This is a genomic window from Streptomyces ardesiacus (assembly GCF_003112575.1).
GTDB classification, from domain to species: domain Bacteria; phylum Actinomycetota; class Actinomycetes; order Streptomycetales; family Streptomycetaceae; genus Streptomyces; species Streptomyces ardesiacus.
The window spans coordinates 515616-746301 of sequence record NZ_BEWC01000001.1 but is presented as its reverse complement, the minus strand read 5'-3'; the positions used below and the strand labels follow the sequence as shown (position 1 = coordinate 746301).

168 protein-coding genes, 3 tRNA genes, 3 pseudogenes and 1 riboswitch (1 of these 175 running past the window's edge) are annotated in these 230686 nt (G+C 73.4%); of the genes and pseudogenes, 69 read left to right on the top strand and 105 right to left on the bottom strand.

Features of this window, described 5'->3' with window-relative positions; translation table 11 throughout:
- Positions 1–38 precede the first annotated feature (38 nt).
- From Sdi02f_RS02955 to eccD, 12 genes are all read right to left on the bottom strand, one after another.
- Entirely contained in the window at positions 39–893 is an 855-nt protein-coding gene (locus tag Sdi02f_RS02955; protein ID WP_108932642.1) for an SDR family NAD(P)-dependent oxidoreductase, read from the bottom strand.
- A 17-nt stretch (positions 894–910) separates the two neighbouring features.
- Positions 911–1648, bottom strand: coding sequence for a YoaK family protein (locus Sdi02f_RS02950; protein WP_053638482.1), 738 nt, complete (start codon positions 1646–1648; stop codon positions 911–913).
- 68 nt (positions 1649–1716) lie between these two features.
- The gene (locus tag Sdi02f_RS02945; protein ID WP_245962129.1) at positions 1717–2436 is read right to left on the bottom strand and encodes a type VII secretion system-associated protein; all 720 of its coding nucleotides are present in this window, start codon (positions 2434–2436) and stop codon (positions 1717–1719) included.
- Entirely contained in the window at positions 2429–32653 is a 30225-nt protein-coding gene (locus Sdi02f_RS02940) for a lonely Cys domain-containing protein (protein WP_108932641.1), read from the bottom strand. Before Sdi02f_RS02940 ends, Sdi02f_RS02945 begins: the two co-directional genes overlap by 8 nt.
- Before the next feature lie 84 nt (positions 32654–32737).
- Positions 32738–33127 carry a hypothetical protein gene (locus tag Sdi02f_RS02935; protein WP_030404278.1) on the bottom strand — a complete coding sequence of 130 codons (390 nt, stop codon included), beginning with the start codon at positions 33125–33127 and terminating at the stop codon, positions 32738–32740.
- A gap of 1 nt (position 33128) precedes the next feature.
- Entirely contained in the window at positions 33129–33584 is a 456-nt protein-coding gene (locus Sdi02f_RS02930; protein ID WP_108932915.1) for a YbaB/EbfC family nucleoid-associated protein, read from the bottom strand.
- A 124-nt stretch (positions 33585–33708) separates the two neighbouring features.
- Positions 33709–37509 (bottom strand): AAWKG family protein, encoded by a 3801-nt coding sequence (locus Sdi02f_RS02925; protein ID WP_108932640.1) that lies wholly within the window; start codon positions 37507–37509, stop codon positions 33709–33711.
- 66 nt (positions 37510–37575) lie between these two features.
- The gene (locus Sdi02f_RS02920) at positions 37576–38046 is read right to left on the bottom strand and encodes a type VII secretion system-associated protein (RefSeq protein ID WP_030404275.1); all 471 of its coding nucleotides are present in this window, start codon (positions 38044–38046) and stop codon (positions 37576–37578) included.
- Positions 38047–38190: 144 nt separating this feature from the next.
- A complete protein-coding gene (locus Sdi02f_RS02915) occupies positions 38191–38499 on the bottom strand; it encodes a WXG100 family type VII secretion target (protein ID WP_030404274.1) in 309 nt (102 codons plus the stop codon).
- Between the two features lie 88 nt (positions 38500–38587).
- Positions 38588–38923, bottom strand: a complete 336-nt coding sequence (locus tag Sdi02f_RS02910) for a hypothetical protein (protein ID WP_030404273.1) — start codon at positions 38921–38923, stop codon at positions 38588–38590.
- A 445-nt stretch (positions 38924–39368) separates the two neighbouring features.
- A complete protein-coding gene (eccB, locus tag Sdi02f_RS02905) occupies positions 39369–41015 on the bottom strand; it encodes a type VII secretion protein EccB (protein ID WP_108932639.1) in 1647 nt (548 codons plus the stop codon).
- 144 nt (positions 41016–41159) lie between these two features.
- On the bottom strand, positions 41160–42566 hold the full coding sequence (eccD, locus tag Sdi02f_RS02900) for a type VII secretion integral membrane protein EccD (protein WP_031185349.1): 1407 nt from the start codon (positions 42564–42566) through the stop codon (positions 41160–41162).
- 461 nt (positions 42567–43027) lie between these two features.
- Here eccD and eccCa point away from each other — a divergent pair, with 461 nt between their 5' ends.
- Positions 43028–47068: a type VII secretion protein EccCa gene (eccCa, locus tag Sdi02f_RS02895; RefSeq protein WP_030404270.1), complete on the top strand. Its 4041-nt coding sequence runs from the start codon at positions 43028–43030 to the stop codon at positions 47066–47068.
- A gap of 238 nt (positions 47069–47306) precedes the next feature.
- Here the strand turns inward: eccCa and Sdi02f_RS02890 are convergent, their stop codons facing one another.
- The 4 genes from Sdi02f_RS02890 to Sdi02f_RS02875 all read right to left on the bottom strand — a co-directional run bounded on the left by Sdi02f_RS02890 (position 47307) and on the right by Sdi02f_RS02875 (position 53856).
- Positions 47307–48542, bottom strand: a complete 1236-nt coding sequence (locus Sdi02f_RS02890) for a S8 family serine peptidase (protein WP_030404269.1) — start codon at positions 48540–48542, stop codon at positions 47307–47309.
- Positions 48539–51853 (bottom strand): right-handed parallel beta-helix repeat-containing protein, encoded by a 3315-nt coding sequence (locus tag Sdi02f_RS02885; protein ID WP_031084782.1) that lies wholly within the window; start codon positions 51851–51853, stop codon positions 48539–48541. The genes Sdi02f_RS02890 and Sdi02f_RS02885 overlap by 4 nt, the downstream gene beginning before the upstream one ends.
- Before the next feature lie 75 nt (positions 51854–51928).
- Positions 51929–53218, bottom strand: a complete 1290-nt coding sequence (locus Sdi02f_RS02880; protein WP_031084780.1) for a ricin-type beta-trefoil lectin domain protein — start codon at positions 53216–53218, stop codon at positions 51929–51931.
- Positions 53215–53856, bottom strand: coding sequence for a type VII secretion system-associated protein (locus tag Sdi02f_RS02875; protein WP_037799437.1), 642 nt, complete (start codon positions 53854–53856; stop codon positions 53215–53217). The genes Sdi02f_RS02880 and Sdi02f_RS02875 overlap by 4 nt, the downstream gene beginning before the upstream one ends.
- A gap of 310 nt (positions 53857–54166) precedes the next feature.
- Between Sdi02f_RS02875 and Sdi02f_RS02870 the strand changes: the two genes are divergently transcribed.
- Entirely contained in the window at positions 54167–55249 is a 1083-nt protein-coding gene (locus Sdi02f_RS02870; RefSeq protein ID WP_030404265.1) for a mannose-binding protein, read from the top strand.
- A 113-nt stretch (positions 55250–55362) separates the two neighbouring features.
- Here Sdi02f_RS02870 and Sdi02f_RS02865 read toward each other — a convergent pair whose 3' ends face one another.
- The 5 genes from Sdi02f_RS02865 to Sdi02f_RS02845 form a co-directional block, all read right to left on the bottom strand.
- On the bottom strand, positions 55363–55707 hold the full coding sequence (locus tag Sdi02f_RS02865; protein WP_030404264.1) for a putative quinol monooxygenase: 345 nt from the start codon (positions 55705–55707) through the stop codon (positions 55363–55365).
- Positions 55708–55759: 52 nt separating this feature from the next.
- Positions 55760–56785 carry an NAD(P)-dependent alcohol dehydrogenase gene (locus Sdi02f_RS02860; protein WP_030404263.1) on the bottom strand — a complete coding sequence of 342 codons (1026 nt, stop codon included), beginning with the start codon at positions 56783–56785 and terminating at the stop codon, positions 55760–55762.
- A complete protein-coding gene (locus Sdi02f_RS02855; RefSeq protein WP_030404262.1) occupies positions 56782–57591 on the bottom strand; it encodes an iron-sulfur cluster assembly protein in 810 nt (269 codons plus the stop codon). Before Sdi02f_RS02855 ends, Sdi02f_RS02860 begins: the two co-directional genes overlap by 4 nt.
- Before the next feature lies 1 nt (position 57592).
- Positions 57593–58594 (bottom strand): amidohydrolase family protein, encoded by a 1002-nt coding sequence (locus Sdi02f_RS02850; protein WP_030404261.1) that lies wholly within the window; start codon positions 58592–58594, stop codon positions 57593–57595.
- 80 nt (positions 58595–58674) lie between these two features.
- A complete protein-coding gene (locus Sdi02f_RS02845) occupies positions 58675–59472 on the bottom strand; it encodes an acetoin reductase (RefSeq protein ID WP_031084775.1) in 798 nt (265 codons plus the stop codon).
- A gap of 226 nt (positions 59473–59698) precedes the next feature.
- Between Sdi02f_RS02845 and Sdi02f_RS02840 the strand changes: the two genes are divergently transcribed.
- A complete protein-coding gene (locus Sdi02f_RS02840) occupies positions 59699–61522 on the top strand; it encodes a sigma-54-dependent Fis family transcriptional regulator (RefSeq protein ID WP_108932638.1) in 1824 nt (607 codons plus the stop codon).
- Positions 61523–61580: 58 nt separating this feature from the next.
- Here the strand turns inward: Sdi02f_RS02840 and Sdi02f_RS02835 are convergent, their stop codons facing one another.
- Positions 61581–62771, bottom strand: coding sequence for a winged helix DNA-binding domain-containing protein (locus Sdi02f_RS02835; protein ID WP_053662516.1), 1191 nt, complete (start codon positions 62769–62771; stop codon positions 61581–61583).
- A gap of 62 nt (positions 62772–62833) precedes the next feature.
- Positions 62834–63538 (bottom strand): restriction endonuclease, encoded by a 705-nt coding sequence (locus Sdi02f_RS02830; protein WP_245962128.1) that lies wholly within the window; start codon positions 63536–63538, stop codon positions 62834–62836.
- Positions 63539–63674: 136 nt separating this feature from the next.
- Here Sdi02f_RS02830 and Sdi02f_RS36935 point away from each other — a divergent pair, with 136 nt between their 5' ends.
- The gene (locus Sdi02f_RS36935; protein ID WP_438363732.1) at positions 63675–63941 is read left to right on the top strand and encodes a hypothetical protein; all 267 of its coding nucleotides are present in this window, start codon (positions 63675–63677) and stop codon (positions 63939–63941) included.
- Here Sdi02f_RS36935 and Sdi02f_RS02820 read toward each other — a convergent pair.
- From Sdi02f_RS02820 to Sdi02f_RS02800, 4 genes are all read right to left on the bottom strand, one after another.
- Positions 63904–64827, bottom strand: a complete 924-nt coding sequence (locus Sdi02f_RS02820) for a hypothetical protein (RefSeq protein ID WP_030404256.1) — start codon at positions 64825–64827, stop codon at positions 63904–63906. The genes Sdi02f_RS36935 and Sdi02f_RS02820 overlap by 38 nt on opposite strands.
- 4 nt (positions 64828–64831) lie before the next feature.
- On the bottom strand, positions 64832–65941 hold the full coding sequence (locus tag Sdi02f_RS02815) for a C40 family peptidase (protein WP_031084770.1): 1110 nt from the start codon (positions 65939–65941) through the stop codon (positions 64832–64834).
- Positions 65942–66124: 183 nt separating this feature from the next.
- The gene (locus tag Sdi02f_RS02810) at positions 66125–67849 is read right to left on the bottom strand and encodes a carbohydrate-binding module family 20 domain-containing protein (protein ID WP_031084768.1); all 1725 of its coding nucleotides are present in this window, start codon (positions 67847–67849) and stop codon (positions 66125–66127) included.
- 634 nt (positions 67850–68483) lie between these two features.
- A complete protein-coding gene (locus tag Sdi02f_RS02800; protein WP_245962127.1) occupies positions 68484–69938 on the bottom strand; it encodes a competence protein CoiA in 1455 nt (484 codons plus the stop codon).
- A 376-nt stretch (positions 69939–70314) separates the two neighbouring features.
- Between Sdi02f_RS02800 and Sdi02f_RS02795 the strand changes: the two genes are divergently transcribed.
- The 9 genes from Sdi02f_RS02795 (at position 70315) to Sdi02f_RS02755 (ending at position 85040) form a co-directional block, all read left to right on the top strand.
- Entirely contained in the window at positions 70315–71220 is a 906-nt protein-coding gene (locus tag Sdi02f_RS02795; protein ID WP_108932634.1) for an endonuclease/exonuclease/phosphatase family protein, read from the top strand.
- A 38-nt stretch (positions 71221–71258) separates the two neighbouring features.
- Positions 71259–72269 carry a LacI family DNA-binding transcriptional regulator gene (locus Sdi02f_RS02790; protein WP_055469306.1) on the top strand — a complete coding sequence of 337 codons (1011 nt, stop codon included), beginning with the start codon at positions 71259–71261 and terminating at the stop codon, positions 72267–72269.
- Between the two features lie 267 nt (positions 72270–72536).
- Entirely contained in the window at positions 72537–76826 is a 4290-nt protein-coding gene (locus Sdi02f_RS02785) for a discoidin domain-containing protein (RefSeq protein ID WP_167458107.1), read from the top strand.
- A gap of 58 nt (positions 76827–76884) precedes the next feature.
- Positions 76885–77895, top strand: a complete 1011-nt coding sequence (locus Sdi02f_RS02780; RefSeq protein ID WP_055469304.1) for a LacI family DNA-binding transcriptional regulator — start codon at positions 76885–76887, stop codon at positions 77893–77895.
- Between the two features lie 151 nt (positions 77896–78046).
- Positions 78047–79462 (top strand): extracellular solute-binding protein, encoded by a 1416-nt coding sequence (locus Sdi02f_RS02775; protein WP_030403681.1) that lies wholly within the window; start codon positions 78047–78049, stop codon positions 79460–79462.
- Positions 79463–79529: 67 nt separating this feature from the next.
- Entirely contained in the window at positions 79530–80489 is a 960-nt protein-coding gene (locus tag Sdi02f_RS02770; RefSeq protein WP_030403682.1) for a carbohydrate ABC transporter permease, read from the top strand.
- Positions 80490–80508: 19 nt separating this feature from the next.
- Positions 80509–81384: a carbohydrate ABC transporter permease gene (locus Sdi02f_RS02765; RefSeq protein WP_030403683.1), complete on the top strand. Its 876-nt coding sequence runs from the start codon at positions 80509–80511 to the stop codon at positions 81382–81384.
- 154 nt (positions 81385–81538) lie between these two features.
- Positions 81539–83143 carry a glycoside hydrolase family 13 protein gene (locus tag Sdi02f_RS02760; RefSeq protein ID WP_030403684.1) on the top strand — a complete coding sequence of 535 codons (1605 nt, stop codon included), beginning with the start codon at positions 81539–81541 and terminating at the stop codon, positions 83141–83143.
- 115 nt (positions 83144–83258) lie between these two features.
- Positions 83259–85040: an ATP-binding SpoIIE family protein phosphatase gene (locus Sdi02f_RS02755; RefSeq protein ID WP_030403685.1), complete on the top strand. Its 1782-nt coding sequence runs from the start codon at positions 83259–83261 to the stop codon at positions 85038–85040.
- A gap of 16 nt (positions 85041–85056) precedes the next feature.
- Here the strand turns inward: Sdi02f_RS02755 and Sdi02f_RS02750 are convergent, their stop codons facing one another.
- Entirely contained in the window at positions 85057–86937 is a 1881-nt protein-coding gene (locus tag Sdi02f_RS02750; RefSeq protein WP_030403686.1) for an ABC transporter ATP-binding protein, read from the bottom strand.
- Positions 86938–87132: 195 nt separating this feature from the next.
- Here Sdi02f_RS02750 and Sdi02f_RS02745 point away from each other — a divergent pair, with 195 nt between their 5' ends.
- Positions 87133–88032 carry a lysylphosphatidylglycerol synthase transmembrane domain-containing protein gene (locus tag Sdi02f_RS02745; protein WP_030403687.1) on the top strand — a complete coding sequence of 300 codons (900 nt, stop codon included), beginning with the start codon at positions 87133–87135 and terminating at the stop codon, positions 88030–88032.
- A gap of 310 nt (positions 88033–88342) precedes the next feature.
- On the opposite strand, the gene Sdi02f_RS02740 is transcribed toward Sdi02f_RS02745, so the two are convergent.
- From Sdi02f_RS02740 to Sdi02f_RS02730, 3 genes are all read right to left on the bottom strand, one after another.
- Positions 88343–89587 (bottom strand): NAD(P)/FAD-dependent oxidoreductase, encoded by a 1245-nt coding sequence (locus Sdi02f_RS02740; protein WP_108932632.1) that lies wholly within the window; start codon positions 89585–89587, stop codon positions 88343–88345.
- Positions 89584–90987, bottom strand: coding sequence for an FAD-dependent oxidoreductase (locus Sdi02f_RS02735; RefSeq protein ID WP_108932631.1), 1404 nt, complete (start codon positions 90985–90987; stop codon positions 89584–89586). The genes Sdi02f_RS02740 and Sdi02f_RS02735 overlap by 4 nt, the downstream gene beginning before the upstream one ends.
- 373 nt (positions 90988–91360) lie before the next feature.
- Positions 91361–92800, bottom strand: coding sequence for an FGGY family carbohydrate kinase (locus Sdi02f_RS02730; RefSeq protein WP_108932630.1), 1440 nt, complete (start codon positions 92798–92800; stop codon positions 91361–91363).
- Positions 92801–93073: 273 nt separating this feature from the next.
- Here Sdi02f_RS02730 and Sdi02f_RS02725 point away from each other — a divergent pair, with 273 nt between their 5' ends.
- From Sdi02f_RS02725 to Sdi02f_RS02710, 4 genes are all read left to right on the top strand, one after another.
- Complete coding sequence (locus tag Sdi02f_RS02725; protein WP_030403691.1) at positions 93074–94090, top strand: hypothetical protein; 1017 nt, start codon at positions 93074–93076, stop codon at positions 94088–94090.
- 31 nt (positions 94091–94121) lie between these two features.
- Entirely contained in the window at positions 94122–95636 is a 1515-nt protein-coding gene (locus tag Sdi02f_RS02720; protein WP_030403692.1) for an amino acid permease, read from the top strand.
- A 160-nt stretch (positions 95637–95796) separates the two neighbouring features.
- The gene (locus tag Sdi02f_RS02715) at positions 95797–96858 is read left to right on the top strand and encodes a mechanosensitive ion channel family protein (RefSeq protein ID WP_107062426.1); all 1062 of its coding nucleotides are present in this window, start codon (positions 95797–95799) and stop codon (positions 96856–96858) included.
- Positions 96859–96960: 102 nt separating this feature from the next.
- Positions 96961–99180: an NADP-dependent isocitrate dehydrogenase gene (locus Sdi02f_RS02710; protein WP_030403694.1), complete on the top strand. Its 2220-nt coding sequence runs from the start codon at positions 96961–96963 to the stop codon at positions 99178–99180.
- Positions 99181–99247: 67 nt separating this feature from the next.
- Here Sdi02f_RS02710 and Sdi02f_RS02705 read toward each other — a convergent pair whose 3' ends face one another.
- Positions 99248–99589 (bottom strand): DUF5713 family protein, encoded by a 342-nt coding sequence (locus tag Sdi02f_RS02705; protein WP_030403695.1) that lies wholly within the window; start codon positions 99587–99589, stop codon positions 99248–99250.
- 80 nt (positions 99590–99669) lie between these two features.
- Here Sdi02f_RS02705 and Sdi02f_RS02700 point away from each other — a divergent pair, with 80 nt between their 5' ends.
- Both Sdi02f_RS02700 and Sdi02f_RS02695 read left to right on the top strand, forming a co-directional pair.
- Entirely contained in the window at positions 99670–100467 is a 798-nt protein-coding gene (locus Sdi02f_RS02700) for an N-formylglutamate amidohydrolase (RefSeq protein WP_031185595.1), read from the top strand.
- 73 nt (positions 100468–100540) lie between these two features.
- Positions 100541–101764, top strand: coding sequence for a cytochrome P450 (locus Sdi02f_RS02695; RefSeq protein ID WP_031185594.1), 1224 nt, complete (start codon positions 100541–100543; stop codon positions 101762–101764).
- 27 nt (positions 101765–101791) lie between these two features.
- Here Sdi02f_RS02695 and Sdi02f_RS02690 read toward each other — a convergent pair whose 3' ends face one another.
- From Sdi02f_RS02690 to Sdi02f_RS02680, 3 genes are all read right to left on the bottom strand, one after another.
- On the bottom strand, positions 101792–102319 hold the full coding sequence (locus Sdi02f_RS02690) for a hypothetical protein (protein WP_108932629.1): 528 nt from the start codon (positions 102317–102319) through the stop codon (positions 101792–101794).
- A complete protein-coding gene (locus Sdi02f_RS02685) occupies positions 102316–102891 on the bottom strand; it encodes an RNA polymerase sigma factor (RefSeq protein WP_030403699.1) in 576 nt (191 codons plus the stop codon). The genes Sdi02f_RS02690 and Sdi02f_RS02685 overlap by 4 nt, the downstream gene beginning before the upstream one ends.
- Positions 102892–102962: 71 nt before the next feature.
- Positions 102963–104396, bottom strand: a complete 1434-nt coding sequence (locus Sdi02f_RS02680; protein ID WP_108932628.1) for a S8/S53 family peptidase — start codon at positions 104394–104396, stop codon at positions 102963–102965.
- 190 nt (positions 104397–104586) lie between these two features.
- Between Sdi02f_RS02680 and Sdi02f_RS02675 the strand changes: the two genes are divergently transcribed.
- On the top strand, positions 104587–107814 hold the full coding sequence (locus Sdi02f_RS02675) for a CHAT domain-containing protein (RefSeq protein ID WP_438363737.1): 3228 nt from the start codon (positions 104587–104589) through the stop codon (positions 107812–107814).
- Between the two features lie 23 nt (positions 107815–107837).
- On the opposite strand, the gene Sdi02f_RS02670 is transcribed toward Sdi02f_RS02675, so the two are convergent.
- Positions 107838–109649, bottom strand: coding sequence for a LuxR family transcriptional regulator AbsR2 (locus Sdi02f_RS02670; protein WP_245962125.1), 1812 nt, complete (start codon positions 109647–109649; stop codon positions 107838–107840).
- 96 nt (positions 109650–109745) lie between these two features.
- Here Sdi02f_RS02670 and absR1 point away from each other — a divergent pair, with 96 nt between their 5' ends.
- Positions 109746–110825 carry a beta-glucuronidase AbsR1 gene (gene absR1, locus Sdi02f_RS02665; RefSeq protein WP_030403703.1) on the top strand — a complete coding sequence of 360 codons (1080 nt, stop codon included), beginning with the start codon at positions 109746–109748 and terminating at the stop codon, positions 110823–110825.
- Positions 110826–111126: 301 nt separating this feature from the next.
- Here absR1 and Sdi02f_RS02660 read toward each other — a convergent pair.
- Positions 111127–111200: transfer RNA gene (locus Sdi02f_RS02660), tRNA-Pro, on the bottom strand.
- Between the two features lie 106 nt (positions 111201–111306).
- Between Sdi02f_RS02660 and Sdi02f_RS02655 the strand changes: the two genes are divergently transcribed.
- Entirely contained in the window at positions 111307–112299 is a 993-nt protein-coding gene (locus Sdi02f_RS02655) for a bile acid:sodium symporter family protein (RefSeq protein ID WP_031086395.1), read from the top strand.
- Positions 112300–112327: 28 nt separating this feature from the next.
- On the opposite strand, the pseudogene Sdi02f_RS36210 reads toward Sdi02f_RS02655, so the two are convergent.
- Positions 112328–112603: pseudogene (locus Sdi02f_RS36210) on the bottom strand (GntR family transcriptional regulator); the annotation flags it as partial.
- 111 nt (positions 112604–112714) lie between these two features.
- Here Sdi02f_RS36210 and Sdi02f_RS02650 point away from each other — a divergent pair.
- Both Sdi02f_RS02650 and Sdi02f_RS02645 read left to right on the top strand, forming a co-directional pair.
- Positions 112715–113878, top strand: coding sequence for a Gfo/Idh/MocA family protein (locus Sdi02f_RS02650; RefSeq protein WP_108932626.1), 1164 nt, complete (start codon positions 112715–112717; stop codon positions 113876–113878).
- Between the two features lie 64 nt (positions 113879–113942).
- The gene (locus tag Sdi02f_RS02645; RefSeq protein ID WP_167458106.1) at positions 113943–114947 is read left to right on the top strand and encodes a Gfo/Idh/MocA family protein; all 1005 of its coding nucleotides are present in this window, start codon (positions 113943–113945) and stop codon (positions 114945–114947) included.
- Between the two features lie 39 nt (positions 114948–114986).
- Here the strand turns inward: Sdi02f_RS02645 and Sdi02f_RS02640 are convergent, their stop codons facing one another.
- The 5 genes from Sdi02f_RS02640 to Sdi02f_RS02620 form a co-directional block, all read right to left on the bottom strand.
- Positions 114987–115400 carry a VOC family protein gene (locus tag Sdi02f_RS02640; RefSeq protein WP_108932624.1) on the bottom strand — a complete coding sequence of 138 codons (414 nt, stop codon included), beginning with the start codon at positions 115398–115400 and terminating at the stop codon, positions 114987–114989.
- Between the two features lie 120 nt (positions 115401–115520).
- Positions 115521–116423 carry a sugar phosphate isomerase/epimerase family protein gene (locus Sdi02f_RS02635; protein ID WP_108932623.1) on the bottom strand — a complete coding sequence of 301 codons (903 nt, stop codon included), beginning with the start codon at positions 116421–116423 and terminating at the stop codon, positions 115521–115523.
- A gap of 2 nt (positions 116424–116425) precedes the next feature.
- Positions 116426–117439: an ATP-binding cassette domain-containing protein gene (locus tag Sdi02f_RS02630; RefSeq protein WP_108932622.1), complete on the bottom strand. Its 1014-nt coding sequence runs from the start codon at positions 117437–117439 to the stop codon at positions 116426–116428.
- A 5-nt stretch (positions 117440–117444) separates the two neighbouring features.
- Positions 117445–118521, bottom strand: coding sequence for an ABC transporter permease (locus tag Sdi02f_RS02625; RefSeq protein ID WP_030403710.1), 1077 nt, complete (start codon positions 118519–118521; stop codon positions 117445–117447).
- Positions 118521–119543, bottom strand: coding sequence for a sugar ABC transporter substrate-binding protein (locus Sdi02f_RS02620; RefSeq protein WP_030403711.1), 1023 nt, complete (start codon positions 119541–119543; stop codon positions 118521–118523). Before Sdi02f_RS02620 ends, Sdi02f_RS02625 begins: the two co-directional genes overlap by 1 nt.
- Positions 119544–119782: 239 nt before the next feature.
- Here Sdi02f_RS02620 and iolC point away from each other — a divergent pair, with 239 nt between their 5' ends.
- From iolC to Sdi02f_RS02590, 6 genes are read left to right on the top strand one after another with little or no spacing between them, the layout of a single operon-like run.
- Complete coding sequence (iolC, locus tag Sdi02f_RS02615) at positions 119783–120745, top strand: 5-dehydro-2-deoxygluconokinase (protein WP_030403712.1); 963 nt, start codon at positions 119783–119785, stop codon at positions 120743–120745.
- A gap of 13 nt (positions 120746–120758) precedes the next feature.
- On the top strand, positions 120759–121655 hold the full coding sequence (locus Sdi02f_RS02610) for a Cgl0159 family (beta/alpha)8-fold protein (RefSeq protein ID WP_053664223.1): 897 nt from the start codon (positions 120759–120761) through the stop codon (positions 121653–121655).
- 25 nt (positions 121656–121680) lie between these two features.
- The gene (gene iolB / locus Sdi02f_RS02605) at positions 121681–122574 is read left to right on the top strand and encodes a 5-deoxy-glucuronate isomerase (RefSeq protein ID WP_108932621.1); all 894 of its coding nucleotides are present in this window, start codon (positions 121681–121683) and stop codon (positions 122572–122574) included.
- Positions 122571–124445, top strand: coding sequence for a 3D-(3,5/4)-trihydroxycyclohexane-1,2-dione acylhydrolase (decyclizing) (gene iolD, locus Sdi02f_RS02600; RefSeq protein ID WP_108932620.1), 1875 nt, complete (start codon positions 122571–122573; stop codon positions 124443–124445). Before iolB ends, iolD begins: the two co-directional genes overlap by 4 nt.
- A 54-nt stretch (positions 124446–124499) precedes the next feature.
- Positions 124500–125285 (top strand): GntR family transcriptional regulator, encoded by a 786-nt coding sequence (locus Sdi02f_RS02595; protein ID WP_030403716.1) that lies wholly within the window; start codon positions 124500–124502, stop codon positions 125283–125285.
- Between the two features lie 53 nt (positions 125286–125338).
- Positions 125339–125761, top strand: a complete 423-nt coding sequence (locus Sdi02f_RS02590; RefSeq protein WP_108932914.1) for an ankyrin repeat domain-containing protein — start codon at positions 125339–125341, stop codon at positions 125759–125761.
- Between the two features lie 91 nt (positions 125762–125852).
- Here the strand turns inward: Sdi02f_RS02590 and Sdi02f_RS02585 are convergent.
- Positions 125853–125926, bottom strand: a tRNA-Pro gene (locus Sdi02f_RS02585).
- 99 nt (positions 125927–126025) lie between these two features.
- Between Sdi02f_RS02585 and Sdi02f_RS02580 the strand changes: the two genes are divergently transcribed.
- The 3 genes from Sdi02f_RS02580 (at position 126026) to Sdi02f_RS02570 (ending at position 129587) form a co-directional block, all read left to right on the top strand.
- Positions 126026–126565 (top strand): DUF309 domain-containing protein, encoded by a 540-nt coding sequence (locus Sdi02f_RS02580; RefSeq protein ID WP_108932619.1) that lies wholly within the window; start codon positions 126026–126028, stop codon positions 126563–126565.
- Positions 126566–126622: 57 nt separating this feature from the next.
- Positions 126623–127396, top strand: a complete 774-nt coding sequence (gene cobF, locus Sdi02f_RS02575; RefSeq protein WP_030403719.1) for a precorrin-6A synthase (deacetylating) — start codon at positions 126623–126625, stop codon at positions 127394–127396.
- A gap of 70 nt (positions 127397–127466) precedes the next feature.
- A complete protein-coding gene (locus tag Sdi02f_RS02570) occupies positions 127467–129587 on the top strand; it encodes an MDR family MFS transporter (protein ID WP_030403720.1) in 2121 nt (706 codons plus the stop codon).
- Here Sdi02f_RS02570 and Sdi02f_RS02565 read toward each other — a convergent pair.
- From Sdi02f_RS02565 to Sdi02f_RS02555, 3 genes are all read right to left on the bottom strand, one after another.
- Positions 129514–130299: a sulfite exporter TauE/SafE family protein gene (locus tag Sdi02f_RS02565; protein ID WP_030403721.1), complete on the bottom strand. Its 786-nt coding sequence runs from the start codon at positions 130297–130299 to the stop codon at positions 129514–129516. The genes Sdi02f_RS02570 and Sdi02f_RS02565 overlap by 74 nt on opposite strands.
- Positions 130300–130361: 62 nt before the next feature.
- A complete protein-coding gene (locus Sdi02f_RS02560; protein WP_053637775.1) occupies positions 130362–131894 on the bottom strand; it encodes a long-chain-fatty-acid--CoA ligase in 1533 nt (510 codons plus the stop codon).
- A gap of 68 nt (positions 131895–131962) precedes the next feature.
- The gene (locus Sdi02f_RS02555; RefSeq protein WP_053637774.1) at positions 131963–133150 is read right to left on the bottom strand and encodes a thiolase family protein; all 1188 of its coding nucleotides are present in this window, start codon (positions 133148–133150) and stop codon (positions 131963–131965) included.
- Positions 133151–133313: 163 nt separating this feature from the next.
- On the opposite strand from Sdi02f_RS02555, the gene Sdi02f_RS02550 reads away from it, so the two are divergent.
- The 8 genes from Sdi02f_RS02550 to Sdi02f_RS02515 all read left to right on the top strand — a co-directional run bounded on the left by Sdi02f_RS02550 (position 133314) and on the right by Sdi02f_RS02515 (position 139681).
- Positions 133314–134123, top strand: a complete 810-nt coding sequence (locus tag Sdi02f_RS02550) for an alpha/beta hydrolase (protein WP_108932618.1) — start codon at positions 133314–133316, stop codon at positions 134121–134123.
- 78 nt (positions 134124–134201) lie between these two features.
- Positions 134202–134522 carry a WhiB family transcriptional regulator gene (locus tag Sdi02f_RS02545; protein ID WP_078869596.1) on the top strand — a complete coding sequence of 107 codons (321 nt, stop codon included), beginning with the start codon at positions 134202–134204 and terminating at the stop codon, positions 134520–134522.
- A complete protein-coding gene (locus tag Sdi02f_RS02540; RefSeq protein WP_030403726.1) occupies positions 134468–134800 on the top strand; it encodes a DUF3140 domain-containing protein in 333 nt (110 codons plus the stop codon). The genes Sdi02f_RS02545 and Sdi02f_RS02540 overlap by 55 nt, the downstream gene beginning before the upstream one ends.
- A gap of 2 nt (positions 134801–134802) precedes the next feature.
- The gene (locus Sdi02f_RS02535; RefSeq protein ID WP_108932617.1) at positions 134803–135420 is read left to right on the top strand and encodes an HhH-GDP family DNA glycosylase; all 618 of its coding nucleotides are present in this window, start codon (positions 134803–134805) and stop codon (positions 135418–135420) included.
- A 127-nt stretch (positions 135421–135547) separates the two neighbouring features.
- A complete protein-coding gene (locus Sdi02f_RS02530; protein ID WP_108932616.1) occupies positions 135548–136408 on the top strand; it encodes a hypothetical protein in 861 nt (286 codons plus the stop codon).
- Between the two features lie 114 nt (positions 136409–136522).
- Positions 136523–137923 carry a type I glutamate--ammonia ligase gene (locus tag Sdi02f_RS02525; RefSeq protein ID WP_030403729.1) on the top strand — a complete coding sequence of 467 codons (1401 nt, stop codon included), beginning with the start codon at positions 136523–136525 and terminating at the stop codon, positions 137921–137923.
- 1 nt (position 137924) lies between these two features.
- Positions 137925–139073: an amidohydrolase family protein gene (locus tag Sdi02f_RS02520; protein ID WP_030403730.1), complete on the top strand. Its 1149-nt coding sequence runs from the start codon at positions 137925–137927 to the stop codon at positions 139071–139073.
- 80 nt (positions 139074–139153) lie between these two features.
- On the top strand, positions 139154–139681 hold the full coding sequence (locus Sdi02f_RS02515) for an NUDIX hydrolase family protein (protein WP_030403731.1): 528 nt from the start codon (positions 139154–139156) through the stop codon (positions 139679–139681).
- Between the two features lie 12 nt (positions 139682–139693).
- Here the strand turns inward: Sdi02f_RS02515 and mnhG are convergent, their stop codons facing one another.
- The 17 genes from mnhG to Sdi02f_RS02430 form a co-directional block, all read right to left on the bottom strand.
- Complete coding sequence (gene mnhG, locus Sdi02f_RS02510) at positions 139694–140071, bottom strand: monovalent cation/H(+) antiporter subunit G (protein WP_030403732.1); 378 nt, start codon at positions 140069–140071, stop codon at positions 139694–139696.
- A complete protein-coding gene (locus Sdi02f_RS02505) occupies positions 140068–140385 on the bottom strand; it encodes an MrpF/PhaF family protein (protein ID WP_030403733.1) in 318 nt (105 codons plus the stop codon). Before Sdi02f_RS02505 ends, mnhG begins: the two co-directional genes overlap by 4 nt.
- On the bottom strand, positions 140382–140981 hold the full coding sequence (locus Sdi02f_RS02500) for a Na+/H+ antiporter subunit E (RefSeq protein WP_030403734.1): 600 nt from the start codon (positions 140979–140981) through the stop codon (positions 140382–140384). The genes Sdi02f_RS02505 and Sdi02f_RS02500 overlap by 4 nt, the downstream gene beginning before the upstream one ends.
- A complete protein-coding gene (locus tag Sdi02f_RS02495; protein ID WP_031086365.1) occupies positions 140978–142660 on the bottom strand; it encodes a Na+/H+ antiporter subunit D in 1683 nt (560 codons plus the stop codon). Before Sdi02f_RS02495 ends, Sdi02f_RS02500 begins: the two co-directional genes overlap by 4 nt.
- The gene (locus tag Sdi02f_RS02490; protein WP_055469288.1) at positions 142657–143421 is read right to left on the bottom strand and encodes a Na(+)/H(+) antiporter subunit C; all 765 of its coding nucleotides are present in this window, start codon (positions 143419–143421) and stop codon (positions 142657–142659) included. Before Sdi02f_RS02490 ends, Sdi02f_RS02495 begins: the two co-directional genes overlap by 4 nt.
- On the bottom strand, positions 143418–146321 hold the full coding sequence (locus Sdi02f_RS02485) for a Na+/H+ antiporter subunit A (protein WP_030403737.1): 2904 nt from the start codon (positions 146319–146321) through the stop codon (positions 143418–143420). The genes Sdi02f_RS02490 and Sdi02f_RS02485 overlap by 4 nt, the downstream gene beginning before the upstream one ends.
- A gap of 116 nt (positions 146322–146437) precedes the next feature.
- Positions 146438–146511: transfer RNA gene (locus tag Sdi02f_RS02480), tRNA-Pro, on the bottom strand.
- Positions 146512–146616: 105 nt separating this feature from the next.
- On the bottom strand, positions 146617–147927 hold the full coding sequence (locus Sdi02f_RS02475; RefSeq protein WP_108932615.1) for an MFS transporter: 1311 nt from the start codon (positions 147925–147927) through the stop codon (positions 146617–146619).
- 151 nt (positions 147928–148078) lie between these two features.
- A complete protein-coding gene (locus Sdi02f_RS02470; protein ID WP_030403739.1) occupies positions 148079–148438 on the bottom strand; it encodes an MmcQ/YjbR family DNA-binding protein in 360 nt (119 codons plus the stop codon).
- Between the two features lie 90 nt (positions 148439–148528).
- The gene (locus Sdi02f_RS02465) at positions 148529–149431 is read right to left on the bottom strand and encodes a LysR family transcriptional regulator (protein ID WP_108932614.1); all 903 of its coding nucleotides are present in this window, start codon (positions 149429–149431) and stop codon (positions 148529–148531) included.
- A 30-nt stretch (positions 149432–149461) separates the two neighbouring features.
- Positions 149462–150655, bottom strand: a complete 1194-nt coding sequence (locus tag Sdi02f_RS02460) for a glycine C-acetyltransferase (protein WP_108932613.1) — start codon at positions 150653–150655, stop codon at positions 149462–149464.
- A gap of 28 nt (positions 150656–150683) precedes the next feature.
- Positions 150684–151712 carry an L-threonine 3-dehydrogenase gene (gene tdh, locus Sdi02f_RS02455; protein WP_030403742.1) on the bottom strand — a complete coding sequence of 343 codons (1029 nt, stop codon included), beginning with the start codon at positions 151710–151712 and terminating at the stop codon, positions 150684–150686.
- 190 nt (positions 151713–151902) lie between these two features.
- Entirely contained in the window at positions 151903–152478 is a 576-nt protein-coding gene (locus Sdi02f_RS02450) for a GAF domain-containing protein (RefSeq protein ID WP_030403743.1), read from the bottom strand.
- Positions 152475–153104 carry a GTP-binding protein gene (locus tag Sdi02f_RS02445; RefSeq protein WP_030403744.1) on the bottom strand — a complete coding sequence of 210 codons (630 nt, stop codon included), beginning with the start codon at positions 153102–153104 and terminating at the stop codon, positions 152475–152477. The genes Sdi02f_RS02450 and Sdi02f_RS02445 overlap by 4 nt, the downstream gene beginning before the upstream one ends.
- Positions 153082–153456 carry a DUF742 domain-containing protein gene (locus Sdi02f_RS02440; protein ID WP_030403745.1) on the bottom strand — a complete coding sequence of 125 codons (375 nt, stop codon included), beginning with the start codon at positions 153454–153456 and terminating at the stop codon, positions 153082–153084. Before Sdi02f_RS02440 ends, Sdi02f_RS02445 begins: the two co-directional genes overlap by 23 nt.
- 2 nt (positions 153457–153458) lie before the next feature.
- Entirely contained in the window at positions 153459–153893 is a 435-nt protein-coding gene (locus Sdi02f_RS02435) for a roadblock/LC7 domain-containing protein (RefSeq protein WP_030403746.1), read from the bottom strand.
- Positions 153894–154003: 110 nt separating this feature from the next.
- Entirely contained in the window at positions 154004–155854 is a 1851-nt protein-coding gene (locus Sdi02f_RS02430; protein ID WP_108932612.1) for a sensor histidine kinase, read from the bottom strand.
- A gap of 277 nt (positions 155855–156131) precedes the next feature.
- On the opposite strand from Sdi02f_RS02430, the pseudogene Sdi02f_RS02425 reads away from it, so the two are divergent.
- Positions 156132–156716: pseudogene (locus Sdi02f_RS02425) on the top strand (aldehyde dehydrogenase family protein); the annotation flags it as partial.
- A gap of 25 nt (positions 156717–156741) precedes the next feature.
- Here the strand turns inward: Sdi02f_RS02425 and Sdi02f_RS02420 are convergent.
- Both Sdi02f_RS02420 and Sdi02f_RS02415 read right to left on the bottom strand, forming a co-directional pair.
- Positions 156742–157107, bottom strand: a pseudogene (locus Sdi02f_RS02420) (TetR/AcrR family transcriptional regulator); the annotation flags it as partial.
- A 59-nt stretch (positions 157108–157166) separates the two neighbouring features.
- Positions 157167–158360, bottom strand: a complete 1194-nt coding sequence (locus Sdi02f_RS02415) for an MBL fold metallo-hydrolase (RefSeq protein ID WP_031086352.1) — start codon at positions 158358–158360, stop codon at positions 157167–157169.
- A 148-nt stretch (positions 158361–158508) separates the two neighbouring features.
- Here Sdi02f_RS02415 and Sdi02f_RS02410 point away from each other — a divergent pair, with 148 nt between their 5' ends.
- Complete coding sequence (locus Sdi02f_RS02410) at positions 158509–159195, top strand: TetR family transcriptional regulator C-terminal domain-containing protein (RefSeq protein ID WP_078869598.1); 687 nt, start codon at positions 158509–158511, stop codon at positions 159193–159195.
- On the opposite strand, the gene Sdi02f_RS02405 is transcribed toward Sdi02f_RS02410, so the two are convergent.
- Positions 159167–159952 carry an SGNH/GDSL hydrolase family protein gene (locus Sdi02f_RS02405; protein ID WP_030403751.1) on the bottom strand — a complete coding sequence of 262 codons (786 nt, stop codon included), beginning with the start codon at positions 159950–159952 and terminating at the stop codon, positions 159167–159169. The two genes, Sdi02f_RS02410 and Sdi02f_RS02405, sit on opposite strands and share 29 nt — an antisense overlap.
- 235 nt (positions 159953–160187) lie before the next feature.
- Entirely contained in the window at positions 160188–161135 is a 948-nt protein-coding gene (locus Sdi02f_RS02400) for a M23 family metallopeptidase (protein ID WP_031086348.1), read from the bottom strand.
- 2 nt (positions 161136–161137) lie between these two features.
- Positions 161138–161297: riboswitch (cyclic di-AMP (ydaO/yuaA leader) on the bottom strand.
- A gap of 425 nt (positions 161298–161722) precedes the next feature.
- Between Sdi02f_RS02400 and Sdi02f_RS02395 the strand changes: the two genes are divergently transcribed.
- Positions 161723–162520: a tyrosine-protein phosphatase gene (locus Sdi02f_RS02395; protein ID WP_030403753.1), complete on the top strand. Its 798-nt coding sequence runs from the start codon at positions 161723–161725 to the stop codon at positions 162518–162520.
- Between the two features lie 36 nt (positions 162521–162556).
- Here the strand turns inward: Sdi02f_RS02395 and Sdi02f_RS02390 are convergent, their stop codons facing one another.
- The 20 genes from Sdi02f_RS02390 to Sdi02f_RS02295 all read right to left on the bottom strand — a co-directional run bounded on the left by Sdi02f_RS02390 (position 162557) and on the right by Sdi02f_RS02295 (position 183680).
- A complete protein-coding gene (locus tag Sdi02f_RS02390) occupies positions 162557–162676 on the bottom strand; it encodes a DUF6126 family protein (RefSeq protein WP_007389118.1) in 120 nt (39 codons plus the stop codon).
- Complete coding sequence (locus Sdi02f_RS02385) at positions 162673–163287, bottom strand: helix-turn-helix domain-containing protein (protein ID WP_031086347.1); 615 nt, start codon at positions 163285–163287, stop codon at positions 162673–162675. Before Sdi02f_RS02385 ends, Sdi02f_RS02390 begins: the two co-directional genes overlap by 4 nt.
- 71 nt (positions 163288–163358) lie before the next feature.
- Entirely contained in the window at positions 163359–164744 is a 1386-nt protein-coding gene (locus Sdi02f_RS02380) for an aspartate aminotransferase family protein (protein ID WP_030403755.1), read from the bottom strand.
- Complete coding sequence (gene dxs, locus Sdi02f_RS02375) at positions 164745–166685, bottom strand: 1-deoxy-D-xylulose-5-phosphate synthase (RefSeq protein ID WP_030403756.1); 1941 nt, start codon at positions 166683–166685, stop codon at positions 164745–164747.
- 25 nt (positions 166686–166710) lie between these two features.
- Positions 166711–167865 (bottom strand): flavodoxin-dependent (E)-4-hydroxy-3-methylbut-2-enyl-diphosphate synthase, encoded by a 1155-nt coding sequence (gene ispG / locus Sdi02f_RS02370; RefSeq protein ID WP_108932611.1) that lies wholly within the window; start codon positions 167863–167865, stop codon positions 166711–166713.
- A 4-nt stretch (positions 167866–167869) separates the two neighbouring features.
- Positions 167870–168892 carry an adenosyl-hopene transferase HpnH gene (hpnH, locus tag Sdi02f_RS02365; RefSeq protein WP_030404094.1) on the bottom strand — a complete coding sequence of 341 codons (1023 nt, stop codon included), beginning with the start codon at positions 168890–168892 and terminating at the stop codon, positions 167870–167872.
- 6 nt (positions 168893–168898) lie between these two features.
- A complete protein-coding gene (locus Sdi02f_RS02360; RefSeq protein ID WP_030404093.1) occupies positions 168899–169540 on the bottom strand; it encodes a phosphorylase family protein in 642 nt (213 codons plus the stop codon).
- Positions 169540–171579 carry a squalene--hopene cyclase gene (gene shc, locus Sdi02f_RS02355; RefSeq protein WP_053664436.1) on the bottom strand — a complete coding sequence of 680 codons (2040 nt, stop codon included), beginning with the start codon at positions 171577–171579 and terminating at the stop codon, positions 169540–169542. Before shc ends, Sdi02f_RS02360 begins: the two co-directional genes overlap by 1 nt.
- Before the next feature lie 116 nt (positions 171580–171695).
- Positions 171696–172760: a polyprenyl synthetase family protein gene (locus Sdi02f_RS02350; protein ID WP_030404091.1), complete on the bottom strand. Its 1065-nt coding sequence runs from the start codon at positions 172758–172760 to the stop codon at positions 171696–171698.
- 68 nt (positions 172761–172828) lie between these two features.
- Complete coding sequence (gene hpnE / locus Sdi02f_RS02345) at positions 172829–174265, bottom strand: hydroxysqualene dehydroxylase HpnE (RefSeq protein WP_053637761.1); 1437 nt, start codon at positions 174263–174265, stop codon at positions 172829–172831.
- Positions 174262–174420 (bottom strand): DUF6380 family protein, encoded by a 159-nt coding sequence (locus Sdi02f_RS36205; RefSeq protein WP_037799825.1) that lies wholly within the window; start codon positions 174418–174420, stop codon positions 174262–174264. Before Sdi02f_RS36205 ends, hpnE begins: the two co-directional genes overlap by 4 nt.
- Positions 174420–175370, bottom strand: a complete 951-nt coding sequence (gene hpnD / locus Sdi02f_RS02335) for a presqualene diphosphate synthase HpnD (RefSeq protein ID WP_030404089.1) — start codon at positions 175368–175370, stop codon at positions 174420–174422. Before hpnD ends, Sdi02f_RS36205 begins: the two co-directional genes overlap by 1 nt.
- Positions 175367–176269 (bottom strand): squalene synthase HpnC, encoded by a 903-nt coding sequence (hpnC, locus tag Sdi02f_RS02330; protein WP_030404088.1) that lies wholly within the window; start codon positions 176267–176269, stop codon positions 175367–175369. Before hpnC ends, hpnD begins: the two co-directional genes overlap by 4 nt.
- Positions 176270–176628: 359 nt before the next feature.
- On the bottom strand, positions 176629–177408 hold the full coding sequence (locus Sdi02f_RS02325; protein ID WP_030404087.1) for an ABC transporter ATP-binding protein: 780 nt from the start codon (positions 177406–177408) through the stop codon (positions 176629–176631).
- Positions 177401–178330: an ABC transporter permease gene (locus Sdi02f_RS02320; protein WP_030404086.1), complete on the bottom strand. Its 930-nt coding sequence runs from the start codon at positions 178328–178330 to the stop codon at positions 177401–177403. Before Sdi02f_RS02320 ends, Sdi02f_RS02325 begins: the two co-directional genes overlap by 8 nt.
- A gap of 96 nt (positions 178331–178426) precedes the next feature.
- Complete coding sequence (locus Sdi02f_RS02315) at positions 178427–179299, bottom strand: glycosyltransferase family 2 protein (RefSeq protein ID WP_030404085.1); 873 nt, start codon at positions 179297–179299, stop codon at positions 178427–178429.
- 8 nt (positions 179300–179307) lie between these two features.
- A complete protein-coding gene (locus tag Sdi02f_RS02310; RefSeq protein WP_078869618.1) occupies positions 179308–180087 on the bottom strand; it encodes a CDP-alcohol phosphatidyltransferase family protein in 780 nt (259 codons plus the stop codon).
- On the bottom strand, positions 180065–181126 hold the full coding sequence (locus Sdi02f_RS02305; protein WP_030404083.1) for an iron-containing alcohol dehydrogenase family protein: 1062 nt from the start codon (positions 181124–181126) through the stop codon (positions 180065–180067). The genes Sdi02f_RS02310 and Sdi02f_RS02305 overlap by 23 nt, the downstream gene beginning before the upstream one ends.
- On the bottom strand, positions 181114–181866 hold the full coding sequence (locus Sdi02f_RS02300) for a phosphocholine cytidylyltransferase family protein (RefSeq protein WP_030404082.1): 753 nt from the start codon (positions 181864–181866) through the stop codon (positions 181114–181116). Before Sdi02f_RS02300 ends, Sdi02f_RS02305 begins: the two co-directional genes overlap by 13 nt.
- Positions 181863–183680 (bottom strand): DUF5941 domain-containing protein, encoded by a 1818-nt coding sequence (locus tag Sdi02f_RS02295; RefSeq protein WP_030404081.1) that lies wholly within the window; start codon positions 183678–183680, stop codon positions 181863–181865. Before Sdi02f_RS02295 ends, Sdi02f_RS02300 begins: the two co-directional genes overlap by 4 nt.
- 476 nt (positions 183681–184156) lie before the next feature.
- Between Sdi02f_RS02295 and Sdi02f_RS02285 the strand changes: the two genes are divergently transcribed.
- Both Sdi02f_RS02285 and idi read left to right on the top strand, forming a co-directional pair.
- Positions 184157–185095, top strand: a complete 939-nt coding sequence (locus Sdi02f_RS02285) for a cation diffusion facilitator family transporter (protein ID WP_108932609.1) — start codon at positions 184157–184159, stop codon at positions 185093–185095.
- A gap of 308 nt (positions 185096–185403) precedes the next feature.
- On the top strand, positions 185404–185997 hold the full coding sequence (idi, locus tag Sdi02f_RS02280) for an isopentenyl-diphosphate Delta-isomerase (RefSeq protein ID WP_030404079.1): 594 nt from the start codon (positions 185404–185406) through the stop codon (positions 185995–185997).
- Positions 185998–186035: 38 nt separating this feature from the next.
- On the opposite strand, the gene Sdi02f_RS02275 is transcribed toward idi, so the two are convergent.
- Complete coding sequence (locus Sdi02f_RS02275) at positions 186036–186503, bottom strand: ATP-binding protein (protein ID WP_037799823.1); 468 nt, start codon at positions 186501–186503, stop codon at positions 186036–186038.
- A gap of 201 nt (positions 186504–186704) precedes the next feature.
- On the opposite strand from Sdi02f_RS02275, the gene Sdi02f_RS02270 reads away from it, so the two are divergent.
- From Sdi02f_RS02270 to Sdi02f_RS02255, 4 genes are all read left to right on the top strand, one after another.
- Complete coding sequence (locus Sdi02f_RS02270) at positions 186705–187460, top strand: enoyl-CoA hydratase/isomerase family protein (protein ID WP_030404077.1); 756 nt, start codon at positions 186705–186707, stop codon at positions 187458–187460.
- Positions 187461–187627: 167 nt separating this feature from the next.
- Positions 187628–188497, top strand: coding sequence for an SCO6745 family protein (locus tag Sdi02f_RS02265; protein WP_108932608.1), 870 nt, complete (start codon positions 187628–187630; stop codon positions 188495–188497).
- A 125-nt stretch (positions 188498–188622) separates the two neighbouring features.
- A complete protein-coding gene (locus tag Sdi02f_RS36680; RefSeq protein ID WP_267717136.1) occupies positions 188623–188754 on the top strand; it encodes an LPFR motif small protein in 132 nt (43 codons plus the stop codon).
- A 116-nt stretch (positions 188755–188870) separates the two neighbouring features.
- Positions 188871–191240, top strand: coding sequence for a Tex family protein (locus tag Sdi02f_RS02255; RefSeq protein ID WP_030404075.1), 2370 nt, complete (start codon positions 188871–188873; stop codon positions 191238–191240).
- 187 nt (positions 191241–191427) lie between these two features.
- Here the strand turns inward: Sdi02f_RS02255 and Sdi02f_RS02250 are convergent, their stop codons facing one another.
- The gene (locus Sdi02f_RS02250; RefSeq protein ID WP_108932607.1) at positions 191428–193071 is read right to left on the bottom strand and encodes an ABC-F family ATP-binding cassette domain-containing protein; all 1644 of its coding nucleotides are present in this window, start codon (positions 193069–193071) and stop codon (positions 191428–191430) included.
- Between the two features lie 103 nt (positions 193072–193174).
- On the opposite strand from Sdi02f_RS02250, the gene Sdi02f_RS02245 reads away from it, so the two are divergent.
- Positions 193175–194137: an FAD-dependent oxidoreductase gene (locus Sdi02f_RS02245; protein ID WP_108932606.1), complete on the top strand. Its 963-nt coding sequence runs from the start codon at positions 193175–193177 to the stop codon at positions 194135–194137.
- Between the two features lie 34 nt (positions 194138–194171).
- Here Sdi02f_RS02245 and Sdi02f_RS02240 read toward each other — a convergent pair whose 3' ends face one another.
- Positions 194172–195908 carry a BCCT family transporter gene (locus tag Sdi02f_RS02240; protein WP_030404072.1) on the bottom strand — a complete coding sequence of 579 codons (1737 nt, stop codon included), beginning with the start codon at positions 195906–195908 and terminating at the stop codon, positions 194172–194174.
- Positions 195909–196157: 249 nt separating this feature from the next.
- On the opposite strand from Sdi02f_RS02240, the gene Sdi02f_RS02235 reads away from it, so the two are divergent.
- Entirely contained in the window at positions 196158–197651 is a 1494-nt protein-coding gene (locus Sdi02f_RS02235) for a M1 family metallopeptidase (protein WP_174843297.1), read from the top strand.
- 12 nt (positions 197652–197663) lie between these two features.
- Here the strand turns inward: Sdi02f_RS02235 and Sdi02f_RS02230 are convergent, their stop codons facing one another.
- Together Sdi02f_RS02230 and Sdi02f_RS02225 are read right to left on the bottom strand one after the other, a co-directional pair.
- Positions 197664–198149 (bottom strand): macro domain-containing protein, encoded by a 486-nt coding sequence (locus tag Sdi02f_RS02230; RefSeq protein WP_108932604.1) that lies wholly within the window; start codon positions 198147–198149, stop codon positions 197664–197666.
- A 57-nt stretch (positions 198150–198206) separates the two neighbouring features.
- Positions 198207–199673, bottom strand: a complete 1467-nt coding sequence (locus tag Sdi02f_RS02225) for an amino acid permease (protein ID WP_108932603.1) — start codon at positions 199671–199673, stop codon at positions 198207–198209.
- Positions 199674–199931: 258 nt separating this feature from the next.
- Between Sdi02f_RS02225 and Sdi02f_RS02220 the strand changes: the two genes are divergently transcribed.
- Positions 199932–200675 carry a MerR family transcriptional regulator gene (locus Sdi02f_RS02220; RefSeq protein ID WP_031086563.1) on the top strand — a complete coding sequence of 248 codons (744 nt, stop codon included), beginning with the start codon at positions 199932–199934 and terminating at the stop codon, positions 200673–200675.
- Positions 200676–200684: 9 nt separating this feature from the next.
- Here Sdi02f_RS02220 and Sdi02f_RS02215 read toward each other — a convergent pair whose 3' ends face one another.
- The 3 genes from Sdi02f_RS02215 to Sdi02f_RS02205 are packed head-to-tail and all read right to left on the bottom strand — an operon-like array spanning position 200685 to position 205321.
- Complete coding sequence (locus tag Sdi02f_RS02215; RefSeq protein ID WP_108932602.1) at positions 200685–202865, bottom strand: 3-hydroxyacyl-CoA dehydrogenase NAD-binding domain-containing protein; 2181 nt, start codon at positions 202863–202865, stop codon at positions 200685–200687.
- Positions 202866–202907: 42 nt separating this feature from the next.
- A complete protein-coding gene (locus Sdi02f_RS02210) occupies positions 202908–204122 on the bottom strand; it encodes an acetyl-CoA C-acetyltransferase (protein WP_108932601.1) in 1215 nt (404 codons plus the stop codon).
- Positions 204123–204133: 11 nt separating this feature from the next.
- The gene (locus tag Sdi02f_RS02205) at positions 204134–205321 is read right to left on the bottom strand and encodes a CaiB/BaiF CoA transferase family protein (protein ID WP_031086560.1); all 1188 of its coding nucleotides are present in this window, start codon (positions 205319–205321) and stop codon (positions 204134–204136) included.
- Positions 205322–205527: 206 nt separating this feature from the next.
- Between Sdi02f_RS02205 and Sdi02f_RS02200 the strand changes: the two genes are divergently transcribed.
- Positions 205528–206703, top strand: coding sequence for a saccharopine dehydrogenase family protein (locus Sdi02f_RS02200; RefSeq protein ID WP_030404064.1), 1176 nt, complete (start codon positions 205528–205530; stop codon positions 206701–206703).
- A 36-nt stretch (positions 206704–206739) separates the two neighbouring features.
- Here Sdi02f_RS02200 and mmpA read toward each other — a convergent pair whose 3' ends face one another.
- On the bottom strand, positions 206740–206886 hold the full coding sequence (mmpA, locus tag Sdi02f_RS02195; RefSeq protein ID WP_037799818.1) for a morphogenic membrane protein MmpA: 147 nt from the start codon (positions 206884–206886) through the stop codon (positions 206740–206742).
- A gap of 167 nt (positions 206887–207053) precedes the next feature.
- On the opposite strand from mmpA, the gene Sdi02f_RS02190 reads away from it, so the two are divergent.
- Positions 207054–207248: a hypothetical protein gene (locus tag Sdi02f_RS02190; RefSeq protein WP_030404063.1), complete on the top strand. Its 195-nt coding sequence runs from the start codon at positions 207054–207056 to the stop codon at positions 207246–207248.
- On the opposite strand, the gene Sdi02f_RS02185 is transcribed toward Sdi02f_RS02190, so the two are convergent.
- Complete coding sequence (locus tag Sdi02f_RS02185; RefSeq protein WP_030404062.1) at positions 207236–207937, bottom strand: endonuclease V; 702 nt, start codon at positions 207935–207937, stop codon at positions 207236–207238. The genes Sdi02f_RS02190 and Sdi02f_RS02185 overlap by 13 nt on opposite strands.
- Positions 207938–207980: 43 nt before the next feature.
- Between Sdi02f_RS02185 and Sdi02f_RS02180 the strand changes: the two genes are divergently transcribed.
- Complete coding sequence (locus Sdi02f_RS02180; protein ID WP_030404061.1) at positions 207981–208277, top strand: YciI family protein; 297 nt, start codon at positions 207981–207983, stop codon at positions 208275–208277.
- A 10-nt stretch (positions 208278–208287) separates the two neighbouring features.
- On the opposite strand, the gene Sdi02f_RS02175 is transcribed toward Sdi02f_RS02180, so the two are convergent.
- Both Sdi02f_RS02175 and Sdi02f_RS02170 read right to left on the bottom strand, forming a co-directional pair.
- Positions 208288–208617 carry a hypothetical protein gene (locus Sdi02f_RS02175; protein ID WP_031086555.1) on the bottom strand — a complete coding sequence of 110 codons (330 nt, stop codon included), beginning with the start codon at positions 208615–208617 and terminating at the stop codon, positions 208288–208290.
- Between the two features lie 72 nt (positions 208618–208689).
- Positions 208690–209736 carry a WD40/YVTN/BNR-like repeat-containing protein gene (locus Sdi02f_RS02170; protein WP_108932600.1) on the bottom strand — a complete coding sequence of 349 codons (1047 nt, stop codon included), beginning with the start codon at positions 209734–209736 and terminating at the stop codon, positions 208690–208692.
- 332 nt (positions 209737–210068) lie between these two features.
- Here Sdi02f_RS02170 and ssgD point away from each other — a divergent pair, with 332 nt between their 5' ends.
- Complete coding sequence (gene ssgD / locus Sdi02f_RS02165; RefSeq protein ID WP_108932599.1) at positions 210069–210485, top strand: spore wall synthesis regulator SsgD; 417 nt, start codon at positions 210069–210071, stop codon at positions 210483–210485.
- Positions 210486–210589: 104 nt separating this feature from the next.
- On the opposite strand, the gene Sdi02f_RS02160 is transcribed toward ssgD, so the two are convergent.
- Positions 210590–211261: a GOLPH3/VPS74 family protein gene (locus Sdi02f_RS02160; protein WP_031086550.1), complete on the bottom strand. Its 672-nt coding sequence runs from the start codon at positions 211259–211261 to the stop codon at positions 210590–210592.
- A gap of 300 nt (positions 211262–211561) precedes the next feature.
- On the opposite strand from Sdi02f_RS02160, the gene Sdi02f_RS02155 reads away from it, so the two are divergent.
- From Sdi02f_RS02155 to Sdi02f_RS02145, 3 genes are all read left to right on the top strand, one after another.
- On the top strand, positions 211562–213196 hold the full coding sequence (locus tag Sdi02f_RS02155) for an ABC-F family ATP-binding cassette domain-containing protein (protein WP_031185572.1): 1635 nt from the start codon (positions 211562–211564) through the stop codon (positions 213194–213196).
- 10 nt (positions 213197–213206) lie between these two features.
- The gene (locus Sdi02f_RS02150; RefSeq protein WP_031086547.1) at positions 213207–215465 is read left to right on the top strand and encodes an ATP-binding cassette domain-containing protein; all 2259 of its coding nucleotides are present in this window, start codon (positions 213207–213209) and stop codon (positions 215463–215465) included.
- A 444-nt stretch (positions 215466–215909) separates the two neighbouring features.
- A complete protein-coding gene (locus tag Sdi02f_RS02145) occupies positions 215910–216884 on the top strand; it encodes an acyl-ACP desaturase (protein ID WP_030404054.1) in 975 nt (324 codons plus the stop codon).
- Positions 216885–216905: 21 nt separating this feature from the next.
- On the opposite strand, the gene Sdi02f_RS02140 is transcribed toward Sdi02f_RS02145, so the two are convergent.
- On the bottom strand, positions 216906–217151 hold the full coding sequence (locus Sdi02f_RS02140) for a WhiB family transcriptional regulator (RefSeq protein WP_030404053.1): 246 nt from the start codon (positions 217149–217151) through the stop codon (positions 216906–216908).
- Between the two features lie 191 nt (positions 217152–217342).
- On the opposite strand from Sdi02f_RS02140, the gene Sdi02f_RS02135 reads away from it, so the two are divergent.
- The 5 genes from Sdi02f_RS02135 (at position 217343) to Sdi02f_RS02115 (ending at position 221475) form a co-directional block, all read left to right on the top strand.
- Complete coding sequence (locus tag Sdi02f_RS02135; RefSeq protein WP_031086544.1) at positions 217343–218128, top strand: VOC family protein; 786 nt, start codon at positions 217343–217345, stop codon at positions 218126–218128.
- 490 nt (positions 218129–218618) lie between these two features.
- Positions 218619–218822: a cold-shock protein gene (locus Sdi02f_RS02130; RefSeq protein WP_030404051.1), complete on the top strand. Its 204-nt coding sequence runs from the start codon at positions 218619–218621 to the stop codon at positions 218820–218822.
- Positions 218823–219168: 346 nt separating this feature from the next.
- The gene (locus tag Sdi02f_RS02125) at positions 219169–220662 is read left to right on the top strand and encodes a DEAD/DEAH box helicase (protein ID WP_030404050.1); all 1494 of its coding nucleotides are present in this window, start codon (positions 219169–219171) and stop codon (positions 220660–220662) included.
- A gap of 46 nt (positions 220663–220708) precedes the next feature.
- Complete coding sequence (locus tag Sdi02f_RS02120; protein WP_030404049.1) at positions 220709–221113, top strand: CBS domain-containing protein; 405 nt, start codon at positions 220709–220711, stop codon at positions 221111–221113.
- A gap of 50 nt (positions 221114–221163) precedes the next feature.
- Positions 221164–221475 (top strand): SCO5918 family protein, encoded by a 312-nt coding sequence (locus Sdi02f_RS02115; RefSeq protein WP_030404048.1) that lies wholly within the window; start codon positions 221164–221166, stop codon positions 221473–221475.
- A 175-nt stretch (positions 221476–221650) separates the two neighbouring features.
- Here the strand turns inward: Sdi02f_RS02115 and Sdi02f_RS02110 are convergent, their stop codons facing one another.
- Both Sdi02f_RS02110 and Sdi02f_RS02105 read right to left on the bottom strand, forming a co-directional pair.
- The gene (locus tag Sdi02f_RS02110; protein ID WP_053664456.1) at positions 221651–222697 is read right to left on the bottom strand and encodes a LacI family DNA-binding transcriptional regulator; all 1047 of its coding nucleotides are present in this window, start codon (positions 222695–222697) and stop codon (positions 221651–221653) included.
- A 122-nt stretch (positions 222698–222819) separates the two neighbouring features.
- Positions 222820–223854: a multicopper oxidase domain-containing protein gene (locus Sdi02f_RS02105; RefSeq protein WP_108932598.1), complete on the bottom strand. Its 1035-nt coding sequence runs from the start codon at positions 223852–223854 to the stop codon at positions 222820–222822.
- A gap of 216 nt (positions 223855–224070) precedes the next feature.
- Between Sdi02f_RS02105 and Sdi02f_RS02100 the strand changes: the two genes are divergently transcribed.
- Together Sdi02f_RS02100 and Sdi02f_RS02095 are read left to right on the top strand one after the other, a co-directional pair.
- Positions 224071–226548: a ThuA domain-containing protein gene (locus Sdi02f_RS02100; RefSeq protein WP_174843296.1), complete on the top strand. Its 2478-nt coding sequence runs from the start codon at positions 224071–224073 to the stop codon at positions 226546–226548.
- Positions 226549–226562: 14 nt separating this feature from the next.
- The gene (locus tag Sdi02f_RS02095; protein ID WP_031086540.1) at positions 226563–228752 is read left to right on the top strand and encodes an OmpL47-type beta-barrel domain-containing protein; all 2190 of its coding nucleotides are present in this window, start codon (positions 226563–226565) and stop codon (positions 228750–228752) included.
- Positions 228753–228770: 18 nt separating this feature from the next.
- On the opposite strand, the gene ligD is transcribed toward Sdi02f_RS02095, so the two are convergent.
- Complete coding sequence (ligD, locus tag Sdi02f_RS02090; RefSeq protein ID WP_030404043.1) at positions 228771–229796, bottom strand: non-homologous end-joining DNA ligase; 1026 nt, start codon at positions 229794–229796, stop codon at positions 228771–228773.
- A 74-nt stretch (positions 229797–229870) separates the two neighbouring features.
- On the opposite strand from ligD, the gene Sdi02f_RS02085 reads away from it, so the two are divergent.
- Positions 229871–230686, top strand: the 5' portion of a protein-coding gene (locus Sdi02f_RS02085) for an ATP-dependent DNA ligase (RefSeq protein WP_108932597.1). The gene runs 252 nt beyond the window's last position; 816 of the gene's 1068 nt are visible here — the first part of the coding sequence; the start codon lies at positions 229871–229873; its stop codon lies beyond the right edge, outside the window.

Below are 230686 nucleotides of genomic sequence, written 5' to 3'. Positions count from 1 at the left end.
GGCGAGTACGGTCGGTCCGTGCCCCGAGCGGTTGCGGGTCACGCCGTGATGTTGGCGCTGTCGCCGCCGGTGGCGGCGAAGCTCGTACCGGTCACCATGCGTGCCGCGTCGGAGGCCAGGAACACCACCAGCGGCGCGACGTCCTCGGGCTCGACCCACGGCACTCCGAGCGGCAGCTTGCCGCGCTGGGCGTCGGCCGCCGTCCGCTCGTCCTCGGTGACGTCGCCGGTGGGCTCGTGGCCGCCCGTGCGGATGATCTGCGCGTAGCGGTCCTCGTGACGGGTGAGCGCCGTGTTGACCAGTCCCGGGATCACGGCGTTGACGGTGATGCCGTGCTTGCCGAGGTCGAGGGCCGCCGACTTCACCAGCCCGATCAGTCCCCACTTGGACGCCGAATACCCCGCGCCGTCGAGGGTGCCGTGCTGACCCTGGGTGGAGGACGTGACGATGATCCGTCCGCCCCCGCGCTCGACGAGGAGCGGCGCGGCGGCGCGCAGGACGTTGGCGGTGCCGGTGAGGTTGACGTCGATCTGGTCGTCCCAGAGTTCGTCGCTCATCTGCGGCAGGGACGCGAAACCCTGGATACCGGCGTTGGCGAAGACGACGTCGATCCCCCCGAAGCGCTCTGCGACCTGGTCCAGCCCGGCCTTCACCGCGCCGCGGTCGCGCTGGTCGAAGACCACCGGCAGCCACGCGGCCCCGGCCTCCTGGACGAGCCGCCCGGTCTCGGCGAGGTCCTCGGGCGTCGCCGGGTGGTAGTCCATCGCGGAGCTCGCCGGGGCCGCGATGTCCGCCCCGGCGACGCTGTATCCCTCTCGTGCGAAGGCCACGGCCGTGGCGCGACCGATCCCGCGGGCCGCCCCGGTGACGACCACTACTCGGTTCTCGCTCATCCCTGTCTCCTTGTCGTTCATCGTCCGGCTTCTCCACCGGGTCGTTCGAGGACCGTCCGAGTGCCGGCCGCCCGGCGTCCTTCCCTGTGCCGCGCCGCCCCGAGCCCGATGGCCCCGAGGGTCATGCACGCACCGGCCACGAGAAGCGCGCCGGCTCCGGACCAGGCGCTGATCAGCAGCGCGCCGAGAGCCCCTCCGGCCCCCATCGACACCACCGCTCCCGCGCGGCGGACCCATTTGTCGAAGGTGCCGCCGGCGAGCGGGCTGTCCAGCGCGAAGTTCACCAGCGTGCTCGTGATGACCACCGTGGTGACGTCGGGGATCCGTGCCCCGCGGGCGACCACCGCCTGCATGCCCATCGCCGCGGCGAGCAGAGCCGTGAGCCCGATCAGCCATCCTCCGGCCGGAGCGCCCAGCAGCAGCCAGGCGACCCCGCTCGCGAGAGCCGTGGCAGCGGTGCCGCACAGGACCAGCAGGTGAGCGGTGGGCAGGCGGGTGACGTGCGTGCGCCCGTGCACGAGGCGTCCGGCCACGATCGCGCCGGCGAGGAACCCCACCAGGGCGAGCGCGTTGTTCAGCAGCGGAACCTCTCCTGACCCGGCAAGACCGAAGCCGACGAACAGCACATTGCCGGTCATGTTCCCGGTGAAGACGCGGTCCAGCGCCAGGTAGCTGACCGCGTCCACGAGGCCCGTGGCGACCGTGAGCGCGAACAGCCCCACCAGGTACGAGGCATCACTGTCCGTCGGCTTCATCGGCCCAGGGTCTCGTGCCAAGGCGGCGTTACGGCGAAGGCGCGTCCCTCATGGCCCTGTGTGGGGCATCAGGTGGAGTTCCGGTCCACCCCACCCGGTGACGCCACCCGCACCCCGGGCTCCGGCACGTTCGGAAGGCCACCATCGTCCACCGCGACCGCCCCGGTGCTGGAGTGCGACGCCCCGTCGTTCCGGGCGGCTCCCTCCTCCAGCAGGTCGGCGAGGCCCTCCGTCGGCAGCACCATGCCGACCGGTGCGGTGCTGTTGAGGTAGAGGGCGTGGCCCGGGGGGACGCGGGTGAGCAGGGTGCCGACCGGGAGGTTCTCGGAGGCGAGGCGGCCCGCGGCGTGGAGGTATCGGGGGGAGGTGTAGACGGGGACCGCGGGGGTGCCGTCGGGCGCGGAGGCCCGGACCGGTTCGCCGTCCGCCGTGACCAGGACGGCGACCTCGGCACCGGACAGGGCCGCGGTGACGTCCTCGGCCGGACCGTAGCCGGTGGTGGCCAGCTGGATGGCCCGGTCGATCTCGTCGGCGGGCTCGGGCCAGCCCATCGCCTCCGGGGACGGCCGGTACTCCGGGTTGTCCTCCCACTCGACGATCGTGCCGTCGGAGTCGGAGCGCCACTGGCCGACCACGGCCCAGTCGGGCGGCGGCCCCTCGCCCCGCCAGGCGGGATCGGGCAGGTAGAGCCAGTGGTCGGGGGCGAGCCTGGCCGCCTCGACGTACTCCTGCGGGGGCTCGGGGTCCAGGGGGGCGGTGGCGGGCGTCCGGGCGCCGGACTCACTCATCTCGTCCTCTCGTCCTCTCGTTCTCGTGTGCCGCGGGAGCACCGTCCGCCGCGGGCGTCGGCGCGCCGTCCTGTCGCGGGCCGGCGGTCCGCCCCGCCTGCAGCCGGTCGAGCAGGTCACGGGCGTGCTCGTCCGGGAAGAGTCCCTCACGGGCCACGAAGGTCCGCAGCTCCTCCTCGGTCAGCGGGTAGACGTCCCAGTACCGGCCCCAGTTGTCGGAGTAGACCGAGGCCGCTCCCGGGTCGAACTCGTCCAGGGCGAGCTGGGCGCCGGTCATCACCTCGTGGAAGCTGTGGTGCCCCACGCCGACCAGGATGCTCGCCAGTCCGGCCCGGACGAGGCCGAGGTCGACGGGGACACCGGCGAGCCGGGTCAGCCGGGCCACGTGCGTGAGGATGCGGTAGGCGCTGCCCGAGGTACCGGTCAGCACCAGTCCCCCGGAGTCCTCGGAACGCGCCTGGAAGTCGGCGGCCATCGGCAGCGTGTGCTCCATGCCGGCGGGCGACCAGAGCAGTTGCCCGTCCCGGACCGCGCGCCGCCACTCGGCCTCGCTGAGCGGCGGACTGACCTCGTCGGGGCGCAGCGGCGTACGCAGCATCGCCTCCAGGTCGTCCCTCTCCTGGGCCTTGTCCTCGGGGTCCAGTTCCGCCGCGCGGAGTTCGGCGACCCTGCGCTCGTACTCCTGGAAGAGCTGGCTCTTGTGCCGGTCGCGGCGCTCCACGGCGATCACCGGGTGCTGGGGCTCGACGCCGCCCATGAGATGCGGGACGAGGTCCTTGGCGACGCCGTTGAACAGGAACGTGACCCGTTCCCGCAGATTGCCGGATTCCACGACGCGGGCGAGTGCCTCGTAGCGCTGTCCGACGGCGCCGGCGGACATCTCGTTCCTGCTGCCGAACAGCCGGTAGTCCAGCCGGTTGTGGAGAGTGATGGTCCAAAAGGCCCGGACGACCTTGCCGATTTCGGCGTTGACCTGCTCGTTCTCCCCGAGGTGTGCGGCCAGCCGCCGCTCGAAGAGGAGGGCTTCCTGGGCGTAGCGGATCCGGGCCAGGACCCAGTCGGGCGCGGGGCGGTCACCGGTGTTTCCGTCCGCGGCGGCGTCCGGCGTCTCCGCGTCGACGTGGGGGTCGGAGTCGGAGTCCGAGTCCGAACCGGAGTCGGTCGCCTCCCCTTCCGTGTCCTCGTACAGAGTGAGGGCCGGGAACGATTCCAGGAGCGGGGCGGCCGCCCTGGCGAGCGGAGCCTGGACCGGGCGCGGCGCGTCGCCGGGGGACATGGCCTGGGCGGGGCGGGCCCGCTCCCAGGCACCGGCGTCCGGTACGTCGCCGTCGGGTGTCGTCCGCAGGGTCAGGACCGGCTCCCCCGAGGTTCCCGTCGCGGACACGTCCACCGGGAACTCCGTCCACCACACGGTGCGGCCCAGACGCTGGGCCGTCCGCCCCGCGAGGTCGCCGGGGTCGCCGTCGTGGGCCGAGAAGGCGAGGACGACCGGTACGCTCAGTTCCTTTCCGGCCAACGACGCATCGTGCGCCAGGAGTTCGAGGAACTCTCCGGCCGTCACCCGATGCGTCTCCCCGTCGAAGGACAGCTCCAGGAGGTCGGGCGCCCTGCCGTCCGGGGTGATCCGTACGAGGTAGGGGGCGGGTCCCTTGTGGTCCGCCCACGGCGCGTCCGCGAGGCCGGAGGGCGTGCCGAACCGCGCCAGGTCGACCGTCGTCGGCGTCTGCCCGGCGGTGTAGTCCCGGCCGTCGCCGCTCTCGCCGCCGTTCGTCGTCACCACGTCAGTGGTCGCGTACACCCCCGACTCGTCCAGGTGGTAGGCGGCCGCCACGTCCGGGTCGGCGGCGTCACGGCCCGCGGCGAAGGCGCGGGTGAGCAGGTCGAGCAGCGTGTCGCGGTGGCCGGTGGGCCGGGGGCCGGGCCGCAGATGGAGCACCTTGGACACGCGGACGCCCAGGTCCGTGCCGGGGGCGCTCAGGGCCTCCTCGGCCTTGACCCGGGCCCAGAACATCCGGGACCGCTCGGCCTCGCCCACTGCGTGCGGGCCGGACAGGTCCAGGGCGGTGACGGCCTCGTCCCGCGGGTCGCCGTCCCGCATCCACCGGGCGGCCGCCTCGATCGCCGGCACCTCGACGAAACCGACCAGTTCGTCACCGGGCCACGCGGCCCAGTGCTCCGCCGCGGCGGCCAGCACACGGCGCACGGCCGCCCGGTCCACCCCGGACGCGGCCGACGGGTGCGCGGCGACCACCCGGTTCAGCAGGTCCAGGGTGAACGGGCCGGCCTCGTCGAAGTCCGTGTCGCTGCGCCACATGTGGTCCACCGCGGCCACGCCGCGCAGCAGTTCACCGAAGTCGGCGGCGTCGTCCACGTCGTGGCCGAAGGTCAGCCGCAACGCCCGCACCAGGCGCAGCGTCCCGGCGCGCATCTCGTCGGAGACCTCGCCGTCGCCCGGTGCCAGGCCGGCGGCGGCCGCCAGCCGGTCGAGGTCGGCGCCCGAGGGGTCGGGCCGGAACAGGGCCCACGCCCTGTGGCGGCCCTGCGCGTCGGCGAACAGGGTCCGCGTGTAGCGCCCGTCGCTGCTCCGGGTGCCCTGGGCGCTGTAGGACAGCCGGACGCTGCGGCCCGTGGAGTTGGCGAGCTGCTGGCCCAGGGAGAGGCTGCCCAGCGGGTCGGGGACGAACGGGCCGGCGTAGGCGTCGCTCGCGGTGTTCGGCGACACCGGAACGGCGCGGTCCCGGGGGGCGCCGCTCCAGCAGACCACGAAGTCGATCCAGTGGTCCTTCGGCAGGCTCGACAGGCTCTTGCGGCGCCTGAGCCACGGCCCGGCCTCCCGCTCGTCGACCTGCCTGACGGTGCCGTCCCGCATCGCCAGGTGCAGGTGGCCGGGCGAGCCGTGCACGTCCAGGCGGTAGGCGGCGTCCTCCGCGCCCGGACGCGGTAGTTCCTGCTCGGCGGAGACCTGCCCGGTGGCCGGGTAGTAGTGGACGTACGTCGTCATCCGGTCCAGGTGGCGGTCGTCGTCCTCGAAGTCGGCCGCCCACTCGGCGGCGTGGTGCGAGGCCCGCCCGATCTGCCGGCCCGTCAGCGCGCTGACGATGGGCCGGGTGGCCACCCGGTGGTGCCACTCCGGCGCGTCGTCGTCGGGGTCGGGTGCCAGACCGGGCTCGCTCGCGGTCCAGTCGCCCTCCGGGGAGCCGGCGCGCCGGACCGTGTCGACGGTGCTCACGCCGCCGTCCGAGCCGAGCGTCACCTCTCCGCTGTGCGCCCACACCGTCAGACCGGTGCGGTCCGCGAGCGTGCGCGGCAGGTCGAGGTAGTGGTCGCCGGCGAAGGGCACGGCCAGCACGACCGGAGTGTCCTTCGGCAGCCGCTCCCGTGCCACGTCCGCCGCGACCAGCTCCGTGAACTCGTCGACGTCCAGGTCCCGCGTCGTGCCGTCCGGCAGCAGCACCTCCACCGTGTCGTGCCGCCCGCCGGCCGCCACGACGTAGGGGGTGGTGCCGCGGGGCCACGGGGTCTGCCGGGTCTCCGCGACGGTGTAGGGGCCCGGTCCGGTGTCCTCCAGTACGTCGTTGCGGGTGGGGTCCAACTCGGCGGCCGGATCGGCGTCCGGGTGCCAGTTGAGGCCGGGTACGCGCCGGCCCCCGGCGGTGAAGTGGCGGGCCCGGCCGGGGCCGGTGACGCCCAGCTCGGCGAGGTGGTGCGCGGCCAGTGCGGGCAGGCTCGTCGCGCGTCCGGCCGCGGTGGCCCGGTTGACCAGCGCGAACAGGGCGTCGCGGGCGCCCTGGTCCACGGCCGTGCCCGGGTCGAGGTGCAGGACGCGGGCGGCGAGCGCGTCCACGTCCAGCGGGCGGTGGCGCAGCGCGCGGTCGCGGCGGCGCAAGGCGTCGAGGGTCTGCGTCGCGGTCGCGTCCGGCGCCTGGACGACGCGGATCGTCGCCTGCCGTCCCAGGTCGGCCCGGCCGGTTCCGGCGAGTTCGCCCGTGCCCGTCCAGTCGTCGGGGACGCGGGTCATGGCCACCGCCTTGACCCGGAAGTCGCGGGCGGTCAGCCGGGGAGCGTCGGCGGGGAGGTCCCGCTGCATCTGCTCGAGCGCCTGGGTCAGCCGGCGCAGGAAGTGGGTGCGTGCGGCAGTGGCCCGTTTGAGGCCCCGGTTGCCCGGGCCGTCGGCCCCGTAGCCGGTGACCTCGACGCGCGGCGGGGCCCATCCCGCCGCGCGGTTGTGCAGCCCGGCGGCGGCCACCTGATGCGCCAGCCGGTCGAGGGTCTCCCGGCCGGCCGGCGAGGGAACGGTCGACTCCCGCGCGTAGGCCACGAGGCTGCGTTGGGGCAGTGCGGACGGCGCCGGGCCCGCCGGGCCCATGAGTACCGGCCGGGCGGGCGCCGGGCCCGCCGGGCCCGTGAGCACCGGCCGGGCGGAGGAGACGGGCGCGGGCGCGGAAGGCGGGCCGGGCGTGAGCGCGGGCACCGAGGTCGGCTCCACCCCCTCCATGGGCTCCCCGGCCGACGAGCGCGCCCTGGCGGAGGCCGACGGGACGTCGGTGGGGTCGGGGAGGCCGGTGGGAGGCTCAGCGGGCGTCCCCTCGGGCAGAGACGGGACTACGGGACGCGGGCCCTCGCCCTCCTCAATGCCGGCGGGGTCGGTGGGGCCCGCCTCCTGCCGGTCGGCGGCGGTCGGGATACCCGCGCGGTCGCGAAGGCCGGCGGGAAGCTCGGCGGGCGTCCCCTCGGGCAGAGGCGGGGCGACGGGACGCGGGCCCTCGCCCTCCTCGATGCCGGCGGGGTCGGTGGGGCCCACCTCCTGCCGGTCGGCGGCGGTCGGGATACCCGCGGTGACGGGCGACGGGAGAACGGGCGTGGGCACCGAGGGGATGCCGGGCACGTCCGTGTCGGGCAGGCCGGTGCCCGTGCCCGGCCGGGTCGCGGGCGCCGGCTGCCGCGTCCCGGACGTCCCCGTCGCACGGGCGCCCCTCGCCCCGGCGTCCGTCCCGGCGTCCTGTGCCGTGTCCACGGGGGGCGGGTTCGCCCCCGTGGCCTCCGCCGGGTTCCCTTCCGTGGTCGGCGCGTCGGGGCCGGGCGTCGTCCAGCGCGGACGCAGGCCCAGGTCCCGGCGGAGGGTGTCGGCCAGTCCGGCGGCGGACCAGGCGTCCGCTCCCCCGGTCAGCACCTGGTCCGCGACCCGGCGCACCGCGTCGCGGAAGTCCTCGCCCGCGTAGCGGGAGTCGGCGAGTACGTCGTGCGGCTCGGTCGGCAGGACCAGGACGACGGCGGCGGCCCAGGCGCGGGAGGCGTCGGCCTCGTCCGTGCCCTCGGGCGCCGCGTCCGCGAAGCCGGCGTACGCCCGCCTCCACAGGCGTCGGGCGGCGTTCGCGGCCGCCGTGTCCGACGCGGCCGTCCAGGGGCCGGGGCCGGTCATCCGGACCCGGGCCAGGTCGAGCGGTGTCAGCGCGGACGCGGGCAGCCGGTCGTCGCCCCGCAGCATCATCTCGGTGCGCTGCCCGACGGAGGGCGTGATCCCCGCCGCCTCCAGTTCGCGGAGGCCGACGGTCTCGCCCTCGGCGGGGGGCGGCGTCGCGGGCGGCAGGTCCGCCTCGGTCACCCGGTCCGCGATCCGGCGGCGGGCCTCGGCGTCCTGCGGGACGGACGGCGGCGGATCCCCGGCGCCGGTGTTCTCCCCGGTCTCCCACCGGGCCCGCCGCGCCGCGCCGAGTGCTTCCGGGGCGACGCCCAGGGCCCGCAGCCGCGCCTCGGCGTCCTCCAGTCGGCGGCGCGCCGCGTCGGCCTCGGTCCGGGCGTCCGCTACGGCGGCCTCGTCGCCGCCGGTCCGCTGCGTCGTCGCGGCCCTGTCGGTCGCCGCGCCGAACGCGGACAGGGCCCGCGCGTGGGCCTGCCAGGCCTCGGCGGTGGCATCGGCGGGTGCGTCGCCGGACTCGGTGACGGGCTGCGGCGGCCCGTCCGTCCTCGGCGCCGCCCCGGCGTTGGTGGCGCCCGCGACCGGGCCCGGCGCGGGGCCCTCCGGGTCGCCCTTGGGGCGGGCGGTGCGGGCCCAGGTGCCCGTCGGGGCCGGCTGCCCGTCGGGGCCGGGCAGCATCGCGACGGTGTACGTGCCGCTCTCCGGGTCCCGGTGGAGGGTGGTGGCGCCGCTGGTGGTCCACCAGTTGCGCGCCGAGTTGCGGGCGCCCTCGTCGGGGAGGCTGCCCGCGGACGGCCGGGTCCCGGCCGGGCTGCCGTGCGGGACGACCGCGACGACCTCGGTGTGCCCGGCCCTGCCGAGCAACTCCGCGTCGCGGAAGACCAGTTCGCCGAACTGCCGGGCCGGTACCGCGACCGGGGCCGGGCCCGGCAGCACCAGCCCGTCGGCGTCGCCGTCGGCGACGTAGACGAAGGGGGCCGGGCGGCCCGGCTGCGCCGCCCAGGGCGCGGGCTCGCTGCCGACCGGGACCAGGGTGCCGTCGGGACCGTGCCCGAGGAGGGTGATCACGCCGGGGTCGAAGGTGCCCGGCGGCCGGTGCGTGGCGTCCAGTGCGCGTCCCCAGGCCGTGCCGTCGGGGTTCGCCAGGAGCCGTTGCGGCGCCAGTGCGCCCTGCCGTTCCAGGTGGTGGGCGGCCAGCTCGTGGATCTGCCGGGGGTCGCGGCCGACGGCCGCCGCCTGCCGCGCCACGGTCACCGCCTCGCCGAACCGCGTCGGGTCGGGGGCGGGCAGGTGCAGCACCGCGGCGGCGAACGCGCCCCGGTCCACCTGGCTCGTCACCAGGGCGACCTTGAACGACGCCCACACCAGCCGGGAGAACTCGCTCTCGCCCACCGGCGCCGTGGCGTCGAGCCCCAGGACCTGCCGGGCCAGGTGCTCGCGCTGCCCGGACGCGGCGAGGCCCGCCAGCAGGTGGGCCAGGTGCGGCAGCGCGAGCCAGTCGCTCAGGGGGCCCGGCCGGCCGGCGTCGAGGCGGGCGGCGGCGTCGGTGAGCAGGCGGCGGTGGTCGTCCGCGGTGACGGGCGGTACCGGCCCCGGCGCGTGTCCGGCCGAGCGGTGCCGGGCGAGGATCTGCTCGTACAGGTCCAGCGTGAACCGGCGTGCGCCGTCGCGGTTCAGGGCCGGGTCCGCCTGGTGCATCAGGTCGAGGGCGCCCATGCCGCGCAGCAGTTCCGGGTACGTGGCGCTCTCGTCGACCGTGGGGCCGAAGACCTCGCGCAGCGCCCGCACGAGTCGCAGGGTCCGCTCGCGCACGGGTTCCGGGACGGGTCCGGTGCCCGTGTGGAGGCCGGCCGTGCGGGCCCGCAGGTCGAGCGCGTCACCGGCCGGCTCGGGCCGGAACATGACCCACGGGTGGGCGCGGCCGCGGGCGTCGGTCATGAGGTTGATGTACGACTGGGGGTCGTTGTACCGGGCCGGGCCGACCGAGTTGGACAGGACGGTCGCGAACACGGTGCGGCCCGTCTCGTTGGCCATGTGCTGGCCGGTCGCGACGACCGCGAGGGGGTCGGGCGCGAACGGCAGCGGTCCGGCGACGTCGCCGCCGAGTGTGCCGCCGATGCCGGGGCGCGCCGCCGCGTAGCAGATGAGCGGCACCACGGGGTGGTCGGGAGCGAGCGAGGCGAGGCTGCGGCGGCGGGCGAGGGTGCGGGCGAACCGTGGGCCGTCGTCCTGCCGCGGACCCTGGGGGGTGTGCCACACGACGCTGCCCGGCGCCCCGTGGTTGTTGGGGAAGTACGGTGCCGGCAGGCCGAGTTGCACCCAGGGCAGGAGGGCGGGGGTGCTGCCGTAGTCGTAGCCGCTGCGCAGGTGGGTGTAGGAGGTGACGGTCCCGAGGCGGCTGTGTTCCAGCGTCCGGGACCAGCCGCCGTCCGGCTCCCGGGCGAGGTCCATCGAGAGGTAGCCGGTGGACCGGTGGCCGTCGTGGGCGACGGAGACGGCGGTGACCCGGTCGTCCGGCGTCCTCGGGGGTCCGTCGGGCGGGGTGGCGGGCGTGCTGGCGATCCACTGGCCGCGGGGCGCCCGCCCCTCGGCGTCGAGGAGCAGGAGCCGCGAACGGTCCGGGCTGCTCGGGAGGTGTCCGATGCCCGCCCGGCCGGTGGCGGCCCACACCTCGCGGCCGAGCCGGTCGGCCAGACCGCGCGGCAGGTCCAAGGGCACGGCGCCGGGCTGTTCGGCGTGGAACAGGACCGCGCCCGGACGGCCGGTCAGGTCCCGGTCGAGGGCCATCAGTTCGTACAGCACCTCGGGCGGCACGGCCCGCGTGAACCCGCCGAGTCCGCGCACGACGGCCCCCTCGTCCCGGCCGGCGGTCAGGACGAGGTACGGGCCGGGATCGCCCGGCGCGGGACGCCACGGCGCGTCCTCGGCGCCGCTGTCCACGGTCGTGCCGTCGGGGGTGCGCCGGACCCGGCCGGTGCTGTCCGCGTCGAAGTCGGCCGGCAGGGCGCGGCCGGTCCAGTTTCGGCCGCGCGGGCGGCCCTGGGCGTCGGTGATCCGGAAGTCGGGGTGGAAGGCGCCGCGGTGGGCCAGGTAGTGGGCGGACAGTGCGGCCAGGGAGGCGACCCGCGCCGACGAGGGGACCGTCATCAGCCGCACCAGGGCGCCGCGGGCCGCGGCGTTCACCGGCTGGGCGGGGTCGAGCAGCAGGGCACGGCGGACCGTCGCGTCCAGGTCGAGGAAGCCGCCGCGCAGCCCCGGGTCGGCCACCCGCAGCCGGTCCAGCCGCTCGAGCGCGTCGGCGGCCCGCTCCCGGTCGACGTCGCCGAGGGCGCCGAGGCCGTACAGCGCGTCGAGGAGCCCTTCGCGGTGCCGCTCGGCCTCGTCGGACGTCACGTCCTGGAGCGTGACGACGCCCGGGGAGGAGCCGGGGCCGGTCGCCGGGTCGGCGAACGGGTTGGTGCGGTGCGGCACCGCGCGGTCCGGCGGCTGCGGCTGCGGGCGGTTGAGGCCGGTGGTGGCGGGCCGGGTGGGGATGGTGCGCGTCGGTGCGGGGCGGTGCGGCGGGCCGGGGGTGGTCCGGACGGGCGCACGGGAGCGGCCTTCGAGTGCGTCGAGCAGGTCCCGGGCGTGCTCGTCGGGGAAGCGTCCGTCGCGGGCGACGTTCTCCCGCAGCTCCTGTTCGCCGAACGGGTGGATGTTCCAGTACCGGCCCCAGTTGTCGGTGTAGTCCAGGGCCGGGTCGTGGCCCGGTACGTCGTTCAGTGCCAGCTGGGCACCGCGCATCACCTCGTGGAAGGTGTGGTGGTCCACCGTGAGGGAGACGGCCAGCATGCCGGCCCGGATCAGGCCGAGGTCGAGGTCGACGCCCCACTGCTCCCGCATCCGGGCGGCGTGCAGCATGAAGCGGTACGTGGATCCGGCGGTGCCGGTCGCCACCAGGCCGCCGGACGTCTCCGAACGCTGCTGGAAGCCGGCGCTCATCGGGATGTCGTACAGGGACGTCGCCGGCAGCCAGGTCAGGCCGTGCTCGTTGACCGCGAAGCGCCGCTCGGCCTCGCTGAGGGGCGGGCGCGCGTCCTGCGGGCGGGTGCCGATCGTCACCGAGCGCTCCAGTTCCTCGACCGCCGCCCTCTTCTGCTCGGGGTCCAGGTCCGGCGCGGCGAGGATCTCCTTGGCGCGCCGCTCGAACGCGGCGTGGGTCTCGCGCTGCCGCCGGCTCGGCCGCTCCTCGGCGATCTCGGAGGGCTGCTGCTCCCTGCCGCCGAGCATCATCGGCACGAAGTCGCTGGAGATGCCCTCGTAGAGCAGCGCCACCAGCTCGCGCAGGTTGCCGCCGCGCAGCACCTGCTGCAGCGCGGGGCGAGAGGTGCCGACGACGCCGGCCTTGTACTTGCTGGTGTCGCCGAACGCGCCGAGGCTGCGGGGGTGCCGCTCGCGCGCCGCCTTCCAGGCCGCGTTCGCCATCTTCCGGTACTCGGCGACCACGGCCTCGCGCTCGGCCAGGTACTCGCCCAGCCGCTTGTCGAAGACGAGGGACTCCTCGGCGTAGCGGATGCGCGCCATCACCCACGGCGGCGCGGCGCTGTTCCGGTGCTCCGGGCTCGGCTGCGGGGAGCGGCTGCGTACGCGGGACGCGGGACGCGCGGAGGCGGTCCCCTCGGTGGAGGCAGTCCCCTCGGTGGAGGCAGTCCCCTCGGTGGAGGCAGTCCCCCCGGGTCCGGGCGCCGTGGGACGCGCGTCCGCCGGGACACCGGCCGTCGGCGGTGGGGCCGCGGTGCCGTCGGCGGGCGTCGCGGGCGCCACCCGGCGGTGGTCGTCGATGTCGACGCTCACCACGCGCCCGGCGTCGGGGTCCGTGGCGCCGCGTACCCGCTTGGCCTCCAGGGTGAGGCCGAAGTCCCGTACGGCGAGCGGGGTGCCGGGCATCCCCTGCTGGGACGCGGCGAGGATCTGGGCGAGCCGTGCGCCGAGCGCCCTGCCGACCGCCTCGGCCCGCTTGCGGGCCACGGCCTGCGAGCGGTTGCCGTGCCCGGTGACGGTCACCGCCGGCGCCGGCAGCCCGTTGGCACGGTTCCACAGGCCCGTGCGGGCCAGTGTCCGGGCCAGGGCGTCGATCGTGCCGTCGGCGCCCTCGGGGAGGCCGTGCTGCTCGCGGGCGAAGCGGATCGTCCGCTGGTGCGGGCGCGGGGCGTGGCCGTGCAGGACGACCATCGTCAGCGGGTTGGCCAACGCGGGCGCGTCCTGCGACAGCAGCGCTGCGTTGACCTCGTGCGCCGACTCCCCCGGCCGCTTGCTGTACGCCCGGAAGTACCACTGGTCCTTGGGGTCGAGCAGCGGCGCGGCGGCCCGGACCGCTTCCCTGGCGCGGGCGCGCGCCCGGTCCACCTCGCGCAGGGCCAGCGCGTGTTCGGGGCGGTCCTCGTCGAAGTAGAACGGGATCTGCTCGGCGTCGTGGACCTCGGCCAGGGCCCTGGCGGCCCGTGCGAGGTCGGCCAGGCGGGCCGTCCTCGCCGGGTCCGCGCCGTCGCGCCGGGCGTCGGCCAGACGCCGCTCGGCGGTTTCGGCCAGCCGCTTCAGGCCGTCGCCGTGCCGGTCGAGGTTGTCCTCGACGATCGCGTCCAGTTCGGCGTCCGGGACCGCGGGGCGGGAGTGGGTCTCGTTCTCCAGCGTGATCTGGTGGGTGCCGTCCTCACTGGCGAGGACGACCTGCGCGAAGTGGTACGGGGCGTGCGGGCCGACCCGGTCGCCGGGCTTGGCGTGGTTGTGGATGAAGAGCTGCGCGCCGCCGTCGGCGGTGGTGGTGCTGACCGACTGGATCAGGTAGCCCTCGCCGACCTCCGCCCAGGCGTGCTCGTTGACGCCGACGCGCCACGCCGCCGCGGCCAGCGGAGCGCGCCGGGGGTTGTTCGCCGGTACGTGGCTCAGGGCGCCGCCGTAGCGCTCGCCGGGCGTGGGAGCGCCTACGACACCGCCGGTGAACCGCGGGTCGCGGCCGGTCTGGCGGGCGGCCCACCTCGGGCCGGTCCCGGCGGCGGGGCGGGTGCCCTCGGCGACGTCCGCCAGGGCCTCGGCCAGGTGGTGGGTGCCGGTGACCTCGCGGCCGTGCTGCCCGTTCACCGGGGCGGTGGCGACGACGTCGCCGGCGGGGTCGCGGAAGGCGACGTGGGAGAGGGACGCGGGCCCGGTGCCGGCCAGCATCTGGGCGAAGTCCCGGGTGAAGGCGTGCTCCGAGGCGCCGGACGCGGTCAGGAACTCGGGCTCGACGCGGAACAGGGGATCGCCGTACGAGCCGTCCTCCCGCGGGAGCAGGACACCCGTCGACTCGTCGGCCTTCAGCCGTACGCCCGCTCCCGCCGCGGCCAGCCGTGCCGAGGAGGCGTCGATCGCCGCACGGGTGGCGTACACCTGGCGGCCCCGGCCGGTGGTGCCCTCGCCGTCGGCGAGCAGGGCCAGGGTGCGGTCCTCGGAGATGTGCAGCGGCGGCCGGTCGGCCGTCGGGACGGTGCCGAGGCCCTGGCTCGGCAGGAGCAGCGAGCCTGCCCCGTCGCCGGTGCCGTCCCCGACGGGCACCTCGGCGACGTGGCGCGGGAGCGGCCGGGTGAACAGGGCGCCGGTGCCGTGCTTGTCGATGATGCCGTAGTCGCGGGTGGTCAGCGGCCGGGTGCGGCGTGCGTCGATCCGCCGTTCGAGGACGAGTTCGTCGGCGAGGCGGTCGAACTCCGCGTCGCCGTCACTGCTGGAACCCTCGCTGTCGTCGTCGCGCCCGGCGTCGCTCTCGCCGCCGCTCTCGCCGTCGCTGCTCAGGTCGCGGGCCCCCGGGAGGCCGTCCCGTTCCGAGGGGTCGACCGGCACCCAGCCCGCGCCGGTGTCGCCGTCGCGTACGTCCAGGGCGAGGCGGGACCCTGTCGTGGGGTGCGTGGCCACGGTGACCGGCGCCTCGGGGTGCCAGACGCGCCGGCCCGTGGTGCCGGCGACGAGGACGGCGAGGGGCGCGGCGATCCGCGGGGGCAGGGCCAGGACGACGTCCGCGCCGCGGGGCCGCCGGTCGTCGTAGGAGATGAGCATCGCGAGCTCGTCGAGACGGGTCACCCGGAAGGTCCGGCCCGGCATGAGGGAGACCTCGACGGCCCCGTCGACCGCTCGGGCGACGACCATGTAGGGGTTGTGCCACGGCGCGGGCCGCTCGACGACCCGGCCGGTGCCGCGCAGGACGTAGGAGTCGGGGCCGGGGGCGGGCGCTCCCGTCCTGCCGAAGTCGCGTCCGGCGGCGTTGCGGGCGGTGTCGCGCAGCAGCGTGCCCTCGTCCAGGGCGCCGCGTCCGGTCTCGATCTGCCGCTCGACGAAGTAGCGGGAGAGGTCGTCGGTGGTCTCCAGGTCGTCCGAGGAGGCGTCGAGCGCCAGGGAGCCGAGGAGCTGGTGGTCGGCGGGGCCCGGCCGGGCGTCGCCGGGCAAGTGCAGGACCTGCCGGGTGACCCGGTCCAGGGCGCGGTGCACCGACCGCGGTTCCCGGTCCGCGCCGGCTTCGGCCGAGACCAGCTCGTACAGCGCCTGGGAGGTCTCCCTGAGCCGGTCGCCCGGGAGGGCCTCCCACCGGGGTCCGAAGACGGTGCTCAGCCATCCGGTGTCGGCCCACCGCGGCCGCCCGTTGCCGTCGTCGGAGGCATCGGCGTCGTCGTCGGCGTCCGAGTCGGATGCGGCGTCGGATTCCTCGGACTCGTCGGAGACCTCCTGCACGGTGGTCATCGGACGGCCGCCGGGCAGGGGCGGCGGCACCGCGCCGTCCGGTCCGGTTAGCGGAGTGGGTGCCGGGAGCGACACGGGGTCGGTCCAGCTCTGCTCGCGCAGTGCGGCCGGTGCGGCGGCGCGGGCCTCGGCCCAGCTCGCCCCCTCCGGCGAGGGGTGCGGGTCGAGGTCGCCGGTGACCGCGGCCAGAAGGTGGAGGTGGCGGGGGCGCAGACCGCCCTGGACGAGGCCGTCGGGGGCCTGCTCGCGGAAGGCTCCCAGGAGGCTGCCCGGCGCGTCGAGGCGGTCCGGGCCCGCCGCGTCGGGCGTCTCGTCGCGGAGGAAGAGCTGGTGTCCCAGCTCGTGCGCGAACTCCTCCGGATCGGCGTCGGCCCACCACGCCAGCTGGTTCATCGGCCGGCTCCGGTCGACCAGGTCCACGGTGAGGTGCGGGGCGTCGTCCGGGCCCACGAACTCGACGGTGACGTGCAGCCGGTCGCCACCGGGCAGGCGGTGGCCGGGCCGGTTGTAGAACCGCTCGACGCCCTCGGTCACCCGCTCCGCGACGCCGTCGGCCGCCTCCCCGCGCGGGCGCAGGGCGAGCCGCACCGTGAGGTCGGTGACGTTCTCGCCGCCGTGGGTGAAGCGCCGTACGTCGAAGGCGGAGCGCACGACCGTCCGCGGCCGGTCGTCGCGGTGGGCGGCGGGCGGCGGTCCGTCCTGCCGGAGCGGCACGCGCAGGGCGGTGGAGCCGTGGGCGGGCACCACGTACAGGGCCTCGGCGTCGGCCGTGATCCGCTGCGGCACGGGGTCGGGGTCGAGTTCGGCCAGCCGCGGCGCGAGGGACTCCATGTTGGCGACGCGGCCGATCCATCCGCTGTCGCCGCGCAGCAGCGTGCCCGTTTCCGCGTGCACGAAGTCGTGGCCGAACGGCGTCCAGCCGTCCGGCGGGATCTCCGTCCCGTCGGGCAGCCTGATGCGCCCGGTGGCGGCCACCTCGTAGCGGAGGGGTTCCGGGCGGGAGTCGGCAGGACGGGTGTAGGTGTACCAGTGCTCGGGCGGGTCCGCGGCGTCGGTGCCTGCGGCCGGGGACTTGCCCTTCGGGTCCGCGGGCGGGCGTCCCGCGGGCGCTTCGCCGACGGGGACGACGAAGGACGGGTGGATCCCGCCGTGGCGGGGCCGGGCGAGGGTGACCGGGCGGCCGACGGGCCACTGCTCGGCCACCGGGTCGAGGCCGTCGTCGCGTGAGCCGCCGCGCAGTCCGCCGCCGGTCCGGAGGGTGCCGCGCGGGCCGCGGGTCGTGATGTCGCGCAGTCCGCCTCGGTGGTCGTCGACCGTGACGTCCACGGTGGTGGTGCCCTGGTCGCCGCCGGCCGACGCGCCGCGGGACCGCACCGCGACCGGGTCGACGGTGAACCGGTCGGCGGTGAGGTGCGGCGCGGGGGTGCCGTCCTGGAGGGCCGCGAGCGCGTCGGCCAGCTCGCGGCGGAAGGAGTCCGCGACCGCCTCGGCCCGCGCCCTGGCGGGGTCCCGGCCGACCACGCGGGTGCCGCGCCGGCCGCTGACCGTGACGTCCGGCAGCGGCAGCCCGTTGACCGCGTTCCACAATCCCGTCCTGGCCACCACCCTGGCCAGGTGCCGGAGGGCGTTGCGGGAGCCCTCGGGGGTCTGCTGGACGCCCTTGGCGAAGGTGACGGAGACCGGCAGCGCCTGCTGCCCGCGGAGCACGACGGCGGTGAGCGGGTTGGCCTCGGCGGAGGGGCCCGCGGTCAGCAGCTCGGCGTTGGTGTCGTGGGCCGACTCGCCCGGCCGCTGCGCGTACATCCGCAGGTACCACTGGTGCTTGCCGGGGATGACGGGCTCCAGGTTCCCGATGCGGTGCGCGGCGGCGCGGACGGCGGCTTCCAGCTTCCGCTCGGCCTCGGCGCGCTCCGGCGAGCCGGCGGGCGCGGTCTGCGCCTCCGTCAGGCTCTGCTTGGCCCGGATCAGGGCGAAGGTCAGGTCCAAATAGCCGCGCAGTTCCGTGAGGTGCTCGTCGGTTCCGTCGTTCCCGTCGTTCCCGCTCCGCTCGATCTCCTGCCTCAGCCGCGCGGCGATCGCCCGCAGGTCGTCGAGAGCGTGGCCGCGCAGGTTGGCCTGGACCGCCCGGCGGTGGCGGTGGGTGCGCTGCGACACGCGCGCGTGGTTCTCCAGGGAGACCTGGTGGGTGCCGTCCTCGCTGGCCAGGACGACGGTGGCGAAGTGGTAGCCGAAGTGGGCGCCGGTGGCGTCGGTCTGCGGCTTGGCGTAGTTGCGCTCCAGGCTGGCCTGGCCCTGCTCGCCGGCGGCCGCGACGGACTGGACGACGTAGCCCTCGCCGACGTCGGCCCAGGCGTACTCGTTGACGCCGATCCGGCGGGAGGCGTCCGAGAGGGCGTCGCGACGCGCGTCGTGCGGCTGCTCCAGGCTGAGCGCGCTGCCGTAGGCCCGGCCCGGGAGCGGCCCGCCGTGGCCGCCGGTGGGCCGGTCGTCCAGGCGCACCCGTGCGGCCGCCCAGTCCGGTGCCGCCGACTCCGGCGGTTCGTGGCCGTCCGCCACGCGGGCGAGGGCGTCGGCGAGGTGGTGGGTGCCGGTCACCTCGACGCCGTCGGAGGCGTTGACGGGCGCCGTGACCGCCGGGCCGCCCGCGGGGGCGCGGAAGACCATGTGGGAGGTGCGGGAGGCGTCGGCCAGCATGTCGGCGAAGTCCCGGCAGACCTCCTCCGTGGACTTTCCCGAGCGGGTCAGGAAGTCGGGGCTCACCCGGTACAGGCGCCGGGTGCCCCCCTCCGGGGTGGGCAGGACGATGCCGAGGTCCTCGTCGAGACGCAGCCGTACCGCGAGGCCCGCGCGGGCCAGTTTGACCGAGGAGGCCTCGACGGCCTCGCGGGTGGCGAAGACCTGCTGACCGTAGGCGCCGTCCTCGACGGCGAGGGTGCGGTCGGCGGAGATCCGCAGGGTGGGGCGGTCGGTGACGGGCGTCGGCGTGTAGTCCTGCTCGCTCATGAGGAGTTCGGGGGCGTCCTCCGTACCGGTCATCGACCGCGGGGTCTGCCGGCCTCCCCGCAGGGCGCCGGGCTTGCGGAACAGCACGCCCTCGCCGGTGTTGTCCACGATGCCGTAGGTGCGTGTGGTCAGCGGCTCGGGCACGCGCGAGCGGGCCCCGGCGGCGGGCTCGGAGTCCCGCTCGTAGAGGCCGAGGAGGTCGTCGAAGTCGCCTTCGCCGCCGTCCTGCTGCCCCGGCAGGACCGCCTTCCACACCGGGCCGGCGCCGTCGTCGACGGGGCCGAGGGTGAGGTGGTCGGCGCCGGTGCGCCAGTCCGTGGACGGGCGGGGGCCGTGCGCGGAGTACCAGACCTTGGCGCCGGTCAGGTCGGCGACGTGGCGGGCGAGGGCTTCGGCGTCGTCGTGCGGGAAGGCCAGCACGACGTCGTGGGTCCCGCGCCGGGCCGGGTCCCGGGCGACGAGCCGGGCGAACTCGCCGTCGTCCGGCGTGATGGTGCCGTCGGGCGTGCTCAGCCGGACCTGGTCGCCGGCGTCCTGGGCGAGGACCACGTACGGCTCCGACCACGGTGCGGGCCACGTGCTCGGCGGGCCGTCCGCGGCCTCGACGGCGTACGTGTCCAGGGGCGGCACCTGGTCACCGGTGCCGGTCCAGTTCCGGACGGTGCCGTCGCCCCGCGTGAGGCGGGTCGCCTGCCCCAGGGCCCGGTCGTGGCGCCGCAGGTGGGAGGCGAGGGCGTCGGCGTCGGCCAGGACGGCCGGCGGGGCGTCGAGCGCGAGCGAGCCGAGGAGGGCCAGGTGCCTCTCGCCGACCGGGGCGCCGGGGCGCAGCCGCAGGACCCGCCGGGTCAGGGCGTGCAGTTCCCCGAGTGCGCCGGTGGCCTCCCCGGCGGCGTCGGCCTGCTCCCGCGCGAGTTGCCGCAGCGAGACCGCCGTCCCGATGAGCATCCCGGTCGGCTGCTCGCTGCGGGCCGCGGGGGTGAAGAGCCGGTCGAGATACTCCTCGGGCGTGAGGTCCGTGCCGTCGCCGTCGGTGTCGTCGCCGTCGGAGCTCTCGGCGCTGGTGTCGTCGGTGAAGCGGAACTGCGCGAGCCGCTCGGCGGCGGAGGTGTCGTCGGTGAAGCGGAACCGCGCCAGTGCCTCGGCCTCGGTCCGCGCGGGCTCCGGCCGGGCGCTCCCCGCCGGACCCTCCGCGCCGGACAGCGTGTCGAGAGCGAACGCCTCCTCGGGGTCCGGCCCGCGCTCCCGGCCCGGACGCGGGGCCGGGGTGCGCTCGATCAGCGGGACGAAGTCGCCGCCGCGGCGGCGCAGCCGCAGGTGCGGGCCGCTGTCCCCGCCGGGCCCGGGGTAGGTGTGGGCGGTGCCGTTCTCCTCGACCAGGGTGACGGTGGCGCCGGTCGCGGCGGCGGCCCAGCGGGCGACCACCCGGTCGGCCTCGGCGGTGGTCCAGGGGGCATCGGCGAGATGGCGGCGCAGGTGGCCCTCCTGCGCCTCCGGGCCCGGCGCGGGGCCGCCGCGGCGCTGCACCAGGGGCGGTGGCGAGAAGAGCGAGGACCGCTCGGCCGGGGAGCCCGGCAGGCCGTTCAGCCGCATGAGCCGGGCGGGCGTCGCCGACGCGCGCGAGCGCAGCCGGGCGGCCTCCCGGCCGTCCAGGCCCGGCTGCGCGGCGGCGTGGTGCAGGGCGGTGGAGAGGGCGCCGAAGAAGCCGTTGCCCCGGCCGGTGGGCGTCCCCTGCGTGTAGGTGGCGCCGTCGGGCGCGGTGAGTACGCCGTCGCGCGCGAGGCGGTGGCGCGGCCCGCCGCCGTCGGCGGGCGGGAGCCAGGGGGCGGTGGTGTGACTGCGGTGCGCCGGCGGTGCGGACGGTTTCCCGCTCGCGCCGGAGGGGGCGCCGGCCGGGCCGGACGGGTTCGGTGTGCCGTGCGCGCCGGAGTCCTCGCGTGCCGGCCGCGGCAGCGCGGTGGTGGACGGGGCCGGGGCGTGGACCGGCAGGGCCGCGTGGAAGTGGCCGTCGGCGGCGAGGAGCACCGGGTCGGCCGCACGGTCGACGGGGGCCGGTCCGCCACGGGTGTCGCCGTCGCCGTACGGCAGGAAGAGCTGTTCGCGGCCTTCCCCGGTCACCACGGTCAGCGAGGTGCCGAGGAGCCGCGCGGCCAGGGCGGGCAGGAGGTCGGCGCCGCCGTGGTCCCCGGCCCGGCGCTCGGGCGGTGCCGGAGCGTCACCGGGCCGCCCGGCGTCGGCGGGCGGCGGCTCGGCGGCGAAGGGGCGGGCCAGGGCGAGGGAGGCCAGCGCCGCCCGCTGCGCCGGGGTCGGCCAGAACGTCTCGGGGAGCCGGCCGAGCGCGTCGAACTCGGCCTGCTGCTCCCGGGACAGCGTCACACCCGCGCCGTCCAGCTCCTCCTGCGTGAAGGTGTCGGCGGTGTCCGCGGCCAGGGCGTCGAGCAGGTCCCGGTTGTCCGGCCTGCCCAGTTCCCGGGCGAGCCGGTCGCGGGCGGTGTGGACGGCGTCGGCGGTGACCGCGGGGTCGCCCGGGGACCTGGCGAACCGGTCGGCGAGGCCGGCGCCGAGCAACTGCGGCAGCCGGCCGTGCTCGTGGGCGGTGGCGATCAGCGCGTGGAAGAACGAGGCACCGTCGTGCGGTACTTCGTGCACGGTCCGCACGATCGTGCCGTCCGGCGAGGTGAGGGTGCGGGGGCCGGTGCCGTCGGCCTCGGTGACCGTGTAGGGGGCGGGGGCCTCGGAGCGCCAGCCGGGCTCGGTGTACTCCTGCGGCGCGTCCCGCACCGGCACCGCGGCCGAGCCCTGGTGGTGGGCGGTGAGCCGGGAAGCCGCGAGGTGCAGCCGGTGGTGGTCCGCGGCGGCGGCGTCCACCCGGTCCCGCCACACCCGCACGTCGTCGCGGGCGGTCTGCCAGGCGCGGACCGCCGGGGACTCGGCGAGGTCCCGCGTCAGGACCGTCGTCAACGCGGAGGCCGGCCCGGGGCCGCCGTCGCCGAGGGCGGCGCGCTCGGCGGGAGTGAGGGAGAGCCACGCCTCCCGGGCCCGGGCGCGGGCGTCGTAGTACTCCTTCTCGGCGGCGGCGAGGTCGGCGGCGCCCTTGGCCATGTCGTCCCAGGCGGTGGCGGCCTCTTCGGGGAAGGAGGTGTCGTCCAGCAGACCGTACTCGCGGGCCTGGTCCTCGCGCAGCCAGACCAGGGCGGTGGTGTCGGCCTCGGCGGCGCGCGGGCCGCGCCGGGCCTTGCCGAGGGCGTGCGCGGGACGGCTGTCGGTGATCCGGTGGTCCGCCTCGGACACCGCCAGCCAGCTCACCGGCAGCGCGAAAAGCATGCTGCGGCCGATGCCGTACTTGACGTGGGTGCCGAGGGTGACGTCCTCGGCCCCCTTGGGCGCCGTGCCGTCGTTGGCCCCGCCGACCGGTCCGGTGGCGCCGGGGTTGGTCACACCGGCGCCCGTGGTGGCGACCAGCGGCGCGGTGCCGACCGTGCCGTCGGAGTTGTCGGTGATCCCGGTCTCGGTCGCCTGGGCGGTCTTGCGCCGCTGCATGGACTCCATGCGGGGCGCGCTCTCCACGGCGAGCAGACGCGCGCCGCGGCGGTGCATCCTGGCGTAGAGACGGGAGTCGGCGGTGTGGGACTGGCCGAGGAGGCGTGCGGAGGACTGGGTGGGCAGGACGGAGCCCTCCGCGCCGAGCGCCTCGCGGAACGCGGCGGCGAGTCCGCCCTGGGAGGTGGCCTCCTGCTGCGCCTGCGCGGGCGCCGTGCCGAGGGCCGTGAGCGGGGTGCGGCGGGCCTTGCGCACCTGCGCGTCCAGGGCGTCGCCGGTGTGCCGCCTGCCCAGGTCGCCGTCGCCGGAGCCGTCGGCGCGGGCGGTGGCGAGGGTGAGCGCGTCCGCCACGTTGGCCGCGCCCCGGAAGTCGACGGCGAGCATGCCGGACCCGGTGCGGTCGTCGAGGGGCAGCACGTCGTCGCCGTCGGCGCGCCAGGCGGCGACGGCCTCCCGGCGTGCCTGGTCGGCCGTCAGCATCCGTACCGCGCGCTCGGGTTCGGCGACGTCCTGCTCGGTGAGCGTGCCGTCGGCGCCGGGCCCGGACGGCGTGAGCAGCCCCGCCGAGACGAATTCGTGGAGCGTGCCGACGTGCGCGACGGCGCGCGGTGCCAGCCGCTCGCCGGTGGCGTCGGTCATGGTGACGGTCAGGGTGTAGCCGGTGACGACCTCCGCGTGCGCCTGCGTGGTGGCCATGTCGGGCATCGCGGTGCTGCCCTCGGTGTCCGTGCGGGTGCCGGCCTGCTGTCCGGTCGCCGTGCCCTGGAGGGAGGGGTTGGCGGCGAGGGCGTCGCTGCCGGGGGTGCGCTGGCCGACGCTCAGGGTGAGGTCGCCGCCGCGGTCCTCAGTGGCGCCGAGCGCCGAGTCGCGGACGAGGGACCGGTAGTCGTCCACCTCGAAGCCGGTGCGCAGCCGCTCCACGGTGGTGGTGACCGGCGTCAGCTTGAACCGGACCTGTCCGGGGCTGCCGCCGACCGGCAGGTGGTGGGGGCTGGACCAGGCGCGGTGGCGGACGGGCAGGGTCATCCCGTCGGTGGTCAGCTCGTGCAGGTGGGCGCGGAGGAAGTCGGGCGAGAGCCGCTGCAGGACCTGCTCGCGGTCGTGCGAGGGCACGCCGATCTTCTCCAGGCTCGGCATGAGCTGCTGCGCCGCCCGGCTCGCGTCGAGCCGGCCCAGGGGGTGGGTCGGGAAGCGCCGGCCGCGCAGGAAGCCCGGCACGCGGTAGCCGCCGCCGAGGTTGCGCGGGGTGCCGGTGCCGAGGCCGTCCGGTGCGAGGCCGGTCTCGATGGCGTCCTGCATCGGCAGGTGGAACATGACCGCGTCGCGGACGCGCTGGAGCGCGGCGGCGGCCCGCCGCGGGGACAGGGCCTGCCCGGCACGGTCGGACAGCCGTCCGGCGGCGGCACCGATCCGCCGGCCGGCCCGGGTGCCGACGGCTCCCATCGCGGCCGTCCAGCGGTCCCGGACGGCGACGGTCTCCGCGGCGTCGGCGACCACCAGGTACATGCGTCCGGCGTAGGTCAGGGTGGTGCTGCGGCCGCGGGTGACGGACTGCGCGAGGGCACGCCCCTGGCCCCAGGCGTACTGGAGCGCGGCGCCGTACGAGCCGGACACCGGCTGCGCGCCCGGGGCCTGCTGCAGCGGCGAGTCGCTGCCCTGGAGACCGAGCGTGGTGCGCGAGGTGGTGCTCGAACTGCCGGTGACCTTGTGGTCGTTGGCGAGGGTGTTCTCGAGGGAGGCGGGCTTGGGGTCGCTCATGACCCGTACGTTGTCCAGCTCGCCGCGGACCGCGGCCTTGAGGTAGTGCGTACTAAAGGGTCCGGCGCCGTGGAGACCGGTGATCCGGGTGCCGAACGGGCCGAGGTACTGGCCGAGTTGCCCGGCCACGCCGAGGTTGGCCACCGCGCGGCGCAGCGCGGTGCGCACCGGGGTGCCGGGGGCGCTGGTGTGCCACGAGCCGCCGGAGGCCCGGTCAGCGGTCTCCTGCATGAGCTCCTGGCGCCGCGGTCCGCCCTCGGCGCCGAGCACCACGTGCGGAGCGCTGAGCAGCCGCCCGACGAGCGACTGGTTCGCCGGGGTCGTCCTGGGCAACGGCCGGGTGCCGTCGAGCAGTTGGTCGGCCTCGGCGGCGGAGAGCCGCTGCGGGGCGGGCTCCTCGGGGCCGGGCGCGCCCGTGGACGTCGTGGCGGCGGCCGCGTCCGTGGGGGCGTGGCGCGCGGAACCGTGCGCGGCGGGTACGGCCAGCTCGACGCGGCCCACGGGCTCGCTGCCGCGGCTGAACAGCGGCCGTTCGGCGACCGTGCTGACGAACACGCCCGTGCCGAGCAGCCCCGCCGACAGCAGGCGGGGCCAGCCGCGCGGGCGCCGGTGGCCCTCGAAGTCGGCCTTGAGCTCGACGCGGTAGCTGTAGAGGTCGATGCCGCTCTGGAACGTCAGGTGGTCGTGGGCGACGGTGATCGTGTTCCGGGTCGCCTCCTGACGGGTGTGGGCGTAGCGCCCGCCGACCATCAGGTTGCCGATCTGACGCGGCAGTCCGGTGCTCCCCACCTTGTCGTGGTCGCGCGGCGAGACGCCGGCCTCGACACCGGCGGTGTAGGTGCTGGACTGCTGCTGGCCCTGGCCCGCGACCTCGTTGCCGACCACCGCGTTGCGCAGCGTCCGCTCGTTCAGGGTGGTCTCGAAGCGGCGGTCGGTGAGCCGGGCCCGCAGGGTCAGCGTGTGGTGGCCGCGGCGGACCTTGCCGTCCTCGACGAGCGTGACCGGGATGCCGGTGGTGGTCAGGTCGTCCAGCGCCTGGGCGAGGGTGGGCCGGTTCAGCGCCTCGCGCACCTGCCGTTCGTTGAACCATGCCGTACGCAGCCGTGTGTCGCTGTACCAGAGCCGCGCCAGCCGGGGGTGGTTCCGCATCGCCGGAGGGACGAAGAGCGACGGGTAGGAGGCGTGCAGGGTGTCCAGGACCGTGTCCGCGAACTGCTGCAACGGCTCGCGGGCGGGCTCGGGCGTCGCGTCGGTCCGGGGGCCGGTCCGCTCCGGTGCGGTCCGCGGGCCGGGCTGCTCCGGTGCCGTCCGCGTTCCGTCCGCTTCCGGTGCCGTCCGCGTACCGTCCGCTTCCGGTGCCGTCCGCGGGCCGGTGGCGGGCGTGTTCTCGGGGCGGAAGCCCTCTGCGCGGACCTGGCCGCCCAGGTGGACCGGGTCGTCCTTCCGGAGGTACCACGGCACGGGCGGCTCGGCGTCCGGGTTCGGCCCCGTACGACCGGGCGTACGGCTGTCCCAGCCGGCCAGCCTGCGGGCGTCCTGCGTGGACATCCAGTCCAGGCTGACCACCCGTACGGGCCGTGCCGCGGACCTGGGTTCGCCCGCCCCCCGGACCATCAGGGTGCGCTCGACCCGGTACAGCGCCATCGGCTGGTTGCGGACCCGGCCGGTGACCTTGCGGGCCGCGTCGGTGCCCAGGTAGTGCCCGCGCCCGGCGGCGAAGTCCGTACGGACCGCCGGACCGCCCTGGACCCGTACGTCGGTGACCGGACCGGCGAACTGGTGGTTCGGACCGGAGGTAACCTGAACCCCGAACCGGGTCTCCCGGACGTGTCCGCGCTGGTTGGAGTACGTGATCTGGGTCAGGTCGCGGACCTCGACCTTGGACGACTCGGTGACCAGGTCGGCCCGGTGCGGCACCGAGCGCTCCACCACCAGGTGTCCCAGCGGGCGTTGACCGCGGCCCCGGGTGAGTTCGGGCCCGCTGACCGGGCCGGTGAGCCGTCCGAAGATGCCGAGCAGCCGCCCGGGCCGGGTGTACGACACCAGGGTGCGGTGGGCGGAGCTGCCCGGCCGCGCGCCGGCGAGGGCCAGCGCCACGTCCTCCGCCGGGTCCGTCAGGTACAGGCCCGTGGAGTCGAGCAGCCGGGGGTGTTCCCCCTCCGGGAAGGTGAGCGTCCGCGGGGCCCGGCGCGGCCCCTCGTAGGGCACGGTCAGGTCGTCCGGCAGGCGCCAGCTCAGTCCGTCCCGCATGCCGAACTCGGCGGCGTGCACCAGCCGCCGTGTCCAGCGGGGCCCCGGGCCGGTACCCGTCGTGCCGTCGGTGACGGCCGCGCCGGCAGAGCCCGGCGCCTCGGTGACGCGGTGGACCCGTACCCGGTAGTGGACGTCGTCCAGGTGCAGGTGGGAGCCCTCGTGGGCGCGGTGCTCGGTCTGCTGGTAGGCCGCGGTGCCCTGGGAGTAGTCGGTGCGGCGGGCCCAGCCCAGCGAGGCACCGATCTTCAGGAGCCACTCCAGCGGCGGCCCCATGCTGAGCGCACCGGCGATCCGGCGTCCGAAGCCCACGGTGCGCCCGCCGCCCGTGCCGGCCTGTCCGCGCCGCATCGTGTCCGTCTTGACCGTGCCGGCGCCCACGTCGGCCAGGCGCACCCAGCGGTGGTACGGGACGGCCTCCACCGTCATTTCCAGGCCGACGCCCGACTTCTCCCGGGCCACGAGGCGTGCGCCGCGCGGGGCGGTGAACGCCGTGGGCTGGTCGGTCAGCAGCCGCAGCAGCTCCGCCTCGTCGAAACGCGTGCGCAGCCGCTCCGGCAGCCCGTCGAGGATCTGCCGCGCCGCGAGTTCGGGCGCGCGCAGGCTGAGGACGCCGGTCCCGGCGAACAGGCCGGTGGGTTCGACCCCGGGTGTGCCGTCCTCGTCGGTGTCGCGGGGGTCGGCGCCGGGCCGGATCAGCGCGGCGGGCAGCCTGCTGCCGTCGTCGAAGGTGACCGTGCGCGGCGCCGGCCCGGGCGGCCGGGCGTCCGTGCCGGTCAGCAGCCGGGGCGGACGGTACCGGTCCAACTGCGTCTCCAGCGGCGCCAGGTCGCCCGGGTCGGCCGGGTCGGGGTCGGGGTCGATGATCCCGGCCATCTCGCGCAGCCATTCCCCGTACGGGTCGGAAGCCTCCGGGGCGGGGTCCGGGTCCGGGGCGGGGCTCGGGTCTGGGGTGGTGCTCGGGTCTGGGGTGGTGCTCAGGCCCGGGACGGGGCTCGGGTCCGGGGCGGGGCTCGGGTCCGGCGCGGGGCTCGGGTCCGGGGTGGTGGTCAGGCCCGTGGCAGGGCTCGGGTCCGGGGCGGGGCTCGGGTCCGGTGCGGAGCTCGGGTCCGGGGCGGGGCTCGGGTCCGGCGCGGGGCTCGGGTCCGGCGCGGGGCTCGGGTCCGGCGCGGGGCTCGGGTCCGGGGCGGGGCTCGGGTCCGGCGCGGGGATCAGGGCGTCGAAGTGATCGGCTCCGTTGTACGCCACGTGCAGGGGGGCGCCCGTGCCGCCCGGGTGCAGCGCGACCGTGGTGAGCGCGCCCGGTGTCCGCGTGTCCGGCTGCACGATCCGCAGGTCGAGGTCGAGCGTGTGCGCCAGCGCCTCCGGGATCAGGTCGGCGAAGGGGGACGGCCACAGGTCCACGCGTCCGGCGGTGGCCGCGAGCAGCCCACGCCCGCCGAGCCGCCGCGCGTCGGCGGGGGTGGGCGCCACCTCGGCGAGCCCGGGGTAGTCGCTGTCGGCGACGATCTCCCGCCACCTGCCCGAGTCGCCGTCGGTGACGACCTCCCGGGCGATCCGGTCCCACTCCTCGGCGATCCGCCGCTGTGCGTCCGGGTCGGTCTCCCCGGCCAGGGCGCGCAGCCGCAGGTCGTTCACGACGGAGTGGACCGGGTCCGGCACGAGGGCGTCGGCGATGTCCCCCAGTTCGCTGTGGGCGACCCGGTCCCGCACCCGCGCGCGCAGCCCGCCGATGCTTCCCGCGGCCCAGGCGGGCGGGACTGCCGCGGCGCGTGCGCTGTCGAGGACCGACCGGAAGAAGCAGTTGCCGTCGGGCCGGGCGTCGACGCGGTGGAAGGCGCGCCCGCCGGCCCGGACGACCTCGGCGGGGCCGGCGGCGGGCGCCGCGGAGACCGGTCCGAACGCGGTCAGGTCCTCGGCGGGGGACTCCGGCCGGCTCGGCACGGGCGACAGGTCGGGCCTGCGGCGCACGAGTTCCGCCGTGTCCTCGGGGCCGAGGCCGAGCTGGGACAGGGGCAGCGGATCGTCCGACAGCCCCCAGGCGACCTTCGCCGACTGGGCGTAGTCCAGACCGCGCACGTCGTCCTGGGAGACCAGCGCGGTCGGCGGCGGGGAGGGCGGGGGCGGGGGGATCAGGTCGTCGAGTGCCCTGCCGGGGCCCTGGCCGGTCCGTGCGGTCGCCGCCGCCCGCAGGAAGGCGGTGTACTGCTCGGGTGTCGGCCCGGTGGCCGGGTCGACGGCGGTACGGCCGTCCCCGCGACCACCGGCCGGTCCGCCCCCGGCGGCGTGCCAGTCGGTGGCCATGCGGCGGAGCAGGTCGGGGGTCATGCGGCCGTCGCCGTACCGAGGCGCACCGTCCGTGCCGTGCCAGCGCAGGCCGTCCACGTACGCAAGTCCGGCGAGCAACTCACGGCTCCCGGGCCACTGTTCGGCGTCCGGGCCGAGCACGTCGCGCAACGTGCGGACCTGCTGGAGCGTGCGGACGCGGGCGAAGACGTCCGCCGGGCCCGGCCCCGTGTGCAGACCGGCGTCCCGCGCCAGCCGGTCCAGCTCGGCGCCGCCGGGTTCCGGGGTGAACAGCCGCCACCGCCCGGGCCCGTCCCCGTTCTCCACGAGCACCGCGCGGACGTCGCCGTTCTTGTCGCGGGCCGTGCCCACCTCGCTGGTCGGCGCGTACACGGCGCGTCCGGTGCGGTTGGCGACGTGCTGGGCCACGGGCAGACCCGCGATCCGCGGCTGGCGCCCGGTCTCGCAGGAGTACAGCACCAAGGGCCGTTGCGTGTCGCCGTCGGCCGCCCACGCCTTGAGCGCCTCACCGAGTTGCACACCGCTGACCTTCACGGTGGGCCGGGAGGCGTCGTGCGTGCCGAGGGTGACGGCTCGGGGGGTGCCGTGCCCGACGAAGTAGTCGGCGCCCTGTTCGGTGCCGGCGCCGGGGAGCGCGGTCGGCGGACCGGTGAACACGGCACGCGGGACGGACTGCGCGGTGTCCACCGTGCCCGTGTTCGCGCGGGTGGTCGTCCCGCTGTCCGTGTCGGCCGTACCGGTCGTACCGGTCGGGTTCGGGAGGGCCGGGCCCGACTCCGTGCGTACGCCTCGGAAACTGTCCTGTCCGAGCAGCCCCCGGCGTCCGGCCTCACGGGCCGTACCGTCGTCGGCCGGGTCCTGGGAGATGGTCAGCGTCCGCACGGCGCGCCCCGGTTCGGGCCGTGCCGCCGTGTCCGGCACCAGGCGCCGCACCTGGTCGAGCGGAACGGAACGGCCGTCCAGGGTGGTGAGGACCGGCTCGCCGACCGGTCTCGCACCCCCGTCCGCGGGACGTACGACGACCCGGGCGGACGGTGGCGCGGAGGCGACGGACGTGGTGCCGCCGTCGTCACCCGACTCCACGTGCAGTGCGGTGGCGGGCTCGCTCCACGGCCGCGAGACGGGGTCGAACTTGACCGTGGGTTCGCCGGTCGCCCGCGCGTCCCCGTTCGGGACGGTTCCGTCACCGGACGGCGACAGGGATTCGACCTGCGGCAGCGGCGCCTTCCGGGACGGATCCGCGAGGACGGACGGATCCGCGGGGGTGGACGGGTCCGCGCCGACGGACGAGTGGGGCTCGGCGGACGAGTTCCTGTCCACCGACGGGTCCGTGTCCACCGACGGGTCCGTGTCCACCGACGCGGTGCTCTCGGTGGCGACGGACCGGCCGTCCGGGGCCGGGCCGAGCGCGTCGGCGAGCGGCAGCAGTACGTCCGCGCCGGGGAACCCGGTCTCCGGCGCGGGGGCGTCGGCGGCGGGAGGAGCGGTGAGGGGGCGTACCCGGACCGGGGCGTCGGGTGTCTCGCGGGTCAGCTCGGCGGCGGCCCGCACCGGGCGTCCGGTTCCTTCGGACGCCGTCGGCGGGCCGAGCACCACGGCGCGGTCGGCGCCCGCCCGGTCGAGGAGCGCGGCCGCCTCGGGCGACGCCGAGGCCGGCGGGGGCCCGTCGGACACGACGACGGTCAGCGGTGCGGAGTCCCCCGCGGCGTCGACGGAGCCGGTCGCCCCGGGCTTCGGCGGCGCGGGGGCGACGTCGCCGGGCAGCGGGTCCGGGCTCGCCGACGTGCCGTCCGTCGAGGTCACGATCCCGGAGACGGGTGCGCCCGGGTCCTCCGGTACGTCGGCGGGGCGCGGGTCCTCTCCCGGCACCGCAGCCTCCCCGGCGGAGTCCGCGGCACCACGGTCGTCGCCACTCGCCCCACCGTCGCGCGCACCGGCGTTCGGGCCGGTACCGGTGTCCGTACCGGGGACGGCGCCCGTACCGCGACCGGGACCGGCCCCGGTGCTGCCGCTGGTGCCGGCTCCGGCTCCGGCCGCGGAACCCGCACTCGTAGTCGTAGTCGTACCGGCGCCGGCCACCGGACCACTCGCGCCGGCACCAATGCCCGTGCTGCTGCCGGCCCCCGTGTTGGCACCGGTTCCCGTACCGCTGCCCGTGTCGCTGTGCGCGCCTGTGTCGACGTGGCTGCCACTGCCGGTACCCGCACCGATGCCGGTCCCCGCACCCGCACCCGCACGGACATCGCCGCCGACATCGCTGCCGGTGTCGATGCCGCTGCCGGCACCGGGAGTGGCGCCGCCGACCCTGCCCGTGCCGCTGCCGGCACCGGGGGCGACCGCGGTCTCCGTGGCCGTCCCCGCTCCGGGCCCCGCGTCCGTTCCCGAACCCCGGCCGCCCGTCTCCCCCACCGGCACCGTGCCGTCGGTGGCGGTCGGCGGCGGGGTCACCGTCACCGGCGTACCGAAGCCCTCCAGGGCCCGGCGGACGCCGTCCGTGTCGATCTCGGTGGCGGGGCCGTTCCCGGCGGGAACCAGGCGGATCTCCGTGGCTCGCGCGAGGTTCCCGTGCAGGGCGTCACGGACGCCGATCTCCCGGGCACCGGGAGGCTGCGCGCCCCGCAGGGCGGCGAGGTCGCGGAGCGCCTGCTCCCGGACGTCGGCGGAGCCGTGGTGGACCTGCTGCCACAGGCCGTTCTCCGCGGCCGTCACGGGCAACGGGCCCGGGGAGTACGGCGGCGGCGCCGGCGACGTGTACGGAGGGGGCTCCTGCGCGGAGTACGGCGGCGGCGCCTCGACACCGCCGTCCCGCGGGGAGGGGGCGGACGCGCCGGAGGTGGCGCCGGTGCCGCCGGCGGTGTCCGCGGGCGCGGGGCCGTCGGTACGGTCGGTGCCGCCCCCGGTCCGCGAGGACCCGTCGGAGTCCCGTGCCCCGGATGAGCCGGAAGTGCGGGTCTCGCCGGCCGAGACCGTGGGCGGCTTGCCCCGGAACCCTTCGAGGATGTTGCGCAGTTCGGCGCTGCCGTTCTTGGCCCCGCCGGTGAGTGTCGACTCGACCTGGCTGCTGAGACCGGCGCCGACGAACGTGGACCAGCTCGTGGACCAGTCGCCGTCGAAGGCGCCCTTGATGAGGATCTCGCCGAGCGCCTCGCCGGAGCCGGCGGCGAGGAAGTCGGCCGTGCCCTTGAGTCCGTAGTGCCCGGCGAGCGCGCCCGGCCGGTCGGCGTTGTTGCGCAGGAGCAGGTTGTTCCGCCACAGCTCGGGGTTGTTGCGGAAGTTGTTCCGGAAGGAGAACAGGTCCCGGAAGCCGGTCGGCGGGTTGTACCCGGCGCCGGGGCCACCCGTGACCGGATCGGGACGGTCGTGCGGGGTGGTGTCGAACTTGGCGTCGGGGTCCGGCTTGGTGTTCGGCGTGGGGTTGCCGATGTCCGGGTCGGGGCCGTTCTTCACCCTCGGCGGCGGCGCCTTGTAGTCGAGGTCGGGCCCGTTCTTCAGGAAGGTGCCGTCGTAGCCCCTGACGATCTTGCGGGCGAAGTCGGCGAACAGGCTCGTCAGGCCGCCGGCCGCGGCGCCGAACGCGCCGTCCTTGAGGATCTGGCTCCAGTCGAAGCCGTCGGGACGGCGGCCGTCGGGGGCGAAGTTCATCATCGCCAGCCGGACCGCGAAGGTGGTGAACGCCTCGGAGAACGCCTCGGTCAACGAGGGCGCGATGTGCAGCCGCTGGAGCAGGTGGCTGAGCGTGGTGAGGATGAAGAACCGGCTGCGCATCTTGGCCAGCATGATCTGGCTGGCCGACGCACCGCCGGTGAAGAACGACAGCGCCAGGTAGATGGCGATCTCGATGAGCAGCCGGATGACCTCGGCGATCACCTGCCACTTGGACTCCATGATGTCCATGGAGGTCTTGCGCCGGCCCTCGGCGATCTTGTCGAGCTGCTCGGAGAACTCCCGCAGGTAGTTCCTGCCGCCGTCGTCGGTGAGGGTGCCCATCGCGGCGGCGTACGCCTTCGACAGGTCGTCCGGCATCGCCTCGCCGATGTCGTGGACCGACTTCTGGATCAGCGCGGACATCTGGTCGATCTTGCGGCCCAGCCGGGCGTACGGCCCCCGGCTCTCGTAGGCGAGGTCCTCGTCCGCGTCGATGAGCCGCTCTCCGGTGAGGATGAAGATCATCGCGTTGACCTCGGGCGAGGGCATGATGCTCATCGGCGACCGCCCGTGAGGCCGTGCGGACAGCACCGCGGGACCGCTCCCGGCACGGAGCGGGAGCGGTCCGCGGCGGCGGAGGGGTCAGTGGCGGCCATGCCCGCCCGTGTCACCGCCGCCCGAGCCGCCGAGGCCGAAGCCGTCGGTCTCGATCCGGTTGGTGTTGCGCTCGATGTCCTCCAGGTTGCGGTCCCGGGTGTCCTCCATGAGCTTGACCTGGCTGAGCGTGGCGTCGGTGATGCTCACCAGCGCGTCGCGGATGGACATCATGGTGTCCTTGGTGACCTGCCGCTCCTTCTGCTCCTGCGGCTTGGCCTTCTCCGCGAAGTCGCCCGACGTGCCGGGCCACGAGACGGTGGGGGCGAGGCCGTCTAGGAACTCCTCGGTCATGCTCCTGGCCAGCGTGGCGATCTCTTCCAACTGCCCGCTCAGGGCCTCGATGCGGGCCGGGTCGACGTAGTAGCGCTGCCCCATGTCAGTCCTCCCCGTCCTCGTCGAGCGCGTCGCGCCAGCCCGGCGCCCGGCCGTCCCCGCGGGCGGTTTCCTCGTCGTCCTTCTCCAGCACCCCGGGGCCGAAGATCCGTTCCCAGTCCAGCTCGAAGCCCTTCAACTCGGGTACCTCGCTGCTGGGTTCCGTGAAGGGCGCCATCGCCTTCATCACGTGCCGGTTCATCTTCTGCTGCGCCGCGTTCGCCGCCTCCAGGACGCTGGCGGCCAGCTCCTGGGGGGACATGTCGCGGTACTTGTGCTCCAGGAAGTCGATGCCGGTCAGCGTGCCCTGGGCGCCCACGGTGACGCGGACGGCACGGTCGGAGGAGAGCACCGCGAACGAGGCCTGCCGCAGCTCGCGTTCGGTGCGCTCGACCGCCTCCTGGGCGGACCGGAGCTCGGCCATGGCCTTCTCCAGCCGCTGTTCCAGTGGTTCCGTCACGTCCACTCCCTGATGTCCTGTGACTGCACAGTCGATCTTGCCTGGTGGGATGCCGGTCGCGGCAGCCGGGGACCGAGTGGCGTTCGTCTCCCCGTACCGTCCGCGGCGGCCACCCGCCCGGCCGTCACCGTCCGATGACGGCCGGGGTGCCGCCGTCCTCGGTGCCCCACACGTCTGCGTCCTCCTCCAGGTAGTCGGCGGAGGTCGTGACGCCGCGGGCCTGGCCCGGCTCCTGCTCGGGGGAGTCGCCGCCGCCGGTGGTGGCGACGCGGGACGCCGGGGCCAGGAAGGTGTCGCTGTCCTCCTGGCGGTTCCAGGGGCTGCGCCGCCTGCGGTTGCGGCGCTCGCTCTCCTCGGCGGCGTCGACCAGGACGGCACGCACCCGCTCGCCGTTGCCCTTCTCTCCGCCGCCTCCCATGCCGCCCATGCCGCCCATCGGCATGCCGGGGGTGCCGGGCATGCCCGGGGCGCCGGCCGTTCCGGACCCGGCGGCCGGGGCGAGCGGGGTGCCTCCGGCCGCGGTGGCGCCGTCGGACAGCGGGGCCGCGGTGCCGGTGAGCAGGCCGTCGGAGCCGACGGAGGCACCGGCGGTGAGTCCGCCGCCGGTGGCGGAGGTGAGCGAACCACCGTTGTTCAAACCGAGGTCGTCGGCGGAGAGCGTCTCGGTGCTGGTGCCGCCGCCCCCTCCGCCGCTGCCCCCGAGCCCGTCGGGCGAACCGAGACCGTCGAGCGAACCGAGACCGTCCAGCGAGCCGAGTGCGTCGAGGAGACCGGTGCCGTCGGAGGAGGTCGGACCGTTGCCCGTGTTGAGGTCGTGCAGGTTCACCGTCTCGGTGTTGCCCTGCGCGTCGGTGACGGTGGCGATGCCGGTCTCCGGGTCGACGACCTGGGTGCTGCCGTCCGGGAAGTCGGTGGTCAGCCGACCGTTGTCGAGGGAGGTGACGGAGCCGTCGGGGTTGGTCACCCGCGCGCCGTGGGTGAGGTCGGTGGTGGTGACGGACCCGTCCGGGTGGGTGGCGGTCAGCATGCCGGTCTGGGTGTCGAACGTCGCCCGGGTGCCGTCCGGGAACCGGGTGAGCAGGTCGTCCCCGGCCAGCGAGGTGTCACCGCCCGTCGGTGTCCGGAGCCCGGAGCCGCCGGAGTTGAGGCCGTCGAGGCTGCCCAGGTCGAGGTCGCCGGGGCCGTTCAGGTCGCCGTTCGACTGGGTCGGCAGATCGCCAAGGGAACCGAGGCCGCCCTGCCCGCTCTGGCCGTTGAGCCCCCCGAGGCTCCCCAGGTCCGTGGTGGTCGTCGAACCGTCCGGACGGGTCGTGACCGCCTGACCCGTCGACGGGTCGATGCTCTGCGTCGTACCGTCCGGGAACCTCGTCGTCAGACTCCCGTCCTCGCCCAACGACGTCACCGAACCGTCCGGATTCGTCACCTGCACGCCGTTGCCCAGATCCGTGGTCGTCGTCGCACCGTCGGGCCCCGTCGTCGTCAACACCCCCGAGTCGGGATCGAAACGCGTACTGCTCCCGTCCGGGAACCGACTCGCCACATCACCACCCGACACCTGCGTACTGCCACCCGTCGGCATGTCCAACACCCCGCCACCGGAACCGGCGTTCAACCCCCCGAGGCTCCCCAGGTCCGTGGTGGTCGTCGAACCGTCCGGACGAGTCGTGACCGCCTGACCCGTCGACGGGTCGATGGTCTCCGTACGCCCGTCCGGGAAGGTCGTGGCGAGCTTGCCGTCGTCGGTGAGGGAGGTGACCGAGCCGTCCGGGTTGGTCACCCGCAGGCCGTTGCCCAGGTCCGTGGTGGTGGTCGCGCCGTCGGGGCCGGTGGTGGTCAGCAGGCCGGTGTCGGGATCGAAGCTGGTGCTGCTGCCGTCCGGGAACCGCGCGACGGGGTTGCCGTCGACGAGGCCGGCGGTGCGCTCGTTCGGCAGCCGTGCGCCGCCGCCGGAGTTGAGGCCGCCGAGACTGCCCAGGTTCGCCGTCGGGGGAACGGCCGCGGGCTGCTCGCCGCCCGGTCCGCCGAGACCCGCGAGGCTCTGGCCGACCGCCTTGTCGGCGTCGCCGAGGGTGCCGAGGTCGTCGGTGACCGGGCCGCCGCCGGGTCCGCCGTTCACCCCGCCGAGGGTGCCGAGGTTGTCGGTGAGCGCGCTGTCCGTGTCTCCGGAGCCGCCGTTGAGACCGCCCATGTCGCCGAGGCTCTCGGTGACCGGGAGGTCGCGGTTCAGCAGGTCGTCGAGGCCGCCGAGGTCCGTGGTCGACGGGTCGTTCAGCGTCCGCAACTGCTCCTTGGCCTCGTCGGCCTGCTTCTCCTGCTCGGCACGGAGTTCGTCCTGGTACTTCCGGTCCTCCTCGCGCTGCCGGTTCTGCTCCTCCCGCAGCTCGTCCTGGTACTTGCGGTCCTCCTCGCGCTGCCGGCTCTGCTCCTCGCGCAGTTCGTCCTGGGTCTTCCGGTCCTCCTCGCGCTGCCGGTTCTGCTCCTCGCGCAGTTCGTCCTGAGCCTTGCGGTCCTCCTCGCGCTGCCGGTTCTGCTCCTCCCGCAGCTCGTCCTGGTACTTGCGGTCCTCCTCGCGCTGCCGGTTCTGCTCCTCGCGGAGTTCGTCCTGGTACTTGCGGTTCTCCTCGTTCTGCCGGTTGATCTCCTCCTGGGCCTCCTCGGCCTTGCGCTTCTCGTACTCCTGCGAGGCCGTGCTGGTCGACTTCGGCTCGGGGAGGTTCTCGGTGAAGTCGCTGCCCAGGTCCAGGAAGGTGTTGTTCAGCGTGGACTGCACGGTCCGGGCGGGCTTGACGAGGTACTCGTCGACGCCGCGGCTCCAGATCTGCACGGCCTTGTCGCCGACCTTCGCCCAGTTGGCGATGTCGGTGAGGTCGCCGTACTCGGGGTGGTTCTGGGTGAAGTTCTCGCGCGGGTCGTGGTAGGTGGTCGAGGAGTACGCCGAGTAGGTCGTCTTGATGTCCGTGTTGTCGACGTTGTTGGTGTCCACCCACTGGGCCAGGTCGTCCAGGACGTACCGCAGCACCTGGTGCGGGTCGTAGTAGTCCGAGTTGGCCCAGGTGATCCACGCGTCCAGCAGCTTGCCGGCCGCGTCCTCCAGTGCCGAGCGGGCCTGGGAGAGGGCGCGCGAGTACACCGTCTTCCCGGTTCCCTCGCCCTCGCCCGTGCTGGGCTTCTCGTCGAACGTCTCGATGTACGCGTCGTAGTTCTCGCGGATCTTCGTCAGCAGGCTGCGGAAGACCTCCGCGGCCTCGCCCTTCCAGGTCGCGTCCTCCCGGCCGAGGGCGTCCTCCCACTCCTTGATCTTGGGCCCCTGGTCCCGGAAGAACTGGGCCGCGAAGTCGAAGGCCCGACCGGTGGTGTTGAAGGAGTTGAGGTCGACCGAGGCGTCCTCCGCCACGCCGAGGTTGCTGAAGCGGGCGTCCGCCGTGTTGCCGCCGAGCAGTTCGAGGAGCGCCGTCCGCGGCCCGTTCATATAGCGGGCGAGGGCGACCGTGCTCATCTGGTCCTTGTTGTAGTCCTTGAACTCGTTGCCCTCGCGCACGGAGGCGTTGGCGACGTCGTCCGTCCCGGGCTCGGCGAAGATCGTCTCGTCGCCCACCCTCACCCGGCCCTCGAAGACGATCCGGGCCTGCTTGATCTGGGTCTTCTTGCCGCCGTCGAAGAACCAGATGTCGTAGTCCTCGCCGGTGTTGCGCAAGAAGCCGGACGCGTCCTTGACGAACGAGCCGAGGCTGCGGTCCCTGATGTCCATGCGGAACAGCTTGCCGCCGTGGTCGGAGCGGAGGGTGTCGAAGACGGTGCTGCGGTCCGGCACCGGGTAGCCGGTGATGTGCGTGACCAGGCCCGCCCAGACGTCGGACGACGCGTCCGTGGCACCCTCGTACTTGTTGACGTTCTTTACGGAGTCCGCGTCGTAACGGTCGACCACCGGGCACCCTCTCTGGTCGGGTTGTGGTGCGGCACACGACGGGCCTGTCGCGCCGCAGGGGATTCTCTAGGAGTCGGAGTCACCCGCGCCGTCGCCGCCGGCGGTGAGGGTGTCGACCTCGTCGAAGTGCTGGAGCAGCGTCTGGGCGTCGATCGCGTCCAGGTTCTTGGCCTGGGTCTTGCGCGCCCCCTCGATGGTGTCGGTGAGCGCGTCCTGCAGCTCCTTGTACAGGTCGATCTGGTCGCCGAGGAGCTTGTCGAGGGCCGTGGCGGCCTCCCGGACGCCTTCGAGCAGCTTGGGCCCCGAGATCCGCCCGTCACTGGCCATCTTGCCGATGCGCAGCAACTGCTGGCTCTGGTCGAGGTTGTCCTCGGTGGTGTGGCCGTCGACGAGGTCGCCGAGCGTGCGGGGGTCGCCCTCCCCACCGCCCTGGCGGTGCCTCTTGGCGTCCTTGTACGCCCGGTCCACCTCGTAGTCGCGGAAGTTCTCCATCGCGGACAGGTCGAAGTGCTTGATGTCTGTGGGGTTGTCGGCCATCGGAAGCTCTCCTGCCGCTCGGTGCCTGACGGGTGGGGGACGCGCGGAGCGCGCGACGGCGGGCACGCGCCGCCGTGTGACCGCCGGCGGCGCGTCGCCCGCCGCGGCGCGTTCCGGACGGAAGCGGGGCGAGGCGGGCAGCTCTTAACGCGCCCGCACGTTGCCCCAGTTGTCGGCGCTGCGGCGCTCGTCACGGGAGTGGTTGTCGTGAATGGACTGGATCAGCGTGCCGTTGTCGTGGAGCAGGGTGGCCATGTTCTTGGTGGCCTGGTCCCACTCCATCTGCACCCGGCGGTACATCTCCTGGTCCGCACCCTCCCAGGACGCGACGAGCGGCTTCAGCTCGTCCTCCAGGTTGTTGAGGGTGTTGATGATCTGCTGGGTCTGGTCCGTCAACTCCTCGACGGCCTTGCGGACCACGGGGTACTGCACGTCGATGATGCCGTCGGCCATGACGTCTCCTCTCTGGTGACCGGACGCCTCCCGTCCGGCAAACACGAACAGTGCGGCGTCAGTGGGGTGCCGCACCGCGCCGGACGCGTCAGAGCAGCGCCTGGAAGACGCCCTGACTGGTCTTGCTGTTGAGGACCTCCGTGAGGTCCTGGTTCTCCTGCGCCAGGCGGTTGGCGGAGGTGACGTTCTCCTGGAGGGCGTCGATCATCTTGCTGATCTGGACGACGACCGTCTGGGCCTCCGCGTTCCAGCTCCGGAAGAGCTTCAGCAGTGCCTGGCCCTCGTCACCGCCCACGCCGGAACGCGAGGCGATCTCGGCGACGTTGTTCTGGATCCTCTCCACCTGGCTCCGGGCCGACTCCAGGGACGAGACGCCCCCCAAGCCCTTGGCATATTCCGCTTTCCTTGCGGCACTGTCCGCCATGTCGCGCTCCCTTCGTTCGAGCGATCACGTCGCACGGTTGCCCGCTGAGGCTAAGTAGAACCACCTCTTCCGCGCAATGCGGGGCGGGAATTTTCGACGTCCGCCGGGCCGCCCGAAATATCTCTGGTGCACGGTAGTTGACCAAAGGTTTCGATCAGATGAACAGAGACGCCGGGCGAACTGTCCGTCATAGGGCGCCCACACGGACGCCGGGTCCGACGCGGGCGCCATTCGGGCGGACCGAAGCGGCAAACGGTCATCGGAAACGGGCCGCCGCCGGGCGGCGGCCGGGATATGAGGGGCATACCGACAATGCACGGAACGGCCGCCGTGGATTCCCGATCCGGGCTCCGTCCGCGACCACAAAGACCGAAAAGCACGTCAGTCGAATGACCAGGCGACCAGGCGGTCCGGGAATCGCCCCGAATTCACCCCTCTTCCGGCCTCAGAGATCCCTTTGAGCCTCTTGTCGGGCTCGGGGTGCGGTGTCCGCTGTGCCCGACGTGCTCAATGTGCCCGAGGAGTTTCCCGGGACGAAGCCCGCAGCCTCGGCCTTCTCCCCCGGGTCCGTCCCGCCCCGCTGCGCGGACGTTCCGCAGTCGGGTGCCGTGACCCGCACCTTCGCGGCCCCGGAGGCGGCGTCCGGGTCGAGGTCCGCGCCGGTCGGCAGTGCCGCGAGCAACGGCGCGGGCACCGAGTCGATGTCGTCGGTGGTGTAGCCCAGCGCCCGGAGGGAGTCGTCGGCGGGCACACGGTACTTCACCCCGTTCTCGGCGACCAGGTAGGTGGTGCCCGCGTGGGCCGCGCCGCTCGCGTGCAGCGCCCGCACCAGGGCGCCGCGGCCGGGCCGTACGACGGTGGCGTCGGTCGGCACGCACGCCTCGCGCACGGGGTCGGCGGTGCCCTCCGACACCGCGACCGGGGCGAGTCCGGTCAGCGGGGCCAGCACCGAGCCGATGCGGGCGCCGCCGTCACCGCCGTCCACCTGGGCGCACAGCGCGCTGCCCCGCGGCACGGCCTGCGGGACCGGGGGCGCGTCCGGCAGCCCCGCCGTCCCCGCCCGGCCGGCCCTCTCGGCCCGGTGCTCACGCAGCGCGTCGGCGCCGACGGTACGCGCCTCGGGCGACTCGCCCCGGTAGGCGTCCTTCTGCGTGGCCGGGTCGCCCAGCACCAGGGCGGCGCCGAGCCGGGTCAGCGGCACCAGGCCCTCCTCGCGCAGCAGGTGGTACGTGCTCGCGCCGCCGGGCACGCTCACCTCGAAGACCTGGCCGACGCGCGTGTCCTCGCCGCCGAGCTGCGGGCCCTCGTCACCGCGTCCGGGCACCTCGGGCGCGCGCAGCTCGGGGCCGGGGGCGAGGGCGTCCAGGAAGGCCGCCGAGACCGGCACCGCCCCCACGGAGCCGTAGCCGAGCGCGGTTCGGGCGTCGGACTTCTCGTCCAGCGGCAGCCTGCTGCCCCGCCACACCAGGTACTGCGTCTTGTCCGGCCCGCGCACCAGCACCCCGCGGTCGCCCGCGACCGCCGAGGCGTCCACCGGCGCGCCGACCACCAGTGTCGTGGCCCCGGCCCTCTCGACGGCCGGGGACGTGCGCGCGCCCAAGGTGCTGGGACCGGCGCCGTCCGGCCCGGTGACGCACATGTGCCAGGCCCCGCCGTCGAGCTGCCCGGCGTCGGGCAGGCCGTCCGGTGCGCCGGGGATGCCCACCGGGCCGCCGACGGGCACGTCCCGCAGCGAGGCGGTGCCGACGTCCTCGGTGGGCAGGTCGGATCCGCCGATCAGCCGCGCGGAGGTGTAGTTGCGCACGGGGTGCAGGACGCCGTCGGTGTCGGTCCACAGGTAGCGGGCGCCGGTGTCGCGGTTGACCACCAGGTGCGGTCCGTCGCGCCAGGCGTCGTTCCCGCCGGGCCGCAGCAGCCCGTAGACCACGGTGCCGGCCCCGATCAGGACGGTGAACAGCAGACCGAAGACGACACCGCGGGTGGTGCGTCCCAATGGGCTCTCCGGGGCGTCCGGGGAGGCCGTCAGCAGACCCGAACTGAGCCTGCCCATCATGAAGCTGTGGGCCTGTACCTGGTCGCGCTTGGACTGCACGGCCTCTCCTCGTCTCGTCTTCCGTGGGTCCGAGGTGGGTGGATGCGGGCGGACCCGTCCCGGTACCGGGGGCGCGGGCGCTCCCGCGCGTCCCCGGGTCCGGTCGCCGAACTCCCGTGCGCCGGCCGGGGTTCGGGACTCGGCCTAGCCGAACAGTCCGCGCAGCCAGCCGAAGAGGCCGGCCACCCAGAGGGTGAGCGGCAGCAGCGCGACCGCGAAGACGGTGTGCGCCAGCTCCGCCGCGCGGCCCCAGTACGGCAGCATCCGGCGGCCGGGCACGGTCCAGGTGGCGATCACGAGGCCGCAGGCCGCGGCCAGCAGGACCGCGAAGACCACCAGGCGGGTGTCGGTGTCGCCGTCCACCGCCCAGGCGCGGGCGAGCAGCAGCAGGCCCCAGACGCCGGGCAGTGCCAGCGTCAGCCGCTGGCCGACGGCGACCAGGCCGCGGGAGTGCAGGAGCAGCAGCAGGCTGAGGACCAGCGCGGTCAGGACCTCGGGCAGGTCCGGGTGGTGGGCGAGGACGACCAGGGCGGCCACGGCGGCGGTGCCGGTGGCCGCGAAGAGCGCGGTCACCCAGCGTCCGGCCAATTCGGTGCGTTCGGCGACCTCGTCGCCGGCGTAGGGCTCGATGCCCTCCTGCAGTTGGCCGGCGGAGGACGGCAGTGCGGGCATCCGCATGCCGGCCAGCTTGAAGGCGGACGGCGCGACGGCTCCGGCGCCGAGGGCGAGCACCGCCATGACCAGCGCCACGGCGGCCGGCGCGTCCAGACCGGTGTAGCCGACCAGCGCGCCCGTGATGGCGGTGACCACCGCCACCAGGGCCGTGGCGAACAGCGCCGGGGCGCCCACCGCGGTCGCCGCGAGGGCCAGCACCGCGCCGCCCGCGCCGGCGGCGCCCGCCGCGAGCAGCCGCGCGCCCACCACCCGTGCCGTGTCCGGGCCGCCGAGGTCGCCGCCGGGCAGGACCCAGCCGGCCAGCGCGAGACAGGGGGCGACCAGCAGGCCGAGGACGGTCGCCGTGAGCCGGTCGCCGACCGCCCGGCTGGCCGAGCCCGCGCCCGCGAGCGCCAGCAGTCCGGCCACCCCGGCGCAGACCACCCGCAGGGGGCCCGAGCCGTCCACCCCGGGCCAGAACAGCAGCACCAGGGCGACGATCACGGTCGCCGCCGCCGTACCGCCGAGCAGTCCGCGGGCGGCCTTCGGGCTCCAGGTGTGCATCCGCCGGCCGACCGTCTCGGAGATGCCGTCCACCAGGTCGTCGAGGCGTGCCTCGGGCAGCGCCTCGGTGTGCGGGCGCAGGTACAGCACCTCGCCGTCGGCGAGACCGGCGCGGGCGAGGGTGGTCTCCTCGTCGAGCGGGGCGTCGCCCAGCCGTTGCAGCACCCAGCCGGCGTGGTCGAGTCCGGCCTCCTCGGCCTCCTCGCCCACATACCGCAGCAGCGTGGGCAGCAGGTCGGTGACCGGGACGTCGGAGGGGACGGCCAGGTCGACGCAGACGTGGGGCGCACGTACGGTCAGGCGGCACAGTTCGGCCACCGTGCTGTCGGTCATCAGCACAACTTTCGTCATCCGTGGGGGGACTTCGGCAGAAGGACTTCCACGTGAAGGGGACGGGAGCACAATACGGAACGCGAGCGGGACGGGGCAGAGGGTCCCGGCACCGGAACGGTCACGGAAATGTGGGCCGTGTACCGAACGGTGTGCACGCCCCGCGTGGACAGGCCGCGTTCGGTGAATGCAGACTACTGCCTGCGCCCGTCGGACCGTGTCGCGGACCTCGCACCGCGAAGGGAATGCGCGTGGCCGCGGTCCGGATGTCACACGCCCGTTTCCCGCCCGGAATATTCACCTGACTCCCACCGGACCACGGGCCGCCCGGAACCGGCGCGGTACAACCTGTCCGTCTCCCGGCACGCCAATGGGCGACCGGGTCGCAATGTCCAGTGATAGCGGAGGTTCGGTCCTTGAGTGTGGTGCTGTTTCGCCGTCCCGCCCGCAGGCGCGGGCCGGAGATGCCCGAAGGACAATTGACCCTCCAGGAACCGCCGGTCCTTTCCGAGACCGTGCCGGACACCTCCACGATCTGGACATATCTGCCGATGGCACTCATGTCCATGTCGATGATGCTGATGTTCCTGCGTCCCGGCGGCGGCAACGGCGTCTTCATGTACCTGGCGCTGGGTGTCATGGCGCTCTCCGCCGCCGCCATGCTGCTGGGCCAGCTGATGCGCCGCTCCGGCGAACGCAAGCAGCGTCTGAAGGGCGAGCGCCGCGACTACCTCCGCTACCTGGCACAGATCCGCAAGCGGGTCCGGGCGACCGTCGTGGAGCAGCAGCGGGCACTCGCCTGGCGCCATCCCGACCCCGCCTCGCTGCGGTCCCTGGCCCGCACCTCACGGCTGTGGGAACGCCGGCCGGCCGACGAGGACTTCGGCGAGATCCGCATCGCGGTGGGCGAGCAGCAGCTCGCCCTCTCCCTCAACCCGGTCTCGACCCGGCCGGTCGAGGACCTGGAACCCCTGTGCGCACACGCTCTGCGCCGCTTCATCCGCGCCTACTCGACCATCCCCGAGCAGCCCCTCGGCCTCTATCTGCGCTCCTCGGCCCGCATCCTGCTGCGCCCCGAGGACGCCGTCGAGGAGGACACCGCCCCCCGGGTCCCCGCGCCGGGACAGGCCCTGGACGGCACGGGCGGGACGGCGGGCAGCGGGACGGCGAGGCCGACCGGTCCCGCCGACGAGGCGCTGGCGGCCCTGGTGCGTGCCGTGATCGCGCAACTCGCCGTCTTCCACGCCCCCGAGGAACTGTGGCTCGCCGTCTGCGCCAGTGACGACCGGCGTTCCGACTGGGAGTGGGTGAAGTGGCTGCCGCACGTCCTGGACCCGCACGAGGAGGACGGCGCCGGACCGGTCCGCCGCATCACCGCGGACCTCGCCGAACTGGACGACCTGCTGGGCAGCGAGTTCGCCGAGCGTCCCGGCTTCGACCCGGACGCCAGGCCCGGCCGTGACGAGCCCTTCACCGTCGTCGTCCTGGACGGCGTCACCGTGCCCGAGGGCCACCGCTGGGCCGGCCACGGCTACCGCAACGCGCTGGTCCTGGACGTGTCGGGAGCCCTGCGCTGGCGTCCGGGCCGCAACACCCTGCGCCTGACGGTGGGACCCGACACGGTCAGCCTGGTGCGCACCGACCGCAGCCGCAAGGAGCGGTCGGTGCCGCTGGGCCGCCCCGACCGGCTCGGCCCGCTGGGCGCCGAGTCCCTGGCCCGGCTGCTCACCGCACGTCGGATCAGCCTGGGCACCGACATCGCCCAGCCGCTGGAGACGGACATCGAGCTGACCACGCTGCTCGGCATACCCGACCTCCACCGGCACGACGCACGGGCCCACTTCGCCCGGCAGACCGGTTCCGCCCGGCTGCGGGTCCCGGTGGCCGTCGGCGTCGACGGCCGTCCGGTGGAGCTCGACATCAAGGAGTCCGCGCAGGGCGGCATGGGGCCGCACGGCCTGCTCATCGGCGCCACCGGCTCCGGCAAGAGCGAACTCCTGCGCACCCTGGTCCTGGGCCTGGCGCTGAGCAACTCCTCCGAGACCCTCAACTTCGTCCTCGTCGACTTCAAGGGCGGCGCCACCTTCCTCGGTCTGGAGGAGCTCCCGCACACCTCCGCCGTCATCACCAACCTCGCCGACGAGGCCGCCCTCGTGGAGCGCATGCAGGACGCGCTGCACGGCGAGCTGATGCGCCGGCAGGAGCTGCTGCGCGCGGCCGGCAACCACACGTCCGCGCTGGAGTACGAGCGCGCCCGCGCGGCCGGCGCCGAACTGGCCCCGCTGCCGAGCCTGTTCGTGGTGGTCGACGAGTTCAGCGAGCTGCTCTCCTCGCACCGCGAGTTCATGGACCTCTTCGTGATGATCGGCCGCCTCGGCCGTTCGCTCGGCGTCCATCTGCTGCTCGCCTCGCAGCGCCTGGACGAGGGCCGCATGCACCAGTTGGAGAGCCACCTGTCGTACCGGATCGGCCTGCGTACGTTCTCCGCGATGGAGAGCCGCGGTGTCCTGGGGGTGCCGGACGCCTACCAGTTGCCCGCCGCCCCCGGCAACGGCTACCTGAAGTCCGGGGTCGAGTCCCTGACCCGGTTCCGCGCCGCCTATTCCTCGGGCACCTACGCCCGACGTACCGGTGCCGTGGCCCGGGCCCGGGTCGCCAGCCAGGTGGTGCCGTGGACCAGCGGCTGGGTCGTACCGCGGGCCCCGGAGCCGCTGCCGGAGCCGGAGCCGGCCGCCGAGGAGGCCGGCGAGGAGGAGACGCTGCTGGCCGTGGCCCTGGACCGGCTGCGCGGGTCCGGCCCCGCCGCGCACCAGGTGTGGCTGCCCCCGCTGGACACGCCCGTGCCGCTGGACGCGCTGCTGCCCGGCATCGTCGCCGACCCCGAGCGGGGCCTGACCGCGGCCGGCTGGTCCGGCACCGGCAAGCTGCGCGTGCCGGTCGCCCTGGTCGACAAGCCCTTCGAGCAGCGCCGCGACCCGCACGTCGTGGACCTGTCCGGGGCCGGCGGCCACATCGCCGTCGCCGGCGGTTCGCAGAGCGGCAAGTCCACCCTGATCCGTACGCTGATCGCCGCCCTCGCGCTCACCCACACCCCGGCGGAGGTGCAGTTCTACTGCCTCGACTTCGGCGGCGGCGGTCTGTCGCAGCTTGCCTCGCTGCCGCACGTCGGCGGGGTGGCCGCGCGGCTCAACCCGGAGCGCGTGCACCGGGCCGTCGCCGAGGTGATGACACTGCTGGCCCACCGCGAGCAGTTCTTCGTGGACCACGCCGTCGACTCGATGCAGTCCTACCGACGCCGCCGGGCCGCCGGGGAGTTCCCCGACGAGCCCTTCGGCGACGTGTTCATGGTGGTCGACGGCTGGTCGACGGTCCGCCAGGACTACGACGACCTGGTGCCGAAGTTCAACGAACTGGCCGCGCGAGGCCTCAACTACGGCGTCCACCTGCTGATCGGCACGACCCGCTGGGTGGAGTTGTCCGCCCAGGTCCGCGACCAGTCCGCCACCCGCCTGGAACTGCGGATGGGCGACCCGATGGACTCCGAGGTCGACACCCGCAAGGCGCGCGCGGTGCCCCGCACCGGAGGACGCGGCCTCACCCCCGACAGCAAGATGCACTTCCTCGCCGGTCTGCCCCGCATCGACGGCAGCGGCTCCGTGGACGACCTCGGCGAGGGCGTCGCCCACCTGGTCTCCGAGATCTCCCGGCACTGGACGGGTCCGTCCGCCCCGCAGATCCGGATGCTGCCGCACCGGCTGCCGGTGGCCGAACTCCCCGCCCCGCAGCCGACGGAGGGCGGCGGCGTGCGGTTGGCGCTCGGCATCGACCAGGACGCCCTGGAGCCGGTCTGGCACGACTTCAGCCGCACACCGCACCTGACCGTGATCGGCGACACCGAGAGCGGCAAGACCAATCTGCTGCGCCGGATCACGGCGGGCATCACCGCCCGGTACGCGCCCGGCGAAGCGAAGATCATCGTGGTCGACTACCGCCGTACGCTGGTGGACACGATCCCCGAGGAGTACCGCATCGGGCACGTCATCTCCCTGGACAACCTCAAGGAGACGGTCGAGGGCGCGGCCCGCGCGATGAAGACCCGGGTCCCCGGAGCGGACATCGCGCCGTCCCGGATGCGCCGGTGCGACTGGTGGACGGGGCCGCGCCTGTTCGTCCTCGTCGACGACTACGACATGGTCTCCGGCAACTCCTTCCAGAGCCCCTTCGAGCCGCTCTTCGAGCACCTGACCCTCGGCTTCGAGATGGGCCTGCACCTGGTCGTCGCCCGCAGCGCGATGGGCGCGGGGCGTGCCATGAGCGACGCGCTGCTGCGCCGCCTCGACGAGGCCAACAACCCGGCGGTGCTGCTGTCCTGCCCGCCCACCGAGGGCAACCTGTTCGGCAACACCAAGCCGCGCAGCCTCCCGCCCGGCCGTGCCCTGCACGTCGCCCGGCGCAAGGCACGGCTGATCCAGACGGCACTGGTGGAGGACGCGCCGGAGGGCTGAGGGACACGGCGACGCGGGAACGCCCGGGGAGGTCGTCCAGAGGGCGCCCCGGGCGTTCCCGTGTCGCGCGGAAGCGCTCCCCCACCCGCACACCACGGACGCGTGCGCCCGGCCGGCCGGCGGGACGGCCCCGGGCGCACCGGGGTGGCCGGGCGCGGACGGCTCCGGCGTGGCCCTGCTCACCGGCCGGTCCGCGTGGGTCCGCGTGTGTCCGCCGTGGCGGGAGACGGGCCGGTGCTCAGTCCCGGGCGGTGTCCGCCGGGCGCCAGCCACGGGCGCGGGCGCGCGGGAGGGCGACGACGGCCCAGAGCACGGCCAGAACACCGGCGGTGCCGAGGAGCACGAAGACGGTGGCACGGTCCGCTGCCCGGTCGGCGGCGGCGGTGTCCCGTACGGTCACCGGTTCCGTCTGCGTCCGCGTGCGGGCGACGGCGTCCGCGTCGCCGAGGACGGTGGTGACGGCGGCGTAGGCGTCCAGCTGCGGGACGTCCGCCGGGTAGGCGGTGGCCGTCAGCCGGTGGACGATCTGGGCGGGAGTCTCGTCCGGGCGGGCGGCGCGGAGCAGCGCGGCGGTCCCGGCGGTGTACGCGGCGGCGACCGAGGCACCGGCCCCCAGGTAGTGGCCGCTGCCGCGCGGGCCGCCGGAGACCACCCCTGCGCCGGGCGCGACCAGGTCGACGCCGTCGGTGGGCAGGGCGTCGCCCGGGCGGGCGCCGCTGGGCAGCATGTCGGCGACGGAGAGGACGCCGGGCTCACCCGCGGGGTAGTAGGTGCGGGTCGGCGTCTCCCGCGTGGCGTTGGCGGTCGGCGGGTCGGGCGTGGCGGCGGCGACCACCACCGCACCGGCGTCGAGGGCGTCGGCGACGGCCGAGGTCAGCTCCTTGTCGCGCTTGGGCAGGGCCACCCCGATCGCGATCACGTCCGCTTCGGCGGCGGTCGCGTCCCGCACCGCCCGGGCGACGAGCGCGGCGTCGGGGGTGCCGCGCTCGTCGGTGCCGCGCAGGGCGAGCAGCTTCGCGCCCGGCGCGACGCCCGGCAGCCGGCTTGTGCCCCAGCCCTCCCCGACGATCAGCCCGGCGAGGAAGGTGCCGTGTCCGACGCAGTCGTCACCGGCGGCCCCCCGGGCGGTGACCCGGTCGCCGAGCCCGGCGGCGCCGGCCCGGACGCCGGTGTCGACCAGGGCGACGGTGGTCCCCGCCCCGTCGCCGTGCCGGCGCACCCGGGCCAGGTCGAGGCGCTGGCGCGACCAGTCCTGCTTCTCGGCCTTCTCGCGCGAGGCCGCGGTGCACTCCACGGCCCGGGCGCCGGGGTCGAGCGCGGAGGGCATCGGCGGCAGCCCCTGCCGTTCGCCGTCGGCGGCGGGCACCGCGTGCACCGGCTCCGCCACGGCGGGCGCCGCCGTCGGCAGCAGCAGGAGGGCGGACAGCGCCAGGCCGCGCAGCGGACGGACCGCGTCCGGCCGGCGGCGCCTCACCGGGCCGCCTTCGCGGTCGCCGCGGTGACGTCCTCGGGGAGCAGGATCCGCAGGTCGTCAAGGGTGGGTGCGGCGAGTGAACTGAGCCGCCCGGCCTGCCGGGTGACCATCGACTCCACGACCTGCCGGGCCAGCCGGGCGTTGCCGAAGGACCGGTCGCGGGGCAGCGAGTCGAAGTACTCCCGCAGCAGCGGGCCGGTCCCGGGACCGCACTCGTAGCCCATGGCGGCGGCCTGGGTGCGCACGATGGTGACCAGTTCCTCGGAGGAGTAGTCGGCGAAGGCGACCCGGCGCGGGAAGCGCGACGCCAGGCCGGGGTTGGAGGCGAGGAAGCGCTCCATCTCGTCGGTGTAGCCCGCGACGATGACCACGACGTCGTCGCGGTGGTCCTCCATGAGCTTCAGCAGCGTGTCGACCGCTTCCTGACCGAAGTCGTTGCCGCCGCCGCGCGGGGTGAGGGTGTACGCCTCGTCGACGAAGAGCACGCCGCCCCGGGCCCGTTCGAAGACCTCGCGGGTGAGCTGGGCGGTGTGTCCGACGTACCGGCCGACCAGGTCGGCGCGGGCCGCCTCGACCAGCTGGCCGCGGGGGAGGATGCCCAGCTGGCTGAGGATCTCGCCGTACAGCCGTGCGACGGTGGTCTTGCCGGTGCCGGGCGGGCCGGTGAAGACCAGGTGGTGGCTGAGCGAGGGCACCGGCAGTCCGGCGGCGGCGCGGTGACGGGCCGTGGTGATGAGGTTGACCAGGTCCGTGACGTCGCGCTTGACCTCGGCGAGGCCGACCATGTCGCCGAGACGGGTCAGCGGGTCGTTCTCCGGTACGGCGGTCCCGGCGCCCTGCTCGGCGGCGGTCGCGGAGACGTCCTCCGGCAGCAGCAGCCTGAGGTCGCGCTCGCCGACCTGCGGGAGCGTGGCGAGCCGGACCGCCTGCCGGTCCACCATCTCCTCGAAGACACCGCGCGCCGCCCGTCCGTTGCCGAAGCCGGCGTCCCGGGGCATCGCGTCGAAGTGCGCGGCCAGTGCCGCCGCCGTGCCCTCGCCCAGCTCGTACTGGTGCGCGGCGCACATGCTCTCCATGATGGCGACCAGCTCGGGCACGGTGTAGTTCTCGAACTCGACCGTGCGCGAGAAGCGCGAGCCGAGACCCGGGTTGGAGGCGAGGAACTTCGTCATCTCGTCGGTGTAGCCGGCCACGATGACGACCACCTCGTCCCGGTGGTCCTCCATCAGCTTCAGCAGCGTGTCCACGGCCTCCCGGCCGAAGTCGGCGCCACCGTGCCCGCTGTCCGAGGTCAGGGTGTACGCCTCGTCGACGAAGAGCACGCCGCCCAGGGCGCGTTCGAACGTCTCGGTGGTCTTGATCGCCGTACCGCCGACGACCTGTGCGACGAGGTCGGCGCGCGAGACCTCCACGAGGTGTCCGTCGCGCAGCGACCCCAGCTCCGCGAGAATCGCGCCGTAGAGGCGGGCGACGGTGGTCTTGCCGGTGCCGGGCGGGCCGGTGAAGACCAGGTGGCGGCTCATCGGCGGCGCGGACATGCCGAGTTGCTCGCGGCGCTGGGCGAGCTGGGTCAGGTTGACCAGCGTACGGACCTGCTCCTTGACGTTGTCCAGGCCGATCAGCGCGTTCAGGGCGCCCAGCGGGCCGTCGGGCCGGTCCCGGGCGGGTCCGTCGGCGGCGCCCGAGCCCGCCGGGTCGGTGTTCTCGGCGCTGCCCGAGCCCCAGGCGTCGCGCTTGCCGTTGCCGGTGCTGGTGAGGCCCTCGACGGCGAGGCGTTCGCCGGGGGCGGTCTGGACCAGGCCGCCGCCCTCGTTCTCCCGCGCGAGGCAGTTGACGAGGGAGACCGGCGCGGTGGTCTCCACCCGGAAGCCGTCCTGCGCCCCGCCGGCCACCTCGCAGCCGCTGAGCGAGGCGATGGCCCCCTCGCGCAGCAGCACGCCGTGGCCCTGGGGGGTGAGGACCGAGGTGCGGTTGGCGGTCAGTTCGCCCCCGGAGTCGACGACGACGCCCTCCGCGCCGGGGTTCTCGACGCGGAAGTCCCGGACGGTGAGGCTGCCGCCGTCCTCCAGTACGAGGCCGCTGTCCACGGCGTCGGACACGCCACCGCCGGCCAGGTAGAGGGTGCTGCCGCTCGCCGCGCGCACGCCCGAGCCGCCCGGCCGCACGATCTCGCAGTCCTCGATGCGGCCGCGGGCGTCCCTGCCGGCGGTGATGCCGTCGCCCGACGGCTCCACGAGGCGGGCCCGGCGCAGCAGCGGGTTGGCCCCGGCGCGCAGCGCGATCGCCGGCGCGCCGCCGATGACCTCCAGGCGGTCCAGCTCGGCCGCCGCGTCCTCCTCCAGAAGTACGCCGGTCTCCGTGCAGTCGCGGACGGTCAGTCCGGTCAGCGCCGGGGAGGCCGCCCCGGCGACCCGCAGGGCCACCCCCTGGGTGCCGTCCACCCAGCAGTCCTCGAAGGTGCCCCGCGCCCGGTCGGTGACGACCACGCCGTGGCCCCGGGTACGGGAGACGCGGCAGCGGCGCAGCACCGGATCGGTGCCCGCGGCCAGGGTGATGCCGGCGCCGGACGTGCCGGTGATCCGGACGTCCTCCAGCGTCGTTCGGCCGCCGCTGCTCAGGTGGACGCCGTTGCTGGTGTCGTGCACGACCGTGCGGCTCACCGTCAGGGTGGAGTCGCCCTCCAGGGCGAGGGACGGCTTGTCGGTGGAGGAGATGTCGCAGTCCTCGACCAGGCCGCGGGCCTCGCCGTTGGCGAGGATGCCGTTGCCGCGGGCGTCGCGCACCGTGCAGCCCCGGACGCGGGCCTCGCCCTGCTCGGCGACGACCAGGCCACTGGTGCCGAGGTGTTCGAAGGTGCAGCTCTCCACGGTGGTCGGCGTGGTCGAGGTGACGACGATGCCCGCGCCCTGGGAGTTGCTCACCCGGCAGTCCCGCAGCGCCAGCGATCCCGTGCCGCCGGCCAGCAGCGCCGTCCAGGCGGCACCGGCTATCTCGCAGCCGTCGAGCGCGGCCTGGCCGCGCCGTACGTCCACGGCGGGCGCCTCGGCGTCGGCGCCGCGCAGGGTCAGTTCCGAGAGCATCACGGCGTCGGCGCGCAGCGCGACGACGCTGCCCGACCGGGGCCGGATCTCCACGGTGCCCCGCCCCTCGGCGGCGGTGACGGTGACCCGGGTGTGGATCACCAGGTTCTCCGCGTACGTCCCGGGCCGGACGCTGATGAGGGCGCCGGTACGAGCGGCAGCGAGTGCCTCACCGATCGTCCGGAAACGGTCCCGGTCGTCGGGGCCGACCGACAGTACCTGGCGCGACACGCGCGAACCTCCTTGCTCAGTCTGCGTCTTGGGCAGGGCCCGGGCGAACCGGGGGACGGGCGACCGCCTGCCTGCTCAGACGCTCCATTTCTGGTTGTCCAGGCCGGTGCAGGTCCACAGTTGCACACGGGCCTGGGCGTTGTGGTCGTGGCCTTGGATCTCGACGCACATGCCCACGGCCGTGTTCACGAGGTCGTGCGCCTCATTGAGCGCGAACTTCTGCGCGTCGACGCCGGTGCAGTTGGCGAGCTGGATGGTGGTGCCCTTGGCGAAGTTGGCGCCGGCCACGTCCAGACACAGACCCTGCGTGCGGACCGTGCCGTCGGAGGCGAACCGGAACTTCTGCGCGTCGCTGTTGTTGCAGTCCCACATCCACAGCGCCTGGCCGTCGGTGAAGCCGCTGCCGGGCACGTCGATGCAGCGGCCGGAGAGGTGGCTGTGGAACGACACGGGAAAGCCGAGGACCGGCCCCGCGGCGGTGTTGCCCGTGTTCTTGCCGTCCTCCTTTCCGGAAGCCTGGGAGTCCTGGTCCGAAGCCTTCGCCGCCTTCTTCTCCTCCGCGGCCGCCTTCTTCTCCTTGGCCTCCTCCTTGGCCCTCTTCTCCCGCTCGGCGTCCTTGTCCGGGGTGTCCTTCGCCGTGTCGTCGGGGACCGTCTCCGGTGCCGGCGGCGCCTTCGGCTTCTCGGACTCCTTCGCGTGCGCCGGGTCCTCCTCCTCGGCCTCGGCCTCGGGAGGGCTGACCGCGAAGTCCCCCGTCTCCTCCTCCCGGTCCCCGCCGAGGACGGTCGCCGCGGTGGTGGACGCCCTGTCCTCCTCGCGCTCGTCGTCCGGCCCGAGGAACAGGAACGGCACCGCGACGAGCAGCGCGCCACCGATCGCCGCGGCCGCCAGCACGCCCCGGCCCGGCCGTCCCACCGGCCCGACCGCGTCGTCGGGCCGGTCGATGGCGGTGGCGGTCAGGGTCCGCACGAGCAGCGGCAGCCGGCTCTTGGCGACGGAGGCGCCACCGGCGTCGGCGTCGGCATTCGTCTCCGTGCCGGTACCGGGCCGGGTTCCGGAGGCCGCCGCGGGCCCGTCGGCTTCCTGGGCCCGGGCCACGGGCTCGTGCTCCGGCTCCTGCGCCGAGGCGTCGGCCGCGGACTCGTGCTCCGCTCCCTGCGTCGTGGACTCGGCGTCATCCGTCCGCGCCGCCGCGCCTTCGGGCTTCGTCCCCGGCGACGGTTCCGCGCCCGTGCCGGAGGTGGCGCCGTCCGCCGGGGTGCCGGCACGGGACTCGGAGGCGGCGGCCGGACTCCGCCCGCCTTGGGTACGGGACTCCGCACCCGCGGCCGGAGAGGTGGGGGGCTGCTGCGTCGAACGCGTCACGGGTACCTCCCTGAGGTGGGGGTCGAGGGGGCTGCCAGGTCTTCGCCGGGGTCCGGCGGAACGCGGGCCGCGGGCACGAGGAGGGGGGCGACCGCACCGGCGTTGACCAGCAGCGAAAGGGTGGGGGAACCGGCCAGGGAGTGGGCCAGCTCCCGGGCGGGAAGGCTCTCATGGCGAAGTGTGGCGGACATGAACGCGTGTGTCGGTGAGGTGAACACCAGCACCACCGGCTCTCCGTCCCGGCCCTCGGTCAACAGCGGGGCACCGTCCGGTCCCGCCACGAAGGCGACCTCGGCCGCCGCCAGCGCGACCAGCGCCTCGTCCACGGAGCCGTATCCGGTGGCGGCCCGCTGTGCCGCCGCGTCCACGGGGTCGGTGGGCTCGGGCCAGCCGAGGGCGCGGGCGGAGGGCCGGTACGCGGGGTTGGCCCGGTAGGTGCCGACGTCGCCCCCGTCGCCGGACCGCCACTCCCCCAGCACCGCCCACGGGGGCGGGGTCCGCCCCTCGGGCCACTCCGGGTCCACCACGCCGATCCAGTGCCCCGGCGCCTGCCGGGCCGCGGCACGGACCGCCTCGGGTATCGCGGGGGTGTCGTCGGCCTCGACCGCGCCGGACGACGGCGCCCGCGTGGCCTCCATCTGTTCTCCGGGCCGCATGTCCACCTGAACTCTTGAACTCTCGGTCCTGTGACCCGACGTTGATCCGTCGGAGCGAACAGAATGCCACAACGACCTGCTCGGTGGGCGCTTCGAGGCATGCCCGAAGACGCCTCCCACGTGCCCGTTCACTGCCCGGTGCGGGGACGTTGCAGGATCAGTCACCCGCACCCGGACATAGCGAAGGACGGTATTGCCGGGACGGGGGACCATCTCATTCCGGTACGGGCTATGTTCGATACGCCGGTACGCCGTCGGACCCGCCGCGCTCCGCCCCCAAGGAGTACATCCCATGTCCTCGCAGAAGCCCGCCTCCGGCACGAACTCGACGCCGGCTTCCCCCTCTTCCTCCCCGGACGCCCCGCCGCCGACCGCCGCCGCACCCCGGGCGACGGAGGAGCAGCACACCGCGCCCACCCCGGGGACCGCAGCCGCCCCGGACTCCCCCGACGGGATCGGCGAGACCGGCGGGATCGGCGAGACCGGCGAGACCGGCGAGACCGGCGAGACCACCAAAGGCAGCAAGAACAGCAAGAGCAACGAAGGCGGCGAAGGCGGCGAAGAGTCGCCCGCGGCGGCCGCCACCGCGGCCGGCGGACCGGCGGCGGCCGGGAGGCGCACCGCCGTGGCGACGGCCGTCGCGACGCCCCCGGTCACGACCGCGACCGGCGTCGACAGCGGACGCCCCCGCAAGCCCGTGCTGGCCGTGGCCGGGATCCTCGGGGCCGCCCTGATAGCGGTACCGCTGCTTCTGGCGGGCGGCGCGGAGAACGACAAGCGGCCGGAGAGCGCCAAGGAGTTGGCCGCCGAGGACTCGGACACCGTGCTGGACCCGGGCTCGGCGGGCGCGGCCCTGGACGACTACGTGGCCCAGAAGCCGAGCCCCACACCGACGAAGGAGAAGCCGAAGCCGAGCGAGCCGGTGAAGGCGGTCGCCCCGCCTCCGGCACCCAAGCCCGAGCCCGAGCCCGCGACGAGCGCGCCGGAGGAGAAGACCGCGCCCAAGCCCAAGCCGAAGCCGAAGCCGAAGGCCGCGCCGCAACCGACGCCGAACTGGACGACCGCGACGGTCCACGCCGTCAGTGTCCTGGAGGTCAACCAGGCCTGGACCACCAACCGCATCCGCATGGTGATGCAGCCCGACGGCAACCTGGTCGTCTACAACGAGAAGGACAAGCCGATCTGGGCGTCGATGACGTTCGGCGAGAACCACCGGGCGATCTTCCAGGGCGACGGCAACCTGGTCATCCACAACGGCGAGGACCGCCCGATCTGGGCCTCCCAGACCTGGGGCAAGGAGGGCGCCGTGCTGATCCTGCGCAAGGACGGCAAGGTGGTCATCTCCCACCACGGCACGGTCGTCTGGTCCACCTGACCTCGACCAGGGCGTCACACCTTCCGGAATCCCCGACGCGGAGGTCCGGTCCCGCCGTCGGGCAGGGCAGGTCAGGGGGCGGCAGCCGCATGAGTGGCTGCCGCCCCCCGTTCTCACGCTCCCTGGTCTCGGTCCGCGTCGACCGCCATCTCGCCGAGCAGCGACCAGTCGTCCTGGGGCACGTGGGCGTTGACGATCCTGGGGGTCGTCGCGAGGTGGGGCGGCAGCGTCTGCTGGGCCGCCTTGAAGTGCGCCGAGCCCACGTGGGCCGCACCGGCCTCGTCGTCCCGGAAGGCTTCCACGAGGACGTACTCGGTCGGGTCGTCGAGGCTGCGGGACCAGTCGAACCACAGGCATCCCGGTTCGGCCCGCGTCGCGCGGGTGAACTCCTCGACCACCTGCGGCCAGGCGTCGGCGTACTCGGGGAGGACACGGAACTTCGCGGTGATGAAGATCAAGGGCTTGCTTCCTTCGTTGTCTGTGCTCGGGGCTCGGTCACCCGGGGCCGGGTCACGGGACAAGGATCGCGCGGCCCCGGATGCGGCCGCTGTCCAGGTCGTCCAGGGCTTCCTGGAAACGGTCGAGAGAGTACTGGGCGGTGTGCAGGCGCACGCGGCCCCGCGCCGCGAGGACCATCAGCTCGCACAGGTCGTTGTAGGAACCGACGAGGTTGCCGATGAAGTTGATCTCCGCGGAGATGATGTCGATGGTCGGGACGTCGATGTTCTCGCCGTAGCCGACCACGTGGTAGTCGCCGGCCTGGCGCAGCATGCCGACGCCGTCCCGGGTGGAGCCGCCCTCACCGACGAAGTCGATCACCGCCTCCGCCCCGTGCCCGCCGGTCAGTTCGCGCACCCGGTCCACCTGGCCGCCGTCGGCGAGGACACCGTGGTCGGCCCCGACGGAGACGGCCAGGTCGACCGCGTCGGGGTTGCGGTCGACGACGACGATCTCGGCGGCGGTGAGGGCCCCCAGCACCTGGATGCCGATGTGCCCGAGACCGCCCGCTCCGATCACGACGCAGCGGTCGCCCGGCCGGAGTCTCCGGGCCGCCTTGGCCGCCGCGTGGTAGGCCGTGAGGCCCGCGTCGGCGAGAGCGGCGACGTCCGCCGGTTCGAGGGAGTCGTCGAGTCGTACGACACTGCGCGCGGAGGTCTTCAGGTACTCGGCGTACCCGCCCGCGGTGTCGATGCCCGGGAACTGGTTGTTCGCGCAGTGCACGTCGTCACCGGCCCGGCAGGCCCGGCACAGCCCGCAGGTGATCAGCGGGTGCACGATGACCTTGTCGCCCTCGGACACGTTGGTGACGGCGCTGCCGACCGCGTGGACCCACCCGGCGTTCTCGTGGCCGATCGTGTAGGGCAGCTCCACCCCCGACTTCTCGGCCCACTGTCCCTCCAGGATGTGGAGGTCGGTACGGCACACCCCGGCGCCGCCGATCCTGACGATCACGTCGTACGGGCCGGTGACCTCGGGGGCCGGGACCTCGGCCAGTTCGAGGTTCTTGCCGTAGCCCACCACCTGGACTGCTTTCACGAGACGTTCTCCTTCGCTGGAGCGGAGAGCCGGAACAGCTCGCCCGCCGGTACGGGTTCGCCGGCCGCTACGGGTTTCCCGCCCGGGGGGAACTCCTCCGGGCGCGCGGACTGGTCGGCCGCGGACTGCGGGTACCGGGTGCGCAGCAGGCCCCGGCAGAAGTGGGCGTTGCCGTCGATGGAGATGCGCACGGAGCGGGCGAACCGCAGCCGCAGCGGGATCTCCCCCGGCGGGTGGGGCCGGCCGTCGTCGTCCACGAGCACCGGGTCGGCTGGGGCGGTACCGAGCCCGAGGGCGGCACGGCGGCGCAGCAGTGCCCGGGTGGCGGAGGTGTCCGGCAGGTCGCCGAGGACGACCTCGCCCAGCTGTTCCTCGGCCAGGGCGGGCCGGGCGCGCAGCAGCGCGGTGAGCGCCCGTTCCATCGCGGCGGTGTGCGCCTTGCGCCGGAAGACGCCCCGCAGTTCCTCCAGGTCCTGCTCCGCCTCGGGGCCGAAGGTGCCGCGGTACCCGGCGTCGGCGGCCAGCCCCCGGTTGATGAGAGCGGAGTCGTGGTGGTCGTCGAGCAGGACCGTGACCTCCCGGGCACCCGGCAGGGCGTTGAGCGCGTCCTTGGCGTCGGAGGCCATGAGGTAGGCGAAGTTCGGTGAGCAGAACGAGGTCGGCAGCCGCAGGTGCACGGTGACGCGGCCGTCCTCGGCGGTCAGCGAGCGTACGAAGCCGAGGTCGGTGATGGGCTCGTCCAGCTCGGGGTCGTACACCGTGTCGAGCGCGGCGCGCGCCGCCGCCTCGAGTCGCGCGGCCGACATGTCAGACCACCGCCGGCTCGGCGAGACCCAGCCCGGCCGGGACCTCGATGTCGTACATGGCGGCCGCGTTCAGCCCGAGGATCTTCTTCTTCTGGGCGACGGTGAGCTGCGGGTACTCGCCCGTCATGTCGTCGGGGATCCGGAAGTCGACGAACCGCTCGACGATCCACTTGGGCGTCCACAGCGCGTAGTCGCTGGAGAACTGGATGCGGTCCTCGTCCAGCCAGTACAGCAGCTCGCCGATGATCTGCGCGAAGTAGCGGGGCCGGGTGTGGATGAACGGGATCGCGACGGCGAGTCCCGCGTGGACGTTGGGCTCCTGGGTGGCGATCCAGCAGAAGTCCTCGAGGCGGGGCAGACCGCAGTGCTCGACCACGAAGTTGAGGTCGGGGAAGTCGGTGGCTGCCGCGTCGACGTCGGCCACGTCGAAGGCGTCCCGGTCCAGCGGCCGGATGGTGGGGCCCTTGTGGACGTGGATGTTCTTGATGCCCAGCTCCCGGCAGGCTTCCAGGTAGCGGTAGGTCCACGGGTCGCTGAGCTTGTAGCCGCGGGAGTCGCCCTTCCACTCGGCGGTGTAGAGCTTGACGCCCTTCAGGCCGAAGCGGGCGGCGTCCTCGCGCAGTTGCCTGAGGCCCGCCTCCTCGAAGCGCGGGTCGAAGCAGTGGTTGTAGGTGAGCCTGCCGGGGTGCTTCCGCGTGAGCGCGAAGGCCTCCTCCGTCTGCCCGAAGCCGGTGTGGTAGAACGCCCCGAGATGCGCCGGCTGGAAGATCGCGTGGTCCACGTACCCGTCGGTGAACAGGTCCTTCATCAGCCGCTCGCCGCCCTGGTACAGGAAGTCCTCGTACGGCCAGAGCTCCGACGCCGGGCTCAGGTTGCGGTGGTAGTCGTAGAAACAGTCGATGAACTGCTTGCCGTGTATGTTGCGCTGGTTCTCGCGGCGCGCGTCCCAGAGGGCGACGTGCGCGTCCACGACGAAGTAGTTCTCGCCGTCCTTGGAATACATCGGTTGCTCCTTGGTTCGCGGTGGATGGTGGGCCGCGCGGGTGCGCGACGGCGCGGGTCGGGAGGGCTCGACGGCGCGGGTCAGGCGAACTGGATGCCGCCGTCGATCATCACCGACTGGCCGGTCATGTAGTCCGAGTCCCGTGAGGCCAGGTAGGAGACGAAGGCCGCGACGTCGGCGGGTTCCTCGACCCGGCCGAGGGCGATCGACTCCGCGTGCTTCTTGATGGCCTGGCCCTTCTGGATGCCCGCCTCCTCGGCCAGCCGTTCGTCGATCAGGTCCCACATGTCGGTGCCGACGATGCCCGGGCAGTACGCGTTGACGGTGATGCCGTGGCGCGCCCACTCCATCGCCGCGGCCTGGGTCAGCCCGCGTACGCCCCACTTCGACGCCGAGTAGGCGCCGAGCAGCGCGAAGGGGCGGTGCGCGACGATCGAGGCGGCGCCGATGATCTTGCCGCCCCCGCCCTGGGCGATCATCTGTCGCGCGGCGGCCTGGTAGGAGAGGAAGACACCGCGCAGATTCACGGCCATGACCTGCTCGAACTCGTCGAGGTCGGTCTCCAGCAGCGGGGTCACCCGGGCGATACCGGCGTTGGCCACGTAGACGTCGACCCGGCCGAAGCGGTCCGCCGCCGCCGCGACGAGAGCGTCGGTCTGTTCCTTGCTGCTCACGTCGGCGTGCACGGCGAGGGCCCGGCGGCCCGTCTTCTCGATGCCGGCCGCCACCGCGCTCAACTCCTCGGTCATGCCGGGGAGGTCGGCGACGACCACGTCGAGACCGTCCTCGGCCAGCCGTTCCGCGATGCCGCGGCCGATGCCCCGGGCCGCGCCGGTGACGACGGCGATACGGGGGGTGGCGTTGTCGACGGACGTCATGGGTCCTCCAGGGTTCGACTGCTCGGCGGTGAGCCTCCGCGCTCTCGTGCGGTGCTGCCCAACAGCGTGCGGGCGGGGAGCGCCGTCGACTTTTTCAATGTGGAACACACCCGGCCCACCCCCGGTCAGGGCACGGCGAACGCGGGGAAAAGCCGTACCGAACCACCCGTTGACAGGTGCAAACGCGTTCGTAATATGGCGGAAACACGCTCATCGGAGGGGCGCCATGCTCAGTGACAGCACAGCGCGCGACCGAACCATCGCGCGAGCACGCCTGAGGTTCCTTCAGAACGCGGAACTGCCTGCGGCGGTCGTGCCCGAGGGCATCCTCAACTCCTGGCAGCGTTCCAAGTACCTGGGGATCGGCACGGACGAGGTGGTCGTCCCCTACCAGCCGGACTACGACCGGGAGAGCCGTCTGGTACGCGCCGCCACACCGGTCCTGGACCGGCTGGAACAGGCGCTGACGGGTTCGGACGCCAGTGTGATCGTGACGGACCGCAACGGCTGGGTGCGCGACCGCCGCGTCGGGGAGAAGCGGCTTTCGGCGCACCTGGACCGGGTCCACCTGGCGCCCGGCTTCAACTACGCCGAACAGTTCGTCGGCACGAACGGCATCGGGGTCGCGCTGGAGGAACGCCGGCCCAACGTGGTCCTGGGCACCGAGCACTTCAACGAACGCCTGCAGAGCGTCTCCTGCGCGGCCGCCCCGATCCGCAACACGGTCACCGGGCGGGTCGAGGGAGCCATGAACCTGACCTGCTGGAACGGTCCGGCGCGCTCTCTCATGGCCGCCCTCGTGCAGGAGGCCGTCGACGACATCGAACGGGTGATGTACGAGTTCAGCAGCGCCCACCAGCGCGCCCTGCTGGAGGCGTTCCAGCAGGTCACCCACTACGGTGACCGGCCGGTGCTCTGTCTCGGCCAGGACCTCGTGCTCGCCAACACCGCCGCCTCGGCGAGGCTCACCGGCGACGACCACCGGCTGCTGCACGAGGCCGCCGCCGAGTTCGGGCACGCCCCCCGCACCCGCAGGGAGGTGCGGCTGACCGGTGGGGAGAGCGTCATGATGCGCTGCCGGCAGGTCGACAGTTCCGCGGGCGCCGCCGGGTACCTGCTGGAGCTGGCCTTCACGGACCGCCCCGCCGACGCCCCGGGCCCCGGTGCGGGCTCCCGCACCAAAATCCGCCATGGATCCCGCGCGCAGGACGGCGCGGCCGGGCCCTGGCCGCTGCCGGGCCTGGCCGGGACGGACCCGGCCTGGAACTCGGTCTCCCGCACGGTCACGCGCTGCGCACGGGACCGCACCGCGCTCCTCCTCCACGGCGAGACCGGCACCGGCAAGGCCACCCTGGTCCGTGCCGCGCACGCGCTGACGGGGGCGTCCTGGGCGCCCGTCGTCGTGGACGCCGCCGCTCCCGGCGCCCCGCACGCCGGGCACGACCCGGCAGCCGCCCTGCGGGCGGCGCCCGCAGGACCGGGCCGCGCCCTGATCCTGCGCAACGTGGACGAGGTGACCCCCGAGGACGAAGCCGCCGTCGCCGAAGCACTGGACACGGCGGTGGCCCGGGGCACCTGGGTGGTCGGCACCCTGCGGCGCGCACCGGGCCTGCCGGAGTCGCTCAGGCACTGCTTCCTCGAAGCCGCGGCGGTGCCGGCCCTGCGGCACCGCCTCACCGACCTCCCGGCGCTGGTCGACTGCCTGCTGCAGCGCATCGGCGGCGGCGTGGAATGCGCACCGGAGGTGCTGCCGCCGCTGCGCCGGTACGACTGGCCCGGCAACGTCCGCGAACTGAGTCTCGTCCTGAGCAAGGCCGCCGCGGCCCGCCGTACGCACCGCATCGAGGCCGGCGACCTGCCGCCGGCCCTGCACAGCGCGGGCGGCCGGTCCCTGAGTGTCTGGGAGGCGTCCGAGCGCGACACCCTGGTTCAGGCGCTGCTGGAGGCGGACGGCAACAAACTGCTGGCGGCCCAGCGGCTCGGCATCTCCCGCACGACGATCTACCGCAAGATGCGGGTCTACGGCATCACCCTCCCCACCCGGGGCTGAGGCGGGCGCGGGCCGCCCCGGTACCGCATGAGGTGCGCACGCGTGCCGCGCCGGGTCCTCAGCCGGCCAGTTCCTCCTCCAGCCACGTGCGTCCGCGCGTGCGGGCGGCCAGCCGGACGTCGCCGAGGGGGACGGCGAGGCGCTCCGCCTCCGCGCGGACCGCCGCCTCGGCGTCGGAGCCGACGTCCTCCAGGAAGCGGCACACGATCTCGCCGCTGCCGTCCTGGGCCCAGCCGCCGACGATGCGGCCGTCCCACCACAGGGAGGGGCCGATGTTCCCGGCGCGGTCGAAGAGGCGCGGGCCGTGGTCGCCGAGGAACCAGTCGCGCTCGTGCCAGCCCATGGGGGTGGAGTCGAGCGCGGGGAGCAGCGCGGCCCACGGCTCCGGTTTCTCCGTCTCCTCCAGGTCGTCGGGCAGGAGGAGGCCCGTCGTGCCGTCGAGATCGACCTCGACCGGCTTGAGTGCCGTCAGGACGCGCTTGACCTGAGTCTTCGTCCACCCCGCCCACCAGCGCAGGTCGTCCGCCGTGGCCGGGCCGTGGGCACGCAGCCAGCGCCGGGCCAGTTCCTCCTCCGCCTCGTGGGTGTCCCATGCGGCGAGGCCGCCGGGGGACCAGTCGGTCAGGGGGGCCCAGCGGTACTGGTGCGAGGTCCAGGAGCCGCGCGGCCGGCCGCGTACCACGCGGCCCTCGGCGGCGAGCAGGAGCAGCAGCCTGCTCGCGACCTTCTGCGTGCCTTCGTAGCTCTTGCCGGCCGAGAGGGTGACCGTCGTGCTCAGGCGCGGGTCGTCACCGGCGAGTTCGGCGGCGGTCGCCTCGCCCCGTGCGGCGAGCGCGCGTACGGCGATGTCCTCGGTCTCGGCCAGCCAGGTGCGCACCCCCGCCTCGTCGTCCGCGACCCCGGACGCGGCCAGGAAGCCGAGGAGCTTGCGGCGTTCGCGCGCGGCCACCGCCAGCGAGCAGGCGGCCTGCATCACCGGGGCCACGTCGAGGGTGGTCACGAAGACGGTGCGGCGCATGCCGAGCAGCCGGATGAGGGTGCGGTCCTCGTACAGGGCGCGTTCCACCTCCCGCACCGAGCCGTCGTTCGTCCGTGCCCAGGTGGCGAGGTAGACGGAGGACGGATCGGTGCTGTGCAGCGCGACGAGGTCACCGGCCACCTCGACCGGGTTCTTCGCGCGGGCGGCGACCGCCAGCCGGTGCCGTAGGCCGAGCCGCGCCCGTCGTTCCGCCACGTCGATACGCCGCATGTCCGTCACTCCTTCGTGCCGTGGGCCCGTACCCGCTTGCCGACGAGAGGGAAAGCGTACGGCTACCCGTACGTCTTCTTCCGGCGGGCGCGGTGCCGGCGGTCTCCCTGGCCGGAGCCGTTGAGAGCGGCGAGGGCGGACAGTGCGACGCCGTTGTTCCACAGGCCGAGGTGGTCGCGGTGGACGGCCAGGACGTCGTTGTCCACGGCGCAGCTCTCGGCGGGGCCGCTGAAGTAGGCAGTGGTCACGAAAATCGCGACGTCGGCGCCGAAGTGCACGCGGGAGCCGAGGAGGTTGCGGACCTCGCTGTTGGAGATCTTCCGTTTCGGGTTGTAGCGCTTGCACTGGACCACCATGGTCCGTCCGTCGGGAAGTCTGCCCCGGACGTCCGCGCCGTTGTCGTGCGTGCGACCGACCCGGCGCACTTCGGTGCATCCGTCCCGCCGGCACAGGCCGGCGACGAACTCCTCGAAGTCCTCTGCTTCCATCACGTCGACCTCGGCCAGGGTCCGACGGCCCGCACGGACCGCGTCCTCGTGACGCCACCTGCGGTCGCCGCCGCGGAGGAGCCGGTCCGTCTTCCGCCACCACCAGCCTCCGGCGGTCGCCGCGCCCGCTGCCAGGGCCCCGACGAGGTAGGGCCAGATCAGGGTCCACGACGCCGTGAGCACGCCGAGAACGGCGGCCCCTCCGACGGCTCCCGCGACGAGCCGGACGTCCCCGTGCCTGCGCCGGGACGTCCGGCGCTTCGCCCCACGAGCTGACACCCTGTTCCTCCCGTCTGCCGGCAGCCAGTGTGAGGGAGGAACCGTGCGGGCGTAAGAGCGCCCGCCGGGCCGGGCTCGTGCGGCCGGATCGGCCACCGCCCCGATTCTGCGCGGACTCTGGCGTTCACAGCGCCTCATGAGCACCGCCATCCCGAGGGAGGCACGCGCCGTCCACTACTCGAAGGGCGGCGCGGACATGAAGGACCGCAACGCCAAGGCCGCCCAACTCGGGTACGACGTCGGCGATCTGGGCGCCTGTCAGCCGTCGGGCGGGATGATCGTGACCGCCGTCAAGACCCGGCTGGTGCCACGCGGCCGTCCTCCTCCTGCCTGCCTTCGAGCCCCGGCGGCCGGAGTCCCGTTCCTCAGGACGTCTCCGGTGACCGGCCGGCCCGCCGGGTGAAGCGGCGCAGGCCCCGGCGGGCGGGCTTGAGAGGTTTGTCCTCGGGGGCGAGCCGGTCCGGGGCCGGGCCGGGCCCCGCGGTCAGGGCCACGGGTGCGGACGGCGGCGGAACGGAGCGGCCGCCGTGTGCGAGCCGGGTCCGTACGGCCTGGGCCATGGCGTGGTGGGACGGGTCCTGCAGCAGACCCGCCGCGGACAACCGCTCCCACATGTGCAGCAGTTCCTGCCCCCGGGTGGCCACCTGGCCCTCGTCCCACAGCCGTTGCCACGCCGCGGTGGCGCGGGCGACGTCGGGGGCGGCCCGGTCCAGGTCGGTGCGGCAGCGGATGCGGGCGACGGTCAGCGCGAGGACGGTGGAGAGCATGTGGTCGCCGCGCAGATAGGCGAGGTAGGCCTCGATCGCCCGTGCCTCCAGGGACAGTTCGTCCTCGGCGCCCCGGCGCAGTGTGAGGTGCTCGCGCAGCGCGCTGGCGAGGACGAACGCGGCGTGCAGTTCCTCGCGCTGGGCGTGCTGGATGATGCGCTCGACGCGGGCGAGCGGGGGGAACGCGGCCTCCTCGGCGGCGGTGCGCTCGCGCCCGGGCGGCAGGTCGTCCTCGTCGGCGATGGTCCGGCTCGAACCGTCGGGGTGCACCCGCAGCCGCGCCACCTGCTGCACGGTGCGGTCGATGACGGTGGCCGCGACCGGCGCCCCCAGGGTGCGGGCGAACATGGCGACGGCGTCGAGGATGGCCTCGTTGGGCGGCCGTACTCCGCCCATGTCCAGCAGGTGACCGTTGACCACCGTCGACCCGTCCTCGGCCACATAGGCGTCGAGGCGGATCAGCGGCGCGGCACCGAGCGCGGGCAGGTTCCCCTCGTCACGGGGGGTCAGCGAGTGGGTCATCCGCTCAGGCTCCGGGTCGTACGACGCCGAGGATCGGCATGGAGGCGGCCGGCGCGGTCGTGATCGAGCGGCCGGGCCGCGGGGCGTGGACGATCTGTCCCCCTCCGATGTACATGCCCACGTGGGTGGCGTCGTTGTAGTAGATGATCAGGTCTCCGGGGCGTGCCGAGGACAGGCCGACACGGGTCAGCCCGCTCCATTGTGCCTGGGAGGTGCGGGGAATGGGGTGGCCGGCCGCCGCCCACGCCGCGGAGGTGAGTCCGGAGCAGTCGTACGAGGACGGGCCCACGGCGCCCCACACGTACGGCTTGCCGATCTGCGCCATGGCGAAGGAGACGGCCTTGCCGGCGGCTCCGCTCGCCTGCGTGCCGCCGCCGGGCCCGCCCCCCTTGCCCTTGCTCTTCCCCTTGCCCGCGGATTCACCGGAGGGGCCGCCGGAGTCCGTCCACCGGGCCTCGGCCTGGCGGGTCCGCTGCCTCTCCAACTCGGCGAGCCTGCGGGTCTGTTCCTCTTCGAGTCCGGCCTCGATCTCCTCGGCGGTGGCGATCTTCTTCTCGATCTTCTGCTTCGCCGCCGCCTTGTCCGCGCGGCTGCTCTCCAGCTTGCGCAGTTCCTTCTTGGCCGCCGCGGTCTGCTCGCCCAGTTCCTGGCGGGCGGTCTTCTGGGTCTCGGAGACGTTGACCAGGCCGCGCAGGGCCTGGCGGGCCTGGGACGCCTCGTCCAGGGCCGCTTCCGGGTGGTCGCCGAGCAGCAACTGGATGCCGGTGGCGGCGAGATCGCCGCCGCGGTACTGGGTGCGGGCCGCCGCACCGGCGAGGTCGTGCAGGTCCTTCACGCGCTTCTCGGCACGGGTCAGGTCCGCGCGCAGGGTGGTCAGCCGCTTCTCCTGCTTGACCGCCTTCTCGTTGGCGGCGTTGTACGCCTCGGTGGCGACCTCCGCCTCGCGGTAGAGGCCGTCCAGTTCGGTGCGGATGTCCTCGATCGACTTGTCGGTGTGCGGGTCGGGTTCGCCCGGGGCGGCGTAACCGGGGCCGGGCAACAGGATGATCGCGCAGACGAGGGCCGCCGTGGCGCCCCGGCTCCGTATCCGTCTGCCGCCGGTCGACACGTTCATGAACTCCACTCTCAGAGGTCGCGTGCGGGCGCGGCCCGGCCGGACGACTGCCGCCGTGCTCTCCACCGCGGGTCCCGCGGCGGGCCGTTCGAGCCTTGAACACACTACCTTCCCCCGAACGGCCCACCCTGGTCTCCCCGCGTGTGTCGGCTTGCTCACACGCGACTCTCCTACCAGCGGCGGTCAGTCCCGCCAAGTGTCCTTGAGGGCAGTCCTGGTGCCGCTGACGGTGGCCCTCCGGTTGGCTCCGCTCTCCCAGGTCACGTTGCCCGCCTCGTCCTTGCGAAGGTACTTGTACTCGAAGGAGGTACCCTCCGGCAGCTCCACGTCCCGCTTCCACACCGGGTAGGCGGCCGGATCGAGCGGGAGGGCGCCGCCCGGGTTCCAGTTGCCCAGTTCCGGCCGGTTGCCGGTGACGTAGAGGTTCTGCCCCCACCTGGTGGTGGCGTCGACCGCGAAGGACACCCCGGAGGCCACCGGGTCGGGGTCGCCGGGCACGCTCGTGCCGCCGCAGGTGCGGGCGCCCACGTGCAGGGCCAAGGCCGTGTCGGCGCCCAGGGTGGCGGTGAACCGGCCTGCCCCGTCGACCGTCACGTTCGTGCCCGACTGGACGTCGCAGTAGTCACCGGCGGGCAGCGACGTCTGGAACGTACGGGTCAGCGAGGACCCTTCGTGGTTGATGGCGACGTACGCCTTCGTGCCGCGCCCGAACGCGATCCGGTCGCCCCCGTCGTCCCACCAGTCGGTCACGGCCTGGCCGCGGGCGGCGTTGCGCAGGGCGACCATGGAGGAGATCTCGCGCCAGGCGTGCTGGCACTTCCAGCCGTCGTTGTAACAGGCGCTCACCTGGCCGCCGTCCGGCGGGCCGGCGTCGTGGTCGGTGAACTCGTAGCCGGAGTGGACGTCGGGGCTGCCGTACGGCCAGGCCAGCATGAACACGTGCGCCAGGGTGTAGGAGGCGCCGTCCTTGTAGGTGAGGGTCTCGCCGTTGCGTTCGGTGTCGTGGTTGGCGACGAAGACGGCGGACTGGCCGGAGGGCATGTATCCCCAGGACTCGCCGAAGTTCTTCAGGTACGCGAGGTTCTCGCTGCCGAAGACCCGCTTGAGGTCGCGTGCGTAGCGGAACTCCTGCACGTCGCCGCTGCCGAGGTACTCGCTCGGGGAGACGGCCTCCCCCGCGCCGTAGATCGCCTCGTGCTTCCAGTACACGTTCGGGTTGGTGAGCCGGGACTTGATGGCGGCCAGGTCGCCCGCGGCCATGTGCTTGGCCGCGTCGATGCGGAAGCCGTCGACGCCGAGGGACAGCAGGTCGTTGAGGTAACCGGCGATCTTGCCGCGTACGTACTCCTCACCGGTGTCGAGGTCCGCGAGGCCGACCAGTTCGCACTCCTGGACGTTGAAGCGGTCGCCGTAGTTGCTGATCTGCGCGGTGCAGTTGTCGAGGTCGCCCGACGAGTAGAGGCCGGGGTAGTCGTACTTGGTGTAGGACGAGCCGCCGGTGCCCGTGCCGCTGCCGGCGGACATGTGGTTGATGACGGAGTCGGCGACGACCTTCACGCCGGCCGCGTGGCAGGTGTCGACCATGCTCTTGAACTGCGCGCGGTCACCGAGCCGGCCCGCGATCCTGTAGCTCACCGGCTGGTACGAGGTCCACCACTGTCCGCCCTGGATGTGCTCCTGGGGCGGTGAGACCTGGACGAAGCCGTAGCCGGCCGGGCCGAGGGTGTCGGTGCAGGCCTTGGCGACGGAGTCGAACTTCCACTCGAACATCACCGCGGTGACGTCCTTGTCTCCGGGCGGGGCCGCCTGGGCCGGCGCCGCGGTGGCCACGAGGCTGCCGGCCGCTCCGGCGGTGAGGGCGAGCGCGGTGGCGGCGGCTCTGCGCGCCGCACTGGTCTTCCCGTGCATGGAGTCTCCCGTGTGAGGGTGCGGGTGTCCCGGGGCATGGTGCCGACGGGCGCCTGGGGAGTCGGCGCCCGCTTGCAACGGGTTGCAGCAAGAAGCCTGCAAGAGGTTGCGGTCGTGACCGTAAGGGCGCCGTTCAACCACGGTCAACCCTTCGTGCACGCAGGAAAGTTGAAAGGCGACCCCTTTACGACGCCGCCGCGTACCGGTAGCTTCCCGCTGCCGTAAGAGGTTTCAGCAACTTTCCGTTCACCCTTTCAGCGCCAGGACGTTCAACCGCCCGCGGCCACGCCGCCCGCCTCGCTTGGAGACACGCATGAGACGCACGAGACGCACGAGACGCAGCCGCATACGGTTGCCCGGACGGCCGTCGGCCGCAGCCGTCGCCGTTGCCGTCGGCACCGTCCTCGCGGTGGTGCCCGCCGCACCGTCCACGGCCTCCCCCACAACCGTTCCCGCCGCCGCATCCACGCCCGACACCGTCACCACCGGGCGGTGCGGCGCGGGCCCCACGGTACGGCGAGGCCGTGCGGCACTTGGTGGCCCGCGGAGAACGCCGCCGCGTTCGCCGGCGGTTAGGCGGGTGCGCCGGGTGCGCCGCCGCAGTCTCCTGCCGGATGCCGGACGGCGCGCGAGTTCACCTCGACGACGTCCTCTTCTTGGGCTTCTTCCCGTTCGCCCGTGACCTGTCCTGCGGGTTCACCAGCGACCGGCGCTTCCGTCCGCTCTTCCTCACGCCGCTGTTCAGCCAGTCGCGTGCCGTCCGCATCTCCCGCAGCAGCTTGGCGTGTTCGGATGCCGGCAGGGTGACGATCGAGTCTTCCGCCTGTTCGAGAAGACCCACCACGAGCCTCTTGTCCTGCCTCTCCCGGGCACCGCGCAGGGCCTCGTGAAGGGGGGTGACTTCCCGTAGCGAGGCGCGGGCCTCGACATGGACGATGGTGCGCCGCGTCGCCGGCGCAGCTCTCCGTGCGGCAATCCGTCCGTCGGCGGTGAGCACCAGTCGTGCCGGGGCGGTGCGGGACGGCATTCCGTACACGGCGAACGCCCGATCGGCCTCCCGCTGGCACCAGCGCTTCAACACCTGGCCTGTGGCCGGTGTCCCGGCCCCGGCAGCGGCGACGACGTCCCTGACGTAGGGCGGCGGTTCGCCCGCGCTGGTCCTCAGAAGGGCCGACAGCAGCGGTGCGCCCTCTTCACCAGCCTGTTCCACGGCGAAGAGCAGGCCGACCCGCTCCTGCGGAGAAACCCTCAGCAGGTCACTGCCGGCCGTGCGGCACAGCGCCTCCCAGGTGGGCCGGGTCCGGAAGCGTGCGGCGCTGGTCAACGCCTCTCGCAGCGAACGGACCTGGTCGTCACGCGACCTCGGCGCCACCGCGGTGGCTGCCGCACCGAGAGGCCGCGAGCCCGATGTACGGCGTCGCCGCTCGGCTCCTGGCACGCGCAGCCCCTCGGGAGTCATGACGCAGGCCTTGAGGGGCACCCATGCGGTGCGGTTCCGCGGATCCTCGGCCCGGAGACGGATGTGCCGGGCCGCGCCGTGCGTCTCGAAGCGAAATCGAAGCAGGTATCCGTACTCGTCACACAGGGCTTCCACGGTTTCCGGTCGCACGGTGCTCGGCCCGAAGACCCAGTCGAGTGTGGCCGCCTCGCGCGTCAGCCGATCACGCGTGCTCGTCCACTCGGCATGGGAGAGCTTGCTGAACTGGAAGCGCACGTGCTGCTGCCCGCCCTGGCCGGCGCGGAAGTCCACGGCGTCGCCGGGCCCGTACCCGAGGTTGCGTGAGGTGGCACGTCCTTTGATCCCCAGTCTGCCGGTCCAGGCGGCGAGGTCGTCTTTGACGAAGAGGTGGTCGGCGCTGTTGGCGCCCGTGGCCGTGCGGTGGCAGGAGGTGTGGGGCCGGTGCGCGAAGTGGCAGACCTTGTCCCGGTACAGGCGGTCCGAAAGCTCGTTGCCACAGCCGCCGAGCTGGGTTCCGCACCAGTACGTGCAGGCACGGTGACCGCGGCGCCACCGCAGCAGTTCGTCGGCGTCGGTCGGCAGAATGATCGCGCGCCCCGAGTCCGGGCCCCCGATCACCGCGGTCTGCACGAGTCTGCCGTCCAGACCACTCACTGCTTCCCCCGGGCACTGTCCGCACCCGCCGGGGGCGACGTCACGCTGATCACTGCGGCACCAGTATGTGATCCGTACACCCACTTCACAAGCCGCCCTCTGTTTCTCCTCTCCCCTTCACGCGGTCAGTTGCCGGCTCCTGACAGGACACCCAGGAGGATGTCGGCGTCGGGAACCCGATCAGTGCCGTGGATCGTCCTGAAGGGCAAGGACGAGTGGACGGGAAACGATGGTGGGACGGGCGGGCCGTGGTGCGGCTTCGGTGGGGGAAGCGGTGCGGCGGTGGGTGGGACGTCCGGCATCGACTCGGCGGGCGGACGGGCCGGGCCGGTCCGCCTGGACGCGGGGGCGGGTGCTCGCCGTGGCCGCGGTACTCACGGCCGTACTCCTGGTGTTCCACGGGGCGGTGCCCAACCGTGTGGGAGGGCTGGGGAGTCTGCTGGAGTCCTTCCTGCCGTGGCTCGGCGGTGTCGTCGTGGTGCTGCTGATCCTGACGCTGGTGCGCCGTTCGGCGCTCGCCCTGGTGGCCCTGCTGCTGCCGGCCGCCGCCTGGACGTACCTCTTCGGCGGTCTGCTCCTGCCCGCGCCGGATCCCGGCGCCGACGACCTGGTGGTGGTGCAGCACAACGTCAGCGACGAGAACACCGACCCCGCCGGAACGGCCCGCTCCCTGGCCCGCGCCGAGCCCGACCTCGTCGCGCTGGAGGAACTGGTGCCGCCCGCGCTGGAGGTCTACGCGCGCACCCTCGCCCCCGACTACCCGTACCGGACGGTGCGGGGCACCGTCGGGCTCTGGTCGAAGTACCCGCTCACCGGCTCCCGGCCCCTCGACATCAGGCCGCGGGACATCGAGGAGGAGTGGGAGCGCGGACTGCGGACCGTGGCGCACACGCCGCACGGCGAAGTCGCCGTCTACGTCGCGCACCTGCCGTCGGTACGGGTCCGGGCGAGCGGTCTCGCGTCGTCCCGGCGCGACGAGAGCGCCGGTCTGCTGGGCGACGCCCTCGCCGCCGAGCAGCGGAGCAGGGTGGTCCTGCTCGGCGACCTCAACGGCACGGTCGACGACCGCGCGCTCGATCCCCTGACCACGCGGCTGAACGTGGCCGAGCGCGGCGTCGGCCTCAGCTTCCCCGCCGCCTTCCCGCTGGCACGGATCGACCAGGTGATGGCCCGCGCCGGGACCGTCGGTTCCCTCCGCACCCTGCCCGCCACCGGCAGCGATCACCTTCCGGTGGTCGCCCGGGTCACCTGGCACTGAAGCAAGCCGCTTGCGGCGCTTGCGTTAGCCTTTCGCCTGTGACGCGACGACTTGCTCAGGTGGCGAAGAAGGTTGGGGTCAGCGAGGCCACGGTCAGCCGGGTGCTCAACGGCAAGCCGGGGGTTTCCGAGGCGACCCGGCAGTCGGTGCTCAGCGCGCTGGACGTCCTGGGCTACGAGCGTCCCACCCAACTGCGGGGCGAGCGCGCCCGCCTGGTCGGCCTGGTCCTGCCGGAGCTGCAGAACCCCATCTTCCCCGCCTTCGCCGAGGTCATCGGCGGCGCACTGGCCCAGCAGGGACTGACCCCGGTCCTGTGCACCCAGACCAAGGGCGGCGTCTCCGAGGCAGACTACGTCGAACTCCTCCTCCAGCAGCAGGTCTCCGGCGTCGTCTTCGCGGGCGGACTCTTCGCCCAGGCCGACGCCCCCCACGACCACTACCGCCTCCTCGCCGAACGCAACATCCCGGTCGTCCTCATCAACGCCTCCATCGCCGGCCTGGACTTCCCCTGCATCGCCTGCGACGACGCCGTGGCCGTCGAGCAGTCCTGGCGACACCTGGCCTCACTGGGACACGAGCGCATCGGGCTCGTCCTCGGCCCCTCCGACCACATCCCCTCCCGCCGCAAACTGGCCGCCGCCCGGGAAACCGCCCGGGCCGCAGGCATGGAACTGCCCGACACACACGTCGAGCGGGCCATGTTCTCCCTGGAGGGCGGACAGGCAGCCGCCACCCGCCTCCTCGACCGCGGCATCACCGGCATCATCTGCGCCAGCGACCCCCTCGCCCTCGGCGCCGTCCGCGCCGCACGCCGACACGGCCACCACGTCCCCCACGACGTCTCCGTCGTCGGCTACGACGACAGCGCCTTCATGACCTGCACCGAACCACCCCTCACCACCGTCCGCCAACCCATCGAAGCCATGGGACGCGCCGCCGTCGACCTCCTCTGCGCACAAATCCAAGGCACCGAAGTCCCCCACGGCGAGCTGCTCTTCGAACCCGAACTCGTCGTCCGCGGCTCAACGGCCCAGCCTGCGGGCGACTAGCAGGGGCGCGCCCTCTTCCCGGTCCGTCGAGCGCAAGCGTCTTGCGTAAATTGACAGCGGATTGCGGCTACCCGACGTAGCCCGTGAAAGCCGCTGTTCCGCGGCATGCCCAGACGACCGTCCGGCCCTCAACCGCTCCGTTCGGCCCGGTGGTGCGGCGAGTTCACGCTGCCCGTCCCGTAGACGACTCAACATTTCTCTGCAACTCTGCGAGCGCTTGACGTAAATGACAGAGAACATCGACGTGTCTACCTGATGTGGGGACAGATGAGAAACCGGAACTGGAGATCACGTGCCCTGTGCACGGTGGTCGCGACCAGTCTCCTGGCGCTGGGAGGACCGCTGCTGTCGGCCACGGCGGCCGGCGGTCCCAACATCGCCGTGGGAGACGCCACGGCGGCGAGCAGCTCGCACGCCGAGTACGGAGCCGCCAACATCACCGACGGCGACCAGGGTTCGTACTGGCAGAGCGCGGGCAGCAGCCTGCCCCAGTGGGTGCAGACCGACCTCGGTGCCACCGAACGCGTCGACGAGGTCGTCCTGAAACTGCCGGCCGGCTGGGAGAGCCGCCGGCAGACCCTCTCCGTCCAGGGCAGCGCCGACGGCACGAGCTTCAGCACGCTGAAGACGTCCGCCGCCTACGCGTTCGACCCGGGGTCGGGCAACACGGTCACCGTGTCCTTCCCCGCCACCCGGACGCGGTTCGTGCGGGTGGACATCACGGCGAACACCGGCTGGCAGGCGGCCCAGCTCTCCGAACTGGAGGTGCACGCGGCCGGGGAGTCGTCCACCAACCTCGCCGCCGGGCGTCGTCTGACCGCGAGCAGTTCCACGGGTGCCTACACCCCCGGCAACGGCAACGACGGCAACAAGGCCACCTACTGGGAGAGCGCCGGCAACGCCCTGCCGCAGTGGCTGCAGGCCGACCTCGGCACCTCCCGCCGCGTCGACCGCGTCGTCCTGCGGCTGCCGGACGGCTGGCCGGCCCGCAGTCAGACCCTGAAGATCCAGGCCAGTGAGAACGGCTCGGACTTCACCGACCTGACCGCCGCCCAGGCGTACACGTTCGACGCGGCGGGCGGCCGGTCGGCCACGATCACCTTCGACGCGGCCACCACGCGCTACGTGCGGGTCCTGGTGACGGCCAACACCGGGCAGCCCGCCGCGCAGGTCTCCGAGCTGGAGGTCTACGGCCCGGCGACGGGAGACGCCCAGGCTCCCACCGCCCCGGCGAACCTGGCGTTCACCGAGCCGGCCACCGGACAGATCCGGCTGACCTGGAACGCCTCCTCGGACGACACGGCCGTCACGGGGTACGACGTCTATGCCAACGGCGAGCTGCTGACCTCGGTCGGGGGCGACGTCACCACGTACACCGACACCAGGCCGGCCGGCACCACGGTCACCTACTACGTGCGCGCCAAGGACGCCGCCGGGAACCAGTCGGGCAACAGCAACACGGTCACCCGCCGCGCCGGCACCGGCGACACCCAGGCACCCACCGCACCCGCGAACCTGACGCTCGCCGAGCCGACCGCCGGACAGGTCGGGCTGAGCTGGGACGCCTCGACCGACGACACGGGCGTCACGGGCTACGACGTCTACGCCAACAACCAGCTCCGCAAGAGCGTCGCCGGAGACGTCACCACCTACACCGACACCCAGCCGGCGTCGGCGAACGTCACCTACTTCGTGCGGGCCAGGGACGCGGCGGGCAACGAGTCGGCCAACAGCAACACGGTGACACGCAACGGCACCAAGGACGGCTCGAACCTGTCCGTCGGCAAGCCCATCAGCGCCTCGTCCCACATCCACACCTACGTCGCCGAGAACGCCAACGACAACAGCACCTCGACGTACTGGGAGGGCGCGGCGGGCAGCTACCCGAACACGCTCACCCTCGCACTGGGCGCGAACGCCGACGTCGACCGCGTGGTCCTCAAGCTCAACCCCGACGCGGGCTGGTCGAAGCGCACCCAGAACATCCAGGTGCTCGGCCGTGCCCAGGACGCCTCCGGCTTCACCTCCCTCGTGGACGCGAAGGACTACGTCTTCGACCCCGCGAACGGCGGCAACAGCGTGTCCATACCCGTCGGCGGGCGCACCGCGGACGTACGGCTGCGGTTCACCGCCAACTCCGGGGCGACGGCCGGGCAGGTCGCCGAGTTCCAGGTCGTCGGCACCCCGGCGCCCAACCCGGACCTCGAGGTGACGAAGCTGACCACGTCGCCCGACTCGCCCGTCGAGTCGGACGAGATCACGGTCTCCGCGACGGTCCGCAACAGCGGCGCGGCGGACGCGCCGGCCGGCCGGGTCGCCGTCCGGCTGGGCGGCTCCACGGTCGCCACCGCCGACGTCCCCGCCCTCAAGGCGGGCGCGCAGAGCACGGTCGGCGTGTCCGTCGGCGCCCGGGAGGCCGGTTCGTACGCCCTGAGCGCCGTCGTCGACGAGGCCAACGAGATCATCGAGGAGAACGAGACCAACAACACCTACACGCGGCCCGATCCGCTGGTCGTCAAGGCGGTGCGGAGTTCCGACCTGGTCGCCGCGTCCGTCACCACCACGCCGTCCAGCCCGGCCGCCGGTGACGACGTGACCTTCAAGGTCGCGCTGAGGAACCAGGGCACCCAGGACTCCGCGGGCGGCAGCCATCCGGTGTCGCTCGCCCTGGTCGACGCCAAGGGCGGCACGGTCAAGACCCTGACCGGCGCGCACTCCGGCGTGATCGCCGCGGGTGAGACGGCTCCGGCCGTGAACCTCGGCACCTGGAAGGCGGTCAACGGCTCGTACTCCCTGAAGGTCACGGTCGGCGAGGACGCGAACGAACTGCCGGTCAAGCGGGAGAACAACACCTCCACGCAGCCGCTGTTCGTCGGGCGCGGCGCCAACATGCCGTACGACATGTACGAGGCGGAGGACGGCACGGTCGGCGGCGGTGCCACCGTGGTCGGGCCCAACCGCACCATCGGCGACCTCGCGGGCGAGGCGTCCGGCCGCAAGGCGGTCCACCTCGACAAGACCGGCGCGTACGTCGAGTTCACCACGAAGGCGGACACCAACACCCTGGTGACCCGCTTCTCCATCCCGGACGCGCCGGGCGGCGGCGGCATCGACGCGACGCTCAACGTGTACGTGGACGGCGTGATGAAGAAGGCGCTGCCGCTGACCTCGAAGTACGCCTGGCTGTACGGTGCCGAGGCCTCGCCGGGCAACTCCCCCGGTGCGGGCGCGCCCCGGCACATCTACGACGAGGCGCACCTGATGCTGGGCGAGACGGTCCCGGCGGGCAGCAGGATCCGGCTGCAGAAGGACGCGGCGAACACCTCCGACTACGCGATCGACTTCGTCGACCTGGAGCAGGTCTCGGCGCTGCCGAACCCCGACCCGGCGGCGTACACGGTGCCGGCCGGGTTCACGCACCAGGACGTGCAGAACGCGCTCGACAAGGTCCGCATGGACACCTCCGGCAAACTGGTCGGCGTGTATCTGCCGCCCGGCGACTACCAGACGTCGAGCAAGTTCCAGGTGTACGGCAAGGCGGTGAAGGTGGTCGGCGCCGGTCCCTGGTTCACCCAGTTCCACGCCCCGGCGTCGCAGGACAACACCGACATCGGGTTCCGCGCCGAGGCCGGCGCCAAGGGGTCGACGTTCGCGGACTTCGCCTACTTCGGCAACTACACGTCCCGCATCGACGGGCCGGGCAAGGTGTTCGACTTCTCCAACACCTCGGACATCGTGATCGACAACATCTGGAACGAGCACATGGTCTGCCTGTACTGGGGTGCCAACACCGACCGGATGACGATCAAGAACTCCCGGATCCGGAACATGTTCGCCGACGGCATCAACATGACCAACGGCTCCACCGACAACCTCGTCTCCAACAACGACGCCCGGGCCACCGGCGACGACAGTTTCGCGCTCTTCTCCGCGATCGACGCGGGCGGCGCGGACATGAAGAACAACCTGTACGAGAACCTCACGACGACGCTGACCTGGCGCGCCGCGGGCCTGGCCGTCTACGGCGGCTACGACAACACCTTCCGGAACATCCGCATCGCGGACACCCTGGTCTACTCGGGCATCACCATCAGCTCGCTGGACTTCGGCTACCCGATGAACGGTTTCGGAACCGGTCCGACGACGTTCGAGAACGTCTCGGTCGTCCGGGCCGGCGGGCACTTCTGGAACGGGCAGACCTTCCCGGGCATCTGGGTGTTCTCGGCGTCGAAGGTGTTCCAGGGGATCAGGGTCAACAACGTCGACATCGTGGACCCGACCTACAGCGGCATCATGTTCCAGACGAACTACGTGGCAGGTCAGCCGCAGTACCCGATCAAGGACACGGTCTTCACCGACGTCTCCGTCACGGGCGCGCACAAGAGCGGTGACGAGTTCGACGCCAAGTCCGGCTTCGGCCTGTGGGCCAACGAGATGCCCGAGGGCGGACAGGGACCGGCGGTCGGCGAGGTCACCTTCAACGGGCTGAAGCTCGGCGACAACGCGGTGGACATCCGCAACACGACGTCCACCTTCAGGATCATCCGCAACCCCTAGTCGAACAGGACACCGACTGGCGCAAGTCTCTTGCGAGACTTGCGCTAGTCTTGCGTTTGTGACGCGACGACTTGCTCAGGTGGCGAAGAAGGTTGGGGTCAGCGAGGCCACGGTCAGCCGGGTGCTCAACGGCAAGCCGGGAGTCTCCCAGGCGACCCGGCAGTCGGTGCTCAGCGCGCTGGACGTCCTGGGCTACGAGCGCCCCACCCAACTGCGGGGCGAGCGCGCCCGCCTGGTCGGCCTGGTCCTGCCGGAGCTGCAGAACCCCATCTTCCCCGCCTTCGCCGAGGTCATCGGCGGCGCACTGGCCCAGCAGGGACTGACCCCCGTGCTGTGCACCCAGACCAAGGGCGGCGTCTCCGAGGCCGACTACGTCGAACTCCTCCTCCAGCAGCAGGTCTCCGGCGTCGTCTTCGCGGGCGGACTCTTCGCCCAGGCCGACGCCCCCCACGACCACTACCGCCTCCTCGCCGAACGCAACATCCCCGTCGTCCTCATCAACGCCTCCATCGCCGGCCTGGACTTCCCCTGCATCGCCTGCGACGACGCCGTGGCCGTCGAGCAGTCCTGGCGACACCTGGCCTCCCTGGGACACGAGCGCATCGGGCTCGTCCTCGGCCCCTCCGACCACATCCCCTCCCGCCGCAAACTGGCCGCCGCCCGCGAGGCCGCGGAGGCGGCCGGCGGCACCCTGCCCGACGCGTACGTGGAGCGGGCCATGTTCTCCCTGGAAGGCGGACAGGCAGCCGCCACCCGCCTCCTCGACCGCGGCATCACCGGCATCATCTGCGCCAGCGACCCCCTCGCCCTCGGCGCCGTCCGCGCCGCACGCCGACACGGCCACCACGTCCCCCACGACGTCTCCGTCGTCGGCTACGACGACAGCGCCTTCATGACCTGCACCGAACCACCCCTCACCACCGTCCGCCAACCCATCGAAGCCATGGGACGCGCCGCCGTCGACCTCCTCTGCGCACAAATCCAAGGCACCGAAGTCCCGCACAGCGAGCTGCTCTTCGAACCCGAACTCGTCGTCCGCGGCTCCACCGCGCAGGCTGCCGCCCGGTAGCGGAACCTCAACTTCTCCAACCCTCTGTCAAACAATTACGAAATCAGCGCGAGATATTGCGCCCACTTGTTCACGGTGGTTGAGTGAGCGGCGCCCCACAACGCATCGGCGGTGGGGCGCCTTCCACGTTCATGCCCGAAGGGGACCACCCATGAGAAGTGCTCGGTTCCGCCGTACTCGCCGTGCCGGCGCCATCACGCTCGTCTCCGCTCTCACCCTGACCGCTCTTGCCGCCTGCGGCACGAGCAGCAGCGACGACGGCGGCGGTTCCGAAGGCGGCAGCGGGTCCTCCGACCCGGCCGCACCGCTGGACCCGAAGACCAAGGTGACGATCACCATCGACTGCATGCCGCCGAAGGCGAAGGCGGCCGAGCTGAAGGAGTGGCAGGAGGACGTCAAGGCGTTCAACGAGATCTACCCGAACGTCACGATCGAGGGCCGCTCCACCCCGGGCCAGTGTCTGGAGCCGCCGCGCTTCACGGCGATGCTCAAGGCCAAGTCGCAGCCCGACGTCTTCTACACCTACTTCACCGACCTGCCCCAGGTGCTGGACAACGACGGAGCCGAGGACATCACGGCCTACGTCAACGACGGGACCGTCCCGGCGCTGAAGGACATCGACCCCAACGTCCTCGGCTCCCTCAAGCACGAGAACAAGCTCTACGGCCTGCCCACGAGCAACTACACGATGGGCCTGCTGATCAACCGCAAGCTCTTCGAGAAGGCCGGACTCGACCCGGACTCCCCGCCGCGCACCTGGGACGAGGTCCGCACCGCCGCCAAGAAGATCGCGGACCTGGGCGACGGCATCGCCGGCTTCGGCGAGTACAGCGCGGGCAACACCGGCGGCTGGCACTTCACCGCCCAGATGTACAGCCGCGGCGCCGAGGTCGTGGACGAGAGCGGCAAGAAGGCGGCGTTCGACAACACGGCGGGCAAGGAGGTCGCCGAGAACCTCCACGCCATGCGCTGGGAGGACGGGAGCATGGGCAAGACCCAGCTCCTGAAGTGGGGCGACCTGCAGAAGCAGATCGCCACCGACAAGCTCGGCATGTTCCTCGCCGCGCCGGACGACATCACGTACATGGTGCAGCAACTCGGCGCCGACTACGAGAACTTCGGCATGGGCCCGATCCCGGGCGAGAAGAACACCCTCGCCGGCGGCAACAGCTACATGATCAAGAAGGGCATCTCCGCCGACAAGATCAAGGCGGCCGTCGCCTGGCTGAACTTCGAGAACCTCACCGTCGGCAAGGGGCAGTTCGACTGGGCCCGCAAGAAGAAGGACGACCTGCCGGTGGGTCTGCCGCAGCCCAACTTCTGGCTGAACGAGTCGAAGAAGAAGGACGACGCGGCCCGCGTCGAGCACGCCACCATGCCGGTCGAGAACTTCAAGGCGTTCATGGACAACCCGGTGCCGGGCATGGCCGAGCCGCCGAAGGCGCAGGAGGTCTACAAGGTCCTGGACAACGTGATGTCCGGCCTCCTCACCAACAAGGACGCCGACGTCGACAAGCTGCTCTCCACCGCGGCGCAGCAGGTCGACCAGGTTCTGGCCACGCAGTGACCGGCTCCCTCGGGGGGCGGGCCGCACCGCTCCCCGGGGCCCATGAGACCAGCCCCAAGGAGCGACGATGTCGGCCCCCAGCCTGACCCCGAGCAAGGCGGCCGGAGCCCGCCACGCACAGCCTCCGGCGGACGGCCCGCCCCAGCGCGGCGGGGCGTTCGGCAGGAGCCTGAAGCGCAACCTCACCGCGCACGGCTTCCTGATCGGAGCGGTCCTCTGCTTCGCGTTCTTCTCCTGGTACCCGATGGTCCGGGAGTTCCTCCTCGCCTTCCAGAAGACGGACCGGGGCGAGGTCTCCTGGGTCGGCATGGAGAACCTGGAGACGGTCTTCAACGACCCGGCCTTCTGGCAGGCCTGGCGCAACACCGCGCTGTTCACGGTGCTGGCGCTGGTCCTCGGCTTCGCCGTGCCGTTCGCCGTCGCCCTCGTCATCAACGAACTCAGGCACGGCAAGGGGTACTTGCGCCTGCTCGTCTACCTGCCGGTGATGCTGCCCCCGGTCGCCTCCGTGCTGTTGTTCAAGTACCTGTACGACCCCGGTTACGGCCTGCTCAACGAGGTGTTCGGCTTCTTCGGGCTGCCCGAGCAGCAGTGGCTGCAGGACCCCGGCCTCTCCATGCTGTCCGTGGTCATCGCCTCGACCTGGATGAACATGGGCGGCGCGGCGCTGATCTACCTGGCCGCGCTCCAGGGCATCCCCGGTGAGCTGTACGAGGCGGCGGAGCTGGACGGGGCAGGGCTGCTGCGCAAGATCTGGCACGTGACGATCCCGCAGACACGGCTCATCCTCTCGCTGATGCTGCTGATGCAGATCATCGCGACCATGCAGGTCTTCGTGGAGCCCTTCCTGCTCACCGGCGGCGCCGGCCCCGAGGGTTCGACGACGACGGTCGTGTACCTCATCTACCAGTACGCCTTCAACTTCAACAACTACGGTGCCGCGGCGGCCCTCGGTCTGCTGCTCCTCGTACTGCTGGCCGGGTTCTCGGCGGCGTACGTGAAGCTCAGCCGCGCCGAGGACGAGTAGAGCCCGGGGGAAAGCACTGATGTCCACACGCACACTCGTCTCACCGGCCCAGCTCGCCCGCCCGCGCGGAAAGGCGCTGTACTGGGTGGTGTTCGGCCTCGTCGTCGCCCTGTTCACCGTGGTCTTCCTCGGGCCGATGTACTGGATGGTCTCCAGCGGCTTCAAGGACACGCAGGAGGTCGTGCGGACCCCGCCGACACTGGTCCCCGAGTCCTTCCGGCCCGGCAACTACACGCAGGCCTGGGACGTCATGGACCTGGCCGGCCTGCTGGGGAACACCCTGTTCTACGCGTTCGGCGCGCTCGCCTTCCAGTTGGTCTTCGACGTGGCGGCGGCCTACTCGCTGTCCAAGCTCCGGCCGGTCCTCGGCAAGGCGATCCTCGGCCTGATGCTGGCGACGCTGATGATCCCGGCGACCGTGCTGGTCGTGCCGCAGTACCTGACCGTGCTGGACGTGCCGATCTTCGAACGCAACCTGCTGAACACGCCGTGGGCCATCTGGCTGCCCTCGGTGACCAACGCCTTCAACATCTTCCTGCTGAAGCGGTTCTTCGACTCGATCCCCCGGGAGCTGCTCGACGCCGCCGCCATGGACGGTGCCTCACCGATGCGCACGCTCCGGTCGATCGTGCTGCCGATCTCGCGGCCGATCCTCGGCGTGGTCTCCATCTTCGCGATCGTGGGCGTCTGGAAGGACTTCCTCTGGCCCATGCTGACCCTGCCCGACCCCGCCAAGCAGACCCTGAACGTCGGGATCTACTCCCTGTCGAACGGGGTTCCCATGAACGTGCTGATCGCCGCGCTCACCATGGCCTCGTTGCCCACGCTCGTCATCTTCCTCATCTTCCAGCGCAACATCATGAGCGGACTCACCGCCGGAGGTCTGAAGGGCTGAGGGGCCACGGGCCGGGGCACCTGTCGCCGCCCGTCCTCCTCCCGCCTCCCGCCTCCCGGCAGCACGTCCCGTCAACCTCCGTCGCCGGCCCGTCCGACGCCCCGCTCCGTCCGGACCGGCGGCGGAGATCCACCCTGCCCGAAAGGACCGTCACGTGGCAGCCCCCGACTCGCAGCGCACCGACGACTGGTGGCGCGACGCCGTCATCTACCAGGTGTATCCCCGCAGTTTCGCCGACGGCGACGGCGACGGCACCGGTGACCTCGCGGGTGTGAGGGCGAGACTGCCCCACCTCGCCGAACTCGGTGTGGACGCCGTCTGGTTCACCCCCTGGTACGTCTCCCCGCTCGTCGACGGCGGCTACGACGTCGCCGACTACCGCACCATCGACCCCGCGTTCGGCACCCTGGGCGAGGCCGAGAAGCTGATCGCCGAGGCGCGGGAGCTGGGCATCCGCACCATCGTCGACATCGTCCCCAACCACGTCTCCGACCAGCACGCCTGGTTCCGGGCGGCGCTGGAGGCCGGCCCGGGCAGCCCGGAACGGGAGCGGTTCCACTTCCGCCCCGGCCGCGGCGAGCACGGCGAACTGCCGCCCAACGACTGGCCCTCGCAGTTCTCCGGCCGGACCTGGACCCGGGTCCCGGACGGCGAGTGGTACCTGCACCTGTTCACCCCGGAGCAGCCCGACCTGAACTGGGCCCATCCGGAGGTGCGCCGGGAGCACGAGGACGTGCTGCGGTTCTGGTTCGAGCGCGGGGTGGCGGGCGTACGCATCGACTCCGCGGCCCTGCTCGCGAAGGACCCGGCGCTCGCGGACTTCGTGGAGGGCGTCGACCCGCACCCCTACATCGACCAGGACGAGCTGCACGACATCTACCGCTCCTGGCGCCGGGTCGCCGACGAGTTCGGGGGCGTCTTCGTCGGCGAGGTGTGGCTGCCCGACGCCGAGCGCTTCGCCCGGTACCTGCGCCCCGACGAACTGCACACCGCCTTCAACTTCAACTTCCTCTCCTGCCCCTGGCAGGCGGACCGGCTGCGTCGCACCATCGACGACACCCTGGCCGAGCACGCGCCCGTCGGCGCCCCGGCCACCTGGGTGCTGTGCAACCACGACGTGACCCGCACGGTGACCCGGTACGGCCGCGAGGACACCGGGTTCGACTTCGCGAAGAAGGCCTTCGGCACCCCGACCGACCTGGCCCTGGGCACCCGGCGCGCGCGGGCCGCCGCGCTGCTGACGCTGGCCCTGCCCGGGTCCGTCTACCTGTACCAGGGGGAGGAACTGGGCCTGCCCGAGGCCGACATCCCGCGCGAGCGCATCCAGGACCCGATGCACTTCCGCTCCGGGGGCGTCGACCCGGGACGGGACGGCTGCCGTGTGCCCCTGCCCTGGGCCGCCGACGCGCCGTACTGCGGGTTCGGCTCCGAGACCGAGCCCTGGCTGCCGCAGCCGGAGGGCTGGGCGGCGTACGCGGCGGACCGCCAGAGCGCGGACCCGGCGTCGATGCTCTCGCTGTACCGCGAGGCCCTGCGTCTGCGCCGCTCCACCGAGGGGTTCGGCGACGGTCCGCTGGACTGGCTGCCCGCGCCGGAGGGTGTACTCGCGTTCCGGCGCGCGGGCGGCACGGTGTGCGTGGTCAACCTGTCCGCCGCGCCCGTGGACCTGCCCGCGCACCGTGCCGTACTGCTCGTCAGCGGAGCCCTGGACGGGTCCGGCCGGCTGCCGGCCGACACGGCGGTGTGGCTGCGCGCCTGAGCCGTCTTCGCGGCGGCGCCCCTGCCGGAGAGGGGCGGGACAGGGGTGCCGCCGTCGCCTGTCGTCCCACGGCAGGGCAGAATCGGGACAGGAGGCCGTGGGAGGAGGCGGACGCGTGCGGGTACGACCGTGGCTGGGCGGACTGCGCCGCCCTCCGAACCCCCTGGTGAGCGGAGAGCGGGCGGCGCGGGGCGCGTTGCGGTCGATGTCGGAGGCGCTGGGCGGGCGACGGCGGCTGGCCTGGCTGAACGCGGCGGACCTGAGCATCGGCACCACGCTGGACGTGCGGCGGACCGCGGAGGAACTGGCCGGCTTCGCCGTGCCGGAGCTGGCCGACGGCGCCGCGGTGGACCTCCTCGAGTCGGTGCTGCGCTTCCAGGACGGCGACCGGGTCACGGGAGGGGAGGCCTCCCGGCTCAGGGCCATGGCGGTGTCGGAGGTCGAGGGACTGAACCTGGCGCCCGATCCCGTGGGCGAACTGTCGGTGCACACCGCCGACCGGCTGGGGCAGCGGTGTCTCACCACCCGCAGACCGGTGCTGGTCTCCCGGATGACGCGGGCGGACTTCGCCGTGATCGCCCCCTCGCGCGAGGCGTCGGACATCATGCGCCGCGCGGGCGTCCACTCCTACCTGGCGGTGCCGCTGATCGCCCGCGGGGTGCTGCTGGGGCTCGCCGACTTCGTCCGGGCCGGCCACCGGGCGCCGTTCAACCGGACCGACGTGGCGCTGGCCATGGAGCTGGCGTCCAAGGCCGCCGTCCGCATCGACAACGCCCGGCTCTACGGGCGCGAGCGCGACCACGTGGTCACCCTGCAGCGGGCGCTGCTCCCCCGGTCCAGCCCCGGCACCCCGGGGCTTGACGTGTCCTCGTGCTACGACCCGGCCGCCGATCCGTCGGCCGTGGGCGGCGACTGGTTCGACGTGGTCGCGCTGCCCACCGGCCGTACGGCGCTGATGGTGGGCGACGTGATGGGGCGCGGTCTGGCCGCCGCCGCAACCATGGGGCGGCTGCGGACGGTGGCCCGGACCCTGATGGCGCTGGACATCGCGCCCGAGCGGCTGCTGGCCCGGCTCGACCTGGCCGCCCGCGACCTGGAGGAGGACCAGGTCGCCACGTGTCTGTGCGCGGTCTACGACCCGTACGGCAGCACCTTCCGCATCGCCAGTGCCGGGCACCCGCCGCCGCTGCTGACCGGACCCGACGGCGCCGTCTCGTTCCTGGAGGTGCCCGCGGGGGCGCCGTTGGGGGCGGGGGTGATCCCGTACGACCCGGTCGAGGTGCCGGTGCCCGGGCAGAGCCGGCTGACGCTGTACACGGACGGGCTGGTCAGGTCGCGCACGGCCGACCTGGGCGCCCAGTTGGAGCGGCTGCGCGAGGCGGTCGGCGACGGCGTGCCGGAGGACGGGAGCGGGTGCCGGGCGGTGGCCGAGCGGGTCGGCGGCGACCGGTCGGACGACGCGATCGTCCTGACGGCGCGGGCCCGGCCGCTCGGTCCCGCCTGCGACGTCTACGTGCGGGCGCTGCCGCCGGACGGCAAGGCCGCGGGGCAGGCGCGTACGGCGGTGCGCGAGCAGTTGGCGCGGTGGGACCTGGAGGAACTGGTCGACACCACGGAGCTGGTGGTGAGCGAGCTGGTCGGCAACGCCCTGCGGTACGGGAACGCTCCCGGGGAACTGCGGCTGCTGCGGCACGAGCGGCTGTCCGTGGAGGTCTCCGACTCGGGTCCCGACCTGCCGCAGATCCAGCACGCGGACGTGAGCGACGAGAGCGGGCGCGGGCTCCAGTTGATCAACATGATGTGCCGGCGCTGGGGTTCGTGCCGCACGCCCGGCGGAAAGGTGGTCTGGGCCGAGCAGGACCTGCCGGTGCGGGCCGGGGAGCCCGGCCCGCCGTAGCGTCCCCGGCGACCCGCTAGGCGGCCTGGTCCAGGGCGGGGCGTTCGAACTGGGTCCGGTGCAGTTGGGCGTAGCGGCCGTCGGCCGCGAGGAGTTCCTCGTGGGTGCCGCTCTCCACGATGCGGCCGGCCTCGACCACCAGGATCCGGTCGGCCGCCCGGACCGTGGAGAGCCGGTGCGCGATGACGAGGGCCGTCCGGCCCCGCAGGGCCTCGGTGAGGGCCTCCTGGACGGCCGCCTCGGAGGTGTTGTCGAGGTGGGCGGTGGCCTCGTCGAGGATGACGACGCGCTGGCGGGCCAGGAGCAGCCGGGCGATGGTCATGCGCTGGCGTTCGCCGCCGGAGAGCCGGTAGCCGCGCTCGCCGACCACGGTGTCCAGCCCGTCCGGCAGGGACCGTACGAGGCCGGCCAGGCGGGCGCGGCCCAGCGCCTGCCACAGCTCGTCCTCGGTGGCGCCGGGCCGGGCGAGCAGCAGGTTGGCCCGGACCGTGTCGTGGAAGAGGTGGCCGTCCTGGGTGACCATGCCGACGGTGGCGCGCAGGGACCGCGCGCTCAGCTCGCGCACGTCGACGCCGCCGACGCGGACGGTGCCGCCGTCGGTGTCGTACAGGCGCGGCAGGAGCTGGGCGATGGTGGACTTGCCGGCGCCGGACGAGCCGACGAGGGCGATGGTCTGGCCCGGTTCGGCGCGGAAGGAGAGGCCGTGCAGGACCTCTTCGCCGCCCCGGGTGTCCAGGGCGGCGACCTCTTCGAGGGAGGCGAGGGAGACCTTGTCGGCGGCCGGGTAGCCGAAGCGGACGTCGTCGAACTCGACGGCCACGGGGCCGTCGGGGACCGGGCGGGCGTCGGGCTTCTCGTCGATGAGCGGGGTCAGGTCGAGGACCTCGAAGACGCGCTCGAAGCTGACGAGGGCGCTCATGACCTCCACCCGGGCCCCGGCGAGCGAGGTGAGCGGCGCGTACAGGCGGGTGAGCAGCAGGGCCAGCGCGACGACGGCGCCCGGGTCCAGGGTGCCGCGCAGGGCGAAGAAGCCGCCGAGGCCGTAGACGAGGGCGAGGGCCAGCGCGGAGACGAGGGTGAGCGCGGTGATGAAGGCGGCCTGGGCGGTGGCGGTGCGCACGCCGATGTCGGCGACGCGGCGGGCCCGGTCGGCGAACTCGGCGGACTCCTCCTCGGGGCGGCCGAACAGCTTGACCAGGGTGGCGCCGGGTGCCGAGAAGCGCTCGGTCATGCGGGTGCCCATGGCGGCGTTGAGGGCGGCGGCCTCGCGCTGCATGCGGGCCATGCGGCGGCCCATCCGCCGGGCCGGGAGCACGAACACCGGGAGCAGTACCAGGGCCAGCAGGGTGATCTGCCAGGACAGGGTCAGCATGACGGCGAGGGTGAGCAGCAGGGTGACCACGTTGCTGACCACGCCGGACAGGGTGTTGCTGAAGGCGCGTTGGGCGCCGATGACGTCGTTGTTGAGACGGGAGACGAGCGCTCCCGTACGGGTGCGTGTGAAGAACGCGACCGGCATGCGCTGCACATGATCGAACACGGCCGTGCGCAGATCGAGGATGAGTCCCTCCCCGAGCGTCGCCGAGAGCCTGCGGGAGAGGATGCCGAGCACCGCTTCGACGAGGGCGATGAGCGCGATGAGCAGGGCGAGGCGCACGACGGTGCCCTCGTCGCCGCCCGACACGATCGCGTCGACGACCTTTCCGGCGAGGACGGGGGTGGCGACGGCGAGCAGTGCGGTCGCCACCCCGAGCAGCAGGAAGCGGACGATGCGGCGGCGGTGCGGGCGGGCGAACCCGGCGATGCGGCGCAGTGTGGCGCGGGCGAAGGGGCGGCGCTCTTCTTTGGCGTGCATGACGCTGTACAGCTGCGTCCAGGCCGTGGTCTCCATACTCATGGGGATGACCGTAGAACCTCGACCTTCCTTGAGGTCAAGGTGGCGGCGGCGCGTCCCCCGGTCCGTAAGCCGGTGTCCGCGCGTCGGCCATCCGTAGTTGGCGCGGCTGGGGGAATGTCTTGTGGTGTGACGACAGGGGTCCGAGTCTCCGAGAAGCCACTTCTGCACCGCGTCCCGGTCCGCCGGGCGCTGTGTGTGCTTCCGCTGCTCCTGGTGGGGGTGGTCGCGGTGCGCCACCGGTCCGTGCTGGCCGAGGGGTTCGGTCATCTCGCCACGGCCCGCTGGCCCTGGCTGCTGGCCGCCGCCGGCGCGACCTGTCTGACCTGGGTCGCCGCCGCCTGCACCCGGCAGGGGGCGGTGGTGGAGCGGCTGCCCCGGCGGCGGTTGCTGGCCACGCAGTTCGCGGCGGGCGCGGCCAACCACCTGCTGCCGACCGGGCTGGGCGCGAGCGCGGTGAACCTGCGGTTCATGACGGTGTGCGGGCTGCCGCTCGCCCGTTCCTCGGCCGCGCTCGCGCTGTACCTGCTGGCGGAGAGCGCCGGCCGGCTCGCCCTGCTGGGGGCCCTGCTGTTCGCGTTTCCCGACGCGCTGAGCCTCGGGGCGCTGCTGCCGGAGGGGGCCGTGGGGCCGCTGATGGCCGTCGTGGGCGCGGTTCCGGTGCTGGCGGCGGTGGCGTTGGCGCTGCTGCCGCGGCTGCGCGGGGCGCTGGCCTCCTTCCTGCGGACGGCGCTGGGCGAGGCCCGGTCGGTGCACGCCCGTCCGGCGCGGGCGCTGGCGCTGTGGGGCGGGGCGCTGGCCTTCCCCGCCTTGCAGGCGTCGGCGCTGGTCCTGGTGGGGCGGTCGCTGGGCCTCGGGGTGCCGGCCGGGCACCTGGCGGTGGCGTACCTCGCGGCGACGGTGGCGGTGGCGCTGGTGCCCACGCCCGGCGGCATCGGCTCGGTCGAGGCGGCGCTGGTCGTGGCGCTGGTGGCGGCGGGCGGGACGGCGGCCGTGGCCACGGCGGTGGTGCTGGCGTTCCGGCTGCTGACGGTGTGGCTGCCCCTGCTGCCGGGGGCGCTGACGCTGGCGGTACTGGTGCGGACGCGGGTGATCTGAGGCGCCGGGGGGGCCGTCGGGATCGGGGCGGGTCAGACCGGACGGCTGACGGTGACGCGCCCCGGGGACGCCGGAGTCGGGGGCGGGGCGGGGCGGGCCAGACGGGACGGGCAACGGTGACACGCCCCGGCACCGCCGGAGTCGACGCGGATCAGACCGGGCGGCTGACGGTGACGCGCCCGGGGACCGCCGGGCCGGGGCGGGTCAGACCGGGCGGCTGACGGTGACGCGCCCGGGGACCGCCGGGCCGGGGCGGGTCAGACCGGGCGGCTGACGGTGACGCGCCCGGGGACCGCCGGGCCGGGGCGGGTCAGACCGGGCGGCTGACGGTGACGTGCACCGGGCCGCCGCCGGGGTCGACCCGGTGCGTCCAGCGCGCCGTCAGCGTCAGCGCGCGGTGCGGGACGGCCCTGGTGAGGGGGAACCGCTCGCGGTGCAGGGGGCGGCCGTCCTGGGTGACGTCCAGGACGGGGCGGGTCAGCGGGAATGCCGTACGCAGGAGGTACGGGAGGCGGTCGGCCGGGGTGACGCGGTTCGGGGTGATGCGCAGCAGGGGCGGCTCGGCGACGAGGGGGACGCCGGCGGGCCAGTTCCCGTCCGCGGGGTCCGCGTCCCGCGTCAGCCAGGCGCGGACGGCCGTCGCGGCGTGCGCGCCCTCGCGGGCCGCCGTGGCCGCGCTCTCGACGGCGTGCAGCACGCTGCCGACCGCGAAGACGCCGGGCCGCGAGGTGCGCAGGGCGCCGTCCACGGCGGGCCCGCGGGTGCCGGGGTCCAGGGTCAGCGCGCCGCGCCGGGCGAGTTCGTGGTCGGGGACGAAGTCGCCGGTGAACACGACGGTGTCGCAGGCCAGCGTGGCCGTCCGTCCGTCGCGGTGGCGTACGCGCACGCCCGACAGGCGGCCGTGGCCGAGGAGTTCGGTGACCGTGGTGCCGGTGAGGACGGGCGTGCGGTGCCACAGGCGCGCGGTCAGGGTCCGCACGGGCGCGACGGGGGCGCGGGGCAGTTCCGTGACCAGCGCGACGACTTCGGCTCCGGCGGCCCGTACGGTGTCGGCGGCGGCGTGGGAGACGTCCTCGGCGCCGACGATCACCGCGCGGGTGCCGATGTGCTGCCCGTACAGGTGGACGGCCTGCTGGAGTTCGCCGGTGGTGCAGACTCCGGCGGGACGGGTGCCGGGGACCAGGCGCGCGGCGCGGGGGCGTTCGCGGGCGCCGGTGGCCAGGACGACCGCGCGGGCGGCGAGGGTCTCGGTGCCCCGGGGGCCGATGGTGGTGAGGGTGCGCGGGCCCGCCCAGTCGAGGGCGGTGACGCCGGTGCGGACCTCGGCTCCCGCGCGGGCGGCCCCGTCGGCGAGGAGAGCGGCGTAGGCGGGGCCGGTCAGCGTGGCGGGCCAGGTGCCGAAGCCGCCGTGGGCGCAGTGCCGGGGCACTCCCCCGGGCCGCTGCTCGCGCTCCAGGACCTCGACGCGGGCGCCGGTGGTCGCGAGCAGGGACGCGGCGGCGAGTCCGGCGGGGCCGGCTCCCACCACCAGGACGTCGACCTGTCGGCCTGTCACCTCTGTGCCTCCTCGAACAGCGCCCGCACCGCGGCCCCGCAGTAGAAGCCCTGGCACCGCCCCGCCCGGGCCCTGGTGCGGCGGCGCAGTCCGTCGAGGGAGCGGGGCGGGACCGGCCCGGCGAGGGCGTCGCGGATCTCGCCGCGGGAGACGCGTTCGCAGTGGCAGACCAGGATGCCGTACTCCGGGTCGGCGGCGACGCGTTCCGGTTGCTGGTGCGGGCGGGGGAACGCCTCGCCGAGGTTGGGCATGCGGACCGGTGCGAGCGGGCGCCGGGGGCCGAGGTCGAGGCCGGTGCCGGCGAGCAGTCCGATGGCGTGCCCCGCGATGGCGAGGGAGGCGGTGAGGCCGGTCGAGCGGATGCCGCCGGCGGTGACGTAGCCCTGGTCCGGGTGGGCGGCGATGCGGTAGTCGTCGTGCTCGGTGGCGGCGCGCAGGCCCGCGTAGACGGCGGTGACCTCCTCCTCCAGCAGCGCGGGGAGGATACGGCGGCCCTGTGCGCGCAGGCGGCTCAGTCCCTCGGCGGTGGAACCGGTGGCGCGCTTGTCGTCCAGGTCCTCTGCGGTGGGGCCCAGCAGGACGTTGCCGTAGACGGTGGGGGCGACCAGGACGCCCTTGCCGAGGGCGGTGGGGACGGGCAGCAGGATGTGGCGGACGAGGGCGCGGGCGAACCTGTCGTGGACGACGAGCTGGCCCCGGCGCGGGGTGACGGTGAAGTCGTGGTGGCCGAGGGCCCGGTCGAGGGTGTCGGCGTGCAGCCCGGCGGCGTTGACGAGGCGACGGGCGTGCAGCGGGCCGCGCGGGGTGTCGAGCCGGTGGACGCCGTCCGCGTGACCGGCGTGCGTGACGGGCGCGTTGAGGTGCAGGTCGACTCCGCCGCGGACCGCCTGGACGGCGTAGGCCAGGGTCGTCGTCCACGGGCAGATGATGCTCTCGCCGGGGACGTGCAGGGCTCCGAGGGCGCCGGGGCCGAGGTGGGGTTCGCGGGCGTAGAGGTCGGCGGGGCCGAGGAGGCGGGTGTCGTGGCACTCGTTGCGCGCGGCCTTCTCGGCGAGGCGGGGCAGCGCCGCGAGCTGCTCCTCGTCCCAGGCGACGAGCAGGGCGCCGACGCGTTCGACGGGGATGCCCGACTCGGCGGCGTACGCGGCGAGTTCGCGGGCGCCCTCGCGCACCAGACGGGCCTCCAGCGAGCCGGGGACGGCGTCGAATCCGGTGTGCAGGATGGCGGTGTTGGCCTTCGACGTGCCCTGCCCGACGTCGTCCTGCGCCTCGACGAGGGCGACCCGCAGCCCCGGGTGGTGCGCGAGCCCGCGGGCGACGGCGCATCCGACGACCCCGGCGCCGACGACGGCCACGTCGTACGGCTCGACGGGCAGCGTCCCCGACGCGGTGACGGTCATGCGGGACTCCCTTCGGGCCGCGCACCGCACGGGACGGGGTGCGTGCCCGTCCCGGGAGGCGGCGGGGCCGACGGCCGGGCGGCGGACCGCGCGGCACCGGACGCCGCCCCACGGGACCCTCGCCCCGGCCCGTGTCCGCGACCGCGCGGCAGACCCGCCCGGGACGGCACGGCGAGCGGGACCCGCGCCCGCCCGGCACGGTGCGCGGCCCCGGGCGCCGGGGGGCAGGGCGTCCCGGGCGCGGACACCGTCGCACCGGGCGTTCGTCCGGCCCCTGTGCGGCCCCGGCCCTCCGCGCCCGGTCCGACGGGCGGGGCCCCCGGACCGGGTGGGGCGGGTGCGGGCCCTCGCGCGGCGGGGCGGCGGCCGCTCGTCACGCCGGATCCCCGGCGAGGAGTGCGGCGACCGCCGTGCGGAAGCGGGCGCGGCGTTCGCCGGCCTCGTCGGCGCTGACGCGGGGTTCGTACACGGTGGTGGGTCCGAGGTCGGGGAGCGCGTCGGCGAGGGTGAGGGACGGGTCCGCGCCGAGCCGGGCGAGGGCGCCGGCGCCGAGTGCGGTGGCGTCCGGCAGGGCGGACACCTCGACCGGGCGTTGCAGCAGGTCGGCCTGGGTCTGCATGAGGAGCGCGGAGCGGGTGAGGCCGCCGTCGACGCGCAGGGCGGTCAGGGGGCCTCCGAGGTCGGCCGCCGCGGCGTCGGCGAGTTCGGCGACCTGGGCGGCGAGCCCCTCGCACAGGGCGCGCACCAGGTGCCCGGGGGTGGTGTCCAGGCCGAGACCGGTGAGCGAGCCGCGCAGGTCCCCGCGCCACCAGGGGGCGGCGAGCCCGGCCAGCGCCGGGACGAAGGTGACGCCGCCGGTGTCCGGCACCGTGGCGCCCACGGGGTCGAGGTCGGCGGCGCCGGTGACGACGCCGAGGCCGGTGAGCCAGCGTACTGCGGAGGCGGCCGTGTACACCTGCCCGTCCAGGCAGTGGTCGGTGCGCCCGCCGAGCCGCCAGGCGACGCAGGCGGCCAGGCCCGAGGTGCCGCGCCGGGGTGTGCCGCCGGTGTGGGCGAGGAGGAACGCACCGGTGCCGTAGGTGCACTTGGCGGTGCCGGGTTCGGTCACGCGCTGGGCCAGCAGGGCGGCCTGCTGGTCGACGGCGAGGCCGGTGAGCGGGAGTTCGGGACCGAAGGCCCTGGTGGTGCCGACGTGGACGGCGTTGTCCACGATGTCCGGGAGGGGTTCGCCGGTGAGGCCGTACAGCTCCAGGGCGCGGGGCGACCAGGCGGCGCGGTCGAGGTCGAGGAGCTGGGTGCGGGAGGCGGTCGCGGCGTCCGTGACGTGGGCGCCGGTGAGGCGGTGGACCAGCCAGGTGTCGGAGGTGGTGACGTGGCCCGCGCGGGTGAGGTGCCGTCGTATCCAGGCCATTTTCGGCGCGGCGAAGTACGGGTCCAGGGGAAGGCCGGTCAGCTGCTGTAACTCGTTCGAGTGATCCCGCAGTTGGTCGCAGAGGGGGGCCGCCCGGCGGTCCTGCCAGACCAGCGCGTCGGTGAGCGGGCGGCCGGTGCCCGGGTCCCAGGCGAGCACCGTCTCGCCCTGGTTGGCGAGGCCCAGGGCCGCCACCGGCTCGTCCGCGTCGGCGAGCGCCCGGCGGCCGGCGTCGACCACCGATCCGTACAGCTCCCGCGGGTCCACCTCGACCCGTCCGCCGGGCAGGTACCGGGGGCGGACCTCGGCGAACCCGGTCCCGAGCACGCCGCGTTCGGGGCAGATCACCAGGGCCTTGGTGCCGGACGTGCCCTGGTCGACGGCGAGCACCGCGTCCGGCATCGCCCACCTCCCCGTTCCGGCGCCGACGGTCCCGGCGATCTCTGCGCGCCAGCCTGCCGTCGCGGGCACACCGCGTCAAGAGCGGCTGACTGTCGGTCAACTCGCCCTGGTGGCAACGGTTTTGCGTCGCCCGGTCAAAACTGAACAGAGGCGGAACCTCCGCCTCTATAGTGTGCGCCGACCGCTCGACCACCGCACCGCCGCCCCCGGGGAGGGCTGTTTGTCACGCCATGCTGCCGTACGGTCCGTTCCGCTTCCGACAGCGGGCGTGTGATGGCCAGAGACGGAGCACAGCCCGCCTACGACCCCGCCGGCCACGACACGGCGCTGCGCTCCGCCCTGCAGGAGGTGCGGGCCGGGCGCTGGATGTCGATGCGCATCCTGCTGGAGCAGACCGGTTCGTGGTCGCAGTGGACGCGCCGCACCCAGGTGCTGGCCGCCTCGGCGGCCGGTACGGACGTGGTGCGGGCCTGGCTCGCGGAGGAGCCGCACAGTGTGGCCGCCGCGGTGATGCACGCCCGGGTGGTGGTGGAGCGCGCGCTGCGGGCGCACCGCGAGGACCACGCCCGCACGCGCGAACTGTGGCTGCAGGCCTGGCACGCCTGCGACGCGGCGACGCGCTCGGCGCCGTACGACCCGGTGCCGTGGGTGTGCCTGCTCGCGCTGGCCAGGCTCGACGAGGGGCAGCGCTGGCAGGAGCACCGGATGGCGCCGCCCGAGCCGATGCTGCCGCCGGGGCCGTGGGGCCTGCTCGCCGAGGCCGGCAAGCGGGACCCGTACAACCGCGAGGCCCATCACCGCATGCTGCAGTTCCTGTATCCGCGCGGCGGCTCCGAACGCCTGGCCCAGGCGGCGGGGTTCGCGCACTGGGCGGCCGGGTCGGCGCCGCCGGGATCGGCGCTGCACGTGCTGCCGCTGTACGTGCGGGTGGAGCGCTACCGCCGTTCGGGCGCCCGCGAGGCGGCGCTGGACCTGCACTGGGTGGCGGAGGACGCCACCCGGGAGGCACGGCAGGCGTTCGACTCCTGGTTCACGCTCTGTCCGCGGGACGAGCGCTCCCTGCCCGATCTGAACCACCTGGCCCACGCGTTGTGGGGCGCCCTGCGATTCCGGGAGGCGAACCAGGTGTTCGACGCGCTCGGCCCCTACTGGACTCCCCTGCCCTGGGCCTGCCGGACCCCGGGCGACGGCTCGGCCAGGCGGGCGGTGGAGGTCTTCCTCCAGGCCCGCACGCGCAGCCGCTCGGCCGCCGGCGGCCGTGGCGGCGACCGTGGCCGACGGCACCCCTGACCCCCCACCCTTCCGTCCCCGGAGGTCTGTCATGTCCCGCTCCCCCGAACCGTCGGCCACCGACGAGGAACAGCGCCTGCGCGAACTCGGATACCGGCCGGTGCTGGCCCGCCGCATGGGCGGCTTCGGCAACTTCGCGATCAGCTTCTCGGTGATCTCGATCCTGTCCGGCTGCATGACCCTGTACGGCTTCGGCCTGGGCACCGGCGGTCCCGCCGTGATGATGTGGGGCTGGGCGGGGGTGGGCCTGTTCGTGCTGTGCGTCGGGATGGCGCTGGCCGAGGTGACCAGCGCGTATCCCACGTCCGGCGCCCTGTACTACATGGCCGACCGGCTCGGCGGGCGGCGCTGGGGCTGGTACACGGGCTGGCTGAACCTGCTGGGGCTGCTCGGGGCGATCGCCGGGATCGACTACGGGGCGGCGCTGTTCACCGGCGCGTTCCTGAACCTCCAGTGGGGTTTCGAGCCGACGCCGGAGAAGACGATGCTGATCTTCGTCGTGATCCTGCTGCTGCACGCCACCCTCAATCTCTTCGGGGTGCGGCTGGTCAGCGTGCTCAACTCGGTCAGCGTGTGGTGGCACCTGGCCGGTGTGGCGCTGATCGTCGGGGCGCTGGTGATCGTCCCGGACCACCACCAGTCGCCGTCCTTCGTCTTCACCGAGTTCGTCAACGACACCGGGTGGGAGAACCCGCTGTACGTGGCCGCGATCGGCCTGCTGCTCGCGCAGTACACCTTCTCCGGCTACGACGCCTCCGCCCACCTGTCCGAGGAGACCTCGAACGCGTCGGTGTCGGCGGCGCGCGGCATCGTGCGGGCCATCTGGGTGTCGTGGCTGGCGGGTTTCGTGCTGCTGGCCGGGCTGACCTTCGCGATCCAGGACTACGCCGCGACCCGCGACACCGCGACCGGGGTGCCGCCCGCGCAGATCCTCCTGGACGGCCTGGGCACGGACGGCGCGAGCGCGCTGCTGCTGGTGGTGATCGTGGCGCAGTTGTTCTGCGGCAACGCCGAGGTGGCCGCGGCCAGCCGGATGGTGTTCGCGTTCAGCCGGGACGGCGCCCTGCCCGGCTCGTCGCTGTGGCGCAGGGTCTCCGCCCGCACCCAGACGCCGGTGGCGGCGGTGTGGCTGTCGGTGGCGGTCGCCTGTCTGCTGGCGCTGCCGTCCCTGTACTCGGCGACGGCGTACGGGGCGGTGACCGCCATCAACGTCATCGGCATCACGCCTGCGTACGCCATCCCGGTGCTGCTGCGGCTGCGGGCCGGTGACCGGTTCACGCCGGGGCCCTGGAACCTGGGCCGGTGGAGCAGGCCGGTCGGGTGGGTCGCGGTGGTGTGGGTGGCGTTGGTCACCGTGCTGTTCTGCCTCCCGCAGTCCTCCCCGGTGACGGCCGACACGATGAACTACGCCGCCGTCGCCCTGGTCGTCGTCCTGGTATTGGCCACGGTGTGGTGGTTCGTCGCCCGCCGTTCCTACGGCACCCCGACGGCCGCGGCCTACGGCGACGACCGCGAGCAGGCGGAACTCGCCGAGGGCATCGTCTGAGACGGCCCGCCCCGCGCTCCGGCACGGTGGGGAGCACCTCCCGGGATGCGGCAGGATGAGCCCGCACGCCGGTCGAACTGCCTTGCGGTCCGGGCGGATCGCGCATCCCCGACATCCCTGGGCTTTCCGTTGGAGGCGGCCGGTGACCGAGGACCCGACCATGGACCACCTGCTGCCCGCCGGCGTCGCGCTGGGGGCGGGCCTGCTCGGCGCGTTCCTGCTGCGTCTGCTGCTGCGCCGGCTGGCGGGCCACGCGCGGCGCACCCGCTGGAGCGGCGACGACGTGATCGTGGCCGCCCTGCGCACGGTGGCGCCGTGGGCGGCGGTCGCGGGCGGCGTGGCCGGTGCCGCGGCGGCGCTGCCGCTGACGCGGGCGGTGCGGCACAGCGTCAACCAGACCCTGACGGTGCTGCTGATCTTCGTGGCGACGGTGACGGCGGCCCGGGTGGTCGCCGGCCTGGTACGGACGGTGACGACCTCGCGCTCCGGGGTCGCCGGGTCGGCCACGATCTTCGTCAACATCACCCGGATCCTGGTGCTGGCCCTCGGCTTCCTGGTGATGCTGCAGACACTGGGCGTCTCCGTCGCGCCGATGCTCACGGCCCTCGGCGTCGGTGGTCTGGCGGTCGCGCTGGCCCTCCAGGACACGCTGGCCAACCTGTTCGCGGGCATTCACATCCTCGCCTCCAAGACCGTGCAGCCGGGCGACTACATCCAGCTCAGCAGCGGCGAGGAGGGCTACGTCGAGGACATCAACTGGCGCCAGACCACCGTGCGCGAACTGTCCAACAACCTGGTCGTGATCCCGAACGGGCAGCTCGCCAAGTCGAACATGACCAACTTCATGCGGCCCGAGCAGCGGCTCACGGTCCTGGTCCAGGTCGGCGTCTCCTACGACAGTGACCTGGACCACGTGGAGCGCGTGACGGCCGAGGTGGTCGCCGAGGTGATGACGGAGGTCGGCGGCGCGGTCCCGGACCACGAGCCGGCGATCCGCTTCCACACGTTCGGCGACTCGCGGATCGGCTTCACCGTGATCCTGGGCGTGGGCGAGTTCAGCGACCAGTACCGGATCAAGCACGAGTTCATCAAGCGCCTGCACAAGCGCTACCGGGCCGAGGGCATCCGGATCCCGTCGCCCGCGCGGACGGTCGCGCTCCAGCAGGGGGCCGTGGTCCTTCCGCGGCAGCGGGCGGGCGAGGACACCGTCGCGCTCCCCTGACGCGGGGGTGGCCGGAATCTCCCCGCGACCCCTGTCGAGCCGCGGTCGATCACGAGATATCTTGATGTCGAGCAATGTTGCAGACGTGGAGCGGAGCACCCGGTGACTGACTCGACCATCATCTATACACACACTGACGAGGCCCCGGCCCTGGCGACGTATTCGTTCCTGCCGGTGGTCCGGGCGTACGCCTCGCAGGCGGGTGTCGCGGTCGAGACCCGCGACATCTCGCTGGCCGGCCGCATCATCGCCCTGTTCCCGGAGTACCTCACCGAGGACCAGCGCATCCCGGACGCCCTCGCGGAGCTCGGCGAGCTGGCCAAGACGCCCGCCGCGAACATCATCAAGCTGCCGAACATCTCGGCCTCCATCCCGCAGCTCAAGGCCGCCATCGCCGAGCTGCAGGGCCAGGGCTACGCGCTGCCGGCGTACCCGGACGACCCGAAGACCGACGAGGAGCGCGACGTCCGCGCCCGCTACGACAAGGTCAAGGGCTCCGCGGTCAACCCGGTCCTGCGCGAGGGCAACTCCGACCGCCGTGCCCCGGCCTCGGTGAAGAACTACGCCAAGACCCACCCGCACCGCATGGGCGCCTGGACCGGCGAGTCCAAGACCAACGTGGCGACCATGGGCGAGAACGACTTCCGTTCCACCGAGAAGTCCGTGGTGATCGCCGAGGACGGCGCCCTGCGGATCGAGCTGGTCGGCGACGACGGCACCACCACGGTGCTGCGCGAGTCGGTGCCGGTGAAGAAGGACGAGGTCGTCGACGCCTCCGTGCTGCGCGTCGCCGCGCTGCGCGAGTTCCTCACCGCGCAGGTCGCCCGCGCCAAGGCCGAGGGCGTCCTGTTCTCGGTGCACCTGAAGGCCACGATGATGAAGGTCTCCGACCCGATCATCTTCGGCCACGTGGTCCGCGCCTTCTTCCCGAAGACCTTCGCCCGGTACGGCGACGTGCTGGCCAAGGCCGGCCTGACCCCGAACGACGGCCTGGGCGGCATCTACAAGGGCCTGGAGTCCCTGTCCGAGGGCGCCGAGATCAAGGCGTCCTTCGACGCCGAGCTGGCCGAGGGCCCGGAGCTGGCCATGGTCGACTCCGACAAGGGCATCACCAACCTGCACGTGCCCTCCGACGTCATCATCGACGCGTCCATGCCGGCCATGATCCGCACCTCCGGTCACATGTGGGGCGCGGACGGCGGCGAGCACGACGCCCTCGCGGTGATCCCGGACTCCTCCTACGCCGGCGTGTACCAGGCCGTCATCGAGGACTGCCGCGCCAACGGCGCCTACGACCCCTCCACCATGGGTTCGGTCCCGAACGTCGGTCTCATGGCGCAGAAGGCCGAGGAGTACGGCAGCCACGACAAGACCTTCGAGATCCCCACCACGGGCACGGTCCGCCTGGTCGACGCCGCGGGCAACGCCGTGCTGGAGCAGACGGTCTCCGCCGGCGACATCTTCCGCGCCTGCCAGACCAAGGACGCGCCGATCCGCGACTGGGTGAAGCTGGCCGTCACCCGCGCCCGCGCCACCGGCGACCCGGCCGTCTTCTGGCTGGACGAGGGCCGCGCCCACGACGCCAACCTGATCGCCAAGGTCAAGCAGTACCTGCCGGAGCACGACACCGAGGGCCTGGACATCCGGATCCTGTCCCCGGTCGAGGCGACCAAGCTGTCGGTGGAGCGCATCCGCCGCGGCGAGAACACGATCTCGGTCACCGGCAACGTGCTGCGCGACTACCTGACCGACCTGTTCCCGATCCTGGAGCTGGGCACCAGCGCCAAGATGCTGTCGGTCGTCCCGCTGATGGCGGGCGGCGGTCTCTTCGAGACCGGCGCCGGCGGCTCCGCCCCCAAGCACGTGCAGCAGCTGGTCAAGGAGAACTACCTGCGCTGGGACTCCCTCGGCGAGTTCTTCGCCCTGGTGCCGTCCCTGGAGCAGTACGCCGAGGCCACGGGCAACACCCGCGCCAAGGTCCTCGCCGACACCCTCGACCGCGCCACGGCGACCTTCCTCAACGAGGACAAGTCCCCGACCCGGCGCGTCGGCGGCATCGACAACCGCGGCAGCCACTTCTACCTGTCCCTGTACTGGGCGCAGGAGCTGGCCGAGCAGACCGACGACGCGGACCTGGCCAAGGCCTTCGCCCCGCTCGCCGAGACGCTCGCCGCGAACGAGCAGAAGATCGTCGACGAGCTGAACGCCGTCCAGGGCAAGCCCGCCGAGATCGGCGGCTACTACCAGCCCGACCCGGCCAAGGCCGCCGCGGTCATGCGCCCGTCGGCCACCTGGAACGAGGCGCTGGCGTCCCTCGCCTGACCCTCTCCCCGGCCCGCCGGGACCCCGGCACCCCGTCTCCGTCACCCGGAGGCGGGGTGCCGCCGCCTCACCACTCCCGTGGCGCGATCAGCTCCTCCGGGTCCGCGTCGGGAAAGCCGTAGGCCTGGGCGACGAACCAGAAGGCCTCGCCGATCTCCTCCCGCGCCGTGGTCTCGATCTCGCTGCCCGCCTCCTCGAAGGCCGCCTCCAGCTCGTTGAACTCCTCGGTGGCCGCGTGGGTCAGCGCGTACAGTGCCGCAAGACCGGCGGGCCGGTCGCTCTCCACGCGCTCGCACAGCCGCAGCAGGACGTCGCGGCCCCGGTCCACCACCCGGTCGGGGAAGTAGTCGTCCTTGTACAGCCCCTCCAGAAACCGATGTGCGGCCACCCGCTCGTTGGTGATCGGCATGACGCTCCCGTCCTCGTAGTCCGTCGCCGACACCGCGCATCCTGCCGCGCCCCACTGACAACGCCCCCCGGAGCCGCCCCGTGACCGACGCCCCGCCCGCCTTCGAGCTGCTGCCGGGCGCCCCGCACTCCCCGGTGCTGCTGCACGTGCCGCACTCCTCCCGTGCGGTCCCCGCCGACGTGCGGGCCGGCCTCGCCCTCACCGGCGCGGAGCTGGAGCGGGAGCTGGACCACATGACCGACGCGCACACGGCGGAGATCGCCGGGCGGGCCGCCGAACTCGCCGGCCTCACACCCTGGCGGTTCGTGAACCGGACCTCGCGGCTGGTGGTCGACCCGGAACGGTTCCCGGACGAGCGGGAGGAGATGACGGCCGCCGGGATGGGCGCCGTGTACACGCGGACCTCGCACCGCGAGGTGCTGCGCCCGGACGGCACCGACCCCGAGCCGCTGCTCGAGCGGTACTTCCGGCCCTACGCGCGGGCCATGACCGAGGCGGTCGCCGACCGGCTCGCGGCCACCGGACGGGCCGTGATCGTCGACGTGCACTCCTATCCGGCCGAGCCGCTCCCCTACGAACTGCACGGCGGGGGACCGCGCCCGCCCGTCTGCCTGGGCACCGACGGCTTCCACACGCCGCCCGGGCTGCTCGCCGCGGCCCGGGAGGCCTTCGCCCCGTGCGGGGAGACCGGCCTGGACAGCCCCTTCGGCGGGACGTACGTACCGCTGGACTTCTACGGGAAGCGGGCCGAGGTCGCCGCGCTGATGGTGGAGATCCGCCGGGACACCTACATGACGGAGCCGGGCGGTCCGGCCGGGCCGGGGCTGTCCCGGCTCGCCGAGTCGCTCGCGGCGCTCGTGGACGCCGTGTCCGCCTGAGCGCCGGCCGGCCGCCCACCGGCTGGAGCACTCCCGCGCGACAGCCGGGCGGACGCCCGGCGAGGGTGGGGGGATGACGCAGGAGACCACCACCCTCACCGGCCAGTCGCCGCCCCCGGTACGGGACTGGCCCGCCCTCGACCTGGACGGCCCGGAGTTCGACCCGGTCCTCGCCGCACTCATGCGCGAGGGGCCGCTGACCCGCGTCCGGCTCCCGCACGGCGAGGGGTGGGCCTGGCTGGTGACGCGGTACGACGACGTCAGGGCGATCACGAACGATCCGCGTTTCGGCCGGGCCGAGCTGACGCGCCGTCAGGTCACGCGTCTCGCTCCGCATTTCAAGCCGCGCCCCGGCTCGCTCGCCTTCGCCGACCAGCCGGACCACAACAGGCTGCGGCGGGCGGTCGCGGGGGCGTTCACCGTGGGCGCGACGAAGCGGCTGCGGCCCCGGGCGCAGGAGATCCTCGACGGCCTGGTCGACGGGATGCTCGCCGAGGGACCGCCGGCGGACCTGGTCGAGCGGGTGCTGGAGCCGTTCCCGATCGCCGTGGTCAGCGAGGTGATGGGCGTGCCGGCCGCCGACCGGGAGCGTGTGCACTCCTGGACCCGGCAGATCATCTCCACCTCCGGCGGCGCGGAGGCCGCCGAGCGGGCCAAGCAGGGCCTGTACGGGTGGATCACCGAGACCGTCCGCGCCCGGGCGGACGGCGACGGCGACGACGTGTACTCCCTGCTGGGCGCCGCCGTGGGCCGCGGCGAGGTCGGCGAGACGGAGGCCGTCGGGCTGGCGGGGCCGCTGCAGATCGGCGGCGAGGCCGTCACGCACAACGTCGGCCAGATGCTGTACCTGCTGCTCACCCGCCCCGAGCTGATGACGCGGATGCGGGAGCGGCCCGGGGCGCGCGGCACGGCGCTGGACGAACTGCTGCGCTGGATCTCGCACCGCACCTCGGTGGGCCTGGCCCGCATCGCCCTGGAGGACGTCGAGGTCCGCGGGACGCGCATCGCCGCCGGCGACCCCGTGTACGTCTCCTACCTGGCCGCCAACCGCGATCCGGAGGTCTTCCCCGACCCGGACCGCATCGACCTGGACCGCGAGCCCAACCCGCACCTGGCGTACGGCAACGGGCACCACTTCTGCACGGGCGCCGTGCTCGCCCGGATGCAGACCGAACTGCTGGTCGACACGCTCCTGGAGCGGCTGCCGGAGCTGCGGCTCGCGGTCCCCGCCGACCAGGTGGCCTGGCGCCGCAAGACCATGATCAGGGGGCCGCGCACGCTCCCGTGCACCTGGTAGGCCCTACGCCTGGTGGCCGCCGCGCGCTCAGGCCCGCAGCCACTCCGTGACGACCACCTCCCGGCCGGTTCGCAGCCGCAGCGCGAACGGGCCGGCGGGCGGTGCCTCGCCGGCGAACCGGCCCATGTCGTCGGCCGTCAGCCGCGCGTGCGCCCGCGGGCCGCTGAGCACCTCGACCCCGGCGGGGCCCGGCGGCAGGAGTTGGCCGATCAGGCCGTCCGCGGTCACCTCGACGTCGACGGTCACCGCGTCGGTGCTGAACGTCAGCATCCGCGGCGGGTCCGTCTCGCCCCGGACGGGGATGCCGTCCACCAGCGAGTCGAAGGTCAGCTCGGCGATCCGGGCGTCCAGGTCGCGCAGGACGAAGGCGTCGACCGCGACGCGCCGCAGCCCGGCCGGGACCGGGTCCAGGATCGCGGCGGCCTGCCGCAGTTCCTCCTCCACGAGCCCGTCGTGCAGTTCCTCGTCCCGCTCGTCGTACGCGCCGGACGCGCCGTGGCCGTCGGCCCCGTCGTACTCGTCGTATGCGTCGTACTCGTCGTTCAGGTCGCTCATTTCGTCCCCCGTGCCTCGAGCCGGGCACGCAGCCGGCGCAGACAGCGCTGGCGCATCGGCCCGATGCTGCCCACCGCGATGCCCAGCGCGGCGGACACCTCCTGATAACTGGGCGGTGGCGAGGAGATCAGCACCCGCAGCAACTGGCGGCACCGCTCGCCCAGTTCCTCGAACTCCTGCCACAGCAGCCGTACGCGCTCGGTCTGCGCGGCGGCCTCCTCGGAGTCGAGCACCGACTCCTCCGGCGTGCGGTCCTCGCTCGGCCGGTCGAGCAACTGCGGATCGTCGGTCGGTGTCCACCGCCTGGAGGCCTTGAGCAGCTTCAGGCACTCGTTGCGTGCCGTGCTGGCCAGCCAGGAGCCGGTCTTCTCCGGTTCCCGGATCCGCCCCAGATGCTGGGCGAACCGGAACCAGGCGGTCTGGTACACCTCGTGCGCGTCGGCGTCGGACAGCCCGTGCGAACGGGCCACGGACCACACGAGCGGGCCGAGTCCGTCCACCAGTGACTTCCAGGCCGCCGCGTCCCCGTCGGCAGCCGACTGGACGAGCGCCCCGACATCTGCACGGTCCACGGTCCCACCCCTCGTGTACGACGTGCCATCGTACGCCGTGGAGTGGGTCGTTCCGACCGCCGCCAGGACCTTCACGACCCGCCGGCCGAGGAGTCGACGGAGACCGGGTGCCAGGTGGGCGGGAGCAGCGCGGGCACGTGCGCGCCGCGCACCTCCGCGTACTCCTTGTTCGCCGCGAGCAGTTGCCGGCCGGCCGCGCGGGGATCGCTTTCCCGGTGCGCCGTCATGTGGGAGGCGACCAGGCCCGCGACCACCGGGGTGGCGAAGGAGGTGCCGCTCCACTGGGCGTGCCCCTCGAACATCACCTGGTCCGGCTTGGCGGGCGCCTCCCCCGGCTCGCTCAGCACCCCGTGGTGGCGCGGGTACTGGCAGGTGCAGGGGTAGGCGAAGCCGAACCGGCAGGCGTCGTAGGTGGAGTGCTGGTAGACGTAGGGCACGGGTGTGCCGAAGCCGGTGAGGGCGCTGGTGAGGCGCTCGCCGGGGGCGTACGCCCGCACCCAGGCGCCGTGGTTGCTGAAGCAGGCGCCGAACTCCCCGTCGGAGCGCAGCGCGCCGACGGACAGCACCGCGTCCTCCCAGCCGGGCAGGGTGGCGTAGGCGGCGGGCCAGAAGGGCGTGGCGCTGGCGTTGTTGCCCGCGGCGGCGACCAGCAGGGTGCGCTGCTCGCGCAGTTCCTCCATGAAGGCGTGCACGCCGAGCAGGCCGTCGGTGCGGCCGTTGGAGGTGCCGGCGGAGAGGCTGAGGATCTCGGGCCAGCCGTCCCGGTCGACGGCCTCGAAGAGCTTCTCGCCCAGCTCGGACTCCAGGATGGCGCCCGCGTCGTTGAGGGTGTTGCGGACGGTCACCCCGGTGTTGGGCGCGACGGCGGCGACCAGCCCGGCGATGAAGGTGCCGTGTCCGACGTACTGGCACAGGACGCCGTCGTCGTCGCACTCCCTGATCTGGGCGTCGCCCTCGGTGTGGGCCAGCAGCGGGTAGGACCGGTAGTCGTGCATGAGCCCGGTGTCCAGGACGAGGACGCCCACGGCGGTCCCGGCGTCGTACGGCGTCCCGGCGGGGGCCGGGTTGGGCGGCTCGGTCAGCGGGACGGGCACGGGTTCGTCGCCGGGGCAGGCGTTGACGGCGATGGAGACGACGTGGTTGCGGCTGATCAGCCGGCGGCCCGCGCGGCCCTCCATGGTCCTCAGGGAGCGCAGGGCGTGGCCGACGGTGGGGTCGCCCTCGCCGCCGCCCTGGCCGGGGTCGGCGACCTGGATGCGGGTGATGCCGGTGCGGTTGGTCTCCGGGCCCGCCCGGCGCACGTGGTCGGGGGTCAGGCCGGACATGGTGGTGAAGTGGTCGCGCACGGTGTCCTCGACGAGGCGGGCCTCCTCGCCGTCACGGGCCAGGACGACGCCCTTCTCGTAGAGGAACTCGGCGGAGTCGTCCGGGCCCATCGCCAGCGGGACGCCGGGCATCGAGCGCTGGATCTGGTCGAACTGCTCGCGGAATCGCTGTGGTGCCATGCGTGTCCTCCACTGGGGCGGCGGTGACGGCGGTGCGGGCCGCGGTCGTGACCGCGGTGGTGACGGCGGTCGTCAATCAGAGTCCCGGGGCGGCCGATTGATACAGACTCGAACCTGTGGGGCTCGGTTCCGGAGCACTACCATCCGTGGGGTGACGGCGCGAAACGACCCGGTTCTCGACCTGCTGCCGATGGTGTTCGCCGCCCCGGGCGAAGCGCTGACGCGGGCGGAGGAGTTGCTCGGCGCCGATCCCTCGCCGCTGCACGCCTCGGTCGCCCATCAGGTGATCGGCATCTGGCAGCGGGACTTCGGCGACACCCGGCGGGCCCTGGCCCACCTGCGGCGCGCCCGGGACCTCGCCGCCCGCGCCGATTCGGCCGAGCGGGAGGCGGACGTGCTGGCCACGCTCGGGGTGGCGCTGGTGCACTCCGGGCGTACGCGGGCGGGGCTGGCCGCGTTCGAGCGGGGCGTGGCGCGCGGGAGCGGGCACACGCGCGCGCGGGTGCTGTTCCGGCGGGCGTACGTGTGGTGGGTCCTGGGCCGGCACGGCGAGGCGCTGGAGGACGTACGGCGGGCGATCCCGGTGCTGCGCCAGGCCGACGACGTGATCTGGACGGCGCGGGCGCTGACCCTGCGGGCGACGGTGCACCTGGCGCAGGGCTCGGTGGAGCGGGCCAACGCCGACTTCACGGCGGCGGAGGCGCTGTGGGACACCACGGGCCAGGAGCACGACAAGGCGGACGCGGTGGAGAGCCGGGGGCTCGCGGCGTTCCGCGCCGGTGACGTGCCGGCGGCGCTGCGGCTCCTCGACGAGGCGGAGGAGCGGTACGCGAAGCTGGGCACGCCGACGTTCATGCTCACCATCCGGCGCTGCGAGGTGCTGATGGCGGCGGGGCTGGCGCCGGAGGCGCTGGCGGAGGCGGACGGGGCGGTCGCGGCGCTGGACGGGATCGGCGGGCAGTCCACCCGCAAGGCGGAGCTGCTGCTGGTGGCGGCGCGGGCGGCCCGGCTGGCGGGCGACCCGCAGACCTCGCTCGCGCGCGCGGCCGTGGCGGTGCGGCTGTTCGCCGGGCAGCGGCGCACCTGGTACGAGACGCACGCCCGGCTGGTGCTGCTCGAGGCACGGGCCGCCACGGGGCGCGGGTCGGGCCGGCTGGTCGCGGACGCGGCGGCGGTGGCCGAACGGCTGGCGGCCTTCGGTGCGCCCGCCGCGCCGGAGGCTTCGCTGCTGGCGGGCCGGATCGCGCTGGACCTCGGCTGGACGGCGGACGCGGAACGGCATCTGGCGGTGGCCGCGCGCAGCAGGCACGGCGGTCCGCCGCTGGCGCGGATGACGGGCTGGGCGGCGCAGGCGCTGCGGGCGCGGGCGGCCGGGTCGGCGCGGGGCGTGCTCGAAGCCTGCCGGCGCGGTCTGGACGTCCTGGACGACCACCGGATGACGCTGGGCGCCTCGGAGTTGCGGGCCCGGGCCACCGCGCAGGGCGCGGAGCTGGCGGCGCTGGCGCAGCGGGCGTCGCTGGTCTCCGGCGGGCCGCGGCGGCTGCTGGGCTGGAGCGAGCGCTGGCGGGCGACGGTGCTGTCGGCGCCGCCGGCCCGGCCGCCGGCCGATCCGGTGCTGCTGACCGCCATGACGGCGTTCCGGGAACTCGCCGCCCGCGCGGAGGAGGCCCGTTCGGAAGGCGGCCGGCCCGCGCCCGCGCTGGAGCGCGAACAGCGGCGCCTGGAACGGGAGGTCCGCTCCCGCACCCTGCACATGCGGGGCGAGGCACCGCACGACGGCGACCGGTTCGACGTGGGGCGGCTGCTGCACCGGCTGGGCGAGGAGGTGCGGCTGGTGGAGCTGGCGGTGCTCGACGGGCGGGTGCACGTGCTGTTGTGCGGGCAGGGCCGGGTGCGGCGGTTCGAGGCCGGGATGCTGGCCGAGGCGGAGGCGGAGGCGGAGCACGTACAGGCGGGGTTGCGACGGCTGGCCCATCCGGGCGCGGAGGCGCGGCTGCCGCTGGTGGAGGCGGCCGGCGCGCGGCTGCAGCACCTGCTGCTGGGCCCCGCCGCGGCGCACCTCGGCTGCGGCCCGGTCGTCGTGGTCCCGCCCGGCCGCCTGCACCGCGTGCCGTGGGCCCTGCTGCCCGCCCTGCGCGAACGGGTCCTGAGCGTGTCGCCGTCGGCGAGCAGCTGGCTGCGCGCGAAGGACACCGCTCCCCCGCCCGGCGGCCGCCAGGTCCTGGTCCGCGGCCCCGGCCTGGCGAGCGGCGGCGCCGAGATCCCCGAACTCGCGGAACGGTACGGGGCGACACGGACACCGGGGAACGAAACCCCGGCCCACCGCCCGCCCGGGGACGGGGACGACACCCCGCCCGACCCGGCCACCACGACACGCCACGAAGCCCCACGCACACCGGACAGCGAAACCCCGACCCACCACCCGCCCGAGAACAAGGACGACACCCCGCCCGGCCCGGTCGTCGTCGGCCCGGAGGCTCGGGCGGCCGGCACCGGCGGCCGGCCCGGGGCGAGTGTCGCGGGCCCGTTCCGGCTCCCCGGCGCCGGAGACGGGGCGGGGACGGCCGACCGCGGGGACCGGCTCCCGGGGACCGGGGACGGCAGCCGCACGGCGGCTCCGGCCCGGCCGGCCCGGCTCCGGCCGTCCGACGAGGAGCCCCTTCCCGGGGCGGCCGGTCGCTGGGCACGGCCCCCGGCGGCGGGCGGCGGGCTCCCGGCCCCGGCGGCGGGCGACGCGGCCCCGTCCGCGGCGGCGGGCGACGCGGCCCCGTCCGCGACGGGCTCCCCGGACGGTCCGCGCGCCACGGCCGGCCGGAGGAGGCCGGGCACGGCGGGCGGCGAGGGCGCGTGGGGACCCGGGCCGTGGGCCGGACCGGAGGGGGCGGACCGACGTGTCCCGCGCGCACGTGCGGCGGGGCTTCCCGGCGGTTCGGCCGGGCGGGGCGGGCCCACCGTGCTGGAAGGGGACGAGGCACGGGTGCCGAGGGTGTTGCGGGAGTTGGACGGGGCCGCGCTGGCGCACATCGCGGCGCACGGGACGTTCCGCGCGGACAGCCCTTTGTTCTCGTCGTTGCGGATGGCGGACGGGCCGCTCATCGTGCACGACTTCGAGCGGCTGGACCGCAGCCCGTACCGGATCATCCTGCCCTGCTGCGACACCGCTCGCTTCGCGTCCGTCGGCGCCGACGAGCTGCTCGGCCTCGTCACCGCGCTGCTGCCGCTGGGCACGGCCGGCGTGGTGGCGTGCACCGCGCCGGTCAACGACGCCGCCGTGGTGCCGCTGATGCTCGCGCTGCACAAGGGCCTGGACGCGGGCCTGTCGCTGGCGGAGGCCCTCCGTGACGCGCGGGCCTCGCTGCCGGGCGACGCGGTGCACCAGGCCACGGGGTGGGCGTTCACGGCGTTCGGGGCGGCCTGAGGGACGGGTTGCCCGGACACCGGTCAGGCGGGCAGCGGTTCGGGCAGTTCCATCAGCCAGGGCAGCGCCTCCCGGTCGCCCGCGCCCAGGCGGGTGTAGGCGCCGTACAGGTGGTTGCCGACGGTGCGGACGGAGAGGGTGAGCCGCTCCGCGATCTGCCGGTTGCTCAGGCCGGCGGCCGCGAGCGTGACGATCTGCCGCTGGCGGGCGGTGAGCTCGCCGAGCACCAGGCCGGACAGCGCGGGGGTGCGGGCACCCTGGCAGCGCCGGGCGAGGGCGGCGGCACGGGTACGGGCGGTGCGGGCGGCCCGGGGTTCACGGTGGGCGCGTACCGCCTGCGCGTTCGCCTCGGCCGCGAACAGCAGGAAGCCGCGCCGTTCCAGTTCCTCGGCGACCCGGTCGAGCGCCGGTCCGTCGCCGCGCGCCAGGGCGTCGGCGTGCGCGGCGAAGACGCCGGTCAGCCGGCCGGCCGCATGCTCGGGCGCGCCGAACCGGACGGCGTCGTAGGGGTCGCCCGCGGCGGCCGCCCGGACCGCCGCGTCGAGGTCGCCCCGCGCGGCGGCGGCCCAGGCGGCGCAGGCACCCGCCGTACCCCCGCACCTAGCGGGGTCGTCGCCCGTCTGTGCCACGGCCAGGGCGAGTTCGTCGCGGCAGGCGGCATCGTCGTGGCCGGCCCGCAGACCCTCGCGGGCCCAGGCCGCGGCGTCGTGCAGCCGGCCCCCCAGCCGGGCGTACCGGGCCCGCAGCGCCGCGTACGGGGCCGGCAGCGGGGCTCCCTCGGCGGCCAGCCAGTCCCCGACGGGTGTCTCCGCCGGCCGTACGTCCGCCCGCGCGACGCGCCCGGCGAGGGCGGCCCGTTCCGCCTCCAGGGCGGGCCCGGTCCGGTCCGCGGTGCGAGCCAGGCGCCGGGCCCGCAGCCGGCCTGCGGCGGCGCGCAGGACGGGGCCGTGCAGCGGGTGCGCGAGACGGGCGGCGCCGTGGTCGTCGACGGTGACCAGGCCCTCGGCCTCCAGGTCCTCCAGGGCCCGCAGGTCGAGGGAGTCCCGGTTCAGGTCCAGGGGCAGGGGCTCGGCGAAGGCCAGCCGGTCCAGGGTCTCCCGCTCCTCCGCGCGGGCGCGGTCCAGGACCCGGGCGGTGCGCTCGCGGACCACCGGCGTGACCGGTACGGGTCCCCGCCACGCCCGCAGGCCCGTGCCGGGCACCGGCACGAGCTGGCCCTCCTCGCGCACGGCGGTCAGCAGCTCGCGCAGCAGCCGGAGGTCTCCGCGGCCCAGGCGGTGCAGCCGGTCCACGGTGAGCGGTTCCAGGCGGGCGCCGGCCCCGGCCGTGAGGAGTTCCGCGGTCTCCTCGCGGGGCAGCGGTTCCAGGGCGAGGCGCGGCAGCAGTTCCCCGGACCACAGCCGGGACACCGCGCCCGGGACGGCGGTGCCGTCGGTGGCGACGACCAGGAGCCGGGTGCGGCCGTGTACGGCGAGCTGGTGCAGCAGGGCGGCGGAGGAGTCGTCCAGCAGATGGGCGTCGTCGACCAGCAGCAGCCGTACGCCGGACAGGAGGTGCACCGCCCGGTGCAGGGTGACGGTCTCGGGCAGCAGGTGGGCGAAGGCGGCGAAGGGGATGTCCCGGGCCTCGGGCGTCCCGGCGGCCCGGGCGCAGTCCGCGCCGCGCACGGCCTCCGTGACGAGCCTGGTCTTGCCCGACCCGGCCGGTCCCGTCACCACGAGGCCGCCCCGTCCGGCCGCCACGGACCTGCGCACCAGCTCCAGTTCGTCCGCCCGCCCGGTGAACGGCCAGGGGGCGTCCAGTGTCCTCGCGTCCCGCGGAGTAGAAGTCGTCACGGGAACATGAGTCGGCCTACTCACCCGTGATACACGGTGACTTGAGTACCCCTCGACTCAGGCGCCGGGCGCGGGCCGGACGGCACCCTGGCGACCATGACCGCACGCTACTGCTCGCTGCCGCGGCAGCCGGCCCCGGTGCTCGCCCCCGGGCTGGCCGCCGAGCGCGCCGCCGCGCTCGTGGGCGGGCAGCGGATGTGGGTCAACGGAACCGTGCTGCACTACTGCTTCCTCGGCGGCGACGTCGACACCTCGGTGGTCCCGATGCCGGGCACCGGCCGGCCGCGGCGCAACGCGTGGGCGGGGACCGAGGAGCAGCGGGACGTGGTGCGTGACTGCTTCCGGGAGTGGCGGGACCTCGGCATCGGGCTCGACCTCAGGGAGGTCCGCGACCGGTCGGAGGCGGAGCTGCGCATCGGCTTCCGGTCGGGCGACGGGTCCTGGTCGGCGGTGGGCAGGGACGCGCTCCGGGTGGGCCTGAACGACCGCACGATGAATTTCGGCTGGGACCTGACCGCACCGGGTGAGCGGGCGACGGCCCTGCACCAGATCGGCCACGCGCTCGGCATGCTGCACGAGCACCAGAGCCCGTACGCCGGGATCCTCTGGGACGACGAGGCCGTCTACGCCGAGCTGGCGGGCCCGCCCAACCACTGGAGCCGGGAGCGGACCTTCCACAACATCCTGCGCAAGCTCGACGACGACGAGGCCAACGGCCCGGTCTGGGACCCGCAGTCGATCATGGAGTATCCCTTCCCGTCGGGCCTGATCCTGGAGCCCGAGCACTACCGCTCCGGCCTGCACCCGCCCGGTGTCCTCTCCGCCGCCGACAAGGAGTTCGCCCTGCGCTGGTACCCGCCCACCGGACGGCCCGGTCCGCTGGTGCCCTTCCGCTCGGTGCCTCTGGGCCTCGGGCCCGGCGAGCAGGCCGACTTCCGGGTGGATCCGCCGGAGACCCGCGAGTACACGGTGGGCACCTTCGGCGACAGCGACGCCGTCGTGGTCGTCTTCGAGGAGCGCGACGGCGTGCCCCGCTACTTCACCGGACAGGACGACGGAGGAAGCCCCCGCAACGCCACGATCAGGGCCCGTTTCGTCAAGGGCCGCCGCTATGTCGTCCGGGTGCGCCTGTACTCCTCGTGGGGTGCGGGTGAGACGGCGGTCATGTACTGGTGACCGCACGGCTCGCAGCCGCCCGGGCGCCGCGGCCACGGACCGGCGCCGGGGGCCGGCCGCGGAACGTCTCCTTCGGGGGAGGGCAGACGTTCCGCGGCCCACGCCGTGTCCGCCGCTGGGGGGCGGCGGGCACGGCGGTTCGTCCGGGCGACCGTACGCGGAAGCGCGCGCTCTTCGTGGTGACCGTCCCGGGGTGCTTCGCGGGCCCGGCCCGTGAGTTGAACTCCGAAGGCCCCGAGAACGATCAAGGGGTCATGTCGGACATTCTCCGACATGACCCCTGACCTGCGACTTCGTAAAGTCGGGACGACAGGATTTGAACCTGCGACCCCTTGACCCCCAGTCAAGTGCGCTACCAAGCTGCGCCACGTCCCGGTGTGCGATCCACGTCTGCCGTGATCGCGCTGGTCAAGCCTACCTCATCCGGTCACATGACGAGACGGCCTTGCACCGGGCCGCCCACCAGGCGTTGTCTCGCACGGTGCGTACCGAAAGAACTGAACGAGCAGAACGAAACGACCCCCTCGCCACCGACCCGACCGGTGACCGCTCCGCGCGGCGCGCCGTCACCGTCTTCCCGGTCCTCGTCCTCCTGGCCGGCGCGCTCGGCCTGCTGCTCCCCGGGAGCTTCACCGGGTGGAGCGGGGCGGTGCCGTACCTGCTGGGTGTCGTGATGTTCTGCATGGGCATCACCATGACCCCGCAGGACTTCCGCGGGGTCGCGAAGCGTCCGTGGGCGGTGGCGCTGGGGCTGGGCGCGCACTACGTCATCATGCCGGGGCTCGGCTGGGCCGTCGCCCACCTGCTCGACCTTCCGCCGCAGCTCGCCGCGGGCGTGATCCTGGTGGGCTGCGCGCCCAGCGGTACGGCGTCCAACGTGGTGACCTACCTCGCCCGCGGCGACGTCGCCCTGTCGGTCTCCGTGGCCACCGTCTCGACGCTGGTCGCTCCGCTGGTCACCCCGCCGCTGACGCTGCTGCTGGCCGGCGAGTACCTCCCGGTGGACGCCGGGTCCATGGTCACGGACATCCTCAAGACGGTGCTGCTGCCGGTCCTCGCGGGCGTCGTCGTACGGCTCCTCGCGGGGCGGTACGTGCAGCGGGCGCTGCCGGCGCTGCCCTGGCTCTCCGCGCTGACCATCGCCGTGATCGTGGCGGTGGTCGTGGCGGGCAGCGCGGACGCCATCAAGTCGGCCGCCGGTCTGGTCTTCGTCGCCGTCGTGCTGCACAACGGGCTCGGTCTGGCCCTCGGTTACGGCGCGGGGCGCCTGGGACGGCTGGGCGAGCCCGGCAGCCGCGCGATGGCCTTCGAGGTCGGGATGCAGAACTCCGGCCTCGCCGCGTCGCTGGCCACCGCGCACTTCAGTCCCCTGGCGGCGTTGCCGGCGGCGGTGTTCTCCGTGTGGCACAACGTCTCCGGGGCGGTCGTCGCGGCGTGGTTCTCGCGCCGGGGGCGGGGGCCCGCGGCCGGCTGAACGGAGTGCGCCGTTTCGCCGGGGGCCACTGTCCGGCTGCGGGTGCGTGGCGGGCGTGGTCTTCGTGGCTGGGGTCCGAGTAGGTCAGCGGTTCCCCGCCGGCCACGGCCTCGCGCATCGCCGTGCCCCAGCTCCTTCCACCGGGCGACCTGGCCGTCGTCGACGACGGCGGCGGCCTTGGCCGCGCAGAGCCCTTCGAGGTCCGGCCGGCACCCGGTGAGGGCGGCGGCCTCACCACGGTCACCACCCGCACCCGTGAGCCGCGGTTGCGGATGCGCTCGACGGGCCCCTGGGACTCCAGGTCCTCGGGCGACCTGAGCGGTTCAGAGTTTGTCCTGTCAAAAGGTTGACATGATGCCGATGCCCGCCCAGGGTGGCCTGGACAGTTCACGGACCGGTCCGAAGAGGGGCTCCCATGGTCGAGGCACTCGGTGTCGCCGTCGTCGGTTTCGGCTGGATGGGGCGGGTGCACACCCAGGCGTACGCCCGCGTCCGGCACCACTACCCCCGACTCGCGCTGCGCCCCGAGCTGGTGACGGTCGCCGAGGAGGTGCCGGGACGGGCCGAGGAGGCCGCCGCGCAGTTCGGGTTCGCCTCGACGACCCGCGACTGGCGCGAGGTGGCCGCGGACCCGCGGATCGGCGCCGTGAGCATCACGGCACCGAACTTCCTGCACCGCGAGATCGCCGTGGCGATGGCCGAGGCGGGCAAGCACATCTGGATCGAGAAGCCGGTGGGGCTGACCGCCGGGGACGCCCGCGCGGTGGCGGACGCGGTCGCCAAGGCGGGTGTGCAGGGCGCGGTCGGCTTCAACTACCGCAACGCGCCCGCGGTCGAGGCCGCCCGCGACCTGATCGGCGCCGGGGAGATCGGCACCGTCACCCATGTCCGCATCCGCCTCTTCAGCGACTACGCCGCCCACCCCGAGTCCGCTCTGACGTGGCGGTTCGAGCGCGAGCGCGGCGGCAGCGGCGTGCTCGGCGACCTGGCCTCGCACGGCGCCGACCTGGCCCGCTTCCTGCTCGGCGACATCGCGTCCCTGACCGCCGACACGGCCGTCTTCCTGCCCGAGCGGGCCCGCCCGGCCGCGGCCACGGCCGGGCACTCCCGGGCGGCGGGCGGCGAGCCGGGACCGGTCGAGAACGAGGACTACGTCAACTGCCTGCTGCGCTTCGCCTCCGGCGCCCGCGGCGTCCTGGAGGCCTGCCGGGTCTCGGTCGGCGAGCAGAACAACTACGGCTTCGAGGTGCACGGCACCACGGGCGCGGTGTACTGGGACTTCCGCCGCATGAACGAACTGGGCGTCAGCCGCGGCACGGCCTACCAGGACCAGCCGGTCAGCACGGTCTACGTCGGCCCCGGCCACGGCGAGTTCGCGGCCTTCCAGCCGGGTGCCGCCAACGCCATGGGCTACGACGACCTGAAGGTGGTGGAGGCCCACCGCTTCCTGCGCTCCGTGGCGGAGGGCACCCCGTACGGCGCCACCCTGACCGATGCCGTGCACAGCGCGGCGGTGCTGGACGCGATGGCGCGGTCGGCGGAGCGCGGCACCTGGGTCGTTCCCGAACTGCCCGGGTGACGTGCCGCAAGCACCCCCCTCACCCCATCCTCACCCCCACCCCACGCAAGGAGCAGCGGAGCACATGCGCATCGGAATCCTCGGCCTCGGCCGCATCGGCGCCTTCCACGCCGAGACCCTCGCCGGACTGGACGCCGTCGGTTCACTGGTCGTCGCCGACCCGTTCGCGGACGCGGCGCGGGCCGCCGCCGAACGGTTCGGCGCCGAGGTCGCGGACTCCCCCGAGGCCGTGCTGGCCGCGGGGGTGGACGGTGTGGTGGTCGCGGCGGCGACCGACGCCCACCCAGGGCTCATCCTGGCCGCCGCCGAGGCCGGCGTGCCCGTCTTCTGCGAGAAGCCCGTCGCCCGCACCATGACGGAGGGCGTCGAGGTGCTCAAGGCGCTCGCGGACCACGACGTGCCGGTCCAGATCGGCTACAACCGTCGCTTCGACGCCGGGTTCGTGGCCGCGCGGGCGGCCGTGCTCGGCGGTGAGCTGGGCACGCTGCACACCGTACGGTCGACCACGCTGGACCCGGCACCGCCGCCCGCCGCCTACGTCGCCGCGTCCGGAGGCATCTTCCGGGACTGCTCGGTGCACGACTTCGACATCATCCGCTGGGTGACCGGCCGCGAGGTGAGCGAGGTGTACGCCGTCGGCGGCAACCGGGGCGCCGCCCACATCCGGGAGGCGGGCGACGCGGACACCACCGGCGCGGTCCTCACCCTGGACGACGGCACGCTCGCGGTGGTGTCCAACAGCCGCCACAACGCCCGCGGTTACGACGTCCGCATGGAGATCCACGGCTTCGAGGACTCGATCGCCGTCGGCCTGGAGGACCGGCTGCCGCTGCGCTCGGTGGAGCCGGGCGCGACCTTCCCGGCCAGTACCCCGCACGACTTCTTCATGGACCGCTTCGCCGCCGCCTACCGCGCCGAGCTGACCGCGTTCACCGAGGTCGTCGCCGGTACCCGCACCTCCCCCTGCACGGTCGAGGACGCGCTGGAGGCGGGCTGGATCGCCGAGGCGTGCACCCTGTCGCTGCACGAGCACCGCCCGGTGACGATCGCGGAGGTGCGGCGGGGCTGAGCGCCGCGGGGCGGCACCACGAGCCGGCGGGCTGCTCGGTCAGCTCGCCGGCTCGCTGATGTTCACCATCCAGGGGACGCCGAACCGGTCCGTGCACATGCCGAAGACGTCGCCCCACATCTGCTTCTCCAGGGGCACGGCGACAGCGCCGCCGGCGGACAGCTTCTCCCAGTAGCCGCGCAGTTCGGCCGCGTCGTCGCCGCTGAGGCTCACCGAGAAGGTGGTGCCCGGCCTGTACTCCATCCCGGGCGGCGTGTCGGCGGCCATCAGGGTGAAGCCGGACGGGGTCTCCAGCATGGCGTGCATGATCTTGTCGGCGTACGCGGGGTCCGGCATGCCGGACTCGCCGAAGGTGTTCAGCGCCAGGGTGCCGCCGAACACCTCCTCGTAGAACTCCATCGCCTGTCGGGCGTCGCCGTCGAAGCTGAGGTACGGGTTGAGACGCGAGGTCATGGCTGCCTCCCGGAACGGCACGAGGTGCGGGTGTCGGTGCTGCGCACGCTAGCGCGCGGCACCGGCGACGGCCCGCCGGACGGCGCACCGGCGGTACCCTCCCCGCCGTCGGGGCCCGTCTCAGGCGCCGCAGGAGCGCAGGAATCTCCGGGTGCGCACTGCGATGGGCAGCGGCTTGTCCGGTTCGCAGGGGTACATGTCCTGCTCGACGATGGCGAACAGGTCCACGCCGAGTTCCTGGGCCGCCGTGAGCACCGGGCCCAGGTCCGGCACGCCGCCCGGCGGCTCGCACATCACCCCGCGCTGCACGGCCGGCCCGAAGGGCACGCCGCCCTCCCGCACCCCGGCGAGGATCTCGGGGTCGACCTGCTTGAGGTGGAGGTAGCCGATGCGCTCGCCGTAGGTCTCGATCAGCTTGACGCTGTCGCCGCCGCAGTAGGCGTAGTGACCGGTGTCCAGACACAGGTTGACCAGGCCGGAGTCGGTGGCGTCGAGGAAGCGCCCGACGTGCTCCTCGGTGTCGATGTGGGTGTCGGCGTGCGGGTGGACGACGATGTCCAGGCCGTAGGTCTCCCGCACCTCGCGGCCGAGGCGTTCCATGCCGCGGGTGAGGTGGGTCCACTGCTCGCCGGTCAGCTCCGGCGGCTCCAGGATCTCGGCGGTCTTGTCGTCGCGCCAGAAGGACGGGATGACGACGAGGTGCTTGGCGTCCATGGCCTGCGTCAGGGCGGCGACGCGGGCGACCTGCTCCCAGGTGGTGTCCCACTCGGAGGGTCCGCGGTGCAGCCCGCAGAAGATGGTGCCCGCGGAGACCTTGAGCCCGCGCCGGGTCACCTCGTCGGCCAGTCGGGCGGGGTCGGTGGGGAGGTAGCCGTAGGGGCCCAGCTCGATCCAGTCGTAGCCGGCCTCGGCGACCTCGTCCAGGAACCGTTCCCAGGGGACCTGCCCGGGATCGTCGGGGAACCAGACGCCCCAGGAGTCGGGGGCCGAGCCGACGCGGATGCGGTCGAGGGCAGAGGGCATGCTCAGGCCTTCCCTTCGGCGGTGCCGGATACGGTGCTGTCGGACGCGGTGCTGTCAGACGCGGTGCTGTCGGACGCGGTGCTGTCGCTCTTGTCGGCACTGTCCGGCGCGGGGCCCCCCGCCGCATCCGGAACGTCGTCCGGAAGGGCGTCCACGTCGACCCCGCCGACCTGGGCCAGTTCGTGCTTGAGAGCGGCGAGTTCGGCGCCGCCCGCCATGTGGTTGGTGAGTTCCTCCAGGGTGATGTCGGCCCGGGCGGAGCTGAGTTCGAGGGTGCCCAGGCGCAGCACGCTGAAGTGGTCGCCGACCATGTAGGCGTGGTGGGGGTTGTGGGTGATGAAGACGACGCCGAGGCCGCGTTCCCGGGCGGCGGCGATGTACTTGAGGACCACGCCGGACTGCTTGACGCCGAGGGCGGCGGTCGGCTCGTCGAGGATGAGGACGCGGGCGCCGAAGTAGACGGCGCGGGCGATGGCGACGGACTGGCGCTGGCCGCCGGAGAGGGTGCCGATGGGCTGTTCGAGGTCGTCCAGGACGATGCCCATGTTGCGCAGTTCCTCGTCGGCGGTCCGCTTCATGCGGGCGATGTCGAGGCGCCGCACGGGCCAGGGGCCCTTGGTCATCTCGGAGCCGAGGAAGAAGTTGCGCCACACCGGCATCAGCGGGACGGTCGCGAGGTCCTGGTAGACCGTGGCGATACCGCGGTCGAGGGCGTCGCGCGGACTGGAGAAGCGCACGGGCTCGCCGTCGACGAGGAACTCGCCCTCGGTGTGCTGGTGCAGCCCCGAGATGATCTTGATGAGGGTGGACTTGCCGGCGCCGTTGTCGCCGAGCACGCAGGTCACCCGGCCGGGGTGGACGGCGAGGTCGACGCCGTGCAGGGCGCGGACGTTGCCGTAGGACTTGCCGGCGCCGCGCAGTTCGACGAGCGGGCGGTCCCGCTCGGGCGCGGGGTCGGCGAGGACGGCGCCGTGGGTGCCGGGGGCCCCGGTGGACGAGGGGGTCTTTGTGGCCATTCCGGTCACCTCCGGGTCGCGGCGCGGCGGACGTACAGGTTGATGAGGACGGCGCCGAGGAGCATCACGCCGAGGAACGCCTTGAACCAGTCGGGGTTCCAGCCGGCGAAGACGATGCCCTGGTTCACCATGCCGAACATGAAGGCTCCGAAGACCGGGCCGATGGCGGAGCCGTAGCCGCCGGTGAGCAGGCAGCCGCCGATGACCGCGGCGGCGATGTAGATCAGCTCCTGGCCGACGCCCTCGCCGGACTGCACGGTGTTGAAGGAGAACAGCTGGTGCATGCCGACGAACCAGGCGCCGAAGCCGACGAGCATGAACAGCGTGATCTTGGTGAAGGTGACGGGCACGCCGACCGCGCGGGCGGACTCCTGGCTGCCGCCGACGGCGAAGATCCAGTTGCCGTACTTGGTGCGCAGCAGCACCCAGGTGGCCAGGGCCGCGAAGACCAGCCACCACACGACCGTGATCTTCACCTCGATGCCGCCCACGTCGAAGGACGAGGCGAACAGGGCCTTGGCCTGGTCGAAGCCGTCCATGTCGCTGATGTCGTCGGTGGCGACGTTGCCGGTGACGAGCTTGGTGACGGCGAGGTTGACGCCCTGCAGGACCAGGAAGGTGGCCAGGGTCACCAGGAAGCTCGGCAGGCCGGTCTTCACCAGCACCCAGCCGTTGAAGGCGCCGACGGCGAGCGAGGCGACGAGGGCGACGACCACGCCCATCCAGACGTTCATGGTGAGCTGGTAGCTGAGCATGCCGGCGGTGAGCGCGGAGGTGATGACGGCGACACCGGCGGACAGGTCGAACTCGCCGCCGATCATCAGCAGGGCGACGGGCAGCGCCATGATGCCGATGGTGGACGACTGGTACAGCACGGTCGCCATGGAGCCGCCGTCGCGGAGCGTGGGGGCGGCGATCAGGAAGAAGACGAACACGGCGACGGCGCCGAGGAAGACGCCGACCTCGGGCCGGGCGAGCAGCCGCAGCGCCACGGGGCGTTCCCGGGTCCGTCCGTCGGTCTCCTGGGGGCCGGGGGCCGGCGGCGCGAGCGCCGCCGGCTCAGCCTGTGGGGCCATGCTCATCACCGGGTGCCCTTCGAGGCGAACTCGGCGACGGCCTTGACGTTGGACTTGTCGACGAAGGCGGGGCCGGTCAGCACCGGCTGCTCGCCGCCGCCGCTGTAGTTGCCGTTGTTCTTGTAGAGCCACAGGCCGTCGACCGCGAGGTAGCCCTGGAGGTAGGGCTGCTGGTCGACGGCGAACTCGATGTCGTCCTTCTCGATGGCGCCGGTCAGTTCCTTGTTGAGGTCGAAGGTGGCGACCTTGGCCTTGCTGCCGGACTCGGCCACCGACTGCACGGCCGTCATGGCGAACGGGGCGCCGAGCGTGACGACGTGGTCGACGGCGCCGTCCTGCCGCAGCTTGGCCGTGACCGTCGACTTCACGGAGGGCTGGTCGGCGCCGTTGACGTAGAGGTTCTCCACGGATCCCTTGAACGTCTTCTTCATGCCGTCGCAGCGCTGGGTCAGGCCGACGTTGCCCTGCTCGTGGATGACGCACAGGGCCTTCTTCGAGCCCACCTCGTTCAGCTTCTTGCCGAACGCCTCGCCCGCCACGCTCTCGTCCTGGCCGAAGAACGACATCAGGCCGAGCTTCTTCCAGTCCGCCAGACCGGAGTTGAGCCCGACCACGGGTATGCCCGCCTTCTCCGCCTTGGCGAGGACGCTCCTGAGGGCGTCCGGCTTGGCGAGGGTGACGGCGATGCCGTCCACCTTCTGGTCGATCGCGTTCTGCACCAGGTTGGCCTGGTTGCCGGCGTTCGGGTCGGCGGAGTAGACGAGCTTGACGTTGTCCTTGTCGGCGGCGGCCTGGGCGCCCTTGCGGACGATGTCCCAGAAGGTGTCGCCGGGTGCCTGGTGGGTGACCAGGGCGACGGTCATGCGCGGGGTGTTCGCCTTGCCCGCGGAGGCCCCCGCCTCGCCCTCCTCGTCGGCCTTCTTCCCGCCCGAGCTGCTGGAACAGCCGGCGAGGGTCAGGGCCGCGGCGGCGGCGAGGGCCACGGCGGGGGCGAATCTGCGGGAGCGGGCGTGCGAAGAGCGGTCCATCTTTTCCTGCACCTCACTGTGCGACTGTGCGACGGGAAAGCCGTGTGCCAGACCCGAGAAGAATGGCTGATGCTGCGCTGGGACCGGATACAAGCCCTTGAGACGCCCACTGTCAATACTTTGTCAAGACATCCTTTCACTCACAGGTCCGAATGTAAGTACAAAGTCTTGACAGTGTCGTCCAGGAGTCATACACCTGGGAGGCGGCAGGCCCCCGCCCAGCCAAAGGAGCGTCGCACATGGCCGAGTCAGTCCCGCGTTTCGATCTCATCACGATGGGCCGCATCGGCGTCGATCTCTATCCTCTGCAGACGGGCGTACCCCTGGCGGAGGTTGAGACCTTCGGCAAGTTTCTCGGCGGTTCGGCCTCCAACGTGGCGGTCGCCGCCGCCCGGCTCGGCCGTACCGCGGCCGTCATCACCCGCACGGGCGACGACCCCTTCGGGGGCTATCTGCACGGCGCGCTCGAGGAGTTCGGCGTCGACGACCGCTGGGTCACCCCGGTGGCGGACCACCCGACCCCGGTGACGTTCTGCGAGATCTTCCCGCCGGACGACTTCCCGCTGTACTTCTACCGCCGCCCCAAGGCACCGGATCTGGAGATCCGCCCGGAGGAACTGGACCTGGACGCGATCCGCGCGGCGTCGGTCTTCTGGATGACCGGCACCGGCCTGAGCGAGGAGCCGAGCCGTACGGCGACGCTGACCGCCCTCGCCCACCGCGCCAAGTCCGGCACCACGGTCTTCGACCTGGACTGGCGCCCCATGTTCTGGACCGACCCGGACGAGGCCCGCCCGTACTACGCCGAGGCCCTCGGGCACGCGACCGTCGCGGTCGGCAACCTGGACGAGTGCGAGATCGCCACCGGCCTGCGCGAACCCCGTGCCTGCGCCGAGGCGTTGCTCGCGGCCGGGGTGGAACTGGCCGTCGTCAAACAGGGACCGAAGGGTGTCCTCGCCCTCCACCGCGACGGCCGGTCGGCCGAAGTGCCGCCGGTGCCGGTCGAGGTGGTCAACGGCCTCGGCGCGGGTGACGCGTTCGGCGGTTCCCTGTGCCACGGTCTGCTCTCCGGCTGGGAGCTGGAGCGGACCATGCGGTACGCCAACGCGGCCGGCGCCCTCGTCGCCTCCCGCCTCGCCTGCTCCTCCGCGATGCCCACCGGGGCCGAGGTCGACGACCTCCTCGCGCGAGCCACTCCCTGAACGGAGCCACGTCTTGTCCCCCAGCATCTCCAGCATCCCGGACCTCACCGCGGTCCGGGCCCGGCACCCGGAGGCGATCGCCGAGGCCGCGGCCCGCCGGGTGCGCCGCCCGCTGATCGGCGACTCCGGCCGCCTGATGATCGTGGCCGCCGACCATCCGGCGCGCGGCGCGCTCGGCGTCGGCGACCGCGCACTCGCCATGGCCAACCGCGCCGACCTGCTGGAACGCCTGTGCACCGCGCTGTCCCGGCCCGGCGTCGACGGAGTGCTCGCCACCGCCGACGTGCTGGAGGACCTGCTGCTGCTCGGCGTGCTGGAGAACAAGGTCGTCATGGGCTCGATGAACCGGGGCGGCCTGGCGGGCGCCGCCTTCGAGATGGACGACCGCTTCACCGGCCACCGCGCCGAGGACATCGCCCGCCTGCGCTTCGACGCGGGCAAGCTGCTGCTGCGCATCGACTACGACGACCCCGGCTCGCTGGCCACGATGGAGGCCGGCGCCCGCGCGGTGGACGCCATGGCCGCGCGCCGGCTCCCCCTGTTCGTCGAGCCGTTCATATCCCGCCGGATCGACGGGCGGGTCCGCAACGACCTGTCCGCCGAGGCCGTCACCCGCTCCATCGCCATCGCCTCGGGCCTGGGCGGCACCTCCGCCTACACCTGGCTGAAACTGCCCGTCACCCGGGACCCGGACGACATGGCCGAGGTCCTGGAGACCTCCACGCTGCCCACCGTGCTGCTGGGCGGCGACATAGGAGGAACCCCGGCGGACCAGAGCGCGGCCTACGAACGCTGGCGCAAGGCCCTGAGGCTGCCCACCGTGCAGGGCATGGTCGTCGGCCGCTCGCTGCTCTACCCGGCCGGGGGCAGCGTGGAGGAGGCGGTGGACACGGCCGTCGGACTGCTGTGACCGAGACGAGGCGGAGGACCGGACGATGACCTATCACCTTCCCGCGGGCGAGGCGGCGGACGGCCCGTACGCCGTGGACGTGACCCCCGAGAGCGCCGGCTGGGGCTACAGCAGTCTGCGGGTGGTGCGCCTGCCGCCCGGCGGCAGCCACACCTTCGACAGCGGCGAGAGCGAGTGGATCGTCCTGCCGCTGAGCGGCGGCTGCACGGTCCGGGCCACCGACGAGTCGGGCGAGGACACCTTCGAACTGACCGGGCGCGAGGGCGTGTTCGCCGGCGTCACCGACTTCGCCTACGTGCCGCGCGAGGCCCGTACGACGCTGACGTCCTCCGGCGGCGGCCGGTTCGCCCTGACCGGCGCGCGCTGCACCCGCCGCCTGCCCGCCCGCTACGGACCGGCCTCCGAGGTGCCGGTGGAGCTGCGGGGCACCGGCACCTGCTCGCGGCAGGTCAACAACTTCGCCGCGGCGGGGACGTTCGCGTGCGACAGGCTGATCGCGGTGGAGGTCCTCACGCCGGGCGGCAACTGGTCCTCCTTCCCGCCCCACAAGCACGACGAGCACCGCCCCGGCGAGGAGTCGGTGCTGGAGGAGATCTACTACTTCGAGTTCACTGACCACGCGGGCATCCCGGGCCTCGGTTACCAGCGGGTCTCGCCGTCCGGGCGGGGAGGGGGCACCGACGTCCTCGCCGAAGTGCGCGACGGGGACGTCGTCCTGATCCCCGACGGCTGGCACGGACCGTCGATGGCGGTCCCCGGGCACCACATGTACTACCTCAACGTCATGGCCGGGCCGGAGGCCGAGCGTGCCTGGCTGATCAGCGACCATCCCGGCCACGCCTGGATCCGCGACACCTGGCCCGAGCAGCCGGTCGACCCCCGGCTCCCCCTCTACACCGCACCGGAGAGGTCCGCATGAGCGCCGCCGCCACCCGCCGACTGACCACCGCCCAGGCCCTGGTGCGCTTCCTGGCCGCGCAGTACACCGAGCGCGACGGCGTGCGGCGCCGGCTGATCACGGGCACCTGGGGCATCTTCGGCCACGGCAACGTGGCCGGTCTCGGCCAGGCGCTCGTCGAGTACCGGGACGCGATGCCGTACCACCAGGGCCGCAGCGAACAGGCCATGGTGCACGCGGCCGTCGGCCACGCCCGCCAGCTCAACCGCCTGTCCGCGCAGGCGGTGACGACGTCCATCGGCCCCGGCGCGACCAACCTGGTCACCGGCGCCGCCCTCGCCACCATCAACCGCCTGCCGGTCCTGCTCCTGCCCGGCGACTACTTCGCCTCGCACGCCGCCGACCCGCTGCTCCAGCAGCTGGAGCACCCCGTCGAGGCCGACGTGTCGGTCAACGACGCCCTGCGGCCCGTCTCCCGGTACTTCGACCGGATCACCCGCCCCGAGGCGCTGCTCGCCTCCGCCTTGAAGGCCGTGCGTGTGCTGGCCGACCCGGCGGAGACCGGCGCGGTCACCCTGGCGCTGCCGCAGGACGTGCAGGCGGAGGCGTACGACTGGCCGGAGGAGTTCTTCGCCGACCGCGTCTGGCGGGTGCGCCGCCCCGCGCCCGACCCGGCGGAACTGGCCGACGCCGTCCGGGCGGTCCGGGCCGCCGCCCGCCCGCTGATCGTCGCGGGCGGCGGCGTCCACCACAGCGAGGCCGAAGGAGCCCTGCGGGAGCTGGTGGACGCCACCGGCATCCCGGTCACCTCCACCCAGGCGGGCAAGGGGGCGCTGCGCCACGACCACCCGGCCGACCTCGGCGGCATCGGGCACACCGGCACCGCGGTGAGCGACGAACTCGCCCGCACCGCCGACCTGGTGATCGGCGTCGGCACCCGCTACTCGGACTTCACCACCGCCTCCGGCACCCTCTTCCAGCATCCGGACGTCCGCTTCCTGAACCTCAACATCACCGCCTTCGACGCCCACAAGCTCGCCGCCGGCACCCTGGTGTGCGACGCGCGGGCGGGGCTCTCAGCGCTGGCGGAGGCGCTGTCCGGCCATCGTGTGGACGCGGCGTACGAGACCGAGTACCGGGCGGGCAAGGCCCGCTGGGAGGAGACGGTGGAGGCCGCCTTCCGGGCCGAGGACGACGGCGCGGTGCCGACGCAGACGCAGGTGCTGGGCGCGCTGGACGCGGTCGTCGGCGACGAGGACGTCGTGATCAACGCGGCCGGCTCGCTCCCCGGCGACCTGCACAAGCTGTGGCGGGCCCGCTCCCCGCGCCAGTACCACCTGGAGTACGGCTACTCCTGCATGGGCTACGAGATCCCGGCCGCGCTCGGCGTCCAGCAGGCCGCGCCCGGCACGCCCGTGTGGGCCCTGGTCGGCGACGGCACGTACCTGATGAACCCGACGGAGATCGTCACGGCCGTCCAGGAGAACCTGCCGGTGAAGCTGGTCCTGGTGCAGAACCACGGCTACGCGTCCATCGGCGGCCTCTCCGAGTCGGTGGGTGCCGAGCGCTTCGGCACCGACTACCGCCACCGCGTCGCCGACGGCTCCTTCACCGGTGCCCCGCTCCCCGTCGACCTCGCCGCCAACGCGGCCAGCCTCGGCATGGACGTGCTGCGCGCCAAGACGGTGCGTGAGCTGCGCGAGGCGCTGGCGACGGCCCGGACGGCGACCCGGCCGACGTGCGTGTACGTCGAGACGGCGCCGCCGTCGGCCGCGCCGCCCGCGGCGGCCTGGTGGGACGTGCCGGTGGCCGAGGTGTCGGCCCGCGAGGCCGCCACCGGCGCGCGCGAGGCCTACGAGCGCGCGGTCGCCGACCGCCGCCACCACCTCTGAGCCCTCCGCCCCCCCGCCCGCACAGCCCGTCACCGACGCAAGGGAGGTACGTCCATGGCGAAGACCGGCGACCCCGCACGTGCCGTGACCGCCCCCGCGACCGGCACCATGGACTTCGCCCTGGACCGGAGCAGTCCGGTGCCGCTCTACTACCAGTTGGCCCAGCAGCTCGAAGCAGCGATCGGACACGGCGTGCTCGCCCCGGGGAACCTGCTGGGCAACGAGGTCGACCTCTCCGTCCGCCTCGGCCTGTCCCGGCCGACCGTCCGCCAGGCCATCCAGTCCCTGGTCGACAAGGGACTGCTGGTCCGGCGGCGCGGGGTCGGCACCCAGGTGGTGCACAGCCAGGTCAGGCGCCCGCTGGAACTGAGCAGTCTCTACGACGACCTGGAGGCGGCCGGACAGGGCCCCGGCACCCGGGTGGTGCGCAACGAGCGCGTCCCGGCCGGGGCCGAGGTCGCGACGGCCCTCGGTCTCGCGGAGGGCACCGAGGTCACCGTCCTGGAGCGGCTGCGCCTCACCCACGGCCGGCCGGTGGCGATGCTGTGCAACTACCTTCCGGCGGACCTGCTGGAACTCGACGACGCCCGGCTGGAGTCGACCGGCCTGTACCGGATGATGCGCGCGTCCGGCATCACCCTGCACAGCGCCCGCCAGACCGTCGGCGCCCGCATCGCCCGCCCCGAGGAGGCCGAGCGCCTCGGCGAGCAGGAGGGCGCCGCGCTGCTCACCATGCAGCGCACCGCGTACGACGACACCGGGCGGGCGGTCGAGTACGGGACGCACGTCTACCGCGCCTCCCGGTACGCGTTCGACTTCCAACTGCTGGCCAGGAGCTGACCGGACGACCGCGACGGGAGCAACGGCCCCGCCCGCCGCCTAGGGTGGAACGGGTGAACTGGCGAAAGCGCAAGAAACTGTCCCGACGTCTCGCCGGCGCCGCGCTGACCGGTGACGTCTCACGGGTCCGGGCCGCCCTGCGGGCCGGAGCACCGGCCGAGACCGCCGACTCCGCCGGAAGCACCCCGTTGTACCTCGCGTCCGTGGGCGGGGAGACAGGCATCGTCCGCCTCCTGCTCGCGGCCGGGGCCCGGCCGGACACGGAGAGCGGAATCGGTTCGGAGGGCACTCCGCTGTGCGGGGCGGCCTGCTGGGGGCACACGGAGACCGTCCGCGCGCTGCTGGAGCACGGAGCCGACCCGAACCTGCGCGAGGACCACGGCACCGGCTGGACGCCGCTGCAGTGGGCGTCGAACGGCCCGCACCAGGAGACGGCCGACCTGCTGCTCGCGGCGGGGGCGCTGCCCAGGGACTGACCGCCGGCGGCAACCACGGCGGGGGGAACAGCAGGGGGACGACACAGAAAGGGCCTTCGCGGACTCGTGTCCGTGAAGGCCCTTCACACCGTCGGGACGACAGGATTTGAACCTGCGACCCCTTGACCCCCAGTCAAGTGCGCTACCAAGCTGCGCCACGTCCCGGTGTGCTCACGCGCGGTGCACCGCGCGATCACGCGGACAGCACTTTACCCCACCCACCGGGCGATGCCTAAGCGGGCTCCGGCGAGGGACAATCGGCCCATGGACCGCCCTGCCGACAGCCCCATGGACAGCACCGACCCCGGCCGCCCGGAGGCCGGACGGGACCGCGACGACGCGGGCCGCGCCCGCAACGCCCGGCCGCGGGACGGACTCGGGCGGCCCCTGCCGTACGGCTCCGACGGCGTGCCGCGCCAGCCCGAGGGCGTCGTCCGGGCCCCGGCGGAGACGGTCGCCGAGGCGCAGCGGCTGCTGGACGAGGGCAAGCCGTTCCACGCCCACGAGGTGTTCGAGGACGCCTGGAAGTCGGGGCCCGACGAGGAGCGGGAGCTGTGGCGCGGACTGGCCCAGCTCGCCGTCGGGCTGACGCACGCGGCGCGCGGCAACGTCACCGGCGGGGCCAGGCTGCTGCGGCGCGGGGCGGGCGCCGTGACCGAGTGGGCGGCGTCGGGGTCCGGGCGGCAGCGGCCGTACGGGATGGACCTCGGAGCGGTCGCCGGGTGGGCCCGGGAGCTGGCCGGTGAGGTGAAGGGCGGGGGGTCCGTGGACGCGGCGGCGCGGGCACCCCGGCTGCGGGGCTGAGTCCGGCCGGGGCGGCCCGGGCGGAGCGTGGTCGGTGGCGTACGGCAGACTCGTGGCGTGCGGACAATTCATGTGATCGGTATCGGCGCGGGCGACCCCGAGCAGCTCACCCTCCAGGCGGTGCGGGCGCTGCGGAGCACGGACGTGTTCTTCGTCCTGGACAAGGGCGAGGCCAAGGCCGACCTGGTGCGGCTGCGCCGGGACATGCTGGAGACGCACCTGCCGGAGGGGACCTACCGCGTCGTCGAGGCGCGCGACCCCGAGCGTGACCGCGGCGCGGGCGGCGCGGCGTACTCCCCGGCCGTCGGGGACTGGCGCAGTGCCCGCGCCGGCATCTACGAGCGGCTGATCGCGGAGGAGCTGGGCGAGGACGAGACCGGCGCGTTCCTGGTGTGGGGCGACCCCGCGCTGTACGACAGCACGCTGGGCATCCTGGAGGAGATCCTGGAGCGCGGCACGGTGGCGTTCGAGTACGACGTGGTGCCCGGCATCAGCAGCGTCTCCTCCCTGGTCGCCCGGCACCGGACCGGGCTGAACCGGGTGGCGCGGCCGGTGCAGATCACCACCGGGCGGCGGCTGGCCGAGGGCTTCCCCGAGGACGCGGACGACGTCGTCGTGATGCTCGACGCCCACCAGACCTTCCGGCGGTACGCGGACCAGGACATCGACATCTACTGGGGCGCCTACCTGGGCACCCCGGACGAGATACTCGACTCCGGCCCGATCGCCGAGGCGGCGCCCCGCATCGAGCGGCTGCGCGCCGAGGCGCGCGAGCGCAAGGGCTGGATCATGGACACCTACCTGCTGCGGCGCAACCCCGGCGAGCGCTGACCGGCCCGGCGCGTACCCGGGCGGCCCCGCCCCGCATGCGTGGCCGGTGCACCGGTGTGATCGTGGCCGCGTGACAGTCGCCGAGGAAGCGCCACGGACCGCCGCCGTCCAGCCGCCCGTGCTGGACCGTCGGCGCCGCAACGTCGTCTTCGTCACGATCATGCTCGGCATGCTGCTCGCGGCCCTGGACCAGACGATCGTGGGCACCGCGCTGCCCACGATCGTGTCGGACCTGGGCGGTGCCCAGCACATGTCCTGGGTGGTGACCTCGTACCTGCTCGCGGAGACCGTGGCGACGGTGCTGGTCGGCAAGTTCGGCGACCTGTTCGGCCGCAAGGTGGTCTTCCAGGTGTCCGCGGTCGTGTTCATCACCGGCTCGTTCCTGTGCGGGCTGGCGACGAACATGCCGCTGCTGATCGTCTGGCGGGCGGTCCAGGGCGTCGGCGCGGGCGGCCTGATGGTGACGGCGATGGCGCTGATCGCCGACGTCATCCCGCTGCGGGAGCGGGGCAAGTACCAGGGCGCGATCGGCGCGGTCTTCGGGGTCGCGACGGTCGTCGGACCGCTGCTGGGCGGGCTGTTCACCGACCATCTGTCCTGGCGCTGGGCGTTCTACGTCAACGTGCCGATCGCGGTCGTCGTGGTGATCGCCGCCGCCCGGACCATCCCGGTGGTGAAGGCGGCGGCCCGTCCCGTCATCGACTACCTGGGCATCGCGCTGGTGGCGATCGGCGCGAGCGCGCTGATCCTGGCGACGAGCTGGGGCGGCAACGAGTACGCGTGGGGCTCGGCGGTGATCGTCGGGCTGTTCGCGGGCGGGCTGGCCGCGCTCGGCCTGTTCTGCTGGGCGGAGACGCGGGCGGCCGAACCGATGCTGCCGATGCGGCTGTTCTCCAATCCGGTGTTCACGGTCTGCTCGGTCCTCAGCTTCATCGTCGGTTTCGCCATGCTGGGCGCGCTGACGTACCTGCCGACGTATCTGCAGTACGTGGACGGCGACTCGGCCACCGTCTCCGGGGTGCGGACCCTGCCGATGGTGGCGGGCCTGCTGATCGCCTCGGTGTTCAGCGGCAACGTGGTCAGCAAGACCGGGCGGTACCGGCTGTTCCCGATCGCGGGCACGCTGGTGATGGGCGCGGGCCTGTACTTGATGTCGCTGATGGGCCCGGCCACGGGCGCGGGGCTCGAATCGCTGTACATGTTCGTGCTGGGCACCGGGATCGGCCTGTCCATGCAGGTGCTGACCATCGCCGTGCAGAACACGGTGGAGTACTCCGACCTCGGCACCGCGACCTCCGGCGTCACCTTCTTCCGCACGCTGGGCAGCTCCTTCGGCACCGCCGTGTTCGGCACGATCTACGCCAACGCGCTCGGCCCCCACCTGCGGGACGGCGTCGGCGCCGCGGTCCGCACCGGTGCCGCCGATCCGTCGGTGATCGCCGGGGCCTCGACCAGTCCGGAGGGCGTGCACCGGCTGCCGGCCCCGGCGTCGGCGCCCATCGTCGAAGCGTACGCGGACACCATCCAGACCGTGTTCCTGTGGACGGTGCCGGTCGCGGTCCTGGGCTTCGTGGTCGCCCTGTTCCTCAGGCAGGTCCCGTTGCGCGACAGCGCCCGGGCGGGCTCCACGGACATGGGCGAGGGCTTCGCCTCACCGCACGACGCCAGCAGCAGGCGGACCCTGGAGGCGTCCGTCGGGAAGATCATCGGCAGTACGGAACTGGACACCGCGCGCCGGATCATCGCGGACAGCGACACCCGGCTGGACGTCGCCGGCGCCTGGGCGGTGATGCAGGTCGAGCTGTTCACGCGGCTGGTCGGGCACGCGAGCCTCGGCCTGATCGCGGCCCGGCGCCGGTTGCCGCCGGAGGTGCTGCTGCCGGTCTTCGACCGGATGGTGGAGGAGGGGTTCCTGACCCGGCACGGTTCCCTGCTCTCGCACACCGACGCGGGCGCCCGCGAGGCCCTCGTGATCGGCCGGGCCTGGGCGACCTGGCTGGAGGACCGGGTGGAGCGGGACGTCGGGCGGCCGACGGACGACGAGCTGCGCGCCGCCCTCGACGCCATCGCCAAGCGCCTGCTGGTGGAAGATCTCAGCAACGGTCTGCCCCAGCGGATCAGGCGAGCAGGAGCTGCAGACCGCCCACAACCGTCGCCGCGATCACCAGACGCTCGAACAGGCGTTGGTTGATCCGGTCCACGGCCCACTTGCCGAGGAACGCGCCGGGCACCACGAAGACGACCAGCGCCGCGTCGAGCAGCAGCGAGTGGCCGTCGATCAGGCCGAGGCCCGCGCTGAAGGGGAGCTTGGAGACGTTGACGATCAGGAAGAAGAACGCCGACGTGCCCAGGAAGCCGAGTTTCCGGAACCCCGCGGACAGCAGGTACATCGACATCACCGGGCCGCCCGCGTTCGCGACCATCGTGGTGAACCCGCCCAGGACGCCGTACGAACGGGCCTTCGCACGGCCGGCGCGCGAAGCGACCCCGTCCGGCTGCCCGGCGTCCGCCCCGGCGGCGTCGGCCTGCCGCCGGCGCCACACCGTCACCCCGGCCATGAACAGCAGGATCACGCCGATCGACGTGCGCACGACCGCGTCGTCCGCCCGCACCAGGAACAGCGTGCCGACGACCACGCCCACGCCGACCGCCGGGAACAGCCGCCACAGCGTGGGCCAGTGCGCGTGGCGCCGGTAGGTGAGGACGGCCAGGACGTCACCGGCGATCAGCACCGGCAGCAGGATGCCGGTGGAGGCGCGGGCGGGCAGGACCGCCGCGAAGATCGCGAGGCTGACCGTGTTGGCCCCGCTCACCGCGGTCTTGGAGAAACCGACGAGCAGGGCCGCGAAGGCGAGCGCGGCGAACTGCCAGCCGGTGAGGTGCCCGAGCGTGATGGTGTCCATGGCGGGGACCGATGCTATGCGCACCCGGCCGGCGCCGTAAGCACCGTCTCGCCCCTTGATCCTTAGCGTCCCGATCCCGTGCGGCCGGCGTACCGCACGCGCAGCTCCCGCTTCAGGATCTTCATGCTCGGCCCGAGCGGCAGCTCGTCCGCGAACTCCACCCGGCGCGGGTACTTGTGCCGGCCGAGGTGCTCCTTGGACCACTCGGTGACCTCGGCGGCGTCCGGTGCCCGGTCCGGGGCGCGCACGACGACGGCGCAGACCTCCTCGCCGTGCAGGTCGTCCGGGAGCCCGATGACGGCGACCTGCGCGATGCCGGGGTGGCGCATCAGCACCTCCTCGACCTCGCGCGGGTAGACGTTGTAGCCGCCCCGGATGATGACGTCCTTCTTCCGGTCGACGATCCTGAGGAACCCCTCGTCGTCCTTGGTGCCCAGGTCCCCGGTGCGGAACCAGCCGTCGACCAGGGCTTCCGCCGTGGCCTCGGGGCGGCCGAGGTAGCCGGAGAAGACGTTGTGGCCGCGGACGACGACCTCGCCCAGCTCGCCGGGCGGCAGCAGTTCGACGCGGTCCTCCGCCTCGGCGCGGGCGATCTCCACGTCCACGCCCCACAGCGGGTGGCCGATGGTGCCGGGCCGCGCGCCGAACACCGGCTGGTTCACGGCCGCCGCCGGAGAGGTCTCCGACAGTCCGTACCCCTCATAGATCTTCGCCCCGAACGCCTCCTCGAACCGCTCCAGGACGGCCACCGGGAGGGAGGCGCCGCCGGAGACGCACACCCGGAGCTCCGGCAGTGCCTCGGCGCCGGGGGCCGCGGCGGCGAGGGCGACGAACATGGTCGGCACCCCGTGGAAGGTGTTGACGTTCTCCTTGACCATCAGCTCGATCGCGCGCGCCGCGTCGAAGCGCGGCAGCAGGACGAGGGTGGCGCCCGCCCGCCAGGTGGAGTTCAGGGAGACGGTCTGGCCGAAGGCGTGGAAGAGGGGCAGCGCGCCGAGCGCGACGTCGTCGGGCCGGATGTCGTTGGCGTCGAAGGCGTTGACCGTCGCGTTCATCACCAGGTTGAAGTGGCTGAGCACGGCGCCCTTGGGGACGCCGGTGGTGCCGCTGGTGTAGAAGACGACGGCCGGGTCGTCGGCGTTACGGGTGACGTACGAGGGCAGGGGCTCGGCGTCCGCCGCGAGCCGGCCGAACTCGGACCCGTCGCCGAGCGTGAGCATCCGTACGCCGGTCGCCCGCGCGGCGGCGGCCCCGGTCTCCGCCTGCGCGGGGTGGCACAGGAGCAGGGTGGCCCCGCTGTCGCGCAGGACGTGCTCGACCTCGGCCGCCGACAGCAGCAGGTGCACCGGCACGACGACGGCACCGGCCGCGGCGACGGCGTAGTACGCGACGGGGAAGTCGGCGGTGTTCGGTGCCATCAGCGCCACCCGGTCCCCCGGCCGGACGTCCAGGCCGGCCAGGGCGCCCGCCTGGGCGCGGGCCCGCCGCCACACCTCGGCGAAGGTCAGGCGCAGGTCGCCCTCGACCAGCGCCTCCTTGTCGGGACGGCGCCGGGCGTTCTCGGCGAGGACGGCGGCGACGGAGAGGGTTGCCATGGGGTGTTGCTCCGTTTCCTTGCTGCGGCTCTGCAGAGGGGGGTGGCTCTACGGCTGGGCGGGCGGTCCTAGGGGCGTTCGACGAGGACCGCGCTGCCTTGCCCCACGCCGACGCACATCGTGGCCAGCCCGCGGCCGGCTCCCGTGCGGCGCATGCGGTGGAGCAGGGTGGTGAGGATGCGGGCGCCGGAGCAGCCGAGCGGGTGGCCCAGCGCGATGGCGCCGCCGGTGGGGTTGACCAGGCCGGGATCGATGCCGAGCTGGTCGACGCAGGCCAGGGCCTGGGCGGCGAACGCCTCGTTGAACTCCGCCTCCGCGAGGTCGTCGACGCTCCAGCCGGCCCGGGCGAGGACCTTGCGGGTGGCGGGGACCGGGCCGATGCCCATGACGTCCGGATGGACGCCGGCCGAGCCGCCGGCGACGTAGCGGCCCAGCGACTCCAGGCCGAGGTCGTTCAGGGCCTCCTCGCTGACCAGGAGGAGTCCGGCGGCTCCGTCGTTCATCGGGGAGGCGTTGCCCGCGGTGACCGTGCCGCCGGGGCGGAAGACGGGCTTCAGGCGGCCGAGCTTCTCCAGGGAGGTGTCCTCGCGGACGCATTCGTCGGTGTCGACGCGCACGCCGTCGGGGCGCTCGACGGGGAGGATCTCGTCGTCGAAGTGACCGTTCTTCCGGGCCTCGGCGGCCAGGCGGTGGCTGCGCAGGGCGAACGCGTCCTGGCGCTCGCGCGGGACGCCGTACCGCCCGGCGACCTCCTCGGCCGTCTCGCCCATGGCCAGCAGGCCGTGCAGGTCCTTCATCGCCGGGTTGACCAGGCGCCAGCCGAGCCGGGTGTCGGCGGTCTCGATGCGGTGCGGCAGCGCCTCGTCGGGGCGGGGCAGCACGAAGGGGGCGCGGCTCATGGACTCGGAACCGCCGGCGAGCACGATCTCGGCCTCACCGGCGGCGATGGTGCGGGCGGCGGCGGTGACGGCTTCGAGGCCGGAGGCGCACAGCCGGTTGACGGTGGCGCCGGGGACGGTCTCGGGCAGGCCCGCGAGCAGGGCGGCCATCCGGGCGACGTTGCGGTTGTCCTCGCCCGCCTGGTTGGCGGCGCCCCAGTACACGTCGTCGACACGGGCCGGGTCGAGCGCGGGGACGTCGGCGACCAGGCCCCGGATCACCGCGGCGGCGAGGTCGTCGGGCCGTACGGTCGACAGGGCACCGCGCAGCTTGCCGATCGGGGTGCGGCGGGCGGCCGCGAAGTGGACGGGGCGCACGGGAGGACTCCTGACCGTCGTCGCGCGGTCGCCGGACGGCGTGCCGCCGCCGCGTCGACCACCGCGAACCTTAATTAGCACTGCTAGTTTTGGACTATAGACCGCCCGCCGCCGTCCTGGGAAGATCCTCCGGACGACCGCCACCGACACAGCCGGAGGAGACATGGCCGGGACCCGCCAGCACACCCTGACCGGAACGCGGGGACGCGTCGCCGTCCGCAAGTGGCCCGCCGAGGCCCCCGGCCACGTCGCGCTGCTGGTCCACGGGTACGGCGAGCACTCCGGGCGCTACGAGGAGGTGGCGGGCGTCCTCACGGGTCACGGCGCCGCGGTCTACGCCCCGGACCACACCGGGCACGGGCGCTCGGACGGCGAGCGGGTGGTGATCGAGGACTTCGAGGACGTGGTCACCGACGTGCACGCCGTGGCGGAACTCGCCCGGGCCGCCCATCCGGGCCTGCCGGTCGTCATGGTCGGACACTCGATGGGCGGGCTCGTCGCCGCCCGCTACGCCCAGCGCCACCCCGGCGAGCTGGCGGCGCTGGTGCTGTCCGGGCCCGTCATCGGCGACTGGGAGCTGCCCCGCCGGCTGCTCGCCCTGGAGGAGATCCCCGACACGCCCGTCAGCCCGGCCTCCCTCTCGCGGGACCCGGCGGTCGGCGCGGCGTACGCGGCGGATCCGCTGGTCTGGCACGGGCCGATGAAGCGGCCGACCCTGGAGGCGTTCGTGCGGACGCTGGAGACGGTGGCCGGGGGCGGCGACGTCGGCGCGCTGCCGCTGCTGTGGGTGCACGGGGACGACGACCGGCTGGTGCCGCTGTCCGGCAGCCGCACCGGCGTCGAGACACTGAGCGGCGGGAACCTGACCGAGCGGATCTACCCGGGCGCCCGGCACGAGCTCTTCAACGAGACCAACCGCGCGGAGGTGTTCGCGGACCTCACGCGCTTCCTGGACGCCGTGCTCGCCCGCTGACGCGGCGCCGCGCCCGCCACGGCCTTCCCCGGGGCACCCGGACGTTTGCCCATGCGCCCCAAGGGCACCCGCGCCCGCATGGAGTGGTTGCGCCGCGCCGCCTGCGTGGATGAGGACCCCGATCTGTTCTTCCCGGTGGGCACCGCCGGGCCCGCCCTGCGGGACACGGCGGCCGCCAAGCGGGTCTGCGCCGGATGCCCGGTGACCCCCGAGTGCCTGACGTTCGCGCTGGAGTCGGGGCAGACCTCGGGCGTGTGGGGCGGCACCGACGAGGCGGAGCGGGCCGCGCTGCTCCGGCTGACCGCCCAACAGGCACGTACGCACGACGAAATGAGGGACACCTCATGGCCGACGCCCTCGAACTCGACGCGCTGTGGGAGGACTTCCACCGCGTGGTGAACATGACCTCCGCGGAACTCGCGGACTGGCTCCGGGTGCGCGACTCCGGCGAACTGACCGAGCCGCTGCCGGACGACGCCGGTCCGCCCCTCGGGCAGCACGTCCTCGCGATCCTGCAGAAGCGGCGCACCGACCTGACGGAGGACGACCTGCGCGCCATGCGCAAGGTCGTGGACACCGTGACCTCGCAGACGGACCTGGAGAACGAGCCCGCGTCCGACGACACCGGTCTGCGGCACCGGCTCATGACGGTCGGTCACGACCCGCTGAAGCCCTGACCATGAGCCGCGACCAACGGCGGACCGTGCGCGAACTCGTCGACGCGCACGGGCAGACGTACGCCGAGGAGGCGGGCATCCGCCTCAAGGACACCCCGCAGCCGCTGTACCGGCTGCTGGTCCTCGCGCACCTGCTCAGCGCCCGCATCAGCGCCTCCATCGCCGTCGCCGCCACCCGCGCCCTGAGCGAGGCGGGGCTGCGCGACCCGCGCCGCATGGCCGGCGCCGGCTGGCAGGAGCGGGTGGACGCCCTCGGCCGGGGCGGCTACCGGCGCTACGACGAGCGCACCGCCACCCAGCTCGGCGAGGCCGCCGACCTGCTGACCGAGCGGTGGGGCGGCGACCTGCGCAGGCTGCGCGACGAGGCGGACGGCGACGTCTCCGAAGTCCGGCGGCTGCTCCAGGAGTTCTCCGGCGTGGGACCGACCGGCGCCGACATCTTCCTGCGGGAGGCCCAGCGCGTCTGGCCGCAGGCGGCCCCCTACCTGGACCGCAAGGCCCTCCAGGGCGCCGAGCGCCTCGGTCTGCCCGGGGAGACGGACCGGCTCCTCGCCCTGGCCGGGGAGACGGAACCGGCCGTCCTCGCGGCGGCGCTGGTGCGGGCGGCGGTGGGCGGCTGAGCCACGGGCGGACGTGCGCCTCCCCGCGCGAGAGCCGGCCCTCACCCGGACAGCCCCCTGCGCTGGTGCGTCCCCGGCCCCGGTGATGCGCTGAGGAGACCGTTCCCGCCCCAGGAGGCATGCCGCGATGAGCCGTCGTCCGTCGTCCCACCCCGTCCGTCTCCTGTCCTGCGCCCTGGCGGCGGGCGCGCTGCTGACCACGGCGGCCTGCTCGGAGGGCTCCGGGTCGGGGAGCGCTTCGGACACCGCCGCCGAACAGGCCGGGGTCGCCGAGCGGAACGCGGCGCGGCAGACCCCGAGCGGCTCCCCCAGCACGTCCCCCGGCGCCTCCCCGGGCACCCTCACCGAGTCCGGCGCCAAGGCCGCCCTCATCACGGAGGCCGACATCGAGGAGGACTGGAACCAGGTCGCGGGCGCGGACACGTGGCGCGACCGGCTGCTCCTCGGCAAGGTCGACGTGGCCGCCTTCCTCACCGCGAAGGGCGCGGCGGCGGACTGTCAGCAACTGCTCGACGGGCTCTACCGCGACAACCTGCTGGGCCGGCCGTCGGGGCCGTCGGCGCTCACCGGCTTCGAGCAGGGCGACTCCCGGCTCCTGGAGCAGGTCGCGGGCTACGACCGGGCCGGCCTCGACGACCGCCTGAAGTGGATGGCCTCCCTGCCGCAGACCTGCGACGAGTTCACCGCGACCGGCTCCGGCGGCGCCAAGCGCACGGTCCAGGTGACCGAGGCCTCGGTGCCCGACGTGGGCGACGCCCGCCAGGGCCTGCACGTGACGGTGCAGGGCGACCCCGGCGGCACCCCGGTCACGCTCACCCTGGACGTCGCCGCCGTACGCGTCGACACCTCGGCCCTCACCATCACGGCCGGCGGGCTGGACGGCGGCCAGTCCTCCTCCGTCGAGCGGGGCGTGCGCCAGGGCACCGAGCGCCTGAAGACCGTCCTGGACGGCGGGACCCCCGATCCGCAGCCCACCAACCTGGACTGACCCCCGGGTCGGCTTCCACCGCGTCGTGCGCACATCCGGCGAAACCCGGACAGGGTGATCACCGGACGGCACAATGGTCCGCGACGGACGGCGCACGCGCGAAGGAGCCGACACGTGAGCGAGAGCGACCCCGTGCCCGGCGGGCGCCCCGGTGAGGTCGAGCGGGCCACCGCGCTGAGCGCCGAGCTGACCGGGCAGGGCGTGCACGGCGTCGTGCTGGCGTACGTCGACACGGCCGGGATCACCCGGGTGAAGACCGTGCCCACCGCGAAGCTCCCCTCGGCCTCGGCCTGGGGCGTCGGGATGTCACCGGTCTTCGACACCTTCCTGGCCGACGACTCGATCGTCACCACGGACGTCCTCGGCTCCCCCGACGGCGATCTGCGCCTCTACCCCGACCTCGGCCGCCTGACCGTGCTGGCCGCGCAACCGGGCTGGGCGTGGGCGCCGGTCGACCGGATCACGCAGGAGGGCGCACCCCATCCGGCGTGCGGGCGCACCGTCCTGCGCCGGACCGTGGCCGGGGCCGCCGAGCGCCACGGCGTCGCCTTCAAGGCCGCCCTGGAGATCGAGTGGGTCGTGGGCCGGGGCGACGCGGAGGGCGACGCGTTCGTCCCGGCGGTGTCCGGACCGGCGTACGGGGCCGTCCGGCAGATCGAGCTGAGCGACTGCGCCGCCGACCTGCTGGCGGCGCTCGCGGCGCAGGGCGTGGACGTGGAGCAGTTCCATCCCGAGTACGCGGCGGGGCAGTTCGAGATCTCGGTGGGCGCGCTCGACCCGGTGGCGGCGGCCGACCACAGTCTGCTGGTGCGGCAGACGATCCGGGCGGTGGCCCGGCGGCACGGATTGCGCGTCTCCTTCGCCCCGGCGGTCCTCGGCCGGGGCGTCGGCAACGGCGGGCACCTCCACCTCTCCGCCTGGCGCGACGGGAGGAACCTGCACGCGGGCGGCGCGGGCCGCCACGGCATGACCGCCGAGGCCGAGTCCTTCGTGGCCGGCGTCCTCGGCCGGCTCCCGGCGCTCACGGCGGTGACCGCGCCGAGCCCGGCCAGCGCGCTGCGGCTGCGCCCCTCGCAGTGGGCGGGGGTGTTCACCGCCTGGGGCCGGGAGACCCGCGAGGCCGCCCTGCGGATCGTCACCGGCACCACCGGGATCCGCGACCGCGCGGCCAATCTGGAGGTCAAACCGGTCGACCTGGCCGCCAACCCCTACCTCGCCCTCGCCTCGGTGATCGCCGCGGGTCTCGACGGGCTCGCCGCGTGCGCGCCGCTGCCCGAGGAGACCACCGGCGACCCGGCCCGGCTCGACCCCGCCGAGGCGGCGGCCCGGGGCGTGCGGAGGCTGCCGGTCTCGCTCGCGGAGTCGGTGGCGGCGTTCCGCGCGGACGACGTGCTCAGGACCGCGCTGGGCCCGGTGCTGGCCGACGCGGTCACCGCCGTACGGCTGGGCGAGGCCCGGGCGGCCGAGGGGCTGGACGACGACGGCGTGGCGGCGGCCTACCGCTGGAAGTACTGAGATGGCCGCCGGGCCCGTGCACGAGCGTCTCGCCGCGCTGGAACTGGTGGACCACCACTGCCACGGCGCGGTCACCGGCGACCTGGGCCGCGCGGGTTTCGAGTCGCTGCTCACCGAGGGCGAGGCGTGGCCCGGCGTGTCCGCCTTCGACACCCCGGCCGGTCTCGCCGTGCGCCGGCACTGCGCGCCCCTGCTGGACCTGCCGCGGCACGCGCCCGCCGACGCGTACCTGGCCCGGCGGTCGGAGCTGGGCGGCGCCGAGGTGAACCGGCGGTTCCTGCGGGCCGCGGGCACCGGCGTGTTCTGCGTGGACACGGGGTACGCCCCGCACCCGGTGACCGCCCCGGCCGAACTGGCCGGGGCGGCGGGCGCGACGGCGTACGAGGTGGTCCGGCTGGAGACGGTCGCGGAGGCGGTGGCGGCGGGCGGCGTCGAACCGGACGACTACGCGCGGGCGTTCCGCACGGCCGCCTGGGAGGCGGTACGGCGGCCGGGCGTGGTGGGCGTCAAGTCGGTGGCGGCCTACCGCACCGGCTTCGTCCTGGATCCGGCCCGCCCCTCGCCCGCCGAGGTGACGGAGGCGGCCCGGCGCTGGCTCGCGGGCGGCGGCGGCCGGCTCGGCGACCCGGTGCTCGTGCGGGACCTGCTGTGGACCGCCGTGGACCTCGGGCGCCCCCTGCAACTGCACACGGGGTTCGGGGACAGCGACCTCCGCCTGCACCGGGCTGACCCCACGCTGCTGACCGACTGGCTGCACCTGACCGCCGGGACGATCCCGGTCCTGCTGCTGCACTGCTGGCCCTACCAGCGCCAGGCGGCCTACCTGTCGGCGGTCTTCGAGCGCGTGTACCTGGACGTGGGGCTCGCCCTGCACCACGTCGGCCCCGCCCGGGCGGGCGCGGTCCTCGCGGAGGCGCTGGAGATCACCCCGTTCCGCAAGCTGCTGTACAGCTCCGACGCCTACGGCGTGGCCGAGTTCCACCACCTGGGGGCGCTCTCCTTCCGCCAGGGCCTGGCCGGGCTGTTGCAGGAGCGGCTGGACGCCGACGAGCTGTCCCTGCCGGACGCGCTGCGGATCGCCCGCTGGACCGGGCGGGACAACGCCCGCCGGGTCTACGGGCTGCCCGGCGGCCCCGCTGACGACGGCTGAGCGGCGTGGGACGGGTCACAGTCCCGGAGCGCCGCCCGGGACTCTCGAACGGCTGAAAGTATGATCAAGCGATGTCTGACATGACCGAGACCACGCCGGGCTGGCTGACGACGGACGAGCTGGAGATGGCACGCGCCCGCATGCCGATCCTGTACGTCGAGGCCGTGCCCGTCCGTGTGGACGACAGCGGCGAAGTCACGAGCGTCGGCCTGCTCCTGCGCATCGGACCGGACGGGACGGTGAGCCGCACGCTGGTCTCCGGGCGGGTGCTGCACCACGAGCGGGTCCGGGACGCCCTGTTGCGTCACCTGGAGAAGGACCTCGGCCCGGTGGCGCTGCCCCGGGTGCCGTCCTCGCTCCAGCCGTTCACGGTGGCCGAGTACTTCCCGACGCACGGAGTCACGCCTTACCACGACCCCCGGCAGCACGCGGTCTCGCTCGCCTACGTCGTGCCGGTGACCGGTGACTGCCGGCCCCGGCAGGACGCCCTGGACCTGGTCTGGTTCGATCCGCGCGAGGCGCTGTCCGAGGCGGTGCAGAGCGAGATGCCGGGCGGGCACGGGGTGCTGCTGAAGCAGGCGCTGGCGCACGTGGGCTGCGTGGGCTGACCCCGCGGGCGGTCACCCCTGCCGGCCCTCGCCGTCGTCGTTCCCGTCGCTGAGCTGCGGGTCCAGGTCGTCCCGCAGCAGACCCCGGGACCCGGTCTGCCCGGTGCGGTAGGCCGAGCGGGCCACCAGGTGGGAGGCGACGGGGCTGGTGAGGAACTGGAAGAAGACGATGAGCGCGAGGGTGCCCACGTCGGTGCCGTGGCGCAGGCGCAGTCCCACCCCGGCGAGGACGAGGAGCATCCCGAGCGTCTGCGGTTTGGTCGCGGCGTGGCTGCGGGAGAGCACGTCGGGGAAGCGGACCATCCCGATCACCCCGAGCAGGCACTGCAGGCAGCCGAGGAACAGCAGCACCGTTCCGGCCAGGTCGGCGGCCTCGGCCCAGGCGTTCACCGGTGGTCCTGCGTGCCGTCGGGCCGTACGGCGGGCCGGTCGCGTGCGGCGATGAAGCGGGCGATGCCCACCGAGCCGGTGAAGCCGAGGAAGGCGAGCACCAGCATCACCGGGAAGTAGAAGGAGTCCCGGTCGTGGGCGGCCTTGACGCCGATGCCGGCGATGATGAGCGCCGCGAGCACGTCGAGGGCGACGGCCCGGTCGAGCATCGAGGGGCCGTACCAGATCCGGTACAGCAGCAGGGCGCCCGCGACGAGGATCATCGCGAGCGAGGCGACGAGCACGGCGTCTTCGGCGGTGTGCAGGGTGGTCACGGCGAGGGGTCACCTTCCGGTACGGGACGGGCGGCGTCGGCGATGTCCTCGGCGGTGCCGAAGGCGCGGGCGACGAGTGCCTCCATGCGCCACACCTGCCGCTGGGCGCCCTCGATCTCGCCCGGTCTGCCCGCGTCGAGGACGTGCAGGAACAGGGTGGCCGTCGACCGGCGCAGTTCGATCACGGAGCCGCCGGGGACGTTGGAGACGGCGACGGCGGTGGCGGTGAGCATGAGGTCGCTGCGCACCCGCAGCGGGACCGCCACGACCGCCGCGTGGTAGGGGCCCTTGGCGAAGATCTGCCGGGTGACCTCGACGCTGGAGGAGAACATGTCGTACAGCAGGTAGGCGGCGAGGCGCAGGATGCCCAGGGGACGCAGCCTGAGGCCGATGTCGACGGCGGGCAGCGGGAAGGCCAGGCACAGGCAGACCGCGACGAGGACGCCGTTGACGAGGTTGGCCCATGAGGGGGTGCCCCACAGCAGGATCCAGATGACGGTCAGCCAGCCGACGAGCGGCAGGTCGAGCACGCGCCGGCCGCGGCCGACGCGGAAGGACCAGCTGTAGGGAGAGCGGTCGCGGAAGAGGTTGCTCACCGGCCGAGCACCGCCTCGATGTAGGGGGTACGGGCGAGGAGTTCGGTGGCGGCGGCCTGGGTGAAGGTGGTGAGGGGGCCGCCGAGCACCGTGTACGACAGGCCGAGGGCGACGGCGGCGCCGGTCGCCGCCAGCATGGGCCAGGGCAGGCGTTTGGTGGTGGTGATGGACTGGCCCAGGAAGCCCGCGGCGACCACGGCGCCCGCGGGCACCGGCAGCCCGCTCCCGGTGCCGGTGTCCCGGCCCGGGCCGGTGCCCCCGCCGGGACCGGCCGCCCTCCCCTCCTCGTCGTCCTCGTCGTCGCCCGGCTCGTCGTCCTCGGCGGACTCCAGCACCACGCCCTCCTCCTCGGCTCCGGGCGGCGCGTCGCGCCAGAACGCGAGGTTCCAGACCTTCGCCATGACGTAGAGGGTGAGCAGACTGGTGGCCGCCGACCCGGCGACGAGCGCCCAGGCCCAGCTTCCGCCGGCCTCGATGCCGGCCCGCATCAGGCCGAGCTTGCCGATGAACCCGGACAGCGGCGGAATGCCGGCGAGGTTCATGGCGGGTACGAAGAACAGCACGGCGAGCAGGGGCGCCGCCTTGGCCAGGCCGCCGAGACGGGTGAGTTCGGTGGTACCGTCGCGCCGCTCGATGAGCCCGGCGACCAGGAACAGGGTGGTCTGCACGGTGATGTGGTGGGCCACGTACACGATCGCGCCGCTGAGGGAGCCGCGTGCGGCGAGCGCGATGCCGAAGACCATGTAGCCGATGTGGCTGATGAGGGTGAAGGACAGCACCCGCTTCAGGTCGGTCTGGGCGACCGCGCCGAGGATGCCGACGAGCATGGAGGCGAGCGCGGCGAGCAGCAGCAGGTCGCCGAGGCGGTGGCCGGGGAAGAGAAGCGTCTCGGTGCGCAGCATCGAGTACACGCCCACCTTGGTCAGCAGTCCGGCGAAGACCGCGGTGACCGGGGCGGGGGCGGTCGGGTAGGAGTCGGGCAGCCAGGCGGCGAGCGGGAACACGGCCGCCTTGATGGCGAAGACCGTCAGCAGCATCGCCTCCAGCAGGGTGCGCACGCCGAGCGGCACCTCCTGCAGCCGCTGGGCGAGCTGGGCGAAGTTCACGGTGCCGGCGACCGCGTAGGTCATGGCGATGGCGATCAGGAAGAGCACGGAGGAGAACAGCGAGATGATCACGTACGTCGATCCGGCCCGGATGCGGGTCGCGGTGCCGCCGATGGTGAGCAGCACGAAGCTGGCGACGAGCATGATCTCGAAGCCGACGTAGAGGTTGACGAGGTCCCCGGCGAGGAAGGTGCAGGAGACGCCGGCCACGAGGATGAGGTAGGCGGGGTGGAAGACGCCGACCGGCGCCTGGTCGTCGCGGTCGGCCATGCCCTGGCCCAGCGAGTACACGAGGACGAGCAGGGTGACGGCGCTGGAGACGGTGAGCATCAGGCCGGCCAGCCGGTCGGCGACGAGGGTGATGCCGACCGGCGGCGCGAAGTCGCCGAGGTGCACGCTGAGCGGGCCGTGCCGGTCGGCGGCGATCATCAGCAGCACGGAGAGCACCAGGACGGCGCCGAGCACGGCGAGGCTGATGAAGCGCTGGAGCCGGTGCAGCCGGGGCCCGATGGCCAGCTTGATCCCCGTGACGCACAGGGGCAGCAGGACGGGGAGCGGGACGAGCGCGTTCACCTGGTTCCTTCCGTTCCGGCGCCGCCCGGGTCGTCGGGCTGGTCGGGCGGCGGGTGGCCGGAGTCCTCGCCGGGGCGGGAGTCGGGTTCGCGGCCGGTCTCCTCGGGGTCGTTGGAGGGTCCGGCGATCCGGGCCGGGGCCGGTCCGGGGCGGCCCGCCGCGTCGGTGGAGCCCAGTTCCCTGCCCTCCCGGTAGTCCTCGGGGTCGGCGCCGAGGATGTCGTTCCAGAGGTTGCCGGAGACCTCGTTGGCGCGGGCCTGGTAGGCGCGTTCCTCGCGGACCCGCCGGCGCAGCCGCTTGCGGGCGGCGCGGTAGCGGGCGCGCTGTTCGGCGTCGGCACCGCCGTCCTCGGCGCGGGCCTCGCGGTAGCGGTCGCGCAGTTCGCCGCGGCGGTCGAGGAACTCGGCGCGCAGGGCGACCAGCCGGTCCTCGGTGTCGTCGCTGATCTCGTCGGAGCCGGTGACCTGGTGACTGCGGTAGGCCATGGAGAGCAGGAAGGCGGTGGTGGCGAGGGTGATGACGATCGCGGTGAGGGCGATGGCCTGGGGCAGCGGGTCGGTGACGCGGTTGCGGATGATGTGCGGGTAGAGCAGCGGTGCGTCGCCCGCGCTGCCGGTGGAGGCGAGGACCAGCAGGTTGACGCCGTTGCCGAGGACGACGGCGCCGAGCAGGATCCGGGTCAGGGACCGGGTCAGCAGCAGGGTGGCGCCGACGGCGTTGAGGACGGCGGCGGCCACCAGCAGGGAGAGGCTCACCGTCATGCGCGGCCCCCGTCCGGGCGCGGGGCGGCCCGCTCGATCTGGCGGTCGATCCGGGCGCCGAGGGCCCGCACGATGTCCAGGACGACGCCGAGGACGAGCAGGTAGACCCCGCAGTCGAAGAGGACGGCGGTGGACAGGTGCGCCTCGCCCCACAGGGGCAGGCGGCCGTGCCAGGTCCAGCCGTGCAGCACGGTGCCCTCGCCGAGGCCGCCGAGCGCGACGCCCGTGGACAGGAACAGGCCGAGGCCGGTGAACAGGCCGGGCTTGAAGCGCACGGCGTCGGCGAGTTCGTGCCGCCCGCCCGCGAGGTAGCGGGCGATGAAGGCGACCCCGGCGGTCAGGCCCGCCACGAAGCCGCCGCCCGGCAGGTTCTCCGCGCACAGCAGCAGGTAGACGGAGAGGACGAGGACGGGGTGGAAGATGAGACGGGCGACCACTTCCAGGACGAGGGAGCGGCGCTCGGGGGCGAGGGTGGCGCTGGCGGCGAGCCAGGTCCGCTCCGGCGCCCCTTCGTCGCCGCTGGGCAGGCCCGCCGATTCGTATCCGCTCGCCCGCCAGGCGGTGCGCAGGCCGGCGTGCGGATGGTCGCCGGGCAGCGGCAGGACGGGCTGCTCGGCGCCCTCGGCGCGGCGGTGCAGGTAGATGAGGCTGGTGACGCCGATCGCGGCGGCGGCGAGCACCGCGGACTCCCCCATCGTGTCCCAGGCCCGCAGGTCGACGAGGATGGTGGCGACGACGTCCTTCAGACCGTGGTGCGCGGTCTCCTCGACCATCGCGGCGCCCGCGCTGTCGGCCCGGCGGTGCCCCGCCATGATCCAGACGACGACGGCGACGGCGGCACCGCCCGCGAGCGCCACCGGCATCCGCAGCAGACGCCGCCACCGGCTGAAGCTCTCCTCGAAGCGCACCGGCATGCGGCGCAGCACCAGCACGAAGACGATCATGGAGACGGTCTCCACGCAGAACTGGGTGAGCGCGAGGTCGGGCGCGCCCTGGGCGACGAAGAGCAGCGCGGTGCCGTATCCGGTGAGTCCGGCGAAGACGACGGCCTTCATCCGGCGCCGCACGCGCAGGCACAGCAGGGCCGCGGCGCAGGTCAGCAGGGCGACACCGGCCTGGGCGGGGTGGTCCCAGAGCCGTGGGGCGGGCACCCCGGTCCAGGGCTCGTCCGCGGCGAGCACGGCGATCTGCCCGGCGAGGACCACGCTCATGGTCGTCACCAGGTACACCGACAGCGAGCCGCGCTGCACGAGCCCGGTGCACTGCAGGGCGGTGCGCTCCAGGGCGAGCAGCATCCGCCCGAAGACCAGGTCCGCGGAGCGCCAGGCGAGCCGCTGTCCCACGCGCACGACGGGGCTCGCGGCGAGGAAGAGCACGACGCCGCCCGCCCACGCCGCGCCGGACAGGCCGAGGGCGGGGCCCGCGCCGTGCCACAGCGCCAGGTGGGCGGGGTGGGCGGGCTCCGGGAACTGCCCGGCGTAGGTGCCCAGCAGTCCCTGGAGCCAGACCACTCCTGGGCCCAGGACGAGGCAGGCCAGGGCGAGCACCGCGGGCGGTGCGAGGAAGGCGGCGGAGACGCGGTGCGCGTCGGTGTCGGGGAGGCCGGGCTTGCGGGCGAAGGCGCCCCACAGGTAGCGCAGGGTGTAGGCGGTGGTCAGGACGGATCCGAGGACGGTCGCGGCGAGCGCCCAGCGGTCGCCGGTGGTCCCGTCCAGGAGCGACTGGAAGGCGGCCTCCTTGGCGGCGAAGCCGAGCAGGGGCGGTACGGCCGCCATGGACGCGCCGGCGACCACGGCGACGGCGCACACGGCGGGCAGCCGGCGTCCGAGTCCGGAGAGCTTGCGCAGGTCACGGGTGCCGGTGGCGTGGTCGACGATGCCGGTGACCAGGAAGAGCGGCGCCTTGAACAGGGCGTGCCCGCAGATCATGGCGGTGGCGGCGAGGGCGGTGTCGTGGCGTCCGGCGCCGGTGAGGACGACGAGGAAGCCGAGCTGGCTGACGGTGCCGTAGGCGAGGACGAGCTTCAGGTCGTTCATCCGCAGGGCCCGCCAGCCGGCCAGCAGCATCGTCGCCGAGCCGAGGACGAGCAGGAGCGGGCGCCAGGGCGGGACGTCGGCGAAGGCGGGGGCGAGCCGGGCGACGAGGTAGACGCCGGCCTTGACCATGGCGGCGGCGTGCAGGTAGGCGCTGACCGGGGTGGGGGCGGCCATCGCGTTGGGCAGCCAGAGGCTGAAGGGCCAGATCGCGGACTTGGACAGGGCGCCGACGAGGATCAGCACGATCGCCGTGGACAGTGCCGCCGACGGGTGCGGCGGGTCGGCGAGGATCGCCGAGATGCGGTAGGTGCCCGCCTCGTGGCCCAGGAACAGGAGGCCGACGAGCATGGTGAGGCCGCCGAACGCGGTGACCGTGAGGGCCTGCAGGGCGCTGCGCCGGTTCCGCTTGTGGTCGCTGGTCTGGCCGATCAGCAGGTAGGAGAAGACGGTGGTCAGTTCCCAGAAGATGTAGAGCAGGACGAGGTCGTCGGCGAGGACCAGGCCGAGCATGGCCCCGGCGAAGGCGAGGAGGTTTCCCGCGAACCTGCCGAGCCGGCGGGAGCGGTCGTCGAAGTAGGAGGCGCAGTAGACGAGGACGAGGGTGCCCACGCCCGCGGCGAGCAGCACCATGAGTTCGGCGAGGGCGTCCAGTCTGAGCGCCCAGTCCACGTGGTAGGCGGGCAGCCAGCGCCAGTCGGTGGTGTCGGTGCCGCCCGCGGCCGTCGTGGTCCACCGGGTGGCCGCCCAGACGGTCGCCGCGGCGGGCGGCAGGGCCAGGACGAGGAAGGCACGGGTTCCGCACCATCTCACCAGCGGCGCGGCGAACAGCGCGAGCGCGAAGTGGCAGAGGATGAGCACGGACACCCGACAGTGATATATCGGGCATCTCGCCTGGGCGCCCAGGCACGCCGCAGGGAGAACAATCGAGGGGCGGTTTCGGATTCCTCCGAAACCGCCCCTCGATCAAGGACTGTCTCCAGTCGGGACGACAGGATTTGAACCTGCGACCCCTTGACCCCCAGTCAAGTGCGCTACCAAGCTGCGCCACGTCCCGTTGCCCGCCTGACCTGGGGTTTCCCCCGGCTGAACGCGCAGGAAAACCATACCGCACTCGGGCCCGTGGTCGCGCACCGCTTTTCGGGGCCCTGGTCCGGCGGCGTCAGCACTTCTGTGTGCGGGACGGCGGCTCGGTCGGGGCCGGGGCGCCGCTCGGGCCCGTCGCCGCCTCCACCCGGACCAGCCCGCGCACCGCCGGTATCAGGAGCAGGGCGGCGCACACGGCGAAGCTCGTCGCGCCGGAGAGGAGCAGCACGTGGTCGGCGCCGAGGACCGACGCGGCCGGTCCCGCGAGGGCCTGGCCGACGGGCATCATGGCGAGGGAGCCCGCCACGTCGTACGCGTGGATGCGGTTGAGGACGTCCGGCGGGACCTGGGTCTGCACACTGGTCGCCCACATCACGCCCCAGAAGGACATGCCCGCCCCGGCGACGGCGGCCCCGGCGGCCATGGCGGGCAGGCCGAGCCCGGCTCCGACGATCGCGGGGAAGGCGGCGAAACCGACGAGGCCGACGGCGCCGGCCCGGAGCATGCGGCGGGGCCGCAGCCGCAGTGCGAGCAGTCCGCCGACGACGGTGCCCGCGCCGAGGGCGGAGTTGACCAGTCCGTAGGCGCGCGGGCCGTGCTCCTGCACCACCTCGGTGGCGACCAGCGGCACGGTCGGGCCCCAGACGGCGATCATGTACACGCACCAGACGGCGATGACGCTCCACAGCCACGGTCGCGAACGGAACTCCCGCCACCCTTCGGCGAGGTCGGCGCGGAAGGCCTTGCCCCCGCTCCCCCGCCCGGACGACGCCGGCCGGCTCCCCGGCGCGAGCGGGGGCAGCCGGAGCAGCAGCAGGCACAGGGCGCTGAGCGCGTACGTGGCGGCGTGTGCGGCGAAGACCCCGCCGGGGGAGGCGAAGCCGACCAGGAGGCCCGCCGCGGCGGGGCCGGCGAGCTGGGCGGCTGACTCGGCGACGCGTATCGCGCCGTTGGCGCCCTGGACGTCGGAGGCGAGCCGGGGCACGGTGCTGGCGACGCCGGGCTGGAAGACGGCGCCCGCGACGCCGTTGGCGAACCCGATGGCACAGATCTGCCAGAGCACGACGTGCCCGGAGTAGAACAGCACGGCGGCCAGCGCCTGGGTGCCGAGCCGCACGAGGTCGGCGCCGATCATCAGCTTGCGGGTGCTGAAGCGGTCGGCGAGGACGCCGCCGAAGACGACGAGACCGGCGAAGGCGGCGGCCGTCGCGGCCATGGCGAGGCCGACCGCGCCCGCCCCGTACCCGTGCTGGAGCAGGCCCGCGGCGAGCGCGACGGGCAGCATGGTGTCGCCGAGCCGGGCCACGGCCCGGGCGGTGAAGAACAGCGCGAAGTCCCGCGACCAGACGGCTCGCGCCCCCGTCGGCCGCACCGACGTACCGGCCATGCCGCGCTCTCCCCTCCCCTTTGACTCCCCTTGACTCCCCTTGACTCCCCGTCGCACCCCTGCGTCCGACGGCCGGGACCCCCCTCCGGTCCCGGCTGTCGAGCACGTCTTCGGATCATGCCACGGGGCACTGACAACGCCCGAGCGGTTTTCAGCTCCCGGCGGGCAGCCCCAGCCGGGGGTGGGCCTCCAGCAGCCGGGCCGGGGCCGCCTGCCGCCAGGAGTCGGCGAGGATGTCGCGCAGCTCGTCCTCGTCCTCCAGCGCGGCCAGCCGGGCCCGGACCCAGGCGAACTGTGCCTCGTGTCCGGCGATCCAGAACTTCTCCGGCTCCGCCAGCACCAGTTCGTCGCGCTCCTCCTTCGGGCAGCGCACCGCGAGGGAGGTCTCCTCCTCGGGCAGCGTCGCGAACATCTTCCCCGCGACCCGGAAGGTGGGCATGCTCCAGGCGATCTTCTCCGTCGTGTCCGGGAGGGACAGGGCGATACGGCGTACGTCTTCTGCGTCCGGCATGGCAGGCACGCTATCCGCCGCCACTGACAACCACCCGGGGACGCGGGAGCGGGTCGCAGGGGACGGGGCCGCCCGTCCCAGGCCCGGGTCTCAGGCCCGGGACGCCTCGCCGAGGGCGTCGAGGACGGGGCGGATCAGCGGGTGTTCCTCGGCTCCCCGGCGTACGGCCGCGAAGACGCGGCGCGTGGGCGCGACCCCGTCGACCGGGCGGACGACCACGCCGGTGAGGTCGGTGCCGTGCAGCGCCGAGCGCGGGACGAGCGCCACCCCGGCGTCGGCGGCGGCGAGGGACACCACGGCGCGGAAGTCGTCCGAGGAGTGCGCGAGGCGGGGCTGGAACCCGGCGCTCTCGCAGGCCAGCACGACCACGTCGTGGCAGGGGTTGCCCGGGTAGGGGCCGATCCAGGTGTCCTTGGCCAGCTCGGCGAGCGGCACCACCTCGGCGTCGGCGAGGCGGTGCGCGACCGGGACGACCGCGTCGAAGGGCTCGGCGTACAGGGAGACGTGGGTCAGGCGCGGGTCGTCGGCGGCGGGCGCCCCGCGGTACTCGACGGCGACGGCCACGTCGACCTGCCGGTCCAGGACCATCGGCAGGCTGGCGTCGCCCTCGGCGTCCTGGACGCGGATGCGGATGCCGGGCGCCGATGCGGCGAGGCGGGCCAGGGCGGGGGCGACGACGAGGGCGATGCCGGTCGCGAAGGAGGCCACCGTGACCGTGCCGGCCTCGCCCGAGCCGTACGCCGCCAGCTCGGCCTCCGCCCGCTCCAGCTGGGCGAGGACGGCGTTGGTGTGGCTGAGCAGGATCTCGCCGGCCGGGGTCAGCCGTACGCCCTTGGCGCCGCGCTCGACGAGGCGGTGCCCGGTCTCCTGTTCCAGGGCGGCCAGCTGCTGGGAGACCGCGGACGGGGTGAGGTACAGCGCGGCGGCCGCCGCCGTCACGGTGCGGTGGTCCGCCACCGCTCGCAGGATGTGCAGCCGCCGCGCCTCGATCATGGGATCGATTCTCTCAGGTCAGCGGGGGCGTCAGGCCGCGAGCTGTTCCCTGGCCGCGACGAAGGCGTCCACCGCGCGGTGCACGTCGTCGGTGGAGTGGGCGGCGGAGAGCTGGACGCGGATGCGGGCCTGTCCCTGCGGGACGACCGGGTAGGAGAAGCCGATCACGTACACGCCGCGCTCCAGGAGCAGCTCCGCCATGCGGCCCGCCTCGGAGGCGTCGCCGATCATGACCGGCGCGATGGGGTGGTCGCCGGGGAGGATGTCGAAGCCCTCCTCGGTCATCCGGCGGCGGAACAGGGCGGTGTTCTCGGCGAGCCGCACCCGCAGGTCGTCGGCGGACTCCAGCAGGTCGAGCACCTTGAGGGAGGCGGCGGCGATCACCGGGGCGAGGGTGTTGGAGAAGAGGTACGGGCGGGAGCGCTGGCGCAGCAGGGCGACGATCTCGGCGCGGGCGGCGACGTAGCCGCCGGATGCGCCGCCCAGCGCCTTGCCCAGGGTGCCGGTGATGATGTCGACGCGGTCCATGACGCCGTGCAGTTCGGGGGTGCCGCGTCCGGCGGGGCCGACGAAGCCGACGGCGTGCGAGTCGTCGACCATGACCATGGCGTCGTAGCGCTCGGCGAGGTCGCAGATCGCGTCGAGCGGGGCGACGTAGCCGTCCATGGAGAAGACGCCGTCGGTGACGATCAGCTTGCGGCGGGCCTCGCCCGCGGCCTTGAGCTGCGTCTCCAGGTCGGCCATGTCGCGGTTGGCGTAGCGCAGGCGCTTGGCCTTGGACAGGCGGATGCCGTCGATGATCGAGGCGTGGTTGAGGGCGTCGGAGATCACCGCGTCCTCGGGGCCGAGGAGGGTCTCGAAGACACCGCCGTTGGCGTCGAAGCAGGAGGAGTAGAGGATCGTGTCCTCCTGGCCGAGGAACGCGGAGAGCCGGGCCTCCAGTTCCTTGTGCACCTCCTGGGTGCCGCAGATGAAGCGGACGGAGGCCATGCCGTAGCCCCAGCGGTCCAGCGCCTCGTGGGCGGCGGCGACGACGTCGGGGTGGTCGGCGAGGCCGAGGTAGTTGTTGGCGCAGAAGTTGAGGACCTCGCCGGGGCTGCCGCCCGCGGTGACCTCGACGGTCGCGGACTGCGGGGTGCCGATCACGCGCTCGGGCTTGTGCAGGCCGGCGGCGCGGATCTCGTCCAGGGTGGTGCGCAGGTCGTCGCGCACGGAGTCGAACATCTCAGAAGCTCCTAGGAAGGCAGATGACTTACGCGGTCCAGTCGAGGATGACCTTGCCGCCGCGGCCGCTCGCCGCGTCGGCGAACGCGGCCTCGAAGTCGCGGTGGGAGTACCGGCCGGTGATCACCGGGGCGAGGTCGAGGCCGCCTTCGAGCAGCACGGACATGGCGTACCAGGTCTCGAACATCTCGCGGCCGTAGATGCCCTTGACGGTGATCATGGAGGTGACGATCCGGGCCCAGTCGACCGCGAACTCCTCGGCGGGCAGGCCGAGCATGGCGATCCGGCCGCCGTGCGTCATGTTGGTGATCATGTCGCGCATGGCCTCGGGGCGGCCGGACATCTCCAGGCCGATGTCGAAGCCCTCGCGCAGGCCCAGTGCGCGCTGTCCGTCGGCGATGGTGGCGTCCGAGACGTTCAGGGCGAGGCTGACGCCGACCTTGCGGGCGAGGTCCAGCCGCTCCTCGCTCACGTCGGTGATGACGACGTTGCGGGCGCCCGCGTGCCGGGCCACGGCGGCGGCCATCAGGCCGATGGGTCCGGCGCCGGTGATGAGGACGTCCTCGCCGACCAGCGGGAAGGACAGCGCGGTGTGCACGGCGTTGCCGAACGGGTCGAAGATCGCGGCGACGTCGAGGTCGACGGGGACGCGGTGCACCCAGACGTTGCCGGCGGGCAGGGCCACGTACTCGGCGAACGCCCCGTCCCGGCCGACGCCGAGGCCGACGGTGGCGCGGCACAGGTGGCGCCGTCCGGCCAGGCAGTTGCGGCACTTGCCGCAGACCAGGTGGCCCTCGCCGCTGACGCGGTCGCCGGGCTTGACGTCGGTGACGTCACGGCCGGTGTCGACGACCTCGCCGACGAACTCGTGGCCGACGACGAGCGGCGTGCGGATGGTCTGCCGCGCCCAGCCGTCCCAGGCCCGGATGTGCAGGTCGGTGCCGCAGATGCCGGTGCGCAGCACCTTGATGAGGACGTCACCGGGTCCGACGACGGGCTCCGGGACGTCCGCGAGCCACAGCCCGGGCTCCGCCTTCTCCTTGACCAGCGCCTTCAACGCTTCGGCTCCTGACGGGGTGAGGTCCCGGCGCCGGGCACGCCGAAGCGGCCCGCGTCCGGGGAGGGGAGGGGAATCGCACAGCAATCTGCCGTACGTCACCGCCCCCGGTCCATCGAGCCTTTCTTAAACCCGCCCGCAGCTTTCCTTCACGCCGTCCGCGCGGGCCGCCGCGCAGGCCGGTCCCCGCTCACAGGGGCAGCCCGTCCTCCGCGCTGCGCTCGATCCGCCGGACCAGGTCGGCCGCCGCCGACTTGATCGTCGCCAGGCCCGCGGTCCCCCAGGTCCGGGGTCGCACGTCGGCGGCCGACACCGTGCCGAGGACCGTCCCCGTGCTGTCGATGAGCGGGGCGCCCAGGTAGGAGCGGATGCCGAAGGCGTCGACGACCGGGTTGCCCGCGAAGCGCGGGTAGTCGCGCACGTCCTCCAGGACCAGCGCCTTGCGCCGGACCACCACGTGGGGGCAGAAGCCGTGGTCACGGGGCTGGACCCGGCCGAACTCGGGGCGGCTCCCGTCCGCGCCGGTCACCGGCGCGGCGTCCGGCACCCGCAGGCCCGCGAAGAACTGCCCGCCCTCCACCAGGAAGTTGACCATGGCGTACGGCGCCTCGGCGAGGCCGGCGAGGTGGCCGGCGAACGCGTCGAGGGCCGGATCGGGGCGCTCCGCCAGGCCGAGCGAACGCAGGCGCCGTACCCGGGCGGGGGCCTCCCGGTCCTCGGGGGTGAGCAGCAGACGTCCGGCCGGGCGCGGCGGGTCGTAGCTCATGGGCGGACTCCGGCGCCGAACCCCGGGACGGGGGCCGGGGTGTGGGCGATGAGGTGGCGTACGAGGGTGAGCAGTGTCTGGACGCCGGAGCTGGAGATCCGGGCGTCGCAGCGCACGATGGGGATCTCGGGGTGGAGGTCCATGGCCGCGCGCACCTCCTCGGGGTCGTAGCGGTAGGAGCCGTCGAACTCGTTGATCGCGACGACGAAGCCGAGGCCGCGCTCCTCGAAGAAGTCGACGGCCGCGAAGGACTCCTCCAGGCGTCGGGTGTCCGCGAGGACCACCGCCCCGAGCGCGCCTTCGCACAGTTCGTCCCACATGAACCAGAACCGTTCCTGGCCGGGCGTTCCGAACAGGTACAGGACGTGTTGGGCGTCGAGGGTGAGGCGGCCGAAGTCCATGGCCACGGTCGTTTCGAGTTTGTTCTCGATTCCGTCGAGGTTGTCGGTCGCGGCGCTGACCGTGGTGAGCAGTTCCTCCGTGCTCAGCGGCGCGATCTCGCTGACGGCGCCGACGAAGGTCGTCTTGCCGACGCCGAATCCGCCCGCCACGAGGATCTTCAGGGCGGTGGGGAACGGGTCGGCGCCTTCGCCGTGGGCGTGGTCAGAGCTGTCGTCGTAGTCCATCGAGCACTGCCTCCAGAAGGGCCCGGTCCGTGGGGTGGTGGTGGAACGCGGCGGGGGGTTTGGTGGTCAGCGCGCCGCAGTCGACGAGGTCCGAGAGCAGCACCTTGGTGACCGCCACCGGAAGCCGCAGACGGGCGGCGAGTTCGGCGACCGGGAGGGGTCCGCGGCACAGGTCGAGTGCCTGGGTGTGCTCGGGCCCGAGGTAGCCGAGGGGGGTCGCCCCGGTGGCCATGACCTGGGACATCAGGTCGAGCGCGACGGTGGGCCGGGTACGGCCGTTGCTGACGGTGAAGGGGCGCACCAGCCGTCCGGCCGCGTCGTCGAGCCAGGGCCCGTCGCCGGCCGCGGCCACCGTCAAGGCCTCATCGCCGGGGGTTCGACGGCGTGCTGCCGGGGCGCGGTGACCAGGTAGGGGCGGACGCTCTTGACCAGCATCGCCATCTCGTAGCCGAGTACGGCCGCGTCGGCCTCGCGGCCGGCCAGCACGGCCAGGCAGGTGCCGGAGCCGGCGGTGGTGACGAAGAGCAGGGCCGAGTCGAGTTCGACGACGACCTGCCGCACGTCGCCGCCGTCGCCGAAGCGGACGCCGGCGCTGCGGCCGAGGGAGTACAGGCCGGAGGCCAGGGCCGCCATGTGGTCGGCGCTGTCGGGGTCGAGGCCGTGGACGGACTTCACCAGTCCGTCGGCGGACAGCAGCACCGCACTGCTCGTGTGCGGCACGCGCTGGACGAGGCCGCTCATCAGCCAGTCGAGGTCGGACACGTGGCCGGTCGGCGCATCGCTCGCCATGGTGGATCGACTCCTTGGGGTACGAAGGTCTGCGGGAGCGCGGGTCGTTCGGGTGGGGGTGGTTGCGGGGGCGGTCGTGGGGGTTGTCGTGGGGGCGGTTGCGGGGTCGGTCATTCGGCGGATGCGCCCGGGGTGCCGTGGGTCGGTGTGAGGGGTGGGGCTTCGGCGTGCTGCTGGGCCTCGGCGAGGCCGATGCCGCGCTGGAAGGCCGCCATCAGGCCGGGGTCGTGCCCGGTGTACTGCTCGGGTTCCTGGCGGGGCGCGGGACCACCGCGCAACTGGGGCGCGATGTGCTCCTGGGCCCGGCGGCGCGGCAGTTGGGGCTTGCCCATGGTGCCCCGCACCGCGCTGTGCCGCGGTACGGGCGGGGTGGCCGTGTGCTCGGCGACGGCACCCCGGTCCTCGGGCCGCACGCCGGGGACGGCCGCGGCCGGGGTGGGCCGGTTCCGGTGGGTGCCGCGCACGGGCAGCGGCACGGGCTCGCCGTCGGCCCTGCGCACCCGCACCGGCTCGGTCACCGCCGGAACGGCAACGGGCGCAGGGCCGGGTACCGGAACAGGCTCCGCAGCGGGCGCGGGGGCGGGAGCGGTCACGGGCGCGACGGGCGACGGACCGGCCGGAGCGGGTGAGTACGCGACCGCCGTCGGCACCGCGGGAGCCACGGCCCGCACCTGCTGCCGGGGCGCCGGCAGGGGCACCGGCCCGGCCACGGCGGCCTCCGTCGGCCGGGCCGCGTCCTCGGTGGGGGCGCCCGGCTCCGCGCCCAGCAGCGCCTGCGGCAGGACCAGGACGGCCTGGACCCCGCCGTAGATGTTGGTCTGCAGCCGCACGGTGATCCCGTGCCGCTTGGCGAGCTGGGAGACGACGAACAGCCCGATGCGCCCGTCCGCCAGCAGGCGGGCGACGTTGACCTGGTCGGGGTCGGCGAGCAGGGCGTTCATCCGGTCCTGCTCGCCGACGGGCATGCCGAGCCCGCGGTCCTCGACCTCGACGGCGAGGCCCGAGGTGACCAGGTTGGCGCGCATCAGCACCTGGGTCTGCGGGGCGGAGAACAGGGTGGCGTTCTCGACGAGTTCGGCCAGCAGGTGGATGACGTCGGCGACGGCGTGGCCGCGCAGGGTGCCGTCGATCGGCGGGACCAGCCGGACCCGGGAGTACTGCTCGACCTCGGCGATGGCCGAGCGCAGCACCTCGGTCATGTCGACCGGGTTGCTCCACTGGCGGCGGGAGACGGCGCCGCCGAGCACGGCGAGGTTCTCGGCGTGGCGGCGGATGCGGGTGGCGAGGTGGTCGACGTGGAAGAGGCCCTTGAGGAGGTCGGGGTCCTCGATCTCGTTCTCCAGCTCGTCCAGGATGGAGATCTCCCGGTGCACGAGGGACTGCAGGCGCCGGGCGAGGTTGACGAAGACCTCCAGCTTCTGTTCGCTGCCCGCCTGGCTGGAGAGCTGGGCGGCGCGGACCACGGCGGTGACGGCGCCGTCGTGGGCCCGGGAGAGGTCGGCGGCGAGCAGTTCGAAGTCGTCGGCGTCGTGCGGCGGCGCGCCGCGCGGGGTGCGCGGGGAGGGGGTCTCGCCCCGGCGCAACGCCTCGACGACCGCGCGCAGTTCGCCCTCCTGGCGTGCGGTGCCGCGGCGCAGGACGCCGACGCGGTCGTGCACCGACCGGGCGGCGCGGTCGGCGGCGACGGCGGCGATGACGACGGCCGCGAGGGTCACCGAGACCGCCCCGGCGAGCACGCCCCACAGGACGGGGCCGGGCCGGGCGCCGGTGGACCGGACGGTGAACAGGACGACCGCGCAGGCGCTGAGCGCGACCGCGACCGGCGGCAGGACGGCGAGCCGCAGGAGCTGGGGCCGTAGGTGCGTCTCGGTCGGCGCTGCGGTGGTACGTGGGGCCGGCCGGCCGTGCCGCCCGCCCTCGCGGCGGTCTGCGCGCGCGGCCGGTGCGCGGAGGTGAGACATCGGTGTCCTCGTACTGGTCCGTGTACTGGTGGGTCGGCCCTACGTCGCCCGACGGACACTGACAGTAGTCGCCTGCCCCTCATGTGCGGTGGGCAGTTGCCAAAGTCCCCCGGCCAACGTCCCGCTCTGGTATGAGGCCTCGTACGACAGCCCGATAAGCCGGATACGCAACCGTTCCGGAACGACGGAGAACCGGTCGGGCTCGATCAAATTCGGTCACCGAGCGTGACGTTGACGGCCAGTCGGACGCGGGCGATGTCCGCCTGCGGGTTCCGGCGACGCGCACTACGGTCCGATGACCCTGCCGGGCCAGGCCGCGACCGTGGAGCGGCATGTCACCGGGGCGGTCTCCTCGGGTGCGCGGGCCCTGCTGGGCGGGCCCGAGTCGGTCCGGGCGCCCTACGTCGCGCCCGTCGCGCTGACCGGAGTGCCCCAGGACGCGGCGGCGACGACGGAGGAGGAGACGTTCGGACCGGTCGTCGCCGTCAACGCGGTGGCCGACGTGGCCGACGTGGCCGAGGCGGTGGCCCGGGTGAACGACTCGCGGTACGCCCTGGGGGCCGCCGTGTTCTGCGGGAACCGGCGCGCCGGGGCCGCGATCGCGGCGCGACTGCGCGCGGGGGCGGTGTCGGTGAACTCGGTGCTGGGCTTCGCGGCCGTGCCGGCGCTGCCGTTCGGCGGTTCCGGGGACTCCGGGTTCGGGCGGATCCACGGCGCGCAGGGGCTGCGGGCGTTCACGTCGCTGCAGTCGACGACCGTGCAGCGGTTCGCCCCGCCGGTCGCGCTGACCTCCTTCGAGGTGCCGGCGGCCGCCCGTGCGCGGGCCGTGCGGCCGGCCCGGGCCCTGCACCTGCGGCACTGAAGCGGCCGGCCGGGCGCCGCGCGGTTCAGGCCGTGAGCAAGGGTGCCAGGCAGCGGCGGGCGAAGGCGCGGGCCTGGTCCGCGTCCTCCGTCTCGATGCAGCCGACGGGGTTGAGCAGGAAGGAGACGGCCACCCGCACCATGAGTTCGGCGACGGGCCGCGGGTCCTCGTCGGGGCGGCCCTCGGCCTGCTGGGCACGCCGCAGGTGGCCCGTCAGGTAGTCGACGGTGGCGGCCAGCGAGGAACCCCCGTGCACGGTCAGGTACGGCAGCACCACCTCGGGCTCCAGGCACAGCAGTCCGCCGAAGAGCGGATGCGCCCGGGTGTGGCCCAGGGCGACCACGAATCCCTCGACGACCCGTTCCTCCATGGTGGGCAGTGCCGCGCCCGCGGCACGCCAGGGGCTCGCCTGGGTGCCGCTCGGGTCGTCATACGTTTCCGGCCGCGGCCTTACCGCCCGCCGGCGAGGCCGAGGTCCCCCTGGCGCATCCCGGCCACGTCCTCGGCGACGCGCGGACGGTGCCACGGCTTGGCGATCGGCCCGGACACCGCCCGCCACCACGCCTCCGCCGGCAACTCCCCCGCCGGCTCGAACGGTTCGCCCGGCCGCGGGAACGCCACCGCCTGGCCGGCCTCCTCGGCCGCGTCCCGGGTCCACTCCCCCGGCTCCGCCCACGCGTGCGGCGCCAGGTTGAAGGTCCCCCAGTGGATCGGCAGCAGCGCGCCGTGGGGCTCGCCGCCCTGGAGGTCGAGGTGGGCGCGGACGCCCTCCTCGGGGGTCATGTGGATGTCCGGCCAGAACTCGGCGTACGCCCCGAGCTGGATCATCGTGGCGTCGAACGGGCCGTGCGCGGCGCCGATCTCCCGGAAGCCGTCGAAGTAGCCGGTGTCGCCGCTGTGGTAGACGCGGTGCCCCTCCCCGGCGACGACCCAGGACGCCCACAGGGTGTGCTGGGTGTTGCGCAGCCCGCGCCCGCAGAAGTGCCGGGCCGGGGTGGCGGTGAGGGTGAGGCCGCCGACGCGGGTCGACTCGTGCCAGTCCAGCTCCCGCAGCCGGCCGGCGGGAACGCCCCAGTGTTCGAGGTGGGCGCCCACGCCCAGCGGCACCGCGAAGACGGTGTCCGTGCCGGCCAGCGCCTTGATGGTCGGCATGTCCAGGTGGTCGTAGTGGTCGTGGGAGATGACGACGACGTCGACGGGGCCGAGGGCGGCCAGGGGCAGCGGGACCGCGTGCAGACGCTTGGGCCCGGCGAAGGGGAACGGGGAGCAGCGCTCGCCCCACACCGGGTCGAAGAGCACGCGCTGCCCGTCGATCTCGGCGAGCACGCTGGAGTGGCCCATCCAGGTCAGCCGCAGTCCGGTGGCGGGCGGCCGGGCGAGGTCGGCCAGGGTGGTGGCGTGCACCGGGACCGGGCCCCGCGGGGACCGGGCCAGCCGCGCCTGCTTGTCGAAGTAGATCTTGGCGAACTCCTTGGCCGACCCGGAGGGCCGGGTCCGTGCGGTACCGCCGGGGTTCTGGAAGACGCCGTCGCGGAAGTGGGGCGATCGGCGGATGCGGGCCATGCGCGCGCCACCCGGGTCCGCGCCGAAGGCCGCGGGCCGCGGCACGCTGAACCCGGGACTCGGGGAACGGAAAGCGGCCACGGTACCTCCAGGTGGAGTGCTTCAGGCGATCGTCGTGCTGGTCTCGTCCTACGCCACTCGAACGACGGATGCCGCGTCCGTGTTCCCGGCCCGGGGTGATCCGGAAGGGCGTCGTCGCACGTTGGGGCGTCTGTATAGGGTGACGGGCGTGGGGAGAGTCCGGTTGAGCGTGGCGGAGCGGCGCGAGGAGCTGCTGCGGGCGGCCGTCGAGCAGATGTCGGCGCGGGGTGTGGCGGCGCTGCGGATCGCCGACGTCGCCGCCGCGCTCGGGGTCAGCAACGCCCTGGTGCTCTATCACTTCTCGACGAAGGAGCGGCTGGTGGCCGCCGCGTTCCGGCACGCCGCCGAGGCCGATCTCGCCCATCTGCACAAGCTGCTCGCCCGCCGCACGACGGCACTGCGCCGGCTGCGGGCGGCCGTGCGGTGGTACGCGCCGACCGGCCGGGCCGAGGGCTGGCGGCTGTGGATCGAGGGCTGGGCGGCGGCGCCGCGCGAACCCGCGCTGCGGGAGGTGACGCGCGAGCTGGACCGGCAGTGGAAGGCGGCGATCGCCGCCGTCATCGCGGAGGGCGCGGCCGCCGGCGAGTTCTCCTGCGCCGAGCCCGAGGCCGCCGCGCTGCGCCTGACGGCGTTGCTGGACGGGCTGGCGGTGCAGCTCACGTCGTACGCGGGCGCGGTGTCGCGGGCCCGGGCACAGGAGTGGACGGACGAGGCACTGGCCCGCGAACTGGGCCTGGAGCGGGCGGACCTGGCGCCCCCGCGACGTCGGGGGGACGCCGCACGGACGCCGGAGACCCGCTCCCGGCTCAGGCCACCGCGGCGATCCGCGTCTTGATGTCGTCCGGCGACAGCGTTCCCTTGGCCGTCACGTGGTCGCCCGACGACTCGCCGCGCAGCCGGCGCCCGATCCACGGGACCAGGTACTCGCGCGCCCAGTGCACGTCGTCGCGGCGCACGTCCAGCGTGCCGCGCGGCGGCAGGGGCGGCCAGGGCTGGTCGGGATCGGCCGGGACGCGCAGGCCCAGGGCCTGTCCGGCACGGAGCGCCACGCGGGTGTGGCCCTCCGGCGACAGGTGCAGCCGGTCCGCGTCCCACGCCCTGCGGTCCTGGACGCCGCGGAGCGACCAGAGGTCCAGCACGGGGCAGCCGTAGCGGTCGGCGACGGCGCGGACGTGTCCGTTGTACGTGGCGATCTTGCCGCGCAGGTGCTTGAGGACGGGCACCCCGCGGGTGTCGAACCCGGTGGTCACCAGGACGGTGCCGGCCGCGGCGGTCAGCGCGGCCACCGCCCGTTCGAACCGCTCGGCGACCTCGTCGGGGTCGGTGCCGGGCCGGATGATGTCGTTGCCGCCCGCCGCGAACGAGACCAGGTCCGGCGCGAGGGCCTCGACCCGCGGGACCTGTTCCGCCACGATCTGGTCGAGGAGCCTGCCGCGCACGGCGAGGTTCGTGTACGTGAAGTCGCCCTCGGGGCGCCGGTCGGCGAGCAGGACGGCCAGTCGGTCGGCCCAGCCGACGAACGCCCCGTCGGGGCCGGGGTCGCCGACGCCCTCGGTGAAGCTGTCCCCCACCGCCACGTACGACCCGATCACTGCTCTGCTGTCACTCTTCGAATCGTCTGCCACGTCGGCCCATGATTCACCTTGGAATGTGACCTACGCGACCGTAGGAAGGGGTTGACGGGCGGTGAGAAAGGCCACGCCTAAAGTGTTCGTCAATTCCGGAATACGGCGGAGGGCGGGTCCGGCGGACACCGGGTACGCCGAAGGCCGGACCCGGGGATCGGGGTCCGGCCTTCGGGGCGCGGCGACCGCGCCGAAGCGGTCGTCAGACGGAGACGCCGTGCGAGCGCAGGAACGCGATCGGGTCGATGTCGGAGCCGTAGTCCGGCGTGGTGCGGATCTCGAAGTGCAGGTGCGGGCCGGTCACGTTGCCGGTGGCGCCCGAGAGGCCGACCTGCTGGCCCGCCGTCACCGACTGGCCGGCGGAGACGGAGAGCGAGGAGAGGTGGGCGTACTGGGCGTAGTGGCCGTCGGCGAGCTTGATGACGACCTGGTTGCCGTACGCGCCGCCCCAGCCGGCGGAGACGACGGTGCCCGCGCCGACGGCCTTGAGGGAGGTGCCGGTCGGGACGACGAAGTCGGTGCCGGTGTGGTAGCCGCTGGACCACATGCTGCCGGACTGGTGGTACGGGGTACCGACGGTGCCGCCCGCGACGGGGGAGGTGTAGCCGCTGGTGGTGCCCGCGGACTGGGTGCCGGTGTTCGAGGACTGCGAGGAGGAGGTCGTCGCGGCGTCCGCCTGCTTCTCGGCGGCGGGCTTCGCTGCGGTCTTCTCGGCGGGCTTCTCGGCGGGCTTCTGCGACGGCGCGGAGGACGGCGCCGACGACTTGGCCGCCGCGGCGCCGATCGACAGCCGGAGTCCGGGGTGGATCAGCGACGGGTCGGAACCGACGGCCTCGCGGTTGTCCGCGTAGAGCTTCTTCCAGCCGCCGTCGACGTGCTGCTCTTCGGCGATCTTCGAAAGGTAGTCACCGCTCTTCACGGTGTACGTCCGGGAATCCGAGTTCTTCTCGGAGCCGTTCGCGGCGGCCTTCTTGGCCGACGTCGGAACGGACTGCACGGACTGCTCGGAAACGGAGTGCGCGGGGGCGGCGTTGGCGGCGGCGGCACCCAGCAGCGGGAGCGCGAGCGCGGCGCCACCGGTTCCGGCGACGGCGATGGTGCGGGTCAGGCGCAGGGCCCTGGTACGGCGGTGCTTACCCTTCGCGGGCATGGCGAATTCCTCTCCGGCGCCTGCGAGGTGAGCTGTCGGGTGCGGGCTGGAGATGCCCGGCCACGTCGGAACGCGGCTTTACCCCAAGCCGTTCCGGGAACCGGAACAGGCAGTTCTACCTGTGGGTCCCCCGCTCCTGCCGTGTACGGGTGGTGGATGAGTGCGGGCTCCGGTCGGCGGCAGGATTAGGCGTCCGTCCGGATCGGTGGTGAACGTAAGGGACCGGGACGCACGGAAACAAGCGAGAGGCTCCCGCGACAGGAGTTTCCATTGATCCTTTACGGGAAAACGCGGTAACACTGCGTCGATTTCCGTCGCACCGCTTTCCTTGAATTCCCTTGGAAATCGGCCCCATTACGTGAACATGACGGACGACGCTCGGTCACGGATATGACGCTGCTCACGCGTCCCCTGCCCACCCACCGCCATTTCAGGGTCAGTTACCACTTAGGTGCCAATTCGGACAGAAGGTCCTTAACGGCACGCACTACCCCGCTCGGAACGGCTTTCCCGTACCGGTCATGCCGTATCGTCGAGTGGCACCCGCCGGCGAGCAGCGGCGGCGGGACGGAGTGGGAGGAGCCCCCGTGACGCAGCAGGTCCCGTCGACCGAACCCGAGCTGAGCGGCGTGCGCAACTTCCGGGACGTGGGCGGACTGCCGACCGTGGACGGTCGGCGGGTACGGCAGGGAGTGCTGTTCCGCAGCGGCCACCTGGCGCACGCCACCGGCGAGGACACCGCGTTCCTGGCCTCGCTGGGCCTGCACACGGTCTTCGACTTCCGCAACGCGGCCGACCAGAAGCTGGAGGGCCCCGACGTCGAGCTGCCCGGCGTGCGCAATGTGAACCTGCCGCTGAGCGACCCGGCGGACGGGGCCGAGTTCTGGAAGATGGTCCGGGACGGAGACCTCGGCCAACTGCACGGGATCCTCGGCGACGGCAAGGGCGCCCACCGGATGATCGCCTCCTACCGTTCGATCGTCACGGAGCGCACCGCGGAGCACTCCCGGATCCTGCACGCGCTCGCCGAGGACAGCGTGCCCGCGCTGATGCACTGCGCGGCCGGCAAGGACCGCGCGGGCCTGTCGATCGCGGTCACCCTGCTCGCCCTGGGCGTCGAGCGCGAGGCGATCGTCGAGGACTACCTGAAGTCCAACGCCACGCACCGCCGCTACAAGGTGCACCGCAGCAGCTCCGACGCCTCCGCCTACTCCCCCGAGGTCATGGAGCTGCTCAGCCCCCTGTTCGACGCGCGCGCCGAGTACCTGGCGGCGGCCTTCGAGACGATCGAGGAGACCTGGGGCGGCGTCGACGCCTACCTGGAGCAGGGGCTGCGGCTCACTCCGGGGACCCGGGAGCGCCTGCGCGAGCGGATGGTGGACTGAGTCACCCCTTCTTCGCGCCTTCGCGGACGGCGGGCGCTACTTGGCGCCCACCTCGAACAGCAGGTAGAGGAAGCCGCCGAAGACGTGCCCCAGGGCGATGTAGATGACCAGCCGCACCCACAGGGCGCGCGGGAACTTGTCCTCGATGGCACTCATGGCGTCTCTCCAGGGGTCGGGCCGAGGCACAGTGCGGCCGTCGGGCTCTGCAGCAGGGTGTGGACGAAGAGCAGCTCGACCCCGTCGGGGTCCTGGGCCGCGATCCGGTGGGGGGTCATGGAGTCGAAGTGGGCGCTGTCCCCCGCGGTGAGCCGGTGCTCGCTGTCCCCGAGGCGCAGCCGCAGCCGCCCCCGCAGGACGTGGAGCCACTCCTCCCCGGGGTGCACCCGCACGACGTCGCCCTGGGAGCCGTGGGGCACCTGGACCCGCAGGGCCTGCATGCCGCGGCCCGGCGCGCCCGCCCGGTAGTACGTCCAGCCGCCGGCGGCTGTGGGTTCCATGTCCGCGGCGCGCACGACGGCGTCCCGGTCGGCGGCCGTCTCGCCCAGCAGCTCGGCGACGGTCGTACCGTAGACACGGGCGAGGGCGAGCAGCATCGGCAGCGAGGGCTGGCGCTGCCCGGTCTCCAGGCGGGAGAGGTGGGCGGGCGACAGCCCCGCGGCGCGGGCCGCCGCCTCGAGGGTGAGGGCGGCCCGCCGCCGCAGCTCGCGCAGCTGGGGCGCCACGGCGGCGACCGCCCCCTCGGCGGGGCCGGTCTCGGAGGAGCTCATGCCTCCATTCAGCCCGAACTTTGCCCAACGGGCAAATTCCTTGCCTCAGAGGCAAAGACCCGCGGGACGGCTCAGCGGTTGGCCACCGCCTGCTTGACCAGGGTCTTCCCGAAGTCCCACATCAGGCCACCGCCGTGGTGCGCGTCCTCCATCACCTCCGTGAAGGCGTCCACGAACCGGTCGGCGTCGTCGGTGTCGATGATCAGCGGCGGGATCAGCTTGATCACCTCCAGGTGGTCGCCGGACACCTGGGTCAGGATCCGGTGCCGCTGCAGCAGCGGCACGACCACCATCTGCGCGAACAGTCCCTTCCGCGCGGCCTGCAGCATCGTCCAGCGGCTGCGCAGCTTCAGGGAGCTGGGCCGGCCGAACTCGATGCCGATCATCAGTCCGCGGCCCCGGACGTCGGCGAGCAGTTCGTAGCGGTCCACCAGCGCGGCCAGCCGGGACTTCAGCCGCTCCCCCACCGCGGCGGCGTTCGCCACGATCTCCTCGTTCTCCATCACGGACAGCACGGCGAGTCCGGCCGCCATGGCCTGCGCGTTGGACCCGAAGCTCGCCGAGTGGACCTGCACCCGGTCCATCGAGGAGTACACCTTCTGGAAGATCCAGTCCTTGCCCAGGGTGGCCCCCACCGGTACGTACCCGCCGGACAGTGCCTTGGCGACACAGACCAGGTCGGGTTCGGCGCCGTCGTCGTGCTGGTAGGCGTAGAACTTCCCGGTGCGGCCGAGACCCGTCTGCACCTCGTCCGCGATCAGCAGCGCCTTGTGCCGGTGCAGCAGTTCCTGCGCGGCGCGCAGGTAGCCGGGCGGGGCCTCGTGCACGCCCTTGCCCTGGACCGGCTCCACGATCAGCGCGGCCACGTCGCCCTTCTTCAGCTCCCGTGCCAGGGCCTCCAGGTCGCCGAGGGGTACGGCGGTGTCGGGCAGCAGCGGGGCGAAGCCCTTGCGGAAGCCGTCCTCGCCGTTGACGGAGAGCGAGCCGGTGGTCAGTCCGTGGAAGGCGTGCGTGCAGTAGAGGATCCGCCGTCTGCCCGTGGCGTAGCGGGCGAACTTCAGCGCGGTCTCGACGGCCTCGGTGCCGCTGTTGCCGAAGAAGACGCGGTCCAGGTGGGGGCTGTAGGAGAGCAGCTTCTCCGCCAGCAGGCCGGGCAGCGGGGGGCAGTCGAACCGGGTCAGGTCCGCGAGGGAGGCGTCGAGGACGTCGTGCAGCGCCTTGCGGACGACGGGGTGGTGGCGGCCCAGGCCCATGACCGCGAACCCGGCGAGCATGTCCAGGTAGTCGTTGCCCTCCGCGTCCCAGAAGTGCGCGCCCTCGGCCCGCTCGTAGACCTTGTCGAAGCCGATGGTGCGCAGCATGCGCGGCAACTGGTGGTTGAGGTGCCTGGCGTGCAGCTCGTACCGCTCGGCCCCGCGCTCGGCCAAGAGCGCGGCGAGGTCGAACTCCTTGGTCATTCAGTTATCTCCTTGCGCTGACATGACGTTCCGTCCGTCGCCGGACTGTTCCACCGCCGGTTCCCCGGCCGGTTCGGCGAGGGCCAGGCTCGCGCCGATCCGGCCGGCGACGTCGACCGGGGTGAGACCGATGTCCGCGAGCACCTCGGCGCGCTTGGCGTGCGCGAGGAACTGCTCGGGGATGCCGAAGCGGCGTACCGGGACGTCGACCTCGGCGTCGCCGAGCGCCAGCGCCACCGCGGAGCCGACCCCGGCGGCGCGGCTGTTGTCCTCGACGACGGCGACCAGACGGTGCCGGGCCGCGAGCGGGGCGAGCGCCGGGTCGACGGGCTTGACCCAGCGCGGGTCGACGACGGTGCAGCCGATGCCGCGGGCCTCGAGGAGTTCGGCGGCCCCGAGGCAGACGGACGCCATGACGCCCACGGCCACCAGCAGCACCTCGGGCCGGTCCGCGGCGTGCAGGACGTCCAGGCCGCCGATCCGGTCGACGGCGGGTACGGCGGGGCCGACGGACTCCTTCGGGAAGCGCAGCAGGGTCGGCGCGTCGTCCACGGCGACCGCCTCGCGCAGCTGGGCGCGCAACTGGTCGGCGTCGCGCGGCGCGGCGATGCGCAGCCCGGGGACGACCTGGAGGACGGACATGTCCCACATGCCGTTGTGCGAGGCCCCGTCGACGCCGGTGACACCGGCCCGGTCCAGGACGAAGGTGACGCCGCAGCGGTGCAGCGCCACGTCCATCAGGAGCTGGTCGAAGGCGCGGTTGAGGAAGGTGGCGTACACGGCGACCACCGGGTGCAGTCCGCCGGTGGCGAGTCCGGCGGCGGACACGGCGGCGTGCTGCTCGGCGATGCCGACGTCCCAGACGCGGTCGGGGAACCGTTCGGCGAAGGGGGCCAGTCCGACCGGGTGCAGCATGGCCGCCGTGATCGCGACCACGTCCTCGCGCTCCTCGCCGATCCGGACGATCTCCTCGCCGAAGACGGAGGTCCAGGACGGACCGCCCGCGGGGCTCAGCGGCTCGCAGGTGAGCGGGTCCATCACGCCGACCGTGTGGAAGTGGTCCTCCTCGTCGCGCAGGGCGGGTTCGTAGCCGCGGCCCTTCTCGGTGAGGCAGTGCACCAGCACCGGTCCGTGGAAGCGCTTGGCGCGGCGCAGCGCCGACTCGACGGCGCCGATGTCGTGCCCGTCGATCGGGCCGAGGTACTTCAGTCCCAGGTCCTCGAAGAGCCCCTGCGGGGCGAAGGCGTCCTTGAAGCCCTTCTTGGCGCCGTGCAGGGCCTCGTAGACGGTGTGGCCGACCAGGGGTGTGCGCTGGAGCACGTCCTTGCCCCAGGCCAGGGCCCGCTCGTAGCCGTCGGTGGTGCGCAGCGTCGCCAGGTGGTTGGCGAGGCCGCCGATGGTCGGGGCGTACGAGCGTTCGTTGTCGTTGACCACGATGATCAGCGGCCGGTCCCTGGCCGCCGCGATGTTGTTCAGCGCCTCCCAGGCCATGCCGCCGGTGAGCGCGCCGTCGCCGATGACGGCGACGACGTGGCCGCGCTCTCCCTGCACCTGGCGGGCCTTGGCGAGGCCGTCGGCCCAGCCGAGGACGGTGGAGGCGTGGCTGTTCTCGATGACGTCGTGCTCGGACTCCTCGCGCGAGGGGTAGCCGGACAGGCCGCCCTTGCTGCGCAGCTTGGAGAAGTCCTGACGTCCCGTCAGGAGTTTGTGCACGTAGCTCTGGTGGCCGGTGTCCCACAGGATGCGGTCGTCCGGCGACTCGAAGACCCGGTGCAGGGCGACGGTGAGTTCCACCACGCCGAGGTTGGGTCCGAGGTGACCGCCGGTGCGGGCGACCGCGTGCACCAGGAAGTCACGTATCTCGTCGGACAGTTCACCGAGTTCCGCCTCGGACAGCGCCTTCAGGTCGCGTGGTCCCCGGATGTTCTCCAGAATCGTCACGCTCGGGCCCCCTTCGGTCCGCGTTTCAGCTCACGGTGACGGACGGCGCCCCCGAGGCGCCGTCCTTCTCCCTCTGCTCCGCGATCCTCATCGCCTCCTCGATGAGGGTCTCCACGATCTTCGACTCGGGGACGGTCCTGACGACCTCGCCCCTGACGAAGATCTGCCCCTTGCCGTTGCCGGAGGCGACGCCGAGGTCCGCCTCGCGGGCCTCGCCGGGGCCGTTCACCACGCAGCCCATGACGGCGACGCGCAGCGGGACCTCCATGCCCTCCAGGCCGGCGGTGACCTCCTCGGCCAGCTTGTAGACGTCGACCTGGGCACGGCCGCACGACGGGCAGGACACGATCTCCAGTCGGCGTTCCCTCAGCCCCAGCGACTGGAGGATCTGGATGCCGACCTTGATCTCCTCGACCGGCGGGGCGCTGAGCGACACCCGGATCGTGTCGCCGATGCCCCGCGAGAGCAGCGCCCCGAAGGCGACGGCCGACTTGATGGTGCCCTGGAAGGCGGGCCCGGCCTCCGTCACCCCCAGGTGCAGCGGGTAGTCGCACCGGGCGGCGAGTTGCCGGTAGGCCTCGACCATCACGACCGGGTCGTTGTGCTTGACCGAGATCTTGATGTCCCGGAAGTCGTGCTCCTCGAAGAGCGACGCCTCCCACAGGGCGGACTCCGCCAGCGCCTCGGGGGTCGCCCTGCCGTACTTCTGCAGCAGGCGGCGGTCGAGGGAGCCGGCGTTCACGCCGATGCGGATGGGCGTGCCGTGGTCCTTCGCCGCCTTGGCGATCTCCTTGACCTTGTCGTCGAACTGCTTGATGTTGCCCGGGTTCACACGGACCGCCGCACAACCGGCCTCGATCGCCGCGAAGACGTACTTCGGCTGGAAGTGGATGTCCGCGATCACCGGGATCTGCGACTTCCTCGCGATCACCGGCAGCGCGTCGGCGTCGTCCTGGGTGGGACAGGCCACCCGGACGATCTGGCAGCCGGCGGCCGTCAGCTCGGCGATCTGCTGGAGCGTCGCCCCGATGTCGGACGTACGGGTGGTCGTCATGGACTGCACCGACACCGGGGCCCCGCCCCCGACCGCCACCGGCCCGACCTGGATCCGCTGCGACACGCGCCGCTCGGCGATCGGCCGGACCGGTACCTCGGGAAGCCCCAAGGGGATGGCGGTCACGACGTCACTCCCGGTTCGAGGAGACGGTCTCGCGCATGGCGCGCAGGGACTCCTTGAGCGAGCCCATGGTGGCCAGGACGGCGGTGGGCTCGTAGCCGCAGTGCGCCATGCAGTTGTCGCAGCGCGGGTCCTTGCCGCGGCCGTACTTGTCCCAGTCGGTCTTCTCGATCAGCTCCCGGTACGTCGGCACGTATCCGTCGCTCATCAGGTAGCAGGGGCGCTGCCAGCCGAAGAGGGAGTAGTTCGGGATCGCCCACGCGGTGCAGGGGAAGTCGACCTTGCCCTCGAGGAAGTCGAGGAACAGCGGGGAGTGGTTGAGCCGCCAGCGGGCGCGGTTGCCGCCGGAGAAGGCCTTCCGGAACAGCTCGCGGGTCTGCTCCACGCCCAGGAAGTGCTCCTGGTCGGGCGCCTTCTCGTAGGCGTAGGCGGGCGAGATCATCATCTCGTCGACCTTGAGGTCGTCGTTGAGGAAGTTGAGCACCTCGACGATGGTCTGCGGGGTGTCGGTGTTGAAGAAGGTCGAGTTGGTCGTGACCCGGAAGCCGCGCCGCTTGGCCTCCTTGATGGCCTCCACGGCCTCGTCGAACACGCCCTCCTTGGCCACGGACTCGTCGTGCCGCTCGCGCAGCCCGTCGATGTGCACCGCGAAGGCGAAGTACGGCGAGGGCTTGAACTTGTCCATCTTCTTGCGCATGAGCAGCGCGTTGGTGCAGAGGAAGACGTACTTCCGCTTGGCCACCAACTGCCGCACGATCTCGTCGATCTGCGGGTGCATCAGGGGTTCGCCACCGGCGATGGAGACCATCGGCGCACCCGATTCCAGCACCGCCCCCACGGCCTGCGCGACCGGCATGCGCTGCTTGAGCACACCGGCGGGGTGCTGGATCTTGCCGCACCCCTCGCACTTCAGGTTGCAGGCGAAGAGCGGCTCCAGCTCCACGATGAGCGGGAACTTGTCCCGTCGGCGAATCTTCTGTTCGGCCAGGTATGTAGCGACCTTGATGGACTGGCGCAGCGGCATGGCCATCTGGGCTCACCTCCGGGGTAGCAACAAAGAACGGTGCCATTCGAAAAATGCGGGAAGAACGGATCGGAGCACGCGGAAAGCCGATATTCCACCGCGTACGGTGCCGATCCGGACGAGTTCGTGTTCTGGAGCGTCCACGACCACCCGGACGGCCGCAACCGGGCGCGGGCCCGTCCGGACGGCGCTCAGGAGCGTGGCCGCGGACTCCATGTCCACGGCGATCGCGCCGGTCGCGAGCAGGTCGGCGCGTTCGGTGCCGCGGACGACGTGGTCCGAGCCGGTCAGCGGCCCGGTGTGGACGGTGCGCCCGGGAACGGTTCGCGCGAGTTCCTTGACGAGCCGGTCGGTCGCGACGCAGGCGACCGTGGAGCGCGGGTCCCGGGTCTCCTCGGCGACGACGAGGTCGCCCGGGTGCATGCCGGGGGCGAGTCCCGCGCAGAAGCCGGTGGCGAGCACGGCGGCGCCGCCGAGGGCCGGGTCGGCCAGGACCCGGGCGACCGAGCGCTCGGCCGCCTTGGGTCCCATGCCGGTGCGCAGGACGGTGACCGGCCCGCCCGCGCCGGCGCGGTCGCCGGTGCGCAGGGCGAGGTGCTCGATGCCGAGCGCGCAGGCGATCAGCAGCGGGGACGGGCCGGTCCGCGGGGTCATCAGGCGCCCTTCACCTCGGCCGCGGCGGACGTGGCCCGGGCGGCCCCGGCCGTCTTCTTGGCGAAGGGGTCGCCGTGGACGTACCGGCCGAGCGCGGTGAGCGGGAAGACCTGGCGGTAGAGGTGGTAGTTGATGGAGAAGTCCCACGGGAAGCCGGTGCCCGTGAAGTGGGGCTCGTCCCAGGAGCCGTCCTCGCGCTGGGTGGCCGCGAGCCACTCGACGCCGCGCCGCACGGCCGTGGACTCCCGCTCCCCAGCCGCCAGCAGGGCCATCAGCGCCCAGCCGGTCTGCGAGGCCGTCGAGGCGCCCCGCCCGCTCCACTCCCGGACGTACCGGTAGGAGCGCAGGTCCTCGCCCCAGCCGCCGTCCTCGTTCTGGACGGACTCCAGCCAGCGCACCGCGCGGCGGATGGCGGGGTGCGAGGTGGGCAGCCCGGCGGCGGTCAGGGCGGGGATCACGGACCCGGTGCCGTAGACGTAGTTGACGCCCCAGCGGCCGAACCACGAGCCGTCCGCCTCCTGCGCGTCCAGCAGCCACTGGACGCCCCGCTGGGTGCGCGGGTCGTGGGTGAGCCCCTCGACGGCGAGCATCTCCACGACGTGCGCGGTGACGTCGGCCGAGGGCGGGTCGATGACCTCGCCGAAGTCGCAGAACGGCAGCCGGTTGGGGAAGGGGCTGGTGTTGTCGACGTCGAACGCGCCCCAGGCGCCGTTCTTGGACTGCATGCCGAGGTTCCAGCGCACCCCGCGGCCGATGGCCTTCTCCACCCGCTCCGGGTCGTGGTGCCTGACCCGGCGCAGGGCGAGGACCACCTCGGCGGTGTCGTCGATGTCGGGGTAGTTGTCGTTGTGGAACTCGAACGCCCAGCCGCCGGGCGGGAGTCCGGGCCGCTTCACCGACCAGTCGCCCGGGCGCACGATCTGCTCGCCGAGCATCCAGTCGGCCGCCTTCACGAGCTGCGGGTGGTCCTCGGGGACGCCCGCGTCGGCCAGCGCGATGGTGGCCAGGCAGGTGTCCCACACCGGGGACTGGCAGGCCTCGATCATCCGGGCCCCGTCCTCGCGCCACACGGCGAACCGGTCCAGGGACTCCAGGCCCGCGCGCATCACCGGGTGTTCGAGGTCGTAGCCGAGCAGGTAGAGGGCGATGACCGAGTAGACGGCCGGGGGCTGGATGCCGCCCCAGCAGCCGTCGTTCTCCTGCCGCTCGATGATCCAGCGGGCGGCGGTGTTCATCGCGGCCTTCCGCAGCCGGCGCGGTGCGACCCTGCGGTAGGCGTGCAGGGCCTTGTCGATGCGCTGGAAGGCACCGTCCCAGCTCGCCGCCGGTGCCAGCGGGCGCGGCGGGTTGGGCCGGGCCGGGTCGGTGTGCAGCTCGTCCAGCGGGAACGGCGCGGGACGCACCGGACGCTTCGCGGAGACGACGGTGAGCGGCACGATGGTCTGCCGGGCCCAGCAGCCGAAGTCGTAGATGTTGAGCGGGACCCAGGTCGGGAAGTAGATGAGCTCCGGCGGGAGTTCGGGCAGGTCCTCCCACTTCCACCAGCCGAACAGGGCCAGCCAGATCCGGGTGAAGACCCGGGAGGAGGCGATGCCCCCGCGGGAGCGGATCCACTCCGACGCCCTCGCCATGTGCGGGGCGTCCGGCGCGTCGCCGGCCAGGCGGAGGGCGACGTAGGCCTCGATCGTGGTGGACAGCTCACCGGGGCCGCCGTAGAAGGTGGCCCAGGTGCCGTCCTCGCGCTGCTCGCCGCGGATGAACAGGGCGGCGGCGCGGGTGGTCTCCTCGTCCTGGATGCCCAGGAACTGACGCAGGAGCAGGTCCTCGGCGTCCATCGTGACGTTCGTCTCGAGGTCGCCCTTCCACCAGCCCTCGGCGTCCTGCTGGGCGAGCAGGAAGTCGGTGGCACGCCGGGTGGCGCGGGCGGCGGCTTCTGGTACCCCGGCCGCCGCGGCGGGGATCGTGCTGTCGGTGTCGCTGGCCGAGGCTGCCAGGGGCCGCAGGGAGGCCCCGGTGCTTCCGTCGGTCGTCGCTGTCATGGCTTCCCCTTCGTGCAGTGTGCATGTGGTGCGTCTGCTGGGTCCGCCGTCGGCCGGTGCTCGTGTCTCCACGGCACCGGCCGGCGACTACGCGAGGGCTATTCGACCGATAATGATCATCTCTTTCGTACGACGACGAAGTCCGCGAGCGCCGTGAACCGGTCCCGCACCCGGTCGGGCATGTCGACGGCGTCGAGGGCTTCGATGGCGATGGTGTGCTGGCGACGCGCCTCGTCGGCGGTCCACTCCCGCCCGCCCGCTTCCTCGATGAGGGCGGCACGGGCCGCGAACTCCTCCTCGGAGAAGTTCGCGAAGTCACTGGCCTTGGCGTCGGCGGCGAGGATCTCGCCGAGCCGCTCGGAGGCGGGCCCGCCGGCCGCGAGGGCCGCGACGACCGGCAGCGACTTCTTGCGCTGGCGCAGGTCGCTCCAGGTCTGCTTGCCGGTGGAGTCCGGGTCGCCCCAGATGCCCAGCAGGTCGTCGACGGCCTGGAAGGCGAGGCCCAGGTGGTAGCCGTACTTCTCGAGCGTGTCGGCGGTGTGCTCGTCGGCGCCGCCGAGCACCGCGCCGACGGAGCTGGCGCAGGCGAGCAGGGCGCCGGTCTTGTTGCCCTCCATCTCCAGGCACTCCTCGACGCTGACGCGGTCGCGGTGCTCGTAGGAGATGTCCTGGGCCTGACCGTCGATCAGGGACCGGCTGGCCTTGGTCAGCCGGCGGGTGGCACGGCCGGCCTCGACGCTGCCCAGCTCCAGCAGCACCTCGTTGGCCAGCGCGAACAGGGCGTCGCCGACCAGGATGGCCTGGGCGGGGCCGTGCACCTTCCAGACGGTGTCGCGGTGGCGGCGCTGCTCGTCGCCGTCCATCAGGTCGTCGTGCAGGAGGGAGAAGTTGTGCACCAGCTCCACGGCCACCGCGCCGGGCACGCCCACCTCGGGCGCGGCGCCGGTGACCTCGGCGGAGAGCACGGCGAGCGCGGGACGTACGGCCTTGCCGCCGTCGCCGTCCGCGGGGTTGCCCTGGGCGTCGATCCAGCCGAAGTGGTAGGCGGCGACGGTGTCCATGGGAGGGGCCAGTCGGTCGACCGCCGCCCGCAGGACCGGCGTGGCCAGGGTCCGGCCGCGCTCCAGAAGCGCGGTCACGTCCACCGTGGTCCGTCGATCGGCCGTCGGGGCCGGGGGCACAGTGGGCACAGTCTTTCCTCCAGTTGCGGTGCCGGGAGTGCGGGAGTCGGTCCCGCGCGGATCGGCTTTCACGCGGCCTCCTCGAAGAAGTCGGGGAGGAGGCCGCGGGACCGGCCCAGGGCGCCGAGCGCGGCGGCCGCCGCCCCGACGCCGCTGCGAACCGCACTCTCCATGGTCGCGGGCCACCCGGTGGCGGTCCACGCTCCGGCCAGGTAGAGGCCGGGTGCCTTGGTGCGGGCGCCGGGCCTGAGGCGGCCGACGCCGGGGGCCGGGGCGAAGGTCGCGGCGCGCTCCCGGGTCACGAAGAAGTCCTTCACCTCGGCGCCCCGGGTGCGCGGCAGCAGCCGCTCCAGTTCGGGCAGGTACCGCTCGCGCAGCACGGCCACGGGCTCGTCGATCTCGTTCTGCGCGGTCGACTGGGACAGCGCCAGGTACTGACCCTCCTTCAGCCCGGAGGCCTCGGTACGGTCGAACACCCACTGCACCGGGGTGCCGAGCGCCGTGAGGAAGGGCGTGGCGAGCACCTTGCGGTCGTAGACGACGTGGATGTTGAGGATCGGGGCGGTGCCGATCCGCAGAAGATCTTCCGGGGCGTCCAGCGCACCCTCCGGCAGCAGGTCGTGGGCCTCGCGCTGGGGTACGGCGAGGACGACGGCGTCCGCTTCGAGCGTCTCGCCGGGAACCTGAACGCTCCAGCCGCCGTTCTCGTTCACGGAGACGGAGGTGACGCGTGTACGGACCTCGGTACGGACGCCCGCGGAGTCGAGCGCCTTGCGGGCCAGCCGGTCGTGCAGTTCGCCCAGCGGGACACGGGCCCACCCGATGTCGGCCGCTCCCGGGTCGGACAGCAGACCGGTCTTGAACACCATCGCGGCGAGCCCCAGGGAGGCGTCGCCCGCGACCGCGTTGAGGGTGGCGACCCCGACCAGGTCCCACAGGGCCTCGACGGCACGCGCCGACTGACCGTGCGCGGCCAGCCAGCTGCCGAAGTCCTGGCCGTCCAGGGCCGGGTCGGCCGGGTCGAGCCCCTTGAGCGCGAGCGCGGCACGCCCCACCGAGGCGCGTTCGGCGAGGGAGAGGTGCGGGTAGGCCGCCAGGCTGCGCCCCAGGTGCAGGGGCACGGGCAGCGCGTCGCGCCGCAGTCTGCCGAGCCGGTTGCCCTCGGCCCTGTCCAGGTCGACCACGGGCACGTCGAGACGTTCCTGCACCGGTGCGAGCGCGGCTCCGCCGATCCGGTCGAGGAACCACCGGTAGGCGGTGCAGCAGCGCAGGAACACGTGCTGGCCGTTGTCGACGGTGAGGTCGCCGCGCTGGAAGGAGAAGGCGAGCCCGCCCAGGCGGGGGCGCCCTTCGAGCAGGGTGACGCGCATGCCGGCGTCGGCGAGCGCGAGCGCGGTGGTGACCCCGGCGAGTCCGCCGCCGACCACGACGGCGTGCCCGCCGGGCCCGGAGGCCGGGACGTCCGCGAGCACTCCGCGGTCGCGCGTGCCGTTGCCCTGCGTCATGGTGCGCCCTTCCCTGTCCGGCCGCCGTGGTGTGTGAACGGTGTACGGCTGACCGTCTCAGTCAGGGACGCCGACCGCCACCGGAGGGTTGCCCCCTGCTGTCCGCCGATCGTTGTGCACGGGTCCTGGGTGTCGAGTGTGCCCGGTGTGTCCATCAGGCGCGCCTCCTGACGGCCCGCCGGGTGACGTGCCGGGCGTCGAGGCCGGACAGGCCGCGCACGGCGACGTACGCCTTCTCGCGTCCGGGCAGGGAGACCCGGCCGCGCAGCACGGCCTCCGGGTCGCGCTCGATGCGGTCGAGGAGGCGGCGGTAGATGCCCGCCATGGCGGCCACGCAGGCGCCGCTGCGCCGGTCGAGCATGGGCAGCAGCCGGTAGCCCTCGGCGAAGAGGGCGCGGGCCCGGCGCACCTCGAAGTGGACGAGACCGGCGAAGTCGGAGCCCTCGGGGGGCGTCGGACCGTCGAACCCGGCCGAGCAGCCGAACTTGGCGAGGTCGTCGGCGGGCAGGTAGGTGCGCCCTCCCTCGGCGTCCTCCCGGACGTCGCGCAGGATGTTGGTGAGCTGCAGCGCGAGCCCGAGCGTGTCGGCGTACTCGGGCGCGCGGTCGGCGCCGCGCGCCCCCGGCTCGGTGCCGAAGACGCCGAGCGAGAGGCGTCCGATGGCGCCCGCCACGCAGCGGCAGTAGACCTTCAGGTCGTCCCAGGTCTCGTAGGTCTCGCCCCGCAGGTCCATCTGGACGCCGTCGATCAGTTCGTCGAGGCCGCCGAGCGGGATCGGGAACCTCCGGGCGGCGTGGGCGAGGGCGACGGCGACGGGGTCGGTGTCGTCCTCCTCGACCGCGCCGTCCTGGATCCGGGCGAGCACGGCCCGGGTCTCGTCCAGCCGGGCGACCTTGACGTCGTCCGGCAGCGCCCCGTCGCCGATGTCGTCGACGCGGCGCGAGAACGCGTACAGCGCGGACATCGCCCGCCGCTTGGGCGTGGGCAGCAGCCGGATGCCGTAGGCGAAGTTGCGTGCCTGCTGACCGGTGACGGCCTCGCAGTAGCTGTAGGCGGCGAGCACCGGTGCCGGCATGTTCGCTGACGACTCCACGGTCCCGATCACCCCTCTCCTCGCAGGACCAATCCCGCCTCGCGCAGCAAGCGGACCTTGCCTGACCTCGGCGGGCCGGGAAGTACGTCGTGCTGCGCCGCGGCGATCGCGCTCAACGCGGCCCTTCCGCCCGCCACGAACCCCGCCAGGAGCAGCCGCAGCCTGCCGTGGACGCTACCCACCAGGGGGGCTCCTTCATTCAGCAGGTCCCGGGCGCGGGCGGCCTCGTAGGCGATCAGGGCGCGCACCGACGCGTTCGCGGTGGGAGCCGCGAGGTCGCTCTCCCGGACGTGGAAACGTTTCATGTCCTCGGCGGGCAGGTAGATCCGGTCCCGGCCGAGGTCCTCGGCGACGTCCTGGAGGTGCTCGACGATCTGCAGGGCGGTGCAGATCTCGTCGGAGCGGCGGATCCGTTCGGGGGTCGAGGTGCCGGTGACGGCGAGCACGAGCCGGCCGACCGGGTTGGCGGACAGCTCGCAGTAGGCGAGGAGGTCGTCGTAGGTCTCGTAGCGTGCGACGAGCTGGTCCTGGCGGTTGGCGGCGATCAGCCCGAGGAAGGGCTCGGGGGTCAGCGAGCGGCGGCGCACGGTGGGCACCAGGCGGCGCAGCAGCGGGTGGCGGGGGGTGCCGTCGAAGACCCTGCGCAGGTCCTCCTCGAAGGCGTCCAGCATCACCAGCCGGTCGTCGGCGCGGTCCGCGGGGACGCCGAGGAGTCGGGCGTCGGCGCCGCCGGGGGCGAGGTCGCCGTCGCCGATGTCGTCGACCAGGCGGGCGAAGCCGTACACGGCCATGAGGTCGGTGCGCCAGGCGCGGGGCAGGAAGAAGGGGGCGACGGGGAAGTTCTCGTCGGCTGCCTTGGCGAGGGTGCCCTGCTCCGGGTCGACGGCGCGCGCCGCCTCGGTGGCCGTCATCGCGGGCTGCCCTGGACGGGGACGGCGCACGCTTCGGGGAGCCGGGGAGTTTCCGTAGCCATTGCCGTCACATCTCCCGTTCTACACTGCCGACTCAATACACACTATTTCGGACACGCCGCCCCGCCACCCGCGCGGCAGGCCCGCTCGAGGGTGTCGGGCATTATCGCCCCATGTGCAGCGTTTCGGGACCGGTACAGCTTACGTTGTACAACTCACGGGCGTCCGTCGGGGTGCACGGGCCACCACCACAACACACCGTCCGGCTTCAAGATTCCTGAGAACGCCAGGAGTTGACGTTTCCTTTGCAGAGCCGGGGCCGCGCCGGAAGTGTTCCGGTGCGGCCCCGGCGTGTCGGACTACTTGCCCGTGAACTTCTCGTACTCCTTGAGCACCTCGTCGGTCGGGCCGTCCATGCGCAGCTCGCCGCGCTCCAGCCACAGGACCCGGTTGCAGGTGTCGCGGATGGACTTGTTGTTGTGGCTGACCAGGAAGACGGTGCCGGCCTCCTTCTTCAGCTCCCGGATCCGCTCCTCGGAACGGGTCTGGAACTTGCGGTCACCGGTGGCCAGCGCCTCGTCGATCATCAGGACGTCGTGGTCCTTGGCGGCGGCGATGGAGAAGCGCAGCCGGGCGGCCATGCCGGAGGAGTAGGTGCGCATCGGCAGGGTGATGAAGTCGCCCTTCTCGTTGATGCCCGAGAAGTCGACGATGTCCTGGTAGCGCGCCTTGATCTGCTCGCGGGACATGCCCATGGCCAGGCCGCCGAGGATGACGTTCCGCTCGCCGGTCAGGTCGTTCATCAGGGCCGCGTTCACACCGAGCAGGGAGGGCTGGCCGTCGGTGTAGACCTTGCCGCGCTCGGCGGGCAGCAGGCCGGCGATGGCCCGCAGCAGCGTCGACTTGCCGGAGCCGTTGGAGCCGATCAGGCCGATGGCCTCGCCCCGGTAGGCGGTGAAGGAGACGCCGCGCACGGCGTGCACCTTGCGCACGCCCCGCTCCTCGCCGCGCCTGAGGATGCGGCTGAGCGCGGCGGTGGCGCTGCCCTTGCCGGTCCTGGCGCCGTTGACGCGGTAGACGATGTGCAGTTCGTCCGCGATGACCGTCGGCACCCGCTGGTCCTGCTGCTGCTCAGCCACGGCCGTACCTCTCCTCCGCCTTCCAGAAGTACACGAAGCCGCCCACGGCGAGGACCACGGCCCAGCCGAGGGCGACCGCCCACACGTGCGGCGGCAGGTTCTCGGAGCCGTACCCGTCGATCAGCGCGAAGCGGATCAGGTCCATGTAGACGGCGGCCGGGTTCCACTGGAGCAGGTCGGAGACCCACCCCGGGCTGTCCTTCAGCATGATCGGGATGGAGAACATGACGCCCGAGGCGTACATCCAGGTCCGCATGATGAACGGCATGAGCTGGGCCAGGTCCGGGGTCTTGGCCCCCATGCGGGCCACGATGAGCGCCAGGCCCACGTTGAACAGGAACTGCAGGACGAGCGCCGGCAGGACCAGCAGCCAGGACAGCGAGGGGTAGCTGCCGAAGCCGATGACGACCGCGAACATGACGATCATCGAGGCGAGCAGCTGCTGGAGCTGCTGGAGCGCGAACGAGATGGGCAGCGAGGCGCGCGGGAAGTGCAGCGCCCGCACCAGTCCGAGGTTGCCGGAGATGGCGCGCACGCCCGCCATCGCGGAGGACTGGGTGAAGGTGAAGACGAACACACCCGTCACCAGGAACGGGATGTACACCTCCTTGGGCATGCCGCGGCCCGCCTTGAGGATCAGACCGAAGATCGCGAAGTAGACGAAGGCGTTCAGCAGCGGGGTGGCCACCTGCCAGATCTGGCCGAGTTTGGCCTGGCTGTACTGGGCGGTCAGCTTCGCCTGGGAGAAGGCGAGGATGAAGTGCCGCCGCCCCCAGAGCTGACGGACGTACTCCACGAGGGAAGGTCGGGCACCGCTCACGGACAGCCCGTACTTGGCGGCGAGCCGGGCCGGTGTGAGGCCCTCGTCGGGCGACACGGGCCTGGTCATGGCGACCGTGCCGTCGTGCGTTGTCTCACTCACTGGTGGAAACTTTCGTCTTCGGAAGTGCTCGGCCGCTCGGGCCTGCGTGGACCTCGTGGCCCCGGTCGGGGCCGGAACGCTCTCGGTACGAGCTTGTCAGATCACCGGGGGCCGGCCCAGCCGGGTCAGCCGCCACACCGTACGCCACCGCATGGGCCGACGGGGACCGCACGGGGTGGCCCAGCCCTCGCGGAAGCCGCCGAACCAGGCCTTCAGGGCGGGCCGGGACGGGCGGCGCAGCAGGGTGAGGGCCATCCACACGCCGAGGTAGACCGGGACCAGGAGGGCCGGGAGGTTGCGGCGGGCGAGCCAGACGCGGTTGCGGGCCACCATGCGGTGGTAGACCGCGTGCCGCGAGGGCGCGGTGGTGGGGTGGTTCAGGACCATGTCGGACCGGTAGTCGATCATCCAGCCCGCGTCGAGGGCCCGCCAGGCCAGGTCGGTCTCCTCGTGGGCGTAGAAGAACGCGTCCGGCAGCCCGCCGACCTGGCCGAGGACCCGGGTGCGCACCGCGTTGGCGCCGCCGAGGAAGGTGGTGACCCGGGAGGAGCGCATCGGGTCGGAGGCGCGCAGCCGCGGGACGTGCCGGCGCTGGGTCTCGCCGGTGTCCGGGTCGGCGATGCGGAAGCTGATGATGCCCAGCTCGTCGTCGTCGGCGAAGGCCCGGCGGCACAGCTCGGCGGTGTCGGTGCGGGCGAGCAGGCCGTCGTCGTCGAGGAAGAGCAGGATGTCGACGTCGCCGCCGCCGGGGCCGAAGGCCTCGATGCCGACGTTGCGGCCGCCGGGGATGCCCAGGTTCTCGGGCAGTTCGACGGTGCGCACGCCCTCGGGCACCTCCGGGACGGGGGCGCCGTTGCCGACCACGACGACCTCGACCGGGTCGCCGTCCTGCTTGGCGACGGAGTCGAGCAGGGCACGCAGTTCCTCGGGGCGGTTGCCCATCGTGATGACGACGGCGCCGACCTTCATGGGCGCGCTCACTTCAGCCTGCTGGAGGCGAGGACCGACACCAGGTGCAGCAGCGTCTGCAGCAGCGCGATGCCGGCGAGCACGGCGGTGCCGAGGCGGGTGAAGAACAGGTCGCCGCGCACCTGGTCGACGATCGCGAGGAGGAGGATCAGCAGGGACGCCTCGATGCCGAGGATCAGCCGGTGGAACTTCAGCGCCCCGGCGGCCCGGCGGGCCAGTGCCATGCCGGAGGAGCGGATCTCGGAGGCGGCCTCCTTCACGGGCTCCATCCCGGCCTGGTGGCGGGCGACGCCCACCAGGTCGGTCTCGGCCTTGATCAGGATGGCGCCGAGCGCGGCCAGGGTGCCCAGGAAGGCCCACAGCCAGTCGATGCGTCCGGTGCCCCAGAGGTCGGCGGCGCGCAGACCGAGGCCGACCAGGACCGCGGCGTCGGTCAGGTAGGCGCCGACCCGGTCCAGGTAGACGCCGCCGAGCGAGTACTGCTTCTTCCAGCGCGCGACCTCGCCGTCGACGCAGTCCAGCAGCAGGTAGAGCTGGACCGCGACCACGCCGAGCACCGCGCCCCACACGCCCGGCACGAGCAGCGCCGGGGCGGCGAGCACGCCGCAGACGGTCATCAGGTACGTGAGCTGGTTGGGCGTGACCCTGGTGTTCACCAGGTAGCGGTCGATCCGCAGCGAGACCTCGCGCATGTAGAGGCGTCCCGCCCAGTGCTCACCGCTGCGCCGGTCCTTGACCCCCGCGGGATGGACGACCGGGCGTAGTTCAGCTACCGATGGCCTTGACATAGTCGGCGTACAGGTCCTTGATCTGGTCGGTGGTGAGGTCGAGGTGCTCGAGGATCGTGTAGCGGCCGGGCCGGGTCCGGGGGGCGAACTCCACGGCCCGGAAGAACTCCTCGGGCGTGAACCCGATCTCCTCGGGCAGCACCGGCAGCCCGTGGCGGCGCAGGACCTCGGCCATCTGGGCGGACTCCTCGTGGGCCCCGCGCAGGTACATCGCGAAGGCCGCGCCCAGACCGCACTGCTCGCCGTGGGCGGCGGCGCGGGTGGGGAAGAGCAGGTCGAAGGCGTGGTTGATCTCGTGGCAGGCGCCGGAGGCGGGCCGCGAGTCGCCGGAGACCGACATGGCGATGCCGGTGAGGACGAGTGCCTCGGCCAGCACCTGGAGGAAGTCGTTGTCGCCGATGCCGCCGGGGTGCCGCAGCACGGCCTCGCCGGCCTGGCGGGCCATCGCGGCGGCCAGTCCGTCGATCCGCTCGCCCTTGACGCGGTTGGCCAGCTCCCAGTCCGCGATCGCCGAGACGTTGGAGACGGCGTCGCCGATGCCGGCGCGCACGAAGCGGGCCGGGGCGGCGCGCACCACGTCCAGGTCGATGACGACGGCGATCGGGTTCGGCACGCCGTAGGAGCCGCGGCCCGCGTCGTTGTCGAGGGTGGCGACCGGGGAGCACAGGCCGTCGTGCGCGAGGTTGGTCGGCACGGCGACCAGCGGGAGGCCGATGCGTGCCGCCGCGAACTTGGCGCAGTCGATGATCTTGCCGCCGCCGAGGCCGACGACCGCGTCGTAGTGACCGCCCTTCATGGCGCCGGCCAGCTTGATCGCGTCGTCCAGCGTGCCGCCGCCGACCTCGAACCAGTCGGCGCCGGGCAGGGACGGGGCGACGCGCTCGCGCAGCTTGGCGCCGGAGCCGCCGCTGACGGCGACGGCGAGCTTGCCCGAGTGGGAGATGCGTTCGTCGGCGAGCACGCACCCCAGGTCGTCGAGGGCACCCGCGCGGATGTCCACGACGACCGGCGACGGGATGAGCCTCGTCAGTACTGGCACGCGATCTCCCTGCCCTTGGCGAGGTCGTCGTGGTTGTCGATCTCGACCCACTTGACGTCGCCGATCGGCGCCACGTCGACCTTGAAGCCGCGGTTGACGAGCTCCTGGTAGCCGTCCTCGTAGTAGAGCTGCGGGTCGCGCTCGAAGGTGGCCTTGAGCGCGTCGGCCAGGTCGGCGGCGGCCTCGCCCTCGATGAGGGTGACGCCGATGTACTCGCCGGTCGCCTCGGCCGGGTCCATGAGCTTGGTGATGCGCTGCACGCCCTTGTCGGGGTCGGCGACGACCTTCATCTCCTCCTCGGCGAGGTTCTTCACCGTGTCGAGGGCGAGGATGATCTTCTTGCCGTCGCCGCGGGCGGCGAGCAGGGTCTTCTCGACGGAGACCGGGTGGACGGTGTCGCCGTTGGCGAGGATCACGCCGTCCTTGAGGGCGTCACGGCCGCACCACAGGGAGTAGGCGTTGTTCCACTCCTCGGCCTTGTCGTTGTCGATGAGGGTGAGCTTGACGCCGTACTTCTGCTCCAGCTCCTCCTTGCGGTCGTACACGGCCTCCTTGCGGTAGCCGACGATGACCCCGACCTCCGTCAGACCGACCTCGGCGAAGTTCGCCAGCGTCAGGTCGAGCACCGTGATGCTGTCCTCCGCGCCCTCGGGGCCGACCGGGACCAGTGCCTTGGGCAGGGTGTCGGTGTAGGGGCGCAGACGGCGTCCGGCGCCGGCCGCCAGCACGAGGCCGATCATGCGGGTTCTCCTTCGTCGTGTACGGCGGGTGCGCCGACCTGGTGGGCGGCGACCCAGAAGCGGATGCTCTCGACGAGCACCACGAGTGCCACGGCCACGGCGAGGACCGTGAGCGCGAGCGTGAACTGTGGGGCGGTGAGCAGCACGGCCAGCACGCAGATCACCAGCGTGCGGCCCTCGTGCCCCCCGATGGTCCGCACCAGCCACCGCGGCGGCGCGCCCGCGTCGCCGCGGATGCGGTAGACCGTGTCGTAGTGATGGTAGGCGACCGCGGCCACCAGCCCGAAAGCCGCCGGAAGGGCCCCGTTCACGTCGGCCTTCGCGGCCAGGAAGAGGACGGTGAGGTACTCGGCGGCGCGGAAGAAGGGCGGGACCAGCCAGTCGAGGGCGCCCTTGAGGGGGCGGGCGACGGCGAGGGCGGAGGTCAGCACGTGGACGAGCGCGGCGACGAGCGGCCAGGGGCCGCCGAAGCCGGTGAGCGCGGCCGTGGCGACGACGGCGGCACCGCCGAGGAGGGCGACGGCGGGGACGGCGAAGCCGGGCAGCCTGCGGGCGGCGGGGCGCAGCGCCCTGGCGGCGGCCTCGGCGAGCGGCCCGGAGTCGGCGAGGTCGGCGAGCGCCGTCGCGGCCCGGTCGGTCCGCGTGGCCTTGCGGGTCAGCGACCGCAGGACGCGGCCGGCGGTGGTGTACGTCGCGGAGAACGCGCAGCCGATCAGCAGCGCGTAGAAGGTGATCCGGGGCGTGGTGAGCGCGGTCAGGACGGCGATCATGGCCCAGCGCTCACCGATCGGCAGCACGATCATGCGGCGCAGCCAGACCGTCCAGCCGACGCTGTCGAGCTTGTCGGAGAGGGCCGCGGTGGGGCTGGTGTTGGCGGTGGCGTCGTGGTTGGCCTCGTTGAAGGAGAAGTCCACGACGTGTCGGCAGGTCTGCAGGACCATCGCCCCGAGGGCCAGGGCCCATACGTCGTCGCCGCCGCGGGCGGCGCCCAGGGCCAGGCCCGCGTAGTAGGCGTACTCCTTGGCGCGGTCGAAGGTGGCGTCGAGCCAGGCGCCGAGCGTGGAGTACTGCAGGGAGTACCGGGCGAGCTGCCCGTCGGTGCAGTCGAGGACGAAGGAGGCGATGAGCAGGACGCCGGCGGCGACGAAGCCGCCCCGGGTACCGGTGGCGGCGCAGCCCGCCGCTATGAGCGCGGTGATCAGCGAGGCGGTGGTGACCTGGTTGGGGGTCAGGCCGCGGCGCGCGCACCAGCGGGCGATGTAGCGGGAGTAGGGGCTGATGAAGAAGGTGGTGACGAAGCCGTCGCGGGCCTTGACGGCCGACTTCAGGCGTACGGCCTCGTCGTCGACGGCGGCGACGGCCTGCCGCGCCTCGTTGCGGGCCTGCGGATCGGCGGGGACGGCGGCGACGAGGCTGCCCAGTTCGGGGCGGTGCACGTCGGCGCCGTCGGCGTCGAGGGCAGCGGTGATCCGGTCGGCGAGGCTGTCCACCGCGAGCGCGGTGCCGCCGCCCGCGGAGTTCTCCCGGGCCATCGCGCGGGTCAGCGCCTGGCGGGCGGCGGGCTGGGCGGTCACGGCTCCCGGGACCGCGGCGAGCGGGAAGCGGGGGTCGGTGAGGCCCAGGCGCAGGGCGTGCGCATGGCCCACGAAGCGGGCGTCGACCACCGCGACGCGCTCGTCGCCCGGGACGCGGGCCAGCAGGGTCTCGGTGTCGGCGGCACCGGAGGCGAGGTGCACGTCGAAGCCCAGGGACCGCAGTTCGCTCTCGATCGACGAACCGGGGACCGGCTGACCGGTGAGGATGGCGGTCGGCAACCGAACTCACTCCCTGGTGCCGGCGCCTGGGCGCCGGGCCTGTGCATGGTGGAGCGCCCGTGCCTGGGGCACCCGGGCGGCATGTCGGCAGAGGTTATCGGATGCCGGGAACGCCGCGTTCACCGCCCGTTTCACGGTCGGTCGACGCCGCTTGCACCCGCCTTCGCCGCGATCATCATCGTGGATCCGGGCCCCGCCCCACAAACCGCGTCCCCAACCCGGGCATCGCGGACATCGCACAGGGTCGGCGGTCGTTCGCACAGGGTCAGGGCGACCCTCGGCAGCCCCTCCCCCATGCGGGCGGACGCGGCACCTCCGAATGCCGCGCGACGCCCTGACCTGCGTGGCGTTTGCCCAGGTCAGGGCACATGACAACGGTGTTCAGTGCCGCGTTGCCGGATACCCCCTACCCGTAGTTGACTGTCATCCGGGCGCCGGGTGCCGGACGCCCTCGCGGACAAGGAGGCGGCTTTCTCATGGGGGCAGGGCACGATCACGGGCACGCACACGGGGGGCACGCCGGCGCGACGGTGACCGCCGAGTACCGGGGCCGACTGCGGGTGGCGCTGGCGATCACCGTCTTCGTCATGGTCGTCCAGATCGTCGGCGGCCTGCTCGCCGACTCGCTCGCCCTGGTCGCCGACTCGGCGCACATGGCCACGGACGCGCTGGGTCTCGGCATGGCGCTGCTCGCCGTCCACTTCGCGGGCCGCCCCCCGAGCGACCGGCGGACCTTCGGCTACGCCCGTGCGGAGATCCTCGCGGCCCTGGCCAACTGCGTGCTGCTGCTCGGGGTCGGGGGCTACGTCCTCTTCGAGGCGATCGAGCGGTTCCTCACGCCCGCCGGCACCGACGGCGGACTGGCGATCGTGTTCGGTGTGATCGGCCTGGTCGCCAACACGGTGTCGCTGAGCCTGCTGATGCGCGGCCAGAAGGAGAGCCTGAACGTGCGCGGCGCCTTCCTGGAGGTGGCGGCGGACGCGTTGGGCTCGGTGACCGTGATCGTCTCCTCACTGGTGATCCTGACCACCGGCTGGCAGCCCGCCGACCCGATCGCGTCGCTGGTCATCGGCCTGATGATCGTGCCGCGTACCGTGCGGCTGCTGCGCGAGACGCTGGACGTGCTGCTCGAGGCCGCCCCGAAGAACGTGGACATCGCCGAGGTGCGCGCCCACATACTGGCCCTCGACGGCGTCGAGGACGTGCACGACCTGCACGCCTGGACGATCACCTCGGGCATGCCCGTCCTGTCGGCGCACGTGGTGGTGAACGGCGAGGCACTGAGCGCGATCGGGCACGAGAAGATGCTGCACGAGCTGCAGGGCTGCCTGGGCGACCACTTCGACGTGGAGCACTGCACGTTCCAGCTCGAACCGAGCGGTCACGCGGAGCACGAGGCGCGGCTGTGCCACTGAGGCGCGGCACGCCGCATCGGGGCCGCCGGTCCGTCCGGGATCCGGGGGGCGCGTACGCGGCGGAACGCGCCGTGCGGCGCCCCCTTCCGCTTCCGCTGCGCCACGGCGCCCTCCCGGGCCGGGCGAACCGGGTGGTTCCCGGCGGGCGGCCCCGGGAATGATCTTCCATCGGACCCCTGCTCGGTGTCCGACCGGCCGCCCCCGGTGCCCGCACGGGCACACGGGACATGCGGGTGTGCCGGGAAGTGCCGAGAGTGCCGGATTCGTACGGCACACTTGGGGCGCGAGGACCGATGTGAAGGATGGGTATGCCGATCACTCCTGCCACCGCGACGCCCAGCTCGTCGAACGGCACCGCAGACGCGATTTTGCTGGAACTGGTCGACGAGAACGGCGTGACGATCGGCACCGCGGAGAAGCTGTCCGCGCACCAGCCGCCGGGGCGGCTGCACCGCGCCTTCTCCGTGTTCCTCTTCGACGAGCGGGGGCGGCTGCTGCTCCAGCAGCGGGCGCTGGGCAAGTACCACTCCCCCGGCGTGTGGTCCAACACCTGCTGCGGCCACCCCTACCCGGGTGAGGCGCCGTTCGCGGCGGCGGCCAGGCGGACGTACGAGGAGCTGGGGGTGTCGCCCTCCCTGCTCGCCGAGGCGGGCACGGTGCGCTACAACCATCCCGACCCGGCCTCCGGGCTGGTCGAGCAGGAGTACAACCACCTCTTCGTCGGCCTGGTGCAGGCGGAGCCGCGCCCGGACGCGGAGGAAGTGGCGGAGACGGCCTTCGTGTCCCCGGCGGAGCTGACCGAGCGGCACGCGAAGGACACCTTCTCGGCGTGGTTCATGACGGTGCTGGACGCGGCCCGGCCGGCCGTCCGCGAGCTGACGGGCCCGGCCGCGGGCTGGTGAGCGCGGTACCGCCGCGGGGGGTCCCGCGGCGGTACCCCTTACTGCGGCAGGTCCTGCCCCGGCGCCTGTTTGAGCGGCAGGGCGGCCCAGATCACCTTGCCGCCGCTCGCGGTGTGGGCGACGTCGCAGGCCCCGCCCGCCTCCCGGGTGATCTCGCGGACCAGCAGCAGGCCGCGCCCTCCGGTACGGCCGTGGTCGGTCTCCAGGGCGGTCGGGCGGTAGGGGTGGTCGTCCTCCACGGCCACCCGCACCCACTCGGGCCCGACCGCGACCTCCACGGCGAGCACCGGCGAGAGCACGGCCGCGTGCCGGACCGCGTTCGTGACCAGTTCCGAGACGATCAGCAGGAGTGCCTGCGCGATGTCGTCGGAGACCGGCACGCCCTGGCGCGTCAGCAGGTCGCGCACGGCGTGCCGGGCCTGCGGGACCGAGGCGTCCACGGCGGGGGCGGTGAACCGCCAGACGCCTTCGTACGGCAGCGGCCCGGCGGGCCCCGTCTCGTCCATGGTCCGGTCGCCACCCCTGGGCTCGATTGTCACCACACCCCGAGTGTTGGTAACGCGCCGGGCCGCACCCGGGGCCTGAACACAAGTCAGCAAGTATCGAGCGGTTTCTGATCGCTGACGCCTGATACGCGACTGTTCCTGTCCCGCAGGGTGCCCCCGCCGGTCGCTCGCGGTGAGGGACCGGCGGATAGCATCCGGCCCATGGAGCCGCAGTTGCTGCACCGGGTCGCCGACTCGGTCGCCACCGTCGTCGTCCACCACCCGGCCAAGCGCAACGCCATGACGGCCGCGATGTGGCGGGCACTGCCCCGCCTCCTCGACGACCTGGCCGCCGACGACCGGGTGCGGGCGCTGGTGCTCACCGGCGAGGGCGCGACGTTCTGCGCCGGGGCCGACATCACGACGCTGCGCGAGTCGGCCGAGGAGGCGCAGGAGCTGGCGGTACGGGCCGAGGAGGCCCTCGCCGCGTTCCCCAAACCGACGCTGGCGGCGGTCCGGGGGCACTGTGTGGGCGGCGGGACGCAGTTGGCGGCCGCCTGCGACCTGCGGTTCGCCGAGGAGACGGCGCTGTTCGGGGTGACCCCGGCCAAGCTGGGGGTGGTGTACCCGGCGTCCGCGACCCGGCGGCTGGCGACGCTGACCGGGCCGGCCACCACGAAGTACCTGCTGTTCAGCGGCGAGCTGATCGACGCCGCACGGGCGTTGCGCACCGGCCTGGTGGACGAGGTGCTGCCGCAGGGCGAACTCGGCAAGCGGGTCGCGGAGTTCACGCGGGTCCTGGCGTCCCGCTCCCTGCTGACGCAGGCGGCGGCGAAGGAGTTCGCCGACGGACGCACCGACCGGGACGCCCACTGGGCCGCGCAGGCCCGCGGCAGCGGCGACACCGCGGAGGGCGTCGCCGCCTTCCTGGAACGCAGGCAGCCCCGCTTCGGCTGGAGCGGGCCGGCGCCGGGATGAAACGGCTCCGGCCGCGCGACGCCCCGACGAGGTGCCCGGGGCGCCTGGGCCGGTGATCCGGCCGCACAGGCGCGGTCCCCGGCCGCCGGCGGCGGAGGCACCCTTCCTTTCCTCCCCCGCGCCGCAAGGCCCCGGACGGCGTACTGAGCGGTTGGTAACGTGCGTGCATGACAACTGCCGCGATCGACGCACGCGCGGGCCGCCGCTGCCACAACGCGCTGAACTCCCTGCACTCGACGCACTACTTCTCCCCCGACCTGGGCCGGGAGCTGGGCGCCCTCGGGATCACCGAGGCCCGGGCCGTCAACTTCGCGGTGCGGGCCGCCGCGCTGGGTCCGGTCGGCGCCGGCACCGTGACGGCGGCGTTCTACAACTACAAGCACGGCCTCGTCGCCCGGCACGTGCCCGCCGTGTGGGAGAAGGTCACGCCGGAACAGGTCCTGGCGGCACGTCTGCGCGCCGTGGACGCGACGCTGCGCCGCCTGCTGGGCGAGGAGGCCGTGGCGTCGCCCGAGATGGCGGAGGCGGCCGAGCTGGCGCTGCGCGCCGCCGAAGGCTGCTCGCGCGGCGCCCGCCCGCTCTACGCGGCCCACGCGGATCTGCCCGTGCCCGACGCCCCGCACCTCGCCCTCTGGCACGCGGCGACGCTGCTGCGCGAGCACCGCGGCGACGGGCACCTCGCCGCGCTGCTGACCGCGGGGCTGGACGGCCTGGAGGCGCTGGTGACGCACACCGCGACCGGCAGGGGCCTGGCACCGAAGTGGGTCTTCACCACGCGCGGCTGGACCCGGGAGGAGTGGGACGCGGCCGCCGGCCGGCTGCGCGGGCGCGGGCTGGTCGACGCGGCGGGCGAGCTGACCGAGGAGGGCACGGCCCTGCGCGAGGGGATCGAGCGGGAGACCGACCGGCTGGACGCGGGCCCCTACGCCCACCTGGGCGCCGACGGCGTGGCACGCCTGACGGAACTCGGGTCGGCCTTCGCGCGTACGGCGATCGGGGCGGGCGCCTTCCCCGCGGACCTGTTCGCCAAACGCTGACGCGGCCGACGACACGCCCGGGCGCACGACGGGGCACGACGGCGTACGGGCGGGCATGCGGCGCCGGTACGGAGGTACCCGTACGTCTCCCGGCCGGGGCGGCCGGGAGACGAAAGGGGCAACTCGTGTTCCGTGCCATCGCCGACGTACTGCGCCAGATCGGTGGCGCAGTCGCCACCGTGGTGACGCTTCCCTTCCGGGCCCTGGCCCGGCTCTTCGGCGGGGCCTCGTCCGCCGGGCGGGGCCGCCGGGTCTGACCCCGGCCCCCTCCGCGCACCGGTTCCGACCGGCCCGGACGGCGCCCTGATCCCCGATTGTCGTCGCCACCTGCCACAATTGCCGCGCAACCTCAGTGAGAAGGCGGTACGGGATCGTGACGACACCCGGGTCCAACGCGTCCAGCACGTCCATCGACGTAGGGACCATCGAGAGCAGGATCGCCGACGAGCTCGGCGTGCGGGAGCGGCAGGTGAAGGCCGCGGTCGAGCTGCTGGACGGCGGCTCGACGGTGCCCTTCATCGCCCGCTACCGCAAGGAAGCGACCGAGATGCTCGACGACGCGCAGCTGCGCACGCTCGAGGAACGGCTGCGCTACCTGCGGGAGCTGGAGGAACGGCGCACCGCGATCCTCGACTCGGTACGGGAGCAGGGCAAGCTCACCGAGGAGCTGGAGGCCCGCATCCGCGGCGCGGAGACCAAGGCGCGGCTGGAGGACGTCTACCTGCCCTTCAAGCCGAAGCGGCGGACGAAGGCGCAGATCGCGCGCGAGGCGGGTCTGGAGCCGCTGGCCGAGGGCCTGCTCGCCGACGCGTCGGTGGACCCGTCGGCCGCGGCTGCCGCGTTCGTCGACCCCGACAAGGGGGTGGCCGACACCCAGGCCGCGCTGGACGGGGCGCGCGCGATCCTCACGGAGAAGTTCTCGGAGGACGCCGACCTCATCGGCGAGCTGCGCGAGCGCATGTGGGGACGCGGGCGGCTCGCCGCCCGGGTGAAGGAGGGCAAGGAGGAGGCGGGCGCCAAGTTCGCCGACTACTTCGACTTCGCGGAGCCGTTCACCGACCTGCCCTCGCACCGCGTCCTCGCGATGCTGCGCGGCGAGAAGGAGGACGTGCTCGATCTCGTCCTGGAGCCCGAGGAGCCCACCGACGGTCCCTCCTCCTACGAGGCGATCGTCGCGAGCCGGTTCGGGATCGCCGACCGCGGCCGGCCGGCCGACAAGTGGCTGGGCGACACCGTCCGCTGGGCCTGGCGCACCCGCATCCTGGTCCACCTCGGCATCGACCTCAGGCTGCGCCTGCGCACCGCCGCGGAGGACGAGGCGGTCAACGTGTTCGCCGCCAACCTGCGCGACCTGCTGCTGGCCGCCCCGGCCGGCACCCGCGCGACCCTCGGCCTGGACCCCGGTTTCCGTACCGGCGTGAAGGTCGCCGTGGTCGACGCGACCGGCAAGGTCGTGGCCACGGACGTGATCCACCCGCACGTCCCGGCCAACCGGTGGGACGAGGCGATGGCCAAGCTGGCGCGGCTGGCGAAGGAGCACGCGGTCGAGCTGATCGCCATCGGCAACGGCACGGCCTCCCGCGAGACCGACAAGCTCGCCGGGGAACTGATCGCCAAGCACCCGGAGTTGAAGCTCACCAAGGTGATGGTGTCCGAGGCGGGCGCCTCCGTGTACTCGGCCTCCGCCTTCGCCTCCCAGGAACTGCCGGACATGGACGTCTCGCTGCGCGGCGCGGTCTCGATCGCCCGGCGGCTGCAGGACCCGCTGGCCGAGCTGGTGAAGATCGACCCGAAGTCGATCGGCGTCGGCCAGTACCAGCACGACCTGTCCGAGGTGAAGCTGTCCCGCTCGCTGGACGCGGTGGTCGAGGACTGTGTGAACGGCGTGGGCGTGGACGTCAACACGGCCTCCGCGCCGCTGCTGGCCCGGGTCTCCGGCATCACCTCAGGGCTCGCCGAGAACATCGTGGCGCACCGCGACGCGAACGGGCCGTTCACCTCCCGGACCGCGCTGAAGAAGGTGTCGCGGCTCGGCCCCAAGGCGTACGAGCAGTGCGCGGGCTTCCTGCGGATCCGGGGCGGCGACGACCCGCTGGACGCGTCCAGCGTGCACCCCGAGGCGTACCCCGTGGTGCGGCGGATGGTGAAGACCGCCGGGCAGGAGGTGGCCGGGCTGATCGGCAACACGTCGGTGCTGCGATCGCTGAAGCCGGAGCGCTTCGTGGACGAGACCTTCGGTCTGCCGACGGTCACGGACATCCTGCGCGAGCTGGAGAAGCCGGGGCGCGACCCCCGGCCCGCCTTCAGGACGGCCACCTTCAAGGAGGGCGTGGAGAAGATCTCCGACCTGGCGTCCGGGATGGTGCTGGAGGGCGTCGTCACGAACGTCGCCGCGTTCGGGGCGTTCGTGGACGTCGGTGTCCATCAGGACGGCCTGGTGCACGTGTCCGCGATGTCCCGGACGTTCGTGAAGGATCCGCGGGACGTGGTGAAGCCCGGGGACATCGTGAAGGTGAAGGTGATGGACGTCGACATTCCGCGCAAGCGGATCTCGTTGACGTTGCGGTTGGACGACGAGGCCGCGGCGCAGGGGGAGCCCAAGAAGGAACGGGGCGGCAGGCCGCCTCGGCAGAGGCAGCAGCGGCAGGGCGGCTCCGGGGGCGGGAAGGGGCGGTCGTCGTCGGCGCCCGCTCCGTCCAACGGGGCGATGGCGGACGCGTTGCGGCGGGCCGGGCTGGCGTAGGCGCCGGGCACCGGGGCGGGCGGGGTGCGCGGACCCGGCGCCCGCCGGGTGCCACCCACTCCCGGCTCCGCCCGGGCGGGAGGTGCCCCCACCGCCCGCCCGGGCCGCCCCGGGGCACCGCCCGGGCCCTCCGGGCACTGGGGGCGGCACGGCTGCCCGCCGTGCGAACGGCCGCGACCGCCTGCTGCTACGTGCGTTCCACCACCTTGCCCTCCGTCACCTCCAGACGGCGGGTGACCTGCACCGCGTCGAGCATGCGGCGGTCGTGGGTGACGAGGAGGAGGGTGCCCTCGTAGGTGTCCAGGGCCGATTCGAGTTGTTCGATGGCCGGGAGGTCGAGGTGGTTGGTCGGCTCGTCCAGGACCAGGAGGTTGACGCCCCGGCCCTGGAGGAGGGCGAGGGCGGCCCTGGTGCGTTCGCCGGGTGAGAGGGACGACGCCGGGCGCGTGACGTGGTCGGCCTTGAGGGCGAACTTGGCCAGGAGGGTGCGGATCTCCGCGGGTTCCGTGTCGGGGACGGCGGCGCGGAAGGCGTCGAGCAGCGTCTCGGGGCCGTGGAAGAGCTTGCGGGCCTGGTCGACCTCGCCGAGCAGGACCCCGGAGCCGAGGGCCGCGTGCCCGGCGTCGAGGGGGACCCGGCCGAGGAGGGCGCCCAGGAGCGTGGACTTGCCCGCGCCGTTGGCCCCGGTGACCGCCACCCGGTCCGCCCAGTCGATCTGGAGGGAGACCGGGCCGAGCACGAAGTCGCCGCGCCTGACCTCGGCGTCGCGCAGGGTGGCGACGACCGCGCCCGAGCGGGGCGCCGACGCGATCTCCATGCGCAGTTCCCACTCCTTGCGCGGTTCCTCGACGACCTCCAGGCGTTCGATCATGCGCTGGGTCTGGCGGGCCTTGGCGGCCTGCTTCTCGCTGGCCTCGCTGCGGAACTTGCGGCCGGCCTTGTCGTTGTCGTTGGCCGCCTTGCGCCGGGCGTTGCGGACGCCCTTGTCCATCCAGGTGCGCTGCATCTGCGCCCGGTCCTGGAGGGAGGCGCGCTTGTCGGCGTACTCCTCGTAGTCGTCCCGGGCGTGGCGGCGGGCCACCGCGCGTTCCTCGAGGTACGCCTCGTAGCCGCCGCCGTAGAGGTTGATCTGCCGTTGGGCCAGGTCGAGTTCGAGGACCTTGGTGACGGTGCGGGTGAGGAACTCGCGGTCGTGGCTGACGACGACGGTGCCGGCGCGCAGGCCGGTCACGAAGCGTTCGAGGCGGTCCAGGCCGTCGAGGTCGAGGTCGTTGGTCGGCTCGTCGAGGAGGAAGACGTCGTAGCGGGAGAGGAGGAGGGAGGCGAGACCGGCGCGGGCGGCCTGGCCGCCGGAGAGCGAGGTCATCGGCTGGTCCAGGCCGACGGTGAGGCCCAGTGTCTCGGCGGTCTCCCCCGCCCGGTCGTCGAGGTCGGCGCCGCCCAGGGCGAGCCAGCGCTCCAGGGCCGTCGCGTAGGCGTCGTCGGCTCCGGGGGCGCCGTCGACGAGGGCCTGGGTGGCCTCGTCCATGGCCCGCTGGGCCTCGGTGACGCCGGTACGGCGGGCCAGGAACTCCCGGACGCTCTCGCCGGGGCGGCGCTCCGGCTCCTGCGGGAGGTGGCCGACGGTGGCGGCGGGCGGGGACAGGCGCAGCTCGCCCCGTTCCGGTGTGGTCAGCCCGGCGAGCATCCGCAGGAGGGTGGACTTGCCCGCGCCGTTGGCCCCCACGAGACCGATCACGTCGCCGGGTGCGACGACGAGGTCGAGCCCGGTGAACAGGGAGCGGTCGCCGTGGCCGGCGGCGAGGTCTTTGGCGACGAGGGTGGCAGTCATCAGACCGTAGATCCTAGTCGTGGCCGGATGCCGCCCGGCCGGGCTCCCCCTCGCCCCGGGCCGCCCGGCACCCCCGCGCGGGACCTTCGGCTAACGTCCTGGTGTGGAAACCGAACTGGATGGCGAACTGACCGGTGAAGTCGTCGTGGTCGGCGGCGGGGTGATCGGGCTGACGACGGCCGTCGTCCTCGCCGAGCGGGGCAGACGGGTGCGGCTGTGGACGCGGGAGCCCGTCGAGCGGACCACCTCGGTGGTGGCGGGTGGCCTGTGGTGGCCGTACCGGATCGAGCCGGTCGCGCTGGCCCAGGCGTGGGCGCTGCGTTCGCTGGACGTGTACGAGGAACTGGCGGCGCGGCCGGAGGAGACCGGCGTGCGCATGAGCGAAGGCGTGCTCGGCGAGACGACCCCGGACGAGGTCGGGGCGTGGGCGTCGGCACGGCTGCCGGGGCTGCGGGCGGCGACGGCCGGCGAGTACGCGGGGGTGGGGCTGTGGGCACGGCTGCCGCTCGTCGACATGTCGGCCCACCTGCCGTGGCTGCGGCGGCGGCTGGTGGCCGCGGGCGGCACGGTGGAGGACCGCGCGGTGTCCGACCTGGCCGAGGCGGACGCGCCCGTCGTGGTGAACTGCACGGGCCTGGGCGCCCGGGACCTGGTGCCGGACCCGTCCGTGCGGCCGGTGCGCGGGCAACTGGTCGTCGTGGAGAACCCCGGGATCCACGACTGGCTGGTCTCGGCCGACGCGGGCTCCGGGGAGACGACGTACTTCCTTCCGCAGCCCGGCCGGCTCCTGCTGGGCGGGACGGCCGAGGAGGACGCCTGGTCCACCGAGCCGGACCCGGCGGTCGCGGAGGCCATCGTGCGGCGGTGCGCGGCCCTGCGGCCCGAGATCGCCGGGGCGCGGGTGCTCGCGCACCGGGTGGGGCTGCGGCCGGCCCGGGACGCGGTCCGGCTGGAGCGCGCGGTGCTGCCGGACGGGCGGCGGCTGGTGCACAACTACGGCCACGGCGGCGCGGGCGTCACCGTGGCGTGGGGGTGCGCCGAGGAGGCGGCGCGGCTCGCCTCCTGACGCCACCGGCCCGGTCGGCCGGTCCCGGGGGCCCTCACTCCTCGTGGTGCTTGCCGATCGGGTCGCCCTCCACGTCCGTGCCGGGGCCCGGGCCGATCCGGATCTCGAAGTCGCCCTCGTACTGCTTGTGCCCCTCGACGACGGCCAGTTCGACGGCTTCGGAGGCCATCTCGCCGCGCACGATGAGCGGGTCGCGGCGCAGGTCGCGCATGAGGGCGACGCACATGAGGACCATCACGACGACGAAGGGCGCCGCCGCGAGGATCGTGAGGTTCTGCAGACCGGTGAGCGCGTCCCCCTCGCCGCTGCCGATGAGCAGCATGATGGCCGCGACCGCGCCGGTCACGGCGCCCCAGACGATCACCACCCAGCGGCTGGGCTCCAGGGCGCCCTTCTGCGAGAGCGTGCCCATCACGATGGAGGCGGCGTCGGCGCCCGAGACGAAGAAGATGCCGACGAGGATCATCACCAGCAGGCTGGTGGCGGTGGCGACGGGGTAGTCCTGGAGCACCGCGAAGAGCCGGCCCTCCGGGGTCGTGTCGTCGCCCAGCCGGTGCTGCTCCTGCAGGCGCATCGCGGAGCCGCCGAAGATCGCGAACCAGATCAGGCTGACCGTGCTGGGCACCAGGATGACGCCGCCGATGAACTGGCGGATCGTGCGGCCCCGGCTGATGCGGGCGATGAACATGCCGACGAAGGGCGTCCAGGAGATCCACCACGCCCAGTAGAAGACGGTCCAGCTCCCCAGCCAGTCCGCGACGCCCTCGCCGCCGCTGATCTCGGTACGGCCGGCCATCTGGGGCAGGTTGCCCAGGTAGGCGAAGACCGAGGTCGGCAGCAGGTCGAGGATGAGGATGGTGGGGCCCGCGACGAACACGAAGACGGCGAGCACCAGGGCCAGCACCATGTTCGTGTTGGACAGCCACTGGATGCCCTTCTCGACGCCGGAGATCGCGGAGGCCACGAACGCCGCCGTCAGCACCGCGATGATGCCGACGAGCAGCCCGGTGCTGACCTTGTCCATCCAGTCGAGCTTCTCCATGCCGGAGCCGATCTGCAGCGCGCCGAGGCCGAGGGAGGCGGCGGAGCCGAAGATCGTCGCGATGATGGCGAGGATGTCGATGACCCGGCCGCCGGCGCCGTTGGCGTGCCTCTCGCCGATGAGCGGGGTGAACACCGCGCTCATGGTCTGCCTGCGGCGTTTGCGGAAGGTGCTGTAGGCGATGCCGAGACCGACCACCGCGTAGATCGCCCACGGGTGGAGCGTCCAGTGGAAGAGGGTGGTGGCCATGGACGTCGCCATGCGGTCGCCGGAGTCGGCCGGGCTGGTGCCGGGCGGGGGCGTGATGTAGTGCGCCAGCGGCTCGCTCACGCCGTAGAACATCAGACCGATGCCCATGCCCGCGCTGAACATCATGGCGACCCAGGAGACGGTCCGGAACTCGGGTTCCTCGCCCTCGGCGCCCAGGTGGATGCGGCCGTAGCGGCTGGCCGCGAGCCACAGGGCGAAGACCACGAAGCCGGAGGCGGCCAGCGTGAACGCCCAGCCGCCGTTGTGCAGCAGGCCGCCGAGCATGCTGCTGGAGACGTTCTCCAGCGAGTCCGTGGCGGCGGCGCCCCAGACGACGAACGCGAGGGTCAGGACGGCTGTGACGCCGAAGACGACGCGGTCGGTCCGGGGCCGGTGCTCCTGCCCCGGCAGACCCTCCTCCGAACCGGGCAGGGTGCCTCTCTCATGTTCTTCCTCGTCACGCGGTCGGTCCTGCGTCACAGGCGGCCCCTTCCAGTCGGTGAGGCGGAAAATACCCGTCCGCTACGCCCCTACCACGTAAGGCGCGCAACTCACCTTCTCGGCGTCGGGTTTCGGGGCCCCCTTCGCGGGACGCCGCGCGCCCCGCGCCGCGGGGCTCATGACGGCCGGATGACGATCGTGTGACCGGAGTGGCCGTGGACACGACAGCGCGCACCGGGGCTGAATAGGCTCCGAACAGACTTCGTGCCCCTACGACTTGGAGCTTTCGTGCACCGCAGATTCATCGTGCCGGGCGCACTGGGCGCCGCCTCCCTCATGCTGGCGATCCCGGCGTCGGCGGCGGCCCACTCCCCCGGCGCTCCGGGCATCGGCGACCCCTACTACCCGGCCTACGGCAACGGCGGATACGACGTCTCGCACTACGACCTGCGTCTGACGTACCAGCCGGCCACGGACCGGCTGGAGGGGACGGCGACGATCCTGGCCCGCACCACCGCGGACCTGTCGCGGTTCAACCTGGACTTCCTGCTGGACGTCGGCGAGGTGCGGGTCAACGGCGCGAAGGCGTCGTTCACGGCCTCGGGCGAGCAGGAACTGGAGATCACTCCGAAGAAGCCGCTGGACAAGGGGGTGCCCCTCACCGTCGTCGTCCGCTACAGCGGCGTGCCGTCCTCCAAACAGGCCTTCGGATTCACCAGCTGGCACCGCACCCCGGACGGCGGGATCGCCGCGAACGAGCCCGAGGCCGCGGCCTGGTGGTTCCCGAGCAACGACCACCCGCTCGACAAGGCCACCTACGACGTGTCGGTGCAGGTGCCGGACGGCACCCAGACGATCTCCAACGGCACCCTCCAGTCGACGAGTTCGCGGCTGGGCTGGACGCGCTGGAACTGGCGCTCGGACAAGCCGCAGGCCACGTACCTGGCCACACTGGCGATCGGGAAGTTCGACCTCACCACCGGCACCAGCGAAAGCGGCATCCCCGTCGTCAACGCCTACAGCAGGGACCTGGGCGCGAACGACGGCGCCGCACGGGCCAGCGTGGAGCGGACCGGGGAGGTCGCCGACTGGCTGAGCGGCTACTTCGGGCCGTACCCCTTCGACGCGCTCGGCGGCTACGTGCCGAACACGACCACGGGGTACGCGCTGGAGACGCAGACCCGGCCGTTCTACAGTCCGCGGCAGTTCGCGAACGGGTCGAACGTGTCCGTCGTCGTGCACGAACTGGCCCACCAGTGGTACGGCGACCTGGTCTCGGTGCGCGGCTGGAAGGACATCTGGATCAACGAGGGCTTCGCGCGGTACGCGCAGTGGCTGTGGTCCGAGCACGAGGGCGAGGGCACGGCGCAGGAACTGGCCGACTACACGTACGCCTCGCACCCGGCCGACGACGCCTTCTGGACGGTACGGCCCGGCGACCCCGGTCCGGAGAACCAGTTCGACGCCGCCGTCTACGAACGGGGCGCGCTGGCCGTGCAGGCGCTGCGCAACGAGATCGGGGACGACGCCTTCTTCACCGTCCTGAAGGGCTGGCCCGCGAAGTACGCGCACGGCAACGCGTCCGTCGCCGACTTCCAGCGGTACGCCGAGGAGGTGTCGGGCAAGCCGCTGGCCGCGCTGTTCGACACCTGGCTGTTCCAGCCGTCCAAGCCGGACGCCCCGGCGGCGCACGCCCGGTCGCTCGCGAAGACCACCGAGGCGCCGGCGCAGCCCCGCTCGTGGCGGAAGATCGCCGCGACGAACGACGTGCACGCGCACTGAGCCCCGGCGGCCTCAGGCGGTGTCCCCGTGGTCGTAGACGGTCACGGGGATGCCGCGTCCGGTGAGCCGCTCCGTGATCAGTGGCTCCACGCGGGACCACGTGCCGCCGGCGAGGCCGCAGCCCATGCGGGGCATGTGCACGGAGGCGTCCAGCTCGGCCGCCCCGCCGGCGAGGCGGCCGAGGGCGGTGCCGAGGGCTTCGTAGCGCAGGGGCACGCCCTTGCTGCCCCTGCGCATGCCGTGCTGGCCGATCATGTTGGCCACCCACACGTACGGCCCGACCTGGACGAACTGGACGGCGCCCAGGGCGAAGTCGTTGGCCGCACGGTCGCGGTGCCAGGCGCGGTAGGCCGCCTCCGGCTCGGGCCAGCGGCGGGAGACGGCCAGGACGAAGCCCTTGCCCCAGCCTCCGAGGTCGTTGCAGACATGGGCGATCACCTTGACGCCCTTGGCCGTCGGTGTGGTGGCGTCGCCCCGGACATACCTGATCTCCGACATGACGCCACCGTACGGGCCGCCACTGACAGTGCCCCGGCCCCCGCTGCCGGTGGCGGGCTACTCCGTGCGGGAGGGCTCCCGCGCCGCGTTCTCGGTCACCCGGCGCCGGACGCCGAACCAGCCCGCCACCAGCATCACGGCGATCACGGGGACCAGGAAGAGGGTCTTGCGGCCGACCTCCGCGTCGTTCCACATCAGGACGAGCACGGCCAGCAGGAAGCCGATCGTGACGACCTCGGTGACCGGGCTGCCGGGCAGCCGGAAGTGCGGACGGCCGACCAGCCCCGACCGCGCCCGGCGGACGAAGACCAGGTGGCAGATCATGATGATCACCCAGGTGCTGATGATGCCGAGCGAGGCGACGTTCAGGACGATCTCGAAGGCCTTGCTCGGCACCAGGAAGTTCAGCCCGACGCCGAGGACGCAGACGCCGCAGGTGAGCAGGATGCCGCCGTAGGGCACCTGGCTGCGGCTCATGACGGAGGTGAACCTCGGCGCGGATCCGGCGGTCGCCATGGAGCGCAGGATGCGTCCGGTGGAGTACAGGCCGGAGTTCAGGGAGGACATCGCCGCGGTGAGGACGACGAGGTTCATCACGTCGCCGGCCGCCGGGACGCCGATCTTCGACAGGACGGTGACGAACGGGCTCTCGTCGCCGGAGTAGAGCGAGCCCGGCAGCAGCAGTGCCAGCAGGACGACCGAGCCGACGTAGAACAGGGCGACGCGCCACATGATGGAGTTGACCGCGCGCGGGACGACCTTCTCCGGCTCGGCGGTCTCGCCGGCGGCGACGCCGACCAGCTCCAGGGCGGCGTAGGAGAAGATCACGCCCTGCATGACGACGATCACCGGCATCATGCCCTGCGGGAAGAAGCCGCCGTGGTCGGTGATCATGCCGAGGCCCGGGGTGTGTCCGCCCACGTCGTGCTGGGTGGCGAGCAGGAAGATGCCGATCAGCATGAAGCCGACGAGGGTGGCGACCTTGACGATCGCGAACCAGAACTCCATCTCGCCGAAGATCTTCACGGAGATGAGGTTCACGGCCAGGACCACCGCGAGGGCGACGAGGGCGAGCACCCATTGGGGGATGCTCGTGAACATGCTCCAGTAGTGCGTGTACAGCGCGATCGCGGTGATGTCGGCGATGCCGGTGGTCGACCAGTTGAGGAAGTACATCCAGCCGGCGACGTAGGCGCCCTTCTCACCGAGGAACTCGCGCGCGTACGACACGAAGGAACCGGAGGAGGGCCGGTAGAGGACCAGCTCGCCGAGGGCCCGGACCACGAAGAACGCGAAGACGCCGCAGACGAGGTAGGCGATCGCGAGCGCGGGGCCCGCGTCGCGCAGGCGCCCGCCGGCGCCGAGGAAGAGCCCGGTGCCGATCGCGCCGCCGATGGCGATCATGTTGATGTGGCGGGGCTTGAGGTCCTTGCTGTAACCGGCGTCGCCCGCGTCCGCGGGGATGGTTCCGGTCGCCCCGGGCCGGGCGGCGGTCTGTGCCGTGTCGACGGCGTCCTTGCTCACGGGTGGTTCCACTCTCTGGTGCCCTCGGGCGGGGTGCGCCCGAGTCGTCCGTACCTGTGTCTCGGGCCCGCACCACCCTTGACGCGGCACAGACCAACGCAGCACCTTCCCACGACTCTGCGTGGGCATGCGGTGGCTCATGTCACACAGCGTGACTTCTCACAAGATCCGCCGATGGTCTGCACGGCGCGGGCAAGAGACGGGCGCCGGGTGCGCGAGAGGTTTCACAGCACTGGTGAGACAGCGATACTGCTCCACATGACGACGACCGACACCGCGGAGCCGACCCTCACGATCGACGAGCTGGCCGCGCGGGCCGGTGTCACGGTGCGCACGGTCCGCTTCTACGGCACCAGAGGGCTGCTGCCGCCGCCGGTGCTCGGCCCGCGCCGGGTCGGGCACTACGGCCGGGAGCACGTGGCCCGGCTGGCGCTGATCGAGGAGCTGCAGCACCAGGGCATGACGCTGGCCGCCATCGAGCGCTACCTCGGGCGGCTGCCGTCGGACCTGAGCGCCCACGACCTGGCGCTGCACCGCGCGGTGGTGGCCTCCTGGGCACCGGAGACGGTGGAACGGGTCACCCGGGAGGAGCTGGGCAGGCGGGCGGGGCGACCGCTCACCGACGAGGAGGTGGGCCGGCTGGGGTCGATGGACGTCGTGGTGCCCGACGGCGACGGCTACCGCGTCGACGCCGGGCTGCTCCGGCTCGGCGTCGAGCTGCTCGACGTGCCCTTCTCCCCCGAGACGGTCCTCGCCGCCCGCACCGCCCTCCTGGAGCACTCCCGCGCCGCCGCGCGGGACCTGTCGCGGCTGCTGCGCGACGCGGTCGCCGAACGCGACGCGCCGGACGTGCGGTCGCTGTCCGCCCACATGCACCCGCTGGTGGTGCAGGCGTTGCTGACCACGTTCCAGCGGTCGCTGCGCGAGGAACTGCGGGAGTGGCTCGACAAGGAGGCCGGTACGGACGCGGGTGCCGAGGCGCTCGAGGACTCCGACGGGTGATCCGACGGCTCAGCGGCCGTCGGTGAAGACCTCCCCCTTCTCCGCCTTCTCCACCAGCAGGGCGGGCGGGGTGAAGCGCTCGCCGTAGCGGTCGGCCAGCTCACGGGCGCGGGCGACGAAGCCGGGCAGGCCGCCCTCGTAGCCGTTGACGTACTGCAGGACACCGCCCGTCCAGCCGGGGAACCCGATGCCGAAGATCGAGCCGATGTTGGCGTCGGCGACCGAGGTCAGGACGCCCTCTTCGAGGAGCTTGACGGTGTCCAGCGCCTCCGAGAAGAGCATGCGCTCCTGCATGTCCCGGAACGGGATCTCGTACCCCGGCTTGGTGAAGTGCTCACGCAGGCCCGGCCACAGCCGCACCCGCTTCCCGTCCTCGCCGTACTCGTAGAAGCCGGCGCCGCCGGAGCGTCCCGGCCGCCCGAACTCGTCGACCATGCGGTCGACGACCGCCTCGGCGGGATGCGCGGTCCAGGTGCCGCCCGCCTCCTCCACGGCCCGCTTCGTCTCCTCGCGGATCCTGCGGGGGAGGGTCAGGGTCAGCTCGTCCATCAGGGACAGCACCTTGGCCGGGTAACCCGCCTGGGCCGCCGCCTGCTCCACGGAGGCGGGCTCGATGCCCTCCCCCACCATCGCGACACCCTCGTTGATGAAGTGGCCGATGACCCGCGAGGTGAAGAAACCCCGCGAGTCGTTCACCACGATCGGCGTCTTGCCGATCTGCCGGACCAGGTCGAACGCGCGGGCCAGCGCCTCCTCCCCCGTCCGCCCGCCCCTGATGATCTCCACCAGCGGCATCTTGTCCACCGGCGAGAAGAAGTGCAGCCCGATGAAGTCGGCCTGGCGCTCGACGCCCTCGGCCAGTGCCGTGATCGGCAGCGTCGAGGTGTTGGAGCACAGCAGGGCGTCGGGGGCGACGACGTGCTCGATCTCCTGGAACACCTTGTGCTTGAGCGAGGTGTCCTCGAACACCGCCTCGATCACCGCGTCACAGCCCGCGAGATCGGCCACCTCCGCGGTCGGCGTGATCCGGGCGAGGAGCGCGTCGGCCTTCTCCTGGCTGGTGCGCCCCTTCGCGACGGCCTTCGCGCACAGCTTCTCCGAGTACGCCTTGCCCTTGACCGCCGACTCCAGGGCGACGTCCTTCAGCACGACCTCGATGCCCGCGCGGGCGCACGAGTACGCGATCCCCGCGCCCATCATCCCGGCGCCCAGCACGGCCACCTTGGTGACCTTCCTCGGTTCGACGCTCTTGGGGCGGTTGGCCCCGGAGTTGACCGCCTGGAGGTCGAAGAAGAACGCCTGGATCATGTTCTTCGAGGTCTGCCCGGCGGCCAGTTCGACGAAGTAACGGGCCTCGATGACCTGGGCGGTCTCGAAGTCGACCTGGGCGCCCTCGACGGCGGCGGCCATGATGGAGCGCGGCGCCGGGTAGGGGGCGCCGTTGGTCTGCTTGCGCAGGTTGGCCGGGAAGGCGGGCAGGTTGGCCGCGAACTTCGGGTGGGAAGGGGTGCCGCCGGGGATGCGGTAACCGGGCCTGTCCCAGGGCTGGGCGGACTCCGGGTGGGCGTCGATGAAGGCGCGGGCCTTGGCGAGCATGTCCTCGCGGCTGTCGGCGACCTCGTCGACCAGGCCGTTCTCCTGGGCGCGGCGCGGGTTGTACTGGGTGCCCTGGAGGAGGACCTTCAGCAGGGCGTCGGTGATGCCGAGCATCCGGACGGTGCGGACGACGCCGCCGCCCCCGGGGAGCAGGCCGAGGGTGACCTCGGGGCAGCCGATCTTGGAGCCGGGCGCGTCGAGGGCGACGCGGTGGTGGCAGGCGAGCGCGATCTCGTAGCCGCCGCCGAGGGCCGCGCCGTTCATGGCGGCGACGACCGGCTTGCCGAGGGTCTCGATGCGGCGCAGGTTCCGCTTGACGGCCATGCCGCCGTCGAAGAGGTCCTGGGCGGTCTCGGGGGTGACGCGGATGAGGTCGCGCAGGTCGCCGCCCGCGAAGAAGGTCTTCTTGGCGGAGGTGACGATGACGCCGCGGAGGGAGTCCTTCTCGGCCTCCAGGCGGTCGGTGACGGCCGCCAGGGAGTCGCGGAACGCCTGGTTCATGGTGTTCGCGGACTGGTCGGGATCGTCGAGGACGAGGGTGACGACGCCGGTGTCGTCCTGCTCCCAGCGGATGGTGGTGGGCTCGGTGCTCATGAGGGTGTGCTCCAGGTGTCCGTCGTGTCCGTCGGGAGGGGGTCAGACGCGCTCGACGACGGTGGCGATGCCCATGCCGCCGCCCACGCACAGGGTCGCAAGGCCGTAGCGCTTGTCCTGGCGCTCCAGTTCGTCGACCAGGGTGCCGAGGATCACCGCGCCGGTCGCACCCAGCGGATGGCCGAGCGCGATGGCCCCGCCGTTGACGTTGACCTTGTCCAGCGAAAGCCCCATGTCCTTGACGAAACGCAGGACGACCGCCGCGAAAGCCTCGTTGATCTCGACCAGGTCGATGTCGTCGACGGTCAGCCCGGCCTTCGCCAGCGCCTTCCGAGTGGCCGGGGCGGGGCCGGTGAGCATGATGGTCGGCTCGGAACCCGAGACGGCGGCCGAGACGATCCGCGCACGCGGGGTGAGGCCGTAGCGGTCCCCGACCTCCCGGGAACCGATGGCGACCAAGGAGGCGCCGTCGACGATGCCCGAGGAGTTGCCCGCGTGGTGGACGTGGTCGATCCTCTCCACCCAGTGGTACTTCTGCAGCGCCACGGCGTCGAAACCGCCCAGCTCGCCGATGTCGGCGAAGGACGGCTTGAGCTTCGCCAGGGACTCCGCGGTGGTCCCGGGCCGCATGTGCTCGTCGTGGTCGAGGACGGTGAGACCGGCGCGGTCCTTCACCGGCACGACGGAGCGCTCGAAGCGGCCCTCCTTCCAGGCGGTGGCCGCGCGCTCCTGGGAGAGGGCGGCGTACTCGTCCACGTCACGGCGCGAGAAGCCCTCGATGGTGGCGATCAGGTCGGCGCCGATGCCCTGCGGGACGAAGTTGGTGGCGAGGTTGGTCATCGGGTCGTTGAACCAGGCGCCGCCGTCCGAGGCCATCGGGACGCGGGACATGGACTCCACCCCGCCCGCCAGGACCAGGTCCTCCCAGCCCGAACGGACCTTCGCCGCCGCCAGGTTCACCGCCTCAAGACCCGACGCACAGAAGCGGTTCTCCTGCACACCGGCCACCGTGTCCGGCAGCCCCGCCGCGATCGCCGCGATCCGCGCGATGTCCGAACCCTGGTCCCCGACCGGACCCACCACACCCAGCACGACGTCGTCCACCGCCGCCGGATCCAGACCCGGGAACCGCGCACGGACCTCATGGATCAGACCCACGACCAGATCCACGGGCTTCGTGCCGTGCAGGGCGCCGTTCGCCTTGCCACGTCCGCGCGGAGTGCGGATCGCGTCGTACACATACGCTTCGGTGCTCACTGGCAGGCCTTTCACTGAGGGGTGTGCACTGCGGGGTCGGGGCGGGACGCCGGGGACGGGCCCGGCTCACGGGGCAGGTCCCAGTCGCGGGCCACGGACTCGGCGTCGGCGCCGGGCAGGGCGGGCCCCGTGCGTACCGCCGTAGGGGTCGCGGAGAAGCGGGGCGCGGGGGCCGGCTGGGTGATGCCGCCGTGGTCGGTGAAGGTGGAGCGGGCGGCGAGGTGCGGGTGGTGCGGGGCCTCGCGCAGCGACAGCACGGGGGCCGTGCAGGCGTCGGAGTCGGCGAAGACGGCCGTCCACTCCTCGCGGGTACGGGACTTGAACCGGGCGGCGACGGCGGCCCGCAGCTCGGGCCAGCGGGCCGTGTCGTCACGGGCCGGTACCGGGTCGGGGACGCCGAGGAGCCGCATGAACTCGGCGTAGAACTGCGGTTCGAGCGCACCGACCGCCATGTACCGGCCGTCGGCCGTCTCGTAGGTGCCGTAGAAGGGGCAGCCGCCGTCGAGGAGGTTGGCGCCGCGCCGGTCCTGCCAGCCTCCGGCGGCGAGCATGCCGTGGATCATCGTGGAGAGGTGGGCGGTGCCGTCCACGATGGCGGCGTCCACGACCTGCCCGGTGCCGCTCGCGCGTGCGTGGTGCAGGGCGGCGAGGACGCCGACGACCAGGTAGAGGGAACCGCCCGCGTAGTCGCCGAGCAGGTTGGCGGGGACGGCCGGCGGCTCGTCGGGGGCGCCGATCATGCCGAGTGTGCCGGTGAGCGCGATGTACCCGATGTCGTGCCCGGCGCGCCGGGCGAGCGGGCCGTCCTGGCCCCAGCCGGTCATGCGGCCGTAGACGAGCGCCGGGTTGCGGGCGTGGCAGTCCCCCGGGCCGACGCCGAGCCGTTCGGCGACGCCGGGGCGGTAGCCCTCGATCAGGACGTCGGCGCGTTCGGCGAGGTCCAGGACGCGGGCGGGGCCGTCCGGGGCCTTGAGGTCGACGACCACGGAGCGCTTGTTGCGGTTGGTGACGTCGCGGGCGGGGTCGATCCCGAGGCCCGGACCGCCGGGGCGGTCGACGCGGACCACGTCGGCGCCCAGGTCGGCCAGGAGCATGGCGGCGAAGGGCCCGGGCCCGATGCCGGCCAGTTCGACCACGCGCACGCCCGTGAGCGGGCCCTCGGTGCCCGGCTTCCGCGTCGGCGTCCTCGCCTCCGACATCCAGCCCCCTGCTCTGTGACACAACCGATGTAACACCAGTGATGCTAAGAACCTGTTCCCCCGGGCACAAGACCCGGACGAGCAAGCGCTTAGCCAAGTGTGCGCGGGCTCCTGTCCGGGCCGCGCGGTCCTCACGCTAGCCTCAGCCACCGGCAACGGCGCGTGCTGCGGACCCAGGGGTTGCCGACGGGTGACGGAGGGATGTCATGAGCAGGCTGAAGGTGGCCGACCGGCCGTACGACATCGTGCTGTTCGGGGCGACGGGCTTCGTCGGCGAACTGACGGCGGAGTACCTCGCCGCGCACGCGCCGAAGGGGCTGCGCTGGGCGGTCGCCGGGCGCGACGGGGAGAAGCTGCGCCGCCTGCGCGACCGGCTGCCCGCCGAGGACGTCGGCGTGCTGCTCGCGGACGTGTCCGACCCGGACTCGCTGCGCGAACTCGCCCGGCACGCGCGTGTGCTGGCCACGACGGTCGGCCCCTACGTCCGGTACGGCGACGCGCTGGTCGCGGCCTGCGCGGAGGCCGGCACGGACTACCTCGACCTCACCGGGGAGCCCGAGTTCGTGGACCTGACGTACGTGCGCCACGACGCCCGCGCACGGGAGACCGGCGCCCGCCTGGTGCACGCCTGCGGCTTCGACTCCGTCCCGCACGACCTCGGCGTCCACTTCACCGTGCGGCACCTGCCGGAGGGTGTGCCGCTGAGCGTGGACGGCTTCGTACGGGTGGGCGCCGCGTTCTCGGGCGGGACGCTCGCCTCCGCGCTGGGTCAGTTCGCACGCGGCCGTCGGCTGCGGGCCGCCGCGCTGGAACGCCGGCGGCACGAACCACGGCTGGCCGGCCGCCGGGTGGCGACGCCGGCGGGGACGCCGCGGTTCGCCGGTGAGGTGGGGGCGTGGGCGCTGCCGCTGCCGACCGTGGACGCGCAGATCGTGCGCCGGTCGGCCAGGGCCCTGGAGCGCTACGGCCCGGACTTCCGCTACCGCCACTACGCGGCCGTACGGCGCCTGCCCGTCGCGGTGGGCGGGGTGGCGGCCGTGGGCGCGCTGGTGGCGGCGGCGCAGGTGCCGCCCGCCCGGCGCCTGCTGTCCGGCCGGCTCGCGCCGGGCGACGGTCCGAGCGCCGAGCGGCGGGCGAGGAGCTGGTTCTCGGTCCGCTTCGTGGGCGAGGGCGGCGGCCGCAAGGTGTTCACCGAGGTGTCGGGCGGCGACCCGGGGTACGACGAGACGGCCAAGATGTTCGCCGAGGCGGCGCTGTGCCTCGCCCTCGACGCCCTGCCGCCGACGGCCGGACAGGTCACGACGGCCGTGGCGATGGGCGACGCGCTCACCGACCGGCTGCGGGCGGCCGGCATCGGGTTCCGGGTGGCCGCGACCCGCTGACCGGCCAGGGAGGAGCGGGCCGCTCAGGGGCGACGCCTACCCGGACCACCCGGCGAGGGTGTAGATCATCCCGCCGATCCAGGCCAGGCCCGCGCCCACCGCCAGCACCAGTCCCGCGGTCACGGCCCGTCCGACGGGCCGGCCGGGCTCGGCCGAGTACTTGGGTGCACGGTGGAAAGTCATGCCGCCCACCCTGCCGGGCCGGCGGACGGCGGCACATCCGTACGCGTACTCAGATCCGCCCGGGCGCCCGGACCTCCCCGTGGAGACTTTCACGCACTGCGCCCTCCGCTGCCGGGGACGGTGCGCGGCCAAGTGTCAACGGGGAGTTCAATGAAATCCTTGAAGGCATGAAGTTCCTTCTCGAAGTCACCATGGACGAGGGCGCGCTCGCCGAGGACCCCGCGGGCGAACTGCAGCGGATCCTGCGCTACTGGGGCGGCAACCTGAAGCACTACGCCATGCGGCCCGGCGACGGCTCGGCGGTCTACGACTCGGCGTACCGGGAGGTGGGCCGCTGGAGCGTCGAGGATCAGGCCGGGTAGACGGCGTCCCGCAGGGCCGCGCGGCACAGGGCGTCGGCCCTGCGGGTGGTCTCCGGCAACCGGTAGGCGGGCGCGAGGGCCAGCGTGTGGGCGCAGGCGTTGGCGAGGCCCACCCGGTGCCCGACGGAGACGAAGACCGGCTTGACGGCATCGCGCGTGCGCACCGCACGCCCGACCTCCTCCGCGCCGGCGAGCAGCGGGGACGTACTCCCACGCGGGGCGGCCGGGTCGTCGTAGGCGAAGGTGAACGGGTTCTTGGCCACGCCGATCGTGGGCAGGCCGGTGAGGACGCCCAGGTGGCTGGCGAGGCCGAAGCGGCGCGGGTGGGCCAGGCCGTACCCGTCGCACACGACCAGGCCGGGCGCGCAGGGCAGCGCGTCCAGGGCGGCGAGCACGGTCGGGATCTCGCGGAACGCCAGCAGACCGGGCACGTAGGGGAAGGAGATCCGCCCGACGGCCGTGGCCTGCGCGACGACGGCGAGGGTCGCGGCGTCCAGCACGACGGCCGCCGCGGCGACGACGTCGCGTTCGTCGTCGTAGGCGACGTCCACGCCGGTCACCCGGCCGGTGCCGGGCGGCGGGCCGGGCTCGTCGAGCACCACGCGGGCGCGCAGTTCGTCCTGCACGGCGCGGGCACGCTCCTCGGTGGCGGGCCAGTCGGCGGGGATCCGCACGGTCACGGTCGTCATGGTGGCCGCAAGCCTACGGGAGGGCCCGAGTAGGCTCGCGACCATGTTCGTACTCGAGCTGTCCTACACCGCCCCGCTCGAAGCCGTCGACGCCCTGCTGGAGGAGCACGTGGCCTGGCTCGACGGGCTGTACGAGCAGGGCGTGTTCCTGGCGTCCGGGCGCAAGGAGCCCCGCGACGGAGGGGTGATCCTCGCCGTCGCCGGGGACCGTGCGCGGATCGAGGAGATCACCGCGGACGACCCGTTCGTCAGGGCCGGTGTGTGCGCGTACCGCGTCACCGAGTTCGTCGCCACGAAGACGGCGCCCGCGCTGGAGCGCTACCGGGAGACGCCCGGGTAACGGCCGCGGCTCACTTGCCCAGTGCCTGGCGCAGTTCGCCCTTGTTCATGCTCGAACGGCCTTGGACGTCACGGCGCTTGGCCTCCTGGTACAGCTGGTCGTAGGTGGGGCCCTGGGGCCCCTGCCGGTTCCCGGACCGCTGGCCGCCGCGCTTGCTCGGGGACTTGTCCTGCGTCGAGGTGCGGCTGGCGGTCTTCGACTCGCCGGACTGCGCGCGTTCCTTGTTCACCGTCCGCGCCGCGATCTCCTTGGCGCGGCCGGTGCTCTCGCCGCGGTCCTTCGCGCTCTTCTTGATGTGCTCGTACTGCCGCTCCCGCTTGGAGTTCGAACCGCTCGGCATGACCGCTCACTTCCTCTCACGTTCAGCGAACGGTTACCCACGTTACGGACAAACACCCCCGCCCGCCCGGCGTCAGCGCTCCAGCCGGGCGACCCGGCCCTGCTCGCCCGCGGCCCAACAGCCCAGGTCCGGGGCGCAGTCCACGGTGTCGTAGGACCCGGTGTCGACGGTCCGCCAGGTGTGGCCGCCGTCCGTGGTGAGGTCGGTGCCCGTGGGACCGACGGCGAGGGCGGCCGTACGGCTGTGCGGGAGCCAGGCGACGCCGGAGCGGTAGGCCGGCGGCGGCCGGTCGGCGGGGCGCCAGGAGCGGCCGGCGTCGGGCGTCCGGGCGGCGGCCCGCGGGGAGGCCTGCCCGGGCCGGTAGTCGCCGCCGACGGCGAGGCCGTGGGCCCGGTCGCGGAAGGCGAGAGCGAAGACGCCGCGGGCCGGGTCGCCGGCCGGGACGGGGGCGTCCGTGGCCGTCCAGGTGAGGCCGCGGTCGGCGGAGTGCAGCACGCGCGCGCGTGCGGCCCCGCCGGTGGCCAGCCACACGTCCCTCGGCCCGGCGGAGACCAGGCACTGGCCACTGGCCGCGAACCCGGCCTCGCCGTCCTGCGCGGGCGGCATGCCCTCGGCGGGCAGCACCTTCCAGGAGCGGCCGCCGTCGCTGGTCGACAGGATGCGGAACCTCCCGTCCACGGGGTCGCTCACGGCGAGGCCGTGACGGTGGTCGAAGAAGGTGAGGCAGTCGTAGAAGGCCCGCGTGTCGGTGTTGCGGAAGGACTCGGTCCAGGTCGCCCCGCCGTCGTCGGTGCGGTAGACCCGGGACGCCTCCCCCTCGCCGATGGCCAGGACCACGGCCCGGCGGGCGTCGAAGGCCTCGATGTCCCGGAACTCCGGTTCACCCGCGCCCGGCGGGGAGACGTCGCGCCAGGTGTCGCCGCCGTCGGTGGTGCGCAGGACCGTGCCGCCGGTGCCGGCCACCCAGGCGGTGTGCCGGCCGACGGCGGCGAGCCCCCGGAACCGGACGTCCGGGACCCCGGTGTCCTTCACGTCCCACTGCGGCCGCTGGTGCGCCTGGGCGGGTACGGCGGTCAGCGCGGCCAGCGCCGCGGCGCAGACCGCCCCCGCGAGCGCCACCCGCCCCGTCCGCCTGCCGCCGGCTCGAACGGACCGTACCGTGCGTCGCGTGCTCCCCGTGCGCCTCATGGCGGGCGAAGCTAGCCCACCGCGCGGGAGGCGTCCAGAGGGCGTGGGACCGTGCCGCCGGGACGCGCACGGGGCGCACGAGTGCCTCAAGTGCCCTGCGGGGCACGCGGGGAGAGACGTGTCACTCGCGGGCATGAACGCGGTGACAGAGGTCACTCGCTCGTCGTGTGCACGGATGGGCTGGTTCCGACGTCTCTCCCAGTGCCCGGCCCGCACCGTCCCGAAGCCCGAAGCCCGTCCAGCCGTCACGAGGGAGCAAGGCGTTGTCCACCGTCATCGAGCAGCCCGTCGAGGCGCGTCTCGTCGCCGCCGCGCCGCGTATGCCGAGCATCCCCGCCACCTTGCGCTACGACCGTGCCGACCCGTTCGCCGTGCGCATGACCTTCCCGGCCCCGGCCACCCTCGAGGGCGTGGAGGTCTGCTGGACCTTCTCCCGCGAGCTGCTCATCGCCGGGATGCAGGAGCCGAACGGCCACGGCGACGTCCGGGTGCGCCCGTACGGCTACGACCGGACCGTGCTGGAGTTCCACGCACCCGAGGGCACCGCCGTGGTCCACGTCCGCTCGGGCGAGCTGCGCCGGTTCCTGCGGGCGGCCGGCGAGCTGGTGCCGGTGGGGCTGGAACACCTCCAGCTCGACCTGGACCACGACCTGGCGGAGCTGATGCGCGGGAGCTGCTGACCTCCTGCGGGCCGGTGCGGGCCCCCTGCGGGCCGGTGCGGGCCCCCTGCGGGCCGGTGCGGGCCCTGCGGCCCCCTGCGAGCGCCCGCGGCCACGGACGGCGCTCAGCCGCGCGCGGACACCGGCGCGCGGGCGGTCTCGTCGCTCACCGCGTCCCGCACCTCGTCCACGATCCTCCGCAGGCCGGGGGCCGCGCCCGCGCACCGCCCGGTCAGCTCCGCGACCCGGTCCCGTCCGCGCGCCCCGAACGCCGCGCCCGGGGGCCCGCCCAGTCCGGCGGCGGCCGCCAGCACGGCCAGGGCCGCGTCCCGCTCGGAGACCTCCCCGGCCGGCAGCGGCCCTTCCAGCAGGTCCCGCGCCTGCTCCCGCAGCGCCCGTGCCGCGGCGGCCCGCGCGAGCACGTACTCCACGGACGGGAACACACCGAGCACCCGCTTCTTCTCGGCCCGCAGGTACCCCTCGGCCACGAGCTGCTCCCGCACGGCGTCGAAGGTGACCCGTGCGTGCAGCCGCACCCAGGTGCGCCACCGGTGCGGCAGCGACTCGCGGACCAGTTCCAGCAGCCCGTCCAGGACGGCGTCCCCGGCGCGGGAGTCCAGGTCGGCGGGGGTGGCGATGCCCTCGTCGTCGGTGAGCAGCCCGCGCCGGGCCAGTTCGGTGAGCGCGCCGGCGCGCACCAGGTGGTGGGCCCGGGCGGTGTCGGCCGCCGAGGACCGGGCGGGGTCCCAGGACAGCAGGCAGAGCCGGGCCGGCAGGGAGAGCGAGCCGTCGGGCACGGGGGCCTCCTCGGGTTCCGCGTAAATGCGTTGACAGGCCAACCGGGTCTTTTCTAAGTTCGGTACCGCTTCTGTTGCCGCCGATTGGAGAAGGACGTTGCTCGTCTGAGGTCCTGAGACACCGCGTCACACGTATCTCACGTGTGGCCGCCGCGTGCGACCTCGGCGTTCGAGCCGTCCGTGCCTCCTGACGGAACAGGGCTTTCTTCGTGCCCTCCCTTCCTGCGACGACGGCCGCGCGCTTCCGGTGTCTCGATACGCGTTTGCCCCTGACCGCTTCGAGCAACCGCGGAGACCCGTATGTCTGCTTCCCCCACTTCTCTCACCTGCACCGCCCTGTCCTTCGCCTGGCCCGACGGCACCGCCGTCTTCGACGGACTCGACGTCGCCTTCGGACCCGGCCGCACCGGCCTCGTCGGTGCCAACGGAGCAGGCAAATCAACCCTGTTGAAGCTGATCGCCGGCCGGCTCACCCCGGCCGAGGGCACCGTCCGGGTGGCCGGCGAGGTGGGCCACCTGCCGCAGAACGTCACGCTCGACACCGCGCTGCGGGTCGACGAGGCGCTCGGCATCGACGGACGGCGGGCCGCCCTGCACGCCATCGAGGCGGGCGACGTGAGCGAGGAACACTTCGAGACCGTCGGCGACGACTGGGACGTCGAGGAACGCGCCCTGGCCACGCTGGGCGAACTGGGTCTGGGCCACGTCGGCCTCGACCGCACCGTCGGCGAGCTGTCGGGCGGCGAGTCGGTGCTGCTGCGGCTGGCCGCGCTGCTGCTGGACCGGCCCGACGTGCTGCTCCTGGACGAGCCGACCAACAACCTCGACGTGTACGCCCGCAAGCGGCTGTACGCGGCCGTCGAGTCCTGGCCGGGTGTGCTGGTCGTGGTCAGCCACGACCGCGAGCTGCTGGACCGGGTCGACCAGATCGCCGACCTGCGTTCCGGCTCGGTCACCTGGTACGGCGGCAACCTCACGGCCTACGAGGAGGCGCTCGCCGTGGAGCAGGAGGCGGCCGAGCGGATGGTCCGGGTCGCCGAGTCCGATCTGCGCCGGCAGAAGCGCGAACTGGCCGACGCCCAGGTCGTCCTGGCCCGGCGCAGGCGCTACGGACAGAAGATGTACGACACCAAGCGCGAGCCCCGGGCCGTGATGAAGCTGCGCGCCCGCACGGCCCAGCAGTCCGCCGGGAAGTACCGCATCATGCACGAGGAGAAGCTCGCCGAGGCCAAGGAGCGGCTCGACGACGCGGTGGAGGCCGTGCGGGACGACGACGAGATCCGCGTCGACCTGCCGTACACGGCCGTGCCGCCGGGCCGGACCGTGCTCACCCTGCGGGACCTGGAGCCGGCGTACGGCGCCGGTGTGGCGGGCGGTCTCGACGTGCACGGTCCCGAACGGATCGCGCTGATCGGGCGCAACGGCGCGGGCAAGACCACGCTGCTGCGCACCGTCGCCGGGGAGCTGGCGCCGGTGGCGGGCGAGGCGACGGCCCATGTGCCGCTGCGGTTCCTGCCGCAGCGCCTGGACGTCCTCGACGAGGACCTGACGGTCGCCGAGAACGTGGCCCGGTTCGCGCCGGGTGCCACGAACAACCGTATCCGGGCGCGGCTGGCGCGCTTCCTGTTCCGGGGCGCCCGCGCCGACCAGCGGGCGGCGACGCTGTCCGGCGGCGAACGCTTCCGGGCGGCGCTGGCCGCGCTGATGCTGGCCGAGCCCGCGCCGCAGCTGCTGATGCTGGACGAGCCGACCAACAACCTGGACATGGCGAGCGTGCGGCAGCTCACCAGCGCGCTGGAGGCGTACGAGGGAGCGCTGATCGTGGCCAGTCACGACCTGCCGTTCCTCAAGTCGCTCGGCATCACGCGCTGGCTGCTGCTGGAGGAGGGAGAACTGAAGGAAATCACGCCGGAAACTGTCGGGTATTCCGCCTAGCGTCCGCTGGATGAGCGAGTTCATCACCATCACCGGGGCCAGGGAGAACAACCTCCAGGACGTCACGCTGCGCATCCCGAAGGGCCGGCTGACCGTGTTCACCGGCGTTTCGGGGTCGGGGAAGTCGTCGGTCGTGTTCGACACGATCGCGGTGGAGTCGCAGCGCCAGCTGAACGAGACGTTCACCTGGTTCGTGCGCAACCGGCTGCCCAAGTACGAGCGGCCGCACGCGGACGCCCTGGAGGACCTGACCCCCGCGATCGTCGTCGACCAGCGCCCGGTCGGCGGCCACTCCCGGTCCACGGTCGGCACGATGACCGACATCCACTCGGTGCTGCGGGTGCTGTTCTCCCGGCACGGCACCCCCAGCGCCGGCGGCGCGACGGCGTACTCGTTCAACGACCCGTCGGGCATGTGCCCGGGCTGCGACGGCCTGGGGCGCAGGGTGCAGCCCGACTGGGACCGGATCCTGGACCCGGCCAGGTCGCTGGCCGGCGGGGCGGTGCGCTTCCCGCCGTTCGCCGCCGGGACCTGGCAGGGGCAGGCCTACACCAACACCGAGGAGCTGGACACCGACAAGCCGGTCGGCGACTTCACCGCGGCCGAGCGCGCCTTCCTGATGCGCGGACGGCCCGGCAGCAAGGTCACCGTCAACGGCTCGGGCGGGACGTGGAGCACCGAGTACGAGGGACTCGCCGACCGGTTCGAGCGGCTGTACCTCAAGCGGGACCTTTCCGGCATGAGCGAGAAGACGCGTGACCTCGTGCGCGGCTTCCTGGTCGAGGCCCGCTGTCCCGACTGCGGCGGGGCCCGGCTGAACGCGGCGGCGCTCGCGAGCCGGATCGACGGGCACTCGATCGCCGACTGCTCGCGCATGCAGATCACGGACCTGATCGCGGTGCTGCGGCGGATCGACGACCCCGTGGCCCTGCCCGTCGCCGCCGCAGCCGTGGCCGCGCTGGAACGGGTGGAGGCGATCGGCCTCGGCTACCTCAGCCTCGACCGGGAGACCGCCACCCTGTCCGGCGGCGAGGGGCAGCGGCTGAAGACCGTGCGGCACCTCGGCTCCAGTCTGACCGGGATGACGTACATCTTCGACGAGCCCAGCGTCGGGCTGCACCCGCGTGACGTCGGGCGCCTGGGCGACCTGCTGCTGCGGTTGCGCGACAAGGGCAACACCGTACTCGTGGTCGAGCACGACCCGGACGTCATCGCGCTGGCCGACCACGTCGTCGACATGGGCCCGCGAGCCGGTGCCGAGGGGGGCCGGGTGGTGTTCGAGGGGACGCCGGCCGAACTGGCCGCGTCGGACACCCTCACCGGGCGGTGCCTGGGGCGGCGTACGGCGGTGAAGGACACCGTGCGCACGGCCACCGGCGAGCTGTGGGTCAAGGGCGCCGACCGGCACAACCTGCGGGAGGTGACGGTGTCGTTCGCGACCGGGGTGCTCACCGCGGTCACCGGGGTCGCCGGGTCGGGCAAGAGCACGCTGGTCGCGGAGCTGACCGCCGCCCATCCGGACGCCGTGGTCGTCGACCAGTCGGCCATCGGGATCTCCGCCCGCTCCACCCCGGCGACCTACCTCGGGATCATGGACACGGTGCGGAAGATCTTCGCGCGGGCGACCGGTGCGGAGCCGGGCTTCTTCAGCTTCAACTCGGCCGGGGCCTGCGGCACGTGCGAGGGGCGAGGGGCGATCCACACCGACCTGGCCTTCATGGACCCGGTCACGACGACCTGCCACGACTGCGAGGGACGGCGCTTCCGGGAGGAGGTGCTGCGGCTGACGGTCGACGGCCGGTCGGTCGCCGACGTGCTCGCGATGACGGCCGACCAGGCACTGGACTTCTTCACCGACACGGGCGTACGGCGCCGTCTGCGCGCCCTGCGCGACGTCGGCCTGACCTACCTCACCCTCGGGCAGCCGCTGTCCACGCTCTCCGGGGGCGAGCGGCAGCGGATCAAGCTGGCCACCCGGCTGCACCGCACGGGTGCCGTCTACGTCCTGGACGAGCCGACCACCGGCCTGCACATGTCGGACGTCGAAGGGCTGCTCGCCCTGCTGGACCGGCTGGTGGACGCCGGCAACACCGTCGTGGTGGTCGAGCACAACCTGGACGTGGTGGCGCACGCCGACCGGGTGATCGACCTCGGCCCGGACGGCGGGCGGGACGGGGGCCGGGTGATCTTCGAGGGCACCCCGCGCGAGCTGCTCGCGGCCCGCGGCTCCAGCACCGCGGAGCATCTCAGGAGGGCCACGAGGGGCTGAGCGGGGTCCGGCGGGCCCGGACCCACGCTGCATGACGGAGAACCGGCGCCGCGCCACGGCCGCCGCGGCAGCCGGCGCCGGTTCGCCGGCCCCAAGGGCGCACTCGGGTCCACCGCCGAGGCCCTCGTCCGCCGCGCCGGCCGCAGGCTCGCCGAAGGACCGGTTCGGCAGCGGCACGTTCGAGAGGCGGGGGGCCGTGTGACGTGCCTCTCGGTCCGGCTGCGGGCGCTGCACGCCCGAGCGCGGCCCGCAGGACGCCTTCCGGCCCCGGACCTGCGGGTCTCGCGACCCTGCCGCATCCTTCGGGACAGTGGCTGATCAGCGACCTTTACAGTGCGTTTAACCTACGGTCTCGTAACCTACGGTTTCGTAGCCTACGATCCCGTAGGTTCCCCGGCACCGCTCGCCGGCTGTTCCGCCTGTCACACGTCCCTGGAGTTCTTCGTGACGATCGTCTCCCCGCACCTCGGCACTTCCGCCGACTGGACCGACGCCCGGCTGCTGTACGCGCTGGAGGAAGTGGTCGAGAAGGAGCTCAACCGGCATCTGAAGGTCGCCAAGGACTGGATGCCGCACGAGTACGTGCCGTGGAGCGACGGACGGAACTTCCCGGGGGTCTTCGAGGACGGCGACCCCTGGGAGAAGGAGCAGTCCAAGGTAACCGAGATCGGCCGGATCGCCCTGGTGGTGAACCTGCTGACGGAGGACAACCTGCCCAGCTACCACCACGAGATCGCCAGTCTCTTCGGCCGCGACGGCGCCTGGGGCACCTGGGTGCACCGCTGGACCGCCGAGGAGGGCCGGCACGGCATCGTGATGCGCGACTACCTGCTCGCCTCGCGCGCGGTCGACCCGGACAAGCTGGAGCAGTTCCGCATGGCCCACATGAGCGAGGGCTTCGAGTCGGACAACCGGCACTCGATGCTGCACTCGGTGGCCTACGTGGCCTTCCAGGAACTGGCCACGCGCATCTCGCACCGCAACACGGGCCACCAGTCCGGCGACCCGGTCTGCGACCGCATGCTGGCCCGCATCGCCACCGACGAGAACCTGCACATGGTCTTCTACCGCAACCTGCTCAAGGCGGCCTTCGACCTGGCGCCCGACCTGACGATGCAGGCGGTGCGGGACGTGGTGGTCAACTTCCGCATGCCGGGTCACGGCATGCCCGGCTTCGAACGGGCCGCCGCGCAGATGGCGATCGGCGAGGTCTACAACCTGCGCATCCACCACGACGACGTGATCCAGCCCGTCCTGCGCTTCCTGAAGATCATGGAGATCGACGGTCTCGGCCCCGAGGGGCGGCAGGCGCAGGAGGAACTCGGCCTGTACATGGGCGGCCTGGACGCCGAGGCCGCCAAGTTCGACGAGAAGCTGGCGGCGCGCAAGGCCCGGTTGGCGGCCCGGGCGGCGGGCTGACGCCCCCGGCTCTGCGGCGCTTCAGGGCATGGCGCGCCGCAGGGCCAGTCGTTCCTTCTCCGACAGCCCGCCCCAGACGCCGAAACGCTCGTCGTGGGCCAGGGCGAACTCCAGGCAGGCCGAGCGGATCGGGCACAGGGCGCAGATCCGCTTCGCGTCCCGTACGGAGCTGCCGGGCTCGGGGAAGAAGAAGTCGCCCCCGGTCTGCGCGCACAACGCCTGCTCCTGCCAGCTCAGGTCGGGCGTCGCGGTGGTCTCGGTGTGCATGGGCAGCAGCGTGCCGGGAGACGAAAAACGTTCGATCAACGCGGCATCAACGCCGCCCGTCCGGAACCCGCAGCCGATCAGATCGTCCTCCGCCGCGCACGGGGGCGCACGGCGGCGCGCGGAAGCGGTGGCCGGTGGTCGGTGGAAGACTCGTGAGTGCAGGCAACGGGACCCTTCCAAGGAGGGCGATCATGCTCACCACCCGTTTCGTCACCGGCGCTCCGAACTGGCTCGACGTCGGCACCCCGGACCTCGACGGCGCCACGTCCTTCTACGGCGGACTCTTCGGCTGGCGGTTCCGGTCGGCGGGGCCGGAGGCCGGCGGCTACGGCTTCTTCGAACTCGACGGCCGGATCGCGGCCGGCGGCATGGGCACGACCGAGGAGCAGGGTCCGCCCTCGTGGACCGTGTACTTCCAGACCCCGGACGCCCACGCCGCGGCCAAGGCCTCGGAGCAGGCCCACGGCGGTGTCCTGGTGCGGCCGGCGGACGTCATGGACCAGGGCACCATGGCGGTCCTCGCCGACCGGGCCGGGCTGCCGTTCGGCATCTGGCAGCCGGCGCAGCGCGCCGGCCTGGACGTGGCCGGCGAGACCGGCGCGCTGTGCTGGGCCGAGCTGCACACGGCGGACGTGGCGGCGGCCGCCGCGTACTACCGTGCTGTGCTCGGCCTGGAAACCTCCGCCGTCTCCTTCCCCGGCGGCTCCTACACCTGCGTCAATCCGGCCGGGGCGGGCGAGGAGGCCATGTTCGGCGGCATCGTCCCGCTCGCCGGGGACCCGGCGGACACGGACGCCGGGTGGCTGCCGTACTTCGCGGTCGACGACGCGGACGCGGTGGTCGCCCGGACCACGGAGCTGGGCGGCTCGGTGCGGATGCCGGCGACGGACATCGAGGGCGTCGGCCGCGTGGCACGGCTCGCCGATCCCTACGGCGCCCGGTTCGCGGTGCTCAGGCCTGCGCCGCGCCAGGGCTGAGTACGAAACGACTGGGTTCTCCGTCACACGCCTCGGGTGGAGGACGAAGGACGAACGAACCCTGCCGCTCCTGCGCCGGCCGCGCCCCGTCCGCATGCGGTCAGCGCACACGGGCCCGGCAGACGGCTCGCTCCCGGGAAGAAGCGAGCCGTCAGGAACCCGGTCTGGGATCGACGCGCGGCACGCAGGAATATGTCGCACGGCGGGCCAATATCTGTGCCCACGAGCTGAGGTTTCGTCGGAGCATGCGGACAGATTCTCTGCAGTAATACAACCGGGGCTCTTTCTTCACCGCGCAGCGACTGCTGTGGCGTGCTACTGTCGATGTCAGTTGCAGTTGTGGTTCCCGAACTTCAAGTGCTCCGGTCGGCTTTGCGCCGCTGGAGGCACTTTTGTATATCCGGTCTTTTTCCGGACGGGGTGATCATCGCGGCGACACGAGGTTCGCACGGTGCGGACCCCGTATGCACTGCCCCAAAGGAGAAATGACATGGCTGCTGGTACCGTGAAGTGGTTCAACGCGGAAAAGGGCTTCGGCTTCATCGAGCAGGACGGTGGCGGCGCCGACGTGTTCGCCCACTACTCGAACATCGCCACCCAGGGCTTCCGCGAGCTGCTGGAGGGCCAGAAGGTGACCTTCGACATCGCGCAGGGCCAGAAGGGCCCGACGGCCGAGAACATCGTTCCCGCCTGACGCCGACTGTCACACACGTGTAGCTGGGGCCCGCATCCTTCGGGGTGCGGGCCCCAGCTACATGCTTTTCCCGCAGCGTTTTCGCCTGCGGACGAAACCCGAACATCGTGCGCGTACCGCACACGGATCGTCCTTCGAGGGTGCAGACGCATCCTCACAGCTACAGCGCAGCGGGCGCTTCGATATCGAGCCCACAGTGCACCCGATCATTCCGGCGCCTGCGCCCGCACGGATTTTCTGTGGGCGATATTCGCCATCAAGGCCCACCGGTCCATTCTTGCGGTTCTCCGTGCTGCTCATTGCTTCGGGAATTCCTTGATATGTGCCGCATCGAGGAAGGTTCCGTATGAACCGCACACGCACGAACGACCGTTTCGCCCGCACCCGTAAGGGCGCTGCCGACTCCGGAACGGGCGGCAGCCGCTTCGGCTCGCCGGCGCCGCGCCGGTCTGCCGGGCCGAGCCGTTCCGGCGGTCACGGCCACCGGCCCGTCGCCGTCCAGGGGGAGTTCGCGCTGCCCAGGACGGTCACTCCCGCGCTTCCCGCTGTGGAGGGCTTCGCCGATCTCGACATGCCCGGGGAACTGCTGGCCGCGCTGAGCGCACAGGGGGTGACCGTGCCGTTCCCGATCCAGGCCGCGACCCTGCCGAACTCCCTCGCCGGCCGCGACGTCCTCGGCCGCGGGCGCACCGGTTCCGGAAAGACCCTCGCCTTCGGGCTGGCCCTGCTGGCCCGCACGGCCGGACGGCGGGCCGAGCCCCGGCAGCCTCTGGGGCTGGTCCTCGTACCGACGCGGGAGCTGGCGCAGCAGGTCACCGACGCGCTCGCCCCGTACGCCCGCTCTGTGAAGCTGCGGCTGGTCACCGTCGTGGGCGGGATGTCGATCGGCAGGCAGGCGTCGGCGCTGCGTGGTGGCGCCGAGGTCGTCGTCGCCACTCCGGGGCGCCTCAAGGACCTCATCGACCGTGGCGACTGCCGGCTGGACCAGGTTTCCGGCACCGTCCTCGACGAGGCCGACCAGATGGCTGACATGGGCTTCATGCCGCAGGTCACCGCCCTGCTCGACCAGGTGCGTCCCGAGGGCCAGCGCATGCTGTTCTCCGCCACCCTCGACCGCAACGTCGACCTGCTCGTGCGCCGCTACCTGACCGATCCGGTCGTGCACTCCGTCGACCCCTCGGCGGGCGCTGTCACGACGATGGAGCACCACGTGCTGCACGTCCACGGTGCCGACAAGCACGCGGCCACCACCGAGATCGCCGCACGCAACGGCCGCGTGATCATGTTCCTGGACACCAAGCACGCCGTCGACCGGCTGACCCAGGACCTGCTGAGCAGCGGGGTGCGGGCCGCAGCCCTGCACGGCGGCAAGTCCCAGCCGCAGCGCACCCGCACCCTGGCGCAGTTCAAGACCGGTCACGTCACCGTGCTGGTGGCGACCAACGTCGCGGCGCGCGGTATCCACGTCGACAACCTCGACCTCGTCGTCAACGTCGACCCGCCGACCGACCCCAAGGACTACCTCCACCGCGGCGGGCGCACGGCTCGGGCGGGCGAGGCCGGCAGCGTCGTCACGCTCGTCACACCGGGCCAGCGTCGCGGCATGGTCCGGCTCATGTCGGACGCCGGGATCCGGCCGCAGACCACCCAGGTCAGCTCGGGCGGCGAGGCCCTCAGGCGGATCACCGGAGCCCAGGCCCCGACCGGCATCCCGGTCGTCATCACCGCCCCGGTGACCGAACGCCCCAAGAAGCGCGGCGCCACCTCACGCGGCCGACGCCGCCCCGCCTCGGCGACCCGCCGCCCCGCACGCCGGTCCTCGGCCGGTGAGGCCGCCTAGAACCGTCCTGACCAGGAACCCCGCCCGTCTGCACAGGAGGCACCCTTTGACGCTGGAACAGTTGCAGGACCGCTCCGTAAACGCTCGCCCCTCACACGGGACGGTGGCCGACGTCATGGACGCGGCCGGGCCGCAGGTCTGGTACGACATGACCGTCGAGGTGGCGCTGTCCGTGATGGCCGCCGCCCGTGCCGAGCATCTGGTCGTGTGCGACGAAGACGCCCGGTGCGTCGACCTGGTCACCCGGGCCCGGCTCACCGCCGTCCGGGACAGCTCCCGGTACACCGACCGGCTCCGCCTCGGTGACATCACCGACGACAGCAAGCCCTTCGTCTCACCGTCGGCCACGAGGGAAGAAGCCGAGGAAGCGGTGCCTCTCGGACGGTTCGGGCCGGTGCCCGTGGTCGACGACCACGGCAGCGCCCTGGGCGTCCTCGCTCTCTCCCGCTGAACCGCCGGACGGCGGCCGGCCTCGTATCCTCTCCTGCCCTGTGAGGCGTCATGCGCTGTGTCATTGCCCGCTTCCCCTTCGACCTGACCAAGAGCGGCGTGCTGGAATCGATGAAAGGTGTCAAGCCGGAACCGGTCACCGGCGAGTCCGTGATCATCGGACGACGCCACTACCCCGCCAAGCAGGTCGGCCAGGTCATCACCCGCCAGGACCGCCGCGACTTCAGCGCCGGCGAAGTCCTGAAGGCCATGGCCCTTCTGGGCTTCACCTGCCGCACCCTTCCCGAGGCCGTCCCCGTGCGCGTCGACAGCCCGTTGCAGCGGGCTTCCGCGATGCTCGGCGCCCCCGACCGGTCCGTCTGACCGACGCGACAGGCGCGCGCCGGCACCAGAACGGCGTCGAGGGCCCGACCGGCGTTGCCGGGAGGGCTTCCCGCGCCGACAGCCGGACCTTCACAGGGCCGGCCGGCAGATGCCCGCACACCCAGGCGCGGCGCGGATCCGGGCCGGTGGCCGCGGTCGGGACGGCGCCGGCCGCTCAGGCCGTGGCGCGGCGCACCAGGGTGGTCGGCAGGATCACGCCGGACGCGGCCGGGACGGAAGCCCCGTCGGCGGCTTCGGGTGCCTCGCCGTCCAGGCCGCGCAGGAGCAGGCGGGCCATCAGCCGTCCCATGCCCTCGATGTCCTGGCGCACGGTGGTCAGCGGCGGGTCGCTCTCCTCGGCGACGGGCAGCATGTCGTCGAAGCCCACGACGGCCACGTCGTCCGGCACGCGCAGCCCGCGTTCGCGCAGCACCCGCAGGGCGCCCGCCGCCGTGAGGTCGTTGGCCGCGAACACGGCGTCCAGGCCGGGGCACCGGTCGAGCAGTTCCCGCATCGCCCGCTCCCCGCCGCCCGAGGTGAAGTCGCCCCGCGCGACCAGCGCCGGGTCGGTGTCGGGCCGGACGTCGCGGAAGCCCGCCAGCCGGTCGGCCGCCGAGGTCTGGTCGAGCGGGCCGGTGATGTGGGCGACGCGGGTGCGGCCGAGCCCGGCCAGGTGGCGGACGGCCGAACGGGCGCCGCCGCGGTTGTCGCTGTCCACGTAGACCACGTCGTCCCGCCCCTCGTCCCAGCCCGGGCGCCCGCCGAAGACGGTGGGCAGGCCGGCGCCGCGGACCAGGGCGGGCAGCGGGTCGTCCAGGTGCAGCGAGAAGACGAGGGCGCCGTCGACGTGCCCGCCGGCCAGGTAGCGGCCGACACGGGCGTGGTCCTCGCGGCCCTCGGTGAGCAGCAGCACGAGCTGATTGTCGTGGGCGGTCAGTTCCTTGCTGATGCCGCGCAGTTGCTGGGCGAAGTAGGGGTCGGCGAAGACCCGCGTCTCCGGTTCGGCGGCGACGACGGCGACGGCCTGGTGCCGCCGGGTCACCAGGGAGCGGGCGGCCTGGTTGGGCACGTACCCCAGCTCCTCCACCGCGCGCCGGACCCGCTCGGCCAGCGCCTCCCGCACCCCGTGGGCGCCGTTGACCACGCGGGACACGGTGGCCCGCGAGACCCCGGCGCGCTCGGCCACGGCCTCCAGCGTGGGGCGCGGCGCGGTCTGGGTCACGAGCACTCCTCCTCGGCGGCTGCGGCTCAGGATAGCGGCCGGCCGTCGGGGGGAAGGGGGCGTGCCCGGGGCGGGGAGGGCGCCGGTGCGGGGCCGGGCCGGGCCGTGGGTCCGGCCCCGGTTCAGTGCTCGTGCCCGTGCTCGTCGTCCCGCGCCGGTGCCTCGCCGGACGGCGCCGCGCTCTTGGCCGCCGTGCCGCCGTGGGCGTGCGGGTCGTAGCCCGGGATGGTGCCGTCCGGCTTCTTCACCAGGAACAGGCCCACCATTCCCATGTCGGAGTGGCTCTGCACGTGGCAGTGGTACATCCACGCCCCGGCGCCGACCCCCTCCCCCGCGATGATCTGGAAGCCGAAGGAGTCCGCGGGGCCGGTGATCTTGTTGTCGATCACCCGGGAGGGGTCGTCGGGGCCGGTGAGGATGCCCGTGCGGTTGTCCGCCCAGCGGTGACCGTGCATGTGGAAGGTGTGGTAGTACTCGCCGTGGGTGATCATGACGATCTCGACGCGGTCGCCCACGGTGGCCTCGAAGTCGGGACCGGTGTGGGGGGCGCGGTTGTTGATGGTCATGTCGTTGAAGACGATCGTGTGCGTGGCGTCCGGCAGCAGGTCGCCCTTGCGGCGCACGATCACCGGGCCGTAGAGGCCCTTGCGGATGCCGCCGGTGCCGTGTTCGGTGCCGACCACGTGGTCGTGGTAGTGCCAGTAGCCCGCGCTGCCCGGCCGCCAGGTGCCGTCGCTGCGACGCCCGGGCTTGTGGGTGCGCCAGGTGTAGGTGCGGGTGCCGCCCGGTTCGACGTCGCTCTTGTTCATCGCGGTGCCGTCGCTGGAGATCTCGTAGTCCAGGCCGTGGACGTGCAGACTGGCCCGCACGTCCATCGTGTTGGTGAACTCGATGTGCAGCGTGTCGCCCTCGTTCAGCTCGATCAGCGGACCGGGGACGGATGCCTTGCCCTTCTCGAGGCCGTAGCCCATCTGACCGTCGGGCAGCTTCTCGGCGTACATCTTGATGTGTCTCACCTCGCCACCGGCCGGCGCCGTCCCCGCGGTGGTCGCCTCGGCCGCGGACGGCGCGCCCACGGCCTCCGGTGCGATGGACAACGATGTCGCGGCGACCGCGCCGCCCAGCAGTACGCGTCGGTTGAAGCCTCGCCTGTCCATGCCGAACTCCCCACGCCGTTACGGAAGGTGCGCAGACCCGGGAACTGAGCAGCCCCGGAACTGATGGGCTGTGACGAACCTGTGGGACCGTACCGGTTGCCGCCGCGTTTATCCACACTCAGGACAAAGTTCGTTCGATCCCGGTCATACCTATTGGCGTATCGCGCAAAGAGGTCTAGCTTCCATGGCGCTGCTGCCGTGACCGAGGAGGTGCCCATGCCCTTAAGAGGGTTGAGCGCGAGAAGAAGAGGCTGGGCGGCGTGCGCCACCGCCGCTTTCGTCGCCGCGGGACTGCTGGCCGGCCCTGCCGCCAGCGCACGTCCGGCGCCGGACCCATCTCTGACAACGATGTCGATCAAGTCGCCCCCGGGCGGCGCCAACGTACGGGTGCTGATCTTCTACGGGTCCGCCGCGGCCGGTGAGGAGTCGCCGGTCGTCAACGCCGGTATCGCCGCCATCGAGCGGATCGGGCTCTCCGGCCCGGCCGAGGAGCGGTTCGCGGTCGAGGCCACGGACAACGCCAACGTCTTCACCAACGAGACGAAGCTCGGCCGGTTCAACGCGGTCGTGTTCCTGACCGGCGGCGGCGACGTGCTGACGCCCGCCCAGGAGGCCGGTCTGGAGGCCTACATGGAGGCCGGGGGCGGGTTCCTCGGCGTCCACGACGCGGCCCGCGCGGAGCCGTACTCGGACTGGTTCACCGGTCTGGTCGGCGCCCGTCCGGCCGCCGGCAGTCCGACGCAGGTCCAGCGGGCCACGGTCGAGGTCGGCGACCGGCGGCATCCGGCCACCAAGGACCTGCCGCTGGAGTGGAAGCGCCCCGACCAGTGGCTGAACTGGAAGGAGAACCCGTCCGGCGACGTCCACACCGTGGCCCGGGTGCGCGAGTCGACGTACGCGCCGGGCACGAGTGCCAACGGGGCGGACCATCCGATCAGTTGGTGCCGCGACTACGACGGCGGCCGGTCCTTCTACACCGGCATGGGCGGCACGGTGTCGTCGTACGACGAGGCCGACTTCCGCACCCACCTGCGCGGCGCCCTGATGTGGACGACGCGGCTCTCGCAGGCCGACTGCAAGGCGACCATCACCGCCAACTACAAGGCCGAGCGGCTCACCGACCCCAACCAGCCCGGCCAGAACGACCAGATCGGCGAACCGCACGGCCTGGTCACCGCCCCCGACGGCCGCGTCTTCTACATCGGCCGCGGCGGCGCGGACTCCTCCCGGCCGGTGGTGACCGACTGGAACGACCCGAACGTCGGCAAGGGCACGGGCCAGGTCCACGTCTGGGACCCGAAGACCGACAAGGTCACCCTCGCCGGTGAGCTGACCGTCTTCGGCAACAAGGGCGGCGGCGACGAGCTGGTCAAGGTCGAGGAGGGCCTGCTCGGCATCGAGCTGGACCCGCGGTTCGAGGAGAACGGGTGGGTGTACCTGCACTACACGCCGCACTCGCAGATCAACCGGGACACGCACATGGCCGAGCGGCGGGTCTCCCGCTTCACGCTCGACCGGGCCACGAACAAGCTGGACCTGGGCAGCGAGAAGGTGCTGCTGAAGTGGCCGGTGCAGATCCACAGCTGCTGCCACGCGGGCGGCGGGATGGCCTGGGACTCCAAGGGGAACCTGTACATCGCCACCGGTGACAACAACTCCAGTGGCTTCAGCGACGGTTACTCCGGCAACAACCCGGAGCCCAACTTCAAGGGCGTGTCCTTCGCGGACGCGCGCCGCACCGCCGGCAACACCAACAACCTCAACGGCAAGATCCTGCGCATCCACCCGGAGCCGGACGGGACGTACACGCTCCCGGAGGGCAACCTCTTCACCGGCAAGGAGACCGCCGAGGGCGGTGGCAAGACGCGCGGCGAGATCTACGTGATGGGCGTGCGCAACCCGGCGCGCATCTCGGTCGACCAGAAGACCGACACCCTGTACGCGGGCTGGGTCGGCCCGGACGCCGGCGCCCCCTCGACGACGTGGGGTCCGGCCAAGTACGACACGTTCGCCACCATCACCAAGGCGAGCAACCGCGGCTGGCCGTACTGCATGGGCAACAAGCAGCCCTACCGGGACCGGAACCTGCCGGACCCGTCGAAGCCGCTGGGCTGGTACGACTGCGACCACCCGAAGAACGAGTCGCCGAACAACGACGGCCTGGTCAACCTGCCGCCGGTGACCGGCAACAACATCTGGTACTCGCCGCAGGGCGGCGGCCCGGACTTCCCACGCGACGAGAACGGCGTCCCGTCGTACAAGCAGGACGAGGCCGTCTACCGGCTGCCCTGGCTCAAGGGCGGCGGCCAGGCCGCGATGAACGGCCCGGTCTACCGCTACGACGCCGGCAGCGCCAGCGCCACCAAGTGGCCGGCGTACTGGGACGGCAAGTGGTTCGTCGGTGACTTCTACGACGCCGACCAGCCGCGCAACGCGGTGCTGATGGACCCGAAGACACAGGGCGACGGCGGTCTGCCGGTGCACGCGGAGTCCCTGAAGAAGATCGTGCCGGTCGGCAACGACGGCATCAAGAACCTGATGGGCTGGAAGTTCGGCCCGGACGGCGCGCTGTACGTCCTGGACTACGGGCGCGGCTTCTTCACCTCGGACTCCAAGTCGGCGCTGTGGAGGGTCACCTACGAGGGCGGCGGCCCGACGCCGGCCGCCGGACAGCTGGCGAGGGGGACCGAGTGATACGCCAACGAAGAATGTGGGCCGCGCTGCTGGCCGGCCTGCTGATGGTGCTCGGACTGCAGGCGACGTCCGCCTCCGGACAGCCTGCGGCGGCGCCCGCCGCGGCGGCGGCCGACCAGGTGCTGACCTGGACGGCGGGCGACGACATCACCAAGTACACGTCGGCGCCCGAGACGGCGGTGGCCGGACCGGCCACGATCGTCTTCGAGAACAGCGAGGCCACCGGCAACACCACCGGCATGCCGCACACGCTGACGTTCATGACCAGCGATCCCGAGTACAACCAGGACGTGCAGCTCAACATCCTGGCCAACCCGAACGACGACCAGGGAGGCAAGCACACCGCCGAGGTCACGCTCAGCCCCGGCAGGTACATGTACCACTGCACGATCCCGGGCCACGGCCAGATGACGGGCGTGCTCGTGGTGACCGAGGGCGGCGGCGGCGAGGACACCACGGCGCCGGAGACCTCGGCCGAGGTGGGCGGCACGCAGAACGCCGACGGCGCCTACGTCGGCAGCGCGACCGTGACGCTCGCCGCCACCGACGCGGGCGGCTCCGGCGTCGAGCGGATCGAGTACGCGATCGGGGCCGACGGTGCCTGGCAGCCGTACACCACGCCGGTCGTCGTCGACCAGGTCGGCGAACACACGGTGCGCTACCGGGCGTTCGACAAGGCGGGCAACGCCGCCGAGGAGAAGAGCGTCACGTTCGCCGTGGCCGCGCCGGACACCGACGACACGACCGCGCCGGAGACCTCGGCGACGGTCAGCGGCGAGAAGAACGCGGACGGCGCCTACATCGACATGGCGACGGTGACCGTCACCGCCTCCGACACCGGTTCCGGCGTCAACACCATCGAGTACGCGGTCGGCGACGGCGCCTGGACGGCGTACACGGCGCCGGTCATGGTGCACCAGGTCGGCGAGCACACCGTGCGCTACCGGGCCACCGACAAGGCGGGCAACGTCGCGGCCGAGAAGAGCGTGGCCTTCACCGTGGTCGCCGCTCCCCCGCAGGACACCACCCCGCCGGTGACCGGCGCGACCGTGGACGGCTCCCGGAACTCCGACGGCGCCTACGTCGGCAGTGCGAAGGTGACCGTGAACGCCACGGACGAGGGCGGTTCCGGCGTCGCCGGCGTGGAGTACTCGCTGGACGCCGGTCCCTACCTGGCGTACACCGGCCCGGTGATCGTGGACCGGGTGGGCCGGCACACCGTGGCGTACCGGGCGAGCGACAAGGCGGGCAACACCTCCGAGCCGCTGACCGTGAGCTTCACGGTGGTGGCCGGCGGGGTGCCGGCACCGCCCTGCCCCGAGTACGACGAACGCCTCACGGTGATCGTCGGCACGGTCGACTCGGGGGTGCCGAACCGGGTCACCAACAACCGGTGCCGGATCAACGAGTTGATCGAGGACGAGAAGGAGTGGACGTCCCAGGCGCTGTTCCTCAAGCACGTCGGGAACGTCCTGGACGCGCTGCGGGCCGAGGGGGTCGTCGACCGGCGTGAGGTCAAGGCGATCAACACGGCCGCCAAGCAGTCGAAGATCGGGCTGCCCGGCCAGACCGAGGGCTACCGCACGATCATGGACGGCAGCCAGGCGTCCTTCGCCAAGTGGGAGCAGGTGGGCGGCGGTTCGTTCGCGCTGAACGCGGACGGGTCGATCACCTCCAGCACGAGCACGCCCGGCATGGGCATGCTCTGGTTCCCCGAGCGCAAGTACGGCGACTTCTCGCTGAAGCTCCAGTGGCGCGACGACGCGCCGGGCACGGCCAACACCAACGGCGGCGTCTTCGTGCGCTTCCCGCAGGTGCACGACCACCCGGAGGAGTCGCGGCCGGAGTGGGTCGCCATCAAGTACGGGCACGAGGTGCAGGTGTTCGACAGCCCGACCGGCGACATGTACAAGACGGGTTCCCTCTACGGCTTCGACCGGGTCGGCCTGGCCGGCGCGGGCGTGACGGAGAAGGGCACCTGGAACGACTACGAGATCCGGGTGGTGGACCAGCACTACTCGATCTACCGCAACGGCGTGCTGATCAACGAGTTCGACAACTTCGGCGGCCAGACCTTCTACCCCGAGCGCTCGGACGACCCGGGCACGGACGGGCGGCGGTTCGCCTCCGGCTACGTCGGACTGCAGGTGCACAGCACGTCGGACGTGGTCTCGTACCGCGACGTCCGGATCAAGGACCTGTAGGTCCCTGACCGTTGTGGCTCAGTCCGGGCCGGGAGTCCTCTTCCTGGCCCGGCTGGGCTGGACCCGGCTCGGCTCGCCCGGCATCTTCGGATACTCGGGCGGGTACGGCAGATCACCGAGCCCGTGGTCGTGCTCGTCCTTCGTCGCCAGCTCCAGCAGCGCGTCGAGGGAGTGCCTCGTCCCGTCCATGCCCGCGTGCACGTCGCCGAGTTCGGCGAAGCGCGCGGGCATGGTCGTGATGTCGAAGTCCCGCGGGTGCGCCACGCCCACCTCGTCCCAGGTCAGCGGTGCGGAGACGGGCGCGCCCGGGCGGGGGCGCACGGAGTAGGCGGAGGCGATGGTGCGGTCGCGGGCGGTCTGGTTGTAGTCGATGAAGATGCGCTCGCCGCGCTCCTCCTTCCACCACTTGATGGTGACCCGTTCGGGCATCCGCCGTTCCATCTCCCGGCCGACGGCGATGGCGGCGCGCCGCACCTGGGTGAAGGTCCAGCGCGGCTCGATCGGCACGAAGACGTGGATGCCGCGTCCGCCGGAAGTCTTGGGCCAGCCCCGCAGGCCGCCGAACTCTTCCAGAACCGCGCGCAGTTCGTGGGCGGCGCGGGCCGCGTCGTCGTAGTCGGTGCCGGGCTGCGGGTCGAGGTCGATGCGCAGTTCGTCGGGGTGGTCGACGTCGTCGCGGCGCACCGGCCAGGGGTGGAAGGTGAGGGTGCCGTACTGGGCGGCCCACAGCACGGCCGCCTCCTCGGTGGGGCACATCTCGTCGGCGCTGCGTCCGCTGGGGAAGGTGATGTGCGCGGTGGGGATCCAGTCGGGCATCCCCTTGGGCGCGCGCTTCTGGTAGAACCACTCGCCGGTGATGCCGTCGGGGTAGCGCTGGAGCGTGGTGGGCCGGTCGCGCAGGGCGCGCAGGATGCCGGGGGCGACGGCCTGGTAGTACCGCGCCACGTCGAGCTTGGTGTAGCCGTCCTCCGGGAAGAACACCTTGCCCGGGCTGGACAGCCGCACGGCCCGCCCGCCCGCCTCCAGTTCCACCGCTTCCGCCATGCGAGCCACGGTAGGCGCAGCGCGACGGCTTCGCATATCAGGCGTACGGGGTCAAGGGCGTACAGAATCGGACCATGGACCTCCCCGTCATGCCGCCCGTGAAGCCGATGCTCGCCAAGTCCGTGGCGAAGATCCCGCCGGGGATGCACTACGAGGCGAAGTGGGACGGCTTTCGGGCGATCGTGTTCCGGGACGGGGCCGAGGTGGAGCTGGGGAGCCGGACGGGCAAGCCGTTGACCAGGTACTTTCCGGAGCTGGTGGCGGCGGTGCGGGAGCGGTTGCCCGGGCGGTGCGTGGTGGACGGGGAGATCGTGATCGCGCGGGACGGGCACCTGGACTTCGACGCGCTGACCGAGCGGATCCATCCGGCCGACTCCCGGGTGCGCATGCTGGCGGAGCGCACCCCGGCCTCGCTGGTCGCCTTCGACCTGCTGGCGCTGGACGACGCGTCCCTGCTCGACGTGGGGATGGCCGACCGGCGGGCGCTGCTGGAGCGGGCGCTGTCCGGGGTGACGCCCCCGGTGCACGTGGCGCCGGCGACGGACGACATCGAGGTGGCCCGGCGGTGGTTCGAGCAGTACGAGGGGGCGGGGCTGGACGGCGTCGTCGCCAAGCCGCTGGACCTGCGCTACCGGCAGGACGAGCGGGCCATGTTCAAGATCAAGCACGAACGTACGGCGGACGTGGTCGTCGCCGGGTACCGCTTGCACAAGAGCGGGCCCGTGGTCGGCTCGCTGCTGCTCGGGCTGTACGACGACCGGGGTGTGCTCCAGCACGTGGGGGTGTGCGCGGCCTTCACCATGAAGCGCCGGGCCGAGCTGGTGGAGGAGCTGGAGCCGCTGCGCATGGACGACGCGAGCGGCCATCCGTGGGCCAGGTGGGCCGAGGAG

Excerpts from the sequence above, each read along its gene's own strand:
- Sdi02f_RS02390 (WP_007389118.1), bottom strand. The coding sequence starts at position 162,676 with ATGAGTGCCATCGAGGACAAGTTCCCGCGCGCCCTGTGGGTGCGGCTG.
- hpnH (WP_030404094.1), bottom strand. The coding sequence starts at position 168,892 with ATGGCCATGCCGCTGCGCCAGTCCATCAAGGTCGCTACATACCTGGCC.
- Sdi02f_RS02445 (WP_030403744.1), bottom strand. The coding sequence starts at position 153,104 with ATGGACTACGACGACAGCTCTGACCACGCCCACGGCGAAGGCGCCGAC.
- eccD (WP_031185349.1), bottom strand. The coding sequence starts at position 42,566 with ATGACCGACAGCACGGTGGCCGAACTGTGCCGCCTGACCGTACGTGCG.
- Sdi02f_RS02360 (WP_030404093.1), bottom strand. The coding sequence starts at position 169,540 with ATGACCCCGCGGACCGGCCCGTCCCCGCTGCTGATCGCCTGCGCGCTC.
- Sdi02f_RS02915 (WP_030404274.1), bottom strand. The coding sequence starts at position 38,499 with ATGGCCGACGGCATCATCGACGTGCAGTACCCCGTGGTCCGCAAGGCC.
- Sdi02f_RS02540 (WP_030403726.1), top strand. The coding sequence starts at position 134,468 with ATGGCCGACGCCCTCGAACTCGACGCGCTGTGGGAGGACTTCCACCGC.
- Sdi02f_RS02595 (WP_030403716.1), top strand. The coding sequence starts at position 124,500 with ATGGCGAAGACCGGCGACCCCGCACGTGCCGTGACCGCCCCCGCGACC.
- Sdi02f_RS02715 (WP_107062426.1), top strand. The coding sequence starts at position 95,797 with ATGGACCACCTGCTGCCCGCCGGCGTCGCGCTGGGGGCGGGCCTGCTC.
- ligD (WP_030404043.1), bottom strand. The coding sequence starts at position 229,796 with ATGGCGGAAGCGGTGGAACTGGAGGCGGGCGGGCGGGCCGTGCGGCTG.
- Sdi02f_RS02840 (WP_108932638.1), top strand. The coding sequence starts at position 59,699 with ATGCTCAGTGACAGCACAGCGCGCGACCGAACCATCGCGCGAGCACGC.
- Sdi02f_RS02435 (WP_030403746.1), bottom strand. The coding sequence starts at position 153,893 with ATGGCGAGCGATGCGCCGACCGGCCACGTGTCCGACCTCGACTGGCTG.
- Sdi02f_RS02265 (WP_108932608.1), top strand. The coding sequence starts at position 187,628 with ATGACAACTGCCGCGATCGACGCACGCGCGGGCCGCCGCTGCCACAAC.
- Sdi02f_RS02215 (WP_108932602.1), bottom strand. The coding sequence starts at position 202,865 with ATGAGCACCGAGCCCACCACCATCCGCTGGGAGCAGGACGACACCGGC.
- Sdi02f_RS02580 (WP_108932619.1), top strand. The coding sequence starts at position 126,026 with ATGGACCGCCCTGCCGACAGCCCCATGGACAGCACCGACCCCGGCCGC.
- Sdi02f_RS02315 (WP_030404085.1), bottom strand. The coding sequence starts at position 179,299 with ATGAAGGTCGGCGCCGTCGTCATCACGATGGGCAACCGCCCCGAGGAA.
- Sdi02f_RS02515 (WP_030403731.1), top strand. The coding sequence starts at position 139,154 with ATGACCGAGACCACGCCGGGCTGGCTGACGACGGACGAGCTGGAGATG.
- Sdi02f_RS02640 (WP_108932624.1), bottom strand. The coding sequence starts at position 115,400 with ATGACCTCGCGTCTCAACCCGTACCTCAGCTTCGACGGCGACGCCCGA.
- Sdi02f_RS02690 (WP_108932629.1), bottom strand. The coding sequence starts at position 102,319 with ATGAGCGACCTGAACGACGAGTACGACGCATACGACGAGTACGACGGG.
- Sdi02f_RS02175 (WP_031086555.1), bottom strand. The coding sequence starts at position 208,617 with ATGCCGAGCGGTTCGAACTCCAAGCGGGAGCGGCAGTACGAGCACATC.
- Sdi02f_RS02450 (WP_030403743.1), bottom strand. The coding sequence starts at position 152,478 with ATGAGCTACGACCCGCCGCGCCCGGCCGGACGTCTGCTGCTCACCCCC.
- Sdi02f_RS02300 (WP_030404082.1), bottom strand. The coding sequence starts at position 181,866 with ATGATCGGCCTCGTGCTGGCGGCCGGCGCCGGACGCCGTCTGCGCCCC.
- Sdi02f_RS02155 (WP_031185572.1), top strand. The coding sequence starts at position 211,562 with ATGTCTGCTTCCCCCACTTCTCTCACCTGCACCGCCCTGTCCTTCGCC.
- mmpA (WP_037799818.1), bottom strand. The coding sequence starts at position 206,886 with ATGACTTTCCACCGTGCACCCAAGTACTCGGCCGAGCCCGGCCGGCCC.
- Sdi02f_RS02400 (WP_031086348.1), bottom strand. The coding sequence starts at position 161,135 with ATGCCCGCGAAGGGTAAGCACCGCCGTACCAGGGCCCTGCGCCTGACC.
- Sdi02f_RS02750 (WP_030403686.1), bottom strand. The coding sequence starts at position 86,937 with ATGAGTATGGAGACCACGGCCTGGACGCAGCTGTACAGCGTCATGCAC.
- Sdi02f_RS02720 (WP_030403692.1), top strand. The coding sequence starts at position 94,122 with ATGTCCCGCTCCCCCGAACCGTCGGCCACCGACGAGGAACAGCGCCTG.
- Sdi02f_RS02115 (WP_030404048.1), top strand. The coding sequence starts at position 221,164 with ATGCGCTGTGTCATTGCCCGCTTCCCCTTCGACCTGACCAAGAGCGGC.
- Sdi02f_RS36205 (WP_037799825.1), bottom strand. The coding sequence starts at position 174,420 with ATGGACACACCGGGCACACTCGACACCCAGGACCCGTGCACAACGATC.
- Sdi02f_RS02875 (WP_037799437.1), bottom strand. The coding sequence starts at position 53,856 with ATGGAGGCCACGCGGGCGCCGTCGTCCGGCGCGGTCGAGGCCGACGAC.
- Sdi02f_RS02465 (WP_108932614.1), bottom strand. The coding sequence starts at position 149,431 with ATGATCGAGGCGCGGCGGCTGCACATCCTGCGAGCGGTGGCGGACCAC.
- Sdi02f_RS02535 (WP_108932617.1), top strand. The coding sequence starts at position 134,803 with ATGAGCCGCGACCAACGGCGGACCGTGCGCGAACTCGTCGACGCGCAC.
- Sdi02f_RS02630 (WP_108932622.1), bottom strand. The coding sequence starts at position 117,439 with ATGGCCACAAAGACCCCCTCGTCCACCGGGGCCCCCGGCACCCACGGC.
- Sdi02f_RS02955 (WP_108932642.1), bottom strand. The coding sequence starts at position 893 with ATGAGCGAGAACCGAGTAGTGGTCGTCACCGGGGCGGCCCGCGGGATC.
- iolB (WP_108932621.1), top strand. The coding sequence starts at position 121,681 with ATGACCTATCACCTTCCCGCGGGCGAGGCGGCGGACGGCCCGTACGCC.
- idi (WP_030404079.1), top strand. The coding sequence starts at position 185,404 with ATGCCGATCACTCCTGCCACCGCGACGCCCAGCTCGTCGAACGGCACC.
- Sdi02f_RS02430 (WP_108932612.1), bottom strand. The coding sequence starts at position 155,854 with ATGTCTCACCTCCGCGCACCGGCCGCGCGCGCAGACCGCCGCGAGGGC.
- Sdi02f_RS02845 (WP_031084775.1), bottom strand. The coding sequence starts at position 59,472 with ATGACGTCCGTCGACAACGCCACCCCCCGTATCGCCGTCGTCACCGGC.
- Sdi02f_RS02490 (WP_055469288.1), bottom strand. The coding sequence starts at position 143,421 with ATGACGGTGAGCCTCTCCCTGCTGGTGGCCGCCGCCGTCCTCAACGCC.
- Sdi02f_RS02150 (WP_031086547.1), top strand. The coding sequence starts at position 213,207 with ATGAGCGAGTTCATCACCATCACCGGGGCCAGGGAGAACAACCTCCAG.
- Sdi02f_RS02220 (WP_031086563.1), top strand. The coding sequence starts at position 199,932 with ATGACGACGACCGACACCGCGGAGCCGACCCTCACGATCGACGAGCTG.
- Sdi02f_RS02230 (WP_108932604.1), bottom strand. The coding sequence starts at position 198,149 with ATGTCGGAGATCAGGTATGTCCGGGGCGACGCCACCACACCGACGGCC.
- Sdi02f_RS02675 (WP_438363737.1), top strand. The coding sequence starts at position 104,587 with ATGGTGTTCGCCGCCCCGGGCGAAGCGCTGACGCGGGCGGAGGAGTTG.
- Sdi02f_RS02530 (WP_108932616.1), top strand. The coding sequence starts at position 135,548 with ATGAGCCGTCGTCCGTCGTCCCACCCCGTCCGTCTCCTGTCCTGCGCC.
- Sdi02f_RS02560 (WP_053637775.1), bottom strand. The coding sequence starts at position 131,894 with ATGGCAACCCTCTCCGTCGCCGCCGTCCTCGCCGAGAACGCCCGGCGC.
- Sdi02f_RS02810 (WP_031084768.1), bottom strand. The coding sequence starts at position 67,849 with ATGCACGGGAAGACCAGTGCGGCGCGCAGAGCCGCCGCCACCGCGCTC.
- Sdi02f_RS02565 (WP_030403721.1), bottom strand. The coding sequence starts at position 130,299 with ATGGACACCATCACGCTCGGGCACCTCACCGGCTGGCAGTTCGCCGCG.
- hpnC (WP_030404088.1), bottom strand. The coding sequence starts at position 176,269 with ATGACGGCCACCGAGGCGGCGCGCGCCGTCGACCCGGAGCAGGGCACC.
- Sdi02f_RS02870 (WP_030404265.1), top strand. The coding sequence starts at position 54,167 with ATGTCCTCGCAGAAGCCCGCCTCCGGCACGAACTCGACGCCGGCTTCC.
- Sdi02f_RS02250 (WP_108932607.1), bottom strand. The coding sequence starts at position 193,071 with ATGACTGCCACCCTCGTCGCCAAAGACCTCGCCGCCGGCCACGGCGAC.
- Sdi02f_RS02650 (WP_108932626.1), top strand. The coding sequence starts at position 112,715 with ATGGTCGAGGCACTCGGTGTCGCCGTCGTCGGTTTCGGCTGGATGGGG.
- Sdi02f_RS02940 (WP_108932641.1), bottom strand. The coding sequence starts at position 32,653 with ATGAGCATCATGCCCTCGCCCGAGGTCAACGCGATGATCTTCATCCTC.
- Sdi02f_RS02625 (WP_030403710.1), bottom strand. The coding sequence starts at position 118,521 with ATGAGCATGGCCCCACAGGCTGAGCCGGCGGCGCTCGCGCCGCCGGCC.
- Sdi02f_RS02855 (WP_030404262.1), bottom strand. The coding sequence starts at position 57,591 with ATGTCGGCCGCGCGACTCGAGGCGGCGGCGCGCGCCGCGCTCGACACG.
- Sdi02f_RS02205 (WP_031086560.1), bottom strand. The coding sequence starts at position 205,321 with ATGTCGGAGGCGAGGACGCCGACGCGGAAGCCGGGCACCGAGGGCCCG.
- Sdi02f_RS02100 (WP_174843296.1), top strand. The coding sequence starts at position 224,071 with ATGCCCTTAAGAGGGTTGAGCGCGAGAAGAAGAGGCTGGGCGGCGTGC.
- Sdi02f_RS02135 (WP_031086544.1), top strand. The coding sequence starts at position 217,343 with ATGCTCACCACCCGTTTCGTCACCGGCGCTCCGAACTGGCTCGACGTC.
- Sdi02f_RS02125 (WP_030404050.1), top strand. The coding sequence starts at position 219,169 with ATGAACCGCACACGCACGAACGACCGTTTCGCCCGCACCCGTAAGGGC.
- Sdi02f_RS02380 (WP_030403755.1), bottom strand. The coding sequence starts at position 164,744 with ATGACCAAGGAGTTCGACCTCGCCGCGCTCTTGGCCGAGCGCGGGGCC.
- Sdi02f_RS02460 (WP_108932613.1), bottom strand. The coding sequence starts at position 150,655 with ATGTTCGACTCCGTGCGCGACGACCTGCGCACCACCCTGGACGAGATC.
- iolD (WP_108932620.1), top strand. The coding sequence starts at position 122,571 with ATGAGCGCCGCCGCCACCCGCCGACTGACCACCGCCCAGGCCCTGGTG.
- Sdi02f_RS02470 (WP_030403739.1), bottom strand. The coding sequence starts at position 148,438 with ATGCCGGACGCAGAAGACGTACGCCGTATCGCCCTGTCCCTCCCGGAC.
- Sdi02f_RS02385 (WP_031086347.1), bottom strand. The coding sequence starts at position 163,287 with ATGAGCTCCTCCGAGACCGGCCCCGCCGAGGGGGCGGTCGCCGCCGTG.
- Sdi02f_RS02140 (WP_030404053.1), bottom strand. The coding sequence starts at position 217,151 with ATGCACACCGAGACCACCGCGACGCCCGACCTGAGCTGGCAGGAGCAG.
- Sdi02f_RS02645 (WP_167458106.1), top strand. The coding sequence starts at position 113,943 with ATGCGCATCGGAATCCTCGGCCTCGGCCGCATCGGCGCCTTCCACGCC.
- Sdi02f_RS02835 (WP_053662516.1), bottom strand. The coding sequence starts at position 62,771 with ATGCGGCGTATCGACGTGGCGGAACGACGGGCGCGGCTCGGCCTACGG.
- Sdi02f_RS02620 (WP_030403711.1), bottom strand. The coding sequence starts at position 119,543 with ATGGACCGCTCTTCGCACGCCCGCTCCCGCAGATTCGCCCCCGCCGTG.
- Sdi02f_RS02850 (WP_030404261.1), bottom strand. The coding sequence starts at position 58,594 with ATGTATTCCAAGGACGGCGAGAACTACTTCGTCGTGGACGCGCACGTC.
- Sdi02f_RS02815 (WP_031084770.1), bottom strand. The coding sequence starts at position 65,941 with ATGAACGTGTCGACCGGCGGCAGACGGATACGGAGCCGGGGCGCCACG.
- Sdi02f_RS02310 (WP_078869618.1), bottom strand. The coding sequence starts at position 180,087 with ATGTCAAGGCCATCGGTAGCTGAACTACGCCCGGTCGTCCATCCCGCG.
- eccCa (WP_030404270.1), top strand. The coding sequence starts at position 43,028 with ATGCCCGAAGGACAATTGACCCTCCAGGAACCGCCGGTCCTTTCCGAG.
- Sdi02f_RS02285 (WP_108932609.1), top strand. The coding sequence starts at position 184,157 with ATGGGGGCAGGGCACGATCACGGGCACGCACACGGGGGGCACGCCGGC.
- Sdi02f_RS02765 (WP_030403683.1), top strand. The coding sequence starts at position 80,509 with ATGTCCACACGCACACTCGTCTCACCGGCCCAGCTCGCCCGCCCGCGC.
- Sdi02f_RS02180 (WP_030404061.1), top strand. The coding sequence starts at position 207,981 with ATGTTCGTACTCGAGCTGTCCTACACCGCCCCGCTCGAAGCCGTCGAC.
- Sdi02f_RS02545 (WP_078869596.1), top strand. The coding sequence starts at position 134,202 with ATGGAGTGGTTGCGCCGCGCCGCCTGCGTGGATGAGGACCCCGATCTG.
- Sdi02f_RS02200 (WP_030404064.1), top strand. The coding sequence starts at position 205,528 with ATGAGCAGGCTGAAGGTGGCCGACCGGCCGTACGACATCGTGCTGTTC.
- iolC (WP_030403712.1), top strand. The coding sequence starts at position 119,783 with ATGGCCGAGTCAGTCCCGCGTTTCGATCTCATCACGATGGGCCGCATC.
- Sdi02f_RS02680 (WP_108932628.1), bottom strand. The coding sequence starts at position 104,396 with ATGGCACCACAGCGATTCCGCGAGCAGTTCGACCAGATCCAGCGCTCG.
- Sdi02f_RS02735 (WP_108932631.1), bottom strand. The coding sequence starts at position 90,987 with ATGACCGTCACCGCGTCGGGGACGCTGCCCGTCGAGCCGTACGACGTG.
- Sdi02f_RS02910 (WP_030404273.1), bottom strand. The coding sequence starts at position 38,923 with ATGGCGGACAGTGCCGCAAGGAAAGCGGAATATGCCAAGGGCTTGGGG.
- Sdi02f_RS02550 (WP_108932618.1), top strand. The coding sequence starts at position 133,314 with ATGGCCGGGACCCGCCAGCACACCCTGACCGGAACGCGGGGACGCGTC.
- Sdi02f_RS02730 (WP_108932630.1), bottom strand. The coding sequence starts at position 92,800 with ATGCCGGACGCGGTGCTCGCCGTCGACCAGGGCACGTCCGGCACCAAG.
- Sdi02f_RS02635 (WP_108932623.1), bottom strand. The coding sequence starts at position 116,423 with ATGCCCTCTGCCCTCGACCGCATCCGCGTCGGCTCGGCCCCCGACTCC.
- Sdi02f_RS02130 (WP_030404051.1), top strand. The coding sequence starts at position 218,619 with ATGGCTGCTGGTACCGTGAAGTGGTTCAACGCGGAAAAGGGCTTCGGC.
- absR1 (WP_030403703.1), top strand. The coding sequence starts at position 109,746 with ATGACCGCACGCTACTGCTCGCTGCCGCGGCAGCCGGCCCCGGTGCTC.
- Sdi02f_RS02275 (WP_037799823.1), bottom strand. The coding sequence starts at position 186,503 with ATGGACGAGACGGGGCCCGCCGGGCCGCTGCCGTACGAAGGCGTCTGG.
- Sdi02f_RS02190 (WP_030404063.1), top strand. The coding sequence starts at position 207,054 with ATGAAGTTCCTTCTCGAAGTCACCATGGACGAGGGCGCGCTCGCCGAG.
- Sdi02f_RS02095 (WP_031086540.1), top strand. The coding sequence starts at position 226,563 with ATGTGGGCCGCGCTGCTGGCCGGCCTGCTGATGGTGCTCGGACTGCAG.
- Sdi02f_RS02935 (WP_030404278.1), bottom strand. The coding sequence starts at position 33,127 with ATGGGGCAGCGCTACTACGTCGACCCGGCCCGCATCGAGGCCCTGAGC.
- Sdi02f_RS02820 (WP_030404256.1), bottom strand. The coding sequence starts at position 64,827 with ATGACCCACTCGCTGACCCCCCGTGACGAGGGGAACCTGCCCGCGCTC.
- Sdi02f_RS02185 (WP_030404062.1), bottom strand. The coding sequence starts at position 207,937 with ATGACGACCGTGACCGTGCGGATCCCCGCCGACTGGCCCGCCACCGAG.
- hpnE (WP_053637761.1), bottom strand. The coding sequence starts at position 174,265 with ATGACGCAGGGCAACGGCACGCGCGACCGCGGAGTGCTCGCGGACGTC.
- Sdi02f_RS02695 (WP_031185594.1), top strand. The coding sequence starts at position 100,541 with ATGACGCAGGAGACCACCACCCTCACCGGCCAGTCGCCGCCCCCGGTA.
- Sdi02f_RS02270 (WP_030404077.1), top strand. The coding sequence starts at position 186,705 with ATGGAGCCGCAGTTGCTGCACCGGGTCGCCGACTCGGTCGCCACCGTC.
- Sdi02f_RS02520 (WP_030403730.1), top strand. The coding sequence starts at position 137,925 with ATGGCCGCCGGGCCCGTGCACGAGCGTCTCGCCGCGCTGGAACTGGTG.
- Sdi02f_RS02770 (WP_030403682.1), top strand. The coding sequence starts at position 79,530 with ATGTCGGCCCCCAGCCTGACCCCGAGCAAGGCGGCCGGAGCCCGCCAC.
- Sdi02f_RS02775 (WP_030403681.1), top strand. The coding sequence starts at position 78,047 with ATGAGAAGTGCTCGGTTCCGCCGTACTCGCCGTGCCGGCGCCATCACG.
- Sdi02f_RS02725 (WP_030403691.1), top strand. The coding sequence starts at position 93,074 with ATGGCCAGAGACGGAGCACAGCCCGCCTACGACCCCGCCGGCCACGAC.
- Sdi02f_RS02945 (WP_245962129.1), bottom strand. The coding sequence starts at position 2,436 with ATGAGTGAGTCCGGCGCCCGGACGCCCGCCACCGCCCCCCTGGACCCC.
- Sdi02f_RS02475 (WP_108932615.1), bottom strand. The coding sequence starts at position 147,927 with ATGGCCGGTACGTCGGTGCGGCCGACGGGGGCGCGAGCCGTCTGGTCG.
- Sdi02f_RS02920 (WP_030404275.1), bottom strand. The coding sequence starts at position 38,046 with ATGGCCGACAACCCCACAGACATCAAGCACTTCGACCTGTCCGCGATG.
- Sdi02f_RS02705 (WP_030403695.1), bottom strand. The coding sequence starts at position 99,589 with ATGCCGATCACCAACGAGCGGGTGGCCGCACATCGGTTTCTGGAGGGG.
- Sdi02f_RS02105 (WP_108932598.1), bottom strand. The coding sequence starts at position 223,854 with ATGGACAGGCGAGGCTTCAACCGACGCGTACTGCTGGGCGGCGCGGTC.
- shc (WP_053664436.1), bottom strand. The coding sequence starts at position 171,579 with ATGACAGCGACGACCGACGGAAGCACCGGGGCCTCCCTGCGGCCCCTG.
- Sdi02f_RS02950 (WP_053638482.1), bottom strand. The coding sequence starts at position 1,648 with ATGAAGCCGACGGACAGTGATGCCTCGTACCTGGTGGGGCTGTTCGCG.
- Sdi02f_RS02785 (WP_167458107.1), top strand. The coding sequence starts at position 72,537 with ATGAGAAACCGGAACTGGAGATCACGTGCCCTGTGCACGGTGGTCGCG.
- Sdi02f_RS36935 (WP_438363732.1), top strand. The coding sequence starts at position 63,675 with ATGAGCACCGCCATCCCGAGGGAGGCACGCGCCGTCCACTACTCGAAG.